Raw genomic sequence first — 226,058 nt, 5'->3', positions numbered from 1 at the left:
CCTGCCCTTTAAGGCCGAGTGCGGCAACCCGCGCCTCCACCTCCTCGCGCACGGCGGGGCTGACGAACTTGTGGATCGGCCCGCCATAGAGGGCTATTTCCTTGACCAGACGCGACGCGATCGGCTGCAACGAGACGTCGGCCATCAGGAAGACGGTTTCGACCCGGCTGTTGATCTGCTGGTTCATGCCCGCCATCTGATATTCATATTCGAAGTCGGCGACGGCGCGCAGGCCCCGGATGATGACGCTGGCCCCCTGCGATTCGGCAAAGTCCATCAACAGCGAGTTGAAGCCGGTGACGACGATTTCGGTGTCGATGTCCGCACATTCGCGGCGAACCATGTCCAGCCGCTCCTCGTCGGAAAACATCGGCGACTTGCTGATGTTTGTGGTGACGCCGATCACCAGCTTGTCGACCAGCTTCGCGCCGCGGCGGATGATGTCCATATGGCCAAGGGTGATGGGGTCGAAGGTGCCGGGATAGACACCGATACGCGACTTGCTCATGATCTAGCGGTCCCTCTCCACAATATAGTCGGCAATGGCGCGCAGCAGGTCCGCCTCCGCGCCATGACCGTGCAGGTGCGCCTTGGCCTGTTCAACGAGCAGGCGCCCCTGTTCCCGCGCCCGGTCTACCCCCAGGAGCGAGACGAAGGTTTCCTTGCCGGCGGCGGCATCCTTGCCCAGCGCCTTGCCGGCGAGGGCCGCGTCGCCCTCCACATCGAGCAGATCGTCGGCAATCTGGAAGGCAAGGCCGATGTCGCGGGCATAGCCGTGCAGGCCGGTGCGCGCTTCGACCGGGATGCGCGCCATGATGGCGGCGGCATCGACGCAGAAGCCGATCAGCGCACCGGTCTTGAGATTTTGCAGTCGGGTGACGGTGGCGAGATCGAAGCGGGTCTTTTCCGCCTCCAGGTCCATCATCTGCCCGCCCGCCATGCCGGCCGGGCCGCTGGCGACGGCGAGCGCCTTTACGAGGTCGATGCGGACGAAGGCATCGGGATGGGTCTGTTCGTCAGCGAGGATTTCGAAAGCCAGATCATGGAGGCAATCGCCGGCCAGGATCGCGGTTGCTTCATCGAACGCCTTGTGGACGGTCGGCTTGCCGCGCCGCATATCGTCATTGTCCATCGCCGGCAGATCGTCATGCACCAGCGAATAGACATGGATGCATTCGATCGCGAGGCCAACGCGCAGCGCGGATTCGCGGGAAATGTTGAACAGGTCGCAGGTCGCCTGCACCAGCAGCGGCCGCAGCCGCTTGCCACCCCCGATCGCGGCATGGCGCATCGCTTCATAGAGGCGATGGCGCGGATCGTCGGGGATCGCGAGCAGCGCGTCGAACGCCCGGTCAATATCGGCCGCGACCGTTGCCGCACGGGCGGCGACCAGCGCACCTGCCGCGCTCCGTTCCATGCAGTGGGTCAATCCGCGCCGAACGGCTGGGCGCCGGTGATGGCGCCACCGGCATCGACGGTCAGCTTGCTGATGCGCGCCTCTGCCGCCTGCAGCCGCTCGGTGCAGCGCTTGCGCAGTTCTTCACCCTGGGCATAGAGCGAGATCGACTCATCGAGCGGGACATCGCCACTTTCCAGCCGGCGGACGATCGATTCGAGTGCGCGCAGCGCATCCTCGAACGACAATTGGGACAGATCCTTTTGCGGGGTATTTTCCTCAGCCATGCGCCTGCATTGACCGCCCCTGTCCACGGGGTCAAGCGCGGATGACATGGCAGCAGACCTAAGGCCGCTCAATAGTGGGTCAATCCCGCCGCTGTCACGCAAACGTCATGACGTCGCTGCACAGGCGTGGCGGAATTCGGGCAGTTTTGCGTTGACGCACAATGTTGCAAGCGCACATAAAAGGATCGCTATGAAATATTATCTCCCCCTCATCGCCGTTGCCGGCCTGACCATGCTGTCGGCCTGCAACAAGAGTGACGAACCCGAAGTCGTCGGCGGCCCCGCCGATCCGATGGCTGCCCAGCTTGCCAACGCCGCGCCGGTCGAGCTGCCGCCGTCGGTCAAGGCCAACAAGCAGTTCCGCTGCAAGGACAACAGCCTGTTCTTCGTCGACTATATGAGCGACGACAAGAGCGCGATCCTGCGCACCGAAAAGAATGGCGCGCCCACCATGCTGAAGGCGGCCGAAGCCGGCCAGCCCTTCACCGCCGAAGGTGGTTATGAGGTCAAGGGTTCGGGCAACGACGTGACGATCACCGTCCCCGGCAAGTCGGCGCAGGCCTGCCACGTCTGATCGCAGCATTGCCTGAGTCTTTTTTCTGACCGGGGCCGGTTCTTCCCTAGGAACCGGCCCTTTTTTCATGCCCGGTGCCTTTCCTGAACGACAGATAACGTGCCGGTTCAGGATGTTGCCAGCCAGGGTGGCAGAACAGCCTCGTACCAGAGATAAACAGGTCGAGGAGATGACCCATGAACTTCAAGAAGAGCCTGATCGCCATGGCCCTGGCGACCGCAACCGTCGCCACCGCCGTTCCGGCGACCTCCTTCGCCCGCGGCCATGACCGTGGCTGGCACCGTGGCGACCGCCATTATGACCATGGTCGCTATTCCGACCGTCGCGGCTATCGCGGTGACTATCGCTGCCGCAAGTCGGGCGGCACCACCGGCCTGCTGCTGGGCGGCGTTGCCGGTGCCCTGCTGGGCCGCGCGGTCGACACCCGCGGCGATCGCACCACCGGCACCGTTGTCGGCGCCGGCGCCGGCGCCCTGGCTGGCCGCGCCATCGACCGCAACAGCAGCTGCTAAGCGACTTAAGGGCGGCGGCCATGACTTGGCCGCCGCCTCCCCATTGTGAATCCCGCGCCACGCGTCTAAAGGCGCGCTCATGTCCAGCAGCGCCCCCCAGATCACCCCGCAGATCGTTGCCGAGCACGGTCTGTCCCCCGAAGAATATGATCGCGTCCTGAAGGCGATCGGCCGCGAGCCGAACCTGACGGAACTCGGGATCTTTTCGGTCATGTGGTCGGAGCACTGCTCTTACAAATCCTCCAAGATCCACCTGATGAAGCTGCCCACCAAGGGTCCGCAGGTGATCTGTGGCCCCGGCGAGAATGCCGGCGTGGTCGACATCGGCGATGGCCAGGCCGCCATCTTCAAGATGGAAAGCCATAACCACCCCAGCTACATCGAACCCTATCAGGGCGCCGCGACCGGCGTCGGCGGCATCCTGCGCGACGTGTTCACCATGGGCGCCCGCCCGGTAGCCAACATGAACGCACTGCGCTTCGGCCGCCCCGACCACCCCAAGATGAAGCATCTCATCAGCGGCGTGGTCCATGGCATTGGCGGCTATGGCAATTGCGTCGGCGTGCCGACCGTGGGCGGCGAGGTCAATTTCCACCCCGCCTATGACGGCAATATCCTGGTCAATGCGATGACCGTGGGCATCGCCGACACCGACAAGATCTTCTATTCGGCCGCCAGCGGCGTCGGCAACCCGATCGTCTATGTCGGTTCCAAGACCGGCCGCGACGGCATCCATGGCGCGACCATGGCCTCGGCCGATTTCGGCGAGGATAGCGAAGAGAAGCGCCCCACCGTCCAGGTCGGCGACCCCTTCACCGAAAAGCTGCTGATCGAGGCGTGCCTGGAACTGATGGCGTCGGACGCGATCGTCGCGATCCAGGACATGGGCGCCGCCGGCCTCACCTCCTCCAGCGTCGAAATGGCGTCGAAGGGCGGCGTCGGCCTGCACCTCAAGATGGATGACGTGCCGCAGCGCGAAACCGGCATGACCACCTATGAGATGATGCTGTCGGAAAGCCAGGAGCGCATGCTCATGGTGCTCAAGCCCGGCCGCGAAGCCTTTGCCGAGGCGATCTTCAAGAAGTGGGAACTCGACTTCGCCGTCATCGGCCATGTCACCGACACCGGCCGCATGGTGCTGGAGCATAAGGGCGAGATCGTCTGCGATATTCCGCTTGCCCCCCTGGCCGACGATGCGCCGCTCTATGACCGTCCCTCGATGCCGAAGGACGAATATAAGATCTGGTCGAAGGTCGAACCGCTGGGCGATATCGCCGAGAGCGCCGACATTGGCGCCGACCTCGTCACGCTGATGGGCAGCCCCGACATCGCCAGCCGTCGCTGGATCTGGGAACAATATGACCATATGGTCGGCGCCGACACGGTGCAGCGCCCCGGCGGCGACGCCGCTGTGGTCCGCGTCCATGGCAGCCGCAAGGGCATTGCCATCAGCACCGACTGCACCCCGCGCTATTGCTATGCCGACCCCTATGAAGGCGGCAAGCAGGCGATCGCGGAATGCTATCGCAACCTGAGCGCGGTCGGATCGACCCCGCTGGCCGTCACCAACTGCCTCAACTTCGCCAATCCGCAGCGCCCCGAAATCATGGCGCAGCTGACCGGCTGCCTGGAGGGCATGGGCGACGCCTGCCGCGCGTTCGACTTCCCGATCGTGTCGGGCAATGTCAGCCTCTACAATGAATCCAAGGCGACCGGCGGTGGCTCGGCGATCCTGCCGACCCCGGCGATCGGCGGCATCGGCCTGCTGGCCGATATCGACGTGATGGCGACCGTGGCGTTCAAGAATGAAGGCGACGCGATCTGGCTGGTCGGCGGCGAAGGCACCCATCTGGGCCAGTCGATCTGGCTGCGCGAGATTGCAGGCCGCGAAGCGGGCGATGCGCCCAAGGTCGACTTGGCGGTCGAGCGCGCCAACGGCGACGCCGTCCGCGCACTGGTCGTCGCGGGCACGGTCAATGCCGTGCATGACATTTCCGACGGTGGCCTGATCGTCACGATCGCGGAAATGGCGCTGGCCGGCAAGATCGGCGCGACGCTGGACGTGGCGCTGAGCACCGCTTCGGCGTTCGGTGAAGACCAGAGCCGCTATGTCGTCACGGCACCGGCCGGCGTCGAGATCGCAGGCGCGGTCAAGATCGGCACCGTTGGCGGCGACAACGTGGCGGGCGTGTCGCTCGACGCGCTGCGCACCGCGCATGAGGGCTTCTTCCCCGCGCTGATGGACAGCGAACTCTAAATCTTTCCGTCCCGCCGGGTGCAGCGCATCCGGCGGGACAAGTTCATCCCAATCTGCCATGATCCACCCCGAGAAAATGGGGAGCGCACCATGCGCGAGAGGATCATCCGGGCGACCTTGGTCGCCGGCACACTCGACATATTTTCCGCCTTCGTCTTTGCCGGCATGGCAGGCACGGCGCCGCATGCGGTGCTGCAATTTGTCGCGAGCGGCCCGCTGGGCGATCGCGCGCGGGGCGACCCCGCCTGGCTATGGGCGATTGCCGGCCTGGCCGTCCATTTCGCGATCATGGCCTGCATGGCGGCCGCCTATATGCTGATCGCGCAGCGGCGCCCTGCCCTGCGCCGCCATCCGGTCGTCGCCGGTCTGCTCTATGGCCTGCTGCTCTGGGCGATCATGTACTGGATCGTGCGGCCGTGGCGCTGGCCCGCCATGTGGCTGCCCGCCGCCTATGCCGCGCTGCCGATCAGGCGGATCGCCTGGAATATCGGCAACCAGCTCTTCTCCCACTGCATCCTGGTCGGCCTGCCGATCGCCTTCATCGCGGCCGGGCGCCGACGATAGATAGTGACAGCGAAGTTGACATATCCAGGCCGTTTGCGCGCGCAGGGCTGGATTTTTGATAGCGCTATCAATTCCTCTCTCCTATGCTCGGCAAAAATGGGAGGAGAGGATATGCGCAAGACCCGTCGTGCCGCCTTGCTGTTGCTGGCCGCCATTGCCGGCCCGGCCCTGGCAGGCCCCGCCCGCTTCAGCGATTTCCGCTATGACGGTCGCGCCCAGGAACAGGTGACGCCCGGCCCGGACGACTATCGCAACCCGATCCTGTCGGGCTATTATCCCGATCCATCGATCACGCGGGTTGGCGATACCTATTATCTCGTCAACTCCTCCTTCGCCCATTATCCGGGGCTGCCGGTCTTCCGGTCGAGCGACATGGTGCATTGGCGCCAGATCGGCAATGCGATCGACCGGCCCGACCAGTTTGATTTCAGCGGCCTGCGCAGTTCGCGCGGCATGTTCGCGCCCGACATCTCCTTCCATGACGGGCTCTTCTACCTGGTCGGCACCTGCGTCGATTGCGGCGGCAATTTCGTGATGACGGCAAAGGACGCGGCCGGGCCGTGGTCGAAACCGCACTGGCTGCCGTTCGAGGGGATTGATCCGTCGATCTACTGGGAAGGCGAGCGCGCCTTCATCGTCAATAATCGCGCGCCGGCCGAACCGCCCCGCTATGAGGGACATCGGGCGATCTGGGTGCAGGAATTTGACTGGCACGCGCTCAAGATGACCGGCACGGCGACCCAGATCGTCAATGGCGGCGTCGACATCAGCCAGAAGCCCTCCTGGATCGAGGGGCCACATCTGCTGAAGCGCGAAGAGTTTTATTATCTGATCGCGGCCGAGGGCGGCACCGGCGACCAGCATAGCGAAGTGGTGTTCCGCGCCCGCGACCTGCGCGGCCCCTTCACCCCCTATGCCGGCAATCCGATATTGAGCCAGCGCAGCCTGGACCCGGCCCGGCCCCATCCGGTGACATCGGCCGGCCATGCCAAGCTGGTGCAGACGCAGGCGGGCGACTGGTGGGCGACCTTCCTCGCCACCCGCCCCTATGGCCCCGATCTCTACAATATCGGGCGCGAAACCTTCCTGCTGCCGGTCGCATGGCGCGATGGCTGGCCGCATATATTGGAGGCCGGCAAGGCCATTCCCTATGCGGCGAAGCGCCCGGCCCTGCCCGTGCGCGATGCCGATGCGCCGCCGACCAGCGGCGATTTTGCCTATCGCGACCGGTTCGATGGGCCACGCCTTAGTATGGACTGGATCGGGCTGCGGACGCCCAAGGTACCGCTTTACCGGTTGGAGGCGCGCGCGCTGGTGCTGGACGGCACGACGGCGCTGGGCGACCTCAGCGGCGCCCCGGCCTTTGTCGGGCGGCGCCAGCAGCATCATGTCGCGACTATCAGCACGGACCTTCTCTATCGGCCGGAGCCGGAGGGAGATCTGGCGGGGCTGGCGGCCGTGCAGTCCGATCGCTCCTTTTTATTCTTCGGCGTGACGCAGAAGGACGGGAAACAGCAGATCGCCCTGATGCTGCGCGAGGACAGCGATCGTGACAGGCTGGTCGCTGCCGCGCCGATCGATCCGGCCAAGCCCGTCCGCCTGATCATCGCCCTTAATGGCGGCACGGCGCGCTTCGCCTATGGCGTCGACGGGCGGGAGGCGGTGCTGGCGCGCGATGTCGATATCCGCTTCCTCAGCACCCATGAGGCTGGCGGCTTCGTCGGCACGGTGGTCGGCCCCTATGCCTGGGCCGCGCGCGTCACCCGGCCGATCAGCAACTGATAGACGTCGCGGCCGCCCACCTCGTCATAGGCGGCCATGACCCGGCGCAGCGCGGCGGGGGAGAGCGGCCGGCGCCCCTCGTCCGGCACCACCGCGCCGATGCCTTTGAGATGGCCGATCAGCGCACGGGCGCCCTGCCCGTCCAGCAGGACGGTCTCGTCAAAGGCGAAGGCGTCGCCATAGGCCGCCAGCATCGCCCGCAGCGCGTCGAGCGAGGGATAGACAGGGACGCCGGGTGTCAGATCGCAGGTGGCATGGGCGGCGCGCCACTGGGCGAAACTGCCCTGCCCCATGGTCGAGAAAATGAGGCTGCCACCGGGGCGCAGCAGCGCCACCAGCCGCGCGATCGCGGCGGGCAGATCGTCAAACCATTGGAAGGCAAGGCTGGAGAGGATGAGGTCGAACCATTCGCCCTCGAACGAGGGTGCCTCCCCATCCATTGCGAGGAAAGTGCCGGCGACCAGCCCGGCCGATGCCGCGCGGTCCAGCATCTTTGGCGAGATGTCCGTGGCGACCAGTTCCGCACCGGGCCAGCGGGTCTGGATGTCGCGCGTGAGCAGGCCGGTGCCGCAACCGATTTCCAGGATGCGCGCGACGCCGTCCGGACTCTGCCGCTGGGCAATGTCTGCGACCAAAGCTGCGGCCGTCCGCTGCGGCCCGGCATGGTCGTCATACCGGTCGGCCGCCGCGCCGAAGGAGTCGCTTATCCGTTGCTTGCGGCCATCATTCATGGGTAGTGGTCCGATTCTGACATTTGGCTGCGCTGCCCACTAGATTGTGACCAAATGTCAGAATCTATTGGACCACTAGAAATTTCGATTCTGGTGGATTTTTCGATTTTGACATTTGCATCCCGCCGACAAGCCAAGGGCGCGCAAATGTCAAAATCAATCCACCAGCCGCATGGCAGAGCCATGGCCGCTTGGCCAGCATCTTCAAGGATCGCCCCGCATGACCGCCGCATCGCCCCGTATCCCCGCCATGGACGTGCTGCGCGGCTGCGCGGTGATGGGCATATTGTGGATGAACATCACCGCCTTCGCCCTGCCGCAGAACGCCTATTTCAATCCGGTCGCGGCCGGGCCGATGTCGGCCGGCGACATCGCCTTCTGGGCAAGCAGCCTGATCCTGGTCGACGGCAAGATGCGCGGGCTGTTCTCGCTGCTGTTCGGGGCGTCGATGCTGCTGCTGATCGACCGGGAGGAAATGGCCGGGCGGGATGGCACGCGGACGCAACTGGTGCGCGGCGGCTGGCTGCTGGCAATCGGCCTGCTGCATCACATATTGCTGTGGTGGGGCGACATATTGGTGACCTATGCGGTGGTCGGCACCATCGCCCTGCTCTTTGCCCAGAAGGAGCCGCTGGCGCTGGTCAAATGGGCTTTTCTCGCCTTCCTGATCCACTTCCTGATCTGCGGCGCCTTCATCGCCAGCCTCTATGGCTGGGCTCATGCCGCCGCCGCACCCGGTGCCGCCGCCGCGACGCGCGAGGGACTGGACAGCTTCCTCGCTGGCCTGTCCGACCCCAGCAGCCCGATCATCCAGCAGGATATCGCCATCTACACAGGCAGCTTCGGCGGGATCGTGCGCCATCATCTGACCGGCTTTGTCGGCGACTGGCTGTGGACCTTCCTCTTCACCGGGCTCGACACGCTGGGCTTCATGCTGCTGGGCATGGCGATGCTGAAGGGCGGATTCCTGATCGGCCGCTGGCCCGCCGATCAATATCGGCGGACCGCGCGCCATTGCTTCCTGATCGGGCTGGTGCCGATGATCGGCCTGACCATCTGGGTGGTGGCGAGCGGTTTTGCCCCGCTGACCGCCTTTTCCACCGCGCTGCTCTGGTCCTTCCCCTTCCGCATCCCGCTGGCGGTCGGCTGGGCGGCGCTGATCCTGTGGCTGCTGGCGCGGCATCGCGATCACTGGCTGGTCGGTCGGATCGCCGCGACCGGGCGCATGGCGCTCAGCAATTATCTGGGCACCAGCCTCATCATGACGGCGATCTTCTATGGCTGGGGGCTGGGGCTGTTCGGACAGGTGCGCCCCGCGACCTTTCCGCTCTTCCTTATCGCCGCCTGGGCGGTGATGCTGCTGTGGTCCAAGCCCTGGCTCGACCGATTCGCGATGGGGCCGGCCGAATGGGTGTGGCGCAGCCTGCAACAGGGGAAACTGCAAAAGATTCGCAGGAGCGCATGATCTTCTATTGCGATCCATTAGCATCTGGCCTATTTCACGGGTCAGGAGAATCCAATGGTCGTCTGTGTTTGCAATGCCATTCGCGAAAAGGATCTGCGGGAAGCGGCGCGCGATGGTGCCGATACCCCCTGTAGCGCCTATGCCCGTTTCGGCCGCCGTCCCAAGTGCGGCCAGTGCGTCGGCTATGCCCGCACGATCATCGCGGCGGAGCGCGCGACGGCCTGAATAGATTGCGAAGCAGGCGCAGTAAAAGGCCCCTGACAATCGCGAACACCACGCAATAGCTGCCTGAAAAATGGCGGTTTTCTGCGCCTTTCCGGCTTAACAACCGGATGCGAAACCTTTATATGTCCGGCATTCCCAATAACAGCCGGAGCATAGCGCCATGAAGGGCGACCAGAAGGTTATCGATTATCTGAACGAGGTCCTCAAGAACGAGTTGACCGCGATCAACCAATATTTCCTCCACTATCGCATCCTCAATCACTGGGGCATCGAGAAGCTCGCCAAGTTCGAATATGAGGAATCGATCGACGAGATGAAGCACGCCGACAAGGTGGCGGAGCGCATCCTGTTCCTCGACGGACTGCCCAATTTCCAGCTGCTCGGCCGCCTGAAGATCGGCGAAACCGTCGAGGAAATCCTCAAGGCGGATCTGGAGCTGGAATATGAGGCGCTGCCGGTGCTGCGCGACGCGATCGCCTATTGCGAGTCGATCAAGGACTTCGTCAGCCGCGACCTGTTCCAGTATATCCTCGAAAGCGAGGAAGAGCATGTCGACACGCTGGAAACCCAGTTCGAGATGATCGAGCGCATGGGCATCCAGAATTATGTCCAGCTGCAGAGCAAGGCCAAGGAAGACTGAGACTGACGCGCGGGGCCGGCTGTCCGGCGGTTGGCCCCGTTTACAGGCTGCGGGGGAAGGCGCGCATCGCCCTTCCCCTGCCCTTTATGGCCTAACCTTGCACCATCGGTGCAGAGCCGGATTTCCCGTCAGATGAGCGCGTCGAGAATGCCGATCAGCGGCAGGTCGGCCGGTGGCATGTCGAGCGCATACATTTGCGCGGGCCGCACCCATTGCAGCGCGGTGGCATGGCGCGCTTCGGGCATCCCTTCCCATTTGCGGCAGACATAGAGCAACAGCAGCAGATGCTTATTCTCCAGCGGCGCGCTGGCGAAGGTCGCGGGCGCCAGGCAGCTTTCATGGGTGCGGATCCCCAGTTCCTCCTCCAGTTCGCGCACCAGCGCCGCCTCGGGCGTTTCGCCCGGCTCGACTTTGCCACCGGGGAACTCCCACAGGTCCGCCATCGGCTTTCCGGGTGGCCGTTGCTGCACCAGAACGCGCCCATCGGCATCAATCAGGGCGACAGCGACGACCAGAAACGGGGTAAAACTCTGCATAACGCTCCCTTGCGAGGGCTTTGTTAACCGTGGCTGCTTTACACACGAATTGTGGAGTGTCTGTAGCCAAGCGGGGTCATATGCGCGCGATCATCGAATTCGTCACGAAATCCGCGCTTTCGCGATGTGAGCGGGGGGCAACCGCCGTCGAATATGGCCTGATCATCGCCATGGTTGTGCTGGCTATGATCGCGGCGCTGAACAATGTCGCGACACGAACCACCGGCATGTGGAACAATGTCGCCGAAGAAGTTACCAAGCATTAACCAATAAATTCTGACACGCCACTTTCCGCATTAAACTTTTCTCAACCGAGCCAAACTAGACAGGTCTTCGCTGACCTAATCCAAAGCGGGGCGGCCGGGTAGTTTAACGTAACGTTTGTCAAGGAGACATCACATGCAGTTCATTCGCAAGATGCTGAAGAACGAAAAGGGCGCGACCGCCATCGAATACGGCCTGATCGCCGCTCTGATCGCCGTGGCCGCCATCGGCGCCATGACCAGCCTGGGCTCGAAGCTGGGCAGCACCTTCAACAACGTTTCGGGCAACCTGAAGTAAGCTCGAAACCGATGTTAGAAAAGGGCGGCGGAAGCAATTCCGCCGCCCTTTTTCTTTGCCTGGAATCTGCCGAATCTTACCAGGTGACGATCTTCACCCGATCGCCCGGTTTCAGCACGGAGCGTTCGTTGAGGGCGTTCAGCACCAGGAAGCGCTCCAGCGGATAATCGCTATAGGCCATGCGGCGGCCAAGCGACTGGACGGTGTCGCCCGCCTTGACGGTCACCAGATTGACCCGGCGCGGCTTGATCGCCGCCGCCTCCTGCGCCGACAGGCGCTGGACCGAACGGACCATCGAGTCGAACGGGCCGATACCCTTGCCCGCCGGGGTCAGCAGCAGGAAATGATAGGCCTTTCCGCCGCCGAAATCATAAGCGAAGACGGTGGCGTCGATCTGACCCGACTTGGTGCTGGCGCGCACCGTGCGCCAGGCGGCCGGCAGGCCGTTGATCGTTGTGCGCTGCACCTCACCCGCCGGCGGCGCGCCAGCATTACCCGCGAGTCGCTTGAGCACCGAATCGATATAGGTCGACAAATTGCCATTATAGGCCATGCCGCCGAACTGCGCCTGACCGCCCGAACCGGTGATGCTGACCGCGTCCGCGCCATTTTCCATGCCGAAGCCCGAGGGCGCGGTGAAGGACAGGCGCAGGTCGGGATGGCGGAAGCGGCTGCCGTCGATCACGCCCTGCTTGGGATCATCGCCATAGAGGACGCCATTGAGCGCCGTCAGGAAGGCATCGCGGTTGCGCAGCGTGCTGGTCGCGCCGGTGCGCGAGGCCATCTGCGCCGCCCGATCGACGCGTTCGCCCGGATCGGGATGGGTGCTGGCCCATTCGGGCATGGAGCGCGCGTCGCCCGACACACGCTGGTCCAGACTGGTCTGCGCCGCGAGCGAGGCGAGCATGTCCGACAGCGCACGGGGATCATAGCCGGCCGAGGCGAGGTAGCGGATGCCCAGATCGTCCGCCTCATATTCCTGGCTGCGCGAGAATTTGAGGGTCAGAAGCTGGCTGCCGGTGCCGATCCCCTGCTGCAGCACCCCGCCCAGCGCCGAATCGCCCAGCAGGGCACCGGTCAGCACCTGCAGCAGCGCGCCGCCGATCGCGTTGCGCTGCGCCGCCTGCTGGCGCCGCTGGCCATGCTGGGCGGCGACATGGCCGACTTCATGGCCCAGCACGCCGGCCAGTTGCGCCTCGTCATTCATCAGCGCCATCAACTGGCGCGTGACATAGACATAGCCGCCGGGGATGGCGAAAGCGTTGTTGACCGGGGAGTTGAGCAGGGTGACGGTGAAATCGCCCTGCGCGTTGGAGAGGCCCGACTGGACCGCGATGCGGCGTCCGACCGTCTCCACATAGCGCGCCTGCGGCCCGACATAGGCGCCGCCAAATTCCTTGAGCAGTTCGGGATGCTGCTTGGCACCCGATGCCTTGTCCTGCGCGCTGATCGAGGAGACGGTGCGAATCGCCCGCTGCTGCCCCAGCACCGCCGGCGCCACGCCCGCGACGATCAGGCCGACGCCAAGGCCAGCCGACAACCATGTCCGATTCATTCCATTCCCATCCTTGACACCCTGCCCCTGTTACCGTGCCGTAACGAGCGAGGACAGGATGCTGTTCCGGGAAATTGACGTCAGATACCGATGGCCAGGAACTTGTCGGCGCGATCGGTGCGCAGCGCCTGCGGTTCGAGGCCGGACAGCGCGTCCAGTTCCTCGCCAATGGCTGCGCCCAGATTGGCGATCGCCTGCACCGGCTCACGATGGGCGCCGCCCACCGGCTCGACGACGATACGGTCGATCACGCCCAGGCCCTTGAGATGCTGCGCCGTGACCTGCATCGCGGTCGCCGCGTCGCTGGCCTTGTCGGCGGTGCGCCACAGGATCGAGGCGCAGCCTTCGGGCGAGATCACCGAATAGACGGCATGTTCGAACATCAGCACGCGATTGGCCGCGGCCAGCGCCACTGCGCCGCCCGAGCCGCCCTCACCCACCACGGCCGCGACCATGGGGACGCCGAGCGCCAGACAGGCTTCCGTCGAACGGGCAATGGCTTCGGCCTGGCCACGTTCTTCGGCCTGAACGCCGGGAAAGGCGCCCGAGGTATCGACCAAAGTGACGACCGGCAGGCCGAACCGGTCGGCCAGTTCCATCAGGCGGATCGCCTTGCGATAGCCTTCGGGCTTGGCCATGCCGAAATTGTGACGGACGCGGCTGGCAGTGTCGTCGCCCTTTTCATGGCCGATGACCATGACCTTGCGCTCGCCCAGCGTCGCGAAGCCGCCGATGATCGCCTGATCGTCGGCAAAGGCGCGGTCGCCGGCCAGCGGCATGAAATTGTCGAACATGCCCGCGACATAATCCTTGAAGTGCGGGCGTTCGGGGTGGCGGGCCACCTGCGTCTTCTGCCAGGGCGTCAGCTTGGCATAGATGTCCGACAGCATCTTGTCGGCACGCTGTTCCAGCGTGTTGATCTCGCCACTAATGTCGATGTCGCCGACGGAGGCCGTCTGGCGCAGTTCGATGATGCGGGCTTCCAGCTCTGCGACCGGCTTTTCAAATTCGAGAAAGCTTACCATGGCGGATGGCGTTAAGGCGCGGACGCGTCGCCGTCAACGCGGGGATGCGCGATCCTGGCTTGCATGCCGGCCAGCGGGTGCCGGCTGTTGACCAGTTCGACCAGCCGGCGGCTATCGACATGGGTATAGATTTGCGTCGTGCCGATATCCGCATGGCCCAGCATGGATTGCAGCGCGCGCAGGTCCGCCCCGCCCTCCAGCAAATGGGTGGCGAAGGCATGGCGCAGCACATGGGGGCTGACCCGTTCGGGCGCGATGCCGGCCGCCGCGGCCAGTTGCTTCACCAGCTGATAGAGGCGGATGCGGCTGACATGACTCTTGCCCGAGGGGAAAAGCCAGGGGCTGTCCGCCGGCACATGGGTGAGCCAGGTCGCAACGGCGGCACGGGCGCGGTCGGAGATCGGCACCAGCCGCTCGCGCGCCCCCTTGCCCTTGATGATGAGGAAGGGGCGATCGACCGCCAGCGCCTTGCGCGGCAGCGAAACCAGCTCGGTCGCGCGCAGGCCCGAGCCATAGAGAAGTTCGATCAGCGCCGAGAGCCGCAGATCGAGCGGCGCGGGATGGTCCGTCTCCACCCGCTGCGCGATCAGGGCAAAAAGCGAATCGACCTCCTGCGACGACAATATCTTGGGCAGCGGCCGGCGCGTGACCGGCCGGGGCAATGCCGCGCCGGGATTGTCGGCGCGCAGCCCCTCCTCCTCCAGAAAGGCGTAGAAAGCGCGCAGCGCGGACGCCTTGCGCGCGACGGTGGAGGCCGCGAGCGGCGCCCATTCGCCGGCGAGGCCGCCGAGCGCATCCTGGCTGGCGGCGGCAAGCCCGCCGACAATCTCCCCGGCGCCCTGAAGGTCGGTGCGATAGGCAAGCAGCGTGTTGCGCGACGCGCCTCGTTCCGCCGCCATCATTTCGAGGAAGCGGTCGATCAGGACGGCGTCGTCATTCATCGCCCCGGACCGGGTCAGGACAGGCGGGTCAGGGCCTCGGCCGCGATCATCCGCGCCTCCGGGTCCAGCCCGACGCGATGCAGCGCCGCCACCACATGATAGAGATGGCCGGCCGGCAGGCGATGCCAGTCGCGCCCCTGCATGCCAACGGCAGCGAGCAACGCCACGGTCGCCTTCTCGCCCCGCTGCGACGCGGCGTCGATCGCTCGCGCCCAGCGGCTGTTGGCGGCCAGGGTGAAGCCATTATCCTGCGCCAGCGCGGCTGCATCATTGGCCGACAGGCGCGACAGGCCCGCCAGCGCGGCGATCAGCATCCGTCCCTTTTCAGGGCCGGCTTCGCCGACATAGCTGGAGATGCGACTGCTGCCGCTGTCGACGACCGTGCTGGGCGCGCCGACCGCGAGCAAGGCCCAGAAATCCTGCGCGCCATCGCCATCGATCTGGCCGATCGCCTGCGCCCAGCGGGCCGCATTGCGATCATAGCCGGCGGTCAGCATCGCCGCGACCAGATTGGCAGCATCGCGCGCATCGGCCTGCGACACCGGCAGTGCGGCCGCGGCGCGGGCCGTGGCGATCAGGCCGACATAATCGGGCGCGCCATTGTCGCGCCACAACGTCTGCATCGCCTGGATGCGGGCACCCGCAGTCGGGCCGGAATAGGCATTGCGCAGCGCATCGACGCGATCGGCCAGATCGGACGCAAGATCGCCTTCGCTGCCCAGCTCGGCATAGAAATTGACCAGCGCCTCGCTGGAGAAGACGCCCAGTCGCGCCGCGACTTCGCTGCCCGGCAGGCGGCGCACGGCGGTCAGCGCCGGCGCGCGGGCTTCCCAAGCACGGACGTGCGGGCCGACGCTACCGAACATGTCGTCGGGGATCGGCACGTTGAGCGCCGTCGCCAGGCCATAGCGCCAGGCGGTGAGGCCATCGACGCCGTCCCATTCGATCTTGACCGAACGGCGCGCATTGAAGCCCGCGCCGACCATCTTTTCGGCCAGGCGATAATCGATGCCGCGCACCACGCCCTTGCGCTGGGCCTGGTTGAGCGCGGCGCTGGCGGAACCCTGATCGCCCGACAGCGCCGGGCAGATCGCCCGCGTCATGTCCCAGCCCGGTTCCTTGCTGGTGCGCAGCGCGCCCGCCGACAGCGGGCACAGGCCCGCCGGATCGGCGGTCGCCAGATAGGTCTGCATCGCGATCGCGTAGAGGCGCGGCGTATATTTGTCGGGGTCGACGCTCTGCACCAGCAGCCGGGCGCTGTCCGCCTCGCCCATGCGCAGCAGCAGCCAGGCGCGCTCGGCCGCCCAGTCGGCGCCATTGATGCCGCGCGGCGTGTCGGTCGCGCTGAGCAGCGCGCGCCGCAGCAGGATGGAGGCCCAGCGCGACAGGATCGGCGCATGGGTCTGCTTCATTAGCGTGGCGAGATAGGGGCCATATTCCGCGCCGAAGGCGTCGGGTTCCATGCCGCGCGTGGCCGGCGTCAGCGGGCCGATGCGGTCGAGTGAGCGGCGCGCGCTCTGCGGCAGGTCATATTTGGCCTTTTCGGCGGCCAGTTCGTCCGCGCTCATCGCCTCGGCGGCATTCTCCACCGCATTGGCGACCGACAGGTCGAGCGGCTGGACGATTTCGCCCGACGGCGACGGCGTGACCGGCACGGTCGGGACGACCGGTGCGGGCGATGCCGGACGGGCCGGCTGCGCGGGCGTGGGGGTCGGCGCCGGGGCCGGATCACCAAAGCCGGGCGGCAGCAGCGATTCGGGCGCCTGCTGCGCGACGACCGGCAGCGCCAGGGCGAGCGCAAAGCTGCCCAGCGCCCATTTCGCATTCCCCCGCAGGCGGCTCATGCGGCTTACTGACCCAGTTTCTCGGCCGGGATGACCTTCTCGACGGGCTGTTGCGGCTGTTCGCCACCGCGCGACCAGAGCACGCCGATCAGCAGGACAAGAACCAACACCGCCGCGATCGGAAGGATCGGCAGACGGGTGCGACGGCGCGAACCGCCTTCGAAACTGCTCAGGGAACGATTATTCTTCATGGTCTCTTCTGCGGCTGGCCCGGCGATGTTTGCCGGACGACAGGGGAAAGTTGCGTTTGCCTCAGCGACGGCTGGCTGTATAGCCCCCCTCGCCATGCAGCGAAACAGCAAATTCCCGGAGAGCAAAGCCAAGCGCGGCCCGATCGTGCTGATCGGCATGATGGGCGTGGGCAAATCCACCGTCGGCCGGCGCCTTGCCGCGCGCCTGGGCCTGAGCTTCGTCGATGCCGATGAAGAGATTGAGCGGGCCGCCGGCATGAGCGTGAGCGAGATTTTCGCCCGCTATGGCGAGGCCCATTTCCGCGATGGCGAGCGCCGGGTGATCGCCCGGCTGATGGACGGCGTGCCCAAGGTGATCGCGACCGGGGGCGGCGCCTTCATGCAGGACGAGACCCGCGCGCTGATCCTGGACCATGCCACCACCATCTGGCTGGATGCCGATATCGAGGTGCTGGTCGATCGCGTGTCCCGCCGCGAAGGGCGCCCGCTGCTGAAGGATCGCGACCCGCGCATCGTGCTGACCGAGCTGGCGGCGGTCCGCAACCCCATCTACGCGCTGGCGCCAATCCATGTGAAGAGCATCGCCGCGCCGCACGAGGTCGCCGTCGACCGCATCCTGGAGCAGCTATCCGCATGGCACTAGTCCCCGTCGCGCTGGGCGCGCGCAGCTATGACATCGTCATCGAACAGGGCGCGCTCGACCGTGCGGCCGACCATCTGGCGCGCTATGCCCGTGGCGGGCGGCTGGTCGTCGTCACCGACACCCATGTCGCGGCGGCGCAACTGCCCCGGCTCGACGCCAGCCTGCGCCGCGCCAATATCGTCATCGAACCGATCATCCTGCCGGCGGGCGAACAGACCAAGAGCTGGCGCCATCTGGAGGAGCTGCTCGACGCGCTGCTGGCGCTGGAGATCGAGCGTGGCGACCATGTGATCGCGCTGGGCGGCGGCGTGATCGGCGACCTGGTCGGCTTTGCGTCGTCCATCCTGAAGCGCGGCTGCCATTTCGTGCAGCTGCCCACCACCCTGCTGGCGCAGGTCGACAGCTCGGTCGGCGGCAAGACCGCGATCAACGCGCGCGCCGGCAAGAATCTGATCGGCAGCTTCTACCAACCCAGCCTGGTGCTGATCGACCCGTCGGTGCTCGACAGCCTGCCGCTGCGCGAAACCCGCGCCGGCTATGCCGAGGTGGTCAAATATGGCCTGATCGACGATCCCGACTTCTTTGCCTGGTGCGAAGCCAATGCCGACCGGCTGCTGGCCGGCGACGCGGAAGCCCGCACCTATGCGATCGAGCGGAGCGTGCGCGCCAAGGCGGCGATCGTTGCCGATGATGAGCGCGAGACGACCGGCCGCCGGGCACTGCTGAACCTTGGCCACACCTTCGGCCATGCGCTGGAGGCCGATACCGGCTTTTCCGACACGCTGCTCCATGGCGAGGGCGTGGCCGCCGGCATGGCGCTCGCCTTCCGCTATTCGGCGCGGCTTGGCCTGTGCAGGGCATCGGACGCGGAACGGGTCACCGCGCATCTGAAGGCGATCGGCCTGCCCCATGACCTGGCCAGCGCCCATGTGACGGCCGACGGCGCGGCGCTGGTGGCACATATGCTGCACGACAAGAAAATGGCGGCGGGCACCCTGCCCTTCCTGCTGGCGCGCGGCATCGGCCTGACCTTCCTGTCGAAGGATGTCGTGCTGGACGATGTGGCGGCGTTCCTCGACGCGGATCGCGCCAGCGCCTGACCAAGGGCCTATTACACAGCAGACAATTACCGCCCCTCCCTCCCAGGGAGGGGTTGGGGTGGGTAGCGAGTGCAGCGAGCATCCTCCCGCCGCTGACGCAGCGCACCTACCCCCGGCCCCTCCCTGGAAGGGAGGGGAGAAACATGGCCTTGTCCCGACATTTCAGCACCGATCGGCCTCGGTAATAATCGGGACATTCGCCCGCAGCATTTGCGGGTTAGATCATTCCTTGTCAGCGGCATCCCCTTGCAGATCCCCCTCTGTCGCCGCTGATCCTCCCCTGAACCTCGGCCTCCAGCTTTTAGCTGGAGGCCCTTTTTTTTGCCTATCAGCCCAGACCCTCCACCATGCTGCGCATGGTCCCCCTCCCCGCCAGCGGGGAGGAACAAAAAAAGGGCGCCCGGTGGGGCGCCCTTTCGATATCGTGCCTGTGAAAGGCCGATTACTTCTTCAGCGTCAGGCCGCCAAAGCGCTTGTTGAAGCGCGCAACCTGGCCACCGGTGTCCAGCTGGCGGTTGCCACCGGTCCAGGCCGGGTGCGACTTGGGGTCGATGTCGAGCGCCATCGTGTCGCCTTCCTTGCCCCAGGTCGAGCGGGTCTGGAAGGTGGTGCCGTCGGTCATCTGGACGGTGATGAAGTGGTAATCGGGGTGGGTATCGGCCTTCATGGCGTCTTGCTCCGTGTGTGTGCCGGTTCCGACCGGCTATGGATGCGATAAAATGCGAAGGCGCGCCGTTAGCGTTTTCGGCGCGCCAAAGCAAGGAAAAGGATGTGCCTTCGCTCAGTCCTTGGGCGGATCGGCGATCATCGCGACGAAATTGGCTTCTGCCGCCAGCTTGCCGTCGATCAGCGCACGACCCGCGAACTTGCAGACCGCGCCGCGCATCTGCGTCACTTCGACATGCAGGTCGAGCAGGCAGCCCGGCTCCACCGGGGTCCGGAACTTCGCACCGTCGATGCTCATGAAATAGACGAGCTTGCCCGAATCCGCGAGCCCCAGCGAATCGACCACCAGCACGCCGGCCGCCTGGGCCATGGCCTCGACGATCAGCACGCCCGGCATGATCGGCCGGCCGGGGAAATGACCCTGGAAGAAGGGCTCGTTCATCGACACCGCCTTGATCGCGTGGATCGACTGGCTCGGCACCAGCGACGCCACGCGGTCAACCAGCAGCATCGGGTAGCGATGCGGCAGGGCAGCCATGACCCGACGGATATCCATCGGGCCACGGGCTTCCTTGTTATCAACCTCTCCGGTCATCTTATCAGCGCGACTTGGGCGCCTGCGCCGGGTTGGCGGGGGCCGGAGCGGCAGCGGCCGGGGCCGCAGCCTGGCCCTGACGACCGCCCGGCTGCCAGCCGGCGGGCGGGGTGATGCCGACGCTGGGCACCAGCGTGTTGAGTTCGGTCACGACCGCGGCCGTGATGTCGACGGTCGGCTGATAGGACACGGTCGCGTCGGGCGACAGGACCAGGTCAACCTTCGCCTTGGTCATGGCGGCCTTCAGCGCGTCCGACAGCTTGGCGGTGATCTGTTCCTCGACATAGGCATTGGCGAGCGCGATCGGCTGACCCAGGCGCTGCAGTTCGGCCTGCGCGGTCTGCTGCGACTGCTGGAACTGCTGATACTGGGTTTCGATCGCCGGGGTCGGCTTGCCGCCGGCCGCCTTCAGCGCCGCCTGCAGGGCGTCGCCCTTGGTCTTCAGATCGGTGTCGATCGCGGTCTTGCGCGCGGTGAAGCTGTCGATCTGCGCCTTGTAGGTGGTCTGGATCTGGGTACGGGCGGTCGAATAGGCGGCGCTGGTGGCAACCGCGCGCTGCAGATCGACGACGGCGATGCCCTGCTTCGACTGGGCAGCGGCTGGCGCGGCGGTCAGAGCGATGGCGGTGACAGGCGCGATACCGAGCGCCAGAGCCTTGATAAACGTCTTCATCAGAATTGAGTCCCTACGTTGAAGGTGATGAGTTTGTTGTCGTCCCCTGGTTCCTTGAGCAGGGCCTTGGCGATGTCGATGCGGAACGGCCCGAAGGGCGAGTTCCAGTTGACACCAAAGCCCACGGACAGACGCGGTTTCAGCGTGTCGCCCAGATAATCTTCCTCGAACATGCCGCTCTTGGTGTCATAGCCAACAGGGCAGACCGGGCTGGCAGCCGTGCCGGTCGCACGGACGGTGCTCAGCGAACCGGTGGAGTCGGAGCAATAGCCCGCAAAGTTGATGGTGCCGGGATTCTTCAGGCCGGCAACGGCGCCGACATCCGCGAAGATCGACGGACGCAGGCCCATTTCACGGGCACCCGAACCCAGCGGAATCTCCATTTCGGCGCGGGCCATATAATAGACGCGGCCACCCAGCGCGTCATCCGACACATTATTGTTGCCGGTCTGGCGAACATAGCTGGTGGAACCGTCATCATTGGTCTGCGAAACCAGATAATAACGCTTCACGCGCGGACCAACGCCGCGAATGTCGAAGCCGCGCATCTGCGGTTCGCCCAGGAAGAAGCGATCGGTCAGGCGGATCGGGTCGACTTCGGCGCCGGTGGCGTCATAGCGCGTGCCCTGGAGGCTGTGGATATAGCCGCCCTCGCCCGACAGCGAGAAGATGAAGCCGCCGCCCAGGCCCCAATATTTGGCGGCATTGGCGCGGGTGCGGATGTAGCGGACGTCGCCGCCCAGACCCGCGAAATCCTGGCTGAGCGTGACGGTCTGGCCACGGGTCGGACGGATGCGGTTGTCGCGGGTATCGTAGATCAGCGAGTAGCCGATCGACGAGGTGGTGCGCTTGCCGATGGCGTCGCAGAGATAGCGGCCGGCCAGCAGCGGGTCGCAGACGCCGTCGGTATAATAGGTGTCCTTGTCCAGCGTCACGTCGTCGAAGTTCAGCGTGTAGCGCAGCGCCAGCGACACATATTCGGTGATCGGCACGCCGGCACGCAGCTGGAAGCCGGTCGTGGTCTGTTCATAGGTGGTGTCGCGGTCGTTATTGCTGAGATAACGGAAGCTGTTGAGGTCGCGGCGATAGATGTCGCCGCCCAGCGCGATATTCTTGTCCATGAAATAGGGCTCGGTGAAGCCCACTTCGACCGACTTGGAATAAGCCGAATAATTGACCGAGGTGCGCAGTTCCTGGCCCTTGCCCCGGAAGTTGCGCTGGGTGATCGACGCCGAGATGATGAAGCGTTCGAGCGAGGAATAGCCGGCCGAGAGCGAGAGTTCGCCGGTCGACTTTTCCTGGACGTTGGTTTCCAGCACGATGCGGTCGGGCGCCGAGCCGGGCTTCTGCTCGATGTCCAGCTTCTCCTGGAAGAAGCCGAGCGAGTTGATGCGGTCCTTCGAACGCTTGACCAGGAAGCTGTTGAAGGCGTCGCCTTCGGCCAGGCGGAACTCGCGGCGAACGACCTTGTCCTGGGTCAGCGTGTTGCCGTTGATGTCGACGCGCTCGACATAGACGCGCGGGGCGTTGGCGATGCGGAAGTTGATCCCCATCGTCAGGTCGTCCTTCGACCGGTTGAAGTCGGGTTCGACCTGGGCAAAAGCATAGCCGAACAGGCCGGCGGTTTCGCTCAGCGTGTCGACCGTGTCCTCGACCTGCTTGGCGTTGTACCAGTCGCCCTTCTTCATCGGCAGGCGGCGGGTCAGCGCATCGCCCGACAGGTCGCGAATGTCGCTCTCGACCTTCACGTCGCCAAACTTGTAGCGATCCCCTTCCTCGACCACATAAGTGATGATGAAGTCCTGCTTGTCAGGCGTCAGTTCCGCGACGGCCGAGATCACGCGGAAATCGGCATAGCCTTCGGTCAGGTAGAATTGGCGCAGCTTCTGCTGGTCATAGGCCAGGCGATCCGGGTCATAGCTGGTGCCCGAGGAGAAGATGCGGAACCAGCGCGACTGCTTGGTCACCATCTGGCCGCGCAGTTCGCCGTCCTTGAACTTCTCGTTGCCGATGATGTTGATCTGGCGGACCTTGGACTTGGGCCCTTCCGAGATTTCGAACACGATGTCGACGCGGTTCTGGTCCAGCTGGACCATCTTCGGCTCGATCGTCGCGGCGAAGCGGCCCTGGCGGCGATACAGCTCGACGATGCGGGCGACGTCGGCACGGACCTTGGAGCGGGTATAGATCTGGCGCGGCGCCAGTTTTATTTCGGGACGGATCTTGTCGTCCTTCAGGCGCTTATTACCTTCAAGGACGATACGGTTGATGACGGGGTTTTCCTTCACCTCGACGGTCAGCGCGCCGCCATCGTTGCGGATCTGGACGTCGGCGAAGAGTTCGGTCTCATACAGGTCGCGCAGCGCCTGATCGAGCGATTCCTGGCTGAAGGCCTGGCCCACGCGCAGCTTGGTGTAGGACATGACCGTGTCCTGCTCCAGACGCTGGGTGCCGGTCACGGTGATGCTGCGGATCGTGCCTTCGGGCGTATTGGCCGTGGACGCCGCGATCGGCGCAGCCGCCGGTGCTGCCGGGGCCGCATTCTGGGCCATCGCCGGCACGGCCGACAGGCCCGCAATCATCGTCGTGGCCAACAGGGCCGCGATGATCGGACGCTGGCCCTTGCTGCTGTTCATCGCTGTCACCCGCTCACCTCAAAAAAGTAAAAAACTGTTTCGCCAGAAATAGACGGCGCCGAACCGCGCCTTCCCTGCCCGATGCGGCTCAGCCGATCAAGCCGGACAGCCGCTCCCACAATCCGAAAGACGACAAATCGTTGAAGGTCACCAGCAACATGACCGTCATCAGCAGCGCCAGACCCGACCGATAGGCCCAATCCTGCACCTGCGGGCTCACCGGCCGCCGCTGCACTGCCTCCACCCCATAGAAAAGCAGATGACCGCCATCCAGCATGGGAATTGGCAAGAGGTTGATGAACCCCAAGTTAATCGAGATGAGGGCGATGAAGAAGATGAAGCTCTCCAGCCCCAGCGTCGCCGCCTGCCCCGATACCTGTGCGATCTTGAGCGGCCCGCCCAGTTCCTTGACCGAACGGTCGCCGCCGATCACCTGGCCCAGCGTCTCCACCATGGTGCGGATGATCTGGCCGGTGCGCTCGATCGCCACCACGGGCGCGCGCAGCAGGCTGACCGGTTCGATCACCGGTTCGCCCGGCGCGATGCCCAGCCGCCCGATGCGGAATTTGTTGCCAAAGCCGTCATCTTCGCTGACCGCGCCGACATGACCCTGCTTCTCGATCACCCGCCCCTTGCGATCGAGCAGGATCGTCACCGGTTCGCCGGGCCGAATCTGCGCATAAAGGCGAATGTCATCGAAGGTGCTCATCGCCCGACCATTGAGCGAGACGATGCGATCGCCCGGCTGGATGCCGGCCATGGCAGCGGCGCTGCCGGGCTGGACCATGCCAGCGATCGCCGGGGTCCGGCTTTCGCCATGCAGGAAGGCGAAGGCGGCGAGTATCAGGATGGCGAAGAGGAAATTGATCGCCGGGCCGGCGGCGACGATCGCCGCGCGCTGCCACAGCGGCTTGGCCGGGAAGCTTTCGGCGCGATCCTGCGCCGACATTTCCAGCCATTTGGGATCGGTCTGGCTGGCCGCGTTCATGTCGCCCTTGAAGCGGACATAGCCGCCCAGCGGCAGCGCCGCGAGCCGCCAGCGCGTGCCGCGCCTGTCCACCCAGGCGGCGATTTCCGGGCCGAAGCCGATCGAAAAGGCCTCCGCCTTCACCCCGCACCAGCGTCCGACCAGATAATGACCCAGTTCATGCACGAAGACGAGCGGCCCGATGACCGCCACGAAAGCCAAGATGGTCAACAGGAAACCGGGATTGTGGATCAAACCGTCAATCTTTCCATCACATCACCCGCCATAACCCGTGCCGTTGCGTCGGCGTGCAGGACATCATCCATGCAGGCAGGCATCGGCGCGCTATAGCGGTTGAGAACATCCTCCACAATCATGGCGATATCAAGGAAGCCGATGCGGCCGGCCAGAAAGGCCGCCACGGCGACCTCGTTGGCGGCGTTGAGGATGGCGGCCGATGCGTCGCCGGCCTGCGCCGCCGCGCGCGCCAGGCGCAGCGCGGGGAAACGCCGGTCGTCGGGCGCTTCGAAGTCCAGACGGCCGATCCGGGCCAGGTCGAGCGGCTGGCAGGGTGTGGCGATCCGCGCCGGCCAGGCCAGCGCATGGGCGATCGGGATGCGCATGTCGGGCGAGCCGAGCTGTGCCAAAGTGGACCGGTCGCGATATTCGACCATCGAATGGATGACCGATTGCGGGTGGACCAATATCTCGATCCGGTCGAGCCCGACCGGGAAGAGATGGGCCGCCTCGATCAGTTCCAGCCCCTTGTTCATCATCGTCGCGCTGTCCACGCTGATCTTCGCGCCCATCGACCAGTTGGGATGGGCCACCGCCTGCGCCGGGGTGATGGCGCGCATCTCCTCATAGCCGAGCGTCCGGAACGGTCCGCCGCTCGCGGTCAGGATGATGCGCGCGACATCGTCCAGGCTGCTGCCCGCCAGGCACTGGAAGATCGCATTATGCTCGCTGTCCACCGGCAGCAGCGTCGCCCCCGATGCGGTCGCCGCCTGCATCATCAGCGCGCCGGCCGACACCAGCGACTCCTTGTTGGCCAGCGCCACCGTGCCGCCGGCCTGCAGCGCGGCGATGGTGGGCTTGAGGCCCGCGCAGCCGACGATCGCGGCCATGGTCCAGTCGGCCCCCGCCGCTGCGGCATCGACCAGCGCGCCCTCGCCCGCCGCCGCCTCGACACCCGATCCGGCGAGCGCGTCCTTGAGCGCGCCATATTGGGCTTCGTCCGCGACCACGGCAATCTTCGCACCGACCGCGCGCGCGGCGGCGGCGAGGCCGGCGACATCGCGATTGGCGGTCAGGGCGATGACTTCATAGGCATCGGGTTCGCGCTGGATCAGGTCCAGCGTCGACATGCCGACCGATCCGGTGGCGCCGAAGACGGAAACGCTGCGCATCAGGCGCCCGCCAGGACCAGATAGAGCAAGGCGGCGAGCGGCGCGGCTGCCACCACGCCGTCGAGCCGGTCCATCACCCCGCCATGGCCGGGCAGGAGATTGCTGCTGTCCTTGACGCCGGCGCGGCGCTTCATCGCGCTTTCGAGCAGATCGCCAAGCTGCGCCGCCACGGCGAGCAGGCCGCTCGCCGCCGCCAGCTGGATCGGCAGGTCGGCAAAACGATAGAGAAGGAAGCCGGTGAGCAGGGCCGCCAGCACGCCACCACCCAGCCCCGACCAGGTCTTGGACGGGCTGACCCGCGGCGCCAGCTTGGGCCCGCCGATCGAGCGGCCAGCAAAATAGGCGCCGATATCGGTGGCCCAGACCAGGCCGAGCGCCCAGAAGGCCAGCAGCAGGCCATGGCTGTCGGGCGCCTGCCCGCGCAAGAACAGCAGCGCCATCACCGGCAGGCAGATATAGAGAATGCCGAGCGCCAGCTTGATCGCGCGGCTGGTGATCAGCACGAAGAAGAAGGAGGCCATCATCAGGCCGAAACCGAGCCAGGACACGCCCGCCGCCACCGGGCAGAGGATCGCCAGCGGCACCGAGACGGCATACATCGCCATCTTGCGCTGATCGGACGAGGCGCCGGTCAGCATGCCCCATTCGCCCATCATCAGCACACCGGCGATCGACAGCAGCATCCAGAAGACGAAACCGCCAAAAACCAGCGCGCCCACAGCCATGGCGATCAGGCCAAGGCCAACGATCGTGCGGGTCCGCAATTCACTCGACATGTTACTCACAGTCCGCCGAAACGGCGGTCCCTCATGCGGAAGGCGTCGAGCGCCTGCGCCAATGCCCGGCCATCGAAATCGGGCCAGAGCATATCGGTAAAATAGAGTTCGGCATAAGCCACCTGCCACAGCATGAAATTGCTGAGCCGCTGTTCGCCCGATGTGCGGATCAGCAGGTCGAGCGGCGGCAGGTCCGCGGTGTAGAGTTCGGCATCGATCGCCTCGATACCGATATTCTCGGCCGACAATTCACCGCTCGCCACCCGCTGCGCCAGACGCTGCGCCGCGCGCACCATCTCGTCCTGCGCGCCATAGTTGAGCGCGATCGCGATCACCGGGCCAGTGTTGGCGGCGGTGCGCGCCATCGCGCTTTCGATCAGGTCGACCAGGCCAGGCTCCAGCGCCTTGTAGTTGCCGATCACCCGCAGCCGCACGCCATTGGCATGGAATTCGTCGATATCCGACTGGATGAAATGGCGCAGCAGCCCCATCAGGTCGGACACCTCGGTCGCCGGACGCTTCCAGTTCTCCGAAGAGAAGGCGTAGAGCGTCAGGCATTCAAGGCCCATATCCTGCGCCGCGCGGGCGACGCGGCGCACCGCCTCCACCCCGGCGCGATGGCCGGCGATGCGCGGCAACAGCCGCTTCTTCGCCCAGCGGCCATTGCCGTCCATGATGATGGCGACATGACGCGCACCATGGGCAGGCGCAGCGCTGGTAAGATCGGGCTTGGCTTGTGTGGCCATCAGATAGGAATGCGTGCTTTGGCCGCGAAAGAAAAGCCCCGGCTTACTGGCCGAGGATTTCCTTTTCCTTGGCCGAAGCGGCCGCGTCGATATCCACGATGGTGGCGTCGGTCAGCTTCTGGACTTCGGTTTCCAGACGCTTGCGCTCGTCTTCGCTGATCTCGCCCTTCTTCTCGTCGGTCTTCAGGCTGTCCATGCCGTCGCGACGGACGTTGCGGACGGCGACGCGCGCGCCTTCGGCATATTTGCTGGCGAGCTTGGCCAGTTCCTTGCGGCGTTCCTCGGTGAGGTCCGGGATCGGCAGGCGCAGCGTCTGGCCGTCGACAATCGGGTTGAGGCCCAGGCCCGCCGAGCGGATCGCCTTGTCGCAGGGGCCGACATTGGCCTTGTCCCACACCTGGACCGACAGCATGCGCGGCTCGGGCGCCGACACGGTGGCGACCTGGTTCAGCGGCATGTTGGCGCCATAGACGGTGACCATGACGGGATCGAGCAGCTGCACATTGGCGCGGCCGGTGCGCAGACCGGTGAGATCGCCCTTCAGCGCTTCGATTGCGCCGGCCATGCGGCGTTCGAGGTCGGACTTGTTATACTGGGCCATTATTAGCGCTCCTGATTTTGCACGATCGTCGCGGTGCCTTCACCCGCCAGCACCTTGGCCAGGTTGCCTTCCTCGCGGATGTTGAAGACGACGATGGGAATATGATTTTCACGGCACAGCGCGATCGCGCTGGCGTCCATGACCTTGAGATTGTCGGTGAGCACCTGGTCGAAGCTGATCGCCTCATAGCGGGTGGCATCCGCCACCTTCTTGGGATCGGCGTCATAGATGCCATCGACACTGGTGCCCTTGAACAGCGCGTCGCAGTTCATTTCCGCCGCGCGCAGGGCTGCGGTGGTATCGGTGGTGAAGAAGGGATTGCCGGTGCCCGCCGCGAAGATCACGATCCGGCCCTTCTCCATATGGCGCACGGCCTTGCGCCGGATATAGGGTTCACACACCGACGCCATCGGAATGGCCGACTGGACGCGGGTGTCGCAGCCGATCTTTTCCAGCGCATTCTGCACCGCCAGCGCGTTCATCACGGTCGCCAGCATGCCCATATAGTCGGCGCTGGTGCGGTCGAAGCCCTTGGCCGCGCCGGCAAGGCCGCGGAAGATGTTGCCGCCACCCACGACCACGCACAGTTCGAAGCCCGCATCCTTCGCGGCGGCGATTTCGCCAGCGACGCGATCGACGGTCTCGGGATCGATGCCGAACTGGCCGGACCCCATCAGCACCTCGCCCGACAATTTCAGCAGGATGCGTTTGAAGGCTGGCCGGGTCATGTGGGGCAAGAATCCTTGATGGTTGGCAGGGGAAGCGGCCGGGACATTAGAGGCGGTAAAGCGCGATGCCAAGGGGCGTTTGTCGTGCGCTCCAGCCTCTTCATGGAGAAAGCGGCACCGATGGTGCCCGGCCCGACCGGCACCGACCGCCGAACGCACCATGCTCTCATAGAAAAAGGGCGCCCCGCAGGACGCCCCTTCCCTTTTGCTTGTCGCTCGATCGGCGATCAGGCGCCGGCGGCAGCAGCCACTTCGGCGGCGAAGTCGCTGACTTCCTTCTCGATGCCTTCGCCCAGCTGGAAGCGGACATAGGACTTGAGCGAGATCGACTTGCCGGCATCCTTGGCCGCCTTGGCGACGACGTCGGCGATCGGGGTCTTGTTGTCCATCACGAACAGCTGCGAGAGCAGGGCCTGCTCCTTGGCGAACTTGGCAACCGCGCCGTCGACCATCTTGGCGACGATTTCGGCGGGCTTGCCCGATTCGGCAGCCTTTTCAGCGGCGATCGCGCGCTCACGCTCCAGCAGGGCCGGATCGATGTCGTCAGCCGACAGGGCCAGCGGGAAGGCAGCGGCGATGTGCATGGCCAGCTGCTTGCCCAGCGGCTCCAGAACGTCGGCGGGGGCATCGCCTTCGAGCGCGACGAGCACGCCGATCTTGCCGAGGCCGGGCGCAGCGGCGTTGTGGACGTAGGGCACGACGACGCCTTCGGTCACTTCGACATGGGCGACGCGACGCAGATTCTGGTTTTCGCCGATGGTGGCGATGTTGGCGACCAGCTTTTCGGCGATGGTGCCGCCGGCGGGGTGCGGCTGGGCCGACAGGGCTTCGGCGTCAGCCGCGCCCGATTCCAGCGCAACGGTCGACACGGTGCGAACGAAGTCCTGGAACTGGTCGTTCTTGGCAACGAAGTCGGTTTCGCTGTTCACTTCGACGGCAACGCCCTTGGTGCCGGCAACGGCAACGCCGACCAGGCCTTCAGCAGCGGTGCGGCTCGACTTCTTCTGGGCAGCAGCCAGACCCTTGGCGCGCAGCCAGTCGGTCGCCGCTTCGATGTCGCCATTGGCTTCGGTGAGGGCCTTCTTGCAATCCATCATGCCCGCGCCCGAACGGTCGCGCAGTTCCTTGACGGCGGCAGCGGTAATCTCGGCCATGTTGAGGCTCCTAAATCAAAAGGGGTTAAATAAGCAGGTCTTAGATAAGCACTAGGGCGCGTTCCTTCTGGAGCGCGCCCTAGCCTGTCAACTTTGCAGTCGTGCGACGCGCTTAGGCTTCGGCGACGACTTCTTCAGCCAGCGGCTCGTCCAGAGCGCCCAGGTCGATGCCCGAAGCCTGCTGCGCACCACGGTTGCCCTTGGTGGCGGCGGCGGCGACGGCGTCGCAGTAGAGGCGGATGGCGCGGCTGGCGTCATCGTTCGCCGGAACCGGGAAGGCGATGCCGTCGGGCGAGACGTTCGAGTCGAGGATGGCGACAACCGGGATACCCAGGGTGTTGGCTTCCTTGATCGCCAGCTCTTCCTTGTTGGCGTCGATCACGAACATGACATCGGGGATGCCGTTCATGTCGCGAATGCCGCCCAGCGACAGTTCCAGCTTCTCGCGCTCGCGGGTCATCTGGAGGACTTCCTTCTTGGTGAAGCCGTGGGTATCGCCCGACAGCTTCTCTTCGAGGGTCTTCAGGCGCTTGATCGAGCCCGAAATGGTCTTCCAGTTGGTGAGCATGCCGCCCAGCCAGCGGTGGTTGACGAAGTGCTGACCCGACTTGCGGGCGGCTTCGGCGATCGGATCCTGGGCCTGGCGCTTGGTGCCGACGAACAGAACCTTGCCGCCGCCGGCGACGGTGGCCGACACGAAGTCGAGGGCGCGCGCGAAGAGCGGCACGGTCTGCGACAGGTCAAGGATGTGGATGCCGTTGCGGTCGCCGAAGATGTACGGCTTCATCCGCGGGTTCCAGCGGTGGGTCTGGTGGCCGAAGTGGGCGCCAGCCTCGATCAATTGCTGCATGGTGACGACGGGGGTCGCCATAATCATTTCTCCTTCCGGTTGCTACCTCTGGGAATCAGGAACCTTGGATGGTCTCAAAGACCCGTCCGGCACCGGATATGTCGATTCCCATGTGGAATGGGCGCGCCTTTAACGCCCAAAACCCCGTTGCGCAAGGGGTTGACTCGCTCTCAATATGAGAACATAAAGTGAACAGATGGAACAAACAGTCTAAACGCCCGTTTGCACCGACATAGTGAGCCTAAGCGTGCAAATGGCAAGATAGAAAGTCAGCGGCCATGTTCACCATTGTTGCAGCGACCATTTTCTCCGCCGCCTTCCTGCTGGCGGTCGGCACCATTGCCTGGATGTTTGCGCTCTATCATCAGAAGATGGCGGCAGCCCTGCTGTTCGAGCCGATTCCCCAGACCTCGCCGGTCTATCATATCCGCATCACGCGGAACCGCGTGCGCCAGCCGGCTCGCACCGCCACCCTGTCCGCCCCCGCCCTGCCCGGCAGCGCCCTCGCTGCCTGAACAGGACATAAGGCTCAGCCAACAGGCTGCTTGCGCACCTTGGCGTAGGACAGGATGCCGAACGGGATCAGCAGCACATAGACGCCGCAGATCAGCAGCAGAGTGAGCCAGGGCTGGGTCGCCAGCGCCGCCGCCAACAGGCCGACAAAGGCGATGAGTTCCAGCCGGATGCGTTTGCGCAACCGCAGCGCCGACCAGCTATAGGTGGCGATGCTGGAGATCATCAGGAAGGCCACGAACGCGGTCCAGGGCGCGACCACATACCAGGCGCGGAAAATCTCTTCGCCCGTCACCATCCACAGATAGAGCGGCACGAAGGTGAGGCCGGCACCCGCTGGCGCCGGCACGCCGGTCAGGAAGCCGGCCGATTTGTGCGGCTGCTCCTCGACATCGATATTGGCGTTGAAGCGCGCCAGGCGCAGTGCGCAGGACAGCGCATGGGCCAGCGCGAAGATCCAGCCGAATTTCGGCATGGCATGCAGCGACCAGAGATAGAGGATCAGCGCAGGGGCGACACCGAAGGCGATCGAATCGGACAGCGAATCCAGTTCGGCGCCAAAGCGGCTCTCGCCCCGCAGCATCCGGGCGATCCGGCCGTCCAGTCCGTCGAGCACGCCGGCGAACAGGATGGACAATACCGCCCGCTCCCACTCGCCCGAAATGCCGTAGCGCACGCCGGTGAGGCCGAAGCACAGCGCCATCGCCGTCACCGCATTGGGTGCCAGCATGCGCAGCGTGATGCCGCGCCGCAGCCCGCGCGGAACGGCGCGACGCCGCCTCACTGCTGGATGCCCGCAATCACGCGGCGATCGCCGATCTGGCCCAGGATCGTCTCGCCCGCGACGGTGCGCTGGCCCAGGATCACGCGCGGCGCGGTGCCGGCGGGCAGATAGACGTCGACACGGCTGCCAAAGCGGATGAGGCCGATGCGCTGGCCGGCGGCGACCATGTCGCCCGGCTTGACGAAGGGTACGATGCGGCGCGCGACAAGGCCGGCAATCTGGGTGAAGCCGACGCGCAGGCCGTCATGACGCTCGACCAGGATATGCTGGCGCTCATTATCCTCGCTCGCCTTGTCGAGATCGGCGTTGAGGAACTTGCCCGAAATATAGGTGACGGCCTTCACCGTGCCGCCGATCGGGGTGCGGTTGATATGGACGTCGAACACGCTCATGAAGATCGACACGCGGATCAGCGGCTGATCGCCCAGGCCATCAGGGCCGGCCATTTCGCGCGGCGGCGGCACGCGCTGGATCAGGGTCACCAGGCCATCCGCCGGGGCGATGATCGCGCCTTCATCCTGCGGCACGGCGCGGATCGGATCGCGGAAGAAGGCCAGCACCCAGATGGTGACCATCAGCATCAGCCAGCCGATGATTTCCCAGCCCATCACGAAGAACAGGCCGGTGATCGCAGCCGCGATCGCGCCGAACTTCACCCCTTCGGGATGGACCGAGGGGAAGCGCCATTTGACATTGCCGCCTGCGGCAATCGTGATCTCGTCATTTTCCATGGACATGTCTTTAGGGGGAGACATTGATCCTGACAACGACGATCCCCGTCCTTGGCTCCCGGCATGAACGCGCATCGCACAACAGTCTTGCGCATGCATCGCATGATCGGCCGGAAATCCGGCGCTGGACGGTTGAACATTGGCGGCGCAGGCCGTAGGGCGTCCCCATAATTCCACCCAAGAGAAGAAGGCGAATAGGCGCTATGGCGAAGATCAAGGTGAAAAACCCCGTCGTGGAAATCGACGGCGACGAAATGACCCGCATCATCTGGGAATGGATCCGTGAGCGTCTGATCAAGCCCTATCTCGACATCGACCTGAAATATTACGATCTTTCGGTCGAGAAGCGCGACGAGACCAGCGACCAGATCACGATCGACGCGGCCAATGCGATCAAGGAACATGGCGTCGGCGTGAAGTGCGCGACCATCACCCCGGATGAAGCGCGCGTCGAGGAATTCAACCTCAAGCAGATGTGGCGCTCGCCCAACGGCACGATCCGCAACATCCTGGGCGGCGTCGTGTTCCGCGAACCGATCGTCATCAAGAATGTCCCCCGCCTGGTTCCGGGCTGGACCGACCCGATCGTGATCGGCCGTCATGCATTCGGCGACCAGTATAAGGCGACCGACTTCGTCGTCCCCAGCGCCGGCAAGCTGCGCATGATCTGGGACGGCGAAAATGGCGAGAAGATCGAGAAGGAAGTGTTCAACTTCCCGTCGGCTGGCGTTGCCATGGGCATGTATAATCTGGACGATTCGATCCGCGACTTCGCCCGCGCCAGCATGAACTATGCGCTCGATCGCGGATGGCCGCTGTACCTGTCGACCAAGAACACCATCCTCAAGGCCTATGACGGCCGCTTCAAGGATCTGTTCCAGGAAGTGTTCGACGCCGAATTCGCCGAAGCGTTCAAGGCCAAGGGCATCATCTACGAACACCGCCTGATCGACGACATGGTCGCATCGGCGCTGAAGTGGAGCGGCAAGTTCGTCTGGGCTTGCAAGAATTATGACGGCGACGTCCAGTCGGACACCGTGGCCCAGGGCTTCGGCTCGCTCGGCCTGATGACCTCCGTCCTGCTGTCGCCCGATGGCAAGACCGTGGAAGCCGAAGCCGCGCACGGCACCGTCACCCGCCACTATCGCCAGCACCAGCAGGGCAAGGCGACCTCGACCAACCCGATCGCCTCGATCTTCGCCTGGACCCAGGGCCTGTCGTTCCGCGGCAAGTTCGACGGTACGCCCGAAGTCACCAAGTTCGCCGAGACGCTGGAGCAGGTCTGCATCAAGACCGTCGAAGGCGGCGCGATGACCAAGGATCTGGCCCTGCTGATCGGCCCGGATCAGGCCTGGATGACCACGGAGCAGTTCTTCGAGGCGATCCGCGTCAATCTGGAAGCCGAAATGGCCAAGTGGGCCTGATAAAGGCTTTTTGCCGGAACTGATCGCTTCCTGAAGCTTTCAATACGGAAACGGAACGAGGCGGTGCCGCATCCCGGCGCCGCCTTTTCCTTTTCGGATCGATGCGACGGGAGCAAAGAATGACCACGACAGCCAAGAAGCGCCTGGAAGTCCGGGCGGCGGTGCCCGGCGATGTGCGCGGCATCCAGCGGCTGATCGCCCGCGCCTATCCCGGCATGCCCAATTATTCGCTGGCCACCATCCGCGGCCAGATCAACAATTTCCCCAATGGCTGCTTCGTCGCCCTCTATGACAGCAAGGTCGTGGGCTATTGCGCCACCATGCGCGTCAGCAAGGCGATGGCCTTTTCCCATCATGACTGGGAGGAGATCACCGCCAACGGCTTCGGCACCCGCCACAGCGCAGCAGGCGAATGGCTTTATGGCTATGAAATGGCGGTCGATCCCAAGCTGCGCGGGCTGCGCATCGGCCAGCGCCTCTATGACGAGCGCAAGGAACTGGCCGAGGAACTCGACCTGCACGGCATCGTCATAGCCGGCCGCATGCCCGGCTATGCCCGCGCCAAGCGCCGCGTCGGCAGCGCAGCCGACTATCTGGAAAAGGTGGTCAGCGGCAAGCTCCGCGACCAGGTCATCAGTTTCCAGTTGAAGAATCAGTTCGAGCCGCTGGGCGTGCTGGAAAATTACCTGCCCGAAGACAAGCAGTCGGACGGCCATGCCGCCCATCTGGTCTGGCGCAACCCCTATGTCGACCCGGACGAGGCGCCCGAAATGCGGGTGCCGCGCGGCGTCGAAAGCGTCCGCCTCGCCACCTGTCAGTTGCAGGCGCGCGCGGTGAAGGATTTCGACGAGTTCGTCCGCAACATCGAATATTTCGTCGACGTGGCCGCCGATTACCGGTCGGACTTCATCGTCTTCCCCGAGCTGTTCACTTTGCCCCTGCTCTCGTTCGAGACCAAGAAGCTGTCGCCGATCGAGGCGATCGACAAGCTGACCGGCTATACCCCGCGCCTGACCAAGGAACTGACGCGGATGGCCCTGGAATATAATATCAACATCATCGGCGGATCTCACCCGACCCGCGCCGACGATGGCGACATTCAGAATATCGCCTATGTCGCGCTGCGCGACGGGTCGGTCCACACCCAGGAAAAGATCCACCCCACCCCCAACGAAGCCTTCTGGTGGAACATCAAGGGCGGCGACGCGCTCGACGTGATCCAGACGGACTGCGGGCCGATCGGCGTGCTAATCTGTTATGATAGCGAATTTCCCGAACTGGCCCGCCGCCTGGTCGACCAGGGCGCGCGCATCATCTTCGTCCCCTTCTGCACCGACTCGCGCCTGGGCTATATGCGCGTGCGCTATTGCGCGCAGGCCCGCGCGATCGAGAATCAATGCTATGTCGTGATGTCGGGCAATGTCGGCAACCTGCCCAACGTCGACAATATGGACATTCAATATGCCCAGAGCGCAATCCTGACGCCGTGCGACCTGCCCTTCGCCCGCGACGGGATCGCGGCCGAGGCGAGCGAGAATGTCGAGACGCTGACCATGGCGGACGTGAATCTGGCCGACCTCAGCTGGGCGCGGGCCGAAGGCACGGTCCGCAACCTGCGCGATCGCCGCTTCGACCTTTATCATATCGACTGGGACAGCAATCCCGACCACAGCCACGCGCCAAGCGGCGGCCCGGTGCCGGCCGGTGGCCATAATTCGCCCGGCGGCGGCTGACCCTATCCCTCGGATCGACCGCCGCTGCGTGGCGGCCGATTATTCGACGGTGACGCTCTTTGCCAGATTGCGCGGCTGATCGACGTCGGTGCCCTTCAGCACGGCGACATGATAGGCGAGCAGTTGCACCGGCACGGCATAGACCATCGGTGCGATCAGCGGGTGGACCTTGGGCATGGTGATGGTGGCGAGGCACCCCTCGCCTGCCGCCTGCACCCCGTCATAGTCGGAAATCAGCACCACCTTGCCACCGCGCGCCTGCACTTCCTGCATGTTGCTGACGGTCTTTTCGAACAAGGGGCCGCTGGGCGCGATGCAGATCACCGGCACCAGTTCGTCGATCAGCGCGATCGGGCCATGCTTCATCTCGCCGGCGGCATAGCCCTCGGCATGGATATAGCTGATTTCCTTGAGTTTCAGAGCGCCTTCCAGCGCCAGCGGATAGTCGGTCCCGCGTCCCAGATAGAGCACGTCACGCGCCGGCACGATATGATGGGCCATCGCCTCGATCGCCTCGTCATAAGCGAGCGCGCCGTTGATCGCGGCGGGCGCTTCGGCGAGGTGGCGGACGATTTCCTTCTCATCCTTGGCGCTGAGCTTGCCCTTGGCCCGCGCCAGATTGGCGGCGAAGGCGGCGAGCACGGCGAGCTGGCAGGTGAAGGCCTTGGTCGAGGCGACGCCGATTTCCGGGCCGGCATGGGTCGGCAGCAGCAGGTCGGCCTCGCGCGCCATCGAGCTGGTCGGCACATTGACGACGACGGCGATCTTCTGCCCCTGGGCACGGGCATAGCGCAGCGCGGCGAGCGTGTCGGCAGTTTCGCCCGACTGGCTGATGAACAGGGCCAGGCCACCCTCCTCCATCACCGGTTCGCGGTAGCGGAACTCGGAGGCGAAATCCAAATCGACCGGCACGCGGGCGAATTGTTCGAACCAGTAGCGCGCAACCATGCCGGCATAGAAGCTGGTGCCGCAGGCGACGATGGTGACGCGGCGGATGGTCGACAGGTCGAAATCGGGGATCGGCAGCGACACGCGGTCGTCCATCCGCTGTAGATAGGCCTTGAGCGTCTGGGCCACGACGACCGGCTGCTCGTAGATTTCCTTCTGCATGAAGTGGCGGTGATTGCCCTTGTCGATCATCGCGCCGGACACGCCGGAAATGGTGACCGGGCGTTCGACCGGGTTATTGTCCTTGTCGAAGATTTCGGCGCCATCCTTGGTGATGACGACCCAGTCGCCCTCGTCCAGATAGGCGATGCGCTGGGTCAGCGGGGCGAGCGCCAGCGCGTCGGAGCCGAGGAAGGTCTCGCCATCGCCATAGCCTACGACTAGCGGCGAACCGAGACGCGCACCGATCAGCATGTCGGGATGACTCTTGAACAGGATGGCGAGCGCGAAGGCACCGTGCAGGCGCGGCAGCACCTGGGCCACGGCCTCCTTCGGCGCCACGCCCTGCTCCACCAGTTCGCTGACCAGATGGGCGACCACTTCGGTATCGGTCTGGCTGTCGAAGGTGCGGCCGCGGGCAATCAGTTCGTCGCGCAGCGGCTTGAAATTCTCGATGATGCCATTGTGGACCAGCGCCACTTCGCCGGTCGCATGCGGGTGCGCGTTGCTGGTGGTCGGCGCGCCATGGGTCGCCCAGCGGGTATGGGCGATGCCGGTGGTGCCGGCCAGCGGCGAGGCGGCCAATTCCTTGACCAGATTGTTGAGCTTGCCCTCGGCCCGGCGGCGATCGATCCGGCCGTCATGCACGGTCGCGACGCCGGCACTGTCATAGCCGCGATATTCCAGCCGCTTGAGGCCATCGACCAGTCGTTCCGCGACCTGATCCTTACCAATAATTCCGATGATACCGCACATGGTGGAAAGCCCCGCCGAACCAGATTAGTCAGATAGCGTCCATATAGGACAGCTTTGTCGCCATGCCATTAATGCCGGTCAGGCGACAGCGCCATGGCTGAGCCATGAAAAGAATGTCATCGAGGCCGGATGGTGATCAGCCAGATATCGGGCGGCGCCAGCATGCGGAAGGGCAGGCCGCTGGTGCCCACGCCCCCGGACACGATCATCGCCTTCTTGCCATCCTGATAACGGCCACAGGCATAGCGGGTGCCATAGCGGGAGGGGACATAGACGATCCCGGCAAAGGGCAATGCCACCTGACCGCAATGGGTATGGCCGACCAGGGTCAGCGACGGCGCATCGGGCAGCAGCGGGAAGACGTCGGGTCCATGCGACAGGATCACCGGCGCGCCACCAATGTCCTGCATCGCTTTCAGCGTATCGGGTATGTCGGGCTTGCGGGTATAGATATCCTTGAGCCCGCCGATCGCCAGCGGCCCGCGCCGCACCGCGCCATCCTGTACCAGGGTGATGCCCAGATCGGCAAAGGCGCGCTGCCAGTCGTCGGCGCTCAGTGCCACCCGGTTCTTCCTGCTGCGGCTGTCATGATTGCCCAGCACCGCGACCACGCCCATCGGCGCGCGCAGCCCGGCGAAGGGCGCGATCGCGTGGCGCGCATCATAGGTCGCGCCCCATTTATTGTCGCCGATATAGTCGCCGCCCAGCAGGATGAGGTCGGGCTTGAGGCCGTTGATCCGGGCCACGATCCTCGCCATCCGCGCCGGGCTGTTGTCCGGCCCGGACAGATGGGTGTCGGTCAGCAGCGCGACCCGGATCGGCTGCTGCGACGCGCCCGCCGGGAAAGGCAGCACGACATCGGCGCGCCGCACGACCGGCATGGCGCGCGCATTCATCAACAGCCAGAGCGGCCCTGCCACCGCGACCAGCAGCAGGAACAGCAGGGCGGACAGAAACGGCCGGCGTCGGATGAAATTCAAGCCTTCGCCTTCCGCTCGCGCATGCGGGTGCGGAACGCCGCCGCCCAGCCCGGCTTGCTTTCCTGTTGCGGGCGGACGAGGCACAGCGCGTCGGCCGGAACCGGCTTGGTCACGACGCTGCCCGCCGCGACGATCGCGCCATCGCCGATCTTCACCGGCGCCACCAGCGCGCTGTTGGAGCCGATGAAGGCCCCGGCGCCGATCTGCGTCTTATATTTGAAGAAGCCGTCATAATTGCAGGTGATGGTGCCCGCGCCGATATTGGCGGCGGCGCCGACACTGGCGTCGCCGATATAGGAGAGGTGATTGACCTTCGCCCCTTCGTCGAGGCGCGCCTTCTTGATCTCGACGAAATTGCCGACCTTCGCCTTGGGGCCGATGTCAGCGCCCGGACGCAGCCGGGCATAGGGGCCGATGTCGGCGCCGCTGGCCACGGTCGCCCCCTCCAGATGGGAGAAGGCATGGATGACGACATTGTCGGCGATGGTGACACCCGGACCGAAGACGACATTGGGTTCGATCGTCACGTCGCGGCCCAGCACCGTGTCGTGCGCGAAGAAGACGGTCTGCGGCGCGACCAGGGTCACGCCCTCACGCATCGCCTCAGCCCGGCGGCGGTCCTGCCACACGGCTTCGACGCCGGCCAGTTCGGCGCGGCTGTTGACGCCGGCCACTTCCCACGCTTCCGTCTCGATCACGGCGCTGTTTGCGCCGGGCAGCATGATGATGTCGGGCAGATAATATTCGCCGGCCGCATTATTGTTGCCGATCTGGTCGAGCAGCACGAACAGGTCGCTCGCCCGCACCGCCATCAGGCCGCTATTGCACAGGGTGACGGCGCGCTCGGCCTCGCTCGCATCCTTAAACTCGACCATCTTCTCGATGATGCCCTGGCCATCGGCGATGATCCGGCCATAGGCGGCGGCATCGTCGGGGCGAAAGCCCAGCACCACCGCGCGCGGCTCGTCGCCCCGGCTCAACCGATCGAGCATCGCCTTCATCGTCGCGCCGCTGACCAGCGGCACGTCGCCATAGAGGATCAGCACGTCGCCCGCGAAGCCCGCCAGCGCATCATGCGCCTGCGCCACGGCATGACCGGTGCCAAGCTGCTGTTCCTGCACAGCGATGGCGACGCCGCTGCCCTCGACCGCCTTCTCCACCTGCTCGCGGCCGGCGCCGACCACGACCACCTGCCGCTCGGGCAGCAGGTCCGCGACGCTGGCAAGCAGGTGCAGCAACATCGGCCGCCCGGCAATCGGGTGCAGCACCTTGTGCGTGCCGGACTTCATCCTTGTGCCCTGCCCGGCGGCAAGGATGACGACTGCGAGGGGGCGAGGTGCGGTCACGGCAAGCGCGTCCTTTTCGTTCAAGTGGTCTGGAATATCACGGCTCTCTGCCATGTTTGCCTTGCCATTGCCACCGCCGACGCGGCATGGCGATGCCATGGCACGCTTATCCTTCGACATTGTCGGCTTCGACCTCGACGGCACCCTGCTCGACACCAGCGGCGATCTCGCTGCGGCGGTCAATTATGCGATCGGCACGATCGGCCGAGCCCCCTTCCCGGTCGATTCCATCCGGCCCTTCGTCGGCAAGGGCGCCAAGGTGATGCTGCAGCGCGCGCTCGACGCGTCGGGCGGCTATGACGAAGCGATTCTCGACCAGACACTGCCGATCCTGCTCGATTATTATGAACAGAATCTGGCGCTCCACTCCCTGCCCTATCCCGGCATGATGGCGATGCTGGATGTGCTGGCGGAGCGCGGCGTGAAGCTCGCCATCTGCACCAACAAGGCGGAACGCTTCACGATCCCCTTGCTGCACCAATTGGGCCTGTTCGACCGCTTCGCCTCGGTAGTGGCCGGTGACACGGTCGGCATTGCCAAGCCCGATCCGGCGCCGATCCATGCGATGATCGAGCGGGCCGGCGGCGGCCGCACCATCTTCCTGGGCGACACGATCAACGACATTGCCGGCGCCCGCAATGCCGGCATTCCCAGCATCGCGGTCAGCTTCGGCTTCCTCGACGGCCCGGTCGAAAATCTGGAGGCCGACGGCGTGATCCACCATTTCGACGAACTGGTGCCGATGCTGGAAGCCTGGCCGGCATGACCTTGCGCCTGGAGCGGGACGGCGCGATCGCCCGGCTGCTGATCGACCGGGCCGATCGCCGCAATGCCATGACCCAGGCGATGTGGGAGGCGATGCCCCATCTGGTCGCCGACGCCATGGCCGATGCGGACATCCGCGTGCTGATCCTGGCCTCGGCCACGCCCGGCCTGTTCTGCGCGGGCGCCGACATCAACGAATTTGCCGCCTGCTCGGGCGATGCCGACTGGCGCGCCGCCAATCAGGCCGCGATCCGCTCCACCCAATATGCGCTGGCCCATGCCGAAAAGCCGGTGATCGCGGCGATCGACGGCGATTGCGTCGGCGGCGGATGCGGGTTGGCGATCGCGTGCGACTTGCGCATCGCGGCGCCGACCGCGCGGCTGGGCATCACCCCGGCCAAGCTCGGCATCGTCTATTCGCTGTTCGACACCCGCCTGCTGGTCGATCTGGTCGGGCCGGCACGGGCCAAGCGCATCCTGTTCACCGGCGCGCTGCACGATGCCGAGGCGGCGCTTGCCATCGGCCTGGTCGACGAGATCGCGGCCGATCCGCTGGCCGCTGCTGACGCATTGGCCCGCGAGATTGCCGCCAATGCCCAGCATAGCGTGCGCGCGTCCAAGGCGATGGTTCGCCGCATCCTCGACGGCCAGGCGGACGACGACATGGTGACGCTGGAAATGTTCCGCGACGCCTTCACCTATCCCGACTTTGCCGAAGGCGTCGCGGCGTTCCGCGAGAAGCGCAAGCCGCATTTCTGATCCAGGTTAGACAGTTTCCCAGTTCGGCCCGTCGCAACCGTTACGCTCTCTTAACCATCGACATTTACCGGAAAATGCAGGATGGCGCTCCTGCATGACGTGACGTCATGCCGTCATGCTGCACAAAGGATCGGTCGCGCTTCGTGGGTGAGAATTTCGCCTTCTTCCTGCCCATCATGATGGCCAGCTTCGGCGTCGCCTTCCTCATCGTCTGGGGCTGGGGCGCGCGCGAAGCGGGCTGGTGGAGCGGTGCCTTCTTCAGCGTCGCCACGGGCTTTTCCGTGCCGGTCGCGTTCGACTTCCTGCCCACGGACCTGTGGGGCATCGTCGCCGACACCGCCTTTGCCACCGGATTCCTGCTGTTCAGCCAGGCGCTGCTGACGCGCTGGCGCCCCAATTGGGTGCTGGGGCTGCGCATCGCCATCTGGGCGATATCGATCCTGCTCTGCAGCTTTGCGGTGATGCGGGACATCGTCCCGCTGGAACTGGTGTCGTCCGACTTCGGCTGCTTCCTGCTGATTTCCATTCCGCTGATCGCGGGCCGTGGCCAGTTGCGCGGCTGGCCCGATCGCGCCCTCTATGCCGCTGTCACCCTGGTGGCGCTCGACAATCTGCTGCGCGGCAGCAGCGTGTCCTTTACCCTGCCCGGCGGCGTCGCGTTCCGCGACAGCCAATATGCCTTCCTGATGCAGGCATTGGCCTGCATGTTCGGCCTGTTCCTGGCCCTATCGGCGCTCGCGGCGGCCATGCAGGACGTTCTCACCCGCTATCGTCATGATGCCCATGTCGATCCGCTGTCGGGCCTGCTCAATCGCCGCGGGTTCGAGGAAGCAGTCGCGCGCCATGATGCCAGCGGCAGCCTGATCGCCTGCGACATCGATCATTTCAAGCGGGTCAACGACGCCCATGGCCATGGGCTGGGCGACCGGGTGATCGTCGCGCTGGCCGATGCGCTGCGGGCGCTGGCCCCGGCCGATGCCGTCATCGCCCGCTTCGGCGGCGAGGAGTTCATCCTCTTCCTGCCCGGCGCAGACCCCGCCATGGCGACCGGCATAGCCGACGCGATCCGGCTGCGCTTTGCCGAACAGGCGGCAAGCCGGCTTGGCCTGCCCGGCCCGCTCACCGCCAGCTTCGGCCTCACCAGCCTGCACCGCGCCGACCGCTCGATCCATGACGCGATCGCCCGCGCCGACAGCGCACTCTATGAGGCGAAGGATAAGGGCCGCAACCGCGTCGCCATTCGGCCCGCGCTGGCGCCCGCCGGCGATGCTCAGTCGAGCCGTGCCATCGCCTGAAGAAAGGCGTCCCGCGCCGCCTGACGCTTGAGCCGCCGGCGTCGCAGCAGGATGGCGACCGCGCCGAAGGGCAGGCACACCGCCAGTCCCAATGCCGTCTGCGGCAATATCTGCAACGTCATTTCGGGATGGCGGACGATCGCGATGATGTCGGCCAGCGCGGTCAGCACCGAAAAGATGATCCACAGCGCAAAGAACAACCGCTCAGGATTGGCCGAGGGCACCGACTGGCTGGAGGGGAACTGGTTCATGCGCGTCCGATAGAGCAGCGCGCCTCCTTCCCCAAAAGAAAAAGGCCCCCGCTAAGCGGAGGCCCCTTCCCTTATCCTGCGAGAGCGCAGTCGATCACATGTGGATCGGCTTGCCGGTCACGGCCATCGCCGCTTCCTTGATCGCTTCGCTGTGCGTCGGGTGCGCATGGCAGGTGTAAGCGATGTCTTCGCTCGACGCGCCGAATTCCATGGCCTGCGCGGCCTGTGCGATCATCGTGCCGGCAACGGTGGCGATGATCCACACGCCCAGCACCTTGTCGGTTTCGGCATCGGCGATGATCTTCACGAAGCCGTCGGGCTCGTGATTGGTCTTGGCACGGCTGTTCGCCATCATGGGGAACTTGCCGACCTTGACGGCGCCACGTTCCTTGGCGGCTTCCTCGGTCAGGCCCACGCCCGCGATTTCCGGCTTGGTGTAAACCACCGAGGGGATCACGTCATGGTTCACGATGCCGGTCAGGCCGGCGATATTCTCGGCGACGGCAATGCCTTCGTCCTCGGCCTTGTGCGCCAGCATCGGGCCGGGGATGACGTCGCCGATCGCCCAGACGCCCGGAACCTTGGTACCGAACTCATGATCGGTCTCGATCTGACCGCGCGCGTTCAGTTCCAGGCCGATCTTGTCGAGGCCAAGGCCCTCGGTGTTGGGACGACGACCGATCGACACCAGGACCACGTCGGCCTCGATCTTCTCGGCTTCGCCACCGGCGGCGGGTTCGACGGTCAGGGTCACGCCCGACTTGCCGACTTCGGCGCCGGTCACCTTGGTGCCGAGCTTATATTCGAAGCCCTGCTTCTTGAAGATCTTGTTGGCTTCCTTGCGGACTTCGCCGTCCATGCCGGGCAGGATCTGGTCGAGATATTCGACCACGGTCACCTTGGCGCCCAGGCGCTTCCACACCGAACCCAGTTCCAGACCGATGACGCCGCCGCCGACGACGACCAGATGACCCGGAACCTTGTCCAGTTCCAGCGCGCCGGTCGAATCGACGATCTTGCCGCCTTCATTGTCCACGGCCACGCCGGGCAGCGGGGCAACCGACGAACCGGTGGCGATGACGATGTTCTTCGCCGTCACCTTCTCGCCATTCACTTCGACGGTGTTGGCGCCGGTGAAGCTGGCCAGGCCCTTGAGCCAGGTCACCTTGTTCTTCTTGAACAGATATTCGATGCCGCCGGTCAGGCCCTTGATGGCATCGACGCGCTGGCCCTGCATGGTGGGCAGGTCCAGGCTCATCTTGTCGATCTTGACGCCCAGCTTGGCAAGCGCGCCGTTGGCGGCCTCGTCATAGAGTTCGGAGGCGTGCAGCAGCGCCTTCGACGGGATGCAGCCGACGTTGAGGCAGGTGCCGCCCAGCGTCTCGCGGCTTTCTGCGCAGGCGGTCTTCAGGCCCAGCTGCGCAGCGCGGATCGCGGCGACATAGCCACCCGGGCCAGCACCGATAACCAGGACGTCATAATCGAAATCGGACATGGGGTTTTCCCTTCTCCAGTCATGCCAGCCTAACTGGCATCGCTCTGCCCCAAATCAAGGGCAAGAGGCGCCCCGGCCGAAGCCGGGGCAACAATAAATGGTGATTATTACAGGTCGATCAGCAGACGGGTCGGATCCTCGATCGCGTTCTTGACCGCGACAAGGAAGGTCACCGCTTCGCGACCGTCGATCAGGCGATGATCATAGCTGAGCGCCAGATACATCATCGGGCGGATCACGATCTGGCCGTTACGGACGACCGGACGGTCCTCGATGCGGTGCAGGCCCAGAACCGCCGACTGGGGCGGGTTGATGATCGGGCTGGACAGCAGCGAACCGAACACGCCGCCGTTGGAGATGGTGAAGGTGCCGCCCTTCATATCTTCCATCGTCAGCTTGCCTTCCTTGGCCTTCTTGCCGAAGCCGCCGATGGTCTTTTCAATGGCAGCGACGCTCAGGCTTTCCGCATTGCGGATGACCGGAACGACCAGGCCGGTCGGGGCCGAGACGGCGACCGAGATGTCGGCGAAGTCGTTATAGACGATCTCGTCGCCTTCGATCTGCGCGTTGACGCCCGGAATGTCCTTCAGCGCCATGCAGACGGCCTTGGTGAAGAAGCCCATGAAGCCCAGACGGACGCCATGCTTCTTCTCGAACAGATCCTTGTACTTGGCGCGCGCCTCGATGACGTTGGTCATGTCGACGTCGTTGTACGTGGTCAGCAGGGCAGCGTTGTTCTGGGCTTCCTTCAGACGCTTGGCGACGGTCTGACGCAGGCGGGTCATCTTGACGCGTTCCTGCTTGCGGCTGGGGCCAGCGGCCGGGGCGTCGGCGGCAGGCGCCGATGCCGGGGTCGCGGCAGCCGCCTTGGCAGTGCCGGCGGCGACGGCGGCCATGACGTCGTCCTTGGTCAGGCGACCGTCCTTGCCGGTGCCCTTGATCTTGCTGGGGTCAAGACCATGCTCCAGCACCAGGCGGCGGACCGCCGGCGACAGGGTCAGGCTGCCGCCCTCTTCGTCGTCCGATGCAGCCGGGGCCGAAGCGGCCGGCGCGGGTGCAGCGGCTTCCGCCTTGGCGGCGGGAGCCGCGGCCGGAGCCGGCGCGGCGGCAGCGGCACCGCCTTCGTTCACATAGGCCAGCAGCGCGCCGACCTCGACCGTGTCGCCTTCCTTGGCGACCAGATCACCCATGACACCGGCGACCGGCGAGGGCACGTCGACCGCGACCTTGTCGGTTTCCAGGCTGACGATCGGCTCGTCGGCCTTGACCGCTTCACCCGGCTTCTTGAGCCACTGACCGACGGTTGCTTCGGTAACGGATTCGCCCAGCGTGGGGACTTTGACTTCGGTTGCCATGTGCTTTCTCAGCCTTTCTTCTGGCGACGGATTTCTTCACGAACGCTGTGACCCAGCGCATCGGCGACGAGGGCGCCCTGTTCGGACACATGGCGCGAGGCCAGGCCCGTGGCAGGCGATGCCGATGCCTTGCGGCCGGCATAGCGGGCGCGCATCGGCGCCTTGCCGGCCTTGGCCAGCGCTTCCTCGATATAGGGCTCGACGAAGAACCAGGCGCCGTTGTTGCGCGGTTCTTCCTGACACCAGACGACCTCGTCCAGATTGGTCATGCGCTCGATGCGCGTGGCCAGTGCGTCGGTGGCGAACGGATAAATCTGTTCGATACGGACGATCTGGGTGTTGGCGTCGCCGGCGGCGTCGCGGGCTTCCATCAGGTCGTAGAAGACCTTGCCCGAGCAGAGCACCAGGCGCTTGGTATCCTTGTCGGCCGACCCATTGGGGTCCGACAGGATGCGCTTGAAGTGCGTTTCGCCCAGGAAGTCCTCGGCCTTGCTGACGGCGGCCTTGTGACGCAGCAGCGACTTGGGCGCCATGATGATGAGCGGCTTGCGGAAGGGCCGCAGCATCTGGCGACGCAGCGCGTGGAAGTAATTGGCCGGGGTCGTGATGTTCGCGACCTGGATATTGCCTTCGGCGCAGAGCTGCAGATAGCGTTCCAGACGCGCCGAGCTATGCTCGGGGCCCTGACCTTCATAGCCGTGCGGCAGCAGGCAGACGAGGCCGTTGGACCGCAGCCACTTGGTTTCCGACGACGCAATATACTGGTCGAAGATGATCTGCGCGCCGTTGGCGAAATCGCCGAACTGCGCTTCCCAGATCACCAGACTCTTCGGGTCCGCCAGGGCGAAACCATATTCGAAGCCCAGCACGCCATATTCGGACAAAGGCGAGTCCAGCACTTCGAACCGGCCATGCGGCACGGTCGAAAGCGGGATATACTTGGCCTCGGTGTCCTGGTCGGTCCAGACTGCATGACGCTGGCTGAAGGTGCCGCGACCCGAGTCCTGACCCGACAGGCGAACGCCATAGCCTTCCGACAGCAGCGAACCGAAGGCCAGAGCCTCGCCGGTCGCCCAGTCGAAATTGGCACCCGACTTGAACATCTCGGCCTTGGCATCCAGCACGCGCTTCAGCGTCTTGTGGACATTATGGCCTTCGGGAACCGTGGTCAGCGTGCGGCCCAGGCTGTCGAACAGCTTCTGGTTGATCGCCGATTCCACGCTCTGGCGCGCGGTTTCGGCATCGGCCGGCTTGTGCAGGCCCGACCAGCGACCGGCGAACCAGTCGGCCTTGTTGGCCTTGTAGCTCTTGGCGGCTTCGAACTCGTCTTCCAGATGGGCGACGAACTCGTCGGTCGAACCGGAGACGAACGCGTCGTCCACCACGCCTTCGGCCTTCAGGCGCGCGGCATAAATGTCGCTGACCGGCGGATGCTGGCGGATTTCCTTGTACATCAGCGGCTGGGTGAAGCCCGGCTCGTCGCCTTCGTTATGACCGAAGCGGCGATAGCACCACATGTCGACGACGACGTCGCGATGGAATTTCTGGCGATATTCCATGGCGAGCTTGGTCGCGAAGGTCACGGCTTCGGGATCGTCGCCATTGACGTGCAGGATCGGCGCCTGGACACCCTTCGCCACGTCCGACGGATAGGGCGAGCCGCGCGAGAATTGCGGGCTGGTGGTGAAGCCGATCTGGTTGTTGATGATGAAGTGGACGCAGCCGCCGGTGTTGTAGCCGCTGACGCCCGAGAAGCCGAGGCATTCCCAGACGATGCCCTGGCCGGCGAAGGCCGCGTCGCCGTGGATCAGCACGGGCAGAACCTGCTCATGCTTGGTGAGGTCGTCGCGGAAGGTCTGCTGCGCGCGGACCTTGCCCAGCACCACCGGATCGACGGTTTCGAGGTGCGACGGGTTGGGAACCAGCGACATATGGACCTTGACGCCGTCGAACTCACGGTCGGTCGAGGTGCCGAGGTGATATTTCACGTCGCCCGAACCACCCACGTCTTCGGGATTGGCGGTGCCGCCCGAAAATTCGTGGAAAATGACGCGGAAGCCCTTGGCCATGACGTTGGCGAGGACGTTCAGGCGGCCGCGATGGGCCATGCCGAACACGATCTCGCGCACGCCCGATGCGCCACCATATTTGATGACCGCTTCGAGCGCGGGGATCATGGACTCGCCGCCGTCGAGACCGAAGCGCTTGGTGCCGACATATTTGCGGCCCAGGAACTTCTCATACTGCTCGCCCTGGATGACCTTGGCCAGGATCGCCTTCTTGCCCTCGGGCGTGAAGTGGATTTCCTTGTCCTTGCCTTCCAGGCGTTCCTGCAGGAAGCGGCGCTCTTCGACGTCCGCGATATGCATATATTCAAGGCCGACATTGCCGCAGTAATTCTGGCGCAGGATCGTCACGATCTCCGCGACGGTCGCATACTGCAGGCCCAGCGTGCCGCCCAGGAAGACCTTCTTCGACGCGTCGGTCAGGCCATGATATTCCGGGGTCAGGTCCGCCGGCAGGTCACGCTTGGCCAGGCCCAGCGGATCGAGATTGGCGGCCAGATGACCGCGCACGCGATATGTGCGGATCAGCATCTGCGCGCGGATTGCGTCCTCGGCAGCCGATGCGATATCGGCCTCGGAAACAGCGGCACCCTGCGCCTTTGCAGCAGCCTTCACGGCCACCTGCATCTGCGTCGGGTCCATCGCCCCGGTCAGGTCGTCGGTGTCCGCCAACGGCCAGTTGGGGCGTGCCCAGCTCGGCCCCTGTTCGATCTCGAAATCCTGGTTCTCGTAACCCATCGTCTTGTGTCCCATGCATGCCGCGTGCAGTCGCGGAGCGGGAAAGTGCGGCCGGGGTGCAGCCCGGCCGCGTTTCCATATCATATTTTAAAGGCGGATCAGCCCTTCAGCACTTCCAGCAGGGTCTCGCCCAGCAGGCTCGGGCTGGCAGCGACCTTGATGCCGGCCGCTTCCATCGCCGCGATCTTGCTTTCCGCGTCGCCCTTGCCGCCCGACACGATCGCGCCGGCGTGGCCCATGCGACGGCCCGGAGGCGCCGTGCGACCAGCGATGAAGCCAGCCATCGGCTTCTTGCGGCCCTTCTTGGCTTCGTCGATCAGGAACTGGGCAGCCTGTTCTTCCGCGTCGCCGCCGATTTCACCGATCATGATGATCGATTCGGTGGCGTCGTCGGCCAGGAACAGTTCCAGCACGTCGATGAAGTTGGTGCCGTTGACCGGGTCACCGCCGATGCCGACGGCCGTGGTCTGGCCCAGGCCCGCATTGGTGGTCTGGAACACGGCTTCATAGGTCAGCGTGCCCGAACGCGACACGACGCCGACCGAACCCTTCGAGAAGATGTTGCCGGGCATGATGCCGATCTTGCACTCGCCAGGCGTCAGCAGGCCGGGGCAGTTCGGGCCGATCAGGCGCGACTTCGAACCCGACAGGGCGCGCTTCACCTTGACCATGTCCAGAACCGGGATGCCTTCGGTGATCGCGACGATCAGCGGGATTTCGGCATCGATCGCTTCCAGGATCGAGTCGGCCGCGAACGGCGGCGGAACATAGATGACCGAGGCGTCGGCGCCGGTCTTCGACTTGGCTTCGGCAACGGTGTCGAACATCGGCAGACCGATGTGGGTCGTGCCGCCCTTGCCGGGGGTCACGCCGCCAACCATCTGCGTGCCATAGGCAAGAGCGGTTTCGGTGTGGAAGGTGCCGGTGGCACCGGTCATACCCTGGGTGATGACCTTGGTGTTCTTGTTCACCAGAATGGACATGGGTGTCCCTTTATTCTCTGTGGACGTGGCACTTGGGTCTAAAGCGACCCGTCCCAGGCTGCGCACTTACCTGGAACGGGACGGTGCAAGCTGGTTGGCTCAGGCGAGCGAGGGATCGATACCCTTGCAGGCTTCCAGCAGTTCCTTGACGGCGTCGACCGACACCTGGAGGTTGGCCTTGGCTTCGTCGTTCAGCTCGATCTCGATGACCTGCTCGACGCCGTCCTTGCCGATGATGACCGGCACGCCGACATAGAGATTGTCGACGCCATATTGGCCGGTCAGGTTCGCGGCGCAGGGCAGCAGGCGCTTCTTGTCGCCCAGATAGGCTTCAGCCATGGCGATCGCGCTGGTGGCGGGCGCATAGAAGGCCGAACCGGTCTTGAGCAGCGCGACGATCTCGCCGCCGCCCGAACGGGTGCGCTTGACGATGGCGTCGATGCGCTCCTGGGTCGAACGGCCCTGCTTGATCAGGTCGGGAACCGGGATGCCGGCGACGGTCGAATATTCGATCACCGGGACCATGGTGTCGCCATGGCCGCCGAGCACGAAGCTGGTGACGTCCTTGGCCGAGACGTTGAATTCTTCCGCCAGGAAGTGGTTGAAGCGCGAGCTGTCCAGAACGCCGGCCATGCCGACGACCTTGTTCGCGGGCAGGCCCGAAAATTCGCGCAGCGCCCAGACCATCGCGTCGAGCGGGTTGGTGATGCAGATGACGAAGGCGTCGGGGGCGTTGGCGGCGATGCCCTCGCCCACGGCCTTCATGACCTTGAGGTTGATGCCCAGCAGGTCGTCGCGGCTCATGCCCGGCTTGCGGGCGACACCGGCGGTGACGATGATGACGTCCGCGCCCGCAATGTCGGCATAGTCGTTGGAACCGGTGATCTTCGCATCGAAGCCTTCGACCGAGGCGCACTGCGACAGGTCAAGAGCCTTGCCCTGGGGAACGCCTTCGACGACGTCGAACAGGACGATGTCACCGAGTCCCTTGAGAGCCGCGAGATGCGCGAGCGTGCCGCCGATATTGCCAGCGCCAATGAGCGCGATCTTCTTACGGGCCATATGCAATCATCCTCCAAGATGTGAACTCTGGAATTGTCAGTGCGCCTACGCCCATATTGTGGGGGTTTCAACCAAACAAAGCCCCCTGTGGCAAATTATCTTTGCAATTCATTCGCAGTTGCATTAGAGGCTTTTTCACACCCTGTCGCTCCTGGTCTCCTACCCTGGACCTAGAGCCTTCCCTGCAGCGGTAGCCTGCCGGATGCTTCCCAAGTGGAAGCATCCGGTCTGTTTTTCCGTAAGAAAGTTGCGCCCTGATGAACGTCGACGCAAGCGGCGATAGGGCGAAATGCGCGCACGACGGGGTGCGCCGCGCTTATTTGGGACCGTGGCCCAGCGCGAGATAATCGTCGGACTGCATTTCCATCAGCCGCGACACGGTCCGCTCGAATTCGAACGCCCCATCCCCTTCGGGATAGAGTCGCATCGGCTCGGCATCGGCCGAGGCGAGCAATTTGACCTTATATTCGTAGAGCGAGTCGATCAGCGTGACGAAGCGCGCCGCCTCGTTGCGCTTCTCCGGCCCCAGCACCGGAATGCCGACGATGATGACCGTATGATATTTGCGCGCGATCGCCAGATAGTCGGGCGCGCCACGCGCCTCGACGCACAGCCGCTTGAACGAGAAGACGGCAACGCCCTTCAGGCTCTTGGGCACATGCATGGTGCGCCCGCCCTGAACGACGATCTCCTCCGAGGGCACCTTGGCCCGGTCCTCGACCGAAAAGTCGGTCAGGCGGAAAAAGGCCTCCGACAGCGCCCTGGTCGCCTCCGGCCCATTGGGCACATGCCACAGCTTCGAGTCGCCCAGGCGGTCGCGGCGATAATCGACCGGACCGTTCAGCGTCATCACGTCCAGCTTCGCCTTGATGAGATCGATGAAGGGCAGGAAGAGCTGACGATTGAGGCCATTCTTGTAGAGCTCGTCCGGCTCGCGGTTGGAGGTGGTGACGATCGTCACCCGCTTTTCCAGCAGCCCCGTGAACAGGCGCGACATGATCGCCGCATCGGCCATATTGTTGACGACCATCTCGTCGAAGCAGAGCAGCCGCGCCTCTTCGGCCAGCGACTCGACCACCGGCGGGATCGGATCGCCCGACTCGGACTTGCGCGCCTCGGCCAGGCGGGCATGCACGTCGAGCATGAACTCGTGGAAATGGGCGCGCTTCTTGCGCTGGACATGGACCGTGTCGAAGAACAGGTCCATCAGCATCGACTTGCCGCGCCCGACCCCACCCCACATATAGAGGCCCCGCGGCGGCTCGGGCTGCTTGCGCAGCAGCTTCCACAGCGTCGAGCCACGCGCCGGCGTCGCTTCCAGATCATGCTGAAGCTGATCGAGTCGCACGGCGGCTGCGCGCTGGTCCGGGTCGGGCCGCAATTCGCCAGCCGCGACCAGCGCATCATAACGGGCGATGACGCTGGTCACTGCGCCTTGGGCGCCTTGCGCAGCGTGGCGGTGGACGCGGCGACCGGCTCGCCATCCTGGGTGATCAGCATGCGCAGGAACATGAGGCGCCCGGTCTCGCGCAGCAATTCCACCTCGGCCAGCAGGTCGGGACCGACCTTGCCCGCGCCCAGATATTGCATCGACAGGTCGATGGTCACACCGTTCACCTGATCGCGATAACCCATCGCCCACAGGCCGCCAAAATAGGCATGATCGGCAAAGGCGGCGAGGAAGCCGCCATGCAGCGTATCGAGCCGGTTGCGGTGGCTGGTGCGGGTTTCCAGCGCGACATGCGCCTTCTTCTCGCCCAGCCCGCGCATGTAGCCGCGGCCGATGGCCTGCAGGAAGGTGTCGGGATGCGGATCGTGCCAGGCGGTCCAGCCCGACCATTTCCCTTCGTTCAGCGGTCGCCCGCCTGCAACACCGTCGCTGGTCAACTTACAGCTGCCGTTCGACCATCATCTTCTTGGTCTCCGCGATCGCCTTGGCCGGGCTCAGGCCCTTGGGGCAGACGTTCGCGCAGTTCATGATGGTGTGGCAGCGATAGAGGCGGAAGGGATCTTCCAGCTCGTCGAGGCGCTCGCCGGTGAACTCGTCGCGGCTGTCAGCCAGCCAGCGATAGGCCTGCAGCAGGATCGCCGGGCCCAGGAACTTGTCGCTGTTCCACCAGTAGCTGGGGCAGCTGGTCGAGCAGCAGGCGCACAGGATGCACTCATAGAGGCCATCCAGCTTCTCGCGATCGGCGGGCGACTGCAGCCGCTCCTTGCCGCTCGGCGCGGGGCTGACGGTTTGCAGCCAGGGCTTGATGCTGTTGTACTGGGCGTAGAAGTGGGTGAAGTCCGGCACCAAATCCTTGATGACGTCCATGTGCGGCAGCGGGGTGATCTGCACCTGCTTGCCGGCGCACTCGTCGATCGCGGTGGTGCAGGCCAGGCCGTTCTTGCCGTTCATGTTCATCGAACAGGAACCGCAAATGCCTTCGCGGCACGAACGGCGGAAGGTCAGGGTCGAGTCATACTCGTTCTTGATCTTCAGCAGCGCGTCGAGAACCATCGGGCCGCAATTGTCGAGATCGATCTCGAACGTGTCGTAGCGCGGATTCTCGCCCGAGTCCGGATCGTAGCGATAGACCTTGAAGCTGCGGACATTGGTCGCGCCCTCGGGCGCCTTGTGGGTCACGCCCTTGCCGCTGATCTTGCTGTTCTTGGGCAAAGCAAATTCGGCCATCGCTCGTCGAGCCTCTTCGTCGATGTCTGTCTGATGGGGGTCCGCATAACGAAAAATCTGCAAAGGTCCAGCACTGAGACCATGATTCTGCCCCGGCGGCCCTTGTTGCAAATCGATTGCAAATAATCATTGCCGAAGAGGGGCTTCGGCTTGCGTCCCGCGCCAGCCACGCTAGAGCGACCTCGTTTCGCTCCCCCTCGCATTGCGACGCGGGGCGAAGTAAAGCAAACGCAGGTCATGCCCCTGCGGCGGCGAATATCTGTGGGGACCGCCTTCATTGCCGATCGACATCGCCTTTCTTGCCATTGCCGAAGCGCAGCAGGTGTTCCACTGGCTGCCGGCCGCCCTTGAACTGGGCAAGCGCGCGGATGTGCGCGTCCATGTGCTTTCGCCCTCACGCCTGATTCTCGATCTGGTCGCCAGCTATGATCCCGAAGGACGGCTCGACCTCATCAAGCTGCGTCGCCCCTCGACCAAGCCCGATTCCCTGTTCCGCCTGCCTTCGCGGCTGGCGACGCTGCTGCTCAACTATCGCGCCATCGCCCGCTTCCCGACCCTGGTGACGACGGAAATCACCAGCGCCTGGCTGAAACGGGTGCCCGGCTTTGCCACCCGCCTGGTCCTGATCAAGCATGGCGCGGGCGACCGGGCCGGCGGCTACAAGCAGCGCCACGTCGATTTCGACCTGACCATCGTCGCGGGCGAGAAGGATCGGCGGCGGATGATCGAATATGGCCTTTGCACCGACGCCAATTGCCTGGTCGGCGGCTATGCCAAGTTCGAACTGCGCGCGCCGCGCCGCCCCTTGTTCGACGATGACAAGCCGGTGCTGCTCTACAATCCGCATTTCGACCCGTGCCTGTCCTCCTGGGTGAGGCACGGGCCGCAGGTCATGGCCGCGCTCGAAGCGCTGCAGGGCTGGAACGTCATCATCGCGCCACATGTGAAGCTCGCCCGGCGCGTCCCGCCAATCCACAGCGACAAGCCGCATATCCGCGTCGACATGGGCAGCCGCCACTCGATCGACATGAGCTACACGACCAGCGCCGACGCCTATCTGGGCGACGTGTCGAGCCAGGTTTACGAGTTTCTGCTCACCCCCCGCCCCTGCATCTTCCTCAACCTCGACCATCATGACTGGCGCGAGGATCAGGCCTTTGCCCATTGGCGTCTGGGCCAGGTGATCGACCGCGCCGATGCGCTTCAGGGCGCGCTCGATCGGGCAGCGGACTTGCAACCGGGCCTGGTTGCTGCTCAGGAAGCGGCAATGCAGGATAGTATCGATCTTTCCCCGGTCCCCGCTTCGCAGCGGCAGGCCGCCCTCATCCTCGATTTTGCGCAGAAGGCACAGGCATGATGCAGACGATCAGCACCACCCTCGGCCCAGTTCGCCTGCTCGGCGAGAACGCGACCCCGATCTGGGGCATGTCCAACGCCGAACGCAATCGCCGCATGGCGGAAAGCGCGGCCAAGAATGGCAGCACGCTGGCGCCGGGCCATGAACTGGTCTTCAACCTCGCCTATGCCTTCGACCCGCTGCTGCTGCGGCTGGTGCTGGAAACGCCCGGCACGATGTTCGCCTGGGCCGGCCAGCCGATCGTCGGCCAGGTGCCCGCGGGCAGCGACCCGATGCAGGCCAGCGGCCTCATCGACCTGTCGGACGGACGCAAGCTCTACAATCGCCAGTTGCGCAAGCTGGAACAGCCGATGGTGCGCGAACTGGTGCCCCAGACCCGCAAGGCGATCGAGCGGCAAAGCTATTTCGGCGCCTATAAGGGCGTCACCGACCTGCTGACCAAATATCTCTGGCCCGAACTGGCACTGATCCTGACGCGCATCGCCGCGCAGCTGAAGATGACGCCGAACATGGTGTCGGTGATCGGCGTGACGCTCTGCCTCGTCGCCACCTTCCTGTTCGCCAAGGGGCTGTTCTGGACCGGCTTCCTGTGCGGCTTCATCTTCATGGTGCTGGACACGGTGGACGGCAAGCTGGCCCGCTGCACCATCACCTCGTCCAAATGGGGCAATGTGATCGACCATGGCGTCGACCTGGTCCACCCGCCCTTCTGGTGGTATTTCTGGGGCGTGGGCCTCACCTATTGGGGTCTGGGCCTGTCGGCCGGCACCTTCACCTTCATCATGACCGCGGTGATCGCGGGCTATATCCTCCAGCGCCTGATCGAGGGGATGTTCCTCAAGGACTTCAAGATGGACATCCATGTCTGGCGTCCGTTCGACAGCCAGTTCCGCCTGATCACCGCCCGCCGCAACCCGAACATGGTGATCCTGTTCGTGGCACTGCTGTTCGGCCGGCCCGACATCGGCCTGATCGCGCTTGCCTGGTGGACCATCATCTCGCTGGTCGTCCATGCCGTGCGCCTCGCCCAGGCCTATATCGTCCACCGCTCCGGCCGGCCGATCGTCAGCTGGATGGATGAGGCAGAGGCAGCGGCATGAACGCCACCATCGCGAAATTCGGCTGGCCCGCGACGCTGGTTGCCGAGTTCGACCATTGGGTCGTGCTGCTGCGCCCGGCCCAGCCGACGCTGGGATCGCTGGTGCTGGCGGCCAAGAGCGACGCGACCGCGTTTGGCGACCTGCCGGGCGCGGCGCATGCCGAACTCAAGACCGTCACCGCCGCGATCGAGGCCGCGCTGACCCGCGCGGTCGGCTATGCCAAGATCAACTATCTGATGCTGATGATGGTCGACCCGCATGTCCATTTCCACGTCATCCCCCGTTATGACGGGGAACGCAGCGCCGCCGGCCTGACCATCGCCGACGCCGGCTGGCCGGGCCAGCCCGACCTTGGCAGCGCGGTCAAGATTGACAGCGAAGCTGACACGGCGCTGCGCGATTGGCTGAAGGGGTATTTCACGGCCTGACCGAACGGATCAGGGCCGAAAAGTCAGGCTCAGCACGAACCGGTTCGATTCCTTGCCCCAATTATATTCGGCCTGCATCGCCCAGTGGCTGGACAGTTCCAGATTGGCGCCGCCGATCGCGGCCCAAGGCCGGCTGCTCTTGAGGTCAACCTTGTAGCGCAGGTTGACACCATCGCCGTCCTCGAACAGCGCGCCGCTGCGCACCAGGCCCGATACGGTCACGTCCATGTCGTAATAATTGGCGCCGACATAGGGTGTCAGCATGACATCCTTGCCCAGCGCAAAGCGCGGGCCGACGCGGCCGGCGATATTGGTCATCTTCATGTCGGACCGGTCCTTGGCCGACACGCTGATCGTCTTGGCCAGCGACAGGGCGGCGAACCAGTGGTCTGTGCCATAGCCCAATATGCTGCCGAAGGTGAAAGACGTGTTGTCCACATCGGCCGTGAAAGGCAGCTGGGTATGGCCGCAGGGCTTGGCGGGGCGACAGAAGGGAAAAGGCACGAAGGCATCGAGGTCGATGTCGACCCCGACATTGACATGCCCCTTCACCTTGCCGACCCCGGCGAACAAGTTGAGGAAGGGGAACAGCCAGACATCCGCCTTGAATTCGGTGTTGCTGCTGTGGCTTTCCATTTGCGTCGTCGTGACGAACGGCACTTCCAGCAATGCCCCCCCTGCGGGCGGATCCTCCCCCTTGGCGATGGCGATCGCCAGGTTCCGGCTGTCCATATTCTGGATATTGTGGATCAGCATGCCGCTGGCGCCCAGCGCCCGCTGGATATGATAACCGCGCTCGATTGCCGCGCGCCCGCCAATCGGCAGCAGCGGATATTTTTCGCGTTCGGGCGGAGGTTCGGGAGCCGGCTCCGTGGCGGCCACCGGAACAGCCGGATCGGCAGGGCCACTGGCTGCGCCGGCGTCTGCCGTCACCTGGGTAATGATCGGTACGGGCGACAATTCCTCCGCCTGCGCCCGGCCTATCACACCCAGCGGCGCAGCCAGCATCGCGACGGATAGCAGCGTCAGTCTTCGCATCGCCATCATCCCCTGTCCCCCGGCCGCGTCCCCATTCTTCCGGGCCAAGCAGACTATATGCGGGAAAGGCCGCCTCGTGGCTTCTGGGTAATTTCCCCATTGCGACTGCACATTTCCCCCGATAGCGCCGCCCCTATCTCCCTCTAGGCTGGTCCGATATGACAGGGAGACATGGCGTGCGACACGCGCTGGCCGGGCCAAGCCTGATGATGTGCCTGGGCATGGCCCTGCCCGCCGCTGCCCAGAACAGCCCTTCGCGCGAGATCATGGATCAGGCGCAGAGCGTCCAGGCCGGCGAGGCCAAGGACGACGGCAGCGCGCGCCCCCCTGCCCCCGACGCAGCGCTTCCCTCGACCCCGCCCAGCACCAAGCCGGACCTGGTGATCGCGCCGATCCCCCTGTCCAATCCGGCAATGGGCACCGGTCTCGGCGGCGCGGCCGTGCTCTATTATAATCCCAACGGATCGTCCCGCCCCTGGATCAGCGCGGTCGGCGGCGGCTATACCAGCACCGATAGCTGGGGCGCGGGCGTGTCGCACAATATGACGCTTGCCGACGACCGGCTGCGCTTTCAGGGTTTGGCCGGCTATGGCATCGCCAATCTGCGCTTCTACGGCATCGGCGCCAATGCGGGTGCATCCAATCTGTCGATCAAGCTGCGCGACAAGGCCTTCGCCGCCATGGTCGACACCCAATATCAGATCTTCAGCAAGGGCTTTCTGCGCCATCTCTCCTTTGGCGCGCGCCTCTATTATCTGAACATGGATGCCCGCGCCTCGCTGCCCCTGCCCAATCATCCCAACCTGACGCCGCCCGCGATTGAGCGGCACAGCCAGATTGCGATGCTCGGCCCTTCCTTCACCTTCGACAGCCGCAACAATCCGGTCGATCCGCGCAAGGGCGTCTACACCACCGGATCACTGACCTATGGCGCCGACTGGCTGGGCAGCGACTTCACCCATCACAAGTTGCAGATTGCGGGCAATGGCTATTTCCCGCTGGGGCGCGAAACCGTGCTGGTGGTGCGCAAGACGCTGTGCGAGGCGTCGGACGGCGCGCCCTATTATGACCTGTGCCTCTATGGCCAGAATGGCGACCTGCGCGGCTATGAGACCGGCCGCTATCGCGACCGGGCCAGCTGGGCGCTGCAGGGCGAGGTGCGCCAGCATCTGTTCGGCAAGATCGGCATGGTCGCCTTCGGCGGCATCGGCGGCATTGCGCGCAGCGGCAAGGATATCTGGAAACACACCAAGATGCTGCCGGCCGGCGGTTTCGGCCTGCGCTATCTCGCCTCGAAGGAGGCCAATGTGAATCTGCGGGCCGACATCGCCTGGGGCAAGGACGGCGCCGCCTTCTATTTCGGGATCGGGGAAGCCTTCTAGTTAGGGTAGACAGATCAGACGGTCGGCAAACGAGCAGAAGCGGACATTCCTCCCCGGCACGGGGAGGTGGCAGCGCGAAGCGCTGACGGAGGGGCAGGTGCCTCTTAGCGCTGCGCTATCCGGCCTGTGCCCCTCCACCATTTGCTACGCAAATGGTCCCCCTCCCCGTACCGGGGAGGAATGGCAGGAAACCACCCATCCCGGCCATTTGGCAGTCGCCGAATTGGCTACGCAACCCGGCGCGTCAGGCTCCGTAACGCCCCTGCGATACCCATTTCTCGGTCAGCGCCTTGGCCGCATCGACATCCTGCGGGAAGTCGACTTCCTGCCACTCCAGCCCCTCGATCGACACGGTGCCGACCCGGTTACCCTTGGCGATGATGTCGATCGCGCGCAGATACCAGCGGGCGACGCCTTCGGGCGTGCGCATCATCTGGTCGACCTGGTTGCGGAAGATCGCCGGCCCTTCGCCCACGAACGCCAGCATGCCGATCGATTCGGCATTGGTGTCGGGCGGCAGCAGCCGCTTGCCGATATGGTGCAGGCGACCGGTCTCGTCCCGGTTCACCTTCATGTCGTCATCGTCATAGTCGCCGTCGGGCTTCACATCGACGGTGACGGTGATCGCGTCCTTCGCACCCGAGACCAACTTCGCGACGATCTCGTCCGACACGATCGTGTCGCCGTTCAGGATGATGAAGTCCTGGTCCATCTCCTCGCGCGCGATCCAGCAGCTGCCCAGATTGTCGGCGACCTGGAAGAAGGGATTGAACAGCGTGCGGATGCGCGCCCCGGTCTCGCGATAAAGCTGCAGCGCATGATCCTCGACCCGCTCGGTGCGGAAGCCGGTGACGACGACGATGTCGGTCACGCCATTGGCGACCAGCGCGGCGATCTGCCAGCTGATCAGGGTGCGGCCGTTGAAGTCGATCATGCACTTGGGCACGTCACGGGTCAGCGGCAGCAGGCGCGAACCCTGGCCGGCGGAGAGGATGATGGCTTTCTTGATGGTCATGCTCGCGCTTTAGAGCGATTTCGCAGCGCAGGGAAGAGAAGGACGCATTTGCGCAATGCGCCGCCCTTCCCTAGATAGACGCCCGCCAGCAACAAACGGCGTGTCACGCGAAAGGCTCCTGTTCCGGTGAAGTTGAAGCGCGCAAAGGGTAGCAGCGCACAGGATGGCTTTGCCCGTATCCTGGCCAATACCGGCTGGTTGCTGGGCGGCAAGGGCGTGGGCGCGGTGCTGAGCCTTGCCTATCTCGCCATCGTCACCCGCACGCTCGGCGTTGCCGATTTCGGCCGCTTCGCGCTGGTGCTGAGCGCGGCCAACGTCATCAAGACGTTGGTGTCCTTTGACAGCTGGCAGATCGTCGTGCGCTATGGCCAGCCGCATCTGGCGGACGGCAACGGCAATGCGCTCAACCGGGTGCTGCGCTTCTGCATCCTGATCGACCTCGCCTCGGCCGTGGCCGGCGGCCTGATCGCCGCGATCATCATCCTGGCCTTTGGCAACCAGCTGCAACTGGGGCCGGGCATGGGGCTTCAGGCCTGGCTGTTCTGCATGGTGATGATGATCACCATCCGCTCCTCCCCCACCGGCATATTGCGCCTGTTCGACCGGTTCGATTCGGCCGCCGTCGCCGAAACCATGATCCCGGTCGGACGGATGATCGGCGCGGGCCTGGCCCTGGCGCTGATGCCCGGCATCACCGGCTTCCTGATCGCCTGGGGCGCCGCCGAATTGCTGTGCGCGGCGGCCTATTGGTATCTCGCCCTGCGCGAAGGCAAGGGACGGCTTGGCAACTGGACCGCCGGCCGGGCGCTCGATGCGCGCCACGAAAATCCGGGCATCGTCGGCTTCCTGACCGCCACCAACCTGCAGACCAGCCTGTCCGCCATGGGACAGCAGGTCGCGGTGCTGGTCGTCGGCCTGTTCGTCGGGCCGGTGGGCGCGGGCCTCTATCGCCTCGCCAACCAGCTCGCCCAGTCGCTGACCAAGATTTCCAGCCTGCTCTCGCGCAGCATCTTCGTCGAACTGTCGCGCACCCAGTCCAACCATGGCGTGGATGCGCTGCGGTCCCTGTTCCGCCGCACCAACCGACTGGCGCTGATCGCCGGCGCCATCATCATTGCGCTGATCCTGACCATCGGCCATCCGCTGCTGGGCCTGATCGCGGGCAAGGAATTCCTGCCCGCCTATCCGCTGCTGATGCTGCTGGGCGTGTCGGCCTGCATCGACCTGGTCGGGGTCAGCTATCGCCCGCTGCTGATGGCGACCGACCGTGCCGGCCTGTCACTGCGCATCACCTTTGCCTCCACCCTGCTGCTGCTGGGGATGCAGGCGGTGCTGTTGCCGATGAACGGCACGATCGGCGCGGCGATCGCCAATATCGTCGCCTCGATCGCCGGCTTCCTGATGATGGGACTTGCCACCCGCCATGCGCTGGCGCTGCGCGATACGCTGCCGCCGGAACCCGACGCGAACTGAGCGACACCAGCGCGCCATCCCTGGATCGAGGGGGGAGAGGAACGACGCGCTGGTGCCGCGCCCGGTTCAGCCTGATGAGACCGGGCTAGGGAAATTCAATAATATTTGAAGGCGGTTACCACCCCATTCTGGGTGCTGCACTTGAACGTCTTCTTGACCGTCTTCTGCTTGCCATCCTTGTCGATCACGACATTGACCAGCGCGCGTACCGCGCCGCGGCTGTCGCTTTTCTTGTCGGTATCCTCGACCTCGCGCAGGGTGACGTCGATCACCCCCTTCTTCGCGCCCTGGGCCTTGGCTTCGTTCAGGCAGGCGGCCACCGATACGTCGCGGGCATCGTTGCTGACCGGAGTGACCGGGGTCGGCGCCGGCGGCGGGGGCGCCGCTTCGGGCACTGTCTGTGCCATCAGGACGAGGGTGGCGGGCAACAATGCCGCCAGGGGCAGAATCTTGCGCATGCGGGTGCTCCCTTCATCGGGCCCATCTGCCGGGTCCGATTGTTTCTAGCATGCAGCCACAGCGCGCGGCATCGGGAATAACCCGATAGGGAAACGCCCGGCCCCTTAGCGCGCGAGGATGGATTCGATCAGCACGATGTCGTCGGGCTTGTCGGCATCGATGCAGGCTTCCGCCTGGTCCATCGCCACCAGCCGCGCGGTCAAGCCGAAACGCCGCCCCACCCGCGCAATGCCGCCGCGCAGGGTCAGGATGCGCAGCAGCGCGCCGACCAGCGCCAGCGGGCCGAAGGCGGACAGGATCTTCCAGCCCTTCTTCCGGTCCTGCTCGACATCCTGCCATAGCGCGATCACCGGCCGCGCCTTGGCACTGCCGAACCAGAAGATGTTCGCGCCCGACCACCAGCCGTCGCGGAATTTGAGCCAGGTGCGGCGCGACTGCGGATAATGGGCCAGCAGGGTCGTCTTTTCGACCATGGCGACGGCGATGTCGGCGCCCGTCGCCTCCGCCACGAACTGATCCAGCATCGCCGCGTCGAGCAGCACATGGTCCGCCGTCGTCATTAGCAGCGGGAAAGGCAGGTCCGCCTTCTCCATCAGCTCCAGCAGCGACGAGGCGATGCCCTTGCCGCCGCGCTCGAACCGCACGCGCGGATCGCTCGCCAGCCAGGCTGTGGCCGGATCATCGGCGAAATATTCGGGATTCTGCGTCAGCACCACCAACTGGCCGATCGCCGGATGGGCAAGCAATGCGCGCGCCGGGCGGTTGATCATCGGCTCCCCCGCGACCGGCACCAGCGGCTTGACCGGCACGCCGGCAGCGGTGGCGAGCGGATCGGCGATCGGCCGCGCCCCGGCCAGCAGGATCGCGGTAATGGTGGCGGGATGGAAGGATGTCATGCCCGCTCGTTAGCCGAGCGAGCCACCGCCGCAAAGCCGCTTATTTCCCCGCAGCAGCCGGTGCGCCCGCGGTCGGCGCGGCCGCCGCCACCTCATGCGTGCCGACCTTCAGCCCCTTGAGCTGGGCCAGGCGCGCGCGGAAGGCGACCAGATTGCTGCCGGTCAGTTGCGCCGTCGTGGTGAACTTCACCGACAGCGGATTGACCACCTGCCCACCCCGATACAGCTCATAATGAAGATGCGGACCGGTCGACAGGCCGCTGGAGCCGACATAGCCGATCACCTGGCCGCGCCGCACCCGCTGGCCCGGCACCGCCGCGATCCGGCTCATATGGGCATAGCCGGTGGCCAGGCCCCCGCCATGGGAAATGCGGACATAATTGCCATGGCCGCCATGGCGGCCGGCAAAGGCGACCACGCCGTCAGTCACGGCATAGATGGGCGAACCATAGCGCGCGCCGAAATCGATGCCGGCATGCATGCGGGTATAGCCCAGGATCGGATGGCGACGCATGCCGAAGCCCGACGTCATGCGGGCGCCGTCGACCGGCGCGCCCAGCACGCCGCGTTTTTCACCCACGCCCGATGCCTCGAACCATTCGGTGCGGCCCTCGCTGGTCCATTTCAGCATGTCGACCGCCTTGCCCCGCGCCCGGCGGAAACCGGCATAGAGCAGCTCGCCCACCTCGACATCGCCGGTTTCGGCACGATGATATTCGGTGATGATGTCATAGCGGTCGCCTGCGCCGATCGATCCCAGATCGACCTGCTTGGCGATCACCCGCAGGAAGGCCTGCACCGCCTTGGGCGGCGCGCCAGCGGCGCGGGCCGAGCGATAGATGCTGTCGCCGACCACGCCCTGGATGCGCAGCGGGGTATTATCGACGCGAATGGGCACGCGCGTCACCTGCAGCACGCCGCCGACCCGGTTGAGTTCGACCGCCAGGTCGAGCCGCGCGCGGAAATTGAGCTTGTCGAGCGGCCGGGGCGATGTGCGGCTGGCACGACGGCCCAGGATGATATCGAGCCGGGTGCCCGGCTTCACCCCCGCGCCGATATCGCCGCCGACCATGCTGGTCACGGTCGCGACATCGCCGCTACTGACCCCGGCACGCGACAGGGCGCGGGCCAGCGTGTCGCTGCTGCCAATCTGGGCATTGAGCTCGATCTGCGGCCGTTCGGGCGTTTCCTTGAGCGGCTGCACCGCATCGGTCGCGCCCATCCGCCGGCCGCTGTCCGCGCCCAGCGCCAGCGGCGTGATCATCTGGCTGCGCACCTCGTCATATTGGGCTGGCGTCAGCAGCGGTTCGGGCGCGCCGGGCACTGGCTGGAAACCGGGCGAGAGATAGAGGGCGGTGGCGCACAGGCCGAAACAGGTGGCAAGGCCGCGAAACCAGGTAAGGCTGCCGACATTCTGACCCAGGTCCGGAACCAGATTGACGTCCTCCGCCCAGTCGCGCAGGCGCGTGCGCCAGTCGCGCGGCGCCGCCGGTCGCTGCAGGCTGTCCGCCAGCCATAGCGACATGGACGCGCCACCCTGCTGAAAACCCGACTGATTATCCTGGAACAAAAGCCGCAACCCCCGGGGTGCTTTTTATCGCATCGCCAACGCAATGGTCCCCGCGCCATGCGTCGGACCGCACCCTTGTGAACGCGCAGGGTTAAAGTCAATTTAAGACGCCGCCATGACCCGCGCCGCTGCGACGAAACGTGCCCATGGCCGGGCAGATTCCCGTTAACCAACGGAACATCGGGCGGATCGCGCAAAGTCCTTGCCCTGCCCGCCATCCTGCACGACATAGGCCCCATCATGGCCCAGTTCGCCCGTTCGCCCGTCACCGCTGTGCTGGGCCCCACCAATACCGGCAAGACCCATCTCGCCGTCGAGCGCATGTGCGGCCATTCGAGCGGCATGATGGGCTTTCCGCTGCGCCTGCTGGCGCGCGAAGTCTATGACCGCATCGTCGCGATCAAGGGCGCGCAGCAGGTCGCCCTCATCACCGGCGAGGAAAAGATCGTGCCGCCGGGCGCCCGCTATTTCCTCTGCACCGCCGAATCCATGCCCATCAGCGGCGTAGGCCGGCAGGCCGGAGCCGACACAAAAAAGGCCGGCAGGGAAGCCGCCGCGATGACCGGCGGCCTCAGCGATTTCGCCTTTGTCGCGCTGGACGAGGCGCAACTGGGCGCCGATCCCGAGCGGGGCCATATCTTCACCGACCGCATCCTGCGCGCGCGCGGCCGGGAGGAAACGATGATCCTGGGCTCCGCCAGCATCGCCAGGACGGTGAAAAGCCTGGTCCCGGAGGTCGAGATCATCGGCCGGCCGCGCTTCTCCACCCTCTCCTATGCCGGCGCCAAGAAGCTGTCGCGCCTGCCGCGCCGCTCGGCGATCGTCGCCTTCTCGGCCGAGGAAGTCTATGCCGTGGCGGAAATGCTGCGCCGCTTCCGGGGTGGTGCAGCGGTGGTGATGGGCGCGCTGTCGCCGCGCACCCGCAACGCCCAGGTACAGATGTTCCTGAATGGCGATGTCGATTATCTGGTCGCCACCGACGCGATCGGCATGGGCCTCAACCTCGACGTCGCCCATGTCGCCTTCGCCTCGCTGCGCAAGTTCGATGGTCGCCGCTCGCGCCGGCTGACGGTCGCCGAAATGGCGCAGATCGCCGGCCGCGCCGGGCGCCATCACAGGGATGGCACCTTTGGCAGCCTGGGGTCGGAGGATGGCGATGCCGCCTTTACGCCGGAAGAGATCGAGGCGATCGAGGCGCATCGCTTCCCTTCCGTCGACCAGCTTTTCTGGCGCGACGGCGCGCCGCGCACTGACAGCATCGATCATCTGATCATCGATCTGGAGGCGCGGCCCGATCGCCCGGAACTGCGCGCGGCGCCGCAAGCGGTCGATCTCGCCGTGCTGCGCCGCATGGCCGAAGATCCCGAGGTCCAGACCCGTGTCCGCTCCAAGCGCGATGTCGAACGGCTCTGGGCCGCCTGTGGCCTGCCCGATTTCCAGAAGCTGGGCGCGGAGCATCATGCCCGCACCGTGGCGCGCATCTGGCGTTTCATCGCCGGCAATGGATCGGGCTTTGGCGGCCATATCCCGCGCGACTGGTTCGCCCAGCAGATCGCCCGCCTCGATTCGGTCCAGGGCGATATCGACACCTTGTCGGGACGGATCGCCGCCGCTCGCACCTGGTCCTATATCGCCCATCGTCCCGACTGGCTGGCCAATCCGGTGGAGATGGCCGAACGCACGCGCATGCTGGAAGAAAAGCTGTCCGATGCGCTGCATGCGGCCCTGACGCAGCGTTTCGTGGACCGACGCACCTCTGTTCTGCTAAGGGATATCGGACAGAATGCGAGCAATCTGCCGGTCACGGTCGACCCGGATGGGACGGTCTGCGTCGATGGCGAGACGATCGGGCGACTTGACGGATTTCGTTTCTCAGTCGATCCCGCTACGCGACTCCAGGACAGAAAGCTGTTGCTGGCGGCGGCGGAAAGGCGCCTTGGAAAGGTATTACGAGTGAAGGCTGACGAATTGATGAGCGCTGCGGATACGGATTTCGCGCTCATGGACGATGCGGGACAGACGCCGGGCATCGCCTGGCAGGGCACCCCGGTCGCAACGCTGATGGCGGGCGCAGGCCTGCTCGCGCCCGAAATCCGGCTCGATCGCGCGCTCGCCGCGCTGGGCCCGGATGTGCAGAAGCAGGTGACCACCCGTCTGGCGACCTGGTTCGAGGCGCAGAAGCAGAAGCATCTGCTGCCGCTGGTCAAGATGAGCGAAAGCGCTGCCGATCCGGCCGTGCCCGCCGTCGTCCGCGCGGTCTTCGCCCAGCTGGCCGATGCCGGCGGCGTCGCGCCGCGACTCGACCTTGATTCGGCGCTCGGCCATCTCGACAAGGATCAGCGCCATCTGCTGCGCCGTGCCGGCATCGATATCGGCGTGCTCGATCTCTATCATCCCGGCCTGTTGAAGCCGGGCGCAGCGCGCTGGCGCGCGGCGTTGCAGGCGGCCCGCATCGGCAAGCCCTGCCTGCCGCTGCCCCAGCCGGGCCTGACCCTGATCCCGACCGGCGACAAGCTCCAGGAAATGGGCGCCCGCATTGCGGGCTTCCGCAGCTTTGGCCCGCAAATGCTGCGCATCGACATGGCCGAGCGCATGGCCCGCACCGCGCATGAGACGATCGCGAAGAATGAGCCGTTCAGCGCGCTCAGCCCGCAGATCGTGTCGCTGGGCCTGAGCGAAGAAGCCTTCCTGCAGCTGATGCGCGCCGCCGGCTTCCGCCCGATCGATCCGGTGCCGACCCCGGCGCCCGTCGCCGAGGTACCGGCCGAAGCCGCGCCCGCTGTGGAAGGCACGGACGTGGTCGAAGCGACCGATGCTGCGCCTGAAGCCGCAGTGGAAGCCGTTGCCGAGGCCCCCGTCGAAGCGGACGCGGAGACGCCTGCCGAAGCGGCAACCGAAACCCCGGCCGAAGCGCCCGTCGCCGCCACCGGCGCCAACTGGGTGTTCAAGGGTCGGCAGAAGGGCCGCCCGCAGGGCGATCGTGGTCCGCGCGGCCCCCGCCGCGACCAGCAGCAGCGCCCCGAAGGCAAATTTGCCGGCAAGGGCGACACTCGCGGTGAAGGTCGTGGCGACAACCGTGGCGGCAAGGGCGGCGATCGCGGCCCGCGCAAGGGTGGCGACCGCGACGATAATCGCGCGCCGCGCGCTACCCCCGCCAGCCACAAGGCCGCGACCAGCAACCATGCCTTTGCCGGCCTGGCCGAACTGCTGGGGCGCAATGGCTGACCCCAAGGGGGCCATGACAATGCCAGGGACGGGCGTCGGCCCGTCCCTGCGCATCGACAAATATCTGTGGTTCGCGCGCCTGTCGAAAAGCCGATCGACCGCGCAGAAGCTGGCCGAGGACGGCCATATTCGCCTCAACGGCCGGCGCATCGACCGGTCCCATGCGCCGGTGCGCGCCGGCGACCTCATCACCTTTCCCCACGCCGCCGGCGTCCGCGTCGTCCGCGTGATCCAGTTGCCCACCCGGCGCGGCCCCGCGCCCGAGGCGCAGGCCTGCTATGAGGAATTGACGGTCGGCAGCTAAACTTGCCGCCGATCGCCTAGTTCAGAACCGGTAGGCGAGCGCCAGAAAGCCGTTCGGCCGCGTCGCATGCTCGACCAGCGGGCTGTCCTTCACCCGGCCCAGCAGGCTGGTCGCCCCGACCGATCCGGTCACGCTCCAGCGGCTGTCGAGCCGATAGACGATGTTGAGCAGCGCCGAGACATCCTTGAACCCTGCCTTGCCGCGATATTGCGCCAGTCCGGACGCTGCCGCCTCACGCGCATTCACCCCGAAATAGCCATCCATATGCTTGCCGTCGGCAAAGCTGGTGGCGATCGAGGGGGTGATGATGACCTTCGGATTGAGGATGACAGGATAGGAGAGGCTGGCGTCAGCAATGAAGCCGCCGGTGCTGCCGGTAATGCCCTGCGTCGCACCCAGCGTCGCCACCACGCCGCCGCCGGTCAGATTGGCGAACACGCGGCCACCCACGCCCCAGGACAACCGATCGACGCCCGCGGGCACGTCGCGCCGCCGATAGCCGGGCATCGGCGTGACACCCGCGCCGATGGTCAGCGCCCGGTCATCGACCAGATTGAGCCCCACGCCATTGCGGAAATTGGCGAAGAAGCGCCCCTCGACAATGTCGATCGCGGGCAGCGGCAGCACGCGATAATCGTCGGCGCCCTGATAGACCGGCGTCACCGCCGCACCCAGGCCGATGACGATCCGGTCCTTGCTCGGCTGCCCCACCGACTGGCGCGAACTGCTGAGATCCTGCGCCTTGACTGCCACCTGCGCGCCTGCGCCCATGGCAAGCAGCGCGATGCTCGATCGGACCATCGTCGATTTCATTATGCAAATCCCTGTCGAAACGGCCGTCCGAAGATCGACCAGCCCCCATGCCGACGCACGGGCATCCATGGCCGGGCACAATAATTTCCAGGCAATATACTGTAAATACAGCACAATGTTTCCGGACAATGTCCAGCATCGGCCCGACGCAGGAAGATCACAACTCATCCTGCATATTTGTTCGGCCCATCGACCAGATGGTCAGAACTGGTCGGCGATATCCATCAGGCCCAGCAGCCTGCGCGGCGCGATCTGGCGCCAGCTGGCGTGGAGGCGGTCGCTGATGTGGTTCCAGTCGGTGTCGCCCAGGTCCAGGCGAATGCCGACCCAGTCATTGCCGAAATAGGCGGGGCGGTAATAGCGATCCGGGTCGGCCTCGATCAGGGTGGCCTGCTCCTCCGGCGCGGTGGTCTTCACCAGCACGGCGATAATGCCGTCGCCATGATGGTCGCGGGTGAAATAGGCGAATTTCTTGCCCTTGACGATGCCGAAGCAGGGCATGCCGTGCGACACGATCTCGTCTGCCTGCGGCAGCGCCAGCGCGGCTTCACGCACCTTGTTCAGCAGCCAGTCGGGCTGGCGCTCGCGGGTGACGAAATCAGCGAGCGTGCGCGAATAGAGCTGATGCTCGGCGATCAGGATGCGGGCGGCAAGACTGTCGGCGGTGTCGCCGGGCAGGATTGCGACCGGGGTCTGGCCCAGCACTGGGCCGTCGTCCAGTTCGGCGGTGACGATATGGACCGAGCAGCCGGCATGGCTGTCGCCCGCGTCGATCGCGCGCTGATGGGTGTCGAGGCCCTTATATTTGGGCAGCAGGCTGGGATGGATGTTGAGCATCCGGTCTTCCCAGCCGGACACGAATTCGGGCGATAGAAGCCGCATATAGCCGGCCAGCGCGACATATTGGACGCCCGCGGCACGCAGCTGCGCGTCGATCACCGCGTCGAACTCCGCGCGCTTCATGCCCTTGTGGCTCTGGCCGAAGGTGGCAATGCCCTCGGCCGCGGCGAGCGCCAGGCCGGGGGCTTCCGGATCATTGGCCGCGACCAGCACGATCTCGAACGGACAGTCCTGCGCCTTCGCCGCATAGAGCAGGGCCGCCATGTTCGAGCCGCGACCGGAAATCAGGACGCCGATCTTTGCTTTGGTCATAGGGTCTCCCCTCCCGCTGGCGGGAGGGGCCGGGGGAGGGCCTGTCTTAAAGGCGATCCCCTAGAAAACCCTCCCCTAACCCCTCCCGCAGGCGGGAGGGGGATTGGTGGTGCTTGTCAGCCCAGATGCGTGGCGGACCAGTCGGCCTTGGCGCTCCAGGTTTCGGCGCTGCCCTTGACGGTGCAGCCCTTCTCGCCCTCTTCCACGGCACCAATGCGGAACACAGTTTCGCCCGCATCCTCCAGCGCCTTGGTGACGGCGGCGACATGGGCTTCGTCCACGGCCAGCACCATGCCGACGCCGCAGTTGAAGGTGCGCGCCATTTCCTGCGGCTCGATATTGCCCTGCGCCTGGAGGAAGGCCATCAGGCGCGGCTGTTCCCACGCATCGGCATCGACCGTGGCGTGCGCGCCGTCGGGCAGGACGCGAGGGATGTTTTCCAGCAGGCCGCCGCCGGTGATATGGGCGAGGGCGTTTATCATGCCGGCGCGGACCAGCGGCAGCAGGCTCTTCACGTAAATCTTCGTGGGCGCCATCAGCGCGTCGATCAGCAGCACTTCATTGTCGAAGAGCGCCGGGCGGTCGAGCTTCCAGCCCTTGTCGGCGGCGAGGCGGCGGACCAGAGAGAAGCCGTTGGAGTGGACGCCCGAGGAGGCGAGGCCGATGAGGACGTCGCCGGCCTTCACCTTGTTGCCGGTCAGCGCCTTGCTACGCTCCACCGCGCCGACGCAGAAGCCGGCAAGGTCATAGTCGCCATCGCTGTACATGCCCGGCATTTCGGCGGTCTCGCCGCCGATCAGCGCGCATCCGGCAATGCGGCAGCCTTCGGCGATGCCGGCGATGACCCGCTCGGCCACGCCCGACTCCAGCTTGCCGGTGGCATAATAGTCGAGGAAGAAGAGCGGCTCGGCGCCCTGCACGATCAGGTCGTTGGCGCACATGGCAACGAGGTCGATGCCCACGCCGTCATGGCGATCATGGTCGATCGCCAGCTTCAGCTTGGTGCCGACGCCGTCATTGGCAGCGACCAGCAGGGGGTCGTCATAACCGGCGGCCTTGAGATCGAAAAAGCCGCCGAAGCCGCCCAGTTCGGCGTCGGCGCCGGGGCGGCGGGTGGCCTTGGCCAGGGGGGCGATGGCACGGACAAGGGCATTGCCCGCGGCGATGTCGACGCCAGCCTTGGCGTAGCTGTAGGATTCGTTGTCGCTCATGAGGCTGCGCTCTACGTTCGAAACGGTCCGATGTCGAGTTTTGCGCGGCCATTGTCTCCATATCCCGTTCGCCCTGAGCGAAGTCGAAGGGCATCGCCGAGCGGAGCGAGGTGCCTGCGCTGCGTTCAGGTTCAAGCGAGGCACGGACTTGCTTGAAGGCTTCGACTTCGCTCAGCCCGAACGGGGAAGGTCGTGCAGGTTCGCGCTTGGCATGCGGGGCAAATCTCGCCAAAAGGACGCCCGTGATCCTTGCCAAGACTCTTCCCAAGACCCTGCGGCGCCTGTCGTTTCCGCCAGCGCTTGCTCTCCATGCCCTGTCCCGGCCGGCGCAGATCGCCGGCGCGGTGGGAATCGGCCTGGTCGGCGCGGCGCTGTTCGCCCAGATGGAGGGCGAACGCGGCGTCCCGCCGATCGCCAGCGGCGGCGATTATGAGGTGCGCGGCGTGAAGGTCGACGTCCAGGCCGGCAGCGCCGATGCGGCCCGCTATGCCGGCTGGCGGCTGGCCCAGCGTCAGGCCTGGAAGATGCTGTGGACCCGCACCCATGGCGGCACCGGCGTGCCTAGCCTGTCCGATTCGCAGCTCGAAGCCATGATCTCGGGCATCGAGGTCGAATATGAGCAGGCCGGCCCCGGTCGCTATGTCGCGACGCTCGGCATATTGTTCGACCGCGCGCGCACCGGCCAGTTGCTGGGCGTTTCCGGCAATGTGATGCGCTCGCCGCCGCTGCTGGTGATTCCGGTCATGTGGGATGGCGGCTCGGCCGTATCCTATGAACGGGTCAATGAATGGCAGAAGGCCTGGGCGCGTTATCGTACCGGCGACAGTGCGATCGACTATGTCCGGGTCGCGGGCTCGGTCGCCGACCCGGTGTTGCTCAACGCCGGCCAGACCGGGCGGCGCGGCCGCCTGTGGTGGCGCGTGCTGCTCGATCAATATGGCGCGGCCGATGTGGTGATCCCGATGGTGCGGCTCGATCGGCAATGGCCCGGCGGCCCGGTGACGGCCAATTTCACCGCCCGCTACGGCCCCGACAACAGCCTGATCGGCAGCTTCGCGCTGCGTGCCTCGAACGACAGCGGCATCCCGCAGATGCTGGACGAAGGCGCGCGCCGGATCGACGAGCTTTATATTCGAGCGCTCAATGACGGCCGCCTGCGGCCCGATCCCTCGCTGATCATCGAGGAACCGGTCGATCCCAGCGCGCTGGCGATCGAGAATGCGACCGAGGCGCCGATCGAGGCGGTCGACATGCCACTGCCCACCGCCGGCTCCAGCGTCGCCAGCTTCGCGATCCAGTTCGACACGCCCGACGTCGGATCGGTCACCGCCGGCGAATCGGCCTTGCGCAGCATTCCGGGCGTCCGCTCAGCCGCGACCAGCAGCCTGGCGCTGGGCGGCACGTCGGTGATGCAGGTCAGCTTCGAAGGCACGGCCGACGCGCTGCGCACCGGATTGCAGGCACGCGGCTATAGCGTGGCGGTATCGGGCAACACCATGCGCATCTCGCGCCGGCAGGCGCCCGCAGGACAGCCATGAGCCAGATCAGCCTGCCCTTCGAATGGCAGGGCCAGGGCGAGGAGTTTCTGGTGAGCGAGGCCAATCAACTGGCCGTCGCCCATCTGGAACGCTGGCGCGACTGGCCCGTGTCCGTGACCGTGCTGACCGGCCCGCCACTGTCGGGTCGTTCGGCGCTGGGCCGCCAGTTCGTCGCGATGAGCGGCGGCAGCGTGATCGACGATGCCGAGGGGCAGGACGAGCATATGCTGTTCCACGCCTGGAACGAGGCGCAGACCGAGCATCGCCCGCTGCTGATGATCGGCCGCACATCCCCGCTGCGCTGGACGGTGGCATTGCCCGACCTGCGATCGCGGCTGGCCGGATCGCCCCATGTCGCGATCGAGGAGCCGGACGAGGCGCTGGCGCTGGCGCTGATCGAGCGGCGGTTGGGCGCGTCGGGTGCCAGCTTCGCGCCGGACCTTGCCCCCTGGCTGCTCCGGCGGATCGAGCGCAGCTATGGCGCGATTGCAGCGGTGACGGCGCTGCTGGATGAGGCATCGCTGTCATCTGGACGTAAGATTTCGGTCGCACTGGCGAAAGAGGCCCTGCAATCTGCAGGAATCTTGCCTATAGTCCCGCCCGATCCCACCAACGACCAGCGCGAGTAATCCGTGGCCGAAGCCGATCCCATCGCCAGCCTTTCGCCCGCGGGCGAGCGCTATTTCAACCGCGAGCTTTCCTGGCTGGCCTTCAACCAGCGGGTGCTGGAAGAGGCGATGAACCGGGCCCACCCGCTGCTCGAACGGCTTCGCTTCCTGTCGATTTCGGGCGCCAATCTCGACGAATTCTTCTCCGTCCGCGTTGCCGGCCTCAAAGGGCAGCAGTTGCAGGATGTCGATCTGCGATCGGCTGACGGCCTGACACCGGCGCAGCAGCTCGGCGCGATTACCGAGACCACCGCCAGCCTGATGCGCGCCCAGCAGAAGGTCTGGGGCGCGCTGCATGGCGAGCTGGTGCAGGTCGGGATCGAGGTGATCGGTCCGTCCGCGGAAATGGATGCCGGCTGCGCCCAATGGCTGCGCGAACATTTCCTGACCCAGATCTTCCCGATCCTGACGCCCCAGGCGCTGGACCCGGCACATCCCTTCCCCTTCATCCCCAATCAGGGGCTGTCGATCGTCTTCGATCTGGAGCGTCTGTCGGACAAGCAGCCGATCCGCGAACTGGTGATGATCCCCTCCTCGCTAGCCCGCTTCGTGCGCATTCCGGGCGAGCCGATGCGCTACATGGCGCTGGAGGCGGTGATCCGCCGCTTCTCGGCCGATCTCTTCCCCGGCTATCGCGTCCGCAACAGCGGCGTGTTCCGCATCATCCGTGACAGCGACATCGAGATCGAGGAAGAGGCGGAAGATCTGGTCCGCTATTTCCGCAGCGCCATCAAGCGCCGCCGCCGCGGCCGCGTGATCCGCATGGAGATAGAGGAACGCATCCCCGAACCGGTCGAGGAAATGCTCCAGGACATGCTCCAGGGCCATGAGGCGATCGTCGTCGAGGTGGAGGGCTTCATCGGCATCGGCGACCTTAGCGGCATCGTCGACGCCGACCGCCCCGACCTCAAGTTCGAGCCCTATGCGCCGCGCTTCCCCGAGCGCATCCGCGAATATGGCGGCGACTGTTTCGCCGCGATCCGTGCCAAGGACATCGTCGTCCATCACCCCTATGAGGCGTTCGACGTCGTCATCTCCTTCCTGAAACAGGCCGCGTCCGACCCGGACGTGGTCGCGATCAAGCAGACCCTCTATCGCGCGGGCAAGCAGTCGGCGATCATCCGCGCCCTGATCGACGCGGCCGAGGCCGGCAAATCGGTGACCGCCGTGGTCGAGCTGAAGGCGCGTTTCGACGAGGAACAGAATCTGATGTGGGCCGACGCGCTGGAACGCGCGGGCGTGCAGGTCGTCTATGGCTTCATCGACTGGAAGACCCATGCCAAGGTGTCGATGGTGGTGCGGCGCGAGGGCGACCAGTTCCGCAGCTACTGCCATTTCGGCACCGGCAACTACCACCCGATCACCGCGCGCATCTATACCGATCTCAGCTTCTTCACGGCCGATCCGGCCTATAGCCGCGATGCCGCCGCGCTGTTCAACTACATCACCGGCTATGTCGAGCCGCAGCGGCTGGAAAAGCTGGTCATGTCGCCCCGCGACCTGCGCGACACGCTGTGCGCCTGCATCGATGCGGAGATCGACCATGTCCGCGCCGGCCGCCCCGGCACCATCTGGGCCAAGATGAACAGCCTGGTCGACCCGGCAATCATCGAGAAACTCTATGCCGCCAGCAATGCCGGGGTGCAGATCGACCTGATCGTGCGCGGCATCTGCTGCCTGCGTCCCGGCGTTCCGGGCATGTCGGAAAATATCCGGGTGAAGTCGGTCGTCGGCCGTTTCCTGGAACATAGCCGCATCACCGTCTTCGGCAATGGCAAGGCGCTGCCCAATAATGGCGCGAAGGTCTATATCAGCTCGGCCGACTGGATGCCGCGCAACTTCGACCGCCGCGTCGAATTCCTCGCGCCGGTCGAAAATCCGACCGTCCATGACCAGATTCTGGACCAGGTGATGGTCGCCAATCTGATCGACACCGAACAGAGCTGGGTGCTGGACCGCGACGGCCATTATAGCCGGCTGGAACCGGGCGACCGGCCGTTCAACCTGCACCGCTATTTCATGACCAACCCGTCGCTGTCCGGGCGCGGCGCAGCGCAGGAGCATGGCGCGGTGCCGACCCTGCGCCTGCGTGGCCGGGCCTGATCGCGCCATGAACTCGATGCTCAGCCGCGTGCGCGCCATGGCAGAGACCATGGCGACCTCGCCCGAACCCGCCACCGCGCGCTCGGCGATCATCGACATCGGCTCCAACAGCGTCCGCCTGGTCGTCTATGACGGGCCGCGCCGCATCCCCTTCATCCTGTTCAATGAAAAGGTGATGGCGGGCCTGGGCGCTTCGCTCGCCAGGACCGGTGCGATCGAAGCGGAGGCGATGGAGCGCGGCCTGCGCGCCATCGGCCGCTTCGCCCATCTGTGCCGCGACATGCGCGTCACCGACATACGCTGCGTGGCGACGGCCGCCGTGCGCGATGCCACCAACGGCGCCGAGTTCATCAGCCGTGCCAAGGCGATGGGCCTGACCGTCGAACTGCTGTCGGGCGCGCAGGAGGCGATCGGTGCCGCCATGGGCGTGCTGTCGGGCATTCCCGATGCCGACGGCATTGTCGGCGACCTGGGCGGCGGCAGCCTGGAACTGGCCCGCGTGCGCAAGGGCGCGGTCGAACAGACCATCTCGCTGCCGCTGGGCGTGCTGCGCCTGCCGCAGATCCGGGCCAAGGGGCCGCGCGCGCTTGATCGCTGCGTCGCCAAGATGCTGGAAAAGGCCGGCTGGCAGGCAGAACCGGACCTGCCATTCTACCTTGTCGGCGGCTCCTGGCGCTCGCTCGCCCGCTTCGACATGCAGCTCACCCATTTCTCGCTGCCGGTGGTGCATCAATATGAGATGAGCGCCGCCCGTGCCGAACAGCTCACCCGCATCATCTCCCATGTCGACAAGGGCCGGCTGAAGCAGATCCCGGCCATGACCGGATCGCGCGTGCCGACCTTGCCGGATGCCGCCGCGCTGCTGTCGGTCGTCGTGCGCCAGCTCAAGTCCAGCCGGATGATCGTGTCGGCCTATGGCCTGCGCGAAGGGCTGCTCTACGAAAATCTGCCCGACGATATCCGCGCTCATGACCCGCTGCTGGTCGCGGCCGAGGCAGAGGGCGAGGCGCAGGCCCGCTTCCGCGGCCATGGCGACCGTATCGACCGCTGGATCGCGCCGCTCTTCCCCGACGATGACAAGGATGCCCGCCGCATCCGCCGCGCCGCCTGCCTGCTGGCCGATGTCAGCTGGCGCGCCAATCCCGATTTCCGCGCCGAACGCGGCGTCGAAATCGCCCTGCACAGCAATTGGGTCGGCATCACCGCTGCCGAGCGGGCGATGCTGGGCCAGGCGCTGCACACCCATTTCGGCGGCGATGTCGGCACGCTGCCCAACCTCGACCGCATGGCCAGCCCCGACGCGCTGCGCCGCGCCGCCCTCTGGGGCCTCGCCATCCGCCTGGCCCAGCGCCTGTCGGGCGGCGTCGAAGGCCCGCTCGCCATTTCTCATCTGGAACGACATGGCGACCGCATCGACCTCCACCTGCGCGACGAGGATGCCGATCTCTATGGCGAAGCAGTCGAACGCCGGTTGCGCAACCTCGCCCAGGCCATGGGCCTCAAATATCAATTGCTGGGCGGACAGGGTTAGGCCGACACCGACCGCGCCTGGTCAGGAAAGCGCGATAGCTTCCCGCACGACCAGCACCGGTACGCCGTCGCGCACCGGATAGGCGAGGCCCGCCGCGTCCGACACCAGCGCCTGGCGCGCCGCGTCCCAGCGCAGCGGCGTGCGCGTCACCGGGCAGACCAGCTTGGCCAGCAGCCAGGGGTCGATCGGGGCCGTCTCTTCGCTCATAATCTCGCTCATTGCATCGTCGCGCCGCCGTCGCGCTCGGCGCGGCCCACGATCTGCATCAACTGGATGATCCGGTCGGCCCGCTCGCTCAGCGTGTCGGCCTCCAGCAGGGTCTGCTTGGCCGCCGGGTCGAACGGCGCGATCTGGGCGATGCCGTTGACCAGCGCCATGTCGTCCAGCCGCGACACCGCCGTCCAGTCGACCGCATAGCCCAGCGCGTCGGCGAAGCGGCGCGATTCCTGCTCCAGCGCCGCCCGCTCGACCAGATGCAGCACCTCGTCCTCGGGCGCCTGCTCCACCTCCGCCTCGATCTGGCGGAACAGCGTCGACACCTCCAGCTCGCGCACCAGCCGGAACCGGGCGAGCCCGGTCAGGATGATGTTGAACCGGCCATCGTCCAGCGCCTCGATATGGCTGATCCGCCCCAGGCAGCCGACATCGAACAGCGGCGGCTTTGGCCCCTCGCTGCGCGGCTGGATCATGCCGATGCGCCGGTCGCGCGCCGACGCATCCTGCACCAGCGCGCGATAACGCGGCTCGAAGATATGCAGCGGCAGCTCCATGCCCGGCAGCAGCAGCGCGCCGGACAAGGGAAAGATCGAGATGCGCGCGCGATTCACCGGCTCACCGATCCTTTACGAAAACAGGATCTGCGACAGCTTGCGGCGCTGCGCCGCCACCCACGGATCTTCCAGCCCGACCGCCTCGAACAGGGTCAGCAGCTGGGTGCGCGCGGCGCCGTCATTCCAGGCCCGGTCGCGGCGCACGATCTCCAGCAGTTGCTCGGCCGCGCCATCGCGGTCGCCATTGCCCATCAGCCCGGTCGCCAGCTCGAAGCGCGCTTCATGATCGTCACCATCGGCCGCCAGCCGCGCCTCGACCCCCGACAGGTCGGCCACGGGCCTGGCATTGCGGGCCAGCGCCAGCGCCGCCTTCGCGCGCTCGATCGCCTGGTCCTTCTGCATCTCGGCCGGCAATTCGGCGAGCAGCGCATCGGCCTCGTCCAGCTGCCCCAGCGCCACCAGCGCACGCAGCAGGCCGCTCAGCACCTCGGCATTGTCCGGCGCGATGTCGGCAATCTGCTGGAACACCGAAAGCGCGCGCTCCGCCTCGCCGCCGGCCAGCATCTCCTCGCCCATCGCGATCAGCGGCGCGATCTCCTGCGCCTGCGCCTTCTCATCCGATTCGATCGGCAACTGGCTCAGCAGCTGGTCGAGATATTGCTTCAGCTGCCCCTCGGTCCGCGCCTGGCTCAGGTCCGCGACCGGCTGGCCCTGGAACACGGCATAGACGGTCGGGATCGACTGGACGCGGAACTGACTGGCGATGAAGCCATTTTCATCGACATTCACCTTCACCAGCTTGACGCCCTTGCTGGCATAGTCGGCGCACACCTTCTCGATCACCGGCGCCAGCTGCTTGCACGGGCCGCACCATTCGGCCCAGAAGTCGACGATCACCAGGCTCGTGCGCGAAGGCTCCACCACATCCTGGCGAAACGCCTCCACGGCCGCCTTGTCGGCCTCGCTCAGTCCCAGGGTCGCCACGCTTCATTCTCCTGCAATGCGGTTAGTCGCCGCCGTCATACAGCGCCTTATGTGGGGCGTCACCCCCACCCCTGCCAGAGTTGGCGGACAAGTCGTGACGCGCGCGCCACCTTACAGGAAATATTTGAGCCGGATCGCCTGCCGCACCGGTGCGCCGCCCACCGCGAACTCGGCCGACCGGAAGCTGGGCGCGCCAAAGCGCAGCACCGGATTGCGCGAAAAGCCCACCCCCTCGCGCGGAATGCCGGCAAAGGTGTCCAGCTTGCCATTGCCATTTTCGTCATGGATGATCGCGATCGCATAGTCGCCCGGCGCCAAATTGCCGAGCGGGATGGCATTGCCCGTCGTCGCCACGATCAGGTGGCGCTTGTCGGGATCCTTGCTGCAATCGGGGAAATAATCGGCCGATCGCGCCACGCAGATCAGGATGCGCCCCTTGGCCGATCGCAGCCCCTCGGCCGTCATGCTGATCGGCTGGGCCAGGTCCAGCGGCGCCGCCCCCGCCAGCCCCGCCATCGCCACCACCGCAAATAGCATCCGACCGATCACGCCTGTTCCTTCCTCAAATCACGCCCGAAATCCCCCAACCCCCGGTCGGTGCCGCACAGCCGGTCCCAGACGCGAAAATAGAGGCCATAATTGCACCGATATTGTTCATGATGCCGCTGATGATGGCTGGCGGTGATCAGCCAGCGGCCGATCGGCCCGCGCACCATCCAGCGCGGAAACATCTCCCACCCCATATGGTTGGACACGCCCATGATCGTCATGATCGACAGCACCACGCCCAGCGCGCCGACATGGATCGGGATCAGGAAGACCAAAGCCGGGATCACCACCGCCCCGGTCAGCGCCTCCCACGGGTGAAAGCTCATCGCCGCCCAAGCGGTCGGTGGCCGGCTGGCATGATGGACGGCATGGGCGATGCGGAACAGCCGGGGCGCGTGCATCCACCGGTGCGTCCAGTAGAACCATGTGTCATGCGCGGCGAGATAGAGCAGCACCGACACCGGCAGATACCAGAGCGGATAGCGGCCGACATCCTCATAGATGCGCGTCCATCCCCGCGCCTGCCAGCCCCAGGCGACCACCCCGGCGGGAATGCCATAGATGGCCGCAGACGCCAGCGACCAGCCAATCTCCCGCCCGATCTGCCGCCCCTGCCCGCGATAGAGGCCAGGCTGCCGCACCCGCGTCGCGAGCGCAAAACCGCCACTGGCAATCAGATAGCGCACCCCGACGATCAGCGTCATCGCCAGCGCGGACAAGAGGATCGCAGCGACCATGGCGGGGCTATAGCGGTGATTGCGGGGGAGCGGAAGCGGAGGGATGGTTGGTGCCCACACCGGTCATTCAGCATCCATTTTGACGATCTTAGGAGCCGGCATTCTGCTTGGGCGCGGAAGCGCGAATGGCTGGAAATGTGATGCACCCCCGCTAGCCATCATCAGCTACTCACGCTTATCGTGTCCATCTTATGCGGTTAATGGAGCGGTGGGGCATGAAGGAAGTGATCTACAACATATTTCTGATGTGGGAAGGCAACGTGTGCAGCGCGATCCGCTACGCTACTCATGAAGTCGAAATGGACGATGACGCTGCCGTCACGTTCCTCCAAAGCCGAGTTCAAGCGGACCTCAATGCGTCCAAGAAGTTCAAATTAGACACAACATTCACCATCGACGAATACAACGCAAGGATGCGCCTTGGCCAAGGCCATTGGCTCTACGATCCAGTGTTCATCGCCCTTGGAGCAGGGGAACAGCCGCTTCATGTTGCCACGCAGGTCATCAACAATATTCCGCAAGTGCGCTTTTCAAGCGCTATTGGCGATCCGGATATTTATCTGCGTGAGGACATGACCGATGGCGTCAGCATGTCAGACTGGCTGACAAAATACACTAAGGGTAATACCATCGACCTCAGCTGAACCGCCCCGGGTTTGCCGGAGGCTCCAACTCCTGAGAAGGTGGAGCCTGTATGAGCAAGACAACGAACAAGTTTGCGCCGGAAGTCCGCGAGCGCGCGGTGCGTATGGTGATCGATCACGAACGTGATTACCCCTCTCGCTGGGCAGCGGTGGTTTCGATTGCGGAGAAGATCGGCTGCGTTCCGCAGACGCTGCATGAGTGGGTGAAGAAGGCTGAGGTCGACAGCGGCAAGCGCGCGGGCGTCCCGACCGAGGTAGCCGACAAGATGAAGGCACTGGAGCGCGAGGTCCGCGAGCTGCGACAGGCCAATGAGATCCTGCGCAAGGCATCGGCATATTTTGCCCAGGCGGAGCTCGACCGCCCGTTCCGGCGATGATCGCCTTCATCGACGATCACCGCGATGCCTATGGGGTCGAGCCGATCTGCCGTGTCCTGCCGATCGCCCCATCCACTTACCACGAGCGCGTCGCAAAGCGGCAGGATCCGACACGCCTGTCGGCGCGGGCGCAGCGGGACGTCGCCCTGAAGCCCGAGGTCGCGCGCGTATTCGCCGAGAACTTCGCGGTCTACGGCGTGCGCAAGGTCTGGCGGCAGATGATGCGGGAAGGCTTTCCGGTCGCCCGCTGCACAGTCGCGCGGTTGATGCGGGAGATGGGCTTGGCAGGGGTGATCCGGGGCAAGCCGGTGCGCACAACTATCAGTGACAAGGCGGCGCCATGCCCTCTCGATCACGTCAACCGCAAGTTCTACGCGCCAGCGCCGAACATGCTGTGGGTGTCGGACTTCACCTACGTCGCGACCTGGGCGGGGTTCGTCTACGTTGCCTTCGTCATCGATACCTATGCTCGGCGGATTGTAGGTTGGCGGGCCAGCAGAACGGCCCATGCCAGCTTCGTGCTCGATGCTCTGGAACAGGCGCTTCACGATCGTCGGCCGGCCCATCGGGGCGGCCTCATCCATCATAGCGATCGCGGGTCGCAATACGTCTCCATCAAGTACACCGAGCGTCTCGCCGAAGCCGGGATAGAACCCTCAGTCGGCAGCGTCGGCGATAGCTATGACAACGCTTTGGCCGAGACGATCAATGGCCTTTACAAGGCTGAGGTGATCCACAGGCGTGGACCATGGCGCAGCTTCGAAGCAGTCGAATATGCCACGCTCGAATGGGTCGACTGGTTCAACCATCGTCGGCTGCTGGAGTCCATCGGCAACATCCCTCCTGCCGAAGCCGAAGAACAATATTATGCTGCCGCGGCCAACATCGATATGGCAGCGTGACTCACAACCCAATGCCTCCGGCAGACCCGGTGCGGTTCACAGCCAGCTTATCAATGATGATTATTTCCTCGCTATCAAACTCACGTTCAACGCGAAGCTGTATGTCTCGTCGATGAAGCTGCTGCTCAGCGCCATCGATAGCATCGCCTACATTGAATATGGCGACAAGCAGGGCATCTTTGAGAAATGGCTGACCACCTATGCGGACATTTCGCATCTTGGCATCACCCCCAAGGAACTATGGGAAATGCGCAATGGCCTACTTCACATGACCAACCTGAATTCGCGCGAGGTCAGCAAGAAAAAGGTGCGTCAGATTTCCTTCTCCGTGGGCACTAAAGACTTTCATGAGCGTGATGGCATCCACTATTTCAGCTTCTATGGTCTCATCAAAGCCTACGGTGCTGCGCTAGTGAAATGGCTGGAAACCTACAATAGCGACACAGAGAAACGCGTCGATTTCGTTGATCGTTACGACAAAACTATCTCGGACAGCCGCCTTGCGGTTCATACCAATCCAGTCGTGGCAGGCGAATAAGCTAGAGGGGGGGGGGGCTATATGAAGTTCATCTATGTTGACGAGAGCGGGGCGCGTGATCAGGGCGACGTATTCGTAATGTCAGGGTTAATGGTCGACGCCTACAAGTTGCGCAAAAAGACGGCAGACTTCGATGCGAAGCTTGAGGCTATTTTCGCCCAGCATCCTGGCGCACGCGGCGATCTCAAAACAAAGCGCTTCATCAACGGTGCTGGCGCTTGGAATCAAGTGCCCGCCCAGCAGCGCAAGGACTTCCTACGCGAGATATGTGAACTCGCGGTCGCCAATGGCGGCAAGGTCTACGGGATTGCCCTCTCTTACGAACGGTTCGACGCTGCGGTCGCAGCCGGTCATGGCCATCCGTTCGCGAACAGCTACTGGATCGCGAGCGCGATGTTCGTCTCCTCGCTGGTGCAGAAGAAAATGCAAGGGGTGACGAATGCCAAGGGCCTCACCGTCTTTATAATGGACGACAACAAGCAGGAAATGGCGAACCTCTCCGACGGCCTCTACAAGTGCAACGAGTGGTATGACGGCTTGTATCAATACCGGGGCACGAAGCGAGGCAAGAGCGTTTGGATGGAACGTAAACCGAAGGATCGTTTCGACCAGATTATCAATACCGCGTTCGCGATCAAGTCGGATCATTCTTCGCTAGTTCAGGTCGCCGATGCGCTGAGTTGGGTCTACCGCCGCCATCTCGAGCTGACATCGCAGGCAGAGGCCTACGCCGGCGAGCGGGCCTATTATCAAGGTTTAGTCAACGTTCTTGAGCCGCAGCGTGAGAAACTCGGACAGTGTCCGAAGGAGGCGTGCGTAACGTTCTATCAAGCTGCGCGTCACCAAGCATGGAATGTTTAACAGCCTCGATCCGTGGGCGACGGCCCAGATATTGCTCATACATTAGCTGATATAATCGACCTTTGTGATTGCGCCCGGCATCAGCCATCCTGGCGACCCGGCTTCAAATCGGAAATTCGTCTATCGGCCAAACCCGGCCCCGCTTTCCTACTCCATCAATTTCTGATCTATCCTCAGCGATGGAGCCGCCGCCGCCCCCACCCCCGCGCGCGCAACCCCATGCGCCGCCAACCCCGCAACCCAACAGTCGCGTCACCGTGACCCGGATGGCGCTTCGCCATGACCCGGATGTGATCCAACAGGCGCGTCGGCGGTGCGTTTCAGGCGCGAAAACGCCCCAAAACGCCGATATCGTCGCGTCACGACACTGTGAACTTCGCGCCATGACCCTGGAGCGCCCCAGGCGTGACCCAAAAACCGCCCTTTATCGGGCGCATCACTCAGGTGCGGGGGCGGGCCTGGCGGTAGCTGCCCAGCACGCGCACCCATTTGGTGTGGAATTCCAGCTCGGCGAGTGCGCGGTCGACCGCCGGGTCACCCGGCATGCCTTCGATATCGCAATAGAATTCGGTCGCGGCAAAGCTGGCGCCGCGCTGGTAGCTTTCCAGCTTGGTCATGTTGACGCCATTGGTCGCAAAGCCGCCCATCGCCTTGTAGAGCGCGGCCGGGATATTCTTCACCTCGAACAGGAAGGTGGTCATGACCGGGCCGACGCCCGCCGCCGGCGCCTTGGGCTCGCGCGCCAGCACCAGGAAGCGGGTCATATTGTCGTCGCTATCCTCGATATTCTCGGCGATCAGGCGCAGGCCATAGATTTCGGCGGCCAGATAGGGGGCGATCGCCCCCTCGCCCGGCGCCCGCGTTTCCGCCACCAGCGCGGCGGCGCCGGCGGTGTCGGCATAGGCGACCGGCTGGATGCCGCGCTCGCGCAGATAATGGCGGCACTGGCCCAGCGCCTGCGGATGGCTGATCGCGCTCTTCACCGGCACCGTGTCGGGCGCCATCAGGCAGTGGCGGATGCGCAGGAAATATTCGTCGACGATGTGCAGGCCGGATTCGGGCAGCAGGAAATGCATGTCGGCGACGCGGCCGTGCAGGCTGTTCTCGATCGGAATGATCGCCCGGGCGGCAAGGCCATTGCGCACGGCGTCGATCGCATCCTCGAACGCAAAGCTGGGCAGCGGCACGCAATCGGGGGCATAGCCAAGCGCGGCCAGGTGCGAATTGGCACCGGGCGCGCCCTGATAGGCAACGGCGCGCGCCGGATCGGCAGCGGCCTTTTGCGACATGTCGGCGACCAGCGCGCGAGCGGGGGCGGGATAATTTTCCATGCGTGCCTGCGCGCTTAGGCAGTTGGGGGATCGCGCGCAAGCATCGGCGGGGCGGCACCGCTCGAAAAGCGCCACGGCGGGTTGCACCCCGGCCTATCCCCCATTATGGCAAGTGCTTAAGTGGGGGAGCGCACGACAGCCTCCATAACAAAGATGCGAGGGAAATCTGCGGATGGGCGATCGATTCAACACCGTTGCAGGGTGGGCGTTGTTTGCAGGCATCATCGCGCTGGGTGGCGCGATCGTCAGTTCCAAATATTTCCACGATGAACGGCCCGAAAAGATGGGCTATGCGATCGAGGGCGTCGAGGTGGAAGGCGAAGGTGGCGGCGACAGCGGCCCCGGCCTCAATACCCTGCTCGCCAGCGCGGATGTCGCGGCCGGCGAAAAGGTGTTCGCGAAATGCGCCGCCTGCCACACCGTCAACCAGGGCGGCGCCAACGGCATCGGCCCCAATCTCTACGCCACGGTCGGCGAAGGCATCGGCCAGGGCAAGGGCGGCTTCGCCTTCTCCGAAGCGCTCAAGAGCAAGGGCGGCGAATGGAGCTTCGAGAATCTCGACCATTGGCTGAAAAGCCCGCGTGAATTTGCCCCCGGCACCAAGATGACCTTTGCCGGCCTCTCCAACCCGGCCGATCGCGCCAACCTGATCGCCTGGCTGAACACGCAGGGGTCCAACCTCCCCCTGCCCGCCGCCGATGCAGCGCCGGCCGCTGCCGACAATGCCGCCCCGGCCGAAGGCGGCGACAATGCCGCCAACGCGACCGAAGCCCCGGCCGAGAACGCGGCGCAGTAAATTTCAGGAAGGGCGCGGCCGGTGGCTTGAGCTATCGGCTGCGCACCGCCGTCACCCCGCGCTCCGCATCCAGCGCCACGACCAGATCGGCCCGCGCCGGCATCTCGTCCAATATATGCCGGGTCAGCCGCTCATAATGCTGGATGAAGCGGGCGACCTGCGCATCGTTCATCACCGCGCTGCCGCCGCCGGCCCGTAGCTCCGCCTCCTGCTGCGTCCGCCAGCCCTGCACCACGTCGAACCCCGGCGCCGCCAGCAGCGCCAGCGCATCGATCCGCCCGAACAGCGCCTGATACTCGCCCGCCAGCGCATCGTTGACGAAGCGCCGCCAGCGCCCGTCGCCATCCTCGTCCCGCTCCAGCGCGTTGACCGGGGCATCCAGTACGCCTGCCTCCTGCGCCCGCGCGCCCACGCACCAGCCCTCCAGCATCAGCAGCCGCAGCCCCGCCCCGGCCTCCGGCCACGCGCTTTCGGGCAAGCGATCATCCAACCCCTTGTCGAACCGCGGCAAGCACGCCGCCTGCCCCGCCGCCAGCGCATCCAGCACGCGCAAGCCCAGCGCGACATCATGCGTCCCCGGCACGCCCCGCGTCCGCAGCAGCGGATGTACGCTCTGCGCCAGCGTCTCCCGCTCCGCTTTGGTCAGATACAGATCATCGATCGACAGGATCGCGCTCGCCACGCCCCGCGCGCCCATGCGCGCCTGCAGCGCCTGCGCCAATGTGCTCTTGCCGCTGCCCTGCGCCCCGCACAGGCCCAGCACGGCCAGGCCGTCCTTCTCTTCCAGCAGGCGCAGCGCCAGGCGATCGACAACATCGAGCGCCGACGCCGCCACGGTCAGAGCTGCGCGACCAGCAGCTTGTCGATCTTGCGCCCGTCCATGTCGACAATCTCGAAACGCCAGCCCTGATCCTCGGCATAGTCGCCGACTTCCGGCAGGCGCTTCAGCAGCCACAGCACATGGCCCGCGACCGTCGCATAGTCGCGGTCCTCGGACAGGTTGATGTCGATCTTCTCGGCCAGCTGGTCGATCGGCATCTGCCCCGATACCAGCAGGCTGCCATCCTCGCGCTCGACCAGATCGGGCTCGTCATAGACGTCGCGGTCCGACGCGAAATGGCCGGCGATGGCGGACAGCAGGTCGGCCGGGGTCACGATCCCCTCGAAATGCCCATATTCGTCATGCACCATCACCATCGGCACGTCGGACTTGCGCAGCACTTCCAGCGCATCCATCGCGTCGACCTGGTCGGGCACGACCTCCGCCTTGCGCAGCAGCGCCTCGATATTCAGCGCCTCGCCCCGGAACAAAGCGGTCATGATGTCGCGCGCCTGGACGATGCCGATAATGTCCTCCACCGATCCACGCCCCACCGGCAGGCGGGTATGCGGCGTTTCCAGCAGGCGCAGGCGAATCGTATCCTCGTCGGCGTTGATGTCGATCCAGTCGACATCCATGCGCTGGGTCATCACCTCGCGCACCGGCCGGTCGGCCAGCCGCACCACGCCGGAGATGATCGCCCGCTCGCTTTCCTCGATGATGCCCGACCGGCTCGCCTCGGCGACGATCAGGTGCAGTTCCTCGACGGTCACATGATGTTCGGATTCGCGGTCCAGCCCCAGCAGCTTGAAGATCAGCCCGCTCGACTTGTCGAGCACCCACACCACCGGCGCGGTCAGCTTGGCCAGATACAGCATCGGCGTCGCCACCAGCACGGCGATCGGCTCGGGCTGGCGCAGCGCGAACTGCTTGGGCACCAGTTCGCCGATGATCAGCGAGGCATAGGTGGTCAGGCCAATGACCAGCGCGAAGCCCAGATTTTCCGCCATATTGGGCGACAGGCCCAGCGCCGCCAGCCGCTCGCCGGTCGGCCCGCCCAGGCTGGCGCCCGAATAGGCGCCCGAAATGATGCCGATCAGGGTGATGCCGATCTGGACGGTCGACAGGAACTTGCCGGGGTCCGCCGCCAGTTGCAGAGCCGACTTGGCACCGCGCTTGCCCGCCTTCTCCATCGCCTGCAGCCGTGGCTTGCGCGCGGACACGATGGCCAGCTCCGACATCGCGAAGACGCCGTTCAGCGCGACCAGCGCCAGGATGATGATGAGGTCTACCCAGGGAAAGGGCGTCGGAGCGGGAGGGGGGATCGTGGCCATGGTGGTCCCCTCCCCTATAACCTTTATTCTTTCGTTTTCACAACCATCCCATCATCGCCCGTTCAGTTCACTTGTGGAACAATCCATCGCCTGGGTTATTAGGGAGGCATCCATCCACGCGGATGCCAAGGACAAGGGAATAGAAGAATGAGGATTTCGCACCGGATCATGATGGCGGCCGGCCTGGCCGCGATGCTGACCACCACGGCCTGCACCACCGACCCGGAAACCGGGCAGAAGCGCATGTCGAAGGCGGCGATCGGCGGCATTGGCGGCGCACTGGGTGGCTATCTGCTGGGCGATCTGGTCGGCGGCCGGCATGACCGCACCGAAAAGATCCTGGGCGCCGGCATCGGCGCGATCGCGGGCGCCGGCATCGGCTCCTATATGGACGAACAGGAACGCAAGCTGCGCCAGCAGACCGCCGGCAGCGGCGTCGACGTGATCCGCCAGGGCGACGACCTGCTGCTGCGCATGCCCTCGGGCATCACCTTCGCCTTCAACGACGCCAGCGTCCAGCCGCAGTTCCGCCCCACGCTGGACGAGGTATCCTCGATCCTGTCGCAATATCCCAAGACCTATATCGACGTTTATGGCCACACCGACAGCGACGGGTCGGACGCCTATAACCAGACGCTGTCGGAACGCCGTGCCCAGTCGGTCGCCGGCTATTTGACCAGCCATGGCGTCCAGTCGGCGCGCATCGCCACGCGCGGCTTTGGCGAAACCCAGCCGATCGCGTCCAACGCGACCGAGGAAGGCAAGGCCGCCAACCGCCGCGTCGAAATCAAGATCTCGCCCGTCACCGAATCCGACGTGCGCAACTGACGATGGCTCGGGCCGCTCGAACGGGCGGCCCGACCGACCATCTGCGCTGCCGACAGCACAAAACCGCCCCTACGCGCCCGTCAACATTATCCTCATTGACCTTCGGCGCACCTAAGCATAGCAGGGCCGCCGCTGTCGCAACCCAAAGAGTGCCCTGACAATGACCTATGTCGTGACCGACAACTGCATCCGCTGCAAATATATGGATTGCGTCGAGGTCTGCCCCGTGGACTGTTTCTACGAGGGCGAGAACATGCTGGTCATCAATCCCAATGAGTGCATCGACTGCGGCGTGTGCGAACCGGAATGCCCGGCCGAGGCAATCCTGCCCGATACCGAGAACGGCCTCGAAAAGTGGCTGGAGCTCAACACCAAATATTCGGCCGAATGGCCCAACATCACGGTCAAGGGCGAGGCCCCGGCTGACGCCGACGCGATGAGCGGCGTAGAGAACAAGCTGGAACAGTTCTTCTCGCCCGAACCCGGCGAGGGCAGCTGATCGATATTATCCTGCGCCATCAAGGCGCAGCGTCCCATTTTGTGCCGCACCCCCAGACTTTGTGTCCGGGGGTGGCAATTTTGTTACGAATCTGCTAAATAGCGCCCAGCGGACGAACATGGTCGCGTTCGTCCTGGAGTATTCGCATCATGTCTTGACGGTGACGCCGCGGACTTTCCCCGACTCGTGCCCCTGCTGCACCTGCCCCGCGACGGCCCGTTCCCCGGTTGAATAGAAAGGTTTCAAATGGCTGCCAAGGCGCTGTCCTTTGACGTTGGTGATTATGTCGTTTACCCCAAGCACGGCGTGGGCCGTGTGATCGAACTCCAAAAGGAGCAGATCGCGGGCATGGAGCTGGAGCTGTATGTGCTCCGTTTCGAAAAGGAGCGCATGACGCTGCGCGTTCCCACCAACAAGGCCGAAGGCGTCGGCATGCGCAAGCTGTCCTCCAACAAGACGCTGGAGGAGTCGATGGAAACCCTGAAGGGCAAGCCCAAGGTCAAGCGCACCATGTGGTCGCGCCGCGCCCAGGAATATGAAGCGAAGATCAATTCGGGCGACTTGGTGTCGATCGCCGAAGTGACCCGCGACCTGTTCCGGGCCGACGACCAGCCCGAACAGAGCTATTCCGAGCGCCAGATCTTCGAGGCCGCTTCCAGCCGCCTCGCCCGCGAACTCGCCGCGATGGAAGAGACCGACGAACCCACCGCGCTGCAGAAGATCCTGCGCATCCTCAATGAGGCCGCGCCGAAATATGCCAAGGTCGAAGGCTGATCCCTTCGCCCGAACAGGCTGAAACATGACGAAGGGCGCCCTCCCAAGGGGCGCCCTTCTTCGTTACGGCAAGGCCATTGCGGGAATCCCGCCCTCGTCCGTTGACTCCCCCGAACCGTTCTTCAGGACGCATAGGGGAATAGCCATGAACGACCAGAATGACGCGCAGCAGGATCTGATCCAGCGCGGCTATTCGCGCCGCGACGCCGCCCGCATATTGGGCGTGCTGGGCGCCGGCGTGGCGGTCGCCACCGCCGGCACCCCGGTCTGGGCGCAGCGCAATGACGGCCCGGAAGAAGGCAATTTCCCCAAGGTGCGGATCGGCTCCAACGAATGCTGGACCGGCCCCTTCCCCGTCGCCCAGGCCGCCGCGGCGAAGATCGTCTCCCATGCCAATTTCTATCACCCCGGCACCGAAGTCACCGACTTCAAGAAGACGCTCGCGACCATCGAGGGCGTGCCGGTCGACCATGTCCTGCCCTGGCCGGGGTCCAGCGACCCGCTCTCGCGCATCGTCGTCGCCTTCTGCTCGCCGCAAAAGGGGCTGGTGACCGCCGATGTCAGCTATGAACAGCCCTGGGGCACGGCGGAATGGGCCGGCGCCAAGGTGACCAAGGTGCCGTTGACGCCCGATTATCGCCACGACGTGAAGGCGATGCTGGCCGCCAATCCGGACGCCGGCCTCTATTATATCTGCTCGCCCAACAACCCCACCGGCACGCTGACGCCGGTGGCCGACATCGAATGGCTGGTCGCGAACAAGCCGGCCGGATCGATCGTCCTGGTGGACGAAGCCTATCTCCATTTCTCGCACGGCCAGTCGGCCGCGCCGCTGGTCGCGCAGGGCAAGGACGTGATCGTGCTGCGCACCTTCTCCAAGCTGTTCGGCATGGCCGGCATGCGGCTGGGCGCCACCATCGCGCGGCCGGACCTGCATGCCAGGATGATGCGCTATGACGGCAAGCGCATGTCGACCAACCTGCCCCTGCCCTCGGTCGTGTGCGGCACCGTGGCGCTGACGCAGAAGGCGCTGATCGAGCAGCGCCGGGCCGAGATGATCGCGGCGCGCGACTTCACCTTCGCCCATCTCACCAAGCGCGGGGTCAAGTTCATCCCGTCGGATGCCAACATGTTCATGGTCGACTGGGGCAAGCCGGCGGCCGGCGTGCAGGCCCAGTTCCTGGCGGCGGGTGTCGGCATCGGCCGCAACTGGGCGCCCTGGCCCACCATGTCGCGCGTCACCGTTGGCTCGATGGCCGACATGCAGGCCTTCTGCGCCGCGCTCGACAAGATCATGGTCTGAAAAAGGGCCGGCTCCGCCGTGGAAGCCGGCCCTTTGGATCAATTGCCCTTCACGCTGTCGGCGGCATCCTTGGCGGCGTCGCCGACATCGCTCGCGGCCTGACCGACCTGGCTCGCCGCGCTCGACACGGCATCATCCTTGCGGGTCTGGCTGCTGATCAGGAAGAAGGCGGCAACCGCCACCACCACGACCAGCAACAGGATCGCGATGGTCGTGCCACCGCCGCCGCTGCGCTTTTCGATGATGGTCGTCGTGGGCGCCGGGCGTTCCTGATAATCTGCCATAAAGTCTCTCCTCTTTGTCACCCCGTGGGGGCAACAATGCCGGAGAGCGGGCAAAGGTTTCAGCCGCCCCGCTGGCCCGCCTTAGTCGCCGGTCGGGACGAAGGCGCCCTTGGCGCGGTCCTTGACCACCTTGTCGGCGCGGAACACCGATCCGCTCATGGTGATATAGACGCCCGGCTCGGCGACCTGCGCGGTGGCAAAGGCCATGCCGAGGTTGAAGCTCGCATCACTCTCGCCAAAGCGCGCCGGGGCCAGCGCACCGACCAGCACGACGGTCTTGCCGGGAATATCCTGCAACAGCTTGGCCGTCTCGGTCATGGTGTCGGTGCCATGGGTGATGACGATATGCTTCTCGCGCGCAGCGGCAACGCGGGCGGCGATCAGCGCACGATCCGTGTCGTCCAGTTCCAGGCTGTCCTTGCGGGTGATTTCCTCGATGCGGAAGGGCCGCTTGACCCGTGCCACCTGCAACAGCTTGGCCATCACCGTCTCGCCGACCTGATAGTCGGACAGGGCGTCGAAATAGACCTTGTCGATCGTGCCGCCGGTGGTGAGCAGCAGGATGGGGGTTTCGGGGGACAGCATGAACGGACTCCGTATATCGATCGCGCCCCCTTAACGGATAATGGCGCCGACCGGAACCGTCCCTATTCGCCCCGCGCCATCGCCGCGCCACGGTCACGCGCGGCGACCAGCGTGTCGGTCAGAAGGTCGAGCAGGCGATTGTCGGCGTCCAGCACATTGAGGCCCTGGCGCGTCATGCCACCGGGGCTGGCGACCTGATCCGCCAGGGTCGCCGGGCTGACGCTGGCGCGCGCCGCCATGTTCGCCGATCCCTGCACCGTGGCCAGCGCCATGCGCGCGGCCTGATCGGCGGGAATGCCCAGCGCCTCGCCGGCGCGCGACAGCGCATCGATGAAGCGGAACAGGAAGGCCGGGCCACAGCCCGACAGGGCCGTCACCTGATTGAACAGGGCTTCGTCCCCCATCCATTCGGCCAGGCCCAGCGGCGCGATCAACGCAGCAATGTCGGCCTTGGCTAACGCATCCGTCGCCGCATCGGTGTAGAGCGCGACCACGCCCTCGCCCAGCCCGACCGGCAGATTGGGCATGGCGCAGACAACATCGCGCGGCGCCGGGAAATGCCGGCGCAGATCGGCGATCGGCGTACCGGCCAGGATCGACACCAGCCGCGTCTCCGCCGTCAGCAGCGGCGCAAGACCAGCGGCGACATCGGCAATCTGATAAGGCTTCATGCCCAGCAGCACGGTGGTGCCGGCCGGCAGCGCGTCGGGATAGGCGGTGACGACGGTCACGCCCTGCGCCACCGGCTTGCCGCTCGGCCGCAGCACGGTGACGCGGGCGGGATCGAGCCCGCACGCCAGCCAGCGGGTCAGCATCTGCCCGGCCATGTTGCCGCAGCCGACAAGGAAAAGATGTTCGGGCCAGCAGGCAATGGTCATGGTCAGGCTTTCAGGCAGAAATGTCAGGCTTCGCCGCGGGTTTCGATCAGGCTCGCGCTGATCGCCTCGCTCGGGCTCTTGCCGCCCCACAGGACGAACTGGAACACCGGATAGAAACGCTCGCACTCGTCAATCGCGGTCTCGATCAGCACCTGCGCCTGGTCCAGCGTCAGCGTGCCACCCTGCCCCAGCAAGGCGCCATGGCGGAACAGGATGATGCCGCTCGACGACCATAGCTCGAAATGGCCGAGCCAGAGCTGTTCGTTGATCAGGCCCAGCGTCTCGTAGATGACGGCGCGCTTGTCGTCATTGACGCGGATGTCGGGCAGCGCCAGCAGTTGCAGCACCTGATCCTCGTCGCGCCAGATGCCGCGCAGCTCATATTGCGCCCACGACCCCTGAGTGCTCGCGACGATCTCGTCCTCGCCGACCTGCTCATAGCTCCAGCCATGCGCCTCGTAAAAGGCCGCCAGCATGTCGATCGGCGCAGCCTCATGGCCGCCATTCTCAAATTCGTCGCTATCCATCATCGGCGCGCCTTTATCACCGCAAGCGGCGAAAGGACAGGGCGCTTACTCGGCGCCCGCATCCTTATCCACAGCTTTCGTCTTGGCGGCGCGCACGGTCTTGGTGACCGGCTCGGGCGCCTTGCCTTCCAGCGCGTCGAGGCGGGCCTTGAGCAGTTCGACTTCCTCGCGCGCGGCGGCGGCCATCGCCTTGACCGCGTCAAATTCCTCGCGGCTGACGAAGTCGACGCCGCCGATCCATTCCTTGGCGCGTTCGCGCGCATTGGATTCGAACTCGCGGGTCATGCCCGCGACCGTGCCGGCAGCGCCGTTCACCAGCTTGGCCAGGTCGTCGAAAAAGCGGTTCTCGCTCTGCATGATCGTCTATCCTCGTATCAGGCGCGTGGATGCGCCGAAATCATATCTGGGTCTGGAGTGCCGGCGCGACAAGCCTGTGCGCATCCGGGTTCAGGCGGCCGACCTCATAGTTGAGGTAGGAGGCAAAGACCAGCCAGACCAGATAGGGCAACATCAACGCACCGGCAAAGGGACGGATCCGCCAGAACAGGGCGGTGGTGAGCGCCACCAGCAGCGCCAGCACCAGGATCAGGCCCAGCGCCGCCCCCACCTGATGCGCGCGAAAGAAGAGCGGCGACCAGGCAAGGTTGAACGCCAGCTGCACCAGGAACAGCGCGACCGCCGCCCCCCGCCCTCTGGCCCCGCGCGCATGCAGCACGATCGCGAAGGCCAGCGCCATCAGTATATAGAGGATCGTCCAGGCGACGCCGAAGGCCCAGCCCGGCGGCATCAGCGCCGGCAGGTTGAGCGAGGCGAACCAGCGATTGCCAAAACCGCTATTGGCGAACTTGCCCGACAGGAAGCCGAGAAAGACGATCGCGGGCACCGTCACCAACGCCCAGCGCAGATAGGCAAGACGCAACTGACCCTGGGACGCGATCTCGTTCATCGGCAACGCAGCTCCAAGCTATTCGGCGGGTTCGGGCGAATCCTTGAGCGCCGAATCCAGTTTGCGACCAACGGTTTGCGGAGAAACCGTGCGCTTGGCAACGCGCGAATAGAAAATGGGAATGAGGAACAGGGTGATCAGCGTCGCCAGGCTGACGCCGAACACGATCACCACGCCGATCGAATGGCGCGCTGCCGCACCGGCCCCGCCGCGCAGCACCAGCGGCACGGCGCCGATGACGGTCGCGATCGACGTCATCAGGATCGGCCGCAGACGCCGCTTGGCCGCCTCGCGGATCGCCTCGGCAATCTCCATCCCCTCGTCGCGCAACTGGTTGGCGAACTCGACGATCAGGATGCCGTTCTTGGCCGCCAGGCCCACCAGCATGACGATGCCGATTTGGCTATAGAGGTTGATCGACCCGCCGGTGATCGCCAGGCCCAACGCGCCGCCCGCCACCGCCAATGGCACCGTCGCGATGATGACGCCGGGGTGGATGAAGCTTTCGAACTGGGCCGCGAGCAGCAGATAGACGATCAGGATGGTGAGGCCGAAGACGATCCAGATCGACCCACCGGTCTCACGCAGCGACTGACTTTCGCCACGATAGCCGATCGCCAGCACCTCGGGCGACTGGCGCGCCTGATCCTCCAGGAAGGCGAGCCCCTGCCCCAGCGACGTCCCCGGCGCCAGCGCGGCGGTCAGAGTGATGGCGCGCAGCTTGTTGTAACGGTTGAGCTGACGCGGCCCCGCCACTTCGCGCACGGTCACGACCGCCGACAGCGGCACCAGCACGCCGCTGCGGCTGCGCACCTGGATACGTTCCAGATCGGCGAGCGTCTCGCGCCCGTCGCGCTCCGCCTGCACCAGCACGCGATATTCCTCGCCGCGGTCGACATAGGTGGTGACGCGGCGCGAACCGAGCAGGCTTTGCAGCGCCTGGCTGACATCGTTCACCGACACGCCCAGGTCGCCGGCGCGTTGCAGATCGGTCTCGATCCGCATCTGCGGCTTGGTTTCCTTATAATCGCTGTCGAGGTTGATGAGGCCCGGATAGCTCGCCGCCGCCAGCATGATGCGGTCGCGCGCCGCCACCAGCCCCTCATAGGTCGAGCCGGCCAGCACGATATTGACCGGCAGGCCGCGGCCACGGCCAAGGCCCGATCGCGGCGCCGCATTGCCGCGCACGCCGGGCTGGTCGGCAATCACCTTGTTGATGATGGTCGCGACTTCCGCCGTGGTGATGGTGCGGTCTTCCCACGGCCGCAGGAAGGCGATGACATTGCCGTTATTGTAATCGTCGGTGGTGCCGAAGCCGCCGGGCGTGCGGATCACCAGATTTTGCAGCGTGCCGTCCTTGCGCAGGAAGGCGAGATCATTCTCGATCTTCTGCATATAGGCCATCATCCGGTCGAAGCCGGTGCCTTCGGGCGCGTTGACATTGGCCTCGACCACGCCGGTATCCTCGGCCGGGGCCAGTTCGGCCGGCAGGCGGGTGAAGAGGAAGAAGGCGACGCCCAGGAAGATCGCGACGCCCAGCAGCGGCATCAGCGGCTTCTTCAAGGTCCAGTCGAGCCAGCGACCATAGCCATGCTCGATCCGCTGGAAGCGATCATCGACCCAGCGCGCCAGCCGGCCGCGCTCCGCATTCTTCAGCAGCTTGGAGCAGAGCATCGGCGCGAGGCTCAAGGAGATGAAGCCGGAGAAGCCGATCGCCGCGATCATCGCGATGGCAAGTTCGCGGAACAAGAGGCCGGTCTGGCCGGCCAGGAACATGACCGGCACGAACACGGCGCAAACGACCAATGTGGTCGAGATGATGGCAAAGCCCACCTGCCGCGTGCCGAGATAGGCGGCGACCAGCGGATCTTCGCCCTGTTCGACGCGGTGATAGACATTTTCCAGCACCACGATCGCGTCATCGACAACCAGACCGATGGCGAGCACGAAGGCGAGCAGCGTCAGCAGGTTGATCGACAGCCCGAGCAGCCACATCACCGCGCAGGTGGCGAGCAGACAGATCGGCACCGTCACGGCTGGCACGATCGTCGCGCGCACCGATCCCAGGAACAGGAAGATGACGAGGATGACGAGCAGAGCCGCCTCGATCAGCGTGTCGTAGACATTGTCGATCGCGCGTTCGATGAACAGGGATTCGTCGGTGCCGATCGCCACCTTCATGCCCTTGGGCAGGGTCGGCTCCAGCTCCTTGATCAACGCCTTGGCCTTCTGCGCCACTTCCAGCGTGTTGGCGCCCGACTGGCGGATAATGCCGATGCCGATCGCCGTGCCCTGGTTGGAACGGAAGCTGCTATAGGGGTTTTCGGCCCCTTCCTCGATCCGGGCGACATCGCCCAGCTTCACCTGATAGCCATCCTCGCCCCGGCCCACGACCAGCTGCGCGAACTGGTCCGGCGTGGCGAAGGGCCGCTCGACGCGCAGCGTCTGGTTCTGGTCCTTCGATTCAAAGCGGCCGGCCGGCAGTTCGACATTCTGGGTGCGCAGCGCCGCTTCGACATCGGCCGGGGTCAGGCCGAATGCGGCCAACTTTTCCGCGTTGAACCAGATACGGGTCGACGGCCGCGCCTCGCCACCGATGGTGACGCGGGCGACGCCATCGATCGCGGCGAAGCGGTCGGCAATGTTGCGGTCAAGATAGTCGCTGATCTGGATCGGCGACCAGCCGGGGCGCGAGAAGGCAAGGAACAGGATCGATCGCGCGTCGGAATCGACCTTGCGGATCTCGGGCGCCAGCGCATCCTCGGGCAGATCCTGCGTCACCGACCCGACACGGTCGCGCACGTCATTGGCGGCGCTGTCGATATCACGCGAGGGATCGAACTCGATATTGATGTTGGACGTGCCGTCCTGCGAGGTCGAGGTGATGGTCTGGATGCCCTGCACGCCCGCGACCGCATCCTCGATCTGCTGGGTGATGCGGGTTTCCACCACCGACGCGGCCGCGCCGGTATAGGTCGTCTCGACCGAGACGATCGGCGGATCGGTATCGGGATATTCGCGGACCGACAGGCTGAAATAGCCGACCAGGCCGACGATGCACATCAGCACCGCGACCACCGCCGAAAAGACCGGCCGGCGGACCGAGAGATCGGAGAGCTGCATCGGCTTAGCCGGCGGCCTTGGCGGACTTGCCGCCCTTGTCGTCATCACCCTTCTTGTCGCCGGCCAGGCGCACCGGCGCGCCGTCGGTCAGCTTTACCACGCCCTCGGTTACGATCTGCTGGCCGGCCTTCACGCCGCCCAAAATCTCGACCAGGCCGTTCTGGCGGATGCCGGTTTCGACCTTGGTCCGCTTGGCGGTGCGACCGTCCAGCACGAAGACGAAACGCTCGTCACCATCGCCGATCACCGCCAGTTCGGGCACGCCCAGCGACTGGCGCTCGCGCGAGAAGACGCTGACGGTCAGCAGCATGCCGGGCTTCAACGCCTTGTCGGGATTGGGCATGATCGCGCGGACGCGCACGGCGCGGGTGGCGGGATCAATCACCGGGTCGATCGTCGCGATCGTGCCGTTGAAAGGCCGGTCGGGCCAGGCGGCGGACAGTGCCTTGATCGGCATGCCCTCGCGGATCATCGACAGCCGCGTCTCGGGCACGGTGAAGTCCAGCTTGATCCGCGAAATGTCGCTGACCGTGGCGATCGCGGTGCCGGCGGTGATGACCGCGCCGGGCGAGACCGTGCGCAACGATACCCAGCCGCTGAACGGCGCGCGGATGGTGCGGTCGCCGATGCCGGCGCGAGCGAGGTCGGCATTGGCGCGAGCGCTGTTGGCGAGCGCAATCTGCTGTTCGACCGTGGCGCCGGTGGCAAAGCCGCGCGACTTGAGCGCCTGGATACGCTTCAACTGCTGGTCGGCCTGCAGCGCGGTTGCTTCGGCCGCGGCCAGTTCGGCCTTTTCCTGGCCCACGGCCATGCGGGCGATCACCTGCCCCTTGGACACGAAGCCGCCATCGGTGAAGTTCAGCACATCGATCCGCTCGGTCACCGGTGCGGACAATATCACCTGCTCATTGGCGAGCGCGGTGCCGACCGCCTCGACATTGTCGGTGAAGCGGGTGGGCGCAATCGCCACCGCCTCCACCAAGGCTGGCGGGCGAGCTTTCTTTTCCTTCTCCCCGCCGCAACCGGCAAGACAAAGGGCAACGAGAATGACAGGCAGGGTCGAGCGCATGACGAGGGGCTAACGGGCCTTTGTGACGGACACAACCGCATGGAATGTGTCAAAATGTATCGCAGGGCGGGTAACGAAGCTGGCGCGATTATCCGCCAAGCCGCGCGTGAATCAGAAATTCGACATTGCCTTGCGGTCCGGTGATCGGACTGGTCGTGCTTCCAAGCACTTCCCAGCCCTTCTCACGGACCCAGGCAGCGACCTCGTCGCAGACGCGCTGGTGGATGGCGGGGTCGCGCACCACGCCGCCCTTGCCTACTTCCTCGCGCCCTGCCTCGAACTGCGGCTTGATGAGGGCGATCAGCTGCGCGCCGGGCCGGGCGAAGGTGATCGGCTTTTCCAGCACCTTGGCCAGGCTGATGAAGCTGGCGTCGCACACGATGATGTCGACCGGCTCGGTTATGTGGGCGTCGGTCAGGATGCGGGCGCTGGTCTGTTCATGGACGATGACGCGATCGTCGGAGCGCAGCTTCCAGGCAAGCTGGTTGGTGCCGCTGTCGACGGCATAGACCTTGGCCGCGCCCTTGGTCAGCAGCACGTCGGTGAAACCGCCGGTCGAGCTGCCGACGTCGATCGCGACGAAACCGGAGACGTCGATGCCATATTCGTCGATCGCATGGGCAAGCTTGATGCCGCCGCGCGAGACCCAGGGATGGTCGCGCCCGCGCACGTCCAATTCGGCATCAGCCGCCACCTGCTGCCCCGCCTTCTCGACCTTCTTGTCACCGAGATAGACGAGGCCAGCGAGAATCAGCGCCTGCGCCCGCGCGCGGCTTTCGGCGAGGCCATTGTCGACGAGCAACTGGTCGGCACGAATCTTGGCCATCAGCGCACCAGTCCGGTGAGGGTCGACGGGGTCAGTAGCTGCGGCAATGTCTGGGCCTCCTTGCCCGGTGCGTACCAAAGGTAGAGCGGCACGCCCGAACGGCCCTGCGCTTCGAGGAAGCGGGTAATCGCCGGATCGGCATTGGTCCAGTCGCCCATCATGACGGTGACGCCCGCCTTGTCGAACGCGGCACGCACCTCCGCCCGCTCGATCGCGGCGGCCTCATTGGCCTTGCAGGTCAGGCACCAGTCGGCGGTGAAATAGAGGAAGACCGGCTTGTTCGCGGCGCGCAGCCCGTCGAGCTTTTCCGCGTCGAAGGCGACGACAGCCCCCTCGCGCGCCGCCGCAACCGCCGGCGCGCGGGCTGGCAACAGCATCGCGGCACCGACCAGCAGGATCGCCGCGCCGACGCCGACCTGCAACCAGCCGCCGCGCCCGACCCGCTGGCGCATGCCCAGCCACCAGAGCAGCAGCACCAACGCCAGCGCCGCACCAAGGCCGATGGTCATGCCACCGACGCCGCGTTGCTGCCCCAGCAGCCAGGCAAGGCCCAGTGCAGTGAGGAACATCGGGATCGACAGGATGCGCTGCAACCGGCCCATCCACGCCCCGGGACGCGGCAGGCGATTGCGCAGCGCAGGCAGATAGGCGAGCAGCAGGAAAGGCAGCGCCAGACCAAGGCCAAGGCCAGCAAAGATCGCCAGCGCCGCGCCCAGGGGCAGCACCAGCGCCGTGCCCATCGCCGCGCCCATGAATGGCCCGGTGCAGGGCGTCGCGACAAAGGCAACCAGCGCGCCGGTCCAGAAGGCGCCGACCATGCCGCCCTTCCCCGCCAGTTGGCCACCGCCGCCAAAGGCCGGCAAATCGAACAGACCGGCAAGGTTGAAGGCGATCGCGCTGACCAGCAGCAGCAGCGCCAGGATGATGCGCGGATCCTGCAACTGGAACGCCCAGCCGACCGCGCTGCCCGCCGCGCGCAGCCCCAGCAGCAGGCTACCCAAAGCCAGACAAGCGAGGACCACGCCCGCACCATAGGCCAGCGCCTCGCGCCGCGCCGCGCGCTCGTCGCCACCCGCCTTGGCCAGGCTCAGGGCCTTCAATCCCAGGATCGGGAAGACGCAGGGCATGACATTGAGCAGCAGCCCGCCCAATATCGCCCCGCCCAGCGCCAGCAATATCGTGCCCGCCAGCCCCTTGGGCGCGATCGCCGCAACCTCCCCGGGCTTGGCGGTCAGCAGGAAGCCGACATGGTCGCCGGTGCGCAGCACCGCCTGCGCAGCGCCGCCCTTGGAACCCTCGCCCGCCTGCGTCTCGACCAGCAGCCGATCGCCATCGCGGCTGACCTTCTGCGCGGCGGCGAAGCGGGCCAGCCCGTCGCTCAACGGGAAGAGATGAACGTCGCGCGCCTGCGCATCGGCCGGGAACGGCACCGACAGGCGCAGCTTGCCATCGACGATCTGATAGGTAGCCTCGCTGCCCAGCGGCCGGGGCAGATGGCCGCGCCAGCCATCGAAGCGCGCCTGCATCGCCGGCACGACCTTGCCGTCGCCCGCGACCAGTTCCAGCGCCAGTTCGCCGCTTTCCGGCACGCAAATCTTGTCGGTGCAGGCCAGCCATTCCGCCTTCACCCGGATCGGCAGGCGAGTGCCCGCCGCCACGTCCGGCGCCACGCCCAAATTGGCGAGCACCGCATAGGGGCCTTCATAGACATGGTTCATCAGACCCGAAATCAGCAGCGTCTCGGGCACCGGATAGCGCAGCGCTCCAATCGTCACGCCCTTGGGCAGGGTCCAGGTCACGGTCATGCCCAGGCCCGCATCGCCCGGATTTTCCCAATAGCCGTGCCAGCCCTTTTCCGGCTTCATGGCGAAGGCGATGGTCGTGCCCTTGCCGGGCGCGGGCGCCGTGCTTTCGGCCATCAACTGCGCGGCGATATGCGCCGGGCCGCCGCCAAAGGCCGCCTGGGCCTGCACCACGGGAGATGCGATCGACAGCCCTGCCAGCATGGCGAGCGTCATGAATATGACTTGAAAAATCCGCATCGGGCCTCTGGTCGCGTGGATGCAAGGGGGCTAGGTCGCTCCCTATCCGCCGTCAAGGCATGAGAAGGTACCCATAATGTTGAAACACGTCGCCGCTGCCCTGTTGCTCGCCACTGCCATGCCCGTCGTGGCGCAGAGCCCCGCGCCTGCTGCCGCTCCTGCACCGGCCGCCCGCAGCATTGCCGCGACGCCGCCCAAGCTGATCGTCGCCATCTCGGTCGACCAGTTTTCGGCCGACTTGTTCAGCGAATATCGCCAATATTATACCGGCGGCCTCAAGCGCCTGACCAGCGAAGGCGCGGTCTTCCCGCGCGGCTATCAGAGCCATGCCGCAACCGAGACCTGCCCGGGCCACTCGACCATCCTGACCGGCAGCCGCCCGTCGCGCACCGGCATCATCGCCAATAACTGGTTCGACCTCGACGCCAAGCGTGAGGACAAGAATCTCTATTGCGCCGAGGATGAGAGCCAGCCGGGCAGCAGCAGCGACAAGTACGAAGCCTCGCCCCTGCACCTCAAGGTGCCGACGCTGGGCGGCCGGATGAAGGCGGCCAATCCCGCCACCCGCGTCGTGTCGGTCGCTGGCAAGGATCGCGCCGCGATCATGATGGGCGGCGCGACCGCCGATCAGGTCTGGTGGCTCGGCGGGCCGCAGGGCTATGTAAGCTACAAGGGCGTCGCCCCCACCCCGCTCGTCACCCAGGTCAACCAGGCCTTTGCCCAGCGCCTCGCCCAGCCCAACCCCGGCTTCGAACTGCCGGCCCAGTGCGTGTCGAAGGATTTCCCGGTCCAGGCCGGCAACCGCACCGTGGGCACCGGCCGCTTCGCGCGTGACGCGGGCGACTATAAGGGCTTCCGCATTTCGCCCGAGCAGGATGCGATGACCCTCGCCTTCGCCGCCGCTGCGATCGAGAGCATGCAGCTGGGCAAGCAGGCGCAGACCGACATCATCTCGATCGGCCTGTCGGCGACCGACTATGTCGGCCACACCTTCGGCACCGAAGGCACCGAAAGCTGCATCCAGGTCGACCGGCTCGACACCGAACTCGGCGCCTTCTTCGACAAGCTCGACAAGGACGGCATCGACTATGTCGTGGTGCTGACCGCCGACCATGGCGGCCATGACCTGCCCGAGCGTCACCGCATGAATGCCATGCCGGTGGAACAGCGGGTCGACATGGCGCTGACGCCCAAGGCGCTCAATGCCACCATCGCCGAGAAGGCCGGCCTGCCCGGCAAGAAGGTGATCTGGAGCGACGGCCCGTCGGGCGACATCTATTATGACAAGGGCCTGACCGCCGCGCAGCGCGCTAGGGTCGAGACCGAGGCACTCAAATATCTGCGCGCCCATCCGCAGGTGCAGACAGTCTTCACCAAGGCGGACATCGCCGCCACCCCCTCGCCCTCGGGCCCGCCCGAAAGCTGGAGCCTGATCCAAGAAGCGCGCGCCAGCTTCTACCCCAGCCGCTCGGGCGATCTGCTGCTGCTGCTCAAGCCGCGCGTCATGTCGATCCCCGAACAGGCGGTGATGGGATCGGTCGCCACCCATGGCTCGCCCTGGGATACGGACCGCCGCGTCCCGATCCTCTTCTGGCGCAAGGGCATGCAGCATTTCGAGCAGCCGCTGGGCGTCGAGACGGTGGACATCCTCCCCAGCCTCGCCGCGCTGATCAAGCTGCCCGTGCCCAAGGACCAGATTGACGGCCGCTGCCTCGACCTGGTCGCCGGCAAGGACGATAGCTGCGCCGGACAGTAAAACCCGTTACGGATCCTCCCCCGCCACCCGGGGGAGGATCAGATATTCTCGCCAATCCCGTCCGTGCTTTCCAGCAGCGCATGGACGCGGTGCGGAGCTGACACTTCCACCCGGCTGGTCACTTCGTGCCGGGCCTTGGCCTGGCGCACACTGCTGTCCGCCGGCACGCTCTCGGTCAGCCAGACATTGCCGCCGATGACCGATCGACTGCCGATGATGATCCGGCCCAGCACCGTCGCGCCGGCATAGATGACGACGTCATCCTCGATGATCGGATGGCGCGGCTGCGCCTTTTCGAGCGCGCCCTTCTCGTCCGAGGGGAAGCTGCGCGCGCCCAGCGTCACGCCCTGATAGAGCCGCACCCGATCGCCGACGATCGCCGTCTCGCCGATGACGACGCCGGTGCCATGGTCGATGAAGAAGCCGTGGCCGATGCGCGCGCCGGGATGGATGTCGATGCCGGTGTGGGAATGGGCGATCTCGGAAATGATCCGCGCCACCAGCGGCGCGCCCAGTTCATAGAGGCGATGCGCCAGCCGGTGATGGATGATCGCCAGCATCGATGGGTAGCAGATCAGCACCTCGTCCACGCTGCGCGCGGCCGGATCGCCCAGGAAGGCCGCCTCGACATCGCTGTCGAGCAGGGTGCGCAACGCCGGCAGGCTGTGCGCGAACTCGCCGATGATCCGCGCCGCCGCCGCGTCGACCGCAGCGATCGGGTCGTCCTTCATCGCATAGATGAGTTCGAGCCGGATCTGGCCATAGAGGCGGCTGAGCACGGTCTGCAGCGTCTCGGCGACATAGGCGTCTTCATTATGCAGTCGCACGAAGCTCGGCCCCAGCCGCAGTGGGAACAATGCGCCGCACAGCGCGCCAGTGATCTTTACCAGATTGGCGCGCGACGGGAATCCTTCGGCGCCATATTCGGCATGATGCTGCTGTTCCTGCCGCCAGCGACTGCGCGCGGCGGCCAGGTCCGTGACCAGCCGGTCCAGATCCCAATAGCCCACGCCTTCACCCTGCATATCGCCGTCCGCCATTCCCTGCGCCTCTTGTCCGATGGGCAACCGGAATAACCCGCGTCTGCGCGCCAGGATAAACGAGTTTTGCTTGGGGGTAGCGAGATTCTCTTTGCCGAACGCGCCGGGAGGCCGATCAGACCTTGGCTTCCGGCTTGTTCAGATAGAGGCAGATTTCGACGCGCAGCCCACCCTCGGGCCGATTGGCGAGCGTCAGGCGACCGCCCTCCTGCTCCACAGTCTTGGCGACGATGGCCAGGCCCAGCCCCATGCCGCGCGTGTTGCGCTGACGTGCCGTATCCAGCCGATGGAAGGGTTTGAGCACCTCCTCCAGCCGGTCGCGCGGGATGCCGGGCCCGTCATCATCGACGCGGATCAGCACCTCATTATCGTGCCGCGCCACGCTGACCCGCGCACGCACCCCATAATGGAGCGCATTCTCGATCAGGTTGCGCACGGCGCGGCGCAGCGACAGCGGGCGAACCTCCATCTCCAGATGATCCGGCCCGTCATAGATTACATCGTCGCCATGATCCTGGAAGGCGTCGACCACCGTCGCGATCGTGACCGCCACGTCGATCCGCACCGCCGGTTCAGGATTCTTCTCGCCCCCCAGAAAGGCCAGCACGGACTCGATCATCTCGCCCATCTCGGCCAGATCCTCGCCCATCGCCTCGCGGATTTCGGGGTCGTCCACCGCTTCCAGCCGCAATTGCAGCCGGGCGAGCGGCGTGCGCATGTCATGACCGACCGCCGCCAGCGTCTCGGTCCGCTCGTTGATCAGGCGATGGATGCGGGTCTGCATCGCATTGAAGGCGCGGATCAGGTTGCGCACGTCATTGGTGCCCGCTTCCGCCACCGCCACCTGCTGGGCCAGGCCGATCCGCTTGGTCGCATGCGTCAGGTCGCGCAGCGGCGCCAGGGTCCGCCGGATCAGCACGCCACCCGCAATCAGCAGCGCCAGCACCGGGATCAGCGCCAGGCCGAAGCGACCGAAGGTGAAGGCCCATTTGCCGCCGCTATGATGCATGCCGAAATAGAGCCAGCTGCCGTCCGCCAGTTGCAACCCGCCATTGATCTGCGAGGAGCGGCCGGGCGAATTGAGCCGCAGCCACAGCCGCGATTCATGCAGGCTGGGTTCCCAGTCGACGATCTGCTGCCGCATCCGCGCCAGTTCGGGCGACAGCGGCGGCGGCGGCGGCGCGGCCAGCGTCCAGTGGATATCATAGCGGTCGGTGGTCAGTTGCGCGCTGACCCCGCCGCGCTGGCTGACCGGCGCCTTGGCCACCAGCTTGCGCGCGATCACCAGATGCTCGGCCAGGCGGCGCGCCTCGTCATCCTGCAGCGACAAATGGCTGGCGCGCTCATAGATGAGCGTGCCGACCACGAATTCCAGCAGGACGGTCAGCAGCAATATGCCAAAGATACGGCCGACCAGCCCGAGCGACCGGCTGAACCGCTGTCGTCTCAAGCGCGCGCGACTTCCGCGTTGAACATGTAGCCGACACCGCGCACCGTGGTGATCGGCGCGGGCCGGTCCTCGGTCGACAGCTTGCGGCGCAGGCGGCTGACCAGCACGTCGATGCTGCGGTCGCTGCTGTCACCCATGCGGGTGCGCGACAATTCGATCAGCCGCTCGCGCGCGATCACCCGCTGCGGATGGCTGAGGAAGCTGCCCAGCAGGTCGAACTCGGCGCCGGTCAGATCGACGATCGCGCCGGTCGGCGACCGCAGTTCACGGCGCGGGAAGTTGACGATCCAGCCGTCGAAGCGCGCTTCATTCTCGCGCTGCTCGTCCGGGCCACGCTCCACGCCGACGCGGCGCAGGATGGCGCGGATGCGGGCGATCAGTTCGCGCGTGCCAAAGGGCTTGGGCAGATAATCGTCGGCGCCCAGTTCCAGCCCGACGATACGGTCGGTCTCGCTGCCCTTGGCGCTGATGAAGATGATGGGCACGTCGCTCTTGCGACGGATCTGGCGGCACAGGTCGATGCCGTTGGTGCCGGGCAGCATGACGTCCAGAACGACCAGGTCGACCGGGCCGGCATCGAAGGCCACCCACATTTCCGGGCCGGACGAGGCCGGACGGACCTGATAGCCATGTTCCTGCAACGCGCGCGCCGTCAGCGTGCGGAGCGGCGGATCGTCTTCGACAAGGATGATCGAGGGGGCGGTCATGCGCGGAGCAACATCAGGCTGTTCATGATGTTGGGAGATAAGCAGCGACCGGTGGAGGGTCAACCGCAGCTTGCTGCCGAAACAGTTGACGGGGGCCACAGCAACAATTTGTCACGCCGGCGACAGCTCGGCACAAGATAAGGCCCGGAAATACAGCAGATCGGGCCCGCGCGAACGGGCCCGATCCGTAAAGATCAGAAAGCGGCCGAGATCGAGAAGACGACCGTGCTGCGTGCGATCGACTTGCCGAAATTGTCGCCGTCCGCGACCTGGAAGTTTGGACGCAGATAATTTTCCTCGACGCGGGCAATGTCGGTGTCGACATAGGCGATGCTCAGCGTCAGCGGCGTGCCCGGCACGGCCAGGTCGGCTCCGACCAGCCAGTCAAGATATTTGCCGGTCGGCGCGACCGACGTGCCGTTCGGGCCCAGGCCGCTATTGCCGTTCGACCAGCCCAGATGCGCCTTCAGGCTAACCGGGGTGTTCGGGATCGCACCGCTGACATCGCCCCAGATGTAGAAATTATCTTCCTTGTCACCCGGCTTGTAGATGGTGCAATCGGCGTCGCTGCACCACTTGCCCAGCGCTTCCTGCTTGGGGGCATAGGCCACGCCGAGCAGACCCTTGACCGGGCCGACCTGGCTCGACAGCTTCACATAGGGTTCGGCGAAGTCGGTCTTGTCGGCGCCCGACGGGTACATGTACCAGGTCAGGCCGAGGTCCAGCGTCGCGCCGCTGTCGCCCAGAGGAATGGCATAGCCTGCGAACAGGTCCAGTTCCATGTTGGCGCCGCCAAAGGTGCCCCAGCCCGACAGGTTGGAACCCCAGGTGCCGACATAGACGCCGCTTTCATGGGTTGCGGTCAGGCCGCCCTGGATCGCCATGCCGCGATCGGACTGCGAAACACCACGGAAGCGATAATCGGAAACCAGGCCGACGCTGCCGGTCACGGTGACCGGGCCTGCGGGTTCTTCCTGGGCGAAGGCCGGCGCACTCGACATCAGAGCCAGAGCGGCACAAGCGATTTGATACTTCATGAACATTCCCCTTTTACGAAAGAATGTTCCGTCCTGCATCCGCGGCCCGAAGATCTGTTTTAAATCGTCTTCCGTACCGGCGGATGCCTATTGGCCTATTCTTGCCAGCCGCCGGCGCAAACCTCTATCTTCGCATCTGCACAAGGGAAGAGAGGCGCTGTGATATAGCGATCACGGTTCTTTTCCAAAGAACATTCATATTGTTTCTATTTGATGTCCAGATTGCATCTAAACATGAAAAAGCCGCCACATCCGGGGATGCAGCGGCTTTTCTGTCATGCAGGCTCGTGTCAGGCGACGAGCTGGCGCATCCGTCCGGTCGCGCCGAACAGCTCCACCTTGGCGCCCGCGCCGGTGCGGCGATCGGCCCATTCGCGCACCATTTCGGCGCAGGTATGGTCGATATGGGTCAGGCGCTCGACATTGAGGATGACCAGCTGTCCCGCCGGCACCGATTCCAGCTTGGCCGACAGCTTGGGCAGGCTCAGGAAGCTCGCCGTGCCGTGCAGCGCCACTTCATGCGCATCGCCGCGGCTGGCTTCCTCGACGCCCAGGCGCAGGCGGCTGGCATGGGGGATCAGTTCGATCAGCGACAGGCCGATGCCCACCAGCACGCCGGTCAGCAGGTCGGTCGCGACGACGCAGATCAGCGTCGCGGCCCACACGATCGCGGGCAGCGGACCATAGAGGTGGAACAGATGCTTGACGTGCGACAGGCTGACCAGGCGGAAGCCGGTCACGACCAGGATGCCGGCCAGCGCCGCCATCGGCACTTCGCGCAGCAGCCAGGGCAGCAACGCGACGAAGCCCAGGATCCAGGCGCCGTGCAGGATCGCCGACAGGCGGGTCTTGGCGCCGGCCTGTACGTTGGCGGACGAACGGACGATGACGCCGGTCATCGGCAGCGCGCCAGCCACGCCGCACAGCAGGTTGCCCACGCCCTGCGCGCTCAGTTCGCGGTTGTAATTGGTGCGCACGCCATCATGCATGCGGTCGACCGCCGCGGCCGACAGCAAGGTCTCGGCGCTGGCGATGAAGGCGATGGCGATGGCGGTGGTGATGATGGTCGGGCTCATCAGCTGCGCCAGCAGGCCCTGTTCGGGCAGACTGATGGCGGACAGGATCGATTCCGGCACGACAACACGGGCGACCGGCAGGCCGAGCGCGAAAGCCACCAGCGTCGCGGCGACAACGCCGACCAGCGCCCCCGGCACCAGCTTCATCGATGCAGGACGGAACTTCTCCCAGCCCAGCATCGCACCAATGGTGACCAGGCCGACCGCGAAGGCGGTGGCTGCGTCCTGATTGGTCAGGCCCAGGATCTGGCCCGGCATCGCGATCAGATTGTGCAGGCCGCTCGACAGCGGCTTGTCATCGAACAGCACATGGAACTGGCCGACGACGATCAGCACGCCGATGCCCGCCAGCATGCCATGCACGACCGCCGGCGAAATGGCGCGGAACCAGCCGCCGACCTTCAGCAGGCCGGCGACGATCTGGATCGCGCCTGCCAGGATCAGGATGGGACCAAGGGCCGACAGCCCCTGTTCCCGCACGATTTCGAAGACGATGACCGCAAGACCGGCCGCCGGACCGCTGACCTGCAGCGGCGAACCCGCCAGCAGGCCGACGACCAGGCCGCCGATGATGCCGGTGATCAGGCCTTTTTCCGGCGGCACGCCGGAGGCAATGGCGATGCCCATGCACAGCGGCATGGCCACCAGGAACACGACGATCGACGCCGTGAAGTCGCGGCTGAACGTACCGCCGGAAAAGGCCTTCAACATGATTTACTCCGCAGCTTGTGCGATGAGCGATTCGCCGGCCAGGCGACGCCCATGCGGCAGCGCCACAGGCAGCTTCTGCCCTTCGCGCAGCACCGAGAAACGGCCGGTTTCGCCGTCCAGGCCCAGGACCTGGCCGGCGTGGATGTCGACATACCAGCCGTGCAGGGCGATCTCGCCACGGGCGATGCCCGACGCGACCGACGGATGGGTGCGCAGGTGCGACAGCTGCACGACGACATTTTCCAGCGCCATGTTGCGCAGCTTTTCGGCGGCATCCAGGTCGGCAGGATAGGATTCGCGGCACAGCTTCTGCGCGGCATGGCTGTGGCGCAGCCAGGCGGCAACATTGGGCATGCCGGTCAGGTCGGCGTCGGTGGCCAGCGCCTTCATCGCGCCGCAGTCGCTGTGACCGCACACGATGATGTCGCGCACGCCCAGCACCATCACGGCATATTCGACCGTGGCGGTCACGCCACCCAGCTGGCTGTCATGCGGCGGCACGATATTGCCGGCATTGCGGCAGACGAACAGGTCGCCCGGCTGGGCCTGCATGATGTGCTCGGGAACGATGCGCGAGTCGGCGCAGGAGATCATCAGCGCCTTGGGGCTCTGACCATGGCTGGCCAACTGATTGTAGAGCGTGCTTTCGTTCGGGAAGACCTTGGTCTCGAAACTGAATACACGACCGATAAGCTCGTTCATGGCTTTCATCCTCTTATTGCTATTGCGTTGCCGGTCAGGGGGCGGACCGGCCTAGCTTGCAAAATACGCAGCAGATTTTGCTGCGGCGCAGCGGAATTGTTAAAAATCATGTCTGGGATGCAAAGCGCCCGACAGGCGCGCCAAATGGCGGAAAACCGCGATTGGCGCGCCGTTTCGGGAGGTCAGCGCCGGTCGACGACCGCGCTGAACATGTATCCGACGCCACGAACAGTCACGATCGCGGCGGGCCGCCCCTCATGGGACAGCTTGCGCCGCAGCCGGCTGATCAGCACGTCGACACTGCGGTCGGACGAGGGCGCGTCGCGCACGCCCGCCAGTTCCATCAGCCGCGCACGGGCAATCACCGCCTGGGCATGATCCAGCAACACGGCAAGCAGCGAAAATTCCGCTGCCGTCAGTTCGACCAGCGCGCCGGCCGGGTCGGTCACTTCGCGCCGGGCGAAATCGACCACCCAGTCGTCGAAGCGCGCCTGGGTCTGGCGTCGCAGGCCCAGCGCCCGCTCGCTCCGCCCGCGCCGCAGCACGGCGCGCAGCCGCGCCGCCAGTTCGCGGGTCGAATAGGGTTTGGCCATGTAATCGTCGGCGCCCAGCTCCAGGCCGACCACCCGGTCGACCTCGCTGCTGTCCGCGCCGACCAGGATGATCGGCACGTCGCTACGCTCACGCACGTCGCGGCACAGGTCCATGCCGTCCGGCCCGCGCAGCCCTGCATCCAGCACGACCGCGCCGACCGGCATCCGGTCCATGGCACTGAATATATCGCTCGACGAGGCCGCAGGCAGAGCGCGAAACCCGCTCTGCTCCAGGAATTCGCGCACCTTGTGCCGCAAATCCTGCTGCGTCTCGGCGACCAGTATCAGCGGTGGACTCATCAGCCCTTCACGGTCAGCGCGCGTACGCTGTCCAGTTCATTCACCAGCACGGCGCGGTCCTGCTGCGCCACCGACACGGCCTCGGCATTGCGGGCGCTGGCATAGCGGGCGACTTCGGCATCCACCTGGCTGCGGGCGGCGGCACAGGTGCCGGCATAGCTGCCCGACAGCGGGGCGAAGCGATGGACCGCCTTGCCGAAGGCCGGCACCGACTGGCCCTGGGCCGCGACGGCGCGGTCAACGCGCACATCGGCCTGCCAGCGGCAGACCGGGATGGCGTTACGATTGCCGAAGCGCGGCTCGACCTGGGTGAAACGCACCGACGATGCGGTGTGATAGCTGGCCGTATAGGCCTGGGCGCCGTGGGTCAGTTCAGCGCTGTGGATCGGGGTGGAGGAAGCGGCGAGCGCCGCGACACTGGCAAGGATCGGCAACATGGGTGGCTTCCCTTCGAAACAGACAATATCCAGCAATAAGCGGGATCCTTCCGACGGGTTTAGGCAGGGAGAATGTCTCCCCAATATGCCGAACGTTACAAATTATTGCTGTGCCGCAGCATGCCGTCAAGCGACCCTTGCGATCACCGGACTGGCCTGAAGCGGCCGCGCCACCCCCGACAGGGCCTCGATCAGCCCGGAAAGCCACAGCGCATCGGCCACGGCGCGGTGCCGCGCGGCATGCTGCGCATCGGCATGGGCCATGGCGGCCGCGATCCGCGGCTCGTCCGCGCCCCATTCATCCAGCAACAATGAGACATGATCGATCGCGAACGGCGCCACCACGGCCTGCGTATCGGCCAGCGTCTGCAGCCAATATTGGTCGATCACACTGTCCGCGACCACGCGGCAGCCGGCCACCGCCGCCGCCAGTTGCGCCAGCACCAGGTCCGCCGGCTCGCCCTCCGCCTCGATCCGGGCGCGCGACAGGCCGTGCAGCGCCTCGGCTTCGGCGGTCCAGTCCCAGCCGGCCCAGGCTGCATGCGGTCGAATGATCCAGCTGCGGGCAATGCCGCCGCCCGCTATGCCCACTTCGATCGGGAAGGATCGTCCGTGCCGGGGCAGGCACGACGCCTCGAAATCGATCGCCATGATGGTCAAAGGCTCTCTCCGAATAATTCCACGTCCGCCCCATTTTTGGGTCTGGCCGTCCACGTCTGATACGCCCCTGTCTCCTCCAACTATGTCAGGCCGATGTCATTGGCCATCAGGATTTTCGGAAAAGATGCGAACCGACGGTCCGGTGCGACCGGTGCGACCATCGCACCGGATTTCAACCGCCTATGGCCAGCGGCCTGCATTGCCGCTACCCCATGGCGATGACGGACGGACGACTGCGGGACGCGAACGACTAATGTGGGTGTTGCTGGGCATCGCCCTGATCGTCGCGGGCTTCGTGCTGCGCTTCAATCCGCTGCTGGTGATCCTGGCCTCGGCCATCGCCACCGGCCTTGCCGCCGGGCTTGATCCGCTCACCATCCTCGCCGCCTTTGGCAAGGCGTTCAACGACTCGCGCTATGTCTCGGTCGTCTGGGTGGTACTGCCGGTGATCGGCCTGCTCGAAGCGCATGGGCTTCAGGAACGGGCACGCGGCCTCATCGACCGGATGCGCGGCGCCACCACCGGCCGTTTCCTTCTCTTCTATCTTGTCGCCCGCCAGATTTCGGCGGCCATGGGCCTGATCTCGGTCGCGGGCCATGCCCAGACCGTGCGCCCGCTGGTCGCGCCGATCGCCGAAGCCGCCGCCGAAAAACAGGCCGGCACGCTCGATGAAGAGCAGCGCGACGAGATCAAGGCCTGGGCCGCCGCGACCGACAATGTCGGCGTCTTCTTTGGCGAGGACATCTTCCTCGCCATCGGGTCGATCCTGCTGATCAAGGGGCTGCTGGAGCAATATGGCATCTTGCTCGAACCGCTCCAGCTCTCGGTCTGGGCAATCCCGACCGCGATCGCCGCACTGCTGATTCACGGCTTTCGCCTGTGGCGGCTCGACCGCCGGCTGAACGCGCAGGGTGCCAAGGAAGCGGAGCACGCCGCATGATTACCCTCCACTGGGTCTATGCGCTGATGGGCGCGGTGTTCGCCGGCTATGCTCTGCTCGGCGCCGCCGACCGCAGCAATCCGCGCCGCTTCACCACCGCCGCCTTCTGGGCACTGCTCGCGCTCAGCATGTGGGCGGGCGACCGGATCGGCGACATCGGCAATGGCGTCCTGGTCCTCGGCCTCGTCGCCATCGCCGGCTTCAAGGGGCTGGGGCGCGGCAGCGGCGGCGTGCCGCTGGAAGAGCGGCAGGCGCGGGCCGACCGCCATGGCAATGGCCTGTTCGCCATCGCCCTGGTCATCCCCGTCACCGCGCTGGCCGGCACCTTCCTGTTCAAGGCATTCCCTGCCTGGATCGATCCCAAGCAGACCACCCTTATCTCGCTGGCGCTGGGCGTCCTGATCGCGCTCGGCATCGGCTGCACCTGGCTGCGCGCCCGGCCGATCGTCGCCCTGCAACAGGGGCGGCAATTGATGGACTCGATCGGCTGGGTGGGCATATTGCCGCAGATGCTCGCCAGCCTCGGCGCGGTGTTCGCGCTTGCCGGCGTTGGCGATGTCGTCGGCGGCATCGTCCGCCTCGCCATTCCCGATGGCAGCCTGCTCGGCGCGGTGATCGCCTATGGCCTGGGCATGGCGCTCTTCACCATCGTCATGGGCAATGCCTTTGCCGCCTTCCCGGTGATGACCGCAGCGATCGGCATCCCGCTGCTGATCCACCAATATCATGGCGATCCGGCGATCATCTGCGCGATCGGCATGCTGGCGGGCTTCTGCGGCACGTTGCTGACGCCGATGGCCGCCAATTTCAACCTCCTCCCCGCCGCGCTGCTGCAGCTCAAGGATGAATATGGCGTGATCCGCCGCCAGGTCGGCACCGCCCTCCCCCTGCTCTGCGTCAACATCCTCCTGATCTATTGGCTGGCCTTCCGATGACCCGACTTTCCCAAGACATTGCCGACCGTTTCGCCGCGCTCACCCTGTCCCATCTGGGGCGGCAATATCCCTACAAGATGGACCTGACCTATCAGGGACCGGAGGATGCGCGCATCCCGGCGGAGCATCATCCGATCTTCCATGGCAGCTATGACTGGCATAGCTGCGTCCATGGCTGGTGGCAGGTGATGCGCCTGCGCCGCCTCTATCCCGACATGGCCCAGGCCGACGCCATCCGCGCCCGCGCCGACATGATGCTGGTGCCGGATAAGGTCGCGGGCGAACGCGCCTTCCTCACCCGCCCGACCGCCGGCGGGTTCGAACGCCCCTATGGCTGGGCCTGGCTGCTCGCGCTCCATGCCGAACTCGCCCGGCAGGACGGCCCCTGGGCCGCCGCGATCGAACCGCTGGCGCTCGATTTTGCCGCGCGCTTCCATGCCTTCCTGCCAAAAATGACCTATCCGCTGCGCGTCGGCACCCATTTCAACAGCAGCTTCGCGCTGATCCATGCTTATGTCTGGGCGGAAGGACGCGATCCCGCGCTCCAGGCGCTGATCCGCGAGCGCGCGCTCGCCTGGTTCGGGCAGGACCGGGCCTGCCAGGCCTGGGAACCGGGTGGCGACGAGTTTCTCTCCTCGGCCCTCACCGAAGCGCTGCTGATGAGCCGACTGCTCTCGCGCAGCGAATTTGCCGACTGGTTCGGCGCCTTCCTGCCCGATCTGTTGGCCGGCCAGCCGGCCACCCTGTTCACCCCGGCCACCGTGTCGGACCGCAGCGATGGCAAGATCGCCCATCTCGACGGCCTCAACCTCAGCCGCGCCTGGTGCTGGCGCGGCATCGCCGCCGCGCTGGGCGCCGACGCGCCGATCGCGCCGATCGCCGAGCAGGCGGCCCTCGCCCATCTCGACGCCGCGCTCCCCCATATAGCCGGCGACTATATGGGGGAACATTGGCTGGCCAGCTTCGCCCTGCTGGCGCTGGAGTAACCCCAGCCTCAGGGCATGTTGGCGAGCAGCAGCTTCATATGTGCCGTCGGCGTGGTCGTGCGCGACTGGAGACGGAACATATAGTCATAGGCCCACCAGGCGCCGCCGCCCCAGGCGGTCCAGCCCAGCACCGCCGACGACGTCTTCAGACGGCGCAGCATATCGGGATATTCCTTCGCGCATTGCGGCTGGCCCGACGCGGCGATCTCGCCGAAGAACAGCTTCACCTTGTACTTCTCGGCCCAGGTCAGCGCCGCATTCACGCGCTGGCCGGCCTTGACCTCGCACTTGTCGGTGGTGCCGGTCGACCAGGCATCCAGATATTGATGCACTTCAAAGGCATAATTCTTGCCGGGATCGACGAACTTCACCGCCTGCGCGGCATTGCCCGAACTCACCCAATTATGCGCCCCGGTCCAGGCCGTGCCGGGGATGAGCAGCTTGTTGCTGATCTTCTGGGCGCGGATATCCTTGGTCACCTGCCCGGCAATGGCCCACCATTGCGCCGCCGTCTGCCGGTTTGGCTCGTTCATCAGGCCGATCCAGACCTTGGGGTTGGATCGATAATCCTCCATGATCTTGACCCAGGCATTGGTCAGCGCCGTCGTCGCCAGAGTGCCGCTGCCGACCAGCGCCGCCGATCCCTTCACCTGACGCGCACCATAATTATGCATGTCCAGGATCACCGTCAGGCCCAGCGCATTGGCCTGGGTCACCACCGACTTCAGCGCCTTGCGATCGACCTCCGACAAGGGGCCGTAGAGATTGGGCTGCAACCGTTCCCAGCGGAACGGCACGCGCAGCAGCTTGAAGCCCTGCGCCGCATAGCTGCGCATTTCCGCCGTGCTGGGATAGATATAGTTGCTGCCCAGCTTGCCACCGGTGCCGCCAAATTCGCCGCCGGAAATATTGATGCCCGGCAGAACCTTGGCCGTGCTGGTCGCCGTAGCCGCCGGCACGGCGGCCGCAGCCGCCGCAGCATAGGCCTGCGCCGCTGTCGTGGTCGGCACCATCGCGCTGGCGCCAGTGCTGGCGACCGACGCAGAACTGGACGATGACGGGATGGTGATCACCCGTGCGTCCGGCGCATCCGCCTCTCCCCCCGATAGTGTAACGGCCGCAATAACACCCGTCGCGGCAAGCGCAACCACAGCGGCGGCAACGCCGCCCCCCATCTTCTTCATGAATTGCCTACCCTGTCAGACCCAAAAGGAGGCGGGCCCTTAGCTAGCCTAGTTAGACAATGTCTTCACCCGGTTGCGGGATTTGGTTAAGCCTCCGACAGGCTGTTCCAATAATGCGTCATACGGGTTTTCCCTTAGGCAGAACCCCTGATCCGCCAAGGAAGACCGGGGCAGACCAGCGTTCCCACCCTGGCCGGCAGGATGCCTGGAATGCTCATGGCGAAAATGCCTTCGGTTTCGAGATTCTCGAACGGCTGAAGGCGGATGATCTCGGCGCCGGCCGCGACCGCCGGTTGAAGGAGCGCCTGCTCCAATGGACGGAAGAGTTGCAGGCGACGCGGATCTGACCGGCCGCCTGCCCTGTTTCAGCTTGCGACTGCCAGCAGCTTGGCGCTCATCGCCGGCCATTCGCTCATATCCCATCCTTCGGGCGTCTCGCGGGTGATGATCTGGTCCGCGCCGAAGCAATTGCCCAGGTCAATATCCTCGCTCTTCTCGAACGCCCGGTCGGAGAGCGAATAGAAGGGGCGGACCTTGGGCAGGGTCAGGTCATCGGGATTCTGCTCGACCACGATCGCCAACCGATGCGATCGCAGCCGCACCAGCGACCCGATCGGATAGATGCCGACCGCGCGCTGGAACGCCTGGAAGATTTCCGCGTCGAACAGCGCGCCGCCATCCTCGTCGATCTTCAGCAAGGCGCGCGACGGATCTTCGCCACTGCGGTGCAAGCGATTGGACGTCATGGCGTCATAGCTGTCGCAGATCGCGGCCATGCGCGCGAACATCCCGATCTGCTCGCCGGCCAGGCCATTGGGATAGCCGCTGCCGTCCAGCCGCTCATGATGGTTGAGGCACACGTCCAGCACTTCCGCCGGCATTTCCCCGCCCAGGGTCAGGAACTCGTGCGCCAGCGTGGTGTGGCTCTTGACCACGTCCCACTCCTCCGGCGTCAGCGGCGCATCCTTGTCCCACACTTCCTGCGGCACATGAGCCATGCCCATGTCCATCAGCAGGCCGGCCAGGCCGGCCTTGCGGATATCGTCGGGCGAAAGGTGCATCTGCTGGGCAAGGCCGATCATCAGCGCGCAGACCGACAGCGCATGCTGATACAGATATTCGCCACTATTCTTCATCCGCGTGATCGCCATGAAGGCGTGCGGGTTGCGCTGCACCGAACTCGAAATCTCGTCGACCATGGTTTCCAGCTTGGCCGCCTTGACCGCCTTGCCCAGCCGCACATCCTCATAGAGCTTGCGCATGGTACGACCCGATTTGCGCGCCAGCCGCTGGGCATGGACCATCTCGGCGCGGATCGGCAGCTTGTCCTTGGACAGCGGATCGAAGGGGCGATCGACCGGCTGGGGCGCGGCGCGGCGCACGATCGTCGGCCCGGCACGCCCGAACACCCGTTCGCGCGGCTCGGCCATCGACACCACGCGGGATGGCGCCGGTTGGGCCGGGGCCACGTCCGCGCCGCGCGATACGTCGATCGTCACCCACTCGACCTTGCTGGCATGCAGGTCCGCCAGTTGCTCGGGATCGTCGAGCAGCATCTTGCGCTTCCAGAAGGGGTGGGAAAACCACGACCCGTCCAGCTTGTGCAAGAACATCCCCAGTTTCACGTCCTGGGTGCGGATTTTTTTCAGCATTTATACGGCCCCGTAGTCCCCGCTTTCATTTCGCAGCTCGTGCCTTTCCAAAAGGTTAAGATCCCCCTTCCAGCCGCGAAAGTGCAGCTTCGCTTCGTCGCATGCAGGTGCGGCAACTGCTTGAAAGCCGGCAATTCTCTTGCCACACGCCTGAAGCTTCGCCGTGAGCCGGCCGATAATGTCGCTGCGCCTACCGCAATCGGCCATTTTCGCTTATCCTCCTGCGGTCCGGACAGGGAGGCGATCGATGCGCGTGATGGTGCTGGTGAAGGCAACGCAGGACAGCGAGGCAGGCGGCCCGCCCGACCTGGAGATGATGGCGGCGATGGGCCGCTTCAACGACGAACTGGAAGCGGCCGGCATATTGCGCATGGCCGACGGCCTGCTCCCCTCCTCTCATGGCAAGCGTATCGCCTTCGACGGCGCCGATCGCCGCGTCATCGACGGCCCCTTTCCCCAGGTCGGCGAACTGGTCGCGGGCTTCTGGCTGTGGGAGGTAGCCGATATGGACGAAGCCGTCGCCTGGGTGAAACGCTGCCCCAATCCCATGCCCGGCCCCAGCGAGATCGAGATCCGCCCTTTCCACGAATGGGCCTAGCGCCCCTCATATCCTTGCATTGCATTGATCTGCTGCCGTTTTTCCCGGCACTCGGTATTTACCCCGATAGCTCTTCGGCCGACTAAGCGGGATCATCCGACCTCCCTTCTTCTCGATTGCCGGCCGCCGCGCACATTTCCGGTGCGGCGCGTGCCAGGGACAGGAGATCGTGTGGCGAAAAAGATTTTCGTGCTCGGCGGCGACGGCTTTTGCGGCTGGCCGACAGCGTTGCATCTGTCCGAACTGGGCCATGAGGTCGTCATCATCGACAATCTTTCGCGTCGCCGGATCGACGCGGAACTGGGCGTCCACAGCCTGACGCCGATCGCCATGGTCGACCAGCGGCTGGATGCCTGGCACCAGGTAAGCGGGCGGACCATCCGCTTCCATTATCTCGACGTCGCCCAGGATTATGCCCGCCTCCTTGCCCTGCTGGCGGAGGAGCGCCCCGAAGTGATCGTCCATTTCGCCGAACAGCGCGCCGCCCCCTATTCGATGCGCGGACCGACCGAGAAGCGCTATACCGTCAACAACAATGTCGGCGGCACCCACAATGTCCTGACCGCGCTGGTCGCCTGCGACCTCGACGCGCATCTCGTCCATCTCGGCACCATGGGCGTCTATGGCTATGGCGGCGCCGGCTTCGAAATCCCCGAAGGCTATCTGACCGTCCAGATCCACGACGATGCCGGTGCCCCGCATGACTGGGAAATCCTGTATCCGACCCGGCCGGGCAGCGTCTATCACATGACCAAGTCGATCGATCAGCTGCTGTTCCAATTCTATGCCCAGAATGACCGGCTGCGCATCACCGACCTGCACCAGGGCATCGTCTGGGGCACCCAGACGGCAGAGACGCGGCGCCACCCCGCGCTCGTCAACCGGTTCGATTATGAGGGCGAATATGGCACCGTGCTCAACCGCTTCCTGGTGCAGGCGGCGCTTGGCCATCCGCTGACCGTTCATGGCACCGGCGGCCAGACCCGTGCCTTCCTCAATATCCAGGATACCGTGCGCTGCATCGCGCTCGCCGTCGCCCATCCGCCGGAGCGCGGCGACCGGGTCAAGATCATCAACCAGATCGCCGAAAGCCTGCGCGTGCGCGACCTTGCCCGGCTGGTATCCGACCTGACCGGGGCGGCGATCGAATATCTGCCCAACCCCCGCAAGGAAGCGGCAGAAAATGACCTCGACGTCAGCAACGCCACCTTCCGCGCGCTGGGCCTCGACCCGATCCTGCTGACCGACGGCCTGCTGGCCGAGACGCTGGAAATTTCCGCCCGTTATGCCGACCGCGTCGACCAGCGCCACATCCCGGCGCGCACGGCCTGGACGCGGGAGCAGCAGGCGGCGCTCGACCAGGCGGGGCCGATCGAGACGATCCGCCCTGTCCTGCCCGGCGTGGCGGGAGCGGGCCGATGAGACTATGGGTCATCTGCCTTCAGGCGCTGTTGTTCATCGGCCTGCTGATCGCGATCGGCTAGAGCGGCCTGTTCGACACGATCATGGGCCGCAACGTCCGAATGGGCGACCCCCTCTTCGAGGATTACCAACGCGGCTCCATCCCCTTCATCGATGTCGATGGACGCGACGTGTTCGTGGCGCAGTCGCACCCGGACAATCCCCTGATCCTGTCCGGTTTTCCGGCCTATGCCAGCAAGCTCTTCCGCCTGCCGACCGATAGCCGGCCGCTCAGCGGCACCTATAATATCGCCTTCGCGACCGACGCCGTGCCCGATGCCGAGGGTGCGCTGCGGATCAGCATCAACGGGGTCAAGCGCGCCGACGTCGTGCTGAACCAGGGGCGCTTCAAACGGCGTGCCAAGATCGAACTGACCCCCGCCGAACTGGCCTCGGGCCAGTTGGAGGTCAAACTGGCGCTGGTCGGGCGTGGCCCGATGGCCGAATGCACGCCCAATGAAGCGCTGGCGGCCGTCGTCACGATCCTGCCGGAAAGCGGCCTGCACCTCAAACTGGACAAGGCGCCGTCCACGACCCGCGACCGGCTCGCCTTGTGGGGCGACCTGATCCCGGTCAAATGGGACGAGGATGACAAGGTGGCGGATCTCGCCACCCTGCTCGCCGCCGCGCGGCTGAGCGAGAAAGGCTATGGCATCTATTTCGGCGAAAGTGGCTATGCCGCCCAGGCGCTGACCGACATCGACAAGGGCGCAGCCATCCGTCCCGACCGGACTCAGGCGCTGCGCTATCCGGTCAGCCTGGTCAGCGCGATCGAGAATGGCGGCGCTCGCCGTTTTGATCGGGAAACCACCTGGCGCTATCGCTATGATGTCGGGCAATTGCCCAATGACGAACTGCCGTCCGCGCTCGACCTGCGCCTGCTGCTCGGGCCGATCGCCGAAACCCGCACCGCGCTGTTCGTGACGCTCAACGATCATCTGCTTTTCACCCGCACCCTGACCGACGAGGATCAGCGCTTCAGCCATTCGATCGCGCTGCCGACCGCCGATCATCTGGATCGCAACCAGTTGGAAATCACCCTGACCGCGCATGAGCGGGAAGAAATGCGGTGCGGCGCGCGCCGTCTGATCGCCGCGGAAATGCTGCCGGAAACCATCTTGCGGGGCGGCGGCGAACGGCTTGTGCCGGCGATCGTCCAGTTGCGGGGCCTGCTTACAGCCAATCGCCCGGTCGCCTTGAAGGCCGGCGCACTGACCGCACCGCAGGGACAGGCCACAGCCCAGTTGCTGGGTCAGATGCGGCCCAGCGCCCTCGCCTTCGGCACCCAAAGGCCGGGCACCACGATCGAGGTGCTGACTGGCGACATTGCCGGCGCGCTGGCTCGGGTCCGCCCCGCCGGACGGCAATGGCTGGTCCACTTCCCCGATGACCGGCGCGAAGGCGTCATGGTGGAACCCTTCGCGCGTGGTGCATCGGCGGCCAGGGCGGCCGTGGCCCTGCTGGTGACGGTCCATCGCCCGGTTCCCGTCCCGCCGCCCGCCACGCCGGCGACCACCCCGCTGCGCGCAACAGCCCCTGCCCCCTGATGCCGCCGCCCCCGGATTATGACCGGACCCAAGCCAATTTCCAGTCGACGGACAGTTTCGCCGGCGGGCTGGCCCGCCCGGTATCGATGTTGCGCGCGCCCGCTCTGCTGCTGACCTTCACGACCATCGCCCTGTTCCAGCTATGGCTGTTCGAACTGGGTTTTCTCGACCGCTTCTTCCGCACCCATGATTATGTGTTCGGCCCCTATCTGGGCTTCAGCGCGATCTCGATCCGGACCTTCATCTATTCCTATTTCATCGCCTTCTCGCTCTATGCAGCGGGATCGGTGCGGGCGCGCATCCTGCTCTGCCTCGACCTGTGCCTGCGCTACATGGCGCTCTGCACCATCCTTGACCTGGGCAGCGTGGCGCTGTTCGCCTATGTCGGCACCCCCTTTTCGCTGGCCGCGATCCAGGTCATGGCCGGGCTCATGGGCATGGCGGTCTTCGCCTTCGTCATCATCCGGCGCGGTACCATGCCCGCCCCGGTACCGGTGCTGCGCGGCCCCCAGCCCAAGGGGCGCGCCCTCTACCGCCTCGCCATTGCCGGTACGATCGCGGCGATCATCGCCATCTGGGCGGCACAGCAACCGCTCCTGCTGTTCGAGGAGATGCGCGACATCAGCCTGCTCGGCGGCATCGGCCCTGGCGTCATCCTGTTCGTGCTGCTGACCTTTGCCCAGCTCTATATCGTTGCCGTCGCGGAACGCTATCGCCTGTCGCGCCCCGACTTCGCCGCCCCGGTCAGCGTCATCGTGCCCGCCTTCAACGAACAATATGTGATCGGCCAGACGATCCAGCATATCGACCGCGCCGCCGCCCATTATGGTGCGGAGGTCGAACTGATCGTGATGGACAATGGCTCGGTCGATGGCACGGCGGACATCGCCCGCGCCGTGATCGATGCCTGCTCCGCGCTCAAGGGGCGGGTCGTGCATGTCGCGACGCCCGGCAAGGCCCATGCCCTGAACGAAGGCGTGCTGCATGCGCGCCATCCGTTCATCGTGCGGATCGACGCCGACACGCTGGTGGGCGAGGATAATCTGACGCTGGCAATGCAGAATTTTGCCGATCCCGATGCCGGCGCGGTCGGCGGCGTACCCTTGCCGCCAGGCGGCGCGATCTTCGATGCCGGGCGCCTGGTCGAGGTGATCGTCAAGCATGGCTATTATTCGCCCGCGCTCAGCGTCATGGCCGGGCTGGTCGGCATTCCCGGCATGTTCGTCATCTATCGGGCGGACGCGCTGCGCCGGGTCGGCCAGTTCGCCTCCGGCATGAATGGCGAGGATACCGACATCTCGCTGCGCATCGCCGAACTGGGCTATCGCACGCTGGTCGATCATCGGGTCAGCTATGTGTCCGAAGTGCCGACCAGCTTCGCCCATCTGCGCGAACAGCGGCTGCGCTGGTTCCGGTCGGTCTATCATGTCAGCGCGCGCGCCCATTCGCTCATCAGCGCCCCGGACTTCAGCATCCGCGGCAAGCTGGTCCTGCCCTATATGCTGATGAACACCGCGCGCAGGGCGATGATGATCCCGCTCGTCATCTTCGGCCTGCTTGAACTGCTCATCACGTCGAGATCGATCGCTTTGCCCCATTGGCAGGCGATCGTTGCCGTGCTGGTCGGATCACCCATGGTTGCCGCGGCGATCGCGATCCTGGCGAATAATCGACCCCGCGCCCTGCTGGCGCTGCCCCCCTATATCTTCTTCCGCGCGCTGCGCGCCTGGTACACGCTCGAATCCGCGCTCACCATCCCGATCACGTCGATGTCCACGCGCATCCAGATCGGGCGCGACCCCTGGCCGCAAAGCCCGCCGCCCGATCCGCTTCCCCCGCCATCCCCCCCTTCATCGCCGGAGGTCTCATGAAACAGATCGTCATTCCCGCCGCCCTGCTGGGCCTCGCCGCCATGCCCCAGGCCGGCTGGGCCAAGTCGGGCGACCTGTCCGTCGAGGGTGAACTCTCCTACGGGCTCGACGTGGTGCCACCCGACGTGATCGACAACAGTCCCGATCAGGATCGGATCAAGTCGCTGTTCACCGGCGAAGTGGGCCTGGCCTATGATGCCGGCCCGGCGATCCTGCGCGCGTCCGCGGGCGCCCACATCTATCCCTCCGAAGCCGATTATAATCGCTATCCGCTGACCGTCGGCGCGCAGATCGACTGGCCACTGGCAGCCAGGGGGCGCACCAGGCTGCGCTTCCAGCCCAGCTATGAATATGTGCTGGGCGATGATGGCCGGGTGTTCGATCGCGCGCGCATGGATGTGCAGCTCATCCACCGCCACAATCCTGCCCACACCAGCACGGTGCGCCTGCGTTACGGCTATCGCAACCAGAGCGAACAGCGCTTCCAGGGCTATGACCAGAGCGAGTGGCTGGGCGAACTGCGCCATCTCTGGCGGCCGGGCGGCGGCCAGACCCGCATCATGGGGTCGCTATTGGGCCTGCACGCCAATGCCCAGGCCAACCGCTTCAGCTATAATGGCTATGGCACCATGCTGATCGCCCGCACGCCGCTGCGCGAGGGACTGGAAGTCTATGGCCGGCTCTATCTGGTTCATCGCAACTACAAGGCGGCCTTTTCCAACGCTTACCCTTTCAAGCGGGAGGATACGCAATTGCGCCTGACCGGCGGCGTCGAACAGGCACTGACCCGGCGGATCAACCTGTTCGGCGAGGCCGGCTATGCCAGCAATGATTCCAACGTCCCCACCCGCGATTATAGCGGTTTCGTCGGCCGCATCGGCATCGGCATCCGCTTCCACTGACAATGGAACTGCGAAGAATATCCGGTCGGGCGCAGGCCCGGCAAGGATCGGGCCTGCGCCTCGCATGCTCACGGGTTCCAGGGATCGTGACGATCATGCCTGATCCAGCGGGTGCATAGCCATTTCTGTCCCGCCATGACCGGCGCGCCCAGATGCACGGCGGCTTCCGCGGCCTGCCCCTGCGCATCGGTGTTGCGGAACAGCAGGGCATCGCCCTTCCGCCCCTTCACCGACAGGCCCAGCCGCGGGAAGATCGTTTCCCCGCCGGCATAGCCTTCGTTGAGATAGATCAGCATCGTCCATGCCCGCTGGTTGCGGACATGAGGCAGGCAATCATGATGCTGCCGATATTGCTGGCCGACGGCATAGCGCAGCAATGTCAGCGGCTCGCCGCCCGACAGCATCGTCCCGCTTGCCGCCGCAATCCGCCGGTTGATCGCCTGGATCACCAGATCCTCGCGCGCCGGGCCGAAAATCCCGCCATCCGACGTGCGGATCGGATGCGGCATGGGCCGGCCACTGCGCGGATCGATCACCATTGCCGGTTCCAGCAGCGCCTGGCCTTCGCTGATGACATGATGGCATTCATCGGCCGTCAGGAACTGGCGGAACAGCCGGACATCCCAGTCGCCGGTCAGCGCTTCGCCCTCGGGCACGGCCGCAGGCGCACCGTCCGGGGCCAATGTCATGCGATCGATCAGCGCTAGCTGCTGCTGCGCGACCGGATCCCCCTGCGCCGCGATCTTCAACCGGGCCAGCGCCTCCGTCCAGTCGACCGGCCCGCCGCTGCCATTGGCGGTCAGCGCGATTTCCATCAGCGCCGCATCGACATGGCCGATCTCGACCGCGCGGCGCAGCAGGCCCCTCGCCCGTTCCAGATCGCGCGCCACGCCATGGCCCGCCAGATGCCAGGTGGCAAGGCAGAAGAGCGCGTCGACATCGCCCTGCGACGATGCCTGTTCCAGCCGGGCGACAGCCTGCGCCACTTGGCCGGATGCGGCCAGTTGCCGGGCATGGGAAACGGTGGGGGAAGTCATGGCCAAGCAGAAAACGAAAAGGGCCGGAAGTCAATCCGGCCCTCTCGCTTACAGCATGTCGCTGCGATCAGAACTTGGCGACGGCGCCGATATAGCCATAGCGGCCGCGGACGTCGTAGATACCCGACCCCGCACCCACGCCGGTCAGGCCGAAGGGCGGTGCGCGGTTACCGATATTGTCGACACCGACATAGATGTTGAACTTTTCGGTCACGTCATAGCCCATACGTGCGTCGTGATAGAAGACGTCGGGATATTTCTTGAGCGAGGCATAGTCCGCATTCTGCGGCGGCAGCCCGTTGACCGAGTTATAGTCCTCATAGGTGTTGAGGTACATCTTGTCGATCCAGCGCATCTGATAGCCGATCGTCAGCTTGCCGAACTTCACGTCGCCGTTGAAGTTGACCTGGTTCTTGGGATCGCCCAGTTCTTCCAGGATCTGGTTGCGGAAGCTCGGATCAGCCGGATTGAGATATTCGTTCCGCTTGATCATGCGCGTGTAGACCGTCTTGAAACCAGCCGAACCCCAGCTGAAATCATGACGATAGTTGAGTTCGGCGTTGATGCCTTCGGCGGTCAGCTTCGCATAGTTGAGCGTGGTCTGCTGCAACGAACCCTGAAGCACCTGATAGGCCGCTTCACCCGACGGACCTTCGGTCGCGCCGTTACGCGTGAACAGGCCGCAGAACGGATTGTCCAGATTGGGTGCGTCATAGCAGGCGTTCAGGATCTGCTGGGCCGACGGCGCGGTGATGACGTCGTCCACCTTGATGTTGAAATAGTCGACCGACAGCGACAGGCCCGGAATCCAGCGGGGCTGCAGAACGCCACCGACAGTCCAGCTGGTCGAGGTTTCTTCCCGCAGATTGGGGTTGCCGCCCGAAATCAGCTCGATCGACGAGGTGTAGACGAAGTCATAGTTGGTCGGCACGCCGGCCGCACGGCAATTGGCCTCGCGATAGGAGGAACCGGTGCCGATGTTGCGCAGCGAGCAGGGATCGTTCGGCGCAGGCGCGAAATTCTGGCTCTGCTCCGAATAGAGATCGACCACGTTGGGCGCACGGATCGCCTTGTTGTAGGTGCCGCGGAAGCGGATGTCCTGAACCGGGGTCCAGGTCAGTTCCGTGCCCCAGGTGTAGACGGTGCCGGTCGCGCCCTTATAGTCGGACACGCGGCCCGAGGCATTGGCGGTCAGTTCCTTGAAGAAGGGAACGTCCTTCAGGATCGGCACGCTGATTTCGCCGTACAGCTCCTTCACTTCGAACGCCGGGGCGCGGAAGGTCGGGATCGCGTTGTAGAAGGCGTAGCCCTGCTGGGTCAGCTCATCCAGGTCATAATAGACCTTCTCGCGGCGATATTCGCCACCGACCGAGAAGCCGACCGGGCCGCCGGGCAGTTCGAACCAGGCGCTGGTGTCGCCCGCCACGAAGCCGGACGCCACGAACTGCTTGATCTTGCCGGTCGCGACCGTGTCCATCAGCACATAGTTGCGCGCAGCCTGCGAGACCGAGCCCTGGCCGAAGGGATTGATCGGAACGCATGCCGCAATGTCGGCGGCCAGGATGGCCGCATCCGCACCATAGTCGACCGTGCCGGCCGGATTCAGCTTCGAACGGCAGACGATGTTGCCGGCGGCGTCGCGGGTGGTGTCGATACCCAGCAGGTAGCGCTGGACGTTGACATTGCCCTTGACGACATTCTTCTCGCGATGCTCGCCATAGTTGACGGACAGTTCGTAGTTCCAGTCGTCGTTGAAGTCGCCGCGGACACCGACGACAGCGCGATAGGTTTCACGACGGATGGCTTCGTCACGAATGCCGAAGTCGACCCAGTTGCGACGCAGGTTGAACCGGAACGTGCCGGCGTTGATCGCGGCGCGCTGCGCGTCGAGCTGCGCCGCCGTCAGGGCTGCGCCGGTATTGGCGTTGACGGTCGTCGCCAGCAATTGCTGGGTCAGGAGCGTGCGGGCCTGGTCCGACAGGAACGGGTTGTCGAGACGGATGCGTTCGCGGCCGCCCGGATCGCCCAGCGTCGTGCCCTGCGAGAAGAAGGGACCGCTCTGCGAGCCATAGGCGTCGGCCCGGACATATTTCGCTTCCCAGAAGGGCACGAAGGACGGGCTGAACTCATAATGGCCCATCAGGTTGACCGAAATGCGTTCCAGATTGGGGCTCAGCGCCAGCAGCTTGCCTTCACGGCTGTTCGTGCCGTTGCCGCCGACATAATTGCCGTTGGGGCCCAGGCCGATGCGTTCACCGGTCTGCGGCACCAGCGTGCCGTCGGGCTGGAACAGCATGTTGCAGACAAAGGCCGCGCCTACCGCATCACGACCGCAGGCCGCGTTGCCGGCGCTCTGGAAGATGCCGGTCTGGCCGCCCAGCGAGATGGTGGCCGAACGCACGTCGCGGAAGAACTGGCGGTCGAACACGCCGTCCGAACCGTTGGCGGTGCCGGCCGGGTCGGTGTCGACGACGATGAACGCATCATTCTGGCGCATGGTCGGACGGTTGGAACCGTAGAAATCGTCCGACTGGGCATATTCGACGTTGATCGCGATATTGCCGCGGCCATCGGCGAAATTCTTGCCCGCCAGGATCGAAGCATAGCGGTTGCCGGCGTCGCCATATTTGCTCGCGCCATTCTGGCCGCGCACCTGGACGCCTTCATAGTCCTGCTTCAGCACGAAGTTGACCACACCGGCGATCGCGTCCGAACCATAGACCGACGATGCACCGCCGGTCATCACGTCGACGCGCTCGATCAGGTCGGTCGGGAAGGTGTTGGTGTCGGGCGACACGCCGTTCGACAGGACGTCGGAACCGACATGGCGGCGACCATTGACCAGCACCAGCGTGCGCTGCGTGCCCAAGCCGTAAAGGTCGAGCAGGTTGAGGCCGCGCGTGCCCAGGAAGCGGGTCGAGTTCTGCTGGCTGAAGGTGCTGCGCAGCTGCGGCAGCTCGTTCAGCGTATCACCGACCGACAGCTGCCCCGTCTCGAAGAACTGCTCGCCCGAAATGGTGGTGATCGGCGCATTGGCTTCCAGATTCGGACGACGAATGCGCGAACCGGTCACGACGATCGACGACGCGACCTCCCCGGTCGCTTCCGGATTGCGATCGGCTTCGGTCGTCTGCGGCGTGGCGCTGCTCCCTTGCGCCATGGCTCCCGTTGCAAAGGCGAAACTGCCCGCCAGGGCAGTAAATGTCAGAAAGCTATATTTTTTCACGAAGCTTCAGTCCCTGTTCAGAAGGACGCGGGCCCTCTCCCGCGCCGCTGCGCACAGGGTGCCCCAACTGGGACGCAAGACAAGCGATATTGTAATATCCTTGTCACACATTGAAATTTTCGTGAAACATGTGACCGTCGTGCAACAGCATGACGCGCAACAAAATGTCACGCTCGCGCCCCACCGATGAGCGCGTAAGTCATTATGATTTAAGGAAAATGGTGCACCCGACGGGATTCGAACCCATGGCCCTCAGATTAGGAATCTGAGCTAGTCTGTTACCAGACGTCGCATGCTGTAACGCTGTCTCCAAAAAACCGCGGATTTCCGCCATTCCTTGTTACATGTTGTCTTATGTTGTTAAGCCCAATCACGCAACAGCGTATGCCACGCGTATGCTACGCGTATTATGTGGAGCGTATCATACGCCCCCGGTGAGCATCAGATTCTCAGGCTGATTGGATAGGTTTTAATCGATCCAGATAAGTAGATCATGAACACCCACGATCCCCTTCACATGCTTGCTGGCACAGGCTGCGACTGGTCCACCGTCGACGCCTCCGACCACGACCTCAACGATCGCAGCGACCTTTCCCCTGCCGATCTGGCCGAACTGGGTCTGACGCTTCCGCGCAGCCCCTTCCCCGCCGCATGGTGGCAAACGACCGATGGGCAGGCAGAGCATCTGGACCAGCCCACCTTTACGTCATCGTTCAACAAAGTTCTTTGGTTCGCACTGCGCGGCCTTGAGGATCAGGCAAGCCTGACGAACGATCGGGCCGAACTGGCTCGCATCGAGGGCGAGCGGGATTATTGGCTAGGAAGAACGGAGACTGACCATATTACCGAGACGTTCCGCCTAGCCGATGATCAGGCAGCAAAAGTGGCCAATATTTGACCAGCGCTCCAACGCCTCAATTCCGCCACGCGATCGTAAGCTTGCTGAAGTTCGTGCGCTTTCGCGAGTTCGTCGATATGCACAAGGGCTTCAAGGTTTGAGACCAGCGCAGCGGTGCCCTGCATGTTTATGGTCGCAGCGTTGTTCGCCGTCGTTCCGTAATCGATATCGACGCCGATGATGCAATTTGCCCCCAAAGCCATTGCCTTTTCAACAAGGATGGAGCGGGCTGCGGCCTCTCCCTTGTTGACCTTGTGGCTCATGCCCGACTTGACGTTCACCGCCCCAGTGAAATCAGAGAATCCCTGACTGAATTCGCTGAAAAATCCCGTTCCGACGGTCACATTTGCGGTGATCATCCCCTTGAAACGGACGTCAATCGATGCCGGAAGCCATGACATCGTGAACATGGGATAATCGACGATCAGCGCTTGGATCATCTCAAGCTGCTCAGAAATTTTGCGGTCGATAATGATGTAAGCGTCTTGGATCAGGCCGGGACCGCACTTTTCGCAGAGATCGGGATAATTGGCTTCGTGAATAAAATTTACATAGGCGACCGTTTCAGGTGACTTGCGGGGATTTGGAAGCTTGAAAGTGGAACCCGGCGTAATCGTCGCGTTACAATTCAGGCAAACGTCATTCATCACTGCCCCCATACCTTCTAATGTGCAAACATGCTTAAGCGGTTATTGTCACATCGAAAATGTTTATTTCGGAATATCGCGACCATGCCGCGCATAATGATAGAATCGGAGGCCGAACCACGTGATCGCCATCACGGCGCTGATTGCGGTCAAAATTGGCGTGATCGCACCAGCCCAAGACGCGAACGACATCAATATCGGTCCAGCGCCCGCAACGTGATCGACAACCGTCTTCCCGTGGCTAAACATCACAGCAGGTCGCCTGCGCTTTGCTCAATACCCATGGGTGCAAGGATGACATTTCTGATTTCCGTTGCACGGTCCGGCGCGACCAGCCCGAAGAGCGAAGCAATACCCAACATGACGGATAGGTTCCGGCGATTGACGAGCGGCCAGACGCGCACGGCAATCTCGGTGAGAGCATGAAGGGCAGCCTTGGCCCAATTGATTGGCTTGGTAGTCATGCTGGTATTTATGCCGATCCGCCCGAAAGGTAGGGCAAGACGAACTGAGTTAGGTTGACCGGCGGACCCATCCGGCTACGCTGATGGTGATCCCGGCGCGCACTCCTTATTCCCCCCCGAATTTTGGTGACGCCGGGATCACCTATCCAATGAGAAAAGGGTGGGTCGCAATGCCTTCTAGGAAATCGGAATATGCACGTATGCTCCGCCTCGCAGTGGACGAAGAAACGGCTGCCGATGAAGCCCAGAAACGCGGTGATGACATGATGCTGATTGATGCACACAGGAGTCGCGCAGCTTATTTTAGGCGGCAGGCCGACTTGCTTCGAACCGATGCAACGGATTAGTTATCAAGTCGACGGGTCGATCAAGGCAGTCATGATTCCATACATCGAAGTAATGGCATCGATCGCCTGATCCCGGGATTCTTCCCAGTCCCTCCCGTCACGCGCAATGCCCTTTGCCACTTCCTCAATGATCCGCTCATCACGACTATCGAGCGCGGTGCGCAGTATATATTCGGCCACCCTTGCCATCTTGAAGCTGCCGTCCACCTGCACACGCGTGCCATGCTGGTCGACCGAGTCATCGCCCAATTGGTGGCGCAGTTCGCGAACCGCTGCATCAACTACCTGCTGGCGAAAATCATCCATGGCTGATCCTCCGATGTTCGCCCGCCATTCAAACGGACCTGCATCGGAGGCGCAAGTCAGTCAGCGTCCCAAGCAGCGATGATACCGAACAGCCGCGCCCTTTCTTGCTCAAGCTGGATGTTGCTGCCGGTCAGGATCGAAACATGCTGGGCGATGATCTGCGCGGTCACATAGTCCAGTGCATCAGCGGTGTGAGCGTTGGCCGCATCAGCGGTTTCGGCCACCTTGGCCTGCATGGCTTCAATTGCGAGCAGGCTGGTTTCGACGATTTCTCTCTGCGTAAGATTTGGGTTCGAATAATTTGTCATGCATGTATTTAGGCGGGCACGCTTCCGCGCCCGCCCAATTCAGATGAAGGTCCATTTCAGCCGCAGATTGCTGAAGCTGAAATTGGTATAGCTGCCGCTGATCGTGCGCGTGTAATAGTCGCCCTGATTGACGATACCGGTATCGGTGCTTCCCTTGAACGCCACGACTTCGACAGTGACATTCCCTGTATAGGTGTCGCTTGCGGGTGCGTCGAAGACGGTAGTCATCGCCGATCCATACGCAAGCGAGCCGTAATTGGTTAGCAGATTACCCGACCACCCGGTGCTTGCGATGATATTGCCGTTCTTCTTCAACAGGACATTTATGCCGCCGTCGTTCGCATAGTCGGTGTAGAGCGGCTTGCCATTATATGTCGTGGTCGACCGGCCACTGGAATATGTGAAGCCCACCGTCCCTTCGAGCACATAGCTGCCGTTACCCATCGTTTCGCCCAACGGCGACGAATAGAGCGTGCCAGTTGAGTTGCTCGGCGAAATGCTGACCGGCCCAAGACGCTTCACAAAGCGACTCAACGCCAACGCTTCAGTGTTCACAGTGCCAGTGATTAGCGCGTTTCCAGTCACGCGAAGGTCGCCCACGATGTCAACGCCCCCGCCCCCATTAGCATCGGCAACCAAGCGCATTTGCGCGCGACCATCACCCGCGACCGCCTGCACCTGCCAATAGGCGGTCGTCCGCCCTTGGAGATCAGATACTGCACCCATCGTTTGACTGACGTTGGACTCAGCAGCCTGAAGGCGCGTTTCGTGGGAGGCGATAGCCGCGTTGGCGGTCGCGACCGTGTTCTGCGTGGTGGAAATGCTGGCCGACATGTTGGACAAGACCGCCCCTGCCCGCCCCGGCGCATAACGTGCGGGTGTAGGCGCATCAGCGTAGGTTTCGCGAACTTGCGGACGACAGAACCAAGCCCAGCTATCGGTCTGTCCAGACAGGGTCGGGAATTTCCGCAGGATCAGGTTGGCGCGAACTGCATTTGCCGGAGCCTGCGCTTTGTAGCCGTAGTTGGTCCAATCCTGAATCTTGTTGCCGCCCGTGCCCGGCGTAAATTGGCCTGTCGACGGCGCGGCACCAGCGGAACCGTTGCCGTCCACCCATTGAAAATAAACCTGCACGGTGCAGCGGTGTGCTGCTGCCAAACCACTAACGTCATACCATTGGTTCGGCTTGACGTTGATTACCTGCGTCCACTCTGCGTAACCGCTGCTGCCATTGTTGGGCTGGACGATCGAGAGCGTATGTTCACCGGTCAGCACCCATTCTGCGCTGGGCTGCGAGCGCCCATGTGTGGCGACCATTCCGACCGAATTATTGGCCCAACCGCTAGTGTCCGGCACGATTTCGGTATTGACCAGCAGGTTTCCACCGGCTGTGGAATAGGTAGCCGCCAATGATGCGCTAGTGGATGCCGCTGACGCCTGACTGCTCGCTGTCGAAGCTGACCCTGCCGCCGCTGATGCACTAGACGATGCTTCACCGGCTTTGGTCGATGCGGTGATCGCGCTGTAGCTGGCCGATGCTGCGGACGATCCAGCCGCAGACGAACTGGTCGAGGCGCTAGAGGCACTTGCCGCCGCAGCGTTCGCAGAATTCGAGGCATTGCTGGCTTGCGTAGCGGCGGTATTGGCCGAGCCGCTTGCCGACGACGCCCGTTGCGCGGCCAGTGTAGCTTCATAGAGCGCGTTGCTGTAGCTAGTTGACGCCGCCGCCGCCGACGCTGCCGCCGCGACCTCAGATGTGACATCGCGGAAGTCGATCGACTGGACGTAATAGACTCCCTGCGATTCCAGTCGTAGCAGCGGTCGAACCCAAGTGCAGCCCTGATCGATCAGGGTGTTCGCATCAATATCAAGAACGTGGGTGGCGAAATTTGACCAGCCCCACCCGACATTACCGGGTGCGATAGAGGCATAGAAGTTAATGTTGTTCCACTGGTTGTTGTCCGGCTTCAAACCAATCGCGAAAAGGCTGGCATTGACTGCCACATCGCCATTCTGCTGGCCGACGAGACACCATTTCACGCTCATTCGGTATTTGTGATCGCGCACCAACGCGACACGGCCTTTCGACGCGATATGTGGGACGAATGTTGGATTGTTGGTGATTTCCATCACCCTGCCGTGGGTCGAATGGTCGAAAGCCCGAACGCGGCTGTCACCACTCCAGTCGGAGGTTCCGTTCGAATAGTCCCAAGTCCAGTTTTTGAGATCGCCAAAAGTGTTCGGCATTATCGCCTGCGCCACGCTGGACGCGGTTACCGAGGCGCTCTGAGCCGCATTGGCTGATTGACTGGCTTCGCTCGCCTTCGTGCTGGCGGTGGAAGCTGAACCGGCCGCAGCACTTGCGCTGCTGCCGCTATTGGCTGCCGATTGTGCTGCCAGACCTGCTTGTTGGCTGGCAGTGTTGGCACTGCCAGCGGCATTTGACGCGCTGGTTGAGGCTTGCGAGGCCGAAGTGGATGCTTCGCCTGCCTTCGTAGCAGCCGTTGTTGCACTGGACTGGGCCGATGAAGCTGACGATCCCGCCGAAGACTGGCTCGCGGATGCCTGCGATGCGCTATTGGCTGCGGCATTCGCCGATCCTGCCGCGCTAGTGCTTTCGGTGATATCCTCGATGCGGATGTATGCATAATCGACATTGACCGTGGAAGACGCAGCCAAGAGGCGTAGCAAGCAACGAATGCTGGACGCGCCAGCCGCGATCATCGCGTTGGTCGTGGAGGCCGGAACCGTGCCGGATAGTTCAACCCACTGGTTCAGTGCGGTGAAGGTATAAGTCGACTGGACTGTGCCATTTGCAGTCGTGCCGCCGGTGGTCGTGACACCGATCCGATACAACTGAAGCTGGGCAAAAGCAGAACCCGACTGCTGACGGACTTTGGCGGTGATCCGATAAACGCGATCCGCTTGCAACGGCAACATACCGATGTTTCCGACGTCGATCTGTCCACTTGCGGTGACGCGCATCGATCGACCGACGTCGGTGTTGCTAACGAACGAGAAGGTCGAATTCGCAGTGATTGAGGCTAGCGCAGAAGGCAAACCTCCAAAGCCCTGCTGCCAGTATCTGCCGTCCTGTTGAAAATCCGACGGCATTTGAGCAGCCGCGCTGAGCGTAGCCGCGACATTGCTCGAATTGGCGGCCGTAGCGCTATTCCCAGCATTGGTTGATGAGGACGCGGCATTAGACGCGCTAGTCGCCGCAGACGATGCGCTACCAGCGGCTTCACTCGCCTTGGTCGACGCGGTGTTGGCCGACTGTGTGGCGCTATTGGCGCTGTTACCTGCTGCGCTTGCCGAGGTGCCCGCAGCACTTGCCGAAGTCGCCGCAGCCGATGCGCTTGCCGCAGCGGCATCAGCGTCCGTGACATCCGATATGGCAATGCTGGTTGCGCAAACGTCGTGGCCGGTCGCGTTATCTGGGCCGTCACTCACGATGAATGCACGAAGACCAACGATATCAGCCGGGACTGTGACGATTCCATCGACGGTAGTCCAACTGGACGATCCCGCGCTTGATCCGGTGACGAAATACCAGAAGTTGGTTCCTGCCGCGTTGACGGCGTTTATGCCGATCCTGCCTAGATACGAGCCATAGGCAAGGACATACCCGGTAATCCGCAGCTTTCGCGCCGTGGTGAAGGGCCATGCGATCAGGTCACCTTCTGCTGAGTTACGGTTCGTCGTGCGCAGGACGCGCGACGCGCCATCTGGCGGCGTAATCGTCGTCGTGATGGTGGTTACATTACCGGACCAAGTTCCGGTCGAACCATCGCTGAAAATTCCTTTCCGGACCAAATTGCCGGTTGCATGGCTGGCCGCAACGATAGCCTGTGCCGCCGCCGCGCTAGCGCTACTGACAGCAGAGGAAGCGCTGGTCTGAGCGTTATTGGCGCTTCCCGCAGCGGCGGTGGCACTTCCACCGGCCGCGTTCGCGCTGTTTGCCGCATTGTTCGCTGATGTCGCGGCAGCATTTTTGGATGCGTTGGCGTTACTCTCGCTCGTGGCCGCCTGACTGGCGCTAGCGCTGGCCTCGCCTGCCTTGGTAGCTGCGCTGGTGGCCTGCGTAGTCGCCGTCGATGCGGACTGATTTGCCTCAGTGGCCTTGGTCGATGCCGTCGAAGCGGACGTCGCTGCCGCCGAAGCGGAATTACCCGCGCTCGTTGCCGATCCTGCCGCCGCCGTCTGTGACGTTTTGGCAGCATTTTCCGATCCCTTGGCATTACTCTCACTGGTCGCGGCGTTGGTCGCAGAAGTGCTTGCCTCCCCAGCCTTTGTCGAAGCATTGGTCGCGCTGGTCTGCGCCGCCGTGGCCGACGTGCCCGCTGCGCCTGCCGACGTTGCCGCCCCCGACGCGCTTGTGGCTGCCGCCGTGGCCGATTTTGACGGAGCAAGACCATCAGGCCCCACGACCCGGATCGAATGGATTAGGAACGAGCCGCCAGACGCGGAATCAAGATCGAAGCGAAGCGCCGAAATGGTGCTGCCGAGCCAGTCAGCCGAACCGATTGCGGAAGTCAGATCGAACGTCAGTTGCGTGCGCTGATTGAGCGGCGGGTTGACGACCGCCAACGGCGAACACCTATATCCAGCCGCGTAACTATGGCCTGCGGTGGCCCAGAACATCATTAGATCAGCGGCATTGCTTGTGGAGGCCACTGTGCGCGTCAAATCCACTATGACGCGCGTGTAGCGTGATCCCGCGATAGAAAGGCCGGTGCGGATCAACTGGGGGTCGCCACCAGTCTGCGCATATAGCAGCCCATTTGACTGACCGGTCAGCGAGCCACCAATAGCTGTGAAGCCATTGACCGCGTTGTTCGCAAAGTCCCATGCGTGGGCGACATCGAGATAGGCTGCATTTTCAGCGCCAGCCTGTGCGGTGACGGCCGAACCGGATGCGGCTGACGCCGAGTTGCCCGCTTCGGTCGCCTTCGTCGCTGCCGTCGTCGCGCTCCCTGCGGCAGCCGTAGCCGAATTACTCGCGTTGGAAGCAAAGGTCTGCGCATTGTTTCGAGCGCTTTCCGCCGCGCCTTGCGCCGCCACCGCCGCATTTTTGGCACTGGTTGAATTTGCAAATGCAGCCTCTGCGTCGGCCTTTGCTGTCTGCGCGGCGGTCTTTGCTGCATTGCTATCGCTCAATGCGGTTCCCGCATTTGCCGCTGCCGTCTGGGCTTGATTGCGTGCCGTTTCCGCCGCTGCCTTGGCCGCTGCCGCAGCGCTATTTGCCGTTTCCGCCTGCTGCTTTGCTGTTGCCGCGTTTGAAGCCGCACTGGCAGCGTTGGCCTCATGCTGGGCCGCTGCATCAGCGCTGGCCGCCGCCGATGCGGTCGAACCATATGTGTCGACAAGCTCGTCGATCAGTCCTTCGGCCGCAACGACTGCTGCGGATATGTCGCGAGTTCGAATGATCTGGCCATCGCTTCCCGTGATGGCGTCGACCACGTTTTCGGCGGGCTGACTACCGACATAAGTGCCCTCCGGCGCGCCTTCAGTCGCACGATCATCGGGCTTGTTTTCACCAACGATGACATTGCTGTCCCACTCGATGAACGCCGACGATGCATCGACATCATTGACGACCCAAGCGCTGTAAACGCCACTGTCCATGCGATATCGCAGCCGAACGTTGATGACCGCAGCAGGGACATTTGACGTAAAAGTGAAGGTGCCAGCGCTCGCGGCATGCCGCGCCGCCTGCTCGGTCCAAGACGAGGTTGTAGACGGCTTGGATTCAATCTGGACGCCACGAACGCGCCCCGAATTCTCCGCCGTCCAAGTGACGGTGATCTCGCTGACCGGATAGCCATCCGCGCCCTTTATAGTCTGGCTGGTGACCGCCATACCTTCCGGCGAAATGGTGGCAGATGGATCGTAACCCGGCGGCCGGATCGAAGCAGGAAGCGGCTTTTCCTCCCGATCCCACGCGTAAATCTCGCTGCTCTCTTCCCGCAGCACCATCTGAAAAAGCAGGTCATGATTTTCGGTCTGCTCGAGAACGCGGAATAGCTTCCGGTTCCAACCTTCCTGCGGCAGCGACAAGGTGACCAACGACCCCACGGTTGCGGCGAAAGCCAACGGCCCAAATGTCGCGCTGAAGACGCCGGGCGTCTTTGCCTCACGAAGGAGGAACTGCTTGGCGATGCGCTGGCAAGTTTCGGCCCGTGATACCAGACCGAGGTCAATGGTCATGGTGCGCGGGACGCCATCGTTCAGCGCATCGGTTTCGATCGCGCCCCAGTCTGATAGCTGATACTGGTTATTGGGATCGGAGAACCGGCCACGCGCAATATTGTAAGTCTCGCGCGCAGGCGGGACCGGTATCCATGAATATGGTGCGGGAGAACCGGGCGCTGCGACGAGGTGATCAGCGGTGAAATCGACAGTCGGACCGAGCGTGTCATCAAAACCGCCAATGATCGTGTATCGACCACCAACGTCAGTCAGCTTGCACGACCCCATCGCAGCGGTCAGCGCAAGAATGATCGTTTCGTGGCTATCGGCGGTCGAGAATGATCCGTCAGCGGTGTAGCGCTGGACGGTCGTGCCATCCTGAAGAGCAACACGTTCTTCGCAAAGATTAGCGTAATCGCGAAAGTTATCCCAGTCGATGCGGTCAGATGGGACGCCCATCCCCCACACCAACTTGCCGTTGATCCGATATCCGATCAGATACGTCGCGAGAGCAAGCGCCGGGTTGCGCCCTATCTCGACAGAGCCATCATAGAAGGACCATGTCGCCTGATTGGCGATGCGGTGCGCACCCGTGCCGCCATTGCTGCTATCACGGCGCGGATCATAAAGCGGGCAACCGTCGACGACGAACGTGGTCTTCGAAGGAAGGCCAGATTCCCATACATCGCCATCGAGTTTGAACGTGATCGCCGCATAGGCACAGCCCGTGAAAGTTGCGGTCGAGGTCCAATATTGCCCAGAACCAATGGCAGAACCGTTGGTGCTGGTGCCTTCCAGAACAGCACGGAATGACCGGACACCGGCGCGATATTTGCCGGTGATTGAACCGGCCCACGTCAGTTGCTCCTCGACATACCATGACCGCAGGGCATGGATGCGGTGGGATGCCAGCGCGACAATCTGGCTGTAACCATCCTTCTTCGTCGAAGGCAGGTCATGCTCTTCAAAGAAGCGGATATCGTTGCCCGCTGCCGTGCGACCAAAAATAATCTTACGCGGCGCAGTTGGATTGATGCTGCTATTGAGCCGTTCCGCCATCGATTGGGAAAGTGAAGGCGGCTTTACGAACAACGTGGTGGCAATCGCCATCGCCGCGCTGATCGCCAAACCGACACCTGCGGCAGCAACCGTGCCTGCCGTAATTGCCGCAATTCCGAGCGCGCCCGCAATCGGCGCTGCGAAAACAATGAGGGCAGCCGCGACCACGACCATCGCGGCAATTTTTACGACCTTGCTCATGCGGCCACCTCGGCGGTGGCCACAGCCTCAAACGGGACAGAAAAGGCGTATTTGCAATCTGCGGTGGGAAGCGCGGTCAGGCCCTGATGGCCAAATATTTCCCCGACAAACCAGCTAAAACGCCCCACGCAAACGCCGACCGTGGTCCGATCGAGCATGACGATGTCGCCGCGCTGCGCCTGCGCGACGGGTTTTGGATCACCCAGCCACGCGCGCACGGTTTTGAGAAGCGTTCCCGCACCGTGCTGACGCAGGGCCTCCATTGCCCCCTTTTCATCGGAATATGCGCCGCGCAGAGCGCCCGCCGGATCAACGCCGCACATGGCTTTGATGGCGCTGGAGGCGAACAGCGCGCAGTCATTCTGCCCCCACTTGAATGGTTCATCACGAAGGCGATCGATGAGGGTGCGCAGCCGATCTTCCCAATCGGCCGCGCGAGAGATGGTGGAAACTTCCATCCCATATTTAGCATCAGCGTATCTGGTCTATGACCGCCTGCGACTGCTGCATCGCCGGAAACAAGGCAGCCCAGCCAGTTGGTTTATAGACGGTTACATCACCGTTCGCGATAGCGACCGCGTGCTTCTGACTGGTATCATTCGGATCAAAACGCGGCTGATCGAGATATGTCGAATTGGTCGCTGTGCTGATCAGGCTGGCATGACCTTCGATAGTTAGCGTCAATGTGCGCATGGTGCCATCGGCTTGAATCTCCAGCTTATCCATTGCCCCCGATCGGACTCGGCGGAATATCCAAGCAGGTTCGGCCAATGGATCGCTTGGCTGAAGCATAATCGCGCGCCAGAATGTTGCCGGGCGCGCGCGCCATTCATCCGGGTAGGCGGATGCGATAGCGATCTCGTCCGATGGCGCAGATGGGATTGCCAAGCTAATCGTGAGAGCTTCCGACCCAGTGTAGGAAAAGCTGTTATCGCCAATTTGAACGACGACGCCGTTGGCCAGCGGTTCGAACATATTGTTATCGAGCAGACTGTCGCCCGAACCTTTGACCAAAATCGGATGCGATCCAGTCCAGAGGAAAGCCGGGCCTGTCGAGAAATCGAAGCGCGCGAGAAGCGCAGTGCGGATACCGGCTGCTTCCAGCGCATCGAGAAACTGTTGATTGGAGCCGGGTCTCATTCCACCGCCTCCTTGGCGACGATGGTTCCGAAATCTGGAAGACGATCTGGGGTAAGCGTGTATCCGTTGCCCTCGCTTGCCGAGAGGCGGAAAAGTCCTTCCGGCGAGGTAAAATCGACGGCGGCACCGGCATTGAAGTTTGCTCGCAATGGCGTCGAAAATTCTACGATGCATCGACCGTTCGCGTCAGCTTGACTGGGTGCAGTGATAATCCGCAGCAGTTGAGTGCCAAGCTGGAAAAGCTGCCCAACCCGCAGCCCGGAAGCGGAATTTGCGGGCCATCCCGCCAGCCTGACCGCTGACGTATCTGCAAAAGCAGCCTGCGCAAGCGTTCGTCCAGCGAGCGCACTGGCACATGCTTGCCGTGGTGAATATCGGAACGTTCCAACTTGACCGCTAAGACTGTCCAACCATGCGGCGCACTTTTCGGCGTCAGCCGCAGTCATTCGTGGCCAAGTGAATTCAAGTTGCCATTGGCTGGCGGTATTAACGGTTTGCTGCTTGAGCGTATAGGGCGACGCCATCGCCGCCTGTCGAAACAATGGCGTAAGTCGTTCGGTAGCCGGTGCCTTTGGCGGCGGCGCAATCGGATAGGTTGGCATCCGATATTTAGCTGAAACCTTGACCTACATCGCGTTCATGCTATCGGCACGCCGATCCTGACCGGCGTTTGCAATCGGTTGGCCGGTCAGGATCGCCCACGTCTGACATTAGAACGGAGGTTGATAGGTCAGATGCATGAGACTGCTCTGGACTTCATAATATATGCGATCGTTCTCATTATACTTGCGCTTGCATTCAAGCGCCTCAAGCACATCGATTAAGCATATCACATAATTTTCAAATACTTATTACATGCCCGGACGTCGCAATTTCGTAAGTGTTGCTGATGTCGCCTGCTGCGTTATGAGCGGCATCGCATCCATAATAGCCTGACTGGCCATCAGCCGCACCCCCGCTGGATCGTTGCTGGTGATCGATCCAAAATTGATCGTCGGCCCGGATCGCCCGCCACCACGCACGCTTGCAAGAGCATGATTTGGGATCGTGTTAGCTGTATTGCCCACATTGACAATTTCCGGCCCACGCTCGCCAACCAAATAGGCACCTGCGCGGGTTAGGCCGCCATTGGCGCGCGCGCCGCTCATGAACGATGTAAAGCCGCCACCCATCACGATATCGCCACCACCGGTACCACCTGCGATCGATCCGGTGATCGAGCCAAGCAGCGATCCGAACAGGCTGCCGATTGGTGCCAAAATTGCCTGCTGAAGCGCGATATCCATGATCTTGTCGATGATCCGGTCACCCATCGCATCGAAGGCGTCGGCCAGCGACCCTGCGCCCTTCATCGCCTCTCGTAGTCCATCGTTGAGCGAACCCAGCCCATCAACGGCCGCACTTTCCATGCTCTCGCGGATTTCATCGCCCGTGCGCGGAATGCCGTCGAGATAGACGCCCAGCGGCCCCATCGTGTCACGCCTGATACCCGCCGCATCATTGGCCTTGAGGCGATCCAGAACGCCAAGACGCGCCTGCGCAATCTGCTTTTCCGCATCGGTGCTGGTCTTGCTGGCAAGGATCGCGTCGAGCGCCAACCGCTCTTGCTGATACTGAAGATCGAGCAGGCGTAGACTGATTGCACGGCGATCGGCCTGTGACCGGGCCAGACCCGATTGCGATGACAAGAGGTCCATATCATTGGACAGGCTGGACTGGCTAATCGCCAACTGCTGGCGCGCCACCTCCTCGTTTTCGCGCAGATTGACGAGGTCGAACTTGGCGTAAACCACCTTATCTTCGAGCGCCTTAAGCGCGTCTGCCTGTGCCTGCGTATATTTGCCATCGAGCGCATCCTGATCGATTGCGGCCTTGCGTCGGTCGCTTTCGATGGACAGCATTTCGCGCTCCAATGCGGACTGCTCAACAATATCGCCGGTCAGCGCCTGTTTGGCCGACAGCAGGCTGACATTGGCCGCATCAATATCGCTGTCGTAAGCAAAAAGGGCCTGCCGCGCTTCCTTGGCAAAGTCGGCCGCTGATTTTCCGCCCGACTTCTTGCCGCCAGCGATCGGCGGGAGCGTGCCCGCGCTATCACCGCCACCAGACAGCAGTCTGGCCGCCGCCGCCTCTTCCTTGTCCAAGGCAGCAAGCCGCGCATCGATAGTCTTGATCCGCGCATCATTCTTTTTCCATTGGGGCGATCCCTTCCCGATCGCGTCGGCATCAATGCCTATTTTGGCCAAAAGTGGGTTCTTCCCATTATTCTGGTCGATCAGACCAGCGCGTTCGCTGGTAAGGCGCTGCCGCTCGCCTCTGCTGTTATATCCGATCAGCGCTCCACCGACGCCCCCTGCGACAGCGCCCCCCAAGGCACCGGGCAGACCGCCAACCCAGCCGCCCGCCAGACCACCCGCCAGAGCGCCCATGATCCCCATCGCAGCGGTCGGATTCTGACCCCAAAATTGCGCCATTGCGCCCGCGATCTTGATCACCTGATCGGCCAGATTGCCGATGGCGTCGGCGTTCTGAATAATCGCGCTGGCAAAACGGGCGTCCAACGTCATCTTGAGCGTGTCGAGCCGGTCGTTGATCTGCCCAGCATTGCGCAGAAGATCATCACCCAGCACGATGCCAAGTTCATCGGCCTTGTCAGCGAATTCTTCGAACCCATCTGCGCCCTCCCCCATCAAAGCGGTTAGGGTGCCAGCGCTTTTGCCAAAGATTTCAAGCGCAGCGGCATTGCGCTGGCTGGTCGTAGGAAGCTTGCTGATCCCGTCGATCGTCTGGCGCAGAGCGGCATCGAAATTGCTGGAGGTAACGCCCAAATCCTTGAATGTCTCGCCCATCGCCTTGCCGCCTGACTGGGCAGTGCCGAGATTTTTGGCAAACTTTTCCAGCGCACCATCGGCAGACGCGAAGTCACTCCCCGTCATCTGCGCGGCGTATCGGAGTTCCTGAATGGATTTGGTTGTCGCGCCGGTCCTGTCTGCAAGGTCAACGATATCATCGGCATAATCAAAGGCAGCCTTGGAAGCGGAGACGAAGGCGTCGATCGACATGACCGCGATCAGGCCGCCGACCGCCTTCTTTGCGCCATCCATCGCTGACGCTATCGCCCTGTTCGTCGCCTGAGATTGCGCGGCTGCCTGCCGCATCCCATTGATGAATTGCGCTGCTTCGAGCGCCATGTTGACGGTAAGTGTGCCGAGGTCTGCCATCGACTATTTAGGCAGCGTCTGGCCTATCTTGACCGGTCAGCTTCGCCGAGAAGAAGGCATCAATCTTGTCTTCCAATTCGTCAGCCGTGGGCGCGGCGCGACGGCGCAACTCAGCGGTCCAGTCGGGATCGCGATCAAACCAATCCGGTTCGTTTTTTCCATCATATGCATTGAACAGGATAGACACGATATGGCGGGCACGATCATCCTCAACTGCGCATCCGAATGGCTCCACATCATAGAAAGCCATCCATTCGGTCAGTTCGTCATCGGATAGTGAAGCGGACAGTTCCTCGACCGTCCGCCCCAGAGCCAGAGCAAGGCGGAAAAGAAACCGCCGCTCAGGATTTAGTCGGAATTTTTTTTTAGATCGGTGAAGCTGACCGGCTTGACCTCGTTGACCTGCTGGATCGCCATGTGGATCGAAACCAGTGTGGCGTAGGACAGGTCACGAAAGCGGTCATGATCGCTGAGGTCGAAAAGCTGATCGCCATTGTCGTCCACGATAGAGTGGATGAAGTTGATGATCGCAGCGTCGAAGCGCTCGACCCTCTCGACGCCAGTTCGCTCATCGTCGGGCAACGCCTGATCGCGCTCATACTCCTCGACTGCATCGGCATTGATCGTATCCGCATCGAGCAGTGCCATCCGCGACCGTAGGGTGTGCGCCCTTACATTGAGACGCACACCCCACTCTTCCACTTCAACCTCGCGAACCTTTGGCTTTGCCGCCGCAAAGATCGCTTCCTTGTTCAAGCGAGCCATTAAGCGCTCGGCACCGTGGTCTTTTCGACAAGGCCGGAAATTTCGATGGTGATCGATCCAGCGATGAGCGCATCCACCCCGCCCGACTTTTCAAAAGTAAGGACACCGCCGGAAAAGACGAAGGCCTTACCGGTCCGCAGCACCAGACGGAAATCGGTAAGTTCCTGCGACAGGCGCGCCTCTTCCACCGCGATCTGGCCCGGATCGGTATCGTTATAGTTCACACCAATCGAAATCTGGCCCTCATCCGGCAGACCGAAAAGCTTTTCCTTCGCATCGCTATCAAGATCAGTGGAATCAACGACTGCGGCCGAACCACCGCCCATACCGGAGAAGTCCTTGAACCCCTTGACCGGAATCCAAGTGTCAGGACCAGTTTTGATTTCAAAACGCGTTTTGCGCGCGAGCATTGCGCCATTAGCCATCTAATAAACTCCAAAATGTGCGCAAATCTGCGCGTTACGGAGTATTTATTCAGGCAGGCACCAGCGCCGGTCAGATGGCGGCGAAGAACAGGAACGTCATCATGACGCGATACAAAGTCGCTTCCGTTGTTTCGTCGATCATATCGGTTTCATTGACGAATGTGACGGAATGGACCTGTTCATCATCCCAAATCGCCAGATGATCGCGGATATCCTGCGCCAATTCTTTTGCCGCCAAATAGGACGGGTCATAAACATCGATCTGCATGACGACCCAGCCCATGTCGCCAACGCCGTCGAGGTCGTCCTCCATCTGGGTGGACAGGCGATTATAGATGACGGCGGGCGTGTCATAATTGGTTGGGGCGCGGCCCGGATATAGCTGGGGCGCAAGATCAGCCAGTCGAGCGACGAGAGCGGTTTCCAACATCACACGCCCGCCTTCGTCAAGCGACGATCCAGAATGGCCCGCAAACGATCCACCGCATCCTCGCTCGCAAGCGCAAAGCCAGTGCGGAAAAATGGATTGGGCGCATTATGGATCGACCCAAATTCGACCATGCTGGCGTGATACGCATCGCGGCTTACCACGACCGCGTTGACGACCTTGCCTGCCTCCGCCTTGACTTTGCGAACCTTGATGTTGTTGACGATCTTGGTGTGCGCCTCCTGCACGACCGTGCCGTTTTTGCGCTTCCGGTTGCGTGTCGATCCTTCCGCATCAGGACCGATCGGCGCACCCTCCTTAATTTTCTTCTGGATCACGACCGCGCCCGCACGATTGGCCGACTGACCGATCTTGGTGGCGATATCGTTGGACAGCGACTGCATCCGCGCTTCCAGCGCCGCAAAGCCTGTGGTGGTGACGCTGATCGTCATGCGCCTACCCCCTCGACGGTCAGGACCATCGTGGTGCGGCGATCAGGCTCATCAATGGCGGTGATGGCGTAGGTCTGCCCATCGATCTGGACACGATTGGCGGTCGACAGGCCGGTGCGATAGCGGATGAGATAGCGCCCGGCCGGAACCGTCTCTCTGCCAGCGCTGCGGGCAACATCCGTCGTGCGCAATTCCAGCCGTTGGCCAAACGTGGAAGCGGTGACGGTCCATGTCGAACGCTGCTGCCCAGCGGCATCCCGCGTGACGGTCTGGGTCATGATGTCGATGCGTCGATCCAGCGCGCCCGCGTCGATCTTCACAGGGCCACCCGGATGAAAGGGGCGCATAGGCGCTTGATCGTCTGGAAAGTCGCGTCACCGATATCGAGGCGACTATCGTAGGCAGCGCCAACGTAGACGGCGATTGCGTGACGAAGGGCGGTCGGGATGGCCTCTTCGCTGGTCCAACCGGCTTTGATCGATACCACCAGCGGAGCCACCTCGACATTGATTTCGAGGTTGCCGCCGACGACAGCACCAGCCTCGGTCTGCGTGATATTGCTGATCGGAAGTGAATAGCAGCCGGTAGCGGTGAAGCTGACTTCATATTGGGCCGACACGACATACAGGCCGGTCAGCCCAGCGATATGGTCGACGGCCGCGCCAAGCAGCAGGTCTAGGGTTGCCTGATCGACATCGGGATCAAGGCGCAGCCATTCGCGAAGCTGGGCCGACGATACAGCCGGAAATGAAGGGGGAGAGGTGCGGACAACAGTAGTCATCCAATATTTAGCCAGAATGGAAAAAGGCCCGGAGTTTCCTCCGGGCCTTCCTGATCGGCGTGAGATTAAGCGCCGGTCTTGAGCAACTTATATGCGTTGGTATCCACGACCACGCCGCCGACGCGCATGCGCGTCTTGAACGCGACGTAGGGATCGTGCGAAAAAATGTCGCGGATCATCGAAATCCCGACGCGATCAGCGATCGTGTAGGCCGCTTTGAAATCACCGAACGCCATCGACAGCGAACCAGCAGCAACGGCAGGCATGAACTCGTCTTCGACAACCTCATAGCCCAAAAGCGTGGACGCCTGACCAGCTTCCAGACCAGCGCGCCAGATATACTGGCCATTCGCGTCCTTCAGGATGCGCGCGCGGAGCAGGCCGTCGCGGTTGGTCAGCCACTTGGCGTTGACGCGATAGCCAGCCTTCAGCGCCATGGTCGTGGCCAGCAGCTTGTCTGCGTTCGTGATGTCGGTAGCCGCGCCAGACGTAATGTGCTGCACCGAACCAAAAGCGCGGGTAGCGTCGCCGGTCAGGGCAGTCGTAACGTTCAGCAGACCAGACGGCTTGTTCACACCATCACCGTTGATGAACGCAGCACCTTCTGCACGGGCAAATTCGGTGGCGACCGACGCGATTACAAACTGTTCGATGTCGTAGGCCGAGTCTTCCAACAGGGTCTGGGTCACGAACGGCTTGGCAGTCAGTTCACCAAACTTCGGCGTGATTTCCACGATGGTCGGAGCATTGGTTTCACTACGAACGTCCTTTTCGCCTACCCATACAGCAGCGGCACCAGCCGGGCTGAACGGAATGCGGAAATCGGGGGTCGAAACGCTGATGACATTCGCTACAGAACGCAGCGCGCCCATATCCTGCTTGGCGGTCAGGATCGCAGCAGCAAGCTGCTTGGGGACCGTGTAACCACCTTCAGAACCGACCGGATTGCCGCCGGTAACGGACATGGCTTTGAACTCAGCGGTTGCGCCACGGCGCATATAGCCGAGGAAGGCCGACTTGGCTTCCTGATCGGCCGCAGCGTTTTCATTCTCGACGCTGGCGCGGTTCACCAGCTTTTCGAGATCACGCATCTTAGCTTCCTGTGCGGAAATAGCGTCATTGAGACGCTCGGTAGCGGCTTCGTCCTTGCGATCGATAGCAGCCTTGAATTCGTGTTCGAGAGTCTTCAACTCATTAAAATAGTCAGCCATGTTTCTCCATGTTTTTGAACATAAGGGTTAGGTTACGCACGGCCTCAAATGCCGCCTGATTGTATTTAGCTTCGGCTTCCGTTTCATCGGCTTCATCATCAGCTTTCACTTCATATTCGACCGCTTCATCACCGGCCGCCTCTTCCGTTTCTGGTTCTTCACCGAACTTGGACAGCAGGTCGTCCGCTTCCGCGAAAAGTTCGCGCAAGCGGTCCAGCGACTTGCGCTGCATCTTCACATTCATTTCATTCTCCTTCTGGGATTTTACGTCCGCGACACGGGCAAGATCGTTCGCGGGGAAGGTCACCAGACTGACTTCCATCAGCTTGGCGGCGGTGATGATCCTGACGGTTTTGCCATCACGCTTTTCGACTTCGAAGGCGGTCACGATGTAGCCGATGGAAAGGCCAGTAACGGCACCGGCCTTTGCAACAGTGTAGGCATCACGGCCCGCGACGGTATCAAGGAAGTGGCCCGACACCTTCAGACCACGATCGTCCTCCTCAATGCTGGTCCAGACGCCAATCGGCATGGCCGACGCATCGTGATTCCAGAGCATTGCAGGAAATGATCCGGCCGCCTTGTGATCGGCGATCGTGGCCGCAAAGGCACCCGGCGCGATGATGTCATCGTAGAAATCAACATTCCCGAACACCGCGCCGTAGCCGGAAAATTCCCGCGTCGATGCGCTATCCGCTTCGGCAAACTTGACCTCGATCCGGCCCGCAAAACTCTTCTTCTCCATGCCGGTATTTATTCAGCCGGAGTGTTCTGCTGGCCGGGACCAAACAGGTTCGCTGCGGGCGTCAGTTGGTCTGCGCTGGGGTCGTCCGAACGATCGAAACCTTCCATCTCGCGGGCCTCGTTGCGGGTGAATATCCCGGCCGCAATACCGGCGGTGTAGTAGGACATCCGTTCGACGGCAGTGCCACGGAGGAAATCACGATTGTCGAGCGTGATGGTGTAGCCAGCAGCGCGTTCAGCATCTGACAGAAGGTTGACCGTAGCCGATTGCATGAAACGGGTGTGCCAGTGCGCGTCTGTGTCCTGATCATGGGCAATGTGCGCCTGTTCAACGCTGGCATAGGACTGGCTGCCAAGGCTCTGGAACACCTTGGTGGGGCTGACGCGAAAATATCGGCATACCTCTTCGATCTGGAACCTTCGGCTTTCGATGAACTGGGCTTCGTTGGCCGTCGACGCCAGCGGCTTATATTCAATGTCACCGGGCAAAAGCGCTGTCTTGTGGGCTGATCCGGCACCGGAATATTGCGCAGCCCATGCTTGGCGAACCATATCAAGCTGGTCCTGTGTCGGGCTGCCTTTCAGGTTGAGCAAGCCACCGGGACGCGCACCGTTCTCGAACAGCTTCGATCCATAAATTTCTGTGGCACGGGCCAGACCGATAGCATTCCGCGCAACACTGACGGCCTTCATACCCTCGTAATTGAGCCAGCTTGGCCCTTTCAGATGCCAAATATCGGCCGCAGGAATTTCCTGACCGAACAGGAAATAACGGACTGGTGCGAGCGGCTTCGTAGGGTCGACCAGCAGCGTGACATCGCCGGGATTCATGACCAGCATTTCGAGAATTTCGCCCCGGTTCGCAGCGATGCGGCTGCGATTGAGCCAGACAAAGGCGTTGCCTGTTAGCGCAAGATGCCAGCCGATCTGTTCCCGAAACTCATAGCTGGTCTGACGATCGTTCGGCCGCAGATTGAGCAACCGATAAAGCGACTTGTCCGTTGCAAATGTGCGGCCTTTGGCGTCAGTCTTTTGAAGATAGCAGGGCGGCAATGCCAGCCCCTCCGCAATTACGCGGGCACAAGCATAGACAGCGCTAACGCCCATCGCGGTTGCGCCGCCCATGTCCTCTCTGATCTTATTTTCGATCACTTCCGCGCTATGCTGCGGGACCGGCGTTATTGTGACGTTTTTCGCCTGAAATGACTGCTCAACCGGATGACCAAGCAGAAAGTCGATGATTTTACCCATCGACTATTTAGCTATTCCAACCAGATGAGTTGTAGCGGCGCTGTCTCTACCACCCGTTCGTCACTGACAGCGGTGGCGTGCGCCATCAAAGCAGTAATCATTCCGTCGATTTTCAGATGGTCCTGCCCGGTTGGTTTGCACGGCGACTGGAACGCGCCACGCTTCTGCACCGAGATGTTCGACGCCATCCAGTTGAGACATTCGTTATCGGGATGGCGCAGCTTGCCGTTGAGCAAATCGGCTTCGAAATCGATCATGGCTGGACCAAGATATTGCGCGCGCTGCGGAAACTCCGCGACATCAAGACCATCGGCCGCCAAGCGCTGCGACATGCTGGCCGCCTGCCAGTTGTCAAACAGGATCGTCTGGACATTATAGTCGCGGCACAGTTCGCGAACCTTGTCTTCGACCGCTCCATGATCGCTGGCATTGCCATCGGTCGCGATGAGGTCGCCACTATCAAGCCAGCGCTTATAAGCCGGGGCGTTTTTGGTGCTGCGCTCCAGTGCGCCGGTCGGAAGAAAGAGATATGGCACGATGGCGCGGACACCATCAGGTAGGTTGGCCACCAGCGCGATGGCTGTGATGTCAGTTTTGGTCGATAGATCGACGGCCAGCCATGCTGGCGCATCCGATGGAATGACCAGATTGGCGTCAGCAGCCTTCGACCAGTCGTTCTGGTTGAGCCATCCCGCAGCCGTATTGCACCAGACGTTGAGATATTTGGTCAGGCAGTCGGCCTGCGCTGCTGGCGACTGAAGGGCGCGTTCATATTCGCGGCGAAGATGATCTTCATCAACGGCCACCCCATAGTTGGGATTGGCCTTGCGCCAGACTCGGAAGTCGCGCCAGTCATCGTCAGCGTCGATCGTGTATATCAGCGCGAACTTGCTATCGTCCTTGATCGACCCTTCCAACACACCTTCGAAGTAAAGCTGTTCCTGACGGCATACGCCCGCGACATTGACCCCTGCCGTGGTGATAATGAGCAACAGCGGATCGGAACCCCGACGCTTGCCCATGCCGGTTCGGAAGGCTGCAAGCTGGACGCCATTAATGGCCTGATGAAGTTCGTCGGCAATGGCGATCCATGGTAGGCCGCCATCCTTTGTCTGGGCGCGGACTGGGCGCAATGACGAGCCGGTATGGGGCTGGAACACGGATCGAGCGGCAACTTCCAAACCAAGTGCCGCAGCCAGCGCCGGGGTCATTTCCACCATACGCTTAGCCGGATCGAATACGGCGCGGGCCTGATCCAGCGATGTTGCGCCAGATAGTCCTTCTGCCCCACCCTGCCCTTCGCAGAACGTCATGTAGAGGCCGATGATGGCGGCCAGCGTCGATTTTGCATTACCACGGGGAAGGAGGATGAAGGCTTCTCGGTATTTGCGCAGACCAGTTTCGCGCACCAACAGGGCAAACAGGTTGACCAGTGCGAATATCTGGAACGGTTCCAGCCGGATCAGTTCGCCGGTCAGCGGCCCAGTGACATGGGGAAGCGCCTGCGCGAAGTTGCATAAATGGTCGGCGCGGTCTTCTGAGAATGTCAGGTCGTCGCGGTCAAGATCGTTGATGAAGCGCTGGCAGGCTTGGCGCGCCTGAATGCACGCAGGTATCTTTCCAGTCGTTACGCGCTTTGCGTAATCAAGCGCCGTCCAAGCGAAACTGTCCTTTTTGAATTTTCTTGCCACCCCATATTTAGGATGGCCTTACTTCGGGCGGACGCTGAATGGCTGGGCAACCGGCTTGTCGGTCGCGGCGATGGCTTTGGTGATCCGTGATTTAGCACCTGCGATCCCAAGCATTTCCGCCTGCTTGCGCAATTCCGAACGAAAGGCCGCGTTATGGGGGCCACCAGATTGCACCGACGCGATGAAATCCGCCATGGTTGTGCAGTAGAGTGCGAACATATGAGAGTCCGCAGCGATTGCCCCGCACCCCACCACGCGGGCGATATCGACAGCCCAGACTTCCCGCGCTGCCGGTGTCAGCCATTCCGGCATGATCGGACCAGTCTCATCAGCGGTCGGCCCCAGCATGGTTTTCACATCATCGCGGGACTTCGCATAGGTGCCCGCCAGTTTCTTGCGCGCGGCGGTCGCGGGCTTCTTTCCGCGATTCACTGGACATCGCTCCATTTCACGCCAGCACGGATATTGTAAATCAGTGATAGCGATACGCCATTGTCGTTTGCGATGGCCTTTATCTCATCGCCATTTCTCAACCGCTTCCGAATTTCGGCCACCTTCGATACATTGAGTTTAATACCGCGCCGGTTGCGGTTCTGCTCCTGCACAGTTGTCCAGCGACAATTTGATGGAGAGTAACCAGCGTCATTGTCGATCCGATCGATCGTCAAGCCGGGTGCATATCCCGCAGATATTGACCAGTCATAGAATGGCTTAAAGTCCATCCATTCGGAAGTGATGGTTATTCCCCGACCACCATAACGAAAGTAGCTCTGGCTCCCGTCGTTCAGGCAACGCGCTTTCATCTGCTGCCAAACATTGTATAGAGGGTGAGACGAAAGACCGTGACAATTTACGGTCCCGAGTAGTCCACACGAACCGCAGCTTTTCGTGAAACCACGCCTCAAATTTTGCTGAAGAATGTCTTTTAATTTTCCACAATCACATGCACAAATCCAGCGGCGCGCCGGTCCAGATTTCGGTGATTCAGCTACTAAAGTTAGGCGACCAAACTTGTCACCGGGATGATTTCTTTCCATCCACTATTTAGTTGCGGTTGAAAATCTCCTGCGTCGATCCCCGAATTTTAATTAACACGCGGCGAAAAAAACTTGAGCGGCGGTTATCCCATATTTTGGGACAATATGATTTCACGCGCCCCCTATATGTGGACCTAGTGAAGCCGGGGCGACCACATGATCGACCCGGCCAATGCGCTCAATATTATTTATCCAAAGTCGATCAGGCTGCGTTACGCTTCTGAAATTCCGCCCAGTGCGGTGCGAAGTCAGACAACGAAGCAGCCCGCTTGGGCAGCGTCACTGTCCGACCATCGAATTCAGCATAACTGTCCATGCAATCGGGCGACATGTGGACACGACCGGTGGCCGGATCGATGGACATCAGCCACACATCAAAGAGCCGGTGGAGATCGGTGCGGATGATCCAGCCGTTGGTCACGTCGTCATCGCCTTCATCAGCAACACCGAGGATATGGGATGCGTCGATTGCATCAAGCACCTTGCATCCACTGATTGCACAGGCGGAACCAAACAGATCGAGCAGCGCCGCCCGGAATTTGCCATCGCGCTTCCACCGCTCCACGTTCTCGCGCTGACGATCCAAGCGCTCCTGTTCGACTTCAGCAACCGAATGCAGGATGTCGAAGGTTCCCCTGAGCGCGTTGGCAACAGCGAGAGATTGCGGCCCATCCCACTTGATGTTTGCCCTGATGTAAGCCAACCGCACAATCGCCTTCATCGGAAGCGGGCGCTGGCGATCCATGATGAAATACGACCGCGAACGACCGCTCTTCGCCTCTACCCGCAGTTGGTCATCGGTAAGACCACGGGCTTCATCGACTGCTTCTTTCACCTGATCAAGACTAACGCGCATGAACACCTCTCTATATTTGAGAGGCGTATGTCGCCCGATCAACGCGCAATTCCAAGCGTAACCTTCTTTATGTTTGCGCCTTTTTGACCCAGCCTGCCAATCCCGGTTCAAGCATCACATCTGCCACGTCATATCCCCGCGCCACGAAACGCTGCTCAACGACCGCCTTGGCCGCGTTGCAGTCCGCACATGCTGGGGCGAGATTGGAGCGGTCGTTGCTCCCGCCCAGCGAGAGCGCCACGACATGGTCGATCAGCGTAGCTGGACTGATCCGCCCTTCCGATCGACAATATCGACACAGCGGCTCGGCATCGAGCAATGATGCGCAAAGGCGGCGGTAGCCACGGCTATGGTCACGCAGGTTTGCGCTGCCGCCAATGGATCGCTTGCGGGGGCGTTGACCAAGGACGCGGGGAAGGTCAGGCATCTGGCTCGGGAAGCGCATCGATAATATTCTCAGCCGCATCGACCAGCTTGTCGATGGCGTCGAGAATGCGCTCAAGCGCCTCAACTGCAAAGTGATAGTCATCCATATGACTATTTACTTCATCAGCGGCCAGAAGGCCTGATAAGGGCAAATTATAGAAAAAAGCGTCCTGCTCGACGGTCGCACAACCAGTCGCCGAGCAGGACGCAACCAGCTATTACGTTCTAGGGAACGAACTTTCAATCCGATGACGCGCTGCATGCGTCATTTTCAAAGTTCTTTACTATTAACCACGCATTTGCAAATCCTGTGTCAGGGGCAGAACCATAGTTGTGATTTGGGGGAAACGATGAACGTCACGGTCGATAAGGATTTCGCGCGGTTCGGCGCAAAAAGCTACGCGATCAACAAAATCAATACCGTAGAAGTGCGCGAGAGAAAGCCGCATGGCCCGTTAGGGACCGTGATATTCGGACTCCTAGCATTTATCTTCGGCATCGCTGGCCTTGGATCACTGGTTGGCCCAAGCATCTCGGGTGCCATCACCACGCTGGTAATTGCAGCGATCTTCGGCTTCATCGCTTACCGATTTTGGCTCAAGTCCAAAATCGTTGAATATCAACTTTTCCTGATGACCTCCTCCTCGGAGGCCCAAGCCATCACATCGAGAGATGGCGAGATGATTGACGATCTTCGGCGGCAGATCGAATCCGCTATGATTGCGGCCTGACCGAATGGAGTAACGATAGGTGTCACTTGGAATTGGCGATATTATCAAACCTGTTCAGGACGCTCTGACACCTGTCGGCAACACCCTCAGCGACGCATGGCAAATTGTGCTTGGCGATCGCATTGCAGCTTGGCGGCTGACCAACGCAGCCAAAATTCAGGTAAAGGTCAACGAACAGGTTCAGGCGCTGGGCTTGAAGTTGAACACAGCCAAAATCCCAGAGCGATACGCGCTTGCTTGGTTTGAGGAAGCCACCAAGCAGGACGAGGATGAAATCCAAACCTTGTTTGCAAAGCTTCTGGCAAAGGCAGCAGCAGGCGATGAAGACGCGCTTGATCGGCGACATATTAGCGTCCTTGCTCAATTTACCCCTATTGATGCAAAGGCATTCTCAATCTTGGGGGATGCTAACTTTTCGCCCACCGACGACGCCGCACTTGTCACCAGAAGTCTGCTTGGCATTCGCTGGGATGCCGTTAAACTTGAGAGAGCATTAGTTGCCGAGCATGGCGAACAGTATGCCGCTTCGCTTGAGCACCTTACCAACATTGGGATACTCGACAAAGAATATGAAGTCATGCCGGGTCGTCCACGGCCTTCCCGCAGCCTATCTGGATCGTCGAACCCGACCATCAGTTACGAGACGCAGCGTAGATACCGACTGACAAGATTGGGCGCATCGCTGAGCATTGCCGTAAAATGATCGCATCAGTCCCATTCGAAAGTTGAAAATCGGAAAGTAGAACAAACCGATTTTCCTGTTCGACCTGCGTGCCCACGCCGTGATACGATTTCTCTACGAACCACCGAGGCACCATGGATTTCGAGGCACTCCCAAACCCTCTTCTCGCGATGAAGAGAATGCGCATAGAAGCAGTAAAAATGCTACTTGAAGCGCGGGCAGCGAACGACAGCGAAGCGGCAATGCACGCGCAAAAAGCAGTTGCCGATATCGACAGAACACTACGGCAATACGGCATCACGACCGCAACAGATTAACTCCACGAAAGATATAGTGCCGCCTCCGCCGCGCGCCGCTTGATCAAGCCCGGCAGCACCCGTCCACCGCCAAATTTCCACTTCGGAAATTCGCGCGCCGCGCCCGCACAGTCGGCCGCCAGATGCTTTCGGAGGAGCGTGGATTTCGCCAGTGCGTCGATACCGAGATTGAACGCGAAGGACACAAGCGCATCAAACTGACCCTGCGTCATCTTCCCGCCCAGCTTGTTCACGGCACCCTCGAAGCGCGCAAGATCAGCGGCCAGCAGTGCCTGCGACTGTTCCTTGGTGATGGTCTGGCCGCGTTTGACGTCGGGACCAGTGTGACCCACACCAATGGTGAGAACCTTGGCCGGGCAAAGGTAGGCGGTGAGACGTTCGCCTTCATAGGCGGTAATGAGAGCGCGGCCCTTGGCCGACGTTACTAGAGGTTCATTCCCTTAATTAGGCAACGCGATCCGCGCGAGCGAAGGGTGGAACAATATGGGAACATCGGCTATGGCGGTTAGCGCCGGGGCCTGACGGCGATCAACATCAATCAGGGATGCAATCCTATGAGTGAAGCCCGAACCAAAATCCCCCAGCGCCTGCAAAATGGTCCAGTCGCTGCTGTGAGTGGAAGCCTGCCCATATCAGGAGTAAATCCCGACGCAATTCATGAAGAATTAGTTCAGTTGAACAACGAAGGTAGAATCAAGGTTCGCGGCCCATCTGCTGGATATTCAGATTTCGGCGTCGACCCTGAAATATTCTATCTGCCACAGCATCAACATCTGGTCAGGTTGATGCCGGAATATTGACGCGACCGTCATTACCCATTAACGAGGAAGCCCCGACAGTCATTGACTGCCGGGGCCGCCCCTTGGGGCTACGGAGGTTCCACGTTCTGTCTCCTACTTTCAGCGGTTGGGGCCGAATGACCTCTATTTGATCCGGGCGGCAACCCGGCTCGACGAAAAGGCCATCAGGGAGTGACCTCCTTGGTGGCCTTTTTCGTTAATGACCCTCACATGGATTCGGCGCAAGCAAAATTTGAGATGTTCGCCGGATTTTGTCCGAATGTTCGGAATATTCGCACGGGATGCGTAGAAACTTTACCGCGCTAGTGTCATCTAACACTCTTCCAACACTCTTATTACGTACCATTTGGCGACCGCAATGCGCACACGCATATTGACGGTTCGGTCAATAGACTTACGCGAACCGGATTTAATCACGAATTATATCGTGAAAACTGGGATGAATTTGGAACGAACATTTATCGTCCTTAAAACGAACACAAACACGAACCTGTTTATGAACCCGATTACGAACCGGAAAGCGCACCGGTTGAAACCCGCCAAAATTTCGGTTCGAATTACGACCTTTTATCACGACGTATTCGACCGCGACGCTCAAGCGGGATCATAACGTGCAAATTTTGCAGACGCATCGCAACACGCATATCGTCGTCGATATCGATCGTTGCGAGACGCGCGGCTTGATACGCTTCTGCCGACGCTCCATCAGCAACGGCGCACGAGCCGCAACTTCACCCTAAGGTGACGATCTAACATCGAAAGGCTGTAGGCTCGTTCATGCTGATATTTATGTGGGGGGCACGGTTTTGGCGGACGTTGAAGACAGGAAGATCACCGACCCGGTGGTGCGCTGGGTGGGGAATGGGATGGCCGCTGTCGCGGTGACGATCTTCGTCCTCTATATCCTCGACTACCAACTGGGCTGGATCGACTGTTGGGCTTTCGAATGGGGTGATTTCGCCACGTTGGTCACGGGCGGTATAGCAGCAATTGCCGCTATGATCATTGGGACCAAACAGGTCGCCATAACCCGTGAGCAAGTTCAAATCGCCAATCGGCAAGGCATCATAATGGATCGCCAAACCAAAATACAGCTACTCACGCTGAAGAACTCGATGCTAGACAGGCGTCTTTCTCTTTATAAAGACGTAATGGACTACGCGACGCTGTCCCATGTTCCAATTGATAGTGACCGCAATAAATTGCGATCCAAAGCTTTGAGCGGCATGCAGAACGCGAACTTTGTCTTCAACGCCGCAATTGCCGATGCCATGTTCAAATTGATTTTGAGAGTTAATAACTACCTGACCAACCCATTGGACGAATATGACATTCCCCCTCTGCCTTCCGGTATGAAGCTAGAGGGTGAAGCGCTCAAAGATGCCAAGAAAGAGAAGATAATGGCTGAAATGATTGCGATTGGCCATTTGGTTAAGCCGTTCATGCAAATTGATGAGAATTATCTTGGGGCCTGATTGTCCCATAACAGCCGCCGACGTTCCACCCGGTCAAGCCCACTGATATCGGTGGTGATCCCGGCTTCTGCCAGTTCGGCCAGCGTCTCCAGCTTGCGGACCTTGCGCGCCACGGCATCCGGCCAAGCCTGATCAGGGTCACGGTCGACGATCCCGGCCGCAGCCTTGCGGGCTTCAACGTCGGCAAGGAAATCGTCGAGGTCCATACACTTCATGATCTAATTATCGGATAGCCAATCCATTTGCGGCCGCCCATCATGATTGGGCAGGAAGACGAACCACGCATAATCCCAAACATTCGACTTGATCTTGCCCCCGCTGTCGACCTCCCACTGCGGCCGCTTCGGCAGGTTGAGAACGTGCGCCAACCCAGCGGTTCGAAGCCATTTCGCGCGGCGCTGGGTCGTCTGCCAGCCAATGGATTGAAGTATGCAGATGGGGCCGCTGACATGCGTTTTTGCCCGCTCGACGAATTCCTGCGCCAAGGTGAAAGGCGGGTTGGTCAATAGGAAGTCACTTCGCGGCGGATCGTCCATCGTGAGATAATCGGCCACGGCGACCTGCCCAATGTCGGCCAGCTTCGCCGCCTCTTCATCGCGGATGTCGCTAGCCCAATGCGGCCCCATATTTCCCCGCGAAATGATTTCCCGCAGCATCCGTCCGTCACCAGCCGAGGGGTCGCAGCCTCGACCGACGAACCATTCCGGCCGATAGTCCAAAAGGGGCAGATAGGCATAGGCCGGGGTGCGAAACACTTCATACTGTTCAGCCCGTGCGCGGATCGTTTTGGCTGCCTTAGCGCCTTTGGGAGCGCGATGCCGGGGCGGCTTCGGTGCCTCCTCTCCCATCCGCGCTAGCGCCCTTGCGACCGTATTATGCGTAACTGGGCCGCCGCGCGCGGCACGATGCCCGGCCGAGTTGAGCGCCCGCACCATGTCGCGGATCGGCGCGCCGGGCATCGTGGAAATGACTTCCAAAAGCGGTCGGGAGCGATCGTGCGCGTCAGCGGTGCGCCGCATTTGACTTTCAACAATGCCGGGGCGGAAGGTCTTGGGACTAAATGAATTAGACATTGCAGGCGCACTAAACGAACGGAATTGGTTGGCAAGGTCGAGCAATTTTACCCCCATATCTCATCATCCCAATCAGGCGGCTCGACCCACCAGTAAATTTGGCAATGCCATAGCTCGTTGTTTGCACGGCAGAAATCTGCCGGTATCGGTGCGGGCAGATCGGGGGACAAATGGCGAAACTGACCAAAACTCAAAAGCACGTTTATGTGCAAAATGACGGCGAATATCGTGCCACCTATTCTGGCACACCCAAGGTATTTTGGTTCATTGCCGATCAACTTAATGTCCGGGCGTCGACTGAAGCGCGGCACAACCTTGATTATAAAAATGATCCTTGGGACCAATTTGCGCCGAATGGCGAAGCTTTCCATCCCCTTGGACAACGTGCGCCGTTGGCATTTCACGTTAATACCGCAATGCGCCGATCCATTTCCGCCACCTTGCAGCCGGATAAATACGTCAACTTCGCGAAAATTAGCGAAGCGGGCCTGACGCCCCACGAAGGCTCTATCCGCCTCCACATCAAAGGAACCGACGACGAAACGACTGAACAGCCTCACGGCAGTGTCTGGCTAGCCCCAGCAGCCGAGGGCTTGGGAGAGGAAGAGATATACGTTAGTCTCGTTCTGGAAGAAACGAACCTCGACGCCATCTGCCGAGAACTCGCTGCCAGACCCGCATCTATTCTCCGCGCTTGCGTCAAATTCGCGGCATATCAGGAAGACATGGACCGCAAATATGGCGGTGGAGGGGGCATATTCGGAGTGGAGGAGGATGCGAACATACCCATCATCGAAGCCACTCTTGAAGTAGTTGATGATTGGCGGAATCCGGCGGTTGCCACTGAATCCGACCTACCTGCGGTGGTGGGGCCTGAGCAGCCACGAAATGATCAGCCCAATTTCACTGAACTGGTTAAAAGGATGAACTTCGCAGTTGCCCTTCTTGCCATCCTGATTTTGGTCGCCATCCTGAAATAGGACCACATCGCAACCCGCTTCGAGAAAACCGCGCTTTCCTACCTCAGCTTCCTCAACCTCGCCGCAGCAAGGCTATGGTTGAAGCATTTTGTCAACGCGACCTAAGCACGCTCGGGTGTGAAAGCCCTGTATGAATGAAATGAATGGTTACGCAGACCGGCTTTCGCCTGCCTGCGGCTTCGCATCGCGATTGGCCATCTGCGCTACGCTTCGACGGCAAATCGCTTGGAAGCGATCTGCAATTTTTATGATGTCTTTTCACCGATTCAACATCGGGTGGGAAACGGACACAACTCTATTCCCCCCATCATGGGACGGACACATCCAATCCAACGATTGGGTCACGATCTCTATGATGAGGGGGATAGAAGGTGTTTCGGGTTCGGGTTTCCGGTATCACTGTTTGCCGCAGCTTGAGACTATTACGCCTTCGTCGGTGGCCTTCCGTGACCCGACATTGCTGCGCCTATCCTTGGTCTTACCGGGAACTCCGGAGGCCATAAGGCGGTTACGATCCTTACGGATCGAGCGGCCCACATGAGCGCAAGTTAACACTACTCATGCGGGCTGGAGAGTTGTCAGCGCGAAGCGGACATGGCTCTCCTCTATACATGGGGCTTTGTTTGACTCCGCACCCCGCGACGGCAGTTGACGCTCAACCGGCAACCGGGCTGTAATCCGATTGCTCTTCAGCATCCCGTCGATGCGGCCTTATCGCTATTCGTTGAGGGAGCGGGCCTGATCCGGGGCTGTGTGTAGGCGGGCCACCCAACAGGCCTTTCGGCACCCTGCGTTATAACCCCATCTGGCCTTCACCTTCCGGGTCGCATCTATTTAGCGAAGCCGCCCAAGTCGGGTCCATATAAAAGCGAAAAAAGCCCGAAAAGATGAAGATGGAGCACGCCCTGCCCCACCCAGTATAAATACACTGGCGGCGTTCCCCGGCGCTTCCGATCAAGTTGGGTGGGTCGTCGCTCGCTTTCAGGCGACGGCCCATTTTCTATCAGTTTTCGCACTATCCGGCCCGTTTCGCACCATCATGATAAATACCGGATGAAAGCAATATATGAATGGGTAGCCGTCCCCGACATGATCGGCGTTGAAGTTAACATCCACGGCCAAGTGCGTGGCGCAATCACACAACCCTACTGCGGCTCTGATGGCTATATGCGTGCCTATCACGATGGCCGCCTATATCTGGTCCATCGACTGGCCTGTCGGGCCTTCCATGGCCCAGCGCCTGCTGGGAAGCCACTGGTCCTGCATTGGAATGACGTCAAGGATGACAACCGGGCGGACAACCTGCGCTGGGGTAATGCGGCCGAGAATATGGCCGATGCAAAGCGGAATGGCATTGCGGTTGGCGGAGCCGCCCACCGCTGACACCGCCCGGCCGCATTCCATCACTTCAAGCTAAATATCAATGATCAGACTTGTGGGGCCACCGTCAGCTTCCAGACGGTGGCCTTCTTTATCGATTATCGCATAGAGGCTGCCATTTCCCTGACCAGCTTCCAAAAACCCGCATCCTCACGGAACGCTGGGGCCATGACATCGATCTCGTCTTGGGGGACGTAGCAATCGCGCGCTAGCATGGGGGCATATTTCGATCGCCGCTGATCTCTCGCTACGACAATCATCTTACTCCGAGCCTCGTCGCGTAACGTTGATGATGAGGGAACTGGGAGCGCTTGAAGGCGATAGACCAGAGCTAATACAGGCACCAATTTCTCAACGGCCTCGCCTTCGAGGGATGTCGCGTCCGCGCCCCACTGCTCAAAGTCTGCGGATAGCGCCCGCGCCGACATTTTCGTTCGGCATTCCATGACGAGGTCTTCAGAGTAGCGATCCGCAACACCATAGAGTTCAACATCAAGGGTAGCCGGGACAAAACGGCCCCCCTGCGAAGACGAAATAAATCGCCCGTTCAGCCAGTCACACAGCGCCTGAGCGCGCTTTGCCTCTACCCCCAGTTCGCGACGGGCGGCAGCGATATGTGCTTCCATACCCTTTGCCCACTCAAGGGTTTTCAGTCGCTTTGCGCGGATCATTTTTTCACTGCCCTTCAGTGCACCTACCGCTCGGTTCAAACCGTCCGGTCCGTGCTTCTCGATCCAGCGTTTGGCGAGGGCCTGCTGTAGCTCTTGAAGGGTCTTCATAGCCCCCGCGATAACAGCGTTTGAAGCTTGTCCAAAACGAGAATGACGTTGATCCCGTCGAATGGGAAAAGCTGTCCCGCGAGCAGCAAGCGGCTGTTCAAACTCTAACCGGAGGCAGCATCAATATGAAACCCCGCATCATCACCGCCCTTCTGATCGACCCCAAGACTCAGACCACCAGCGAGGTCGAAATCGACGTCAATGACGGTCACGCTATCCGGTCGGCCATCGGCGGATCGTTTGAACGATATTCGCTAAAGGTCGGCACCAAGTTTCCCATGGCTGTCTACGTGTTGGAATATGCCCGGATGACTGGCGGCCACACGCCTTTTAGGTTTGCGGATGTTGCATGGCCGGAAGTGATTTTCGGCAAAACGCTGTTGGTTGGTATGCGTGGTCAACATGACTGCACGCTGCCGGAGAAGTATCGTCAGCCGGAATTGATCTTCACCGGATCGCCTGCACCTACGATCGCCCAGCCTCTGACCCGTGCCGATCGCCGCCGCGCCATGAAAGCGGCCCGTGGCAGGGACGATAATATGTCGGTTGATAATCTCATGCCTCTGATGCCCAACGCGGTTCTGCCGAGTGGTGAATTCAATGCGCAGGTTCAGTTCATCCTGAGCGACCACCGCTACAAGGCAGCGGCACGCAAGGTTCTGGAAAAGCATGGTGCGCATGTCGTGCGCTATTTCGCCTGTCCCACTGGCATGGGCGGCACCAGCCTCGAACTGGAATTCAACGATAACGATGCACTGCACGCCGCCTTGACAGGGTACGACCGCTATCTGGACCGTGTCGGCGCGCCGTAAGCGCGACCTCACTCTCACCCCGAATAAGGGCACCCGTAACCGGATGCCTGTGCCGTCCGGGAGCACACTGCGGTTCTGGAGACGGGAGAACTTTGAATAAAGGAAATGAAAATGAATACCGAAACCGCAGAAATCACCATCACGGACGATTTTGGTGCCGATCTGGCGTTCGCTGGTCTGGAACTGGGCGACTTCTATCATGAACAGAATGGCTACGGACGTTGGGTTACCGTCTACCAGACCGCTGCGGGTCAATACGCTGCGGCCCTGTATTCTGATCGTTACAACGAAAATATCCAGCGACGTGCTGTTTCGGCTCCCACCGCCACCGAACTGGCTGACGCCATCCTCGACATCGACCATCGCTTTCTGACCGCAATCAAGCGGGCATTCAAAGATGCCGAACTGGTTTGGGCCAAGCGCGTCGACTGATGATCCGGGGAGGCCGTGGCCTCCCCCACCATTCCACAAAACACTTGAACGAACACCGGCCGGGAGCGGCGCGCCCCGGCATCGGCACCTTTGCGCGATCAAACAGGGGGACCATCATGAACAAGCATCAGCCCGACCATGCCAACCAGCCCGCTAACGACAATGTGATCGCGTTTCCCACGTCGCGCCGGGTGCGCCCTGTCGAGGCCACGGACGACGATCGCTATTTCATCGAGGTCAATGGTCGGTGGTGGTCGCGATCGGAATGGGCGGACTATGAGGCCCATTTGATCGCCAGCTTTGGCGGCTGCCAGTAAGTTCATACACTTTAAGAGCCTGCCTTGAATTTTATGCGTAACGAGCGATGCGCCTGATGAGAACGAGGGCAGCGGCGGCATAGAGTATCAGATAGGCCTCATAACGAGCGCAAGTGAGATTACTGGTCAGGGAATGGATTTATTCATCTCCCGTAGCTAGACGATCGATCCCAGAAGGGGGATTACTAGATGAATCATCTAATAATTTTGGCAGCGGCCTTTGCCTGCGCGCCAGTCAGTGCTCAAGTCACTTCTAACACCAGTTGTTTGGTCAATGGACAGTACGTAAATTGCACGACCCAGACGCTGCCAGATTACATGGGGCAGGCCCAGCGCGGCATTGAAAACATGCAACAGCAGCTTCAGGCGATGTCAGATGCTGCGGAGCGGAAGAAGGCTGCCGAAGCCTCTGAACGCATCAGAATTCAACAAAGCAACAGAGCATATATTCGGCAGCGTGTGGGCGAATTGGCTGCGGCTGGTGACTGCCTGAATGCAAGACAATTCGCGGTTACGCATGGGGAGTTTCAACTCCACTCTGAAGTCGATAGTTATTGCAAGCAGCGGGAGAACCAACAACAGCAGCGTGACGCTCAGGTCGCCGCTACTTCCGCGAACGTGGTGCCAAAAGGGGTGCTCCTTAACCGTCGAACCGATCTTGGTAATGGGAAAATGAAGTGCGAGTTCGCGAACGGCTTTGTCCGTGAAATTTCAATTGACGGAGATTGCTTTAAGCCGTGATCCAAATGATGGCTTTCAAGGTCAATGCCGCCCCTCGGGATCATATCGCAGTTCGGCCATACACCGTTACGGTAGCGTTCTGACACAGCTTCTAAGTTCATTTTGGTCGCGCTGGAGAACAAAGAAAAGGCCCGCCATTGGCGGGCCTTTCTGTGTCAGGCAGCCATCGCACGTTCTGACTGGTTGATGACCGTGTCGAGATGATCGGCCCACAGTATTAGCGCCCGCCTCTTTTCTGCGTAGTAGTCATTGCGATCATAGGTGCCTTCGACACCACCCAGAACGTGGCTCAGCACCCGCTCTATATGATCCTTGGCGACCAAGCGGTTGCCGCGCTTGTCCCGCAGGCCGTTCATCATGGTCGAGGCTGTGCGCCGCAAATCATGGAAAGACCAATGCGCCACTTCGACGCCATCGGCTGCCGCCAACTTTGCCACTGCTGCCTTGATAGCCGCCTGCCGCTTCGAAAAGCACGTCAGGTGAGTTTTGCCATGATCCACCGGAAACAGATATTTCGATGTCGTCGCTTTCAAACGACGATCAACGATTTCCCATGCTTGATCCGAAAGCGGCACGACGTGCGCACGGTTGTGTTTCATCCGGTCTGCGCTGATCGTGATGTGCCGCGCCGCGAAATCAACTTCGCTCCGAAGCGCACCGATTATCTCCAGCTTCCGCTGGCCGGTCAGCAGCGCCAGTCGGTAACCGTCCGCCCAGATTTCTTCTTCGCGCTCCAGCGCACACCACAGATATCGGATTTCCGTTACGGACAGGCAACGGTCGCGCGCTTCCAACTTGGATACAGGGAGGTCTTCCGCAACATTGATCATCAGACCTGTCGCGCGCTTTTCCAGCTTCGCCCATTTGAAGAACGCTTTGATGTAGCGCGTCGTCGAATTTGCCGCCCCCATATGGCGGGCATCGCGCAGCCCTTGGATGACATCGTAAAGCACCTCCTCCGTCACTTCATTCATCATCGTGTCACCGATTTCGTCAGCCCATAGCCTCTTCCACATCCCTTCTTTCTCGACGATGGTCCGGGGCTTGTTACGCGCTTTGCCGTGGACGTTGGTTCCTTCCTTCAGGCCGCCGATATAGCGATCCCAAGCTTGCTGACAGGTCATACCCGCGCGCTTTGCCTCAACCGCTGGCGCAGCATCCGTGGCCGCCAAGCCACCGCCATATTTGACATGCACATCAATGCCTGCGTCGTGATCGGCTTGGATCACACCAGCCTTTGCGCGAGCGTCCGCCAGCCCTACGGCTGGAAATTTTCCCAGCGTAAGCGTCCGAGGCACACCATTCACCCGCGCCTGCCAGCGCCAAATCTTGCTGCTCTTGGAGACGACCAGCGAGAGCCGGTTACCCTTGGGGTCTATGTATCTCGCACTCTCAAATTTCAGTGCGATCAGCGCCTGATGATTCCACTTCAGTTCCATAATCCGACCTCTGTCGAATCATACGCATCATCATACGCTGGCGGGGTTGAGGGGCGCGGACGTTACCCAAGCTTACCCTCAGTTACCTCGACCGTATGATAAAACGTATGATGCGAGGCGTTTCCGCCCCCGTGAAGCAACAAGGTCAGAGCTTCAAATCTTTGATTTTATTGGAGAAAATGGTGCACCCGACGGGATTCGAACCCATGGCCCTCAGATTAGGAATCTGATGCTCTATCCTGCTGAGCTACGGGTGCACGCAGCGCCGGCTCTATTATGCGCGGCGCGCGCGGTCAATTCTTCGCTTCGGGCGGAATCACCGGAAAGGGCAGTTGCGCGACATTGATGCCTTCCTCGGCCAGTGCCTTGGCCTCGGCCGGGGCGACCTCGCCATGGATGCTGCCCTTGTCCTGCTCGCCATAATGCATGGCCCGCGCCTGCTCGGCAAAGCCGCGCCCGACCCATGTGGAGCCTTCCAGCACCTTCTTCTGTGCGTCCGCCAGCGCCTCGACCAGCGCGCGCATCTTCGCCTCGTCCGGCCCGGCCGCCACCGGAGCCGTCTCCGCTTCGGCCGCCGGCTGCTGCTGCTGCGACGGCACGATCTCGCGCCGCTGGTTGCCCTTGGCCGCCACCGCCGGCGCCATCAGCGCCTTGCCGATGCGCGTGTCGCCGCACAGCGGACAGGCCAGCAGGCCCCGTTCCTTCTGGTCCGCATAGTCTGCGCTGGAGCCGAACCAGGCCTCGAAGACATGGCCCTGGCCCTCGCACTTAAGGTCGAAAACGATCACCTGATCTCAACATCCTGCGGTATCACGCGCCGATTGGCGATAGCGGGCACCCGCCCGCGCACCGCCTCTACGCGGCTCAGGTCAAGATCGGCAAGGGCCAGCCCCGCGCCCTCGCCCATGTCCAGCAGCACATCGCCCCACGGATCGACCACCAGGCTATGGCCATAGGTGGTGCGCCCGTCCTGATGCGTGCCCGCCTGCGCGGCGGCGATCAGGAAACAGCCCGCCTCGATCGCGCGGGCGCGCAGCAGTACATGCCAGTGCGCCTGCCCGGTCGGCACAGTGAAGGCCGCCGGCGCCAGCAGCACGGTCGCCCCCGCATTGGTCAGCGCACGGTAGAGATCGGGAAAGCGCATGTCGTAGCAGATGGAAAAGCCCATCCGCGCCCAGGGCGTATCGACCGCCACCACGCTTTCCCCCGGCCCATAGACCGAGGATTCGCGCCAGCTCTCGCCCGACGCCAGGTCGACGTCGAACAGATGGATCTTGTCGTAGCGCGCCCGTATTTCGCCCTGATCGTCGATCATGAAGCTGCGATTGGCCCAGCGCCCGTCGCTGCGCGCCTCTTTCAGCGGCAGCGACCCGATATGGACCCACAGCCCCTCGCGCGCCGCCGCCTCGCGCACCGCCGCCAGCACGATATCGTCCGCCTCGCTGCGCAAGGTTTCCGCCGCGCGCTTGCGATCGCGGTCCAGATAGCCCGCCATTTCCGGGGTGAAGAGCATGTCTGCCCCCTCCCCCTTGGCGCGCGCCGCCGCCTCCTCAATCGCGGCGGCATTGGCGGCCGGGTCGATCCCGGTCGTCATCTGAAAAATCGCGGCGCGCATCGGGCGTTACAGGCCCAGCAGCGGGTCGAGCTTGCCCTCGCGGCTCAGCGCGGCGAGGTCGTCGCTGCCGCCGATATGCTGGCCGTCGATGAAGATCTGCGGCACGGTGGTGCGTCCGGGCGCCCGCTCCAGCATTTCCTCGCGCCTGGGGCCGCCCAGCGAAATATCATATTCCTCGAAGGCAACGCCCTTGCCCTCCAGCAGTGCCTTGGCCCGCGCGCAATAGCCGCACCAGTCCTTGGTATAGATTTCGACCTTTGCCATTATCTTGGTAAAACTCCTTTGCCCCGAAATTGGGGGGAATGCGCACTTTGTCAATCGTCGCCAGTTCTGGGTAACGCCCGCGCCCAGCACAGCAGATGCACCTCGCGCGCGCCGCCGGCCTTCAGCAGCTTGGCGCAGGCCGCCGCCGTCGCCCCGCTGGTATGGACATCGTCGACCAGCCATATCACCCGCCCGGCCAGCTTATGGTCCGGCCCCAGTGCAAAGGCGCCGCGCACCGCCTGCGCCCGCTGCTTGGGGTTCATCCCCCGCAGCGGCTGCGTCCGCTTCACCCGGCGCAAGCCATGCTTGTCCACCGCCAGCCCCGTCAGCCGCCCCAGATGATCGGCGATCAGCGCCGACTGGTTGAAGCCCCGCCCCCACAGCCGCCAGCGATGCAGCGGCACCGGCACGATCAGCGCGTCCTCCATCTCCGGCCGCACATGGCGCAGCATCTGCCCCGCCACCAGCCGGGCCAGGCCGATCCGCCGCCCATATTTCAAGCGCAGCGCAACCGTCCGCGCGACATCGCCATAGGCCAGCACCGCCCGCGCACTGTCGAACGGCGGCGGCTGGGCCAGGCATGCGCCACAGGCCGCGCCCTCGCCCATCTCATGCGCGAACGGCAGGCCGCAGCGCGCGCAGCAGGGCGGCCCCAGAAACCACATCCCGCTCCAGCAATCCAGGCAGAAACCATGATCCGCGCCGACGATCGCGCCGCAACCGGGGCAGCGGGGCGGAAGGGCATAATCCATGACCGGACGCATCACGGTCTTGAGAAGCGGGACCAGCGACATCATCTGCCTTGTCCCCGCTTCGTCCCCGATGCACAAGGCCCGCCATGACCGCCCCCGAAACCCGCCCCGACATTTTCGACCGCGCCCTGCGCGCCCGCCACCGCGACCGGATGCTCGGCGCCTTTGCCGATCACGACTTCCTCCACCGCGCGATGCTGGACGAACTGCTCGAACGGCTGGCCGATGTGCAGCGCGACCTACCCGAAGTGCTGCTGATCGGCTGCCCGGATGGCAGCGCGAAGGCCGCGCTCGAAGCCATGGGCAAGCGCGTCGCCTGCGCCGATCCCGGCTTCCTCGCCGCGCAACGGGCCGGCGGCGTGCAAGCGGACGAGGATGCCCTGCCCTTTGCCGATAATAGTTTCGACCTGGTCATCGCCTGCGGCACGCTCGACAGCGTCAATGATCTGCCCGGCGCGCTGATCCTGATGCGCCGCGTGCTGCGGCCCGACGGTCTGATGCTCGCCGCCTTTGCCGGCGCAGGCAGCCTGGCCCGCCTCAAATCCGCCCTGCTCGCGGCCGAGGGCAACCGGCCCGGCCAGCATGTCCATCCCCAGGTCGATGTCCGCTCGGCCGGCGATCTGCTGAGCCGCGCCGGCTTCGCCATGCCGGTCGCCGATGGCGAGACGCTCAATATCCGCTATGGCGACATCGTCCGGCTGATGCATGATCTGCGCGGCATGGGCGCGGGCAATGCGCTCGCCACCCGCCCCCCGGCCCTGTCGCGTGATGTGCTGATGCGCGCCGCCGCCCATTTCGCCAACGCTGCCGATCCCGACGGCCGCATCGCCGAACAGATGGCGCTCATCTATCTGTCCGGCTGGAAGCCCGACGCCAGCCAGGCCGCCCCCGCCCGCCGCGGCAGCGCCACCGTCTCGCTCGCCGCCGCGCTCAAGGGCAAGGACTGATCCTCAGGCCGCGACGCTCAGGAAGCGGGATCGCTTGCCCCGGTTATAGTCGCGATAGAAGGCCATGAACTCGTCCGCCGGCAGCGCCTTGGCATAATACCAGCCCTGCGCGAACTGGACGCCGGCCTTGCGGACATAGGCATCCTGTTCGCGCGTCTCCACCCCTTCGGCGATCAGGTTCAGCTTCAGCGCACGCCCCATGCCGATGATATGGGGCGTGACCACGCTGGCCGCCGCATCCCGGCCGATCGCATCGATGAAGCATTTGTCGATCTTGAGCGCGTCGAGCGGCAATGTTTCCAGCAGCGACAGGCTGGAATAGCCGGTGCCGAAATCGTCGATCGCCATCAGATGCCCGGCATCGCGCGCGCGGGCGATGGTCGCGCGGGCCGTGTCCGGGTTGATCAGGCTGCGCTCGGTCACTTCCAGCCAGATCTGGCCCGGCGCGATGCCGGCCTTGGCAATCTCGCGCTTCAGCACGTCCAGGAAGCGGCCGCTTTCCAGGTCGCGCGCGGAGATGTTGATCGCCACATGCACCTGCTGTTCGGCCAGCAGCATGGCGTGCAGGTCCGCCACCACCTGCTCGATCACATGGTCGGTAATGTCCAGGATCAGCCCGCTCTGTTCGGCCAGCGGGATGAACAGGTCGGGTGCTATCCACCGGCCATCGGGCCGCCGCCACCGCACCAGCGCCTCGGCGCCCACGCAATAGCCGGTCGCAAGCTCGATCAGCGGCTGATAATGGACCTGGAACTCGCGCTTGCGGATGGCCAGCTTCAGTTCCTTTTCCGGCGACAGGCGCTGGCGCGACACCCACAGGATCAGCAGCATCAGGATCGCGGACGCCACCAGCCCGATCGGCAACAGCAGGCGCATCTCGCTGCCCAGCTTCGCATCGATGGCGCTGCGATCGGCAATGGCAAAGGCGGTCAGGTCGCCGCGCTGCACCGATGCATAGATGTCCGTATCGTCCATCCCGGTCATCGCCTGCCGGCTCAATTGTCCCACCAGCCCGTCATTGGCCCGCCCGGTAATGGCGATCAGCGTCCCCTGCCGCGTCGCGATGCCCAGGATCATGTGGCTGTCGGACAAGACATCGACCAGCCGCTGCGGCAGGATCAGCACATTATGGTCGCGATAGCCCAGCACCATCACCTCGCGGGCATGGCTGATGCGCGGCTTAACATGCAGATGAAGCGCATAACCGCCCGCCAGCGTCGCCGAAGGCGTCCCGCGCCCGATGACGACATCCGCCGGCACCTTGCCCCAACCGGTGCAGGCCAGCCGATCGCCATCATAATGGCCCACTTCCTCCACCGCCCCGCTGTCGATCGCCAACTGGCGCATCCGCTCGATATGACCGACGGAACAATCGCCCTTGCCGACCTGCGCCAGCACATCCTTGGCGTCGGTCAGCACCTGTTCGGCGCGCAGCAGCGTCCAGTTGGCATATTCCTGCATATGCGCGCGCTCGGCAGCGATCGCCCGCTCGCGCGAAAAATGGACGGTCAGTGCCAGTGGAATGACGATCGCCAATATCGCCAGCATCAGGGCCAGAAAGATAATGATCCGTCGCCGCAAGTCCGGCCCCCATCTTCATTCGCCATCGGAGCAGCAAAACCTGCGCCGTCAGCAGAGCAAAGACGAGTATTTATTTTGTTAACGGCCTGTCCTTGCGCGCGAAAGCGCAACGCCCTGTCGCCCTGATGCTCAGCGCAGGCTCAGATAGAGGGTGATGGTCGCCAGCGAGGCGATGGTGGACACCAGCACCACCCGCGCAGTGATGCCCGCTTCCCGGCCATAGAATTCGGCGACCATGAACGGGCCGGTGCCGGTCGGCAGCGCCGCCATCAGCACCGCCGTCGCCGTCAGCACCGGCGGCAGGCGGAAGATCAGCGCCAGCGCCCCGGTCAGCAGCGGCTGCGCCAGCAATTTCATGCCGACCAGAAACCCCACCGCACCCGCCGGCGGCGGCGCGCCCTCCCGCTTCTCGGCAATGAACAGGCCCAGCGCGACCAGCGCACAGGGCGACGCCGCGCCGCCCAGCAGCGCCAGGAACTTGTCGAGCGGCGCCGGCAGCGGAATGGCAAAGGCCAGGAACAGCCCTCCGACCAGCGGCGCCACCAGCAGCGGATTGGTCGCCAGCGACCGTGCGACCTTGGCCATCATATGCCCCGGCCGTCGCTCGCTCTGCATCCCGATCTCGATCAGGATCAGCGCCACGGCAAACAGCACACAGACGGTAATGATCGTCGCCACCAGGGTCGGCGCCAGCGATGCCGGCCCCAATATCGTCGCCGCCAGCGGAAAGCCGATGAAGCCGGTATTGGCATAGCCTGCGTTCAGTCCATCGACCGTCGCATCCGCCAGATGCCGTCCCCCGCGTCGCCGCAGCACCAGCGTCGCGCCAAAGCTCAGCGCTGCGCCGATGCCGAAGACGGCGATGAAGCCGGGCTGCCAGATGTCGCTCCATCGCGCCTTGGCGACAATGTCGAACAGCAGCGCCGGCAGCGCCAGCCACACCACGAAGCGATTGATCTCGCCGGTCGCATGCGGCCCCAGCACGCCGCTCTTGCGGGCAATCCATCCCGCCCCGATCAGCGCGAAGATGGGCAGGACGATCAGCAGCACGGACAACATCGGACGGACTTTCGGGACAGCGGAAACAGCGCTCGCCTACGCCGCCAGATCGATGCATACCAATGCCATTGCATGGAATGATTGATACTGTTTCCGTATGATCGATATTCGCCAGCTCCGCTATTTCGTCGCTGTCGCCGAAACGCTGCATTTTGGCCGCGCGGCCGAACGGCTGCATGTCACCCAGCCCCCGCTCAGTCGTCAGGTGGCTGCGCTGGAACAGGAACTGGGCGTCCGCCTGATCGAGCGCCATTCCCGCCGCGCCGTGCTGACCCCGGCCGGCGCCCGCTTCCTGGAAGATGCCCGGCAGATCATCGCCGCGCTCGACCGCGCCTGTCGCGATGCCCGCGCCTGGCAGTCCGGCGATCTTGGCGAACTGACGATCGGCTTCATGATGCACGCCGCCTATAGCAGCGTGCCCCTGCTCACCCGCCGTTTCGCCACCGCCCATCCCGACGTGACGCTGCACCTGCGCGAAACGCTGCCGATGATACTGGCCGACGGCGTGATGGAGGGGCGCTTCGACGCTGCCATCGGCTTCGATCCCGGTGCCCGGCGCGGCCTCGCCACCAGCCCGCTCTATCGCGAGCCGCTCGCCGCCGTCGTCCCGTCGGACCATCATCTGGCCAGTGCCAGCGCCCTCACCCCCGGCCAGTTGGCCGGCGAACGCTTCATCCTCTCGCCCGCGGATGTGACGCCCACGCTGCGCCGCGCGATCCTGGGCTGGCTGGCCGCGCCACCCGCCATATTGCTCGAAACCCAGTTGCAGCAGACGATCGTCAGCCTGGTTGGCGAAGGGCTGGGCGTCGCGATCGTGCCGGAATCGCTGCGGCGCCTCGCCATGACCAGCGTACGCTTCGTGCCGCTGATCGACGCGCCGATGGTCGAGCAACTGTTGATGGTCCGCCCCGACACCCGCAATCCGGCGCTCGCCCATCTGCGCGCGATCGCCGACAGCCTCCAGCCCGCATGAAACGGCCCGCTGTCCTACAGCGCGCCGAACTGCCATGATCGCGCCCGGCTCTTTCTCAAGTCAGGCAAGCAGCACGACGCAAGGAAATTTCCAACCATCGACATAAAATGTCGAAATGTGCGGGAAATATGCGAAGTTAAGCGGCGATTTTCCTATTTTCCGCCGCCCCTTTCAGGCCACCTCGGTCAGGCTGACAGCGCTTCCGCCCGCGCGTCCAGCACCACCCGGTTCCGCCCCTCGCGCTTGGCGCGATAGAGCGCGGCATCGGCCGCCTTGATCAGTGTCGAGCCGTCGCGCTCCATGCTCTCTTCCCAGGTCGCGACGCCGAAGGACATGGTCGTCGACCCCAGCGTGCGCCCACCCTGGTTGACCATCAGCTCGCTGATCGCCTGGCGGACGATCTCCACCCGGTCGGCCAGCACCACAGCCGATGTGCCCGGCGCAATGATGGTGAACTCCTCGCCGCCAAAGCGGCAGACGACGTCACCGTCACGGAAGCGGCTGCGCATTTCGGTCGCGACCGCCTGCAACACCGCGTCGCCCGCCTCATGGCCGAACTCGTCGTTGAAGCGCTTGAAATGGTCGACGTCGCACATGACCAGGCTCAGCGGGCTGCCGGTGCGCGTCGCCCGCGCAATCTCCAGCGCCAGCGTCTCTTCCATGTAGCGGCGGTTGAACAGGCTGGTCAGCGGATCGCGGATCGTCTGTTCGCGCAGGCCGCGCTGCAGGCGATGGTTGACCAGGGCCGACGCGATATTCTCGGTCAGCACGGTCAGGCGGAACCGGTTCTCGGCCCCCACCACGCCGCGCAGGTACAGCACGCCGATCACCTCGCCGCCGGCCAGCAGCGGTTCGCAATGATAATGGTCCGCCTCGGCCCCGACATGGGCACAGACGATGTCCGACCCCTGCTCGGTCACATAATGGCTCTGCCCGCGTCGCAGCGCCCAGCACTGGTCGGGCGCGAAGCCCGCCTGCTCGACCTCCAGCCCGCCCCAGGCCGCGATCGGCACCAGCAGGTTGCGGGAATTATTATGGGCATAGAGGGCGCCGGGAATATCGGGCAGCACGCGCGGCACGAACACCCGGATGATCGACGCCAGTTCCTCGTCGGTGCGGGCCGCCTGCATCCGGTGGGCCATGCCGCCCAGCAGTTCGATCACCTCGCCGCGTTCGCGCAGCACCTGCGCATTGGCGCTCAGTTCCTGGTTGGCGATCTTCAGCCGCCCCTCGCTGTCCACCTGGTCGGCGACCGCCGCCTCCAGCTCGCGCGCCATTTCATTATAGCCGCCGGCCAGCCGCTCGAACTCGCTCGACCGCATCTCGACATCGATGCGCGCGCTGCGGTCGCCCGCGCCCAGCTTGCCCATCACCGTCATCATCGCATCGACCGGACGACGAATGCCGCGGATCAGCGCAACGCCCATGATGACGATGATCGCCACCGTCAGCGGCGTGCCCAGCAGCACCAGCCAGCGAATATAGTTGAGCCGCCGTTCCACCGCGCCCATGCGCTCGACCGACAGCGAACGCTCCTCGGCCAGCAGATCGCCGACCCGCGCCTCGACCATCAGCATAAGATAGCGGCCGCGTCCGGTCGCAGTCGATGCCTGCGCCCCGGCAAAGTCGCCCGCGCGGGTCATGGCCGCCGATTTCTCCAGGCTCGCGGCCCGTTCCGTCACCAGCGCGCGCACCTGCTGCGCCCGTTCATTCTGCGGCGGATTGTCGGCCGTCAGCCTGACCAGCGCGGCGGCATCATGCTTGGCGGCGGCGATCTCGGCGGCGACGGTCTCGGCAAATTCGGGGTTGCGAGTCAGCACATAGCCGCGCTGTCCCGACTCCGCTTCTTGCAGATGGCCCAGCGTCCGGTTCGCGGTCTTGAGCACCTGCGAGGAATGGGTCACCCAGCCCAGGCTGCCGCGCATCTGCGCTGACCCGTCGAGCAACAGCCCGGCGAGCAGCACCATCACCACGCACAATATGCCGCACAGCACCACAATCCGATGGGACAATGATCCGACCAACTGACACTCCCTGGGTCCGCAAGCCCATCGCCTTTGGTCAATCGCTTCGCCGATGCAACATGAATCATTGTTTTTTAGGGAGAATTGCGACCGATCGAAGACTCCTGCCTCAGCCTGCCCCTTGTAGCACAGCCAGGCTGCCAATCGTCGGCGGGTCGATCACGTCCCGTCCCGTCCACGCCTCGCCTTCCCGCACATAATCGACATGACTGGCCCGGCGAAACGCGTTGCCATCCCAGACGATCACCTGCAGTTCGATCGCATTGTTGCGCCGGACATGCAGCCAGTTGAAGCTTTGCGGCTCCGCATTGCGCAGCCGGGTCGATGTCGCCGTCCCCGCCTGGATCACCAGCGCCCCGCCGCTATGCGCCACCATCTTCTGCGCGGCCTCCGCATAGGTGCGGTGAAAATGCCCGGCCAGCGCGACATGCACCCCCGCCTCGCACGCCGCCTGCACCGCATCCTCATGCCGCCCCACCGCCTCGCTCAACTCCCCGCCCCGGCCGATCGGCATGGCGAACAGCGGATGATGGGTCACCAGGATGCGGGTCTTGGCCGGCGCGACCTGCGCGAAACTCTCGCGCAGCCGGTCCATCTGGTCATGGTTGATCCGCCCGTCCTTGATCGTCAGCGACCGGGCGGTGTTGAGGCCCAGTATCGCGACCTCGTCATCCTCGTAGAAGGGACAGAGATCGCGGCTGATATAGCGTTTGTAGCGCGCCAGCGGCCGGGCGAAGCGGCGCACCACGTCGAACAGCGGCACGTCATGATTGCCGGGGATCACTAGGATCTTCAGCCCCGCCGCGCGCAGGCGATTGAGCCAGGCTGCCGCCGCCCTGAACTGCTCCACCCGCGCCCGCTGGGTCAGGTCGCCGCTGATGACGACCAGGTCGGGCCGGCGTTCCTCCAGCCAGGCGGTGGCGGCGTCGACGATGCGCGGATCATGCGCGCCGAAATGAATGTCGGACAGATGGGCGATACGGGCCATGCCTCCCCAACGAATCCATCGCTATTCGTTTCCGATGGACCCGAAATCGCCGCACGGTGTTATTGCGGCATGGAAACGAAAACGCTCCCCCGGCAGGCGATCCTCGTCGTCAACGCCCATAGCCGACGCGGCCAGGACAATTTCAATCAGGCAAGGGAAAAGCTCGAAGCCGCCGGCGTCGAGCTGATCGCCGCCCATGCGGTCGACGATCCCGAACAGATGGCCGCCACCGTCCGTCAGGCGGTGGAAAGCGGCGCGCCGATGGTCATCGTCGGCGGCGGCGATGGCTCCATGTCGGGCACGGTCGACGAACTGGTCGGCAAGGATTGCGTGTTCGGCGTGCTTCCACTCGGCACCGCCAACAGCTTCGCCCGCACATTGGGCCTGCCGCTCGACCTCGACGGCGCGGTCCGCGCCATCGCCACCGGCCAGCGCCGCCGCGTGGACCTCGGCATGATCGATCGCGACTATTTCGTGAACGCCGCCTCATTGGGCCTGTCGCCGATGATCGGCCAGACCGTGCCGCACAAGCTCAAACGCTATCTCGGCCGCATCGGCTATCTGCTCTGGGCGGTCAAATGCTCGGTCGGCTTCCGCGCCTTCCGTCTGACCATCGACGACGGCGTCAAGGAACGGCGCCTGTGGTCGACCGAGGTGCGCATCCTCAACGGCCCCTATCATGGCGGGGTCGAGCTATCGGACCATGCTGCCGTCGATACCGGCGAGATCGTGATCCAGGCCGTCGTCGGCCGCTCCAAGCCGCGCCTTGCCTGGGACTGGTATGCCAAATTCTTCAAGCTGCGCGACCGCAACGCCCATACGGAGGAATTTCACGGCCGCCAGTTCAGACTCGCCTGCCACCCGCCACAGAAGATATCGATCGACGGCGAAGTGCTGGCAAAAACCCCCGTCACGGTAAAGATCGCCCCCGGCGCCGTCGATGTGGCGGTGCCACGCGACTAGGTGGCGAGGGCCAGTCCAGATTGTCGAGAAACGATCAGAAGTGGACATTCCTCCCCGGCACGGGGAGGTGGCAGCGCGAAGCGCTGACGGAGGGGCAGGAGCCTCTTAGCGCTGAGCTATCCGGCCTGTGCCCCTCCACCACTCGCTACGCGAGCGGTCCCCCTCCCCGTGACGGGAAGGAATGTCTTGTTCCCACCCATCTCAACCATTCAGCGGGCACCGAAACAGCCCTGCTCGGCCGATCTCAGGCGGCCAGGCGCAGGAAGGGCACCGGTTCGGTCGAACGCAGCAGGATCGGCTTGCCTTCCGACGCGCGGAAGATTTCGCCGTCCAGGATCACGCTGCTCTGCGCACCCTCGATGCGGATCGTGTCGCCCTGCTCCAGATGGATGCCCTGCATCTGCTGCTTGCCCATCCGGCGGAAGACGCTGGCCCACACCAGGCGCAGCAGCGCCGACACGCTCTGGTCGACCGCCATCAGCTTCATGTTGCCACGGCGGCTGTCACCCGGATCGACGCCGAGCAGCAACCGCTCCAGCGTGGTCACGATCAGGACCGAAAAGCGCCCCGCCAACTGCCCCTCGCGCATCAGCGAGATGCTGACCGGGTGGCTGGATTGTGGCAGGAATCGGGCACGAATACCGAAAACCAGCGACGCCAGCACGGCGAGCGCAGTCAGGAAATGGCTGAATCCGTTGGACAGGCCCAGCGGATAGATCTTGTCCCGGCAATAGAGGATATAGTCGGCCAGGCCCGCACCGCCCAGGAACATGCCCAGCACCGGACGGGTCGTCTGCCCGTCGGTCAGCGCGATCAGTTCGCGCTGCACGACATGGTCGCCCAGCCCCGACTTGGCGATCTCGACGATCCGCTCCAGCGCCTTGATCGGATCGCCATGAATGCCCAGGTCCAGCGCGATCAGGTTGGTCTTGCCATTGGGCAGCACCGCGATCGGCGGCACCCGACCGCAGAAATGCTCGCCCTGATAGAGTTCGGTCAGCGCCGCCTGCACCGTCCCGTCGCCGCCATTGATGACGATGACGGCCGGATCGACCCGCGCAATCGTCTGCAGCGCGCGGCCGATCTGGTCGACATGCTCGACCTCATAATGGAAGATGTCCGGGTTGTTGGCACAATAGCTGCGCACGCGCGGCAGGGTCTGCCGGTTGCCCGTGGACTTGGGATTGGACAGGAGCGCGACGCGAACCATGACGACCTTACATATATTTGAGGTTGATGGTGATCCGGGTCACGCCCGGTCCAGCATAGAAGGCGGCCTTGTCGACCGACGGCTTGCCCAGATTGAAGATGTTGATCGACGGATTGTTCGAAAAGCCGCCGCCATCCCGCGAAATGTCGGTCTTGCCATTGCCGTCCCGGTCATGGCGCACGGCGATGCCATATTTGCCCGGCTCCGGGATCGGCATGCAGAATCGCATGCCGCCTTCGGACGGGCGGACCACGGTGTCGATCCGGTTCAGCCATTCGCCCTTGGTCAGCCAGCTCGCCTTGGTGGCGTGATAGGACTGCATGCGCACGCGGCCGGTCGCCTCGGCAAAGCCGCGCACATCGACCAGCACCGCCGGCCCCTTGGCCGACGCGGCGCAACGGGACAGATCGTTCGTGATTTCCTGACCATGGGCCAAGGCAGGCGTTGCGGCCAACAGAACCGCCACCGGCATCAGACCCATTGCAACTTTCAACATGACCATCAGACTCCTGGAAGCTATAGCCGCCCGATGTGATCGGACGGCGAGCCCCTGTTCGCCCCGCGACTCTTTTATTAGCTGACTCGCATATGGGCGGGGTTTGCGGCCAAAACATGGTGATGGGACGACGACATAGAGAAATGCTGACTGCCATCGACCGATATCTCGCCCGCCTGATCGCGCTGCCATTGCTTGGCACGCTGGTGATCGCCGCGATGCTGCTGGTGCTCGACAAGATGTTGAGCCTGTTCGATTTTGTCGCGGCCGAAGGCGGCCCCGTCAGCGTCGTGTGGCGCATGCTCGCCAACATGCTGCCCGAATATCTCTCGCTCGGCATTCCGATCGGGCTGATGCTCGGCATCCTGCTCGCCTTCCGCAAGCTTGCCACCTCGTCCGAACTCGACGTGATGCGCGCCGTCGGCCTCTCCTATGGCCGGCTGCTGCGCGTCCCCTACATGTTCGCCTTCGCCCTCGCCCTGCTCAACCTCGGCATCGTCGGCTGGGTCCAGCCCTTGTCCCGCCACGCCTATGAAGCGCTGCGCTTCGAACTGCGCTCGGGCGCTCTGGGCGCGTCGATCAAGGTCGGCGAGTTCACCAGCCTGGGCAAGCGCATGACCCTGCGGATCGAACGCAGCCTGGACGAAGGACGCAACCTGCGCGGCATCTTCGTCCGCGCCGTCGGCAAGGATGGCCAGTCGGTCGCGGTCACGGCTGCCCAGGGCGCCTTCCTCGCCACCGACGATCCCGACACCATCATCTTCCGCCTGCGCGACGGCGTGCTGGTGAACGACGCGCCCAAGTACAAGACGCCGCGCATCCTCTCCTTCTCCAGCCACGATCTGCCGATCGACCTGCCGCAGATCGAGAATTTCCGCGGCCGCGACGTCGACCGGGAAAAGACCCTGCCCGAACTCTTCTCGATGGGGCGTGATCCCGCCACGCCGACCAAGTTGCGCAACGAGGTCCGCTCCAACTTCCACTTCCGCATGGTCGAAGTGGTGATGATGATGCTGCTGCCGATGGCCGCGCTCGCCTTCGCGATCCCGCCCAAGCGCTCGACCTCGGCGCTCGGCGTGTTCCTCTCGATCGTCTTCATCGTCACCTATCACAAGATCAACCAATATGGCGAAAGCATCGGTTCGCTGGGCAAGATCGACCCGATCATCGCGCTATGGGGGCCGTTCCTGCTGGCGTCCGGGCTGATCTTCTGGATGTATCATGTCATCGCCCACCGCCCCGGCGGACAGCCTATCGCGGCGCTGGAATATGCCTTCGCCAAGCTCGGCAAGCAGATCGGCCGCCTGCTCCGCTTCGTGACGCGGCGCGGCGAGCCGGCGCAAGGAGCAGCCTGACCCCATGCAGTTCGATTTCTTCCCCTCGCGCCAGGTCAGCTGGTACATGGTGCGGCTGTTCCTGACCCGCACGCTCGCCGTGCTGGCCATGCTGGTGGTCGTGCTCCAGATGCTCGACCTGCTCGGCAATTCGGGCGACATCCTCGCCTATCCGGGCAATGGCGATGCGCAACTCTGGCATTATGTCGGCCTGCGCGCGCCCCAGATCGTAGCCCGCTTCCTGCCCTTCTCGGTGCTGCTCGGCACCCTCATCATGCTGGCGACGCTCAACCAGAATAGCGAGATCATCGCGATGAAGGCGGCGGGCCTCTCCGCCCAGCAGATCCTCGCCCCGCTGATCGCCGCCGCGCTCGGCGTCTCGGTCCTCAGCTACGCCTTCAACGAACGGATCGTTGCCCGCTCGACCGCGATGCTCAGCGCCTGGCAGGCGGTCGACTTCGGCCCGGTGCCCGCGGACAGCGGCATCAAGACCAATCCCTGGGTGCGTGACGGCAATAATCTCGTCACCGCGGCGATCGTCGCGGGCCATGGCCAGGACGTGCAGTTGCGCAAGGTCGAGATCTTCAACCGCATCAACAACAGCCTCACCACCATCATCACCGCGCCCAAGGGCCATTATGACGCCGCCAGCAAGAGCTGGGTGCTGGAAGGCGCGCGCCAGTTCGACGTCGCCCGCGGCACGCTCCAGAATGTCGGCACCGTGCGCTTCGGCAGCGACATCCGTCCCGACCAGTTCACCCTGGCCAAGGTCGATCCCGACGCCCTCACCTTCAGCGAGTTGCAGGCGGCGATCGGCGACCTGCACGATGCCGGGCGACCGACCGCGGAACTGGAAGGCAGCCTGTGGCACAAGCTGTCCGGGCCGCTCTCGGCCGTGCTGATGCCGATCCTCGGCTCCGTCGCCGCCTTCGGCCTCGCCCGCTCGGGCCAGCTCTTCCTGCGCGCGGTGATGGGCATGGCGCTGGGCTTCGCCTATTTCGTCGCCGACAATTTCTCGCTCGCCATGGGCAATCTGGGCGCCTACCCCCCCATTCTCGCCGCCTGGGCGCCCTTCCTCCTCTTCCTGCTGCTCGGCGAGACGGTGCTATTCAGAACCGAGGAATAAGCGTGGTTAAGGGCTGGCAAATCCCGTCATGCCAGCGAAGGCTGGCATCTCAGGCATGCGAACGCCATATCAACGAATAGCGAGACGGCCGCCCCCCTTCTACCACCGCCAGAGCCCCCAGCCTTCGCTGGGGCGACGAAGTCAGGGTGGCTTACGGCCATCCCACCAACGTCATGCTGAACTTGTTTCAGCATCCATCAAGCCTAACAAACCATTGGTCTATTGGGAGGAATGGACCCTGAAACAAGTTCAGGGTGACGATGATGGGATGGGCGGTTCTTGGTCGCTTCCCGCCGTCCCCGGTGCGCAGCTTTCCTGCTCGGACATTCCCTGATTTGGAAGCCAGGTCCGATCACGCCCTTTGCCAGTTAAATCACGACCACCTGATCGCAGCAAAAGCGTCGCCCCACGGTCGCCGCGCAACCCGCCTCCCCCGTCCACCCACAAAAAAAGGCCGGCGTTTTCACCGGCCTTCTTTCCTGTCCCGATCCACCGCGATCAGCGCGCGTGCATCGTGCTCCGGGCGATCTTGGCGACCAGCGGGAACATGCCGGTGTAATTGCCCTGGCGATAGGGCGAGTCGATGTCGAGCGTCGCCATCAGCTGCCGATGCGCGGCCGCCAGATTATGATAGGGCACGCTCGGCAGCAGGTGATGCAACGCATGATAGCGCAGGCCGACCGGCGCCCACAGTTCGGGCAGCGTGCCGGGCGGCGGCACATTGACCGAATCCAGATATTGCGCCGTCACGGTCATCGCCTCGCCCTCATTCTCCCACAGATGGGCGACCAGCGTGCGCAGCTGGTTGATGACGGTCATCGCCGAATGGATCGCCATATAGACGAGCAAAGGCTTCCAGCCGAAGGCGAACACGCTGCCGACCAGCGCCAGCGCGAACAGGCAGGCGCCCGCTTCCTGCCAATGCCACATGCGGGCGAAATCGCCCTCAGGCGCGCGGCGGCGATAGGCGGGATTGATCGACAGCGCCGAAAACTCCGCCACCACCTTGCGCCGCAGCGGCGGGATGAGGAGGCTGAGCGGCGTCAGCACGCCGAAACGCAGGATCAGGCCAACCGGCGCCAGCGCGGCCACCACGATGAACAAGGGCAGCGACCAGGGCTTCATCAACGCCAGCGGCAGATATTCCGGGTCTTCCGCCGTGCCATAACGGGTGCGGGCATGATGCTGGGTATGCACGCCTTCATACAGGAAGGACGGGATCATCAGCGGAATGCCGACCAGCAGATTCCAGCCGAAGCGGAAGCCGGGCAGCACGCCCTTGCGGATATGGGTCAGCTCATGGATGAAGCTGGCCGCGCGATAGAGCGCCATCATCGACAACAGGGCACAGCCGATCGCGATCGCCACATTCTGGGCCAGAATCGCGCCGGCCAGCGCGCCATAGCCGATCAGCGCCGACGCCAGCATGTCCGGCCAGTAGATGGCCGGGTTCGCGGTCGACAGGGTGCGCGTCAGATCCGCGGCAGCGCGCAGCATCTTCGTATCGTCGGGTATAGCCGACCGCGTGCGCGACGCGGCGGCCAAAATGGGATCATGCACAGTCATGCTGCCTTCCCTACACTCCAAATGCGCTGCAATCGTGGCAGCAACGTGACATATTCACCCCGGTTTGGGCTGCTTGAAAATGCGCGAAAGAGCGCATTTTCAAGCGCCGCACCGGCCCACACCCCCACCCGGCCTCCCATCAGGCTACCATGTCTGGGTGGCCGGGTGGGGGTGTGGGCCGGTACAGATGCGCCAGAGGCGCATTTCCGGACCGACTCTTAGCGCCCCTGCCCCGGCCCGAGATTGACATTCCGCAAACAAGCGCCGAACTGCTCGACACATTTCTTCAAGGGCCTGCGCCGTGGCATCAACCGATCTCCTCATCACCCCCGTTTCCTCCAAGGCCGATCTCAAGGCTTTTGTCGACCTGCCCTGGCGGCTCTACGCCAATGATCCCAATTGGGTGCCGCCGCTCAAGTCCGAAATCTACGGCCTGCTGACGCCGGGCAAGAATCCCTTCTTCGACCATGCCGAGGCCCAGTATTTCCTCGCCCGGCGCGGAAACAAGGTGGTCGGCCGCATTTCCGCGCATTTCGACAAGCTGGCGCTGGCCCAGCCGGTCGAACAGGGCATGGGGCCGGGCACCGGCAATTTCGGCCTGTTCGAGGCGGAAGATGCCGAAATCGGCGCCGCCCTGATCGCCGCAGCCGAAGGCTGGCTCAAGGCCAAGGGCATGACCCGCGTGCTCGGCCCGATCTCGCTGTCCATCTGGGAAGAACCCGGCCTGCTGATCCAGGGCCATGACCATCCGCCGACGGTGATGATGGGCCATAACAGCGCCGCCTATCAGCCGATGGTCGAAGGTGCCGGCTATCAGCCGGTCAAGCAGCTCAAGACCTATGAGCTTGACATCACCAAGAATTTCCCGCCGCTGATCGAGCGCATCGTCGCCTCGGGCGAAAAGAGCGCGCGCATCACCATCCGCAAGGTCGACAAGTCGAAATTCGATCAGGAAGCGGCGATCATCCTGGGCATCCTCAACGACGCCTGGGGCAAGAATTGGGGCTTCGTGCCGATCACCGACGCCGAAGTCGCCTTCACCGGCAAGAAGCTCAAGCCGCTGGTGTTCGAGGATCTGATCATGATCGCGGAGCTGGAAGGCGAACCGGTCGCCTTCATGATGACCCTGCCCGACCTCAACGAGGCACTGAAGCCGCTCAACGGTTCGCTCTTCCCGTTCGGCTGGATCAAGCTGCTGCGCTGGCTGCGCAAGCCGCAGGTCCGCACCATGCGCGTGCCGCTGATGGGCGTGGTCCAGCGGCTGCAATCGACCCGCATGGCCAGCCAGCTCGCCTTCATGATGATCGAATATATCCGCCGCAACGCCCTGGCCCATTACAGCGCGACGCGGGGCGAGATCGGCTGGGTGCTGGACGATAATCAGGGCATGAACGCGATCGCCGACGCCATCGAATCCAGGGTCAACAAAATCTATCAGGTCTACGAAAAGACGCTGTAAGGCGGCGGGCGCGCCTCAGCGCCCGCATCCATCCGCCTGCAAGGCCATCATCACCCGCGCCATCACCATGCCCAGCCGGCGCTGGGCATCGGTCACCAGATGCAGTTCGTCCGCCTGCCGCTCAAGGCCGCCGGTCGGCACCATATAGGCGCAGCGCAGGGCGATGTCGCGCTGCGCCGCCTGCACCATCGCCCATCCCGGATAACGCGCGACATGCTCCGGCGCCGCCGGCCGATCGGCGATCTGCGCGACGATGAACGGCAGCTCTGCGCGTCCCAGATCCCGCCGAAAATGCCCGACCAGATCGGCCAGCGCAGCGCCATAGCCCGTTGCCGCCGTCTCATTTTCCGCGTCGCTCTCGCCCTGATACCAGAGGATGCCGGCCAGCCGTCCGCGGACCGATCGTACCCGCGCCAGACACGATCCATAGAGCGTCGTCCGATCCCCGCCGGGCCGCCAGCGCGCGATCGCGCTGCCGCCCTTGGCGCAGGGGATCAGGAGGATGGGCCGCCGCTGCCGCGCGATCAGCGCGCGGGCAAAGAACAGCCCCGGCCCGACCGCCGCCAGCCGGTCCGCCGACACCATGTCCTGCTGCCCCTGCGCACTGTCGATCGGCTCCATCGCCGGTCGCACGATGCCGTCATTGCCCAGCATCGTCACGCCCGGCACCGGCGCCCTTTCCGCCTCGGTCAGGTCCGCCATCGCGCCCCGCCCCGACATGTTGGACTGGCCGGCCAGCACATAGATGTCGGGGCGGGGCGCCGCGCCGCCGGCCGAGCCAGCCGCGCCGATCAGCGCGGTCAGGCCCAGTCCGGCAACCCGCCAGCTCAATAGCTGTAGCTCAGGCGGATGCCGCCATAACGATGGAAATCACGCGGCACATAGCCCTGGATCGCCGTCGTCCCATAACGGTTCGACACATCGTTGATCAGGTAGCGATAATGCTGGTCGAACAGATTGTTGATGAAGCCCATCACCTGCCAGGACTTGTCGGCGCTGCGCAGGCCGAGCGCGATGTTCACCATCGCATATTCCGGCTGGATTGTGCGCGGATTCTGGTCCAGCGGCACGACCTTGCTCTGCCAGGTGACGGCGCCCTGCGCGACCAGTTCCAGCGGCCCCTGCCCCAACGGCTGGGCATAATCGATATTGCCCGCCAGCTTCCACTTGGGCGAGATCAGCATCGCCTTGCCGCTCAGATCCTGGCGCGGCGGCGTGCCGACGCATCCCTGCGCCGCGGTCTGGTTCACATAGCAGGCCGCGCCGGCAAATTCCTTGAACTTGGCGTCCAGATAGGTCAGCGACCCGTTGATGGTCAGGCCGGCCACCGGACGGATGCTGGTTTCCATTTCCAGCCCCCGGATGCGCACCTTGCCGACATTGGTCAGGCGAAAATTCTGTGTCCCGTCGGCAAGGTTTTCCACTGCCTGGGTCTGGAAATCGCGGAAGTTGGAATTGAAGACGGTGACGTTCAGCGTCACCTTGCGATCCAGCAATTGCGATCGGAAGCCCAGTTCCAGGCTGTCGGACTTTTCCGGGTTCACCGGGCCGGCGTCGGCGCGCGCCTGGTTGAAGCCCGACGAGATGTCATAGGCCTGCCCCTTATGCCCGGTCGCATAGGTGAGATAGAGGTTCATGTCGCGCGCGACATCCTGCTTGATGCCCAGCTTGTAGGTGCCGAAACTGTCGCTGCTGCGTCCCGCATAGACCCGGCTGGCCGCCAGATCGGTGAACACATAATCGATCTTTTCCCGGCTGTAGCGGCCACCGGCGATCAGCGTCGTGCCCGGCAGTGGATCATATTCCAGCTGACCAAAGCCCGCGATCAGGTCGCTGCCGTTGGTCGCATCCCAATTGGCGTTGGAAAAGAGCGGCCCGCGATAGAAGTCGCGGCCAATGTCGACATTGCTGTAATAGGCGCCCAGCGTATAGCGGAACCGGTCCTTGCCGGGCGAAATCAGCCGCAGTTCCTGACTGAACTGTTCGCTGTCGAAATGGCCATATTGGAAATTCTGGAAGCTGCTGATCGCGGAATCGTCGCTGTCGAACCAGTCATGCGACTTGTAGCGGTCATGCGCGGTGATCGACATGATCGTCGGGCCACCCGTATCATAGCTCAGCCGCAGCGACTGGGCGAAATCATTATAGGTGTTGCCGGTCGGAAAATCGATCGACACGTCCGTATTTTCCTTGTCGACCGTGATGCCCGGCGCGAACACATCCTGGGTGAAGGCGGGATTGCCGCGCAGGATCGCATTGTCGCCCAGTTCGATGAAGGGCCGCGTCGCTGTCGTCCGCCCATCGGCATAATCGATCGCCAGATCGGCCTGCAACTCGGCCGTCGGGTTCCAGCGCAGCTTGTTGCGGGTGGAAAAATAGCGGCGCCCGTTCAGCGTCTTGCCATCGGCCAGGTTGCGCGAATTGCCCTTGAAATCATCATAATTGACGCTGGTGCGGAAACCCAGCGTGTCGGTCAGCGGCCCGGAAAGAACCGCGCCGATCTGCTGCTCGTCATCGGTGGTGATCATGCCGCGCACCGACGCGGTCAGCGTCTTGGTCGGCGCCTTGGACACGATATTGATGAGGCCCGCCGAGGCCGACTTGCCATAAAGCGTCGTCTGCGGCCCGCGCAGCACCTCGATCCGCTCGATATCGGAAAGATCGGTGAAGGCGCGCGACTGGAAGGCCAGCGCCACATCGTCCAGAATGACCGCGACGCTCGGCTCGACGCCGGGGCTGAAGGCCAGGGTGCCGACGCCGCGGATCGCGACATTGGCGCTCGCCGGATTTTCCGCCGGCCGAATGCTCAGCGACGGCGACACGCGACTCAGATCGTTGAAATCCTGCACCGCATTGGCCTGCAACTGGGCCTCGCCCAGCACCTGCACCGACAAGGGCACATCCTGCACATTCTGTTCGCGCTTCTGCGCCGTCACGATGATGTCGCCGGCCGACATATCCTGCGCCTGCGCATGGGCCATGCCCGCCAGCGCCCCCGATGCGACGCCAACCAGCAGGCTCGCCATCACGACTGCCATTTTCGACTGCCCCTTCATCAACCTCTCCCGATCCTGTGTTCCAAAGCTGCCACCGGGAGCCATCGGCCGATGCGCCGGTTTGCCCGACTGCATCCACCACAAAGCCCACATTGCGGGACTCGACTCCAGATTTCGAAAAGGCTGTAACTGACAGATCAGGCCAACGCAATATATTGGTCAAACCAATATTGGTGAACACGGCACTTGTCAGACAAATTGGCCTGACAGGTCGATGGCCATGGCGGATGGGTGCGCTCCTGCGGAAGCGGGCCGCCGTGAATCAGCATCGGCGCGATCGACGGTCCGCAGACAGTCGATCGCGCCGATCACGCATTTTCAAAATCGGGTCAGGCGGCGGCCGGGGTCGCCTCGGCCGGCTTCAGATGGCGCGCCAGGAAGTCGAGGCAGCTGCGCACCTTGGCGCTGTCCCCCTGCGCCGGCAGATAGAGGGCGACGATCGGCGATTCCGGCAGCGCGACGGCGGGAAGCACCGTCTGCAACCGCCCCTCTTCCAGATCGTCCGACACCGCCCATAGCGACTTGATGACGATACCGGCGCCATTGAGCGCCCATAGCCGCGCCATTTCGCCATCATTGGTGCTCAGCACCCGGCTCGCCCGGCTGTTGTCCCGCCCCATGTCCATGTCGATCGCGCGCCACATATCCTGCCCGCCGCCAATGACGATCCGGTCATGGCTGGCCAGATCCTCGATCGTGCGCGGCACGCCGCGTCGGCTCAGATATTCGGGCGAGGCGCAAAGCATGCGCGGATTGTCGGCCAGCCGCTTCATGATCAGGCCGCTGTCGGGCGGCGGATCGAAACAGATGGCGATGTCATGGCCGGTCTCGACGATATTGGCCGCCTGTCCCGCCGCCTCCAGATGCACCGCCACTTCCGGGTGCAGCGTCGCATAATGCTGGAACAGTGGCGCCAGCCGGCTGCGGCCCGAATGCAGCGTCGTCACCACGCGCAGCGCCCCGACCGGCTCGGTGGCGTTGCGCATCACCACATTTTCCGCCTGGTCGATGTCGGACAGCGCCTGCCCCGCCTTCTCGTAGAAGATCTGGCCTTCCTGGGTCAGCGTCATGTGCCGGCTGTTGCGGCGCACCAGCATCACCCCCAGGCGCGACTCCAGTTGCGACAGGCGGCGACTGGTCGCGGCAAGCGACAGGTCCAGCCGTTTGGCCGCTTCGGACAGGCTGCCCGATTCGGCAATTTTCACGAAGGACAGGATTTCAGCATAGCGATCGGCCATGCGCAAAAAGCTATGCGCGTTACGCTGCATTGCAATAGGCGCAAGGTTGCAGTTCCGTGTGAAAACATTGCCACGTCTCCCAAACGGCACGGAAATGCGACGGAATTTTGCTGGCGTTACCGCTACCGCAAGGCTGGCTTGCATGGCGTGGACCACGTTGACCGTCGCTTGTGCGTCGCATCATTTTTCGAACAAAGGCCGCCCGTCGGCTCCATTTCGGAAAGGACCGCCATGATCCGCACGCTCGCCGCAACGCGCGCCGCGCCCACGCCCAAGACCAATCAGCGTCTTGCCTGGAACGATATCGAGGCGCTGCCCATCTATGCCGCCATGGCGCTCTGCTTCGCCTGCGCCTGGCTGGCGATCAGCGACAGCACCCCCACCATCTATGCGACGATCCTGAAGGCGGTCGGCATCATCGGCGGCATGGCGCTGCGCCATGCCTGGCTGAAACTGGATGAAGCCGACGGCACGGACATCGCCTGACCTGTAGAGAACCGCTCCCCCTATGATCGTCGGACGTGCTCCACGTATCCGCCAGAGTTTCCAGACCGCATGGCGCGCGCTGATCGCGCTGTTCTTCTGGGATCTGGCGGTCACCATCTTCTACTTCATCTCGCCCTTCAAGGCGCCGGCCCTGCCGCTCACCATCTTCGGCACCGCCCTCGCCCTGGTCCTCGGCTTCCGCGTCAACTCCGCCTATCAGCGCTGGTGGGAGGGCCGCATCCTGTGGGGGGCGATGGTCAATGTCTCGCGCAGCTGGGCGCGCGCGGTGATGAACTTCATCCCCGACCGGGCCGAAACGGCGGACCTGCGCCAGACCCTGGTCGAACGCCATATCGCCTATGTCCAAGCGCTGCGCTGCCAGCTCCGCCGGATCGATCCGGCGCCCGATGTGCGCCGCCTGCTCGCCGGCCCGGAGATTCCGGAACTGGGCCGCCGTAACCCCGCCAACGGCCTGCTCGACGGATCGGGTCGCCGGGTCGAACAGGCGCGCGCAGATGGCTGGATCGACAGCATCCAGCAGACCCAGATCGAACGGCTGCTGGTCGACATGTCGAACGCGCAGGGCGGCATGGAGCGGATCAAGAACACGCCGCTGCCCGCCCAATATCGCAGCTTCCCCAAATTCTTCACCCGGCTCTTCTGCATCCTGCTGCCGATCGGCCTGGTCGAGACATTGGGCATCGCCACCCCGGTCGGATCGGCGGTCGCGGGCTTCATGTATCTTGCCGTGCTGCAGATCGGCGACGATCTGGTCGATCCGTTCGGCAACGACGTCCACGACCTGCCGCTCGACAGCATCACCACCACGATCGAGGCGGACATGTGCGACACGCTCGGCCGCGAAGGGCCTCCGCCGGTCCAGCCGGTCGACGGCGTGCTCTGGTAAAGCCAAGCGCCGCCCACCAATCCTGCCGTCATCCCGCATGCGATGCGGGATCCATTCAGCGCTCCCTATCTGGCCTAGTGCAGAATGGATCCTGATTTTCGTCAGGATGACGCCCGTAGAGATTGGCAGGCTTCGACCAGGCAGCGGCCCATCCCATCATCGTCACCCTGAACTTGTTTCAGGGTCCATTCCTCCCAATAGACCAATGGCTTGTTAGGCTTGATAGATGCTGAAACAAGTTCAGCATGACGTAGGTGGGATGACCGCTTCCCACCCTCGATCGCTGTCCACAGAGCCGATCGCACAAAGCGCTCCCCGCAGCGGCCTGTCCGCTTATGGCCGGAAAAGCTGTCCGGCGCGACACGATCAATTTTGCCTCTCGCCTGTCTGATGCCGCTTGCCAATTGCGGACATTACCCGTTGTGATATTTTCAGTTCCATGAAAGCACGCGAGAAGAAGCAGCGACTGACCGAAGCGACTGCCCACTACCTCCGGCAGATCGGGCGGAAGGCGCAAAAAGGCGTGGAACCGAACGATCGCCGGTTTGATCACAAACTGGACGAAAAACTAAAGCGAATGCGCCCCGAAGACGTCGATGCTCTTTTTCGTGACGAAGATTGCTAGGGCGGCAGCTCGCCGCTCATCATCCGTCCAAGTCAACCACCGACAACGACCATTTGCGGCGGTTTATGAGATAGCGTAGATTTCCCGCTACCGGACGGAGAGCATAGATGCGCAATCAACTTCAAAGGGCCGTGATTGCTCTTGCGCAGCCTGCGGCGATACAACTCTCCTTATTTCCCGATTTTGTATGCAAGGCAGACGAACTCGCTCTCGATTTTGAGAGTGGTCTTGATGTGCTGATGGGATACGAGCACGAAATCACCGCCGAGCAACGCGCAGCCATTGAGGCTTTAGACCAACTGTTGGTTTCGATGAGTGGCGAGAAGTATGCTTATTTCTGGACAGATGAAGCAGTTCTTAGCGATCCCACTTGGGAAGCTATTCGTGCCTTGGCAAGATCGGCAGCGCTCATTTTCAGCTGGGATTTGAGCCATGTCTCGCCCTCCGATTCTGTATATATTCCGGCCGGGAAATAGGTCTGAAATCGACCAGAAGTTGCCGTTCCTAGTTCCTCCCCAAGCTTGTCTTGGGGAGGTGGCAGCGCGAAGCGCTAACGGAGGGGCAATGACGCGACCTCATCTACTTGCCCCTCCACCGCCTTCGGCGGTCCCCCTCCCCAAGCAAGCTTGGGGAGGATTATGGACAGTCGCCTACCACCCATCCCAGCCCTTCGGCGAGCGTCGAATCTGTCCACGCCGACCTAGCCCCGCTTCCCCTTCCCCTCGATCAGCACCGCCTGCTGCCAGCGGCTCGGCGCCTTGTCGGTGCGGTGGATGCAGCCGGCCCAGCAGCAGGGCCGCTTCTTGCCCTCCTGCAATTCCTCGACAGTGCGCGCAATGCGCCGCGCGCGGGTCGCGGCCTGCTTGGCATCCTCGACCCAGCAGATGAACTCGTTGCGGCCAAGCGGCGTCAGCCCCTGCCACAGCGCGAAGATGCCGGCATCGGCCCGGATCGCCGCCTGCATGTCATCGGCCGCCTCATGCACCGTGCCCTGAAGGAAATCGTCCGTCACCCAGCCTCTCCAATCATTGCGATGCGCAGGCTAGGCGGAAAAGGCCGGCTCCGCCAGCGCCAGCCCATGCGCCCGGATCGCGCCGGGCCAGCCTTCCGCCGCCGCCTCGAACGCCGCCTTGTCCCTGGCATAAAGCGCGCGGATCGCCGCTTCATAGCCGGCCCGGTCGCCCGCCATCGCGGTCAGGAAATGATAGGTAGCGTCCATCGCCGCGCGGGGCGACGGCTTGTCCGCGCTCGCCTTCACTGCGTCCTCCACCAGCTGGCGCAACGTGGCGGAGGCGCCGCGCGGCTGCGCCGCCAGCCAGTCCCAATGGCGCGGCAGCAGGGTGATCTCGCGCGCCTGCACCCCCATCTTGGGTCGCCCACGCCCCCGTGGCCCGGCACGCGGCGCCGCATCGACCTGCAGGTCGATATCCACCTGCCGTCCGGTGCGATCGTCGAACAGCAGGATATTCTGCGCGTCATCCCCCATGGCGCGCAGCGCCGCGCGCACTTCATCCTCGTCGCCGGTCGCGATCCAATAGTCGCCCGAAAAGGCCGTCAATGTGCGGTCCATGCCGAATCTCCTTCGACACGGGATTTATTACCCGGATATAATAGAGTCAATAATATCCGGATTAAATTCAGATATCGCGCAGTTCGACCCAGGTCGGCGCATGGTCGCTCGCCTTTTCCCGGCCACGAAACGCCTTGTCGACCTGGGCATCAACCAGCCGGTCGGCCGCCGCCGGGCTCAGCAGCAGATGGTCGATGCGGAAGCCCGCGTCGCGCGGCCAGGCCCCGGCCTGATAGTCCCAATAGGTCCACACGCCCCCGGCCGGATGGCGGGTCAGGATCGAATCGGTCCAGCCGTCGCCCAGCAGCCGGCGATAGGCCTCCCGGCTTTCGGGCTGCATCAGCGCATCGTCGGCCATCGCCTTGGGCGAATAGATATCCACGTCGCGCGGGATGACATTATAGTCGCCGGCCAGGATGGCGGGCACTTCCTCCGCCCAGATTTCCGCCGCCCGTTCCCGCAGCCGCTTCATCCAGCGCAGCTTGTAATCGAATTTCGGCCCCGGCTGGGGATTACCGTTGGGCAGGTAGATGCTGGCGACCCGCACCCCCTTCACATCGGCTTCCAGATAACGGCTCTGCTCGTCCTCGGGCTCGCCCTCCAGGCCCCGGCGCACCTCCACCGGCTGGTCGCCGCGCGCCAGGATGGCCACGCCGTTGAAGCCCTTCTGCCCGTGCCAGATCACGCCATAGCCGGCATCCTCGATATCCTTGACCGGGAAGGTCTCGTCGGACGTCTTGATTTCCTGCAGGCAGGCGATGTCGGGCCGGGTCTCGTCCAGCCATTCCAGCAGGCGCGGCAGCCGCGCCTTGATGCCGTTGATGTTGAAGGTGGCGATACGCATAATGGACCTGTCTCTTTCGCTGTCCACTTCCCTTTAGAGAAGTGGGCTGCGTCTACAAGCCAATGCGCCGATCAGACCGAGAAGCTGGTGCCGCAGCCGCAACCGGCGGTCGCGTTGGGATTGGTCACCTTGAACGCCGCGCCGCCCAGGTCCGACACGAAATCGACCGCGGAACCGCGCACCAGGTCCAGGCTGACATCGTCCACCACCAAGGTCACGCCATCGCGCTCCACCGCCAGATCCTCGGCCTCCACCTGCTCGGCCAGACCAAAGCGATATTGGAAGCCCGAACATCCGCCGCCTTCCACGGCCAGCCGCAATATGGCGGGCTTGCCCTGCTTGGCGGCGATCGCCGCGACGCGCGCGGCAGCGGAGGGGGTGAGGTCAATATCGGCCATGGCGCCTAGATAGGATCAAGCAAAAGCCCCGGCAACCCATGGGCACCGGGGCTTTGGAAAAGTCGGGATCAAAAGCGGTCGATCAGTCGACGGCCTTTTCGTCCGCCTTGGTCGGGCCGCCCATGGCGACCGGCGGCTTGGTGTTCATCGCGATCAGATAATCGGGACCGGCGACGAACGGGATCGGGTTGATCGCCGCGCCATCGACGCGGACTTCATAATGGAGGTGGCTGCCGGTCGAACGGCCGGTCGAACCCATCAGGCCGATCACCTGTCCGCGATGGACATAGCTGTTCGGCGCAACCAGCAGCTTCGACATATGGCCGTAGCGGGTTTCCATGCCGTTGCCATGCGAGATCTGGACCAGGTTGCCATAACCGCTGGCCCAGCCGGCGCGGCTGATGATGCCGTCGGCGGTCGCGTGGATCGGGGTGCCGATGGGCCCCGGAATATCGATGCCCTTGTGCATGCGGGCGCTGCGGTTGAACGGGTCGGAACGCACGCCGAAGTTCGAGGTCAGCGACAGCTTCTCGACCGGGCGGCCCGAAGGGATATAGGCTGCGGTCTTGGCGTTGCCGTCCATGCGCTGCAGGCTGGAGAAGATGTTGGAGAAGCCGACATCGGCCGGGCCGAGCGCGCTGGTGTTGATTTCCGAGGCGTCGCCATATGGATCATCTTCATCCTTGGCGTTGGCCGGGGCTGCGGCGCACATCACGCCTACCATGCCGACCATCCCGAAAATCTTGGCCGTCTTGCTGGCCGATTGGAACCAACGCGCACCCAGCGCATTCACAGTACGAAGAATCAACATGCCGACCCCGACTTATGCCCGCGAAGGCTTTTGCCTCTCGTGGGTTCCCCATGTTCAATAAAATGGCGACCTAGATCGCCCCCGCTGGATGCAGACTGCAAATCGCCGCTCAGCTTGCAAGCGCGTCGTAGAAATCCCGCGTCAAACCGGCCTGCCGACGCGCCGAGTCGTTGAACGGTGGCTTAACGCTTCCCCGAAAATGGCGTTTCACAAGGATTTGGTAATGTTTGACGGGGTCTAGCCCCAATCGGTTCGTCGCCTGGTTGAACCATGTCGTCCCCGCCGACACATGGCAAATCTCATCCGTCATAATCCGCTGCAACATCTTTGCGGATATATGGTCGCCCACCCCCTCGAACCGCGCGATCGTGGACGGCGTGATATCGAGCGCGCGGGCTTCCAGCACCATCGGCACCACGGCCAGCCGCGCCAGCGCATCGCCCGCCGTCTCGCTCGCCGCCTGCCACAATCCGTCATGCGCGGGCAGCGCGCCATAATGGCTGCCCAGCTGCCGCAGCCGCCGGTCAAGCAGCGCGAAATGCATCGCCTCGTCCGCACCGACCCGCATCCATTCGTCGGTGAAGCCCGCCGGAAATTCACCGCCGAACCGCCCGATCAGGTCGAACGCCAGGTCGATCGCGACAAACTCGATATGCGCCAGTGCGTGCAGCATCGCGATCCGCCCGCGATCCGTGCCCATCTTGCTGCGCTTGGGCATTTGCCCCGGCGGCAGCAGTTCGGGCGCATCAGGCCGGGCCGGCCGATCGGGCATCGCCACGTCGAACCGATGCGCCAGCCGGCCCAGTCGCCAGCTACGCGCCACCGCCCGCGCCGCCATCAGCTTAGCGGTCGGGTCGGCAATGGTCAGCACATGGGCGCAACCCGCGCCCACGGAATCAATCGCAGGTGGCAGGGTCAAAGCGCCTTCGCCGCCTCCAGCACCTCGGCGGCATGGCCCTTGACCTTCACCTTGGGCCACACCCGCACGATCTTGCCGTCGCCGTCCGCCAGGAAGGTCGCCCGCGCGATCCCCATATATTGGCGGCCATAAAGCGACTTTTCGACCCAGGTGCCGAACGCCTCGCACGCCGTGCCCGGCTCGTCCGACGCCAGCGTCACCGTCAGCCCATATTTGTCGCCGAATTTCTGCAGCTTGGCCGGCTTGTCCTTCGACACGCCAACCACCGCCACGTCCAACGCCGCAAATTCGCTCGCCAGTTCAGTGAAATCCTTCGCCTCGCTGGTGCAGCCGGGCGTGTCCGCCTTGGGATAGAAATAGACCACCACCGGCTTGCCGCGATAGCGCGCCAGGCTGAAATCCGCGCCATCCGCATCCGTCAGCGCCACGTCGGGCAGCATCGCTCCCTGTTCAAGCATCTTGATCCTCCTGATAGGGCGCGGCCAACGCGCGCCATGCGTCGCCGACGCTTTGCCGGGCCTTGGCATAGCTTTCAAGCAGCGCTTCCCAATCACCCGCGCCACAGGCCCGCGCCACCAGCGGCCGGGTCGCCTCCGGCGGCTCGGTCGACTTGGGCGACACCAGCCGCGACACGATCAGGAAGCGGGTGATCAGTTCCTGCGCCGGGATCAGCTCGGCGGGCAGATGGCCGGCCGCCACCAGCTCGGCCAGCGCCTGGCCCAGATCCGGGTCGAACCCCAGGCGATAATGGAACTGGCTGATGTGGATCAGGAACTCGATGTCGACTAGCCCGCCGGGCACCAGCTTGACGTCCAGCTCGCTTGCCGGCGGCTTGTGCCGGGCAATATCGCCGCGCATCTTCACCGCCTGCCGCGCCAGTTCGTCGAAATCGCGCGGCCGTTGCAGCGTCTCGGTCAGGATCGCCTCCAGCGCGCTACGCGCCTGCGCCGATCCAAATACCGGCCGCGCCCGCGTCAGCGCCAGATGCTCCCAGGTCCAGGCTTCCTCACGCTGATATTTGGCGAAACTGTCGAGGCTGACCGCTAGCAGCCCCTGCGCGCCCGACGGCCGCAACCGCGTATCCACCTCATAAAGCGGCCCCGCCGCCGTCGACACCGACAGCGCATTGGTGATGCGCTGGCCGAGGCGGTTGAAATATTGGGTCGCACCCAGCGGCCGTGCCCCGTCCGATTCCGCCAGAAAATCGCCGGTAAAAAGGTAAACCAGGTCCAGGTCCGACGCATGGGTCAGCACCCCGCCGCCCATCCGCCCCAGCGCCAGGATCACCATCTCGCCGCCCGGCACCTTGCCATGCGCGCTCTCGAACTCGGCCACGGTGGCGCCCGCCAGCGCCTCGATCGCCGCTTCCGCAACCCGGCCATAGCCGCGCCCGGCCTCCAGCGGATCGCCGCCCCGCACGATCTGCACGCCCAGCGCGAAGCGGCGATCATTCACCCGCTGCCGCACCCGGTCGAGCAGCGCCTGATAATCCTCGCCCGCCTCCAGCGCGGAAAATTGCTGCGCCAGGACATCGACCGGCGGCACGGGGTCAAAGGCCGACGCATCGATCAGCCCTTCGAGCAGTTCGACCCGACGGCTCAGCACATCGGCCAGCGCGGGCGCATGGCTCAATATCTCCGCCAGCAGTTCGACCAGCCCCGGCCGCGCGCCCAGCAGCTTGAAGAAGTTGATCGCGCTCGGCAGCCGGCCGATCATGTCGTCCAGCCGGTTGAGCGCCCGCCCCGGATCGGGCGCGGTGGCGAGCGCCGGCATCAGCACCGGCAACAGGCGCTCCAGCGCCTCGCGCGATGCGCCGCTGCGCAACGAGCGGATCGTGCCGTCGCGCCAATGGGCGACCCGCGCGGCCGCCCAGTCGGCATCGGCAAAGCCCATTTCCTTGAGCTGCGCCTTCAGCTTTTCCTCGTCATGCGACAGGCTGCCATCGTCGGGCGCGGCGGTCAGCCGGTCATAATTGGCCCCGACCCATTCGACATGGGGCCGCAGCAGGTCGAGCAGCGCCGCCGCGTCCGCCAGGCCATGCAAGCGCGCGACATTGTCCAGCGAGTCCGGGTTCTTGGGCAGTTCATGGGTCTGGCGATCCTCGACCATCTGCAAGCGATGCTCGATCGTGCGGAACAGGACATAGGCTTCGTCCAGCCGCGCGGCCACCTCCGCCTCGATCACGCCCGCCGCCGCCAGCGCCCGCAGCGCCGTGCGCGTATGGCCCGACCGCAGCGATGGATCGCGCCCGCCATGGATCAGCTGATGGACCTGGGCGAAAAACTCCACCTCGCGAATGCCGCCCCGCCCGCGCTTCAGGTCATAGCCCGGCCCGAACGCCTGCCCCTGCGCATAATGATCGCGGATGCGCCGGCTGATGTCAGTGATCGCGTCGATCGCACCGAAATCCAGGCTGCGTCGCCACACGAACGGCCGGATCTGGCGCAGGAAATAGTCGCCCAGCGCCATGTCGCCCGCCGCCGGCCGGGCGCGGATGAAGGCGGCCTGTTCCCAGCCCATCGCGGTCGATTCATAATAGCCGATCGCCGCCTCCACCGGCAGTGCGATCGGCGTCGCTTCGGGCGACGGCCGCAGCCGCAGGTCGACGCGAAAGACATAGCCGTCGCCGTCCCGCGCGTTCAGTATCTCGCTGACCCGCCGGCCGATCCGCACCGCCGCGTCCGCCACATCCTCCCGCTCGCCATGCGGCAGGGTGGTGGGGTCATAGAGCAGGATCGGGTCGATATCGGACGAATAATTGAGCTCGCGGCTGCCATGCTTGCCCAGCGCCAGCACGACGAAGCCCTGCGGCACGGCATCGGGGTAACGTTCGGCAAAGGTCGCGGCCAGCGCCTCCGCCAGCGCCTGGTCGGCAAAGTCGGACAGGGTGCGCGTCACCCGATCCATGTCCCAGGCGCCGGCCAGGTCTGCTGCCGCCGTCACCAGCGCAATCGCGCCGCGCCGCCGCCGCAGCGATTTGGCCACCCCATCCTCTGGCACGCCCTGCGCCTGCGCCGCCGCCATCGCCGCGTCGAAATCGCCCGCCGCCAGCAGCGCGACGACGGCCGGATAGCGGTCCATCTGCCGCGCCAGAAAAGGCGAATGCGCGCGTATCCGCGCTTCCAGGTCGATCCAGTCCGTCACGCTTCCGTCTCCTTGTTGACGGCGATATCGCGTCCGAATGCGACGAAATCCAGAAACTTTTGGCTTACATGGCCGTTCTGTCTCTCATGGAAATGCAGCGCAAACCTCTTGGCCGATCGGCACCGGGACAGGACAGCGGCGGCGCCCGCGTCGTCAACGTCGCCCTGCCCCTGCCCTATGAGGGCGTGGGCAAGGCGCTGCGGTGCAGCTTCTCCGCGCAGCGCGACACTCTGCCGGACGACATGCTGGCCCTGCTGGCAAAGCTTGATCAGCATTAACCAATAAAGCGCAGACATTTTTTCATGTCTTGCCGCTAAGGCCCGAATCTCTTTCCATTTTCAGGCGGGAATGCGGGTCAATCGATGATGTACAAGGTCTTTGCCGGCGGCACGCTGGTGGTCGCACCGATGATCGTCCTGGCGCTGCAGAATTTCGCGCCGCATCACCAGCCGCTTCCTCAGCCTAGCGAAGAACAGCCGGTCGCCACGCCGGTCGCGCCGCCGCCTCCACCGGTCGCCCCCAGTGCGCCGCAGGACTTTGCCGTCCCGTCCTCGGGGGAGCCGATGGCCGATGCCGGCCAGCCCAGCATCATGCCGCCGCTGGACGCGGCCGCGTCCGTCAGTCCGGGGTCGGCGGGCTCGCCCCCGCCGGGCTCCCCCAACGCCGAACATTGATCGCAGCTACAGCGCCCCTTTGAACGTGTCGCACTGGGCCGGATCGCCGCTATCCAGCCCCTTGCGCAGCCAGCTCATGCGCTGCTCGCTGGTACCATGGGTGAAGCTTTCCGGCACCGGGCGGCGCCCGGCCGACTTCTGCAGCGTATCGTCGCCGATCGACTGCGCCGCCTTCATACCCTCTTCCAGATCGCCCGCTTCCATCAGCCCGGTGCGCTTGGCCCAGACGCCAGCATAGCAGTCGGCCTGCAATTCCACCTTCACCTGCAACGCATTGCCCTGCGCCTCGCTGACGCGGCGCTGCTGCTGGTTCACCTGACCCAGCGTGCCTTCCAGATCCTGGACATGATGGCCTACCTCATGCGCGATCACATAGGCCTGGGCAAAATCGCCCGGCGCGCCGAAGCGGTCGCGCAATTCGGTGAAGAAGTCGGTGTCGAGATAGACCTTCTGGTCGTTCGGGCAATAAAATGGCCCCATCGCGCTTTGCGCCGCGCCGCAGCCCGACGTGCCGCTCTGCGCATAGAAGGACAGGATGGTCGGCTGATAGGTCTGGCCGGCTTCCTTGAAGATCTGGCCCCAGACCCGCTCGGTCGATCCCAGCACCTTCAATGACCAATGCTGGATCTCGGTCAGCTTGCTCGCATCCTGGCTGCCCGCCGGCGCGCTCTGCGGCGCCTGCTGCTGCACGCCGCCACCGCCGCCCAGCAGGCTCAGCGGATTGACGCCCATCACCGCCAGGATGATCAGCACCACGACGATGCCGCCACAGCCGAAGCGACTGCCGATCAGCGGCAACAGCAATCCCAGACCGCCCATCCCGCCGCCGCCGCCAAAACCGCCGCCGCGTCCGTCCTGCACCTCGAAATTGCTGCTTTCCTGTTCGTCGTCGAGCCGCACCCTGGCCTCCCTCGCATCCTGTTCCTGTGCCTACTGCATAACCGGCTGGCTGCAAACCATCCGCTGCCGATGCACGTTCCATCGACGGGAAGGACTTTGTTACGAGACATTAAGTTGGAATGGCCGGACCAAAACCTATATTGCAGTGCGACATGGCCGACACCGAATCCCGACCGCGCCGCCGCGCCACCACGCCCCTCCCCCTCCCCCGCGAAGTCGCATTGCTGTTGCAGGGGGGCGGCGCGCTCGGCTCCTTCCAGGCCGGCGTCTATCAGCGGCTCGATGAGCTCGGGGTCGATGTCAGCTGGGTCGCGGGCATTTCGATCGGCGCGGTCAATGCCGCGATCATCGCTGGCAATCCACCGCACCGGCGCCTGAGCCAGCTCAAGAAATTCTGGCTGACCGTCTCGGGCGGCATGCCCAACATGATCCTGCCGGAAATCGACCATATCCGCGAGGCCGCCCATCTGATGGCCGCCGGCACGGTCGCGACCCTGGGCGTGCCCGGCATGTTCCGCCCGCGCCTGTGGCCCGCGCCGCTGATGCCCGAAGGATCGGCCGGCGCGATCAGCTTCTATGACAGCGCGCCCTTGAAGGACACGCTCGACGCCTGCGTCGACTGGGATCTGCTCAATGACGGCCCGGTCCGGCTGTCGGTCGGCGCGGTCGATGTCGAGACCGGCAATTTCGCTTATTGGGACACGCGCGGACCGGGCGGCAACACCCGCATCGACGCGCGCCATATCATGGCCTCGGGCGCGCTGCCGCCGGGCCTGCCCCCGGTCGAGATCGATGGGCGCTGGTATTGGGATGGCGGCATCGTCTCCAACACCCCGCTCGCCCATGTCCTCAACCACCAGACCGACGACATGCTGGTATTCCAGGTCGATCTCTTCCCGGCCGAAGGACCGATGCCGCGGCAGATGACCGATGTCTATTCGCGCATGAAGGACATCCAGTATAGCAGCCGCACCCGCCAGGTGACCGACCAGTATCTGCGCCTGCGCCGCGAGCATGGCGCGATCAAGGCGCTGCTCGACAAGCTGCCGCCCGAGCTGCAGGACGGGCCGGAGGCGCAGAAGCTGCGCGACATGCTCGATGGCGGATCGGTCAACATCGTCCACCTCATCTACCGCACCCGCGCCTGGGAAAGCGGCGCGAAGGATTTCGAATTTTCCCGCGCGACCATGCTCGATCATTGGAGCCAGGGCCGCGAGGCGGTGGAGGAAGTGATGCACAAGGGCGACCTCATCGCCCGCAACATTCTCGACGGAAAGAGCGCGACCTTCGATCTCGACGCGCCGGATCATCTCAAGGAGAAAATGGCATGAGCAAGTCCCTCGCTGGCAAGACCGCCCTGATCACCGGTTCCACCTCGGGCATCGGGCTTGCCTATGCCAAGGCGCTGGCCGGCGAAGGCGCCAATGTCGTGATCAACGGCTTTGGCGACGCGGACGGTATCGAGAAGGAACGGCTCGGCCTTGAAGCCCTCTCGGGCGCCAAGGCGCTCTACAGCGGCCATGACCTGACCAAGGTCGATCAGATCGAGGCGATGATGCAGGAAGCGGCCGATGCCTTCGGCGGCGTCGACATCCTCATCAACAATGCCGGCATGCAGCATGTCGCCCCGGTCGAGGAATTCCCGCTCGACAAATGGGACCTCATCATCGCGCTCAACCTCAACGCCGCCTTCCACACCACGCGCCTCGCCATTCCGTACATGAAGGACAAGAAGTGGGGCCGGATCATCCAGACCGCCTCGGCCCACTCGCTGGTCGCCTCCCCCTTCAAGAGCGCCTATGTGACCGCCAAGCATGGCCTCAACGGCTTCACCAAGACGGTCGCACTGGAAGTCGCCACCTTCGGCATCACCGCCAACTGCATCTCGCCCGGCTATGTCTGGACTCCGCTGGTCGAAAACCAGATTCCCGACACGATGAAGGCGCGGAACATGACCCGCGAGCAGGTGATGAACGACGTGCTGCTCGCCGGCCAGCCGACCAAGCAGTTCGTCACCGCCGAACAGGTCGCCGCCACCGCCCTCTATCTCTGCAGCGACGCCGCCGCCCAGATCACCGGCGCGAATCTCTCGATCGACGGCGGCTGGACCGCCCAATAAGCACCATCGCCCGGTCGATATGACCGGGCACGCAATTGACTCCCCTTCCCCCTTGGCCGCGAACTGACGGCCAAAAGGGGAAGAGGATCGCGCCATGGCGCCAGACCAGTGCCGCATCACCGATCAGGTCGCCATCGTCACCGGCGGCGGCGCAGGCATCGGCCGCGCCATCGCGCTCGCCCTGGCGGAGGCCGGCGCCGACATCGTCATTGCCGACATCATCCCCGAACGCGGAACCGAAGTCGCGGCTCGGGTCGCGGAGCATGGCCGCGCCTGCCTTACCATCCCGACCGACATGGCCCAGCCCGATCAGGTCGCGGCGATGGTCGACGCAGCCCAGGCCCGCTTCGGCCGCATCGACATCCTCGTCAACAATGTCGGCGGCGTCAGCCGGAAGGTCTTTCTCGACCAGAGCCAGAATAGCTGGCGCCGCCATATCGACCTCAACCTCGTCTCGATGCTCGCCGCCACCTCGGCCGCCGTGCCGCACATCATCACGGGCGGGCGCGGCGGCGCCATCATCAACGTCTCCAGCATCGAAGGATCGCGCGCCGCGCCGGGCTATGCCGTCTATGCCGCGTGCAAGGCGGGGATGAACAATTTCACCCGTAGCATGGCGCTCGAACTGGCCGACCAGGGCATCCGCGTGAACGCGATCGCGCCCGATTTCACCACGACGCCGGGCACGCGCGGCAATCCCCCCGGTCCGGTCGATGAAGCGACATGGTTCCCCGTGCCGCCCGCCATGGCCGATGCCACCGCCCGCCGCATCCCGCTGCGCCGGCCCGGCATCGACCGCGAATGCGGCCAGGCCGCCCTGTTCCTCGCCTCGCCGATGAGCAGCTACATCACCGGCACCATATTGCCGGTCGACGGCGGCAGCTGGGCCTCGTCCGGCTGGGTCCGCAACGCCGCCCGCCAATGGGTGCTGGTCGAACCGCATGGAGTGTCCGACGCATGAAGATCAACGTCCCCCTGCCCTTCGACCATGCCGATCTGCCCGACGAGTTCGGCACGATGGCCGCGGTCGCCGAAATCGGCCGCACGATCGAACGGGCCGGCTTCCACGCCGGCCTCGTCACCGACCATCCGGTGCCGACCGGCCGCTGGCTCGACGTCGGCGGCCATCACGCCCAGTCGCCCTTCGTCATGCTGGCCCTGCTCGCCGCCCACACCACGACGCTGCGGCTCCAGACCGGCATCCTCGTCCTGCCCTATCGCAACCCCTTCATCGTCGCGCGCGACATCACCACGCTCGACGCCTTCGCCGACGGCCGGGTGACGCTCAGCGTGGGCGCGGGCTATCTCAAGGGCGAATATCGCGCGCTCGGCGTCGATTTCGACCAGCGCAACGAGCTGATGGACGAATATCTGCGCGCCATCCGCGCCGCCACCAGCGGCGAAGAATTCGCCTTCGAGGGCACGGGCTATCAGGCGTTCGGCAACCGCATCATCCCCGGATCGCCGCAAAAGCCCGGCCTACCCCTCTATGTCGGCGGCAATGCCAAGCGTGCGATCCGCCGCGTGGTCGATCTCGCCGATGGCTGGAACCCCTTCTTCACCGCCGGTGGCGGCGTCAACAGCGCCACCACCCGCACCGCCGCGATGGAGAATGAGGCCGATCTTCAGGCCGGCATCGCCTATATGCGCGACTATGCCGCGCAGGTCGGCCGCACCGCATTACCTGACGTGATCCTGGGCGGCGTCAACAAGCCTGGCGAGGATCTCTCCAACCAGCAGATCGTCGACCGCATCGGCATCTATGCGCGACTGGGCGTCACCGCCTGCGGCGTCACGGTAAAGGGCCGTACCCGTTCCCAATGGTGCGACAATGCCGCCCGCATCGGCGAAGAGGTGATCGCGAAGATCTAGGGGACGCCGATCACCGTTTCGGGCTGCTCGGGATAGGCACGCAGCAGCGCGTTGCACAGTGCCGTGGCGGCGCTAGCCCGCTTGTCGGCCGGGCGCACCGTCACCGCACTGCCGCTCCAGATCACGGCCGCGTCGCCGCGCCGGTGCAGGCGCATCTCCAGTTCGGTGCGTTCCAGCGCGACATGGCGCGTCTTGCCGGACGGCACCGCCAGCGAGAGGCTCGATCCCACCGCGCCGGATACGCCGCCAGGCATCAGGTCGGAATTGCTCTTCTCGACCTTGCCGGTCCCGGTCCCGACCTCGGACGCGCGGATGACCAGTTCCATGACCAGCGCAGCATGGCCGTCGTCCAGCAAAGTGAAGCCCTTGTCCGACAGGGCCAGGGTGGCTGCATCGACAAAGGCGTCGGCCGCGCCCGCCTGCCCGCTCGCATCCTCCCGCATGGATACCGATATGGTGCCACCGCTCGGCACATCCGCCGCCGATGCCATCACCGGCAGCAGCATCGCCGCCGCCACCATCAGCATGGACCGCGCCCATTTCCGCGCGCCAGGCAATCGCTTCTGATCCATCAAGGCTCGATCATCCATCCCAAGCCGAACAGGTCGGCGGCCAACAACTATATGCCTAGCCGAGCGGCGGCCCGCCGACAATCGCGCGCCCTCACCGGTCCAGCCGCGCCATTCTCACACGATATTCATTTGCCTTCCCGCGCCCGGCATGACAGCGGCGGAGCATGACGAACCGATCGCCCCGCCATCCGCTCCTGATCGCGCTGCTGCGCTGCAAGCCGGTGCTCGACTTCATCGGCGACGATCCCGACAGCAAACCGCTCGCCCGCAATATCGGTCTGTTCCAGCTGACCATGCTGGGCGTGGGCGCGACCATCGGCACCGGCATCTTCGTCGCCCTGACCACCGCCGTGCCCGAAGCGGGGCCGGCCGTAACCCTGTCCTTCGTCATCGCCGGCATCACCGCCGCGCTGACCGCGCTCTGCTATGCCGAAATGGCCTCGGCCGTACCGGCGTCGGGCTCCTCCTATTCCTATGCCTATGCGACCATGGGCGAACTCGCCGCCTTCCTGATCGGCAGTTGCCTGCTGCTGGAATATGGCGTCTCCGCCTCCGCCATCGCCGTGGGATGGGGGCAGTATCTCAACGAACTTCTCTCGATCAGCACCGGCTGGCGCCTGCCCGACATCATCGCCCGGCCGCCGGGCGCGGGCGGCATCGTCAACCTGCCCGCCGTGCTGCTGGTGGGCCTGTGCCTCATCCTGCTGCTGCGCGGCACGCGGGAATCGACCACCGCCAACGCCATATTGGTGATCGCCAAGCTCGCCGTGCTGGCGCTGTTCGTCGCTGTCGCGCTCGCCCATTTCCAGCCCGCCAATTTCCATCCCTTCGCGCCCAAGGGCATGGTCGGCATCGGCGCCGCCGCCTCCTCCATCTTCTTTTCCTATATCGGCATCGACGCGGTCTCGACCGCGGGCGAGGAAGTGCGCAATCCGCGCCGCGACCTGCCGCTCGCGATCATCCTGTCGCTGCTGATCGTCACCGCCGCCTATATATTGGTTGCAGTCGCGGCGATCGGCGCCCAGCCTTGGACAGAATTTGCCGGGCAGGAAGCCGGCCTGGCCGTCATCCTCCACAACCTCACCGGCGCAGGCTGGCCGGCGGTGATCCTGTCACTGGGCGCCATCGCCTCGATCTTCAGCGTCACCCTGGTGGTGATCTACGGCCAGACCCGCATCCTCTATGCCATGGGCCGCGACGGGCTGCTGCCCGCCTTCTTCTGCCGGGTCGATCCGGTGCGCCATGTGCCGCGCCAGAATACATGGATCGTCGCGATCGGCGTCGCCCTGCTCGCCGCCTTCGTGCCATTGGACGTGCTGGTCAACCTTACCAGCATGGGCACGCTGATCGCCTTTGCCACCGTGTCGATCGGCGTCATCATCCTGCGTCGCACCCGGCCGGACCTGCCGCGCGGCTACAAGGTGCCCTTCTATCCGGTCCTGCCGATCGCCAGCACGCTCTTCTGCGCCTATCTGATTTTCGGCCTGCCGGCGGACACCTATGCGCTGTTCGCGGTCTGGGTCGGTGCGGCCGCCCTGCTCTATTTCGGCTATTCGATGCGGCGCTCGGCACTGGCCCAGCGCTGATCGGTCAGCGGCGCGATACGCGCGGTACGAAGATGATCGGGTCGATATCCAGCACCGGCTTTGCCGGCGCCGGCGCAGCGACCTTGGCTATGGAATCCGCCGCCGCCATCTGCTCGATCGTCAGCGAGGGATGCAGCCGATCCCTGGTCACCGTCACCAGCCCACCCAGGCTGGTCATGCCGAACAGCTTCTGAGCAAAGGCATAGGGCAGGCGGATGCAGCCATGGCTGGCCGGATAGCCCGGATTATGCCCGGCATGCAGCGCGATGCCATCCCAGGTCAGCCGCTGCATGAAGGGCATGGGCGCATTGCTGTAGAGATTGGACCGGTGCCACTGGTTCTTCTGCAGAATCGGATAGTCGCCGGTCGGCGTGCTATGCCCGGCCATGCCGGTCGACACGCTCGCCATGCCGACCAGCCGGTCGCCGCTATAGACATGGGCCATCTGTCGATCGATGCTGATGACCAGATGGATCGGCCCGTCGAGCGGCCCCTCCTCCAGCCAGCGATAGCCACCCGGCGCCAGTACGCCGGCCTTGGCAGCCGGCCGCGCGCGCTTGACCGGCGCAGCCGCCTGCACCGGCAGCGACAGCGCGCCGACAAGCAGGAACAGGCTGGAAAGACCGGAACGGGCGAAGGACATGAATCCCTTCTTAAGCATGCGCCCCACCCGCGCCAGCCCTCAAATCATCCCCATCCCGCCCCGCGACGGGACAGCATCGTCAGATCAGCAGCAGTTGCGCCACCGGCGAAAAACTGCGCCGGTGCAACGGGGTCGGCCCATGCTCACGCAGCGCCGCCATATGCTTGGCACTGCCATAGCCCTTGTTGCTCTCCCACCCATAATGCGGATGCTCGGCGGCGGCCGCGATCATGATCCGGTCGCGCTCTTCCTTGGCCAGGATCGATGCGGCAGCGATCGACAGGCATTTGGCGTCGCCCTCCACCACCGCGGTCGAGGGCCAGCGCCAGTTGGGACAACGATTGCCATCGACCAGTATATGGGCGCAATCCTGCCCCAGCGCCTCCACCGCGCGGGTCATGGCCAGCATCGTCGCCCATAATATGTTGAGTTCGTCGACCTCGGCTACGCTCGCGACGCCAAGGCCCCAGCACAGCGCGCGGGCCTTGATCTCCCCCTCCAGCGCGGCCCGCTTTTTGGCGGTCAGCTTCTTGGAATCATTGAGGCCCTCGGGGCAATCCTCCTGTCGCAGGATCACGGCCGCCGCGACCACCGGCCCCGCCAGCGGCCCGCGCCCGGCCTCATCCACCCCGGCGACCAGGCCGGGATGATGGATCAGTTCATACGCGAAATCAGGCATAGGCGTGAAAGCCGAAGGGATTGCCCATCGGGCCATGACCCGCGCCCAGCCCCGGCGCCAGCGCCAGCGCCTCGCGCACATATTTGCGGCCACGCTCGACCGCCTCGATCAGGTCCAGCCCCTGCCCCAGGCCAGTCGCGATCGCGCTCGCCAGGGTGCAGCCGGTGCCATGGCTGTGTCGCGTGTCGATCCGCGCATTGCTCCACGCCTTGCGCACGCCCTGAGGCCCGATCAGCCGGTCGGTCAGCATCGGCCCCTCGCCATGGCCGCCCTTGGCCAGCACATGGGTGGCAAAACGGATCGCGATTTCCTCGCCGCCCAGCGCCGCCAGTTCCGGGATATTGGGCGTCACCAGCGTGGCGATGGCCATCAACTGCTCGAACGCCGCGATCGTCGCATCGTCGGCCAGCAGCGACCCGCTGGTCGCGACCATCACCGGATCGAAGACGATCGGCACATTTTCCAGCAATGCCAGCCGCTCTGCGACGGCCGCAGCCGTCTGCGCCGAACCGATCATGCCGATCTTGACCGCGTCGACGCCGATGTCGCTGATCACGCTGTCCATCTGCGCCAGCACCATCTCGGTCGGCACCGGATGGACGCCCTGCACGCCCAGCGTGTTCTGCGCGGTGATCGCGGTGATCGCGGTCATGGCATGGCCGCCCAGCATCGTCACGGTCTTGATGTCCGCCTGGATACCGGCGCCGCCGCCGCTGTCCGACCCGGCAATGATGAGAATGCGGGGTACGCTCATCCCTTGAACTTGCGCTCCGTGGAGGCGGGGTTGTTCGCCAGCGCCTTCCCCATCCGGGTCGGCCGGTCCATCAGTTCCCCGCCGCAATTGGGGCAGCGATCGTCCAGCGCCTCGGCACAGGGCGCGCACCAGGTGCATTCGAACGAACAGATGAACGCGCCGGGTTCATCGGCCGGCAGGTCGGTGCCGCAACGTTCGCAATCGGGTCGCATTTCAAGCATCACGCCGCCGCCTTCTCGACCGCGGCGCAGATGCGCTCGACCACATCCTTGACCTGATCCTCGCGGTCGCCTTCCGCCATGACGCGGATCACCGGTTCGGTGCCGGACGGGCGGATGACCAGCCGGCCCGATCCGTTCAGTTCCGCCTCTGCCTGGGCGATCACGCGCTGCACCGTCTCATCCTCCAGCGGCTTGCCGCCGGCGAAGCGGACATTCTTGAGCAATTGGGGCACCGGATCGAACTGGTGCAGCGTCTCGCTCGCGGGCTTGCCCGACCGGACCAGCGCAGCCAGAACCTGCAGTGCCGCCACCGTGCCGTCGCCAGTGGTCGCATAGTCGGACAGGATCATATGACCGGACTGTTCGCCGCCGACATTGAAGCCGCCTTCGCGCATCCGCTCCAGCACATAGCGGTCGCCGACCTTGGTGCGTTCCAGGCCGATGCCCTGCCCGGTCAGGAAGCGCTCTAGGCCCAGGTTCGACATGATCGTCGCCACCAGCCCGCCGCCGCGCAGCGTGCCCGCGCGCGCAAAATTGGATGCGATCAGCGCCATGATCTGGTCGCCGTCGACGATCTGCCCCTTTTCATCGACCACGATCAGCCGGTCGGCGTCGCCGTCCAGCGCGATGCCGATGTCCGCGCCGGAGGAGACGACGGTTTCCTGACACAGCAAGGGCGAGGTCGACCCGCAGCCGTCATTGATATTGGTGCCGTTGGGCGTGACGCCGACCGCGACCACTTCCGCGCCCAGTTCCCAGAAGGCCGACGGCGCAACCTGATAGGCGGCGCCATTGGCGCAATCGACCACGATCTTGAGACCGTCGAGCCGCAGGTCGGCGGGGAAGCTGGACTTGACCGCATGGATATAGCGGCCACGCGCGTCCTCGACCCGGCGGGCGCGGCCGATATCCTTGGACGCGGCCAGCGGCACATCCTGATTGAGCAGCGCCTCGATCTTCAGCTCATCCTCGTCCGACAGCTTGTAGCCATCCGGGCCGAACAGCTTGATGCCATTGTCATAATAGGGATTGTGGCTGGCCGAGATCATGACGCCCAGGTCGGCGCGCATCGAATGGGCCAGCATGGCGACGGCCGGCGTCGGAATCGGGCCGAACTGGACCACGTCCATGCCGACCGCGGTGAAGCCCGCGACCAGCGCATTTTCGACCATATAGCCCGACAGGCGGGTATCCTTGCCGATCACCACCCGGTGGCGATGGCTGCCGCGCTGGAAATGGGTGCCCGCGGCCATGCCGACCTTCATCGCCAGTTGCGGCGTCATCGGCCACTGGTTGGTGCGACCACGAATACCGTCAGTGCCGAAATATTGTCTGCTCATGCGATCCTGCCCCAAGGCGGCTATGGGTAAAACTCACCTCCCCCATAGCAATCTTTGATCGACTTTCCACCGCTGTCCCGGCATCGCCGGCGCATGGAAAATTTCAATGCCGCCGTCGACGCGCTGTCCAGCGCGGTCTTCTTCAAGGTTCCCCTGTTCGGCGCGCAGATCGAGCTGATCGTGCTCTATCTGGCGCTCCCCATGCTGTTCTTCACCATCTGGCTGGGTTTCCCCAATGTCACCCAGGTCGGCCGGGCGATCCGCATCCTGCGCAGCCAGCCGCATGAGGGCGAGGCGAAGGGCGATGTCAGCCAGTGGGGCGCGCTCTCCACCGCCCTGTCCGGCACCATTGGCCTGGGCAATATCGCCGGGGTCGCGGTGGCGCTGACCATGGGCGGGCCGGGCGCGATCCTGTGGATGTTCATCATCGGCTGGTTCGCGATGACGGTGAAGATGGCGGAGGTCACGCTGGGCCTCAAATATCGCGTCTTCGACGAACGCGGCCATGTCCATGGCGGGCCGATGTATGTGCTCAAAGCCGTCGGCGCAGCGCGCGGCTGGCCGAAGATCGGCCTGGTGCTGGGCGGCGCCTATGCCTTCTTCGCCCTGTTCGGCGCGATCCCGATGGTGCAGGTCAACCAGAGCTTTGCCCAAGTGAAGGTCGTCACCGGCATGACCAATGGCTGGGCCTATGGCGTGTTCATCGCGGCGGCCGTCGCGCTGGTGACGATGGGCGGCGCGGCCTGGCTGGGCGAGGTGTCGAAGCGCCTGACCCCGCTCAAGGTCACCGTCTATCTGGGCGGCGTCGCGGCGATCCTGATCCTGCATGCCGACGCCATTCCCGGCGCGCTGGCGCTGATCTGGCACGGCGCCTTTTCCAGCGATGCGGCCACCGGCGGGGCGATCGGCGCCTTTGTCGCGGGCATGCGCCGCGCGGTCTTCGCCAGCGAGGCGGGCGTCGGGTCCGCCGTGATGGCGCACAGCCTGGCGCGCGCCCGCCATCCGGTGTCCGAAGGCCTTGTCGCGCTGCTGGAGCCGCTGCTCGGCACGATGATCGTCTGCGCGCTGGGCGGGCTGGCGCTCGTCGTCGCCGGCACCTGGAATAACGGGCTGGAGGGCATCGCCATCACGTCGGCCGCCTTTGCCAAGGTGTCGCCCTGGTTCCCCTGGCTGCTCGCCGTCGTCGTCTTCCTCTTCGCCTATTCGACACTGGTCGCCTGGGGCTTCTATGGTCTTCAGGCCTGGGGCTATCTGTTCGGCAACGGGCCGCGCGCCCAGTGGGTCTACAAGATCCTCTATGTCGTCGCCCTGCCCCCGGCCGCCGCGATCGACCTCGGCCGAGTGGTCGGCATCGTCGACAGCAGCTTCTTCCTGATGGCGATCCCCAATGTCATCGCCCTCTATCTGTGCGCCGGCGAACTGCGCCGCGACGTGAAGGCCTATCTGGCGGAACAGGCTTAACTTCGCACATTTCCCGCACATTCTGACATAATCTTGCGGGGCCGCGATCCTATCGGAAAGCGGCCCCGTTCTTATAGCATGGCCTTAACCAGATAGGACAGAAACGAAAAAGGCCCCGCCTGTCGGCGGAGCCTCTTCATTCGTGCAGACGGTGGGGCGTCAGATCTTGTCGCCGAGCGCACCCTTCACCGATCCGGCCACATCCTGGGCCGTACCCTTAGCCTTCTGCAGCTTGCCTTCGGCTTCCAGGCGTTCATTATCCGTGGCCTTGCCGATCGCTTCCTTCGTGGCACCGGCGGCCTTGTTGCCCGCAGCCTTCACCTTGTCGGTCAGTTCACCCATATGGTTTCTCCTTGGAAGTGGCATTCCCCCTGTCAACCATCGGACAGGGGGAAAGGTTTCCATCGAAACGCGGGCGTCACGACAAAATCAGGGCTTGATCCCGTAGCGCGCATAGACGGCGTCGATGCGCGGATCGATGCGGCGGGCGACCGCGATTTCCGCGTCACCCTCGCTCGCCCGGCCCAGCCGGTGCAGCACGATGCCGCGCATGTAGCGGCTCGGCTCCTTGCCCGGCTCCTGCGCGACGACCACGTCCAGGTCGCGCAGCGCATCGTCGAACCGGCCCATGCGGAACCACAGCATCGCCCGGCTGTCGAGCGCGGCCATGCTGCCCGAACTCAGCTCCACCGCCTTGGTGCAATCCTGCATCGCACTCTCCAGCTCGACATTGCGCGATCCCTTGACCCAGCAACGCTCGTTGAACAGCCCGGTCATGCCCGGCTTTTCCGCCAGTTGCGCATCGATGATCTCGATCGCCTTGGCCGGATCGCCATAGGTGCCGAGCAGCGTCGCCTTGAAGCTGCGATAGCCGTCGCGCGCCTCGCCACCGATCGCGATCTTTGCGTCGACCATGCCGATCGCATCGTCCAGCTTGCCGCTTTCCGCCAGATAGGTCGCGACCGTGCCGACCGCCGCGCCCGACGCCGGATCAAGCTGGCGCGCCATCCGGCCATCGGCCAGCGCGCCGGTCACGTCGCCGGTCTGGAACCGGCGATAGGCGCGCTGCAGATAGAGGTCGACATCGGGCTTGATCCCGATGGCCTTGTCCAGGTCGACCAGCGCATTCTTGTAGTCGCCGATGCCCCAGCGGAAATTGCTGCGGCTGGAATAGCCGGTCGCGTCCTCCGCATCGGCGGCGATCGCCTTGGCAAAGGTCGCCTCGACCGCCTTGGACTGCGGCCAGGCGGCGATGGTCGCCGGGCTGTAATCCCACAAATAGGTCGGCTTGGCCGGGCCGATCACATGCGGCGACATCGCCTGCACCGTGGCCAGCGCGTCGCGCTCGTCAGGCAGGCGATCGGCCGCGATCTCGACGCCGGTGGCGTCGGTCCGCTCCTCGACATCCAGCACGCCGTCCTTCAGCTGCACGGTCCGGCGCAGGTCATAGCCGGCCACCGTCTTGCTGAGCCCCTGCTCGCCCTCGATCGCATAGCCCTTGCCGCCCTGGGGCAGGCGCAGGCGCAGATGATAGCGGATGCCGATCGGCGCGCTCGTCGCCACCGGAATCGCCAGCCAGGCGGGGCGTGCCCGGTCCGGCGCGAAGCTGATCTCGTCGATCAGCTTGCTGGCGTCGCGGCGATAGCGCCGGTCGCTCAGCTTCCAGGGCGAGCTGGTGACGCCATGGGCGGTGAAGGTGACGGTGGCCGACGCCGCATCGGTGGTGACGCCGACCTGGCTATATTGGGCGGTGCCGACCTGCTCGCTGAAAAAGCCCTGCACCATCTCGTCGCGCCGCTTGGCATCCATCTGGCCAAGGCCCGTGCTGATCATCGTCGCGATCTGCCCGCGCAGCACCGCCTTGGCATCGAACACGGTCGGCAGCTTCTCATGCCCACTCTCGTCCGCCTCGACACTGACGTCGATCGTCGGCCGGGCATTGGCATGGGTCTGGATCGGTATCAGTTCCGCGCCGGCGGTCCGCACCGGCAGCACCGATCCGAAGCGCGGCGTATCACCGATATCCTCCAGCCGCGATCCCAGGCCGGTGCCGTCGAGCCAGTAGGACTGGCCATCGATCACCGCACGCACCAGCACATGGTCGAAGGCTGCGGCCGTGGGCAGCCGTTCCGGCACGGAATCGCCCAGGGTCGAACTAGCCAGCACCGGCTCCGCCTCGATCCCCAGCCCGCGCAGCAGCGACAGCAGCAGCAGCGTCTTCGCCTTGCAGTCGCCATAGCGCAGCGTCCAGGTCTCGGCCGGCTTCTGCGGGACATAATTGCCGCCATTCATGCCGACCATCAGATAGCGGACATGGTCCTGCACCAGTTGCAGCGCCGCCGCCGCCTTTTCCTTGGGCGATCCCGGCAGCGCCTTGAGCTTGGCCAGTTCGCCCGCCAGCGGCGATCCATCGGCGATCAACCCGTCGGTCGCATAGAGCGGCGCCATCGTCTTCGACACATCGGCCCAACTAGCGAAAGTCGACAGTTCGAACAGCGGCGGATGGGTGAAGCGGGTCGGCGCGTCGGCCGGCATTTCCGGCTGCTTGGCCAGCGGCACGGCAAAGCTCAGCTCGGTAAGGCCGCCCTTCTTGACCGGCTTGGCATCGACGCCGCTCGCCAGCAGCTTCCAGCGCGGCGCGTCCGCATCATCCCAGAGCAGGCGGACCCGGCCATAGCCCAGCCGCAGCGGCGCGGCCGGCAGGGCCGAGACATTCTGGACATGGCCGCCCAGCGCATCATCCTTGCTGGTGGTCGAATAGCGCAGCCGCACCACATCGCCCACCTGCACCCCCTCGACCGCCATGGTCGCGGTCAGGATGCCGCTGATCTGCAGCGCTTCCAGCCCCTGCTCACGGCGCAGCACGGTGAATTTCTTGCCGCTGGCCAGCGCATCGATCACCTGATCGCCGCGCAGGATCGACAGTTCATGGATGATGAGGTCGCCCTTGTCCGGCGCCCAGGGCAGCGTCAGCGAAGAGAGCTGGGTCAGCGCCTCGGCCGAACCGGCGCGGGTGGCGATGTCGGCATAATTCCACAACTGACCCTTCTCGACCCGCTGCTGGCTGTCGAGGATCATCATCGAGGGCGGATCGCCATCGGCCGCGAGCTTGGGCATCGCCGCCTTGTCGATCCAGCCGGGGGCCGGCTGATACAGCGGCACCTCTCCGGCAAAGGCAGGCGCCACAACCGTCATGGCCGCCGAAGCCGCCAACCACCCAAAATGTCTCATTTCCCCCCGAACTTCCTTTTGCACTAAGCCCCGTTTGACCGAAGGCTATGGCATCGCGACGAAGCGCTCAAGGGGAAGCATCACGCGCAAAGAAAAAGGGGCCGGAAAACCGGCCCCTTCTCGAAATTCGCGGCAGTCGCGAAGCGGATTAGCGCTTCGAGAACTGGAAGCTGCGGCGGGCCTTGGCCTTGCCGTACTTCTTACGCTCGACGACGCGGCTGTCGCGGGTCAGGAAGCCTTCGGCCTTGACCGCGCTGCGCAGCGCCGGCTCATACTTCGACAGAGCCTGGGCGATGCCGTGCTTGACCGCACCGGCCTGGCCCGACAGACCGCCGCCCTTGACGGTGGCGATCACGTCATACTGACCTTCACGGTCGGTGACGCCGAAGGGCTGGTTGATGACCAGACGCAGGGTCGGGCGAGCGAAATAGACTTCCTGATCGCGACCGTTGACCGTGATCTTGCCGGTGCCGGGCTTCACCCACACGCGGGCCACGGCGTCCTTGCGGCGGCCGGTGGCATAGGCGCGGCCGAGGCCGTCGATTTCCTGGGCACGCAGCGGAGCCGAAGGCTGGACCGGCGCGGCAGCGACGGGCGCTTCGCCTTCGACGGCAGCCGGGGCAGCGGCAGGAGCGGCAGTGGCCAGCGACGCGAGGTCGGACAGGGACTGACGGTTATCGGACATTATGCACCCACCTTGTTCTTGCGGTTGCGCGACGCGAAGTCGAGCACTTCGGGGTTCTGGGCTTCATGCGGATGCTCGGTGCCGGCGAAGATGCGCAGGTTGCGCATCTGCTGGCGGCCCAGCGGACCACGGGGGATCATACGCTCGACGGCCTTTTCCAGGACGCGCTCGGGGAAACGACCTTCCAGGATCTTCTGGGGGGTGGTTTCCTTGATGCCGCCGGCATAACCGGTGTGCTTGTAGTAAACCTTGTCGGTCAGCTTGCGGCCGGTGAACTTGACCTTGCCCGCGTTGATGATGATGACATTGTCACCGCAATCGACATGGGGGGTGAAGCTCGGCTTGTGCTTGCCGCGCAGGATATTCGCCACAGTCGAAGCGAGACGACCCACGACCAGCCCTTCGGCGTCGATCAGGATCCACTTCTTTTCGACCGTTGCCGGGGTTGCCGGCTTGGTGGTCTTCATCAGCGCCTTCATGGTGCCAATTCTCCAAGAATGAACAGTGAACCAGCTACCCAGGGGTCGCCGGAAGATGGGCGCTAATGACGTTTGGGGGCCGACAAGTCAAGAGATTCGGCGGCTTTCACGACGGGTAAAATAATACCACTCACTTGCCGGCAGCAGTCAGGCTCCGCTTTTCGGTCAGCGTCTGGACACCCAGAGTCAGCCTGCGCTCCTGCGCATCGACCAGTCCCGTCTGCGCCGACACGATATAGCGCATCGCGACATGGGCGCCCTCCCCCTGCAGATCCTCCTGCAAGGTCAGGCGGTTGCCGTCATGGGCGGCAACGGTGGACTCGCCCTCCACCGCGACGGCGCGGCCCAGCGGCGGGCCAGCCATGGTGCGCACGCCACGCGGCCTGGCATCGTCAACTTCGCTGTCAACGAACAGCAGCAACGGCTGCACCTCGCCCGACAGCAGCGCCAGCCGTCCCTCGGGCGTGAGACCATCCAGCAGGGTCAGGACATTCTTCGCCGTGCGCTGCCCCGCACTGCCCTCTGGCGCCCTGGCGATCATGGCATTGAGCGCCTTTTCCATCATCGCCCGAACATCATCGACATTGTCGAGGCCGACAATCTTGCCATGGCTATCGAGGCGGAAGCGATGCTCCACCCCCATCAGCGGCGACAGGGCGGCGCGATAGGCGTCGGCACCCGCACCGGGCGCATCGCTGTCCAGGCTGCGCAGCGTGACATGCAGGATATAGCCATCCCCTGCCTTTTCGAAGCGTAGGATCCGATCGGCCCGGAACAGGCTGTCGCGCCCGTCGACCGGGCGATGCTGTTCGATGCGATAGAGCAGATCCTGCCCGGTCGGCGGCGCGAAGCCGATCGCGACCGGGGCGGCCAGTGCCGGCGACGCGAGCGCCAGCGACAGGAAGGCGATCACCCGCTTCATGCCAGTTGCTCCGCGACCCAGGTGGCGAAGGGCGGATGGGCGGCATCGACCGGCAGCGCCAGGATCGCCGGCACATCATAATCGTGCAGCTGCGCGATCCGCGCCATCAGCGCGTCGCGCCGGTCGGCGCGGGTCTTGAACAGGACCGGGACTTCGGCGCCTTCTTCCACCTTGCCCTGCCATTCATAGATGGAGGTGCAGGGACCAAGGATATTGGCGCAGGCGACCAGCCTCTCCTCGACCAGCGCGCGGGCGACGGCACGCGCCTGCTCGGCCGATCCGAACAGGCTGTAGACCAGCACTAGCTCGTTCCGCTCAGGGCTCATGCCCGGCGCGATCCCACCGCATGGGCGCCCCAGGCGGCAGAAGCCACCACCAGCGCGCCGACTGCCTGGTGCAGCACGGCCAGCGGCAGGGCGATGCCGCTGATGACGGTGGCGATGCCCAGCAGCACCTGCGTGCCGACCGCCGCATTGATCGCGATCGACGCGCCGCGATGACCCGCCGCCTTGGCCTTGCGCGCCAGGATGATCAGCATCGCCGCCGCAACCCAGGCCCACCAGCGGTGGATGAAATGGACCAGATAGGGATCGCTGGAGACGGTCGCCCAGAACGAGCCGAGCCATTGGATGCCTTCGGGCACCAGATGGTCGTTCATCAGCGGCCAGGTGCTGGAGACATAGCCGGCGTCGAGGCCGGCGGTGAAGGCGCCGAACATCAGCTGGACCAGCAGCACCAGCAGGGTCGCCAGTGCAAAGGGCTGTAATGCGGCGGGCCGGGCATAGGGATTGCGCGCCAGCGCCAGCAGGTCGAGCGCAGTCCAGATCAGCCCGCCAATGATGAAGAGCGCGGTCAGCAGATGCACCGCCAGCCGATAATGGCTGACATCGGTGCGCACCGACAGGCCCGACTTCACCATCCACCAGCCGATCGCCCCCTGCAACCCGCCCAGCGCCAGCAGCGCGACCAGCCGCCAGCCATAGCCGGCCGGGATCGCCCGCCGCGCCGCGAACCAGATCAAAGGCAGGGCAAAGGCGACGCCGATCAGGCGGCCGAGCAGCCGGTGCAGCCATTCCCAGAAGAAGATGAACTGGAAGGCGGCCAGGCTCATGCCCTTGTTGATCTCCTTATATTCGGGGATCTGCTGATAGTCGCGAAACGCCTCCATCCACTGGTCGTGGGTCAAGGGCGGGATCGCGCCGGTGATCGGCTTCCACTGGGTGATCGACAGGCCGGATTCGGTGAGGCGCGTGATGCCGCCCACCACCACCATGCAGAAGACCAGCGCCGCCACGATGAGCAGCCAGCGGGCAATGGCAACGGGACGCGGAGCCGCGCTGAACGCGGTCGGGGAAGAACGTGTCATGCCCGGTCCATGCGCCCATGCCGCCCCCTATTCAAGAGGCACGGACTGGGACAAAAGGTCATGGGGCTGCCATTGCGCGGGGATACAAATCGGCGCACGGGCGTCTCCCACCAACGCATTGCAACGACAGGGTTATGATGAGCCAGCAGAGGGACATTGCCGACATGATCGCCGAACAGGGGCCGATGGGCGCCCTGACCGCGACGATCGACGCGTCCTCGCCTCTGGGGGCCGCCTCGGACTGGTCGCCATCGCTCGTCTCGACGGTGCGGCTGATGTTGTCGTCGCGCGCGGAAATCGTGCTGTTCTGGGGGCCGGATTATTGCGCCCTCTATAATGAAGCCTATGCCCCCACGATCGGCGACAAGCATCCGCGCGTGCTTGGCCGCCCGGCCCGCGAAGGCTGGGCCGAGCTGTGGGATGATCTTGGCCCGCTGTTGCAATCGGTGCGGGACACGGGCGAAACCTTCCATGCCAAGGACCGTCCTTTCTATATCGAGCGCGATGGCGGCCGGGGCGAGGAGGTCTTCTTCGACATTTCCTATTCGCCGGTGTTCGAACTGGATGGGTCGATCGGCGGCGTGCTGTGCATCGTCAGCGAAACCACCGTCCGCGTGCTGGCCGAGCGCGAGGCGCGGGCCGACCGCAACCGCCTCTGGGCGCTGGCGCGCGACCCCTTCCTGATCGCCGACAGCAATGGCATCTGGCTGTCCGCCAGCCCCGCATGGACCGACATATTGGGCTGGTCGCAGGAGGAACTGATCGGCCGCACATCGGAATGGATGGAGCATCCCGACGATGTGAAGCGGACGCGCGGCGAGGTGCAGGATCTGGCCGATGGTCATCCGACCATGCGGTTCGAAAACCGGTTCCGCACCAAGCGGGGCGACTATCGCATCTTCAGCTGGACGGCCGTGCCCGAGGGCGACCTCATCTATTGCGTCGCCCGCGACGTGACCCGGCATCGCGCCGACGCCCAGACCCTGGCTGAAACCGAAGCCGCGCTGCGCCAGGCGCAGAAGATGGAGACGCTGGGCCAGCTCACCGGCGGCGTCGCGCATGACTTCAACAATCTGCTGCAGATCGTCACCGGCAATCTGGACCTGCTGCAACGCGCCCTGCCCGACGACCAGCCGCGCCTGCGCCGCGCCGCCGACAATGCCATGGCCGGGGCCGAACGGGCGGCGATACTGACCCAGCGGCTGCTCGCTTTCTCCCGTCGCCAGCCCCTGGCCCCCGACCGGGTCGATCCCAACCGGCTGATCGCGGGCATGTCGGACCTGCTGCACCGGACGCTGGGCGAGATGATCGAGGTGGAAACGGTGCAGAGCCCGCGGGTCTGGCCGGTCGAGATCGACGTCAACCAGATGGAAAATGCGTTGCTCAACCTCGCGGTCAATGCGCGCGACGCGATGCCGCAGGGCGGCAAGCTGACGATCGAGGTCGCCAACACCCATCTCGACAGCCATTATGCCGCGACCGAGCAGGAAATCACGCCCGGCCAATATGTGCTGATCTGCGTGTCGGACACCGGCATGGGCATGGATGCCGACACGCTGTCCCACGCGATCGAACCCTTCTTCACCACCAAGGATGTCGGACGCGGCACCGGCCTTGGCCTGTCGATGGTCTATGGCTTCGTCAAACAGTCGGGCGGCCATGTCCGGGTCTATTCGGAGGCAGGCCATGGCACGACGGTGAAAATCTATTTGCCGCGCTATCATGGCCTGCTGCCGGTGGCGACCGAAGAGACGGTGCAGGCCCCGCCCCCACCCTGTCCGCAGGCCGGGCAGGAGGTGATCCTGGTGTGCGAGGATGACGAGAATGTCCGCGCCTATTCGGTCGAGGTGCTGCGCGACCTAGGCTATCGCGTGATCGAGGCGGGCGATGGCCCGACCGCCCTCGCGGCGCTGGACGCGGCAGCCGAGCCGATCGACCTGCTGTTCACCGACGTGGTGCTGCCCGGTGGCATGACCGGGGCGGACATTGCCCGCGCCGCCAAGGCGAAGCAGCCGGGGCTACGCGTGCTGTTCACCACCGGCTATGCCCGCAACGCGATCATCCATCATGGCCGGCTCGATCCGGGGGTCGAGCTGCTGACCAAGCCCTTCACCTACAGGGCGCTAGGCGAGAAGATCCGCGATATGCTGGACCGGGTGGAAAGCCCGGTCCAGTAGAAGGTCAGCCCTTGGCGCGCTGCCAGGCGGCGACCAGATCGACCGCGCGTTCGCGCACGGTCAGCGCATCGTCGCCCGGACGATAGAGCGCGCCACCCACGCCGATCCCTTCGCAGCCACCGGCGAGCCAGTCGCCGATCGTGTCCGCGCCGGTGCCGCCCACGGCCCACACGCCGACATGCTTGGGCAGCACGTCCTTGACCGCCTTCACATAGGCCGGGCCGAGCTGGGCCGCGGGGAACAGCTTCACCCGGCGCGCGCCGGCCTCGACCGCGCGGAACGCCTCGCTCGGCGTCATGAAGCCGGGCAGCAGTTCAAGGCCGAGTTCGGCGCCGCGCGCGATCACTTCGGGAACGGTATTGGGCGTCACCATGATGCGGCCGCCCGCGCCCGCCAGCGCCTCGACCGCCTCGACCGTCAGCACCGTGCCGCCGCCGATCAGCGCGCGATCGCCAAAGGCCTGCTGCATCGCCGCGATGCTGACCAGCGGATCGGGCGAATTGAACGGCACCTCGATCACGCGGATGCCGGCTTCCACCAGGGCGGTGGCGATATCGAGCGCCTCTTCGGGCTTCACGCCGCGCAGAATGGCGGCGATCGGCGGCGCGCCGTCGGCCAGCAGGTCGTCGAGGATCATCGGTCAGTTCTCCAGAAAGCCAAGGCCAGCCCGCGCACAGGCGTCGCCGTCCAGCGATTGCGAAGCGATGCCCTGCGCATCGAGGGCACGGGCATAGCGATCCGAAAGCCGCGCGTCACCAATCAAGACGACGCCGGTGTCGCCGGCCAAAGCGGCGCGCGCCTCGGCAATCTCGCAGCCGATGACAAGGCCCGACAGATAGCCCAGCGCCCAGTCGGCCGAACGCCCGGCGCGCAGCCGCATCGCCCGCGCCGCAAACAGGGAGGCAAGCAGCCGCCCCGCGCCGGCCCGCTCCAGCCCCTCGGCAAATCCGGCCGCCTCCTCTGCCGGATCGGCATCGGCGGCGGCGATATTGGGGCTCAGCGTCGAACGATCCCGCAGCAGCGCGAACAGTTCGCCGGTCGGCACGGTGCGGAAGCGGATCACCCGGCCATCCTCCACCAGCGTCCATTTGCTGTGGGTGCCGGGCAGCACGATCAGGTGACGGCCAGTGGCGAGCCGCGGATCGAGCGCCATCGCGCCGAAAATCTGCGCCTCCTCGCCGCGCATAACATCGGCAATGCCATCGGCGCCGGTGCAGGCGAGGCCCGCCATGATCGCCAGCGGCGCGCCGCGCCAGTCGAAGCGCACGGCAACCTCTGCCCAGCTATCGGCGTCGGCCGGGCAATCGGCATAGGGCGCCTCGACCCAGCCGTCGCGCGCGCCCACCATGCCGCACAGGCGGATCGATGTCGGCATGCCGTCCTCCAGCCAGGGGGCGATCGCCTCGGCAAAGGCGGCTTCCGCCTCGCGGCCGACCACGCCGATGCCCGGCCCGTCGCGGCGCGCCACGATCCGCCCCGCTTCCACCCGGAACAGCCGCAGATTGCTGGTCCCCCAGTCGCCGATCACTGCATAGTCGCTCATCGATGACCCGTCCGATTTTTCGCGTTCAACCGCACTTTCCCTCTCTTTGTATCCTTGAAAAGTTATTTGTCTGAGTATATCGGAGAGGCAAGCGCGTCAACGTGCCAAGCCTTTTCAAAGTGTCAGGATGCCCACATGAGCGATTCGTCCAAGCCTACTCCCAAGCTGCGTAGCCGCGCCTGGTTCGACAACCCAGACAATATCGACATGACCTCGCTCTATCTGGAGCGCTACCTGAACTTCGGCCTCAGCCTTGAGGAACTGCGCAGCGGCAAGCCGATCATCGGCATCGCCCAGACCGGCAGCGACCTGTCGCCCTGCAACCGCCATCACCTCGTGCTGGCCGAGCGCATGCGCGAAGGCATTCGCGAAATGGGCGGCATCGCACTCGAATTCCCGGTCCACCCGATCCAGGAAACCGGCAAGCGCCCGACCGCCGGCCTTGACCGCAACCTCGCCTATCTGGGCCTGGTCGAAGCCATGTATGGCTATCCGCTCGACGGCGTGATCCTGACCAGCGGCTGCGACAAGACCACCCCGGCGCTGCTGATGGCCGCCGCCACCGTCAACATTCCGGCGATCGCCCTGTCGGTCGGCCCGATGCTCAATGGCTGGCACAAGGGCGAGCGCACCGGTTCGGGCACGATCGTGTGGCATGGCCGCCAACTGCTGGCCGCCGGCAAGATCGACGATGAAGGCTTCATCAAGCTGGTCGCATCGTCGGCGCCGTCGACCGGCTTCTGCAACACCATGGGCACCGCCAGCACCATGAACGCGCTCGCCGAAGCGCTGGGCATGATGCTGCCGGGCAGCGCGGCGATCCCCGCCCCCTATCGCGACCGTCAGGAAGCCGCCTATCGCACCGGCAAGCGCATCGTCGAAATGGTGCATGAGGACCTGAAGCCCTCCGACATCATGACGCTCGACGCCTTCCACAACGCCATCGTCGCCAACTCGGCGATCGGCGGTTCGACCAACGCGCCGATCCACCTGGCCGCCATCGCCCGCCACATGGGCGTCGACCTGCCGCTCAAGGATTGGGAAACCGTCGGTCACAAGGTGCCGCTGCTGGTCAACATGCAGCCGGCCGGCGAATATCTGGGCGAGGATTATTACCGCGCCGGCGGCCTGCCCGCCGTCATCAGCCAGCTGATCGACCAGGGCCTGATCAAGGAAGGCGCGATGACCGTCAATGGCAAGACCATGGGCGAAAATTGCAAGGGCGTGGAGATCGAGGATGAAAAGGTCATCCGTCCCTTCGGCCAGCCGCTCAAGCAGGAAGCCGGCTTCCTGGTGCTGACCGGCAACCTGTTCGACGAAGCGGTCATGAAGACCAGCGTCATCAGCGAAGAATTTCGCATGCGTTACCTGTCGAACCCTGATGATCCGGAAGCCTTCGAAGGCCCGGCGGTCGTGTTCGACGGTCCGGAAGATTATCACCACCGCATCGACGATCCGTCGGTCGGCATCACCGCCGACACGCTGCTGTTCATGCGTGGCGCCGGCCCGATCGGCTATCCGGGCGCGGCCGAGGTCGTGAACATGCGTCCGCCCGCCTATCTCATCACCGAAGGCGTGTCGGCCCTGCCCTGCATCGGCGATGGCCGTCAGTCGGGCACCTCGGGCAGCCCGTCGATCCTCAACGCCTCGCCCGAAGCGGCGGCGATGGGTGGCCTTGCCCTGCTGGAAACCGGCGACCGCGTCCGCATGGACCTGAAAAAAGGTGTCGTGAACGTGCTGATTTCCGACGAGGAACTGGAAGCCCGCCGCGCCAAGCTGATCGCCGAAGGCGGTTACAAATATCCCGCCTCGCAGACCCCCTGGCAGGAAATCCAGCGCTCGGTCGTCGGTCAAATGAACACTGGCGCGATCCTGGAAGGTGCAGAGAAATATCAGCGCATCGCCCAGACCATGGGCCTGCCGCGCGACAACCACTGATTTGGCATTGATCCGGTAAACGGCGCGTCATTCAAAGGAGGCAACAGGACGTAATTTCCGTGCAGCGATGCTCGAAATTGCGTCCCCTCGTCCCCATCTGATGGGCGCGCCGTTCCGGCAAATATTACCCCCTTTCCACGACATTTCGGGAGATATCCATGTTCAACGGAGCCATTCTGGTCGGTGCTGCCGAGCGCACCGGTGGTGAGCCCTTCTTCGCGGTCGATCCGTCGACCGGCGCCAAGGGCGACGTCGCCTTCCACAACGCCTCGACCGCCGATGTCGCCGACGCCTGCGCGCTGGCCGACAGCGCGTTCGAGGGCTTCTCGACCCTGTCTCCCGAAACCCGCGCGGCCTTCCTGGAAGCCGTGGCCGACCAGATCATGGAAATCGGCGACCTGCTGATCACCACCGCCATGAGCGAAACCGGCCTGCCGCGTGGCCGCCTGGAAGGCGAGCGTGGCCGCACCGTCGGCCAGCTGCGCCTGTTCGCTTCCTATGTCCGCCAGGGCGACTGGCTCGACGTCACCATCGACAAGGCGCTGCCGGAACGCACCCCGCTGCCCCGCAGCGACCTGCGCCGCGTCAACCATGCCGTCGGCCCGGTCGCCGTGTTCGGCGCGTCCAACTTCCCGCTCGCCTTCTCGGTCGCGGGCGGTGACACCGCATCGGCCTTCGCCGCCGGCTGCCCGGTCGTCGTGAAGGGCCACCCGGCCCACCCCGGCACCGGCGAACTGGTCGCCCGCGCCATCGCCGCCGCGGTCAAGGCCAGCGGCCTGCATGAAGGCGTCTTCTCCTACCTGCCCGGCACCACCAATGATCTGGGCGGCGCGCTGGTCGCCGATCCCCGCATCAAGGCGGTCGGCTTCACCGGTTCGCGCGGCGGCGGCATTGCGCTGATGAAGATCGCCGCCAACCGCGAAGAGCCGATCCCGGTCTATTCGGAAATGTCGTCGATCAACCCGGTCGTGCTGCTGCCGGGCGCGCTCGCGGCCCGCGCCGAAGCGCTGGGCACCGCCTTCGTCGGTTCGCTGAGCCTGTTCGCTGGCCAGTTCTGCACCAACCCCGGCATGGTGATCGCGCTCGACAGCCCCGATCTCGACCGTTTCGTCGCCTCGGCGGCAACGGCCCTGTCGGCCAACCAGCCCCATGTCATGCTGACGCCGGGCATCCACGCCGCCTATGAAAAGGGCGTCGAGGCGCTGGCCGGCGCGGAAGGCGTCACCACAGTCGCGCGCGGTGCCGAAGCCGAAGGCGTGAACCTGGCCCAGTCGGCCCTGTTCGCCACCAGCGGCGAACAGTTCCGCACCAACCCGGCGCTGTCGCATGAAGTGTTCGGTTCCTCGTCGATCCTGGTGAAGTGCGCCACGATCGAGGAAGTGATCGCCACCATCGCCCAGATGGAAGGTCAGCTGACCGCCACGCTGCAGATGGACGAAAGCGACAATGACAATGCCGCCAAGCTGCTGCCGACGCTGTCGCGCAAGGTTGGCCGTGTGCTCGCCAATGGCTGGCCGACCGGCGTCGAAGTGACCCATGCCATGGTCCATGGCGGTCCATTCCCGTCGACCTCGGACGGCCGCACCACCTCGGTCGGCACGCTGGCGATGATGCGCTTCCTGCGTCCGGTCTGCTATCAGGACGTCGTCGACGCCGTGCTGCCGCCGGCGCTGCAGGCGGCCAACCCCTGGAAGCTCAACCGCCGCATGGAAGGCAAGCTGGAGCTGGCGCAGTGACCGTCATTTCGCTGGTTCAGTTCAACGAGGGTGGCACGCGCGGCGTCGCCGCCCTCGACCAGACCGGCGCGGCGAAGCGGGTGATGGGCGCAAGCTCCACCCGCCAGCTGGCGCTGGACGCGATCGCGGCGGGCCAGAGCCTGGCCGCCTTTGCGGAAGGCAAGCTGGGCGATGCGGTGGACCTGACCGCCGTCACCCTGCTCTCGCCGATCGACCATGAGGATGCCGCGCATCTGCTGGTCGCCGGCACCGGGCTGACCCATCTCGGCTCGGCCGAAGGGCGCGACAAGATGCACAAGGCCGCCACCTCGGGCGACCTCACCGACTCCATGCGCATGTTCCTGATGGGCGTCGAGGGCGGCAAGCCGGCCGATGACGGCATCGGCGCGCAGCCCGAATGGTTCTACAAGGGCGACGGCCAGATCCTGGTCGATCCGGGCCAGGACTTCACCATGCCGGCCTTTGCCGAGGATGGTGGCGAGGAACCCGAAGTCGCCGGCATCTACCTGATCGACGCCGACGGCACGCCGGTGCGTCTGGGCTTTGCGATCGGCAATGAATTTTCCGATCACATCACCGAACGCGGCAATTATCTGTGGCTCGCCCACTCCAAGCTGCGCCAGGCCTCACTCGGCCCGGAACTGCTGCTGGGCGACCTGCCGCAGGATCTGCGCGGCACCAGCCGCATCGTCCGCAATGGCGAGACGGTGTGGGAAAAGCCGTTCCTGTCGGGTGAGACCAACATGTCGCACACGATCGCGAACCTGGAACATCATCATTTCAAATATGGTCTGTTCCGTCGTCCCGGCGACATTCATGTCCATTTCTTCGGCACCGCCACCCTCTCCTTCTCCGATGGCTTCGCCACCCAGGAAGGCGATGTGTTCGAGGTCGAGGCCAGGCCCTTCACCCTGCCGGTCCGCAATGGCCTCACGCGCGCAGCGGACGAGGGCAAGACCAAGGTAAAGGCGCTATGAGCATCAAGGCCGGCCTCGTAGGCCTGGGCAAGATCGCCCGCGACCAGCATCTGCCCGCGATCGCCAAGATCGACGGCATCGATCTGGTCGCCGTCGCCAGCCGCAACGCGCAGGGCGAAGGGGTGAATAATTATCCCGATCTCGGCGCGATGCTGGCGGGCGAGCCCGACATGGACGCCGTCATCCTGTGCCAGCCGCCGCAGGTCCGCTATCAGGCGGCCCGTCAGGCGATCCTGGCTGGCAAGCATGTCTTCCTGGAAAAGCCGCCGGGTGCGACCGTGTCGGAAGTGGATGCGCTGATCGCGCTGGCCAAGGCCAATGGCGTCACCCTCTATGCCAGCTGGCACAGCCGCTATGCCGCCGCCGTCGCCCAGGCCAAGGACTGGATGGCGTCGCGCACGATCGAGCGCATCTCGATCCAGTGGCGTGAGGATGTCCGTCACTGGCATCCGGGCCAGCCCTGGATCTGGGAAGCGGGCGGTTTCGGCGTGTTCGATCCGGGCATCAACGCCCTGTCGATCCTGACCGAAATCGTTGCCGAGCCGATCACCCTGCTGTCGGCCGAACTGGAAGTGCCGTCCAACAAGCAGGCGCCGATCGGCGCGACGCTGGCGATGGCAACCGCTTCGGGTGCGCCGATCGACACCGTGTTCGACTGGCGCCAGACCGGTCCCCAGACCTGGGACATCGCGGTCGAAACCAGCAATGGCAAGCTGCTCCTGTCCGAAGGCGGCAATACGCTGACCCTGGACGGCGAAGTCCAGTTGAAGGCGCCGGACGAGGAATATCCGACCATGTATCGGCGCTTCGTCGGGCTGGTGGCGGACAAGGCGATCGACGCCGACACCGCGCCGCTGCGCCTGGTGGCCGATGCCTTCCTTTGTGGCCGGCATTGCCCTACGGCTGATTTTGAGGACTAAATTCAACGGAGGTAGAATGGGGAGCGAGCGCAAGGACGGACCGGAACGCAAGTTCGCGTCGGACGAAGGCTCGCTCCGCATTCATCAGGCGATCGCCCGCGACATGGGCACCGCCATCCTGACCGGCAGGCACAAGCCCGGCGACCTGTTCGAGGGCGAGATCGAGGCATCGGAACGGCTTGGCGTATCGCGCACCGCCTATCGCGAGGCGATCCGCATCCTGATTGCCAAGGGCATGCTGGAAAGCCGCCCG

At 64.1% G+C, this 226,058-nt stretch carries 225 protein-coding genes, 2 tRNA genes and 1 other annotated feature (2 of these 228 only partly in view); of the genes, 83 read left to right on the top strand and 144 right to left on the bottom strand.

Going from position 1 to position 226,058, the window contains the following annotated elements; translation table 11 throughout:
- The 3 genes in view from coaD to ACI6S0_RS02745 are tightly spaced (at most 8 nt apart) and all read right to left on the bottom strand, a layout consistent with a single transcriptional unit that may run on beyond the window.
- Positions 1-508, bottom strand: partial view of a pantetheine-phosphate adenylyltransferase gene (coaD, locus tag ACI6S0_RS02755; protein ID WP_010337450.1) — the 5' portion only. 5 nt of this gene lie to the left of the window's left edge; 508 of the gene's 513 nt are visible here — the first part of the coding sequence; the start codon lies at positions 506-508; its stop codon lies beyond the left edge, outside the window.
- A 3-nt stretch (positions 509-511) separates the two neighbouring features.
- Complete coding sequence (locus ACI6S0_RS02750; RefSeq protein WP_313229889.1) at positions 512-1,417, bottom strand: polyprenyl synthetase family protein; 906 nt, start codon at positions 1,415-1,417, stop codon at positions 512-514.
- Positions 1,418-1,425: 8 nt separating this feature from the next.
- Positions 1,426-1,683 carry an exodeoxyribonuclease VII small subunit gene (locus ACI6S0_RS02745; RefSeq protein WP_004211214.1) on the bottom strand — a complete coding sequence of 86 codons (258 nt, stop codon included), beginning with the start codon at positions 1,681-1,683 and terminating at the stop codon, positions 1,426-1,428.
- A gap of 190 nt (positions 1,684-1,873) precedes the next feature.
- Between ACI6S0_RS02745 and ACI6S0_RS02740 the strand changes: the two genes are divergently transcribed.
- The 5 genes from ACI6S0_RS02740 (at position 1,874) to ACI6S0_RS02720 (ending at position 7,372) form a co-directional block, all read left to right on the top strand.
- Positions 1,874-2,257 (top strand): hypothetical protein, encoded by a 384-nt coding sequence (locus ACI6S0_RS02740; protein ID WP_004211213.1) that lies wholly within the window; start codon positions 1,874-1,876, stop codon positions 2,255-2,257.
- Between the two features lie 176 nt (positions 2,258-2,433).
- Positions 2,434-2,769: a glycine zipper 2TM domain-containing protein gene (locus ACI6S0_RS02735; RefSeq protein ID WP_004211212.1), complete on the top strand. Its 336-nt coding sequence runs from the start codon at positions 2,434-2,436 to the stop codon at positions 2,767-2,769.
- A 79-nt stretch (positions 2,770-2,848) separates the two neighbouring features.
- On the top strand, positions 2,849-5,026 hold the full coding sequence (purL, locus tag ACI6S0_RS02730) for a phosphoribosylformylglycinamidine synthase subunit PurL (RefSeq protein WP_434404855.1): 2,178 nt from the start codon (positions 2,849-2,851) through the stop codon (positions 5,024-5,026).
- A 90-nt stretch (positions 5,027-5,116) separates the two neighbouring features.
- Positions 5,117-5,590 carry a hypothetical protein gene (locus ACI6S0_RS02725; protein ID WP_434404854.1) on the top strand — a complete coding sequence of 158 codons (474 nt, stop codon included), beginning with the start codon at positions 5,117-5,119 and terminating at the stop codon, positions 5,588-5,590.
- A 111-nt stretch (positions 5,591-5,701) separates the two neighbouring features.
- The gene (locus ACI6S0_RS02720) at positions 5,702-7,372 is read left to right on the top strand and encodes a glycoside hydrolase family 43 protein (protein ID WP_434404853.1); all 1,671 of its coding nucleotides are present in this window, start codon (positions 5,702-5,704) and stop codon (positions 7,370-7,372) included.
- On the opposite strand, the gene ACI6S0_RS02715 is transcribed toward ACI6S0_RS02720, so the two are convergent.
- The gene (locus ACI6S0_RS02715; protein WP_434404852.1) at positions 7,330-8,103 is read right to left on the bottom strand and encodes a methyltransferase domain-containing protein; all 774 of its coding nucleotides are present in this window, start codon (positions 8,101-8,103) and stop codon (positions 7,330-7,332) included. The genes ACI6S0_RS02720 and ACI6S0_RS02715 overlap by 43 nt on opposite strands.
- 220 nt (positions 8,104-8,323) lie before the next feature.
- Between ACI6S0_RS02715 and ACI6S0_RS02710 the strand changes: the two genes are divergently transcribed.
- From ACI6S0_RS02710 to bfr, 3 genes are all read left to right on the top strand, one after another.
- Positions 8,324-9,568: a DUF418 domain-containing protein gene (locus ACI6S0_RS02710; RefSeq protein WP_434404851.1), complete on the top strand. Its 1,245-nt coding sequence runs from the start codon at positions 8,324-8,326 to the stop codon at positions 9,566-9,568.
- 54 nt (positions 9,569-9,622) lie between these two features.
- Entirely contained in the window at positions 9,623-9,793 is a 171-nt protein-coding gene (locus ACI6S0_RS02705) for a (2Fe-2S)-binding protein (RefSeq protein WP_004211205.1), read from the top strand.
- Positions 9,794-9,953: 160 nt separating this feature from the next.
- A complete protein-coding gene (bfr, locus tag ACI6S0_RS02700; protein ID WP_004211204.1) occupies positions 9,954-10,433 on the top strand; it encodes a bacterioferritin in 480 nt (159 codons plus the stop codon).
- 128 nt (positions 10,434-10,561) lie between these two features.
- Here the strand turns inward: bfr and ACI6S0_RS02695 are convergent, their stop codons facing one another.
- Entirely contained in the window at positions 10,562-10,969 is a 408-nt protein-coding gene (locus ACI6S0_RS02695) for a (deoxy)nucleoside triphosphate pyrophosphohydrolase (protein WP_099230855.1), read from the bottom strand.
- A gap of 80 nt (positions 10,970-11,049) precedes the next feature.
- Between ACI6S0_RS02695 and ACI6S0_RS02690 the strand changes: the two genes are divergently transcribed.
- Together ACI6S0_RS02690 and ACI6S0_RS02685 are read left to right on the top strand one after the other, a co-directional pair.
- Positions 11,050-11,235 (top strand): Flp family type IVb pilin, encoded by a 186-nt coding sequence (locus tag ACI6S0_RS02690; RefSeq protein ID WP_037518206.1) that lies wholly within the window; start codon positions 11,050-11,052, stop codon positions 11,233-11,235.
- 133 nt (positions 11,236-11,368) lie between these two features.
- Positions 11,369-11,530 carry a Flp family type IVb pilin gene (locus tag ACI6S0_RS02685; protein WP_004211201.1) on the top strand — a complete coding sequence of 54 codons (162 nt, stop codon included), beginning with the start codon at positions 11,369-11,371 and terminating at the stop codon, positions 11,528-11,530.
- A 76-nt stretch (positions 11,531-11,606) separates the two neighbouring features.
- Here the strand turns inward: ACI6S0_RS02685 and ACI6S0_RS02680 are convergent, their stop codons facing one another.
- From ACI6S0_RS02680 to ACI6S0_RS02660, 5 genes are all read right to left on the bottom strand, one after another.
- Positions 11,607-13,085 carry a M48 family metalloprotease gene (locus ACI6S0_RS02680; RefSeq protein ID WP_434404849.1) on the bottom strand — a complete coding sequence of 493 codons (1,479 nt, stop codon included), beginning with the start codon at positions 13,083-13,085 and terminating at the stop codon, positions 11,607-11,609.
- Positions 13,086-13,165: 80 nt separating this feature from the next.
- Complete coding sequence (locus tag ACI6S0_RS02675) at positions 13,166-14,110, bottom strand: acetyl-CoA carboxylase carboxyltransferase subunit alpha (protein ID WP_004211198.1); 945 nt, start codon at positions 14,108-14,110, stop codon at positions 13,166-13,168.
- An 11-nt stretch (positions 14,111-14,121) separates the two neighbouring features.
- Positions 14,122-15,051: a tyrosine recombinase gene (locus ACI6S0_RS02670; protein ID WP_434404848.1), complete on the bottom strand. Its 930-nt coding sequence runs from the start codon at positions 15,049-15,051 to the stop codon at positions 14,122-14,124.
- Positions 15,052-15,065: 14 nt separating this feature from the next.
- Positions 15,066-16,895, bottom strand: a complete 1,830-nt coding sequence (locus tag ACI6S0_RS02665; RefSeq protein WP_434404847.1) for a hypothetical protein — start codon at positions 16,893-16,895, stop codon at positions 15,066-15,068.
- Between the two features lie 5 nt (positions 16,896-16,900).
- Positions 16,901-17,086 (bottom strand): hypothetical protein, encoded by a 186-nt coding sequence (locus tag ACI6S0_RS02660; RefSeq protein WP_004211192.1) that lies wholly within the window; start codon positions 17,084-17,086, stop codon positions 16,901-16,903.
- Positions 17,087-17,180: 94 nt separating this feature from the next.
- Here ACI6S0_RS02660 and ACI6S0_RS02655 point away from each other — a divergent pair, with 94 nt between their 5' ends.
- Both ACI6S0_RS02655 and aroB read left to right on the top strand, forming a co-directional pair.
- On the top strand, positions 17,181-17,729 hold the full coding sequence (locus tag ACI6S0_RS02655) for a shikimate kinase (RefSeq protein ID WP_004211191.1): 549 nt from the start codon (positions 17,181-17,183) through the stop codon (positions 17,727-17,729).
- A complete protein-coding gene (gene aroB / locus ACI6S0_RS02650; RefSeq protein ID WP_434404845.1) occupies positions 17,720-18,829 on the top strand; it encodes a 3-dehydroquinate synthase in 1,110 nt (369 codons plus the stop codon). Before ACI6S0_RS02655 ends, aroB begins: the two co-directional genes overlap by 10 nt.
- Positions 18,830-19,271: 442 nt before the next feature.
- Here the strand turns inward: aroB and rpmE are convergent, their stop codons facing one another.
- From rpmE to rpsB, 12 genes are all read right to left on the bottom strand, one after another.
- Positions 19,272-19,496 carry a 50S ribosomal protein L31 gene (gene rpmE, locus ACI6S0_RS02645; protein ID WP_004211187.1) on the bottom strand — a complete coding sequence of 75 codons (225 nt, stop codon included), beginning with the start codon at positions 19,494-19,496 and terminating at the stop codon, positions 19,272-19,274.
- A 114-nt stretch (positions 19,497-19,610) separates the two neighbouring features.
- Positions 19,611-20,090: a 3-hydroxyacyl-ACP dehydratase FabZ gene (fabZ, locus tag ACI6S0_RS02640; RefSeq protein ID WP_004211185.1), complete on the bottom strand. Its 480-nt coding sequence runs from the start codon at positions 20,088-20,090 to the stop codon at positions 19,611-19,613.
- Between the two features lie 4 nt (positions 20,091-20,094).
- The gene (locus ACI6S0_RS02635) at positions 20,095-20,763 is read right to left on the bottom strand and encodes an OmpH family outer membrane protein (protein WP_004211184.1); all 669 of its coding nucleotides are present in this window, start codon (positions 20,761-20,763) and stop codon (positions 20,095-20,097) included.
- Positions 20,763-23,399, bottom strand: a complete 2,637-nt coding sequence (gene bamA / locus ACI6S0_RS02630) for an outer membrane protein assembly factor BamA (RefSeq protein WP_313392674.1) — start codon at positions 23,397-23,399, stop codon at positions 20,763-20,765. The genes ACI6S0_RS02635 and bamA overlap by 1 nt, the downstream gene beginning before the upstream one ends.
- A gap of 88 nt (positions 23,400-23,487) precedes the next feature.
- Positions 23,488-24,621, bottom strand: coding sequence for an RIP metalloprotease RseP (gene rseP / locus ACI6S0_RS02625; RefSeq protein WP_434404844.1), 1,134 nt, complete (start codon positions 24,619-24,621; stop codon positions 23,488-23,490).
- Positions 24,618-25,775, bottom strand: a complete 1,158-nt coding sequence (locus tag ACI6S0_RS02620; RefSeq protein WP_434404843.1) for a 1-deoxy-D-xylulose-5-phosphate reductoisomerase — start codon at positions 25,773-25,775, stop codon at positions 24,618-24,620. Before ACI6S0_RS02620 ends, rseP begins: the two co-directional genes overlap by 4 nt.
- Positions 25,775-26,551 carry a phosphatidate cytidylyltransferase gene (locus tag ACI6S0_RS02615; RefSeq protein ID WP_004211179.1) on the bottom strand — a complete coding sequence of 259 codons (777 nt, stop codon included), beginning with the start codon at positions 26,549-26,551 and terminating at the stop codon, positions 25,775-25,777. The genes ACI6S0_RS02620 and ACI6S0_RS02615 overlap by 1 nt, the downstream gene beginning before the upstream one ends.
- A gap of 5 nt (positions 26,552-26,556) precedes the next feature.
- Complete coding sequence (locus tag ACI6S0_RS02610; RefSeq protein ID WP_434404841.1) at positions 26,557-27,297, bottom strand: isoprenyl transferase; 741 nt, start codon at positions 27,295-27,297, stop codon at positions 26,557-26,559.
- Between the two features lie 43 nt (positions 27,298-27,340).
- Positions 27,341-27,898, bottom strand: a complete 558-nt coding sequence (frr, locus tag ACI6S0_RS02605) for a ribosome recycling factor (RefSeq protein WP_004211176.1) — start codon at positions 27,896-27,898, stop codon at positions 27,341-27,343.
- 2 nt (positions 27,899-27,900) lie between these two features.
- Positions 27,901-28,626: a UMP kinase gene (gene pyrH, locus ACI6S0_RS02600; protein ID WP_004211175.1), complete on the bottom strand. Its 726-nt coding sequence runs from the start codon at positions 28,624-28,626 to the stop codon at positions 27,901-27,903.
- 227 nt (positions 28,627-28,853) lie between these two features.
- Positions 28,854-29,780, bottom strand: a complete 927-nt coding sequence (gene tsf, locus ACI6S0_RS02595) for a translation elongation factor Ts (protein ID WP_010337470.1) — start codon at positions 29,778-29,780, stop codon at positions 28,854-28,856.
- 112 nt (positions 29,781-29,892) lie between these two features.
- The gene (rpsB, locus tag ACI6S0_RS02590; RefSeq protein WP_188082431.1) at positions 29,893-30,651 is read right to left on the bottom strand and encodes a 30S ribosomal protein S2; all 759 of its coding nucleotides are present in this window, start codon (positions 30,649-30,651) and stop codon (positions 29,893-29,895) included.
- Positions 30,652-30,908: 257 nt separating this feature from the next.
- On the opposite strand from rpsB, the gene ACI6S0_RS02585 reads away from it, so the two are divergent.
- Complete coding sequence (locus ACI6S0_RS02585; RefSeq protein WP_434404840.1) at positions 30,909-31,145, top strand: hypothetical protein; 237 nt, start codon at positions 30,909-30,911, stop codon at positions 31,143-31,145.
- 14 nt (positions 31,146-31,159) lie between these two features.
- Here ACI6S0_RS02585 and ACI6S0_RS02580 read toward each other — a convergent pair whose 3' ends face one another.
- Together ACI6S0_RS02580 and ACI6S0_RS02575 are read right to left on the bottom strand one after the other, a co-directional pair.
- Entirely contained in the window at positions 31,160-31,873 is a 714-nt protein-coding gene (locus ACI6S0_RS02580) for a CDP-alcohol phosphatidyltransferase family protein (RefSeq protein WP_051156968.1), read from the bottom strand.
- Between the two features lie 50 nt (positions 31,874-31,923).
- Entirely contained in the window at positions 31,924-32,658 is a 735-nt protein-coding gene (locus ACI6S0_RS02575; RefSeq protein ID WP_029547694.1) for a phosphatidylserine decarboxylase, read from the bottom strand.
- A gap of 203 nt (positions 32,659-32,861) precedes the next feature.
- Between ACI6S0_RS02575 and ACI6S0_RS02570 the strand changes: the two genes are divergently transcribed.
- Both ACI6S0_RS02570 and ACI6S0_RS02565 read left to right on the top strand, forming a co-directional pair.
- Positions 32,862-34,082 carry an NADP-dependent isocitrate dehydrogenase gene (locus tag ACI6S0_RS02570; protein ID WP_434404839.1) on the top strand — a complete coding sequence of 407 codons (1,221 nt, stop codon included), beginning with the start codon at positions 32,862-32,864 and terminating at the stop codon, positions 34,080-34,082.
- Positions 34,083-34,201: 119 nt separating this feature from the next.
- Positions 34,202-35,815: a GNAT family N-acetyltransferase gene (locus tag ACI6S0_RS02565; protein ID WP_434404838.1), complete on the top strand. Its 1,614-nt coding sequence runs from the start codon at positions 34,202-34,204 to the stop codon at positions 35,813-35,815.
- Between the two features lie 39 nt (positions 35,816-35,854).
- Here the strand turns inward: ACI6S0_RS02565 and glmS are convergent, their stop codons facing one another.
- From glmS to glmU, 3 genes are all read right to left on the bottom strand, one after another.
- Entirely contained in the window at positions 35,855-37,678 is a 1,824-nt protein-coding gene (glmS, locus tag ACI6S0_RS02560) for a glutamine--fructose-6-phosphate transaminase (isomerizing) (RefSeq protein WP_037510157.1), read from the bottom strand.
- 116 nt (positions 37,679-37,794) lie between these two features.
- Entirely contained in the window at positions 37,795-38,658 is an 864-nt protein-coding gene (locus ACI6S0_RS02555; protein ID WP_434404837.1) for a metallophosphoesterase, read from the bottom strand.
- Positions 38,655-39,947 (bottom strand): bifunctional UDP-N-acetylglucosamine diphosphorylase/glucosamine-1-phosphate N-acetyltransferase GlmU, encoded by a 1,293-nt coding sequence (gene glmU / locus ACI6S0_RS02550; RefSeq protein WP_434405894.1) that lies wholly within the window; start codon positions 39,945-39,947, stop codon positions 38,655-38,657. Before glmU ends, ACI6S0_RS02555 begins: the two co-directional genes overlap by 4 nt.
- A gap of 154 nt (positions 39,948-40,101) precedes the next feature.
- On the opposite strand from glmU, the gene ACI6S0_RS02545 reads away from it, so the two are divergent.
- The 3 genes from ACI6S0_RS02545 (at position 40,102) to ACI6S0_RS02535 (ending at position 42,823) form a co-directional block, all read left to right on the top strand.
- Positions 40,102-40,770 (top strand): HAD family hydrolase, encoded by a 669-nt coding sequence (locus tag ACI6S0_RS02545; RefSeq protein WP_434404836.1) that lies wholly within the window; start codon positions 40,102-40,104, stop codon positions 40,768-40,770.
- Positions 40,767-41,528, top strand: coding sequence for an enoyl-CoA hydratase/isomerase family protein (locus ACI6S0_RS02540; protein WP_434404835.1), 762 nt, complete (start codon positions 40,767-40,769; stop codon positions 41,526-41,528). The genes ACI6S0_RS02545 and ACI6S0_RS02540 overlap by 4 nt, the downstream gene beginning before the upstream one ends.
- 143 nt (positions 41,529-41,671) lie before the next feature.
- Entirely contained in the window at positions 41,672-42,823 is a 1,152-nt protein-coding gene (locus ACI6S0_RS02535) for a GGDEF domain-containing protein (protein ID WP_434404834.1), read from the top strand.
- On the opposite strand, the gene ACI6S0_RS02530 is transcribed toward ACI6S0_RS02535, so the two are convergent.
- The 9 genes from ACI6S0_RS02530 to ACI6S0_RS02490 all read right to left on the bottom strand — a co-directional run bounded on the left by ACI6S0_RS02530 (position 42,799) and on the right by ACI6S0_RS02490 (position 53,450).
- Positions 42,799-43,074, bottom strand: a complete 276-nt coding sequence (locus tag ACI6S0_RS02530; protein ID WP_004211159.1) for a hypothetical protein — start codon at positions 43,072-43,074, stop codon at positions 42,799-42,801. The two genes, ACI6S0_RS02535 and ACI6S0_RS02530, sit on opposite strands and share 25 nt — an antisense overlap.
- Before the next feature lie 94 nt (positions 43,075-43,168).
- Positions 43,169-44,569: a dihydrolipoyl dehydrogenase gene (gene lpdA, locus ACI6S0_RS02525; RefSeq protein WP_125998727.1), complete on the bottom strand. Its 1,401-nt coding sequence runs from the start codon at positions 44,567-44,569 to the stop codon at positions 43,169-43,171.
- A gap of 107 nt (positions 44,570-44,676) precedes the next feature.
- Positions 44,677-45,924: a 2-oxoglutarate dehydrogenase complex dihydrolipoyllysine-residue succinyltransferase gene (gene odhB, locus ACI6S0_RS02520; RefSeq protein ID WP_125985202.1), complete on the bottom strand. Its 1,248-nt coding sequence runs from the start codon at positions 45,922-45,924 to the stop codon at positions 44,677-44,679.
- Positions 45,925-45,932: 8 nt separating this feature from the next.
- Entirely contained in the window at positions 45,933-48,728 is a 2,796-nt protein-coding gene (locus tag ACI6S0_RS02515) for a 2-oxoglutarate dehydrogenase E1 component (RefSeq protein WP_125998785.1), read from the bottom strand.
- A 98-nt stretch (positions 48,729-48,826) separates the two neighbouring features.
- Positions 48,827-49,711 (bottom strand): succinate--CoA ligase subunit alpha, encoded by an 885-nt coding sequence (sucD, locus tag ACI6S0_RS02510; protein ID WP_004211155.1) that lies wholly within the window; start codon positions 49,709-49,711, stop codon positions 48,827-48,829.
- A gap of 99 nt (positions 49,712-49,810) precedes the next feature.
- A complete protein-coding gene (gene mdh, locus ACI6S0_RS02505; RefSeq protein ID WP_010337480.1) occupies positions 49,811-50,773 on the bottom strand; it encodes a malate dehydrogenase in 963 nt (320 codons plus the stop codon).
- Positions 50,774-51,089: 316 nt separating this feature from the next.
- Positions 51,090-52,202, bottom strand: coding sequence for a cell division protein ZapE (zapE, locus tag ACI6S0_RS02500; RefSeq protein ID WP_004211152.1), 1,113 nt, complete (start codon positions 52,200-52,202; stop codon positions 51,090-51,092).
- On the bottom strand, positions 52,199-52,660 hold the full coding sequence (locus ACI6S0_RS02495; protein ID WP_434404833.1) for a PaaI family thioesterase: 462 nt from the start codon (positions 52,658-52,660) through the stop codon (positions 52,199-52,201). The genes zapE and ACI6S0_RS02495 overlap by 4 nt, the downstream gene beginning before the upstream one ends.
- A 1-nt stretch (position 52,661) precedes the next feature.
- Positions 52,662-53,450 carry a succinate dehydrogenase iron-sulfur subunit gene (locus ACI6S0_RS02490; protein WP_004211148.1) on the bottom strand — a complete coding sequence of 263 codons (789 nt, stop codon included), beginning with the start codon at positions 53,448-53,450 and terminating at the stop codon, positions 52,662-52,664.
- A 277-nt stretch (positions 53,451-53,727) separates the two neighbouring features.
- On the opposite strand from ACI6S0_RS02490, the gene ACI6S0_RS02485 reads away from it, so the two are divergent.
- From ACI6S0_RS02485 to ACI6S0_RS02475, 3 genes are read left to right on the top strand one after another with little or no spacing between them, the layout of a single operon-like run.
- Positions 53,728-54,807: a glycosyl transferase gene (locus ACI6S0_RS02485; RefSeq protein WP_434404832.1), complete on the top strand. Its 1,080-nt coding sequence runs from the start codon at positions 53,728-53,730 to the stop codon at positions 54,805-54,807.
- Positions 54,804-55,907, top strand: coding sequence for a CDP-alcohol phosphatidyltransferase family protein (locus tag ACI6S0_RS02480; protein ID WP_099234035.1), 1,104 nt, complete (start codon positions 54,804-54,806; stop codon positions 55,905-55,907). Before ACI6S0_RS02485 ends, ACI6S0_RS02480 begins: the two co-directional genes overlap by 4 nt.
- Positions 55,904-56,335: an HIT family protein gene (locus tag ACI6S0_RS02475; RefSeq protein WP_434404831.1), complete on the top strand. Its 432-nt coding sequence runs from the start codon at positions 55,904-55,906 to the stop codon at positions 56,333-56,335. Before ACI6S0_RS02480 ends, ACI6S0_RS02475 begins: the two co-directional genes overlap by 4 nt.
- A 9-nt stretch (positions 56,336-56,344) precedes the next feature.
- Here the strand turns inward: ACI6S0_RS02475 and ACI6S0_RS02470 are convergent, their stop codons facing one another.
- Complete coding sequence (locus tag ACI6S0_RS02470; protein WP_434404830.1) at positions 56,345-57,373, bottom strand: outer membrane beta-barrel protein; 1,029 nt, start codon at positions 57,371-57,373, stop codon at positions 56,345-56,347.
- 176 nt (positions 57,374-57,549) lie between these two features.
- On the opposite strand from ACI6S0_RS02470, the gene ACI6S0_RS02465 reads away from it, so the two are divergent.
- Positions 57,550-58,755 carry a BamA/TamA family outer membrane protein gene (locus ACI6S0_RS02465; RefSeq protein ID WP_434404829.1) on the top strand — a complete coding sequence of 402 codons (1,206 nt, stop codon included), beginning with the start codon at positions 57,550-57,552 and terminating at the stop codon, positions 58,753-58,755.
- 244 nt (positions 58,756-58,999) lie between these two features.
- Here ACI6S0_RS02465 and ACI6S0_RS02460 read toward each other — a convergent pair whose 3' ends face one another.
- Positions 59,000-59,770: a sugar phosphate nucleotidyltransferase gene (locus ACI6S0_RS02460; RefSeq protein ID WP_434404828.1), complete on the bottom strand. Its 771-nt coding sequence runs from the start codon at positions 59,768-59,770 to the stop codon at positions 59,000-59,002.
- A gap of 126 nt (positions 59,771-59,896) precedes the next feature.
- On the opposite strand from ACI6S0_RS02460, the gene ACI6S0_RS02455 reads away from it, so the two are divergent.
- Positions 59,897-61,243, top strand: a complete 1,347-nt coding sequence (locus ACI6S0_RS02455; protein WP_434404827.1) for a lipopolysaccharide biosynthesis protein — start codon at positions 59,897-59,899, stop codon at positions 61,241-61,243.
- Positions 61,244-61,338: 95 nt separating this feature from the next.
- Here the strand turns inward: ACI6S0_RS02455 and ACI6S0_RS02450 are convergent, their stop codons facing one another.
- From ACI6S0_RS02450 to ACI6S0_RS02440, 3 genes are all read right to left on the bottom strand, one after another.
- Positions 61,339-61,701, bottom strand: a complete 363-nt coding sequence (locus tag ACI6S0_RS02450; RefSeq protein ID WP_434404826.1) for a hypothetical protein — start codon at positions 61,699-61,701, stop codon at positions 61,339-61,341.
- A gap of 105 nt (positions 61,702-61,806) precedes the next feature.
- Positions 61,807-62,598, bottom strand: coding sequence for a nucleotidyltransferase family protein (locus ACI6S0_RS02445; RefSeq protein ID WP_434404825.1), 792 nt, complete (start codon positions 62,596-62,598; stop codon positions 61,807-61,809).
- A 40-nt stretch (positions 62,599-62,638) separates the two neighbouring features.
- The gene (locus ACI6S0_RS02440; protein WP_434404823.1) at positions 62,639-64,123 is read right to left on the bottom strand and encodes a M23 family metallopeptidase; all 1,485 of its coding nucleotides are present in this window, start codon (positions 64,121-64,123) and stop codon (positions 62,639-62,641) included.
- A 285-nt stretch (positions 64,124-64,408) separates the two neighbouring features.
- On the opposite strand from ACI6S0_RS02440, the gene ACI6S0_RS02435 reads away from it, so the two are divergent.
- Both ACI6S0_RS02435 and ACI6S0_RS02430 read left to right on the top strand, forming a co-directional pair.
- Entirely contained in the window at positions 64,409-67,393 is a 2,985-nt protein-coding gene (locus ACI6S0_RS02435; RefSeq protein ID WP_434404821.1) for a helicase-related protein, read from the top strand.
- Positions 67,394-67,412: 19 nt separating this feature from the next.
- Positions 67,413-67,697: an RNA-binding S4 domain-containing protein gene (locus ACI6S0_RS02430; RefSeq protein ID WP_010337495.1), complete on the top strand. Its 285-nt coding sequence runs from the start codon at positions 67,413-67,415 to the stop codon at positions 67,695-67,697.
- A gap of 21 nt (positions 67,698-67,718) precedes the next feature.
- On the opposite strand, the gene ACI6S0_RS02425 is transcribed toward ACI6S0_RS02430, so the two are convergent.
- The 3 genes from ACI6S0_RS02425 to purM all read right to left on the bottom strand — a co-directional run bounded on the left by ACI6S0_RS02425 (position 67,719) and on the right by purM (position 70,873).
- Positions 67,719-68,510 (bottom strand): MipA/OmpV family protein, encoded by a 792-nt coding sequence (locus tag ACI6S0_RS02425; RefSeq protein WP_434404820.1) that lies wholly within the window; start codon positions 68,508-68,510, stop codon positions 67,719-67,721.
- 201 nt (positions 68,511-68,711) lie between these two features.
- Positions 68,712-69,662, bottom strand: coding sequence for a phosphoribosylglycinamide formyltransferase (purN, locus tag ACI6S0_RS02420; RefSeq protein ID WP_434404819.1), 951 nt, complete (start codon positions 69,660-69,662; stop codon positions 68,712-68,714).
- 116 nt (positions 69,663-69,778) lie between these two features.
- Positions 69,779-70,873: a phosphoribosylformylglycinamidine cyclo-ligase gene (gene purM, locus ACI6S0_RS02415; RefSeq protein WP_434404818.1), complete on the bottom strand. Its 1,095-nt coding sequence runs from the start codon at positions 70,871-70,873 to the stop codon at positions 69,779-69,781.
- A gap of 242 nt (positions 70,874-71,115) precedes the next feature.
- Here purM and ACI6S0_RS02410 point away from each other — a divergent pair, with 242 nt between their 5' ends.
- From ACI6S0_RS02410 to ACI6S0_RS02395, 4 genes are read left to right on the top strand one after another with little or no spacing between them, the layout of a single operon-like run.
- The gene (locus ACI6S0_RS02410; RefSeq protein WP_434404817.1) at positions 71,116-72,411 is read left to right on the top strand and encodes a heavy-metal-associated domain-containing protein; all 1,296 of its coding nucleotides are present in this window, start codon (positions 71,116-71,118) and stop codon (positions 72,409-72,411) included.
- On the top strand, positions 72,408-73,040 hold the full coding sequence (locus ACI6S0_RS02405) for an HdaA/DnaA family protein (protein ID WP_004211120.1): 633 nt from the start codon (positions 72,408-72,410) through the stop codon (positions 73,038-73,040). The genes ACI6S0_RS02410 and ACI6S0_RS02405 overlap by 4 nt, the downstream gene beginning before the upstream one ends.
- A gap of 3 nt (positions 73,041-73,043) precedes the next feature.
- Positions 73,044-75,182 carry an RNA degradosome polyphosphate kinase gene (locus tag ACI6S0_RS02400; protein WP_017500247.1) on the top strand — a complete coding sequence of 713 codons (2,139 nt, stop codon included), beginning with the start codon at positions 73,044-73,046 and terminating at the stop codon, positions 75,180-75,182.
- 7 nt (positions 75,183-75,189) lie between these two features.
- Positions 75,190-76,713 (top strand): Ppx/GppA phosphatase family protein, encoded by a 1,524-nt coding sequence (locus ACI6S0_RS02395; protein ID WP_434404816.1) that lies wholly within the window; start codon positions 75,190-75,192, stop codon positions 76,711-76,713.
- 21 nt (positions 76,714-76,734) lie between these two features.
- On the opposite strand, the gene ACI6S0_RS02390 is transcribed toward ACI6S0_RS02395, so the two are convergent.
- From ACI6S0_RS02390 to ACI6S0_RS02370, 5 genes are all read right to left on the bottom strand, one after another.
- Positions 76,735-76,920: a Trm112 family protein gene (locus ACI6S0_RS02390; protein WP_234781536.1), complete on the bottom strand. Its 186-nt coding sequence runs from the start codon at positions 76,918-76,920 to the stop codon at positions 76,735-76,737.
- 8 nt (positions 76,921-76,928) lie between these two features.
- On the bottom strand, positions 76,929-77,540 hold the full coding sequence (locus tag ACI6S0_RS02385; RefSeq protein ID WP_284113944.1) for an LON peptidase substrate-binding domain-containing protein: 612 nt from the start codon (positions 77,538-77,540) through the stop codon (positions 76,929-76,931).
- A 15-nt stretch (positions 77,541-77,555) separates the two neighbouring features.
- On the bottom strand, positions 77,556-78,467 hold the full coding sequence (locus tag ACI6S0_RS02380) for a tetratricopeptide repeat protein (RefSeq protein ID WP_434404815.1): 912 nt from the start codon (positions 78,465-78,467) through the stop codon (positions 77,556-77,558).
- Between the two features lie 111 nt (positions 78,468-78,578).
- Positions 78,579-79,016: a DUF2141 domain-containing protein gene (locus ACI6S0_RS02375; RefSeq protein WP_434404814.1), complete on the bottom strand. Its 438-nt coding sequence runs from the start codon at positions 79,014-79,016 to the stop codon at positions 78,579-78,581.
- Complete coding sequence (locus ACI6S0_RS02370; protein WP_434404813.1) at positions 79,013-79,753, bottom strand: sterol desaturase family protein; 741 nt, start codon at positions 79,751-79,753, stop codon at positions 79,013-79,015. The genes ACI6S0_RS02375 and ACI6S0_RS02370 overlap by 4 nt, the downstream gene beginning before the upstream one ends.
- Before the next feature lie 215 nt (positions 79,754-79,968).
- Between ACI6S0_RS02370 and ACI6S0_RS02365 the strand changes: the two genes are divergently transcribed.
- The 4 genes from ACI6S0_RS02365 (at position 79,969) to ACI6S0_RS02350 (ending at position 83,075) form a co-directional block, all read left to right on the top strand.
- On the top strand, positions 79,969-80,397 hold the full coding sequence (locus ACI6S0_RS02365; RefSeq protein ID WP_434404811.1) for a hypothetical protein: 429 nt from the start codon (positions 79,969-79,971) through the stop codon (positions 80,395-80,397).
- A gap of 50 nt (positions 80,398-80,447) precedes the next feature.
- Positions 80,448-81,676, top strand: a protein-coding gene (locus ACI6S0_RS02360; RefSeq protein WP_120249343.1) for an IS3 family transposase whose coding sequence is annotated in 2 segments (ribosomal slippage) — positions 80,448-80,736 and positions 80,736-81,676 — 1,230 coding nt in all. Because the reading frame shifts where the segments join, the coding sequence is not laid out codon by codon here.
- Positions 80,729-80,845: a sequence feature (AL1L pseudoknot), on the top strand. It overlaps the preceding gene by 117 nt.
- A complete protein-coding gene (locus tag ACI6S0_RS02355) occupies positions 81,642-82,214 on the top strand; it encodes a hypothetical protein (protein ID WP_434404810.1) in 573 nt (190 codons plus the stop codon). Before ACI6S0_RS02360 ends, ACI6S0_RS02355 begins: the two co-directional genes overlap by 35 nt.
- A 21-nt stretch (positions 82,215-82,235) precedes the next feature.
- The gene (locus ACI6S0_RS02350; protein ID WP_434404809.1) at positions 82,236-83,075 is read left to right on the top strand and encodes a DUF3800 domain-containing protein; all 840 of its coding nucleotides are present in this window, start codon (positions 82,236-82,238) and stop codon (positions 83,073-83,075) included.
- A gap of 440 nt (positions 83,076-83,515) precedes the next feature.
- Here ACI6S0_RS02350 and ACI6S0_RS02345 read toward each other — a convergent pair whose 3' ends face one another.
- The gene (locus ACI6S0_RS02345) at positions 83,516-84,406 is read right to left on the bottom strand and encodes a prephenate dehydratase (protein WP_004211109.1); all 891 of its coding nucleotides are present in this window, start codon (positions 84,404-84,406) and stop codon (positions 83,516-83,518) included.
- Positions 84,407-84,578: 172 nt separating this feature from the next.
- Here ACI6S0_RS02345 and ACI6S0_RS02340 point away from each other — a divergent pair, with 172 nt between their 5' ends.
- The gene (locus ACI6S0_RS02340) at positions 84,579-85,202 is read left to right on the top strand and encodes a c-type cytochrome (protein WP_434404808.1); all 624 of its coding nucleotides are present in this window, start codon (positions 84,579-84,581) and stop codon (positions 85,200-85,202) included.
- A gap of 31 nt (positions 85,203-85,233) precedes the next feature.
- Here the strand turns inward: ACI6S0_RS02340 and ACI6S0_RS02335 are convergent, their stop codons facing one another.
- Positions 85,234-86,037 (bottom strand): kinase, encoded by an 804-nt coding sequence (locus ACI6S0_RS02335; protein WP_434404807.1) that lies wholly within the window; start codon positions 86,035-86,037, stop codon positions 85,234-85,236.
- Between the two features lie 2 nt (positions 86,038-86,039).
- Positions 86,040-87,356, bottom strand: coding sequence for a hemolysin family protein (locus ACI6S0_RS02330; protein ID WP_017500236.1), 1,317 nt, complete (start codon positions 87,354-87,356; stop codon positions 86,040-86,042).
- A gap of 147 nt (positions 87,357-87,503) precedes the next feature.
- Between ACI6S0_RS02330 and ACI6S0_RS02325 the strand changes: the two genes are divergently transcribed.
- The 4 genes from ACI6S0_RS02325 to ACI6S0_RS02310 all read left to right on the top strand — a co-directional run bounded on the left by ACI6S0_RS02325 (position 87,504) and on the right by ACI6S0_RS02310 (position 90,760).
- On the top strand, positions 87,504-88,184 hold the full coding sequence (locus tag ACI6S0_RS02325; RefSeq protein WP_026108966.1) for an OmpA family protein: 681 nt from the start codon (positions 87,504-87,506) through the stop codon (positions 88,182-88,184).
- A 160-nt stretch (positions 88,185-88,344) separates the two neighbouring features.
- On the top strand, positions 88,345-88,683 hold the full coding sequence (fdxA, locus tag ACI6S0_RS02320; protein WP_004211101.1) for a ferredoxin FdxA: 339 nt from the start codon (positions 88,345-88,347) through the stop codon (positions 88,681-88,683).
- 246 nt (positions 88,684-88,929) lie between these two features.
- Entirely contained in the window at positions 88,930-89,457 is a 528-nt protein-coding gene (locus ACI6S0_RS02315; protein ID WP_004211100.1) for a CarD family transcriptional regulator, read from the top strand.
- 145 nt (positions 89,458-89,602) lie between these two features.
- Positions 89,603-90,760 carry a pyridoxal phosphate-dependent aminotransferase gene (locus tag ACI6S0_RS02310; RefSeq protein ID WP_037518079.1) on the top strand — a complete coding sequence of 386 codons (1,158 nt, stop codon included), beginning with the start codon at positions 89,603-89,605 and terminating at the stop codon, positions 90,758-90,760.
- Between the two features lie 38 nt (positions 90,761-90,798).
- Here the strand turns inward: ACI6S0_RS02310 and ACI6S0_RS02305 are convergent, their stop codons facing one another.
- The 10 genes from ACI6S0_RS02305 to ACI6S0_RS02260 form a co-directional block, all read right to left on the bottom strand.
- Entirely contained in the window at positions 90,799-91,044 is a 246-nt protein-coding gene (locus ACI6S0_RS02305; protein ID WP_004211096.1) for a hypothetical protein, read from the bottom strand.
- Between the two features lie 81 nt (positions 91,045-91,125).
- Positions 91,126-91,629 (bottom strand): asparaginase domain-containing protein, encoded by a 504-nt coding sequence (locus tag ACI6S0_RS02300; RefSeq protein ID WP_434404806.1) that lies wholly within the window; start codon positions 91,627-91,629, stop codon positions 91,126-91,128.
- A 62-nt stretch (positions 91,630-91,691) separates the two neighbouring features.
- Positions 91,692-92,507: a pyrroline-5-carboxylate reductase family protein gene (locus tag ACI6S0_RS02295; RefSeq protein WP_434404805.1), complete on the bottom strand. Its 816-nt coding sequence runs from the start codon at positions 92,505-92,507 to the stop codon at positions 91,692-91,694.
- A 23-nt stretch (positions 92,508-92,530) separates the two neighbouring features.
- On the bottom strand, positions 92,531-93,037 hold the full coding sequence (locus tag ACI6S0_RS02290; protein ID WP_004211091.1) for a YbjN domain-containing protein: 507 nt from the start codon (positions 93,035-93,037) through the stop codon (positions 92,531-92,533).
- Positions 93,038-93,079: 42 nt separating this feature from the next.
- The gene (locus ACI6S0_RS02285; RefSeq protein ID WP_004211090.1) at positions 93,080-93,391 is read right to left on the bottom strand and encodes an accessory factor UbiK family protein; all 312 of its coding nucleotides are present in this window, start codon (positions 93,389-93,391) and stop codon (positions 93,080-93,082) included.
- Between the two features lie 40 nt (positions 93,392-93,431).
- Positions 93,432-93,980, bottom strand: a complete 549-nt coding sequence (locus ACI6S0_RS02280; RefSeq protein WP_434404804.1) for a TspO/MBR family protein — start codon at positions 93,978-93,980, stop codon at positions 93,432-93,434.
- Positions 93,981-93,998: 18 nt separating this feature from the next.
- Positions 93,999-97,103 (bottom strand): efflux RND transporter permease subunit, encoded by a 3,105-nt coding sequence (locus tag ACI6S0_RS02275; RefSeq protein WP_434404803.1) that lies wholly within the window; start codon positions 97,101-97,103, stop codon positions 93,999-94,001.
- Between the two features lie 4 nt (positions 97,104-97,107).
- Positions 97,108-98,172 carry an efflux RND transporter periplasmic adaptor subunit gene (locus ACI6S0_RS02270; RefSeq protein WP_202600392.1) on the bottom strand — a complete coding sequence of 355 codons (1,065 nt, stop codon included), beginning with the start codon at positions 98,170-98,172 and terminating at the stop codon, positions 97,108-97,110.
- Positions 98,173-98,260: 88 nt separating this feature from the next.
- Positions 98,261-98,998 (bottom strand): TlyA family RNA methyltransferase, encoded by a 738-nt coding sequence (locus ACI6S0_RS02265; protein ID WP_434404801.1) that lies wholly within the window; start codon positions 98,996-98,998, stop codon positions 98,261-98,263.
- The gene (locus ACI6S0_RS02260) at positions 98,998-101,040 is read right to left on the bottom strand and encodes a protein-disulfide reductase DsbD family protein (protein WP_434404800.1); all 2,043 of its coding nucleotides are present in this window, start codon (positions 101,038-101,040) and stop codon (positions 98,998-99,000) included. The genes ACI6S0_RS02265 and ACI6S0_RS02260 overlap by 1 nt, the downstream gene beginning before the upstream one ends.
- 76 nt (positions 101,041-101,116) lie before the next feature.
- Between ACI6S0_RS02260 and ACI6S0_RS02255 the strand changes: the two genes are divergently transcribed.
- Positions 101,117-102,796, top strand: coding sequence for an alkaline phosphatase family protein (locus ACI6S0_RS02255; protein WP_434404799.1), 1,680 nt, complete (start codon positions 101,117-101,119; stop codon positions 102,794-102,796).
- 38 nt (positions 102,797-102,834) lie between these two features.
- Here ACI6S0_RS02255 and epsC read toward each other — a convergent pair whose 3' ends face one another.
- The 9 genes from epsC to ACI6S0_RS02210 all read right to left on the bottom strand — a co-directional run bounded on the left by epsC (position 102,835) and on the right by ACI6S0_RS02210 (position 111,500).
- A complete protein-coding gene (gene epsC / locus ACI6S0_RS02250; protein WP_434404798.1) occupies positions 102,835-103,836 on the bottom strand; it encodes a serine O-acetyltransferase EpsC in 1,002 nt (333 codons plus the stop codon).
- A 115-nt stretch (positions 103,837-103,951) separates the two neighbouring features.
- Positions 103,952-105,286, bottom strand: coding sequence for an ATP-binding protein (locus ACI6S0_RS02245; protein ID WP_099233827.1), 1,335 nt, complete (start codon positions 105,284-105,286; stop codon positions 103,952-103,954).
- The gene (locus ACI6S0_RS02240) at positions 105,283-105,993 is read right to left on the bottom strand and encodes a response regulator (RefSeq protein ID WP_004211079.1); all 711 of its coding nucleotides are present in this window, start codon (positions 105,991-105,993) and stop codon (positions 105,283-105,285) included. The genes ACI6S0_RS02245 and ACI6S0_RS02240 overlap by 4 nt, the downstream gene beginning before the upstream one ends.
- A 194-nt stretch (positions 105,994-106,187) precedes the next feature.
- Entirely contained in the window at positions 106,188-107,036 is an 849-nt protein-coding gene (locus ACI6S0_RS02235; protein ID WP_010337000.1) for a TorF family putative porin, read from the bottom strand.
- A gap of 284 nt (positions 107,037-107,320) precedes the next feature.
- Positions 107,321-108,817: a SulP family inorganic anion transporter gene (locus ACI6S0_RS02230; RefSeq protein ID WP_004211076.1), complete on the bottom strand. Its 1,497-nt coding sequence runs from the start codon at positions 108,815-108,817 to the stop codon at positions 107,321-107,323.
- Between the two features lie 3 nt (positions 108,818-108,820).
- Entirely contained in the window at positions 108,821-109,519 is a 699-nt protein-coding gene (locus tag ACI6S0_RS02225) for a carbonic anhydrase (RefSeq protein ID WP_004211075.1), read from the bottom strand.
- Positions 109,520-109,701: 182 nt separating this feature from the next.
- Positions 109,702-110,412, bottom strand: a complete 711-nt coding sequence (locus ACI6S0_RS02220; RefSeq protein ID WP_004211073.1) for a winged helix-turn-helix domain-containing protein — start codon at positions 110,410-110,412, stop codon at positions 109,702-109,704.
- Positions 110,412-110,849 carry a hypothetical protein gene (locus ACI6S0_RS02215; protein ID WP_004211071.1) on the bottom strand — a complete coding sequence of 146 codons (438 nt, stop codon included), beginning with the start codon at positions 110,847-110,849 and terminating at the stop codon, positions 110,412-110,414. The genes ACI6S0_RS02220 and ACI6S0_RS02215 overlap by 1 nt, the downstream gene beginning before the upstream one ends.
- Positions 110,850-110,975: 126 nt before the next feature.
- Positions 110,976-111,500 carry a hypothetical protein gene (locus ACI6S0_RS02210; protein ID WP_434404795.1) on the bottom strand — a complete coding sequence of 175 codons (525 nt, stop codon included), beginning with the start codon at positions 111,498-111,500 and terminating at the stop codon, positions 110,976-110,978.
- Between the two features lie 262 nt (positions 111,501-111,762).
- On the opposite strand from ACI6S0_RS02210, the gene ACI6S0_RS02205 reads away from it, so the two are divergent.
- The 3 genes from ACI6S0_RS02205 to ACI6S0_RS02195 are packed head-to-tail and all read left to right on the top strand — an operon-like array spanning position 111,763 to position 114,370.
- Positions 111,763-112,449 carry a DUF969 domain-containing protein gene (locus ACI6S0_RS02205; RefSeq protein ID WP_099233829.1) on the top strand — a complete coding sequence of 229 codons (687 nt, stop codon included), beginning with the start codon at positions 111,763-111,765 and terminating at the stop codon, positions 112,447-112,449.
- Positions 112,446-113,384, top strand: coding sequence for a DUF979 domain-containing protein (locus ACI6S0_RS02200; RefSeq protein ID WP_434404794.1), 939 nt, complete (start codon positions 112,446-112,448; stop codon positions 113,382-113,384). The genes ACI6S0_RS02205 and ACI6S0_RS02200 overlap by 4 nt, the downstream gene beginning before the upstream one ends.
- A complete protein-coding gene (locus tag ACI6S0_RS02195; RefSeq protein WP_434404792.1) occupies positions 113,381-114,370 on the top strand; it encodes a DUF2891 domain-containing protein in 990 nt (329 codons plus the stop codon). Before ACI6S0_RS02200 ends, ACI6S0_RS02195 begins: the two co-directional genes overlap by 4 nt.
- 8 nt (positions 114,371-114,378) lie before the next feature.
- Here ACI6S0_RS02195 and ACI6S0_RS02190 read toward each other — a convergent pair whose 3' ends face one another.
- Together ACI6S0_RS02190 and ACI6S0_RS02185 are read right to left on the bottom strand one after the other, a co-directional pair.
- A complete protein-coding gene (locus ACI6S0_RS02190; RefSeq protein WP_434404791.1) occupies positions 114,379-115,554 on the bottom strand; it encodes a glycoside hydrolase family 5 protein in 1,176 nt (391 codons plus the stop codon).
- 365 nt (positions 115,555-115,919) lie between these two features.
- Complete coding sequence (locus ACI6S0_RS02185) at positions 115,920-117,206, bottom strand: HD-GYP domain-containing protein (RefSeq protein WP_434404790.1); 1,287 nt, start codon at positions 117,204-117,206, stop codon at positions 115,920-115,922.
- A 247-nt stretch (positions 117,207-117,453) separates the two neighbouring features.
- On the opposite strand from ACI6S0_RS02185, the gene ACI6S0_RS02180 reads away from it, so the two are divergent.
- From ACI6S0_RS02180 to ACI6S0_RS02160, 5 genes are all read left to right on the top strand, one after another.
- The gene (locus ACI6S0_RS02180) at positions 117,454-117,804 is read left to right on the top strand and encodes a YciI family protein (RefSeq protein ID WP_434404789.1); all 351 of its coding nucleotides are present in this window, start codon (positions 117,454-117,456) and stop codon (positions 117,802-117,804) included.
- 171 nt (positions 117,805-117,975) lie between these two features.
- Positions 117,976-119,226 carry an NAD-dependent epimerase/dehydratase family protein gene (locus tag ACI6S0_RS02175; protein WP_434404788.1) on the top strand — a complete coding sequence of 417 codons (1,251 nt, stop codon included), beginning with the start codon at positions 117,976-117,978 and terminating at the stop codon, positions 119,224-119,226.
- Positions 119,227-119,327: 101 nt separating this feature from the next.
- Complete coding sequence (locus tag ACI6S0_RS02170) at positions 119,328-120,812, top strand: cellulose biosynthesis cyclic di-GMP-binding regulatory protein BcsB (RefSeq protein ID WP_434404787.1); 1,485 nt, start codon at positions 119,328-119,330, stop codon at positions 120,810-120,812.
- Positions 120,812-122,683 carry a glycosyltransferase gene (locus tag ACI6S0_RS02165; protein ID WP_434404786.1) on the top strand — a complete coding sequence of 624 codons (1,872 nt, stop codon included), beginning with the start codon at positions 120,812-120,814 and terminating at the stop codon, positions 122,681-122,683. The genes ACI6S0_RS02170 and ACI6S0_RS02165 overlap by 1 nt, the downstream gene beginning before the upstream one ends.
- Positions 122,680-123,585: a hypothetical protein gene (locus ACI6S0_RS02160; RefSeq protein WP_434404785.1), complete on the top strand. Its 906-nt coding sequence runs from the start codon at positions 122,680-122,682 to the stop codon at positions 123,583-123,585. The genes ACI6S0_RS02165 and ACI6S0_RS02160 overlap by 4 nt, the downstream gene beginning before the upstream one ends.
- 68 nt (positions 123,586-123,653) lie before the next feature.
- Here the strand turns inward: ACI6S0_RS02160 and ACI6S0_RS02155 are convergent, their stop codons facing one another.
- The 3 genes from ACI6S0_RS02155 to ACI6S0_RS02145 form a co-directional block, all read right to left on the bottom strand.
- Positions 123,654-124,622: a 2OG-Fe(II) oxygenase gene (locus tag ACI6S0_RS02155; protein WP_434404784.1), complete on the bottom strand. Its 969-nt coding sequence runs from the start codon at positions 124,620-124,622 to the stop codon at positions 123,654-123,656.
- A gap of 67 nt (positions 124,623-124,689) precedes the next feature.
- Positions 124,690-127,782: a TonB-dependent receptor domain-containing protein gene (locus tag ACI6S0_RS02150; protein WP_017500208.1), complete on the bottom strand. Its 3,093-nt coding sequence runs from the start codon at positions 127,780-127,782 to the stop codon at positions 124,690-124,692.
- 285 nt (positions 127,783-128,067) lie between these two features.
- A tRNA-Arg gene (locus ACI6S0_RS02145) sits at positions 128,068-128,144 on the bottom strand.
- A 197-nt stretch (positions 128,145-128,341) separates the two neighbouring features.
- Between ACI6S0_RS02145 and ACI6S0_RS02140 the strand changes: the two genes are divergently transcribed.
- Positions 128,342-128,746, top strand: a complete 405-nt coding sequence (locus tag ACI6S0_RS02140) for a hypothetical protein (RefSeq protein WP_048938329.1) — start codon at positions 128,342-128,344, stop codon at positions 128,744-128,746.
- On the opposite strand, the gene ACI6S0_RS02135 is transcribed toward ACI6S0_RS02140, so the two are convergent.
- The 24 genes from ACI6S0_RS02135 to ACI6S0_RS02020 form a co-directional block, all read right to left on the bottom strand.
- On the bottom strand, positions 128,719-129,393 hold the full coding sequence (locus tag ACI6S0_RS02135) for a heavy metal-binding domain-containing protein (RefSeq protein WP_434404783.1): 675 nt from the start codon (positions 129,391-129,393) through the stop codon (positions 128,719-128,721). The genes ACI6S0_RS02140 and ACI6S0_RS02135 overlap by 28 nt on opposite strands.
- Before the next feature lie 248 nt (positions 129,394-129,641).
- Complete coding sequence (locus tag ACI6S0_RS02130) at positions 129,642-129,857, bottom strand: hypothetical protein (RefSeq protein WP_048938327.1); 216 nt, start codon at positions 129,855-129,857, stop codon at positions 129,642-129,644.
- Between the two features lie 350 nt (positions 129,858-130,207).
- Positions 130,208-130,510 (bottom strand): hypothetical protein, encoded by a 303-nt coding sequence (locus ACI6S0_RS02125; RefSeq protein ID WP_434404782.1) that lies wholly within the window; start codon positions 130,508-130,510, stop codon positions 130,208-130,210.
- A gap of 56 nt (positions 130,511-130,566) precedes the next feature.
- Positions 130,567-130,818: a hypothetical protein gene (locus ACI6S0_RS02120; RefSeq protein WP_107917569.1), complete on the bottom strand. Its 252-nt coding sequence runs from the start codon at positions 130,816-130,818 to the stop codon at positions 130,567-130,569.
- A 39-nt stretch (positions 130,819-130,857) separates the two neighbouring features.
- Positions 130,858-138,270 (bottom strand): hypothetical protein, encoded by a 7,413-nt coding sequence (locus ACI6S0_RS02115; protein WP_434404781.1) that lies wholly within the window; start codon positions 138,268-138,270, stop codon positions 130,858-130,860.
- On the bottom strand, positions 138,267-138,728 hold the full coding sequence (locus ACI6S0_RS02110) for a DUF6950 family protein (protein ID WP_423282635.1): 462 nt from the start codon (positions 138,726-138,728) through the stop codon (positions 138,267-138,269). The genes ACI6S0_RS02115 and ACI6S0_RS02110 overlap by 4 nt, the downstream gene beginning before the upstream one ends.
- Positions 138,729-138,741: 13 nt before the next feature.
- Complete coding sequence (locus tag ACI6S0_RS02105) at positions 138,742-139,410, bottom strand: hypothetical protein (RefSeq protein WP_048938322.1); 669 nt, start codon at positions 139,408-139,410, stop codon at positions 138,742-138,744.
- A complete protein-coding gene (locus ACI6S0_RS02100; protein ID WP_137405420.1) occupies positions 139,407-139,934 on the bottom strand; it encodes a hypothetical protein in 528 nt (175 codons plus the stop codon). Before ACI6S0_RS02100 ends, ACI6S0_RS02105 begins: the two co-directional genes overlap by 4 nt.
- Positions 139,935-140,261: 327 nt before the next feature.
- Positions 140,262-142,631 carry a hypothetical protein gene (locus tag ACI6S0_RS02095; RefSeq protein WP_434404779.1) on the bottom strand — a complete coding sequence of 790 codons (2,370 nt, stop codon included), beginning with the start codon at positions 142,629-142,631 and terminating at the stop codon, positions 140,262-140,264.
- Between the two features lie 7 nt (positions 142,632-142,638).
- Entirely contained in the window at positions 142,639-142,893 is a 255-nt protein-coding gene (locus ACI6S0_RS02090) for a phage tail assembly protein T (RefSeq protein ID WP_434405893.1), read from the bottom strand.
- An 86-nt stretch (positions 142,894-142,979) separates the two neighbouring features.
- Complete coding sequence (locus ACI6S0_RS02085; protein WP_434404778.1) at positions 142,980-143,387, bottom strand: hypothetical protein; 408 nt, start codon at positions 143,385-143,387, stop codon at positions 142,980-142,982.
- Positions 143,388-143,395: 8 nt separating this feature from the next.
- Positions 143,396-143,821: a phage tail tube protein gene (locus tag ACI6S0_RS02080; protein ID WP_434404777.1), complete on the bottom strand. Its 426-nt coding sequence runs from the start codon at positions 143,819-143,821 to the stop codon at positions 143,396-143,398.
- 70 nt (positions 143,822-143,891) lie between these two features.
- On the bottom strand, positions 143,892-144,251 hold the full coding sequence (gene gp17, locus ACI6S0_RS02075) for a tail completion protein gp17 (protein ID WP_434404776.1): 360 nt from the start codon (positions 144,249-144,251) through the stop codon (positions 143,892-143,894).
- Positions 144,251-144,700, bottom strand: a complete 450-nt coding sequence (locus ACI6S0_RS02070; protein ID WP_434404774.1) for an HK97-gp10 family putative phage morphogenesis protein — start codon at positions 144,698-144,700, stop codon at positions 144,251-144,253. Before ACI6S0_RS02070 ends, gp17 begins: the two co-directional genes overlap by 1 nt.
- Positions 144,697-145,020, bottom strand: coding sequence for a phage head closure protein (locus ACI6S0_RS02065; RefSeq protein ID WP_434404773.1), 324 nt, complete (start codon positions 145,018-145,020; stop codon positions 144,697-144,699). Before ACI6S0_RS02065 ends, ACI6S0_RS02070 begins: the two co-directional genes overlap by 4 nt.
- On the bottom strand, positions 145,017-145,481 hold the full coding sequence (locus ACI6S0_RS02060; protein ID WP_434404772.1) for a hypothetical protein: 465 nt from the start codon (positions 145,479-145,481) through the stop codon (positions 145,017-145,019). The genes ACI6S0_RS02065 and ACI6S0_RS02060 overlap by 4 nt, the downstream gene beginning before the upstream one ends.
- Before the next feature lie 65 nt (positions 145,482-145,546).
- Positions 145,547-146,692 carry a phage major capsid protein gene (locus ACI6S0_RS02055; protein WP_434404771.1) on the bottom strand — a complete coding sequence of 382 codons (1,146 nt, stop codon included), beginning with the start codon at positions 146,690-146,692 and terminating at the stop codon, positions 145,547-145,549.
- Entirely contained in the window at positions 146,685-147,437 is a 753-nt protein-coding gene (locus tag ACI6S0_RS02050) for an HK97 family phage prohead protease (RefSeq protein ID WP_434404770.1), read from the bottom strand. Before ACI6S0_RS02050 ends, ACI6S0_RS02055 begins: the two co-directional genes overlap by 8 nt.
- Before the next feature lie 8 nt (positions 147,438-147,445).
- Positions 147,446-148,687 (bottom strand): phage portal protein, encoded by a 1,242-nt coding sequence (locus ACI6S0_RS02045; RefSeq protein ID WP_434404769.1) that lies wholly within the window; start codon positions 148,685-148,687, stop codon positions 147,446-147,448.
- 11 nt (positions 148,688-148,698) lie between these two features.
- Positions 148,699-150,378 carry a terminase large subunit gene (locus ACI6S0_RS02040; protein ID WP_434404768.1) on the bottom strand — a complete coding sequence of 560 codons (1,680 nt, stop codon included), beginning with the start codon at positions 150,376-150,378 and terminating at the stop codon, positions 148,699-148,701.
- 18 nt (positions 150,379-150,396) lie between these two features.
- Positions 150,397-150,810 (bottom strand): hypothetical protein, encoded by a 414-nt coding sequence (locus ACI6S0_RS02035; protein ID WP_434404767.1) that lies wholly within the window; start codon positions 150,808-150,810, stop codon positions 150,397-150,399.
- Positions 150,807-151,415, bottom strand: a complete 609-nt coding sequence (locus ACI6S0_RS02030; protein WP_434404766.1) for a hypothetical protein — start codon at positions 151,413-151,415, stop codon at positions 150,807-150,809. Before ACI6S0_RS02030 ends, ACI6S0_RS02035 begins: the two co-directional genes overlap by 4 nt.
- Positions 151,416-151,617: 202 nt before the next feature.
- Positions 151,618-152,271, bottom strand: coding sequence for an HNH endonuclease (locus ACI6S0_RS02025; RefSeq protein WP_434404765.1), 654 nt, complete (start codon positions 152,269-152,271; stop codon positions 151,618-151,620).
- Between the two features lie 67 nt (positions 152,272-152,338).
- Complete coding sequence (locus ACI6S0_RS02020; RefSeq protein ID WP_434404764.1) at positions 152,339-152,716, bottom strand: HNH endonuclease; 378 nt, start codon at positions 152,714-152,716, stop codon at positions 152,339-152,341.
- Positions 152,717-152,957: 241 nt separating this feature from the next.
- Here ACI6S0_RS02020 and ACI6S0_RS02015 point away from each other — a divergent pair, with 241 nt between their 5' ends.
- The 3 genes from ACI6S0_RS02015 to ACI6S0_RS02005 all read left to right on the top strand — a co-directional run bounded on the left by ACI6S0_RS02015 (position 152,958) and on the right by ACI6S0_RS02005 (position 154,427).
- Positions 152,958-153,428: a DUF6232 family protein gene (locus ACI6S0_RS02015; RefSeq protein WP_434404763.1), complete on the top strand. Its 471-nt coding sequence runs from the start codon at positions 152,958-152,960 to the stop codon at positions 153,426-153,428.
- 19 nt (positions 153,429-153,447) lie between these two features.
- On the top strand, positions 153,448-154,131 hold the full coding sequence (locus ACI6S0_RS02010) for an Abi-alpha family protein (protein ID WP_434404762.1): 684 nt from the start codon (positions 153,448-153,450) through the stop codon (positions 154,129-154,131).
- Positions 154,132-154,244: 113 nt separating this feature from the next.
- Positions 154,245-154,427: a hypothetical protein gene (locus ACI6S0_RS02005; protein WP_434404761.1), complete on the top strand. Its 183-nt coding sequence runs from the start codon at positions 154,245-154,247 to the stop codon at positions 154,425-154,427.
- On the opposite strand, the gene ACI6S0_RS02000 is transcribed toward ACI6S0_RS02005, so the two are convergent.
- Entirely contained in the window at positions 154,424-154,825 is a 402-nt protein-coding gene (locus ACI6S0_RS02000; protein WP_434405892.1) for a lysozyme, read from the bottom strand. The genes ACI6S0_RS02005 and ACI6S0_RS02000 overlap by 4 nt on opposite strands.
- A 156-nt stretch (positions 154,826-154,981) precedes the next feature.
- On the opposite strand from ACI6S0_RS02000, the gene ACI6S0_RS01995 reads away from it, so the two are divergent.
- Both ACI6S0_RS01995 and ACI6S0_RS01990 read left to right on the top strand, forming a co-directional pair.
- Positions 154,982-155,227, top strand: coding sequence for a hypothetical protein (locus tag ACI6S0_RS01995; protein WP_434404760.1), 246 nt, complete (start codon positions 154,982-154,984; stop codon positions 155,225-155,227).
- A gap of 806 nt (positions 155,228-156,033) precedes the next feature.
- Positions 156,034-156,702 carry a hypothetical protein gene (locus tag ACI6S0_RS01990; RefSeq protein ID WP_434404759.1) on the top strand — a complete coding sequence of 223 codons (669 nt, stop codon included), beginning with the start codon at positions 156,034-156,036 and terminating at the stop codon, positions 156,700-156,702.
- Here the strand turns inward: ACI6S0_RS01990 and ACI6S0_RS01985 are convergent.
- Together ACI6S0_RS01985 and ACI6S0_RS01980 are read right to left on the bottom strand one after the other, a co-directional pair.
- Entirely contained in the window at positions 156,687-156,908 is a 222-nt protein-coding gene (locus tag ACI6S0_RS01985; protein ID WP_434404758.1) for a hypothetical protein, read from the bottom strand. The genes ACI6S0_RS01990 and ACI6S0_RS01985 overlap by 16 nt on opposite strands.
- 12 nt (positions 156,909-156,920) lie before the next feature.
- Positions 156,921-157,820: a hypothetical protein gene (locus ACI6S0_RS01980; protein ID WP_434404757.1), complete on the bottom strand. Its 900-nt coding sequence runs from the start codon at positions 157,818-157,820 to the stop codon at positions 156,921-156,923.
- A gap of 125 nt (positions 157,821-157,945) precedes the next feature.
- On the opposite strand from ACI6S0_RS01980, the gene ACI6S0_RS01975 reads away from it, so the two are divergent.
- Together ACI6S0_RS01975 and ACI6S0_RS01970 are read left to right on the top strand one after the other, a co-directional pair.
- Entirely contained in the window at positions 157,946-158,755 is an 810-nt protein-coding gene (locus ACI6S0_RS01975; protein WP_159078577.1) for a hypothetical protein, read from the top strand.
- Positions 158,756-159,808: 1,053 nt separating this feature from the next.
- A complete protein-coding gene (locus ACI6S0_RS01970; protein ID WP_434404756.1) occupies positions 159,809-160,138 on the top strand; it encodes an HNH endonuclease signature motif containing protein in 330 nt (109 codons plus the stop codon).
- A gap of 95 nt (positions 160,139-160,233) precedes the next feature.
- Here the strand turns inward: ACI6S0_RS01970 and ACI6S0_RS01965 are convergent, their stop codons facing one another.
- Entirely contained in the window at positions 160,234-160,914 is a 681-nt protein-coding gene (locus ACI6S0_RS01965) for a hypothetical protein (RefSeq protein WP_434404755.1), read from the bottom strand.
- A 20-nt stretch (positions 160,915-160,934) separates the two neighbouring features.
- Between ACI6S0_RS01965 and ACI6S0_RS01960 the strand changes: the two genes are divergently transcribed.
- From ACI6S0_RS01960 to ACI6S0_RS01945, 4 genes are all read left to right on the top strand, one after another.
- Positions 160,935-161,726, top strand: coding sequence for a hypothetical protein (locus tag ACI6S0_RS01960; protein WP_434404754.1), 792 nt, complete (start codon positions 160,935-160,937; stop codon positions 161,724-161,726).
- A gap of 111 nt (positions 161,727-161,837) precedes the next feature.
- On the top strand, positions 161,838-162,158 hold the full coding sequence (locus ACI6S0_RS01955) for a hypothetical protein (RefSeq protein ID WP_434404753.1): 321 nt from the start codon (positions 161,838-161,840) through the stop codon (positions 162,156-162,158).
- Positions 162,159-162,274: 116 nt separating this feature from the next.
- Entirely contained in the window at positions 162,275-162,475 is a 201-nt protein-coding gene (locus ACI6S0_RS01950; RefSeq protein WP_434404752.1) for a hypothetical protein, read from the top strand.
- 189 nt (positions 162,476-162,664) lie between these two features.
- Entirely contained in the window at positions 162,665-163,216 is a 552-nt protein-coding gene (locus tag ACI6S0_RS01945; RefSeq protein WP_434404751.1) for a hypothetical protein, read from the top strand.
- A 155-nt stretch (positions 163,217-163,371) separates the two neighbouring features.
- On the opposite strand, the gene ACI6S0_RS01940 is transcribed toward ACI6S0_RS01945, so the two are convergent.
- From ACI6S0_RS01940 to ACI6S0_RS01915, 6 genes are all read right to left on the bottom strand, one after another.
- Entirely contained in the window at positions 163,372-164,655 is a 1,284-nt protein-coding gene (locus ACI6S0_RS01940) for a tyrosine-type recombinase/integrase (RefSeq protein ID WP_434404750.1), read from the bottom strand.
- A 180-nt stretch (positions 164,656-164,835) separates the two neighbouring features.
- Positions 164,836-164,912 (bottom strand) — tRNA-Arg (locus tag ACI6S0_RS01935).
- Between the two features lie 36 nt (positions 164,913-164,948).
- Positions 164,949-165,443 (bottom strand): DUF1178 family protein, encoded by a 495-nt coding sequence (locus ACI6S0_RS01930; RefSeq protein WP_434404749.1) that lies wholly within the window; start codon positions 165,441-165,443, stop codon positions 164,949-164,951.
- Positions 165,440-166,270: a carbon-nitrogen hydrolase family protein gene (locus ACI6S0_RS01925; RefSeq protein ID WP_434404748.1), complete on the bottom strand. Its 831-nt coding sequence runs from the start codon at positions 166,268-166,270 to the stop codon at positions 165,440-165,442. The genes ACI6S0_RS01930 and ACI6S0_RS01925 overlap by 4 nt, the downstream gene beginning before the upstream one ends.
- Positions 166,271-166,276: 6 nt before the next feature.
- Complete coding sequence (gene grxC / locus ACI6S0_RS01920) at positions 166,277-166,534, bottom strand: glutaredoxin 3 (RefSeq protein ID WP_434404747.1); 258 nt, start codon at positions 166,532-166,534, stop codon at positions 166,277-166,279.
- Between the two features lie 50 nt (positions 166,535-166,584).
- Entirely contained in the window at positions 166,585-167,331 is a 747-nt protein-coding gene (locus ACI6S0_RS01915; RefSeq protein WP_434404746.1) for a double zinc ribbon domain-containing protein, read from the bottom strand.
- Positions 167,332-167,372: 41 nt separating this feature from the next.
- Between ACI6S0_RS01915 and ACI6S0_RS01910 the strand changes: the two genes are divergently transcribed.
- Positions 167,373-168,233, top strand: a complete 861-nt coding sequence (locus ACI6S0_RS01910) for a class I SAM-dependent methyltransferase (RefSeq protein ID WP_434404745.1) — start codon at positions 167,373-167,375, stop codon at positions 168,231-168,233.
- A gap of 3 nt (positions 168,234-168,236) precedes the next feature.
- On the opposite strand, the gene ACI6S0_RS01905 is transcribed toward ACI6S0_RS01910, so the two are convergent.
- Positions 168,237-169,814, bottom strand: a complete 1,578-nt coding sequence (locus ACI6S0_RS01905) for an EAL domain-containing protein (RefSeq protein WP_434404744.1) — start codon at positions 169,812-169,814, stop codon at positions 168,237-168,239.
- Between the two features lie 129 nt (positions 169,815-169,943).
- Complete coding sequence (locus tag ACI6S0_RS01900; RefSeq protein WP_434404743.1) at positions 169,944-170,873, bottom strand: AEC family transporter; 930 nt, start codon at positions 170,871-170,873, stop codon at positions 169,944-169,946.
- Positions 170,874-170,970: 97 nt separating this feature from the next.
- Here ACI6S0_RS01900 and ACI6S0_RS01895 point away from each other — a divergent pair, with 97 nt between their 5' ends.
- Positions 170,971-171,846, top strand: a complete 876-nt coding sequence (locus ACI6S0_RS01895) for a LysR family transcriptional regulator (protein ID WP_434404742.1) — start codon at positions 170,971-170,973, stop codon at positions 171,844-171,846.
- A 185-nt stretch (positions 171,847-172,031) separates the two neighbouring features.
- On the opposite strand, the gene ACI6S0_RS01890 is transcribed toward ACI6S0_RS01895, so the two are convergent.
- Complete coding sequence (locus tag ACI6S0_RS01890) at positions 172,032-173,813, bottom strand: diguanylate cyclase (protein ID WP_099232367.1); 1,782 nt, start codon at positions 173,811-173,813, stop codon at positions 172,032-172,034.
- A gap of 166 nt (positions 173,814-173,979) precedes the next feature.
- Positions 173,980-174,858 carry a metallophosphoesterase family protein gene (locus ACI6S0_RS01885; protein WP_434404741.1) on the bottom strand — a complete coding sequence of 293 codons (879 nt, stop codon included), beginning with the start codon at positions 174,856-174,858 and terminating at the stop codon, positions 173,980-173,982.
- A gap of 69 nt (positions 174,859-174,927) precedes the next feature.
- Here ACI6S0_RS01885 and ACI6S0_RS01880 point away from each other — a divergent pair, with 69 nt between their 5' ends.
- Positions 174,928-175,821, top strand: a complete 894-nt coding sequence (locus ACI6S0_RS01880) for a diacylglycerol/lipid kinase family protein (protein WP_434404740.1) — start codon at positions 174,928-174,930, stop codon at positions 175,819-175,821.
- Between the two features lie 244 nt (positions 175,822-176,065).
- Here ACI6S0_RS01880 and ACI6S0_RS01875 read toward each other — a convergent pair whose 3' ends face one another.
- Complete coding sequence (locus ACI6S0_RS01875) at positions 176,066-177,031, bottom strand: acylglycerol kinase family protein (RefSeq protein WP_004211028.1); 966 nt, start codon at positions 177,029-177,031, stop codon at positions 176,066-176,068.
- 7 nt (positions 177,032-177,038) lie between these two features.
- Positions 177,039-177,533 (bottom strand): DUF2141 domain-containing protein, encoded by a 495-nt coding sequence (locus tag ACI6S0_RS01870; RefSeq protein ID WP_010337967.1) that lies wholly within the window; start codon positions 177,531-177,533, stop codon positions 177,039-177,041.
- A 137-nt stretch (positions 177,534-177,670) separates the two neighbouring features.
- Between ACI6S0_RS01870 and lptF the strand changes: the two genes are divergently transcribed.
- Both lptF and lptG read left to right on the top strand, forming a co-directional pair.
- A complete protein-coding gene (gene lptF / locus ACI6S0_RS01865; protein WP_004211025.1) occupies positions 177,671-178,882 on the top strand; it encodes an LPS export ABC transporter permease LptF in 1,212 nt (403 codons plus the stop codon).
- A 4-nt stretch (positions 178,883-178,886) separates the two neighbouring features.
- Positions 178,887-179,987: an LPS export ABC transporter permease LptG gene (gene lptG / locus ACI6S0_RS01860; protein WP_004211023.1), complete on the top strand. Its 1,101-nt coding sequence runs from the start codon at positions 178,887-178,889 to the stop codon at positions 179,985-179,987.
- A gap of 498 nt (positions 179,988-180,485) precedes the next feature.
- On the opposite strand, the gene ACI6S0_RS01855 is transcribed toward lptG, so the two are convergent.
- The gene (locus ACI6S0_RS01855) at positions 180,486-181,553 is read right to left on the bottom strand and encodes a fatty acid desaturase family protein (protein ID WP_434404739.1); all 1,068 of its coding nucleotides are present in this window, start codon (positions 181,551-181,553) and stop codon (positions 180,486-180,488) included.
- Positions 181,554-181,854: 301 nt separating this feature from the next.
- On the opposite strand from ACI6S0_RS01855, the gene ACI6S0_RS01850 reads away from it, so the two are divergent.
- Positions 181,855-183,012: an N-acetyltransferase gene (locus tag ACI6S0_RS01850; RefSeq protein ID WP_434404738.1), complete on the top strand. Its 1,158-nt coding sequence runs from the start codon at positions 181,855-181,857 to the stop codon at positions 183,010-183,012.
- A gap of 15 nt (positions 183,013-183,027) precedes the next feature.
- On the opposite strand, the gene ACI6S0_RS01845 is transcribed toward ACI6S0_RS01850, so the two are convergent.
- The 3 genes from ACI6S0_RS01845 to ACI6S0_RS01835 all read right to left on the bottom strand — a co-directional run bounded on the left by ACI6S0_RS01845 (position 183,028) and on the right by ACI6S0_RS01835 (position 187,306).
- Complete coding sequence (locus ACI6S0_RS01845; protein WP_434404737.1) at positions 183,028-183,843, bottom strand: sialate O-acetylesterase; 816 nt, start codon at positions 183,841-183,843, stop codon at positions 183,028-183,030.
- Complete coding sequence (locus ACI6S0_RS01840; protein ID WP_434404736.1) at positions 183,840-186,050, bottom strand: TonB-dependent receptor; 2,211 nt, start codon at positions 186,048-186,050, stop codon at positions 183,840-183,842. Before ACI6S0_RS01840 ends, ACI6S0_RS01845 begins: the two co-directional genes overlap by 4 nt.
- Positions 186,051-186,397: 347 nt before the next feature.
- On the bottom strand, positions 186,398-187,306 hold the full coding sequence (locus ACI6S0_RS01835) for a LysR family transcriptional regulator (RefSeq protein WP_434404735.1): 909 nt from the start codon (positions 187,304-187,306) through the stop codon (positions 186,398-186,400).
- A gap of 231 nt (positions 187,307-187,537) precedes the next feature.
- Between ACI6S0_RS01835 and ACI6S0_RS01830 the strand changes: the two genes are divergently transcribed.
- From ACI6S0_RS01830 to ACI6S0_RS01815, 4 genes are all read left to right on the top strand, one after another.
- Complete coding sequence (locus ACI6S0_RS01830; protein WP_004211015.1) at positions 187,538-187,792, top strand: hypothetical protein; 255 nt, start codon at positions 187,538-187,540, stop codon at positions 187,790-187,792.
- 22 nt (positions 187,793-187,814) lie between these two features.
- Positions 187,815-188,699 (top strand): bestrophin family protein, encoded by an 885-nt coding sequence (locus ACI6S0_RS01825; protein WP_048939596.1) that lies wholly within the window; start codon positions 187,815-187,817, stop codon positions 188,697-188,699.
- Between the two features lie 439 nt (positions 188,700-189,138).
- Positions 189,139-189,324: a hypothetical protein gene (locus tag ACI6S0_RS01820; RefSeq protein ID WP_434404734.1), complete on the top strand. Its 186-nt coding sequence runs from the start codon at positions 189,139-189,141 to the stop codon at positions 189,322-189,324.
- Positions 189,325-189,431: 107 nt separating this feature from the next.
- On the top strand, positions 189,432-189,800 hold the full coding sequence (locus ACI6S0_RS01815; RefSeq protein ID WP_097382407.1) for a hypothetical protein: 369 nt from the start codon (positions 189,432-189,434) through the stop codon (positions 189,798-189,800).
- A gap of 224 nt (positions 189,801-190,024) precedes the next feature.
- Here ACI6S0_RS01815 and ACI6S0_RS01810 read toward each other — a convergent pair whose 3' ends face one another.
- The 8 genes from ACI6S0_RS01810 to ACI6S0_RS01775 all read right to left on the bottom strand — a co-directional run bounded on the left by ACI6S0_RS01810 (position 190,025) and on the right by ACI6S0_RS01775 (position 197,010).
- On the bottom strand, positions 190,025-190,336 hold the full coding sequence (locus tag ACI6S0_RS01810) for a YdeI/OmpD-associated family protein (protein WP_004211013.1): 312 nt from the start codon (positions 190,334-190,336) through the stop codon (positions 190,025-190,027).
- A gap of 30 nt (positions 190,337-190,366) precedes the next feature.
- Positions 190,367-190,894 carry a DUF2239 family protein gene (locus ACI6S0_RS01805; protein ID WP_434404733.1) on the bottom strand — a complete coding sequence of 176 codons (528 nt, stop codon included), beginning with the start codon at positions 190,892-190,894 and terminating at the stop codon, positions 190,367-190,369.
- A gap of 67 nt (positions 190,895-190,961) precedes the next feature.
- Complete coding sequence (gene xth, locus ACI6S0_RS01800; RefSeq protein WP_004211011.1) at positions 190,962-191,738, bottom strand: exodeoxyribonuclease III; 777 nt, start codon at positions 191,736-191,738, stop codon at positions 190,962-190,964.
- A gap of 71 nt (positions 191,739-191,809) precedes the next feature.
- Positions 191,810-192,136 carry an iron-sulfur cluster insertion protein ErpA gene (gene erpA / locus ACI6S0_RS01795; RefSeq protein ID WP_004211010.1) on the bottom strand — a complete coding sequence of 109 codons (327 nt, stop codon included), beginning with the start codon at positions 192,134-192,136 and terminating at the stop codon, positions 191,810-191,812.
- An 82-nt stretch (positions 192,137-192,218) separates the two neighbouring features.
- On the bottom strand, positions 192,219-192,947 hold the full coding sequence (locus ACI6S0_RS01790) for a M23 family metallopeptidase (RefSeq protein WP_004211009.1): 729 nt from the start codon (positions 192,945-192,947) through the stop codon (positions 192,219-192,221).
- Between the two features lie 109 nt (positions 192,948-193,056).
- The gene (locus ACI6S0_RS01785; protein WP_434404732.1) at positions 193,057-193,866 is read right to left on the bottom strand and encodes a ferritin-like domain-containing protein; all 810 of its coding nucleotides are present in this window, start codon (positions 193,864-193,866) and stop codon (positions 193,057-193,059) included.
- Positions 193,863-194,324: a thioredoxin-dependent thiol peroxidase gene (bcp, locus tag ACI6S0_RS01780; protein ID WP_434404731.1), complete on the bottom strand. Its 462-nt coding sequence runs from the start codon at positions 194,322-194,324 to the stop codon at positions 193,863-193,865. The genes ACI6S0_RS01785 and bcp overlap by 4 nt, the downstream gene beginning before the upstream one ends.
- Entirely contained in the window at positions 194,317-197,010 is a 2,694-nt protein-coding gene (locus ACI6S0_RS01775) for a bifunctional [glutamine synthetase] adenylyltransferase/[glutamine synthetase]-adenylyl-L-tyrosine phosphorylase (protein ID WP_434404730.1), read from the bottom strand. Before ACI6S0_RS01775 ends, bcp begins: the two co-directional genes overlap by 8 nt.
- Before the next feature lie 86 nt (positions 197,011-197,096).
- Between ACI6S0_RS01775 and ACI6S0_RS01770 the strand changes: the two genes are divergently transcribed.
- Positions 197,097-197,288, top strand: a complete 192-nt coding sequence (locus ACI6S0_RS01770) for a hypothetical protein (RefSeq protein WP_161733012.1) — start codon at positions 197,097-197,099, stop codon at positions 197,286-197,288.
- Positions 197,289-197,372: 84 nt separating this feature from the next.
- Complete coding sequence (locus tag ACI6S0_RS01765; protein WP_434404729.1) at positions 197,373-197,684, top strand: hypothetical protein; 312 nt, start codon at positions 197,373-197,375, stop codon at positions 197,682-197,684.
- A 6-nt stretch (positions 197,685-197,690) separates the two neighbouring features.
- Here ACI6S0_RS01765 and ypfJ read toward each other — a convergent pair whose 3' ends face one another.
- Entirely contained in the window at positions 197,691-198,584 is an 894-nt protein-coding gene (gene ypfJ / locus ACI6S0_RS01760; RefSeq protein WP_017502757.1) for a KPN_02809 family neutral zinc metallopeptidase, read from the bottom strand.
- Positions 198,585-198,736: 152 nt separating this feature from the next.
- Between ypfJ and ACI6S0_RS01755 the strand changes: the two genes are divergently transcribed.
- The 4 genes from ACI6S0_RS01755 (at position 198,737) to ACI6S0_RS01740 (ending at position 202,575) form a co-directional block, all read left to right on the top strand.
- On the top strand, positions 198,737-199,915 hold the full coding sequence (locus tag ACI6S0_RS01755) for a patatin-like phospholipase family protein (protein ID WP_004210996.1): 1,179 nt from the start codon (positions 198,737-198,739) through the stop codon (positions 199,913-199,915).
- Positions 199,912-200,703 carry a 3-hydroxybutyrate dehydrogenase gene (locus ACI6S0_RS01750; RefSeq protein ID WP_434404728.1) on the top strand — a complete coding sequence of 264 codons (792 nt, stop codon included), beginning with the start codon at positions 199,912-199,914 and terminating at the stop codon, positions 200,701-200,703. Before ACI6S0_RS01755 ends, ACI6S0_RS01750 begins: the two co-directional genes overlap by 4 nt.
- Before the next feature lie 94 nt (positions 200,704-200,797).
- Positions 200,798-201,664, top strand: a complete 867-nt coding sequence (locus ACI6S0_RS01745; protein ID WP_434404727.1) for an SDR family NAD(P)-dependent oxidoreductase — start codon at positions 200,798-200,800, stop codon at positions 201,662-201,664.
- Positions 201,661-202,575 (top strand): TIGR03619 family F420-dependent LLM class oxidoreductase, encoded by a 915-nt coding sequence (locus ACI6S0_RS01740; protein ID WP_434404726.1) that lies wholly within the window; start codon positions 201,661-201,663, stop codon positions 202,573-202,575. The genes ACI6S0_RS01745 and ACI6S0_RS01740 overlap by 4 nt, the downstream gene beginning before the upstream one ends.
- Here the strand turns inward: ACI6S0_RS01740 and ACI6S0_RS01735 are convergent.
- Positions 202,572-203,102 carry a hypothetical protein gene (locus tag ACI6S0_RS01735; protein ID WP_434404725.1) on the bottom strand — a complete coding sequence of 177 codons (531 nt, stop codon included), beginning with the start codon at positions 203,100-203,102 and terminating at the stop codon, positions 202,572-202,574. The genes ACI6S0_RS01740 and ACI6S0_RS01735 overlap by 4 nt on opposite strands.
- A 209-nt stretch (positions 203,103-203,311) precedes the next feature.
- Here ACI6S0_RS01735 and ACI6S0_RS01730 point away from each other — a divergent pair, with 209 nt between their 5' ends.
- Entirely contained in the window at positions 203,312-204,733 is a 1,422-nt protein-coding gene (locus tag ACI6S0_RS01730) for an APC family permease (RefSeq protein ID WP_161732948.1), read from the top strand.
- Positions 204,734-204,737: 4 nt separating this feature from the next.
- On the opposite strand, the gene ACI6S0_RS01725 is transcribed toward ACI6S0_RS01730, so the two are convergent.
- The 5 genes from ACI6S0_RS01725 to glmM form a co-directional block, all read right to left on the bottom strand.
- The gene (locus tag ACI6S0_RS01725) at positions 204,738-205,376 is read right to left on the bottom strand and encodes a L,D-transpeptidase family protein (protein ID WP_434404723.1); all 639 of its coding nucleotides are present in this window, start codon (positions 205,374-205,376) and stop codon (positions 204,738-204,740) included.
- Positions 205,377-205,455: 79 nt separating this feature from the next.
- On the bottom strand, positions 205,456-206,055 hold the full coding sequence (locus ACI6S0_RS01720) for a ribonuclease HII (RefSeq protein WP_434404722.1): 600 nt from the start codon (positions 206,053-206,055) through the stop codon (positions 205,456-205,458).
- Positions 206,048-206,809, bottom strand: a complete 762-nt coding sequence (gene thiD, locus ACI6S0_RS01715; protein ID WP_434404721.1) for a bifunctional hydroxymethylpyrimidine kinase/phosphomethylpyrimidine kinase — start codon at positions 206,807-206,809, stop codon at positions 206,048-206,050. Before thiD ends, ACI6S0_RS01720 begins: the two co-directional genes overlap by 8 nt.
- Positions 206,806-207,030: a DUF1272 domain-containing protein gene (locus ACI6S0_RS01710; protein WP_004210980.1), complete on the bottom strand. Its 225-nt coding sequence runs from the start codon at positions 207,028-207,030 to the stop codon at positions 206,806-206,808. The genes thiD and ACI6S0_RS01710 overlap by 4 nt, the downstream gene beginning before the upstream one ends.
- The gene (gene glmM, locus ACI6S0_RS01705; protein ID WP_004210979.1) at positions 207,030-208,370 is read right to left on the bottom strand and encodes a phosphoglucosamine mutase; all 1,341 of its coding nucleotides are present in this window, start codon (positions 208,368-208,370) and stop codon (positions 207,030-207,032) included. Before glmM ends, ACI6S0_RS01710 begins: the two co-directional genes overlap by 1 nt.
- A 93-nt stretch (positions 208,371-208,463) precedes the next feature.
- Between glmM and ACI6S0_RS01700 the strand changes: the two genes are divergently transcribed.
- Entirely contained in the window at positions 208,464-209,831 is a 1,368-nt protein-coding gene (locus ACI6S0_RS01700; protein ID WP_037509730.1) for an alanine/glycine:cation symporter family protein, read from the top strand.
- A 159-nt stretch (positions 209,832-209,990) separates the two neighbouring features.
- Here ACI6S0_RS01700 and ACI6S0_RS01695 read toward each other — a convergent pair whose 3' ends face one another.
- The 7 genes from ACI6S0_RS01695 to ACI6S0_RS01665 form a co-directional block, all read right to left on the bottom strand.
- Positions 209,991-210,173 carry a CsbD family protein gene (locus tag ACI6S0_RS01695; protein WP_004210977.1) on the bottom strand — a complete coding sequence of 61 codons (183 nt, stop codon included), beginning with the start codon at positions 210,171-210,173 and terminating at the stop codon, positions 209,991-209,993.
- Positions 210,174-210,260: 87 nt separating this feature from the next.
- Positions 210,261-213,026 carry a DUF3857 domain-containing protein gene (locus ACI6S0_RS01690; protein ID WP_434405891.1) on the bottom strand — a complete coding sequence of 922 codons (2,766 nt, stop codon included), beginning with the start codon at positions 213,024-213,026 and terminating at the stop codon, positions 210,261-210,263.
- Positions 213,027-213,210: 184 nt separating this feature from the next.
- Positions 213,211-213,747, bottom strand: coding sequence for a 30S ribosomal protein S9 (gene rpsI, locus ACI6S0_RS01685; protein WP_004210975.1), 537 nt, complete (start codon positions 213,745-213,747; stop codon positions 213,211-213,213).
- On the bottom strand, positions 213,747-214,226 hold the full coding sequence (rplM, locus tag ACI6S0_RS01680) for a 50S ribosomal protein L13 (RefSeq protein WP_004210974.1): 480 nt from the start codon (positions 214,224-214,226) through the stop codon (positions 213,747-213,749). Before rplM ends, rpsI begins: the two co-directional genes overlap by 1 nt.
- Positions 214,227-214,356: 130 nt before the next feature.
- On the bottom strand, positions 214,357-215,148 hold the full coding sequence (locus ACI6S0_RS01675; protein WP_434404720.1) for a hypothetical protein: 792 nt from the start codon (positions 215,146-215,148) through the stop codon (positions 214,357-214,359).
- Positions 215,145-215,474, bottom strand: a complete 330-nt coding sequence (cutA, locus tag ACI6S0_RS01670) for a divalent-cation tolerance protein CutA (RefSeq protein WP_434404719.1) — start codon at positions 215,472-215,474, stop codon at positions 215,145-215,147. Before cutA ends, ACI6S0_RS01675 begins: the two co-directional genes overlap by 4 nt.
- A complete protein-coding gene (locus tag ACI6S0_RS01665; protein ID WP_434404718.1) occupies positions 215,471-216,514 on the bottom strand; it encodes a COX15/CtaA family protein in 1,044 nt (347 codons plus the stop codon). The genes cutA and ACI6S0_RS01665 overlap by 4 nt, the downstream gene beginning before the upstream one ends.
- A gap of 134 nt (positions 216,515-216,648) precedes the next feature.
- Between ACI6S0_RS01665 and ACI6S0_RS01660 the strand changes: the two genes are divergently transcribed.
- Positions 216,649-218,691, top strand: a complete 2,043-nt coding sequence (locus ACI6S0_RS01660; protein WP_434404717.1) for an ATP-binding protein — start codon at positions 216,649-216,651, stop codon at positions 218,689-218,691.
- Positions 218,692-218,695: 4 nt separating this feature from the next.
- Here the strand turns inward: ACI6S0_RS01660 and ACI6S0_RS01655 are convergent, their stop codons facing one another.
- Together ACI6S0_RS01655 and ACI6S0_RS01650 are read right to left on the bottom strand one after the other, a co-directional pair.
- Positions 218,696-219,328, bottom strand: coding sequence for a 2-dehydro-3-deoxy-6-phosphogalactonate aldolase (locus ACI6S0_RS01655; RefSeq protein WP_434404716.1), 633 nt, complete (start codon positions 219,326-219,328; stop codon positions 218,696-218,698).
- A 3-nt stretch (positions 219,329-219,331) separates the two neighbouring features.
- Positions 219,332-220,234, bottom strand: a complete 903-nt coding sequence (locus ACI6S0_RS01650; RefSeq protein ID WP_434404714.1) for a 2-dehydro-3-deoxygalactonokinase — start codon at positions 220,232-220,234, stop codon at positions 219,332-219,334.
- A 135-nt stretch (positions 220,235-220,369) separates the two neighbouring features.
- Between ACI6S0_RS01650 and ACI6S0_RS01645 the strand changes: the two genes are divergently transcribed.
- The 5 genes from ACI6S0_RS01645 to ACI6S0_RS01625 form a co-directional block, all read left to right on the top strand.
- Positions 220,370-222,172, top strand: coding sequence for an IlvD/Edd family dehydratase (locus ACI6S0_RS01645; RefSeq protein ID WP_434404712.1), 1,803 nt, complete (start codon positions 220,370-220,372; stop codon positions 222,170-222,172).
- Positions 222,173-222,330: 158 nt separating this feature from the next.
- Positions 222,331-223,908, top strand: a complete 1,578-nt coding sequence (locus ACI6S0_RS01640) for an aldehyde dehydrogenase (NADP(+)) (protein WP_097382389.1) — start codon at positions 222,331-222,333, stop codon at positions 223,906-223,908.
- Positions 223,905-224,885, top strand: a complete 981-nt coding sequence (araD1, locus tag ACI6S0_RS01635) for an AraD1 family protein (protein WP_434404711.1) — start codon at positions 223,905-223,907, stop codon at positions 224,883-224,885. Before ACI6S0_RS01640 ends, araD1 begins: the two co-directional genes overlap by 4 nt.
- A complete protein-coding gene (locus ACI6S0_RS01630; RefSeq protein WP_169861671.1) occupies positions 224,882-225,805 on the top strand; it encodes a Gfo/Idh/MocA family protein in 924 nt (307 codons plus the stop codon). Before araD1 ends, ACI6S0_RS01630 begins: the two co-directional genes overlap by 4 nt.
- Positions 225,806-225,821: 16 nt before the next feature.
- Positions 225,822-226,058, top strand: the start of a protein-coding gene (locus ACI6S0_RS01625; RefSeq protein ID WP_004210963.1) for a FadR/GntR family transcriptional regulator. 516 nt of this gene lie beyond the right edge of the window; the window shows 237 of its 753 coding nt (coding positions 1-237); the start codon lies at positions 225,822-225,824; the stop codon falls past the right edge of the window.

Origin of the sequence: Sphingobium sp. DN12 (assembly GCF_051058005.1) — a bacterium.
In the GTDB taxonomy this organism is placed as follows: domain Bacteria; phylum Pseudomonadota; class Alphaproteobacteria; order Sphingomonadales; family Sphingomonadaceae; genus Sphingobium; species Sphingobium yanoikuyae.
This window is presented reverse-complemented; position numbering and strand designations above follow the sequence as displayed.

Coding starts and splice junctions, on each gene's coding strand:
- ACI6S0_RS01655 (WP_434404716.1), bottom strand. CDS start 219,328: ATGATCCTCGACGACCTGCTGGCCGACGGCGCGCCGCCGATCGCCGCC.
- ACI6S0_RS02235 (WP_010337000.1), bottom strand. CDS start 107,036: ATGTTCATGAAGTATCAAATCGCTTGTGCCGCTCTGGCTCTGATGTCG.
- rpmE (WP_004211187.1), bottom strand. CDS start 19,496: ATGAAGGCCGATACCCACCCCGATTACCACTTCATCACCGTCCAGATG.
- ACI6S0_RS02215 (WP_004211071.1), bottom strand. CDS start 110,849: ATGTTGCCGATCCTTGCCAGTGTCGCGGCGCTCGCCGCTTCCTCCACC.
- ACI6S0_RS01925 (WP_434404748.1), bottom strand. CDS start 166,270: ATGCGCGCCGCGATTTTTCAGATGACGACCGGGATCGACCCGGCCGCC.
- ACI6S0_RS02530 (WP_004211159.1), bottom strand. CDS start 43,074: ATGAACCAGTTCCCCTCCAGCCAGTCGGTGCCCTCGGCCAATCCTGAG.
- ACI6S0_RS02665 (WP_434404847.1), bottom strand. CDS start 16,895: ATGAGCCGCCTGCGGGGGAATGCGAAATGGGCGCTGGGCAGCTTTGCG.
- ACI6S0_RS02585 (WP_434404840.1), top strand. CDS start 30,909: ATGTTCACCATTGTTGCAGCGACCATTTTCTCCGCCGCCTTCCTGCTG.
- ACI6S0_RS01910 (WP_434404745.1), top strand. CDS start 167,373: ATGACCGCCCCCGAAACCCGCCCCGACATTTTCGACCGCGCCCTGCGC.
- mdh (WP_010337480.1), bottom strand. CDS start 50,773: ATGGCCCGTAAGAAGATCGCGCTCATTGGCGCTGGCAATATCGGCGGC.
- ACI6S0_RS01825 (WP_048939596.1), top strand. CDS start 187,815: ATGATCGTCGGACGTGCTCCACGTATCCGCCAGAGTTTCCAGACCGCA.
- ACI6S0_RS02255 (WP_434404799.1), top strand. CDS start 101,117: ATGTTGAAACACGTCGCCGCTGCCCTGTTGCTCGCCACTGCCATGCCC.
- ACI6S0_RS01650 (WP_434404714.1), bottom strand. CDS start 220,234: ATGAGCGACTATGCAGTGATCGGCGACTGGGGGACCAGCAATCTGCGG.
- ACI6S0_RS02270 (WP_202600392.1), bottom strand. CDS start 98,172: ATGCGCTCGACCCTGCCTGTCATTCTCGTTGCCCTTTGTCTTGCCGGT.
- ACI6S0_RS02475 (WP_434404831.1), top strand. CDS start 55,904: ATGAACGCCACCATCGCGAAATTCGGCTGGCCCGCGACGCTGGTTGCC.
- ACI6S0_RS02540 (WP_434404835.1), top strand. CDS start 40,767: ATGACCTTGCGCCTGGAGCGGGACGGCGCGATCGCCCGGCTGCTGATC.
- ACI6S0_RS01690 (WP_434405891.1), bottom strand. CDS start 213,026: ATGACGGTTGTGGCGCCTGCCTTTGCCGGAGAGGTGCCGCTGTATCAG.
- ACI6S0_RS01730 (WP_161732948.1), top strand. CDS start 203,312: ATGACGAACCGATCGCCCCGCCATCCGCTCCTGATCGCGCTGCTGCGC.
- ACI6S0_RS02570 (WP_434404839.1), top strand. CDS start 32,862: ATGGCGAAGATCAAGGTGAAAAACCCCGTCGTGGAAATCGACGGCGAC.
- bcp (WP_434404731.1), bottom strand. CDS start 194,324: ATGCTTGAACAGGGAGCGATGCTGCCCGACGTGGCGCTGACGGATGCG.
- ACI6S0_RS01765 (WP_434404729.1), top strand. CDS start 197,373: ATGATGTACAAGGTCTTTGCCGGCGGCACGCTGGTGGTCGCACCGATG.
- ACI6S0_RS02435 (WP_434404821.1), top strand. CDS start 64,409: ATGGCCCAGTTCGCCCGTTCGCCCGTCACCGCTGTGCTGGGCCCCACC.
- ACI6S0_RS02690 (WP_037518206.1), top strand. CDS start 11,050: ATGCGCGCGATCATCGAATTCGTCACGAAATCCGCGCTTTCGCGATGT.
- ACI6S0_RS02405 (WP_004211120.1), top strand. CDS start 72,408: ATGAGCCAGATCAGCCTGCCCTTCGAATGGCAGGGCCAGGGCGAGGAG.
- ACI6S0_RS01630 (WP_169861671.1), top strand. CDS start 224,882: ATGAGCATCAAGGCCGGCCTCGTAGGCCTGGGCAAGATCGCCCGCGAC.
- ACI6S0_RS01895 (WP_434404742.1), top strand. CDS start 170,971: ATGATCGATATTCGCCAGCTCCGCTATTTCGTCGCTGTCGCCGAAACG.
- ACI6S0_RS02205 (WP_099233829.1), top strand. CDS start 111,763: ATGTGGGTGTTGCTGGGCATCGCCCTGATCGTCGCGGGCTTCGTGCTG.
- ACI6S0_RS02330 (WP_017500236.1), bottom strand. CDS start 87,356: ATGGCCACGATCCCCCCTCCCGCTCCGACGCCCTTTCCCTGGGTAGAC.
- ACI6S0_RS02715 (WP_434404852.1), bottom strand. CDS start 8,103: ATGAATGATGGCCGCAAGCAACGGATAAGCGACTCCTTCGGCGCGGCG.
- ACI6S0_RS02150 (WP_017500208.1), bottom strand. CDS start 127,782: ATGGCGCAAGGGAGCAGCGCCACGCCGCAGACGACCGAAGCCGATCGC.
- ACI6S0_RS01955 (WP_434404753.1), top strand. CDS start 161,838: ATGAATACCGAAACCGCAGAAATCACCATCACGGACGATTTTGGTGCC.
- ACI6S0_RS02710 (WP_434404851.1), top strand. CDS start 8,324: ATGACCGCCGCATCGCCCCGTATCCCCGCCATGGACGTGCTGCGCGGC.
- ACI6S0_RS02130 (WP_048938327.1), bottom strand. CDS start 129,857: ATGACTACCAAGCCAATCAATTGGGCCAAGGCTGCCCTTCATGCTCTC.
- ACI6S0_RS01830 (WP_004211015.1), top strand. CDS start 187,538: ATGATCCGCACGCTCGCCGCAACGCGCGCCGCGCCCACGCCCAAGACC.
- ACI6S0_RS02390 (WP_234781536.1), bottom strand. CDS start 76,920: ATGAGCGAAGAGACGGCCCCGATCGACCCCTGGCTGCTGGCCAAGCTG.
- ACI6S0_RS01665 (WP_434404718.1), bottom strand. CDS start 216,514: ATGACACGTTCTTCCCCGACCGCGTTCAGCGCGGCTCCGCGTCCCGTT.
- ACI6S0_RS01815 (WP_097382407.1), top strand. CDS start 189,432: ATGCGCAATCAACTTCAAAGGGCCGTGATTGCTCTTGCGCAGCCTGCG.
- ACI6S0_RS02220 (WP_004211073.1), bottom strand. CDS start 110,412: ATGAGTCCACCGCTGATACTGGTCGCCGAGACGCAGCAGGATTTGCGG.
- ACI6S0_RS01965 (WP_434404755.1), bottom strand. CDS start 160,914: ATGAAGACCCTTCAAGAGCTACAGCAGGCCCTCGCCAAACGCTGGATC.
- ACI6S0_RS02450 (WP_434404826.1), bottom strand. CDS start 61,701: ATGCGCAAGATTCTGCCCCTGGCGGCATTGTTGCCCGCCACCCTCGTC.
- ACI6S0_RS01835 (WP_434404735.1), bottom strand. CDS start 187,306: ATGGCCGATCGCTATGCTGAAATCCTGTCCTTCGTGAAAATTGCCGAA.
- sucD (WP_004211155.1), bottom strand. CDS start 49,711: ATGTCCATTCTGGTGAACAAGAACACCAAGGTCATCACCCAGGGTATG.
- ACI6S0_RS02430 (WP_010337495.1), top strand. CDS start 67,413: ATGCCAGGGACGGGCGTCGGCCCGTCCCTGCGCATCGACAAATATCTG.
- ACI6S0_RS02490 (WP_004211148.1), bottom strand. CDS start 53,450: ATGGCCGAATTTGCTTTGCCCAAGAACAGCAAGATCAGCGGCAAGGGC.
- fdxA (WP_004211101.1), top strand. CDS start 88,345: ATGACCTATGTCGTGACCGACAACTGCATCCGCTGCAAATATATGGAT.
- ACI6S0_RS02655 (WP_004211191.1), top strand. CDS start 17,181: ATGCAGCGAAACAGCAAATTCCCGGAGAGCAAAGCCAAGCGCGGCCCG.
- xth (WP_004211011.1), bottom strand. CDS start 191,738: ATGCGTATCGCCACCTTCAACATCAACGGCATCAAGGCGCGGCTGCCG.
- ACI6S0_RS01885 (WP_434404741.1), bottom strand. CDS start 174,858: ATGGCCCGTATCGCCCATCTGTCCGACATTCATTTCGGCGCGCATGAT.
- ACI6S0_RS02345 (WP_004211109.1), bottom strand. CDS start 84,406: ATGGAAAATTATCCCGCCCCCGCTCGCGCGCTGGTCGCCGACATGTCG.
- ACI6S0_RS02355 (WP_434404810.1), top strand. CDS start 81,642: ATGCTGCCGCGGCCAACATCGATATGGCAGCGTGACTCACAACCCAAT.
- ACI6S0_RS02660 (WP_004211192.1), bottom strand. CDS start 17,086: ATGAAGAATAATCGTTCCCTGAGCAGTTTCGAAGGCGGTTCGCGCCGT.
- ACI6S0_RS01985 (WP_434404758.1), bottom strand. CDS start 156,908: ATGGACCTCGACGATTTCCTTGCCGACGTTGAAGCCCGCAAGGCTGCG.
- rpsI (WP_004210975.1), bottom strand. CDS start 213,747: ATGTCCGATAACCGTCAGTCCCTGTCCGACCTCGCGTCGCTGGCCACT.
- ACI6S0_RS02480 (WP_099234035.1), top strand. CDS start 54,804: ATGATGCAGACGATCAGCACCACCCTCGGCCCAGTTCGCCTGCTCGGC.
- epsC (WP_434404798.1), bottom strand. CDS start 103,836: ATGGCGGACGGCGATATGCAGGGTGAAGGCGTGGGCTATTGGGATCTG.
- ACI6S0_RS02670 (WP_434404848.1), bottom strand. CDS start 15,051: ATGAATGACGACGCCGTCCTGATCGACCGCTTCCTCGAAATGATGGCG.
- ACI6S0_RS02515 (WP_125998785.1), bottom strand. CDS start 48,728: ATGGGTTACGAGAACCAGGATTTCGAGATCGAACAGGGGCCGAGCTGG.
- ACI6S0_RS02080 (WP_434404777.1), bottom strand. CDS start 143,821: ATGGCTAATGGCGCAATGCTCGCGCGCAAAACGCGTTTTGAAATCAAA.
- ACI6S0_RS02310 (WP_037518079.1), top strand. CDS start 89,603: ATGAACGACCAGAATGACGCGCAGCAGGATCTGATCCAGCGCGGCTAT.
- ACI6S0_RS01900 (WP_434404743.1), bottom strand. CDS start 170,873: ATGTTGTCCGTGCTGCTGATCGTCCTGCCCATCTTCGCGCTGATCGGG.
- ACI6S0_RS01790 (WP_004211009.1), bottom strand. CDS start 192,947: ATGTTGATTCTTCGTACTGTGAATGCGCTGGGTGCGCGTTGGTTCCAA.
- ACI6S0_RS02575 (WP_029547694.1), bottom strand. CDS start 32,658: ATGGAAAATGACGAGATCACGATTGCCGCAGGCGGCAATGTCAAATGG.
- lpdA (WP_125998727.1), bottom strand. CDS start 44,569: ATGTCCGATTTCGATTATGACGTCCTGGTTATCGGTGCTGGCCCGGGT.
- ACI6S0_RS01735 (WP_434404725.1), bottom strand. CDS start 203,102: ATGCTGATGGTGGCGGCGGCGATGCTGCTGCCGGTGATGGCATCGGCG.
- fabZ (WP_004211185.1), bottom strand. CDS start 20,090: ATGACCGGAGAGGTTGATAACAAGGAAGCCCGTGGCCCGATGGATATC.
- ACI6S0_RS02460 (WP_434404828.1), bottom strand. CDS start 59,770: ATGACCATCAAGAAAGCCATCATCCTCTCCGCCGGCCAGGGTTCGCGC.
- lptG (WP_004211023.1), top strand. CDS start 178,887: ATGCAGTTCGATTTCTTCCCCTCGCGCCAGGTCAGCTGGTACATGGTG.
- ACI6S0_RS01940 (WP_434404750.1), bottom strand. CDS start 164,655: ATGGAACTGAAGTGGAATCATCAGGCGCTGATCGCACTGAAATTTGAG.
- ACI6S0_RS02580 (WP_051156968.1), bottom strand. CDS start 31,873: ATGCTGGCACCCAATGCGGTGACGGCGATGGCGCTGTGCTTCGGCCTC.
- ACI6S0_RS02195 (WP_434404792.1), top strand. CDS start 113,381: ATGACCCGACTTTCCCAAGACATTGCCGACCGTTTCGCCGCGCTCACC.
- ACI6S0_RS02095 (WP_434404779.1), bottom strand. CDS start 142,631: ATGGCAGACCTCGGCACACTTACCGTCAACATGGCGCTCGAAGCAGCG.
- ACI6S0_RS02170 (WP_434404787.1), top strand. CDS start 119,328: ATGGGCGACCCCCTCTTCGAGGATTACCAACGCGGCTCCATCCCCTTC.
- ACI6S0_RS02295 (WP_434404805.1), bottom strand. CDS start 92,507: ATGACCATTGCCTGCTGGCCCGAACATCTTTTCCTTGTCGGCTGCGGC.
- ACI6S0_RS02025 (WP_434404765.1), bottom strand. CDS start 152,271: ATGCGCGTTAGTCTTGATCAGGTGAAAGAAGCAGTCGATGAAGCCCGT.
- ACI6S0_RS02750 (WP_313229889.1), bottom strand. CDS start 1,417: ATGGAACGGAGCGCGGCAGGTGCGCTGGTCGCCGCCCGTGCGGCAACG.
- ACI6S0_RS02325 (WP_026108966.1), top strand. CDS start 87,504: ATGAGGATTTCGCACCGGATCATGATGGCGGCCGGCCTGGCCGCGATG.
- ACI6S0_RS02290 (WP_004211091.1), bottom strand. CDS start 93,037: ATGATGGATAGCGACGAATTTGAGAATGGCGGCCATGAGGCTGCGCCG.
- tsf (WP_010337470.1), bottom strand. CDS start 29,780: ATGGCCGAGATTACCGCTGCCGCCGTCAAGGAACTGCGCGACCGTTCG.
- ACI6S0_RS02425 (WP_434404820.1), bottom strand. CDS start 68,510: ATGAAATCGACGATGGTCCGATCGAGCATCGCGCTGCTTGCCATGGGC.
- ACI6S0_RS02070 (WP_434404774.1), bottom strand. CDS start 144,700: ATGACGATCAGCGTCACCACCACAGGCTTTGCGGCGCTGGAAGCGCGG.
- ACI6S0_RS02615 (WP_004211179.1), bottom strand. CDS start 26,551: ATGTCGAGTGAATTGCGGACCCGCACGATCGTTGGCCTTGGCCTGATC.
- ACI6S0_RS02055 (WP_434404771.1), bottom strand. CDS start 146,692: ATGGCTGACTATTTTAATGAGTTGAAGACTCTCGAACACGAATTCAAG.
- ACI6S0_RS01645 (WP_434404712.1), top strand. CDS start 220,370: ATGAGCGATTCGTCCAAGCCTACTCCCAAGCTGCGTAGCCGCGCCTGG.
- ACI6S0_RS01675 (WP_434404720.1), bottom strand. CDS start 215,148: ATGAAGCGGGTGATCGCCTTCCTGTCGCTGGCGCTCGCGTCGCCGGCA.
- bamA (WP_313392674.1), bottom strand. CDS start 23,399: ATGAACAGCAGCAAGGGCCAGCGTCCGATCATCGCGGCCCTGTTGGCC.
- gp17 (WP_434404776.1), bottom strand. CDS start 144,251: ATGTTGGAAACCGCTCTCGTCGCTCGACTGGCTGATCTTGCGCCCCAG.
- ACI6S0_RS02395 (WP_434404816.1), top strand. CDS start 75,190: ATGAACTCGATGCTCAGCCGCGTGCGCGCCATGGCAGAGACCATGGCG.
- purM (WP_434404818.1), bottom strand. CDS start 70,873: ATGAGCGACAACGAATCCTACAGCTACGCCAAGGCTGGCGTCGACATC.
- ACI6S0_RS02675 (WP_004211198.1), bottom strand. CDS start 14,110: ATGGTAAGCTTTCTCGAATTTGAAAAGCCGGTCGCAGAGCTGGAAGCC.
- ACI6S0_RS02695 (WP_099230855.1), bottom strand. CDS start 10,969: ATGCAGAGTTTTACCCCGTTTCTGGTCGTCGCTGTCGCCCTGATTGAT.
- ACI6S0_RS02190 (WP_434404791.1), bottom strand. CDS start 115,554: ATGAAGAAGATGGGGGGCGGCGTTGCCGCCGCTGTGGTTGCGCTTGCC.
- ACI6S0_RS02610 (WP_434404841.1), bottom strand. CDS start 27,297: ATGGCCACACAAGCCAAGCCCGATCTTACCAGCGCTGCGCCTGCCCAT.
- ACI6S0_RS02305 (WP_004211096.1), bottom strand. CDS start 91,044: ATGGCAGATTATCAGGAACGCCCGGCGCCCACGACGACCATCATCGAA.
- ACI6S0_RS01950 (WP_434404752.1), top strand. CDS start 162,275: ATGAACAAGCATCAGCCCGACCATGCCAACCAGCCCGCTAACGACAAT.
- ACI6S0_RS02720 (WP_434404853.1), top strand. CDS start 5,702: ATGCGCAAGACCCGTCGTGCCGCCTTGCTGTTGCTGGCCGCCATTGCC.
- purN (WP_434404819.1), bottom strand. CDS start 69,662: ATGACCAAAGCAAAGATCGGCGTCCTGATTTCCGGTCGCGGCTCGAAC.
- ACI6S0_RS02350 (WP_434404809.1), top strand. CDS start 82,236: ATGAAGTTCATCTATGTTGACGAGAGCGGGGCGCGTGATCAGGGCGAC.
- ACI6S0_RS01700 (WP_037509730.1), top strand. CDS start 208,464: ATGGAAAATTTCAATGCCGCCGTCGACGCGCTGTCCAGCGCGGTCTTC.
- frr (WP_004211176.1), bottom strand. CDS start 27,898: ATGGCCCAGTATAACAAGTCCGACCTCGAACGCCGCATGGCCGGCGCA.
- ACI6S0_RS02705 (WP_004211205.1), top strand. CDS start 9,623: ATGGTCGTCTGTGTTTGCAATGCCATTCGCGAAAAGGATCTGCGGGAA.
- ACI6S0_RS02315 (WP_004211100.1), top strand. CDS start 88,930: ATGGCTGCCAAGGCGCTGTCCTTTGACGTTGGTGATTATGTCGTTTAC.
- ACI6S0_RS02210 (WP_434404795.1), bottom strand. CDS start 111,500: ATGGCGATCGATTTCGAGGCGTCGTGCCTGCCCCGGCACGGACGATCC.
- ACI6S0_RS02225 (WP_004211075.1), bottom strand. CDS start 109,519: ATGAACGAGCTTATCGGTCGTGTATTCAGTTTCGAGACCAAGGTCTTC.
- ACI6S0_RS02180 (WP_434404789.1), top strand. CDS start 117,454: ATGCGCGTGATGGTGCTGGTGAAGGCAACGCAGGACAGCGAGGCAGGC.
- ACI6S0_RS02565 (WP_434404838.1), top strand. CDS start 34,202: ATGACCACGACAGCCAAGAAGCGCCTGGAAGTCCGGGCGGCGGTGCCC.
- ACI6S0_RS01695 (WP_004210977.1), bottom strand. CDS start 210,173: ATGGGTGAACTGACCGACAAGGTGAAGGCTGCGGGCAACAAGGCCGCC.
- ACI6S0_RS02545 (WP_434404836.1), top strand. CDS start 40,102: ATGGCACGCTTATCCTTCGACATTGTCGGCTTCGACCTCGACGGCACC.
- ACI6S0_RS01745 (WP_434404727.1), top strand. CDS start 200,798: ATGGCGCCAGACCAGTGCCGCATCACCGATCAGGTCGCCATCGTCACC.
- ACI6S0_RS01945 (WP_434404751.1), top strand. CDS start 162,665: ATGAATCATCTAATAATTTTGGCAGCGGCCTTTGCCTGCGCGCCAGTC.
- ACI6S0_RS02635 (WP_004211184.1), bottom strand. CDS start 20,763: ATGAAGACGTTTATCAAGGCTCTGGCGCTCGGTATCGCGCCTGTCACC.
- ACI6S0_RS01915 (WP_434404746.1), bottom strand. CDS start 167,331: ATGATGTCGCTGGTCCCGCTTCTCAAGACCGTGATGCGTCCGGTCATG.
- ACI6S0_RS02725 (WP_434404854.1), top strand. CDS start 5,117: ATGCGCGAGAGGATCATCCGGGCGACCTTGGTCGCCGGCACACTCGAC.
- ACI6S0_RS01875 (WP_004211028.1), bottom strand. CDS start 177,031: ATGGTTCGCGTCGCGCTCCTGTCCAATCCCAAGTCCACGGGCAACCGG.
- ACI6S0_RS01725 (WP_434404723.1), bottom strand. CDS start 205,376: ATGTCCTTCGCCCGTTCCGGTCTTTCCAGCCTGTTCCTGCTTGTCGGC.
- ACI6S0_RS02060 (WP_434404772.1), bottom strand. CDS start 145,481: ATGACTACTGTTGTCCGCACCTCTCCCCCTTCATTTCCGGCTGTATCG.
- ACI6S0_RS02140 (WP_048938329.1), top strand. CDS start 128,342: ATGAACACCCACGATCCCCTTCACATGCTTGCTGGCACAGGCTGCGAC.
- ACI6S0_RS02745 (WP_004211214.1), bottom strand. CDS start 1,683: ATGGCTGAGGAAAATACCCCGCAAAAGGATCTGTCCCAATTGTCGTTC.
- ACI6S0_RS02160 (WP_434404785.1), top strand. CDS start 122,680: ATGAAACAGATCGTCATTCCCGCCGCCCTGCTGGGCCTCGCCGCCATG.
- grxC (WP_434404747.1), bottom strand. CDS start 166,534: ATGGCAAAGGTCGAAATCTATACCAAGGACTGGTGCGGCTATTGCGCG.
- rpsB (WP_188082431.1), bottom strand. CDS start 30,651: ATGGCGACCCCCGTCGTCACCATGCAGCAATTGATCGAGGCTGGCGCC.
- ACI6S0_RS02735 (WP_004211212.1), top strand. CDS start 2,434: ATGAACTTCAAGAAGAGCCTGATCGCCATGGCCCTGGCGACCGCAACC.
- ACI6S0_RS02105 (WP_048938322.1), bottom strand. CDS start 139,410: ATGAGACCCGGCTCCAATCAACAGTTTCTCGATGCGCTGGAAGCAGCC.
- lptF (WP_004211025.1), top strand. CDS start 177,671: ATGCTGACTGCCATCGACCGATATCTCGCCCGCCTGATCGCGCTGCCA.
- ACI6S0_RS02240 (WP_004211079.1), bottom strand. CDS start 105,993: ATGACCGCCCCCTCGATCATCCTTGTCGAAGACGATCCGCCGCTCCGC.
- ACI6S0_RS02030 (WP_434404766.1), bottom strand. CDS start 151,415: ATGGAAAGAAATCATCCCGGTGACAAGTTTGGTCGCCTAACTTTAGTA.
- ACI6S0_RS02445 (WP_434404825.1), bottom strand. CDS start 62,598: ATGACATCCTTCCATCCCGCCACCATTACCGCGATCCTGCTGGCCGGG.
- ACI6S0_RS01740 (WP_434404726.1), top strand. CDS start 201,661: ATGAAGATCAACGTCCCCCTGCCCTTCGACCATGCCGATCTGCCCGAC.
- ACI6S0_RS02260 (WP_434404800.1), bottom strand. CDS start 101,040: ATGCGGATTTTTCAAGTCATATTCATGACGCTCGCCATGCTGGCAGGG.
- thiD (WP_434404721.1), bottom strand. CDS start 206,809: ATGAGCGTACCCCGCATTCTCATCATTGCCGGGTCGGACAGCGGCGGC.
- ACI6S0_RS02620 (WP_434404843.1), bottom strand. CDS start 25,775: ATGCGCAGCGTTTCCGTCTTCGGCGCCACCGGATCGGTCGGCATGTCG.
- rplM (WP_004210974.1), bottom strand. CDS start 214,226: ATGAAGGCGCTGATGAAGACCACCAAGCCGGCAACCCCGGCAACGGTC.
- ACI6S0_RS02275 (WP_434404803.1), bottom strand. CDS start 97,103: ATGCAGCTCTCCGATCTCTCGGTCCGCCGGCCGGTCTTTTCGGCGGTG.
- ACI6S0_RS01890 (WP_099232367.1), bottom strand. CDS start 173,813: ATGGTGCTGCTCGCCGGGCTGTTGCTCGACGGGTCAGCGCAGATGCGC.
- ACI6S0_RS02265 (WP_434404801.1), bottom strand. CDS start 98,998: ATGGCCAAGATTCGTGCCGACCAGTTGCTCGTCGACAATGGCCTCGCC.
- ACI6S0_RS02115 (WP_434404781.1), bottom strand. CDS start 138,270: ATGAGCAAGGTCGTAAAAATTGCCGCGATGGTCGTGGTCGCGGCTGCC.
- ACI6S0_RS01970 (WP_434404756.1), top strand. CDS start 159,809: ATGAAAGCAATATATGAATGGGTAGCCGTCCCCGACATGATCGGCGTT.
- ACI6S0_RS02740 (WP_004211213.1), top strand. CDS start 1,874: ATGAAATATTATCTCCCCCTCATCGCCGTTGCCGGCCTGACCATGCTG.
- ACI6S0_RS02300 (WP_434404806.1), bottom strand. CDS start 91,629: ATGCTGTCCCCCGAAACCCCCATCCTGCTGCTCACCACCGGCGGCACG.
- ACI6S0_RS02120 (WP_107917569.1), bottom strand. CDS start 130,818: ATGACAAATTATTCGAACCCAAATCTTACGCAGAGAGAAATCGTCGAA.
- ACI6S0_RS02370 (WP_434404813.1), bottom strand. CDS start 79,753: ATGGTCGCTGCGATCCTCTTGTCCGCGCTGGCGATGACGCTGATCGTC.
- pyrH (WP_004211175.1), bottom strand. CDS start 28,626: ATGACCCGGCCAGCCTTCAAACGCATCCTGCTGAAATTGTCGGGCGAG.
- ACI6S0_RS02340 (WP_434404808.1), top strand. CDS start 84,579: ATGGGCGATCGATTCAACACCGTTGCAGGGTGGGCGTTGTTTGCAGGC.
- ACI6S0_RS02685 (WP_004211201.1), top strand. CDS start 11,369: ATGCAGTTCATTCGCAAGATGCTGAAGAACGAAAAGGGCGCGACCGCC.
- ACI6S0_RS02470 (WP_434404830.1), bottom strand. CDS start 57,373: ATGCGAAGACTGACGCTGCTATCCGTCGCGATGCTGGCTGCGCCGCTG.
- ACI6S0_RS02050 (WP_434404770.1), bottom strand. CDS start 147,437: ATGGAGAAGAAGAGTTTTGCGGGCCGGATCGAGGTCAAGTTTGCCGAA.
- ACI6S0_RS01750 (WP_434404728.1), top strand. CDS start 199,912: ATGAGCAAGTCCCTCGCTGGCAAGACCGCCCTGATCACCGGTTCCACC.
- ACI6S0_RS01660 (WP_434404717.1), top strand. CDS start 216,649: ATGATGAGCCAGCAGAGGGACATTGCCGACATGATCGCCGAACAGGGG.
- ACI6S0_RS02100 (WP_137405420.1), bottom strand. CDS start 139,934: ATGGCGTCGCCCTATACGCTCAAGCAGCAAACCGTTAATACCGCCAGC.
- ACI6S0_RS01720 (WP_434404722.1), bottom strand. CDS start 206,055: ATGCCTGATTTCGCGTATGAACTGATCCATCATCCCGGCCTGGTCGCC.
- aroB (WP_434404845.1), top strand. CDS start 17,720: ATGGCACTAGTCCCCGTCGCGCTGGGCGCGCGCAGCTATGACATCGTC.
- bfr (WP_004211204.1), top strand. CDS start 9,954: ATGAAGGGCGACCAGAAGGTTATCGATTATCTGAACGAGGTCCTCAAG.
- ACI6S0_RS02200 (WP_434404794.1), top strand. CDS start 112,446: ATGATTACCCTCCACTGGGTCTATGCGCTGATGGGCGCGGTGTTCGCC.
- ACI6S0_RS02015 (WP_434404763.1), top strand. CDS start 152,958: ATGCGTCATTTTCAAAGTTCTTTACTATTAACCACGCATTTGCAAATC.
- ACI6S0_RS01805 (WP_434404733.1), bottom strand. CDS start 190,894: ATGGACCGCACATTGACGGCCTTTTCGGGCGACTATTGGATCGCGACC.
- ACI6S0_RS02045 (WP_434404769.1), bottom strand. CDS start 148,687: ATGGGTAAAATCATCGACTTTCTGCTTGGTCATCCGGTTGAGCAGTCA.
- odhB (WP_125985202.1), bottom strand. CDS start 45,924: ATGGCAACCGAAGTCAAAGTCCCCACGCTGGGCGAATCCGTTACCGAA.
- ACI6S0_RS01870 (WP_010337967.1), bottom strand. CDS start 177,533: ATGGTCATGTTGAAAGTTGCAATGGGTCTGATGCCGGTGGCGGTTCTG.
- glmU (WP_434405894.1), bottom strand. CDS start 39,947: ATGAAGTCCGGCACGCACAAGGTGCTGCACCCGATTGCCGGGCGGCCG.
- ACI6S0_RS02365 (WP_434404811.1), top strand. CDS start 79,969: ATGAAGGAAGTGATCTACAACATATTTCTGATGTGGGAAGGCAACGTG.
- ACI6S0_RS02020 (WP_434404764.1), bottom strand. CDS start 152,716: ATGCGCTTCCCGAGCCAGATGCCTGACCTTCCCCGCGTCCTTGGTCAA.
- ACI6S0_RS01855 (WP_434404739.1), bottom strand. CDS start 181,553: ATGACTGTGCATGATCCCATTTTGGCCGCCGCGTCGCGCACGCGGTCG.
- ACI6S0_RS01820 (WP_434404734.1), top strand. CDS start 189,139: ATGAAAGCACGCGAGAAGAAGCAGCGACTGACCGAAGCGACTGCCCAC.
- ACI6S0_RS01995 (WP_434404760.1), top strand. CDS start 154,982: ATGAGTGAAGCCCGAACCAAAATCCCCCAGCGCCTGCAAAATGGTCCA.
- ACI6S0_RS02005 (WP_434404761.1), top strand. CDS start 154,245: ATGGATTTCGAGGCACTCCCAAACCCTCTTCTCGCGATGAAGAGAATG.
- ACI6S0_RS02230 (WP_004211076.1), bottom strand. CDS start 108,817: ATGTTGAAGGCCTTTTCCGGCGGTACGTTCAGCCGCGACTTCACGGCG.
- ACI6S0_RS01640 (WP_097382389.1), top strand. CDS start 222,331: ATGTTCAACGGAGCCATTCTGGTCGGTGCTGCCGAGCGCACCGGTGGT.
- ACI6S0_RS02155 (WP_434404784.1), bottom strand. CDS start 124,622: ATGACTTCCCCCACCGTTTCCCATGCCCGGCAACTGGCCGCATCCGGC.
- ACI6S0_RS01880 (WP_434404740.1), top strand. CDS start 174,928: ATGGAAACGAAAACGCTCCCCCGGCAGGCGATCCTCGTCGTCAACGCC.
- ACI6S0_RS02125 (WP_434404782.1), bottom strand. CDS start 130,510: ATGGATGATTTTCGCCAGCAGGTAGTTGATGCAGCGGTTCGCGAACTG.
- ACI6S0_RS02285 (WP_004211090.1), bottom strand. CDS start 93,391: ATGCAGAGCGAGAACCGCTTTTTCGACGACCTGGCCAAGCTGGTGAAC.
- ACI6S0_RS02440 (WP_434404823.1), bottom strand. CDS start 64,123: ATGTCGCTATGGCTGGCGGACAGCCTGCAGCGACCGGCGGCGCCGCGC.
- purL (WP_434404855.1), top strand. CDS start 2,849: ATGTCCAGCAGCGCCCCCCAGATCACCCCGCAGATCGTTGCCGAGCAC.
- glmS (WP_037510157.1), bottom strand. CDS start 37,678: ATGTGCGGTATCATCGGAATTATTGGTAAGGATCAGGTCGCGGAACGA.
- ACI6S0_RS01840 (WP_434404736.1), bottom strand. CDS start 186,050: ATGGCAGTCGTGATGGCGAGCCTGCTGGTTGGCGTCGCATCGGGGGCG.
- ACI6S0_RS01710 (WP_004210980.1), bottom strand. CDS start 207,030: ATGCTTGAAATGCGACCCGATTGCGAACGTTGCGGCACCGACCTGCCG.
- ACI6S0_RS02280 (WP_434404804.1), bottom strand. CDS start 93,980: ATGAACGAGATCGCGTCCCAGGGTCAGTTGCGTCTTGCCTATCTGCGC.
- ACI6S0_RS02680 (WP_434404849.1), bottom strand. CDS start 13,085: ATGAATCGGACATGGTTGTCGGCTGGCCTTGGCGTCGGCCTGATCGTC.
- ACI6S0_RS01975 (WP_159078577.1), top strand. CDS start 157,946: ATGGCGAAACTGACCAAAACTCAAAAGCACGTTTATGTGCAAAATGAC.
- glmM (WP_004210979.1), bottom strand. CDS start 208,370: ATGAGCAGACAATATTTCGGCACTGACGGTATTCGTGGTCGCACCAAC.
- ACI6S0_RS02135 (WP_434404783.1), bottom strand. CDS start 129,393: ATGAATGACGTTTGCCTGAATTGTAACGCGACGATTACGCCGGGTTCC.
- erpA (WP_004211010.1), bottom strand. CDS start 192,136: ATGGCCGATATTGACCTCACCCCCTCCGCTGCCGCGCGCGTCGCGGCG.
- ACI6S0_RS01770 (WP_161733012.1), top strand. CDS start 197,097: ATGGAAATGCAGCGCAAACCTCTTGGCCGATCGGCACCGGGACAGGAC.
- ACI6S0_RS02165 (WP_434404786.1), top strand. CDS start 120,812: ATGCCGCCGCCCCCGGATTATGACCGGACCCAAGCCAATTTCCAGTCG.
- ACI6S0_RS02110 (WP_423282635.1), bottom strand. CDS start 138,728: ATGGAAGTTTCCACCATCTCTCGCGCGGCCGATTGGGAAGATCGGCTG.
- ACI6S0_RS02185 (WP_434404790.1), bottom strand. CDS start 117,206: ATGCTGAAAAAAATCCGCACCCAGGACGTGAAACTGGGGATGTTCTTG.
- cutA (WP_434404719.1), bottom strand. CDS start 215,474: ATGAGCCCTGAGCGGAACGAGCTAGTGCTGGTCTACAGCCTGTTCGGA.
- ACI6S0_RS01755 (WP_004210996.1), top strand. CDS start 198,737: ATGGCCGACACCGAATCCCGACCGCGCCGCCGCGCCACCACGCCCCTC.